The following is a 217,837-nucleotide window of genomic DNA, read 5'->3' as shown; positions in this document are numbered from 1 at the left end:
GGACCTTCGCACGCCATGGCGTGCGAAGGTCCAGCCCCGGAACCCGCGGTTACCTGGCCAGGGCGAAGCGCAGGGTGCGCACTTCGAAAGCGCCCAGCTTCAGCGGCACAGCACCATCGGAAAGCTCGATGGCCTGCCCCGCCAGCTCATCTTCCAGCAGGCTCGCGGTGGCTGCAGACAAGGCCTGCGCGTTGACCAACAGGCTGCCGCTGGCACGGCGCCCCAGGGATTCATAGACCCGCACCACCAAATCGCCGGAGTGGTCCGCAGCCAGCTTCACGCTGGAAATCACCAGGCCTTCACCGGTGACCGATACCAGCGGGTCCACGCCGTGGGCGCCATGGACGACTCGCTCTGCGCTGTTGAGCAAGGCACCGGCTTCTGTTGCCATGGCCACGTCCGCGCCGATGACCAAACCGTAGCGGTGGGCCTGCAGGCCTTGGTCGGTTTCAGGATCCGGGAAGCGCGGGGCTCGCAGCAATGACAGGCGCATGGTTGTCGTGACGGCCGCGTCCTTGGCATCGCGGGTGACATCGAATCCGTAGATGGAATCATTGACCAGTGCCGCGCCGAAGCCGGGTTCCTCGGCCAGCACGAAGCGGTGCATGGAAGTTTCGAACTTCGCCGCTTCCCAGCTGGTATTCACGTGGGTAACGCGCTTGTGGTAGCCGAATTGGGTTTCGGCAATTGCATGCTCGGCACGGATATCCAGCGGGAAGGCGACCTTGAGGAATTTCTCTGCCTCATGCCAATCGGTACTCTGCGAGATCTGCACGGTCCGCGAGCCTGGCGCCAGCGACAGTTCCTGGACCAGCGTGGATTTGGAGAAGCTGCGGGCAATCGTGATGACCTGGCTGCCGTCCTCGCGCGAAGACAGCTCCAGGCTATCGAGCTCGCGCAGATCGGTGACCTGGTTGCGGTAGTACTTGTCCACGTCCCAGGCGTCCCACATGTTCGGGAAGTCCTGGTGCAATTGCAGCAGGTTCGCTTCCTGGCCCTCGGCGATAGTTTCACGGCCGGTAGCCAGATCCACCGCGGAGGCAATCAGGCCCTGGGCATTGACCGCCACCCGGATGACCGAGTTATCCAGGATGTAGCCGCCATCGGCTGCGGTTGCCCTGACCGCGGAAACAGGAACGGCTTCCACTTCCTTGGCCTGGCCGAAGGCCAGGTTATTGCGCGTGAACGCCGCACCGTTGAATGCAATAGGGGTGGAGCCCTCGCCAGCCAGCTGCTGCTGGGCGGCGCGGATCAGCGCTTCGGCCTGCTCGATGACCTGGGCGTAGCGTGCCACCACTTCGCGGTGCACCCAGGCGATGGAGGTGCCGGGCAGGATGTCATGGAACTGGTGGAGCAGCACGGTTTCCCACAGTTCGTCGAGCTGCTCGTACGGGTATTCGGCCCCGGTGCGGATGGCTGCGGTAGCCGCCCACAGTTCGGCCTCGACCAGCAGCTGCTCGGTGCGGCGGTTGCCCGACTTGGTCTGGTGCTGGCTGGTCAGCGTGGCGCGGTGCAGCTCCAGGTAGAGCTCTCCCACCCATACCGGCGGGTTGGGCAGCTCGGCCTTGGCCCGGTCGAAGAAGTCGTTCGGGTGTTCCCACCGGACTTTCGCACTGCCTTCCAGGTTGGCCAGGCGCTTGGCTTTGCCGGTCATTTCCCGGGTGGTGCCGCCGCCGCCATCGCCCCAGCCGACCGGTGCGATGGAGTTGTTGGCAAGCCGGGCTTCGCGGAACTGGCGCGAGGCCTTGGCGACTTCCTCCCCGGAGAGCTGCGAGTTGTAGGTGTCCATCGACGGGAAGTGGCTGAATACGCGCGAGCCGTCGATGCCTTCCCAATCGAAGGTGTGGTGCGGGAATTTGTTCTGCTGGTTCCAGGAGATCTTCTGGGTGAAGAACCATTCGAAGCCGGCCCGGCGCATCAGCTGGGGCAGGGCAGGGGAGTATCCGAAGGAATCGGGCAGCCATACGCCCTTTGAAGCGATGCCGAATTCGTCGCGGAAGAACTTCTGGCCGTAGAGGAACTGGCGGACCAGCGATTCACCCGAGGGCATCACGGTATCGGACTCGACCCACATGCCGCCCAGCGGCAGGAAGCGCCCGTCGGCAATGGCCTTCTTCACCCGATCCCAGACCTCGGGGCGATGGGTCTTGAGCCACTTGTACTGCTGGGCGCTGGACATGCCGTAGAGGAATTCTTCCTCGTCGCCCAGCAGCTCCACCATCGAGGAGCAGGTGCGGGAGACCTTGCGGATGGTTTCGCGCAGCGGCCACAGCCAGGCCGAGTCGATATGCGAGTGGCCGATCGCGGAAATCTGGTGCGCGCTGTGCTCGGCTGGGGCGGCCAGGATCGCTGCCAGCTCGTTGCGGGCGGCCTGCGCGGTCTCGGTAATCCGCTGCAGGTCGAGCACGTCCAACGCGTTGTCCATGGCCTGCAGGATCTGCATCTTGCGCGGGCCGGCCGGCAGCTGCTCTTGCAGATCCAGCAGCACTTCCAGATCCAGCGACAACTCGTGTACTACGGATTCAAAGACCGCCAGGTCCATGCGGCGGGTGGTGTACAGCCGGCGCGAAGACGAGGTAAGGATATCGCCCTGCTCGGTGGGGAGGAACGGGTGGTAGTCCAGCAGCACCGGGTTGGATGCCGCTTCCAGGTACAAGTCGATGACCTCATCGCCTTCGGCCTGACCGGCAATGGGCACCCACTGGTTGCGCGGGTTGATCGCCTTGATGGTGATGCCGTCCGGCCGGTAAACCAGGCCCTCGCACTGGAAGCCGGTCATGTTGACGTCAAATCCCAGATCAATCACGGCTTCCACCCGGCGTCCGGCCCAATGCGCCGGAACCTGGCCCTGCAAATGGAACCATGTGGTGCCCCAGGCCGCGCCCCACGGGGTACCAACCTCTGTGGGCTGGTAGTCCAGTGCAAGACCCTGCGCAGGAGCTATCGGCTCTCCTGGCAATTCGTGCCAGGAGAGGGTCAATGGCATGGTTTCCGAATATATCGCTGGAAGGATACGTTCGGTCAGAACGCGGCGGACGCGTCCGGTGGTCAGGGAAATGTCGTCGTGCATGAGGGCCTTCCGTTTGTGCGCTCAGCGGAAAATGAGCTCCCCTGCCAGACTACCGAAAAAATAGATGCTGAGTTGGTGCAACTCGCGATCCCCGGTGGAGCGGGGTACTCAGGGGATGCCGTCCTCGCCACCCGTCACGTCCTCGGTGAGAACATCGCGAACGAAGTCGCCACCGAGCGGTTCTGGATTCCACCGTTCCAAAGCCCACGTTCCGCCGATGCCCAATTCCAGCAAGGAGCCACCGGTATTCTCGATATGCAGCTCTGCGGCATCGGCAGGCGCCATCTTCGTAGCCCATGCGCTGAAGACGCGAATGGCGGCACCATGGCTGAATACCGCGACCATGCCGGAGTAGTCCTGTGCCCGGGCGATGGTTTCCAGGGCCTTGGAATATCTTTCAATGAAGTCGTAGCCGTTCGGCCCGCCGGGCATCTTCTGCTCCCAGTCGCCATGCATCCACGAATGCAGGCACATGCCGTAGGCATAGCGTGAGGCCTCGTCGGCCTGCATCTCCAAGGTGCCTGCTGAAATCTCCTCGAGGCCGTCAATGACCTGCAGCTTCTGTCCGGTGGATTCGCTCAATGGCTGGGCCGTCAGCTGCGTGCGGTTCAGCGTCGAGGCATAGATGGACTGCAGCTGCCCGCCACTGAATGCCTGCGGCAGGGCACGAGCCTGGCGATGCCCCAGCGGAGTGAGGCTGGCACCCGGGTAAGCGGTATCAAGCTGCCCGGCAACATTCGATGGGGTTTGTCCGTGCCTGATGAGCTGAAAACGCATATCCGAGGATTCCTTGGCCTTGAGGTTCTAGATCCTAGGGATAGCACGGTTTCTGGAAATGCGGAATGGCTGGGCGCGAGCGCGGGGAGCAAACTTTTCGTTCTGGAAAGTTGATTTCCGCTTCGTCAGAGCACTGCCTGTCCGCTATCGTGAAATCGTCAGGTGGCAAGTCGTGCGCCAGAATTTCCTTCAGATCGGATTCCACTCATGCGTTCAGATGCTCTTCGGCGACGTGAGAACATCCTTCGAGCAGCTCGTGAATTATTTGCAGAACACGGCGCCCAGATTGCGATGGAAACTATTGCAGAGGCCAGCGGAGTGGGCATCGGCACACTGTATCGAAACTTTGCTGACCGGAATGCGCTGGTTGAAGAAGTCACCCTCGGCACGCTTGGGGATATCCGAATCGCTTCCCAATCAGCGGTTCAGCGGCTTGAAGACGGTGACACGGACGCTTGGGAAGTTCTGCTTGGCACGCTGGTCCAGCAGAATCTCGGGGCACTGAGCGAAGCGCTCGGGCTGCAACTGCCACGGAAGATCAGCCCCGGCATTCTGGAGGTCCAGGCAGAGGCCGGCCAGTCCCTGAACTCCGCCTTGGGCTTGGCCAAGAACGCGAATTTGGTCCGCAAAGACGTAACGGAGATAGAACTGATTGCCACCATCGGGGCCATGACCCGTCCACTGCCGCGGGCCTTCAGCAAGAGCCAGCCTGGTTTGGAGGACCGCATCGTGCAGATCATGCGCGATGGCTTGCGCCCGCAAACTACGCAGGACTAGCAAATGCCAGCACCAGAAGGTGCTGGCATTCGCCGCTGGCCGATGATCCTTAATCCAAACTCATGCCGCGGGTTTCTGGAGCGAATCGCGCCATGAAGACGACGGCTACCAGCACCAGCGCAGTCGCGCCGGCAAAGAGCCAGCCCAGCCCGACCACTGGCCACAGCGCCGCGAAGAGCAGGGGACCGAAGCCGGCGGCAAAGCGGGACATGGTCGAGGCCCAGCCGAAACCGCTGGCGCGCAATTCGGTGGGGTACAGCTCGGAAACATAGGCATACAGCACCGGAATAGCGACCTGGACCACCACGCCGAAGACCAGCACCCAGGCAATCGCGGTCGCTGGGATATGCAGGTTCTGGGCTACGATCACAAGCACGATGCCTGAGATTGGCGCGGAGATCGCCAACAGCCATTTACGGCCAACCCGCTCCACCAGCAATGCTGCCAGAACAACGCCCACCAGCCCCATCAGGGCCATCACCGCGGTAGCGAAGAACGACGCTGACTGGGCCATTCCGGCCTCGGTCAGAATCGATGGCAACCAGGTCAATGCCAGGTAGTAGACCAGCAAAATGGTCATGAACAGCAGCCAGCTGGTGGCGGTGATCTTCCAGGAGTACCGCCACAGCGAGGCGACCTGCTCCCACCAGCGCGGAGCCTTTTCCAATTCCACAGGTGCAATTACGTACTCGCGCTCAGTGGCCCCGGTGCGTTCCACGAGCTGGTCGATGACCGCACGGGCCTCGGCGTCGCGGCCCTTGGCTGCCAAGAACAATGGGGATTCGGGCATGGAGCGCCGTACCAGGTACACCATGAACGCGGGCAGGATCATGACTGCCAGGATCAACCGCCAATTATCGGCGGTGGCCATCACCCACCCCGAAACGAAGAAGGACAGTGCCGCGCCCACCGGCCACCAGCCATCCATGGCGGTGAGCACGCGTCCGCGCAGCTTGGCAGGGGTGAACTCGCCGACGAGCGCATAGTCCACCGGGATGCAGCCTCCCAGGCCGACGCCGGCCAGGAAGCGGAAGGCGACGAAGAAGCCGAAATTCGGAGACAGCGCGCCGAGGATGGTGAATAGCGAGAACATCAGAAGCGTCAGGCTGAAGGCGTTCTTGCGTCCATAGCGGTCGGCGATCCCGCCCCAGAGGAAGGCGCCCAGGGCCATGCCCACCAGATTGGAAGTGCCCAGCAAGGCCGCGGTGGGACGGTCAAGCCCCCACTCTTCGGCGACCAATGGAATCAACGCGCCGTTGAGGGTCACGTCCCAGGCATCGAACATGAATCCGAGTCCGCCGATAATGAAAATGGTGCCCTGCACCTTCCATTTGAATGGCAGCTCTTGCACGATCGATGTGCCAGAAGGCAGGGGTGCGGAAGACACAGTGGTGCACCTTTCGGTGTGCGAGCAGAAATGGTTTGTACCGCGTGAAGCATAGCCGAAAACCAGGTTCCAGGTGTAGCTCTCTACGCTTCTTCTCCCGCCGCGTCAAGGCCTGTTGTCTGCGCCGGCAAGGGGGTAATCTCTGGACATGGGAGTAGATTGGACCGCTCTCGAAGAGGCTATACGGGTGACTGCCCTTCGACACGCAGCGGAAGTGATAGCTGGACACCCCGACCAGGACTTCTATGCCATTGCCTTGCATGGAGTCAGCACCGAGGAAAGCGAAAGCATCGCCATGCCGTTGCTGGCCTTGAACTCGGTGCAGGCCCTGGAACGAGATCGCCTCACGGAGTCTCGCGAGCAATTGGTGGAACGCGGTGAAGACGCCGATGAGCCTGCCGATTACGAGGACCGTCCCGATGCCGAAGGCGATGGAAGCCTTGAACCTGAAACCGTCACATTGGAAGACGATTCGCTGCTGATCACTGATTCCGATGATGAAGACGAAGACCAGCCGGATGACGAGGATTCCGACGGGGAAGATCTCGACGACGTCTTGGCCTCCTTGGAAGCGGATCTGGAAGATAGCGACGAGGAGAGCTTCTACTCGGATAAGTGGGAACCCAGCGATTGGCACTGGTCATCCATTGATTTATGCGAAGATCCCGCGGCCACGCTATGGTCCGAGGCGATGACCGGACTGGCAGCGCGTGATGGCTGGGAACCTACTATTAAGCGCTACTATCACACGCTGGTTGCGGTAGCCCGGTCGTTGCGCGAAGAGTTGGGCGAACGGACCAAGGCAGATCTCGTGGCCTATGTCGCAGATGAAGAACATGCAGAAAAACTTCTGCAGCTTTGCCTGACTGACAAGCAGCTTTCTTCATATTTCCCGCACCTTTCCTCATTGCCGGAAGGGGCTTGACACGAACTGAAATTCCGGTGCCTTCCTTGGTTAGAATGAAGGCGGTGGCCTCTGCGCTGCCCGCCCCATTCATTCTCACCGCCGGGAGAAAAATTTCGTGAGTAAGACCGTGCTGGACAAAGTCGCTATCCGTCGCGCACTGATTTCCGTCTATGACAAGACCGGCTTGGAGGAGCTGGCCGCTGGATTGCACGCCGCAGGCGTGCAGCTGGTATCCACCGGCTCCACGGCCAAGAAGATCGCTGCCGCTGGAATTCCCGTGACCGAGGTCGAGCAGGTGACCGGTTCCCCTGAAATGCTCGATGGCCGCGTCAAGACCCTGCACCCGCGCATCCACGGCGGCATCCTTGCGGACCGCCGCGTCACCGAGCACATGGACACCCTCTCCTCGATGGATATCGAGCAGATCGACCTGGTGGTGGTGAACCTGTACCCCTTCGTGCAGACCGTCGCCTCGGGTGCCTCGCAGGATGAAGTTGTCGAGCAGATCGACATCGGGGGCCCAGCCATGGTCCGCTCGGCAGCGAAGAACCACGCCGCCGTTTCCATCGTGGTTGATCCAGTTTTCTACCCGCAGGTCATCTCCGCGGCAGCCGAGGGCGGCTTCGATCTGAAGACCCGCCAGCGCCTGGCCGCCAAGGCCTACGCTCACACCGCAGCCTACGACACCGCGGTAGCCTCGTGGACCGCAAGCCAGTTCCTGGATGAGGACGGCGACGGCGTCATCGACTGGCCAGCCTACGCAGGCGTGGCCCTGCAGCGAGCCGATGTGCTGCGCTACGGCGAAAACCCGCACCAGCAGGCAGCGCTCTACGTTGACGAAGCCGCTCCAGCCGGCATCGCCCAGGCTGATCAGCTGCACGGCAAGCCAATGAGCTACAACAACTACGTGGATGCAGATGCTGCACTGCGTGCCGCATACGACTTCGAGAAGCCGGCTGTGGCTGTGGTCAAGCACGCCAACCCTTGCGGTGTGGCCGTCGCTTCGGATGACGCGGCAGATCCGATCGCCGACGCACACCGCAAGGCGCACGCTACCGACCCGGTGTCCGCATTCGGCGGAGTCATCGCCGCCAACCGCACGGTCACCAAGGAAATGGCAGAAACCGTCAAGGGCATCTTCACCGAGGTAGTTATTGCCCCGGACTTCGAGGCCGAAGCGGTGCAGATCCTCTCGGCCAAGAAGAACATCCGCCTGCTGGCCCTGCCAGAAGGCTACGGCCGGAACAAGAACGAGTTCCGCCAGGTAAGCGGTGGCATGCTGGTCCAGGCCGGCGACAAGATCGACGCCGAGGGCGACAATCCGGGGAACTGGACCCTTGCTGCCGGTGAAGCAGCTGACGCTGCTACCTTGGCAGATCTGGAATTCGCTTGGAGCGCCGTGCGCGCTGCCAAGTCCAACGCGATTCTGCTGGCTAAGAATGGTGCAGCAACGGGCATCGGCATGGGCCAGGTCAACCGCATCGACTCCTGCAAGCTGGCCGTGGAACGTGCCAACACCCTGGGCGTGAAGGTCGAGTCCGGTGCGGATGCAGCCGGTGGCGCTGAGAACGCTGACGCGGCTGCTTCGGAACAGCGTGCCGTTGGCTCCGTGGCCGCTTCGGATGCTTTCTTCCCCTTCGCCGACGGCCTGCAGATCCTGATCGATGCCGGCGTGAAGGCTGTCGTGCAGCCGGGCGGCTCGGTACGCGATGAGGAAGTCATCGCGGCAGCGAACGAAGCAGGCATCACGATGTACTTCACCGGTGCACGCCACTTCTTCCACTAGGATTCCCTAGTACCCCAAACGGCCACGGCAGCCGCGGAAAACCGCATCTGCCGTGGCCGTTTGCTTGTCCAAAAGTTTCCTCGCCTAGCGCTCTGATTCGCGCCAATACGCGTGGCGCCAGCGGAGGACCGTTTAGTGACTAATGCATAGTTCACCTAGAATTATTAGTTATGGATACTGAAGAATCGCGTCCAGAGAATCAAAAAGGTGAAACTAAAGCGTCCCAAAATGGGCAATCTAGTCAACCGCAGAGCTCCAGAAGGAGAATCGAAAGGGTCAAGAACGCCCTACGCACTGCAAGCCAAGAAACGACCTTTGGCATTCACCCCGGATTGATTCCGGGAATTAGCGTGGAAGAGACTGGGGCTAATTTCCCGACACGGCGCGGAGTGTTCGTTACCGCATTGCTAGTTTCGGCCGGGGTGCTCATTTGGGCCATCTTTGCCCCGAGTAATCTGAACCTTGTCGGCACCACAATGCAAAGCTGGGTAGTTACCAATTTTGGCTGGCTGTTCAACCTCACGGTTCTCGTGATCGTCGTGTTCATGTTGGTTGTTGGCTATGGGCCAACAGGCAAAATCCGACTTGGCTCCGATGACAGCACTCCGGAATTTTCGACGCTCTCGTGGATCTCCATGCTTTTTGCCGCAGGCTTGGGCATCGGGCTGGTGTTTTATGGGCCCCTCGAACCGCTAAGCCATTTCTTGGCTCCGCCACCGTCCACCACCGCGGAAGCTGAAACCGTTGATGCGGTACTGCCTGCCTTGACTGACTCGTTCTTGCACCAAGCAAGTTTCGCGTGGTGCATCTACGCTCTCGTTGGCGGTGCCCTGGCGTATGCCTCCTATCGCCGTGGCCGGCTTCCATTGATCTCGTCGCTTTTTGAACCGGTATTCCCCAACGGCAATCATCGGGTGTTAGGCAAGATCATTGATGTCTTTGCTGTATTGGTGACCCTCTTTGGCACAGCGACTTCATTGGGTATTGGCGCTCTGCAGATCCGAACTGGAACGAACATTATTACCGGGCTTGAGCTGGGCAATGGTTACGTTGTGGTCGTGATCAGCGTTTTGACTGTGGTGTTCACGATTTCTGCCGTTGCTGGCATCAAGAAGGGTATTCGGCTACTTTCGAATACCAACATGATTCTCGTTGTAGGCATGGCCTTGTTCGTTGTGGTGGTTGGACCAACTGTCTTTATCTTGGACCTGATCCCGAGTTCACTGATAGCTTTCGTCGGTAACTTGCCAGAAATGCTGTCCTTGGCGGCTAGCCAAGGAGAAGTCCAGAAGCAGTATCTGACCTCTTATACGACTCTGTACTGGGCTTGGTGGATCTCATGGTCGCCATTCGTCGGCATGTTCATTGCCAAGATTTCCAAGGGCCGTACGCTGCGCGAATTTGTCACGGTTGTCGTCTTTGCTCCGGCACTCATTTCGATCATCTGGTTCGTGGTCTTCGGCGGTACCGCGATCTGGATGCGTATGAACGATCTGGGCATGGAGGTGAAAGGCGCCGGTGAAAATGTCATGTTCGACCTGTTAGCGAATTTGCCTTTCAGTCCCGTGCTGTGGATTGTGTGCCTCCTCGCGATCCTGGTCTTCTTCGTTACGGCAGCTGATTCGGCTGCCAATGTCATGGGGTCGATGTCTCAATCTGGTCGCCCGGTACCGTCTAAGCCGGTGACCATTGTATGGGCCATGGCACTTGGCCTGATCGCCATGTTCTTGCTGTTGGCCGGCGGACGCGATGCCTTGTCGGGACTTCAGTCCATCATGGTTACCTGCGCTTTGCCGTTCACAATCGTCTTGATCGGCGTCATGATTTCCTGGGCCATCGACCTGCGCAATGACCCTACGATGATTCGTCACCGTTATGCCGTTGAGGCGATTCGTGGTGGCGTTCGAAGGGGCATCGATGAGCATGGTGACGATTTTGTCTTCGGCGTTGCTGCAGTGCCGGAGGAGGAAGGCGCTGGCGCGAACTTCGAAAGCGATGATCCTGCATTGACTGAGTGGTATACAGATACCGGCGTGCTGGACATTGTTGAGGCTAAAGAGGAACTTTCCACTGAAAACGAACCTGATCGGGGCGTTGGCGATACGCGAGCCGAACCTGAACCGGCAAAATAATCAGAAACCGGAAATCCTGCGATTTGAGTAGGTTTCATCTAGTCAAGGCCGAGCTCTGAGATCCCTGTAGAGGTGAGCTCGGCCCTGCGCTATCCAATGCCGAGAAATTGTTCAACAACATCTTGCCAAGGTTGTTCAACAACCTGTAAAGTCTTGTCCATCACATTGACCTTGTGACGGTTGTCACCACTATCGCATTGGAACGTCATCATGGCACTTCCTGAGTCAACATCCCAAAGCAGCAAGGCGCGGCGCACGGCGCTCCTAGGCGCCATGTTCCTGATGGCCACCAGCGCCATCGGACCGGGCTTCATTACCCAGACCACAGAGTTCACGGTCCAAATTGGCGCGGCCTTCGCCTTCGCCATTGTCGTCTCCATCCTTGTGGACATCGCGGTCCAGCTGAATGTCTGGCGCGTGATCGGGGTGTCCGGAATGCGTGCCCAGGAACTGGGCAACAAAGTCGTCCCTGGCATCGGCTGGCTACTGGCTGGGCTGGTATTCATCGGCGGCATGGTCTTCAATATCGGCAATATCGCCGGTACTGGACTGGGCCTGAACGCCATGCTGGGAGTTGACGCCAAAATTGGCGGGGCCATCTCAGCGGCCATCGCCATCCTGGTCTTCCTGTCGAAGAAAGCCGGCATGGCATTGGACCGCATTGTGGTGATGCTGGGAGCCGTCATGATCCTGCTGATGCTGTACGTGGCAATCGTCGCCGCCCCTCCAGTGGGCGATGCGATCCGCAACGTGGTGCTCCCCGAGAAGATCGATTTCCTGATCATCACTACCCTGATCGGTGGCACCGTTGGCGGATACATCACCTACGCAGGTGCCCACCGCATGATCGATTCGGGCACATCGGGCGTGGAGCATGTCAAGTCGATCTCCAACATCTCGACCCTGGCAATTATCGTCACCGGTGTCATGCGCGTGCTGCTCTTCCTGGCGATCCTCGGTGTCGTGGCTGGAGGCGTAGCGTTGACCAGCGACAACAAGGCTGCTGAAGCCTTCGGCCACGCCGCTGGCCCCATCGGCATCCGCGCCTTCGGCGTCATCCTCTGGGCTGCCGCGCTGACCAGTGTGATCGGTGCCGCCTACACTTCGGTTTCCTTCATCACCAAGCGCACCACCCCGGAACGCACCCGAAACCTGATCACCGTGGCTTTCATCGTGGTCTGCGGCATCATCTACTTGTTGCTCGGCAAGGCGCCGGCAACCCTGCTGATCTTCGCCGGAGCCTTCAACGGACTGATCCTTCCCGTGGGCTTCGCGGTACTGCTCTGGGTCGCATGGCGCCGCCGCGACCTGATGAACGGCTACAACTATCCCAAGGCCCTGCTGGTTATCGGTGCCTTGACCTGGCTGCTCAGCGTCTACCTCGGCTGGAACTCGATTTCGGGTCTGGCAGCCCTCTGGAACGGCTAGGAGAAAGACAATAATGAAGGACTTATCGAGCCTCGGGCAGACCGAACGTGCGGCCATGGCCCCGAGCGAGGCCCGCGAGCTGTTCCGTGCCGGACAGGTGCTCCCGACCGCGGGAATCAGTGCCGGATACGCGCAGGCAAACCTGATTATCGTTCCCCAGGAGCTGGCCTTCGATGTGCTGCTCTTTGCCCAGCGCAACCCCAAGTCCTGCCCGATCCTCGGTGTCCTGGAAGCCGGGCAGACCAGCAACGAGTTGCTGGAAGGCGGAGATATCCGCACTGACGTGCCGAAGTACATGGTTTACGAAAACGGGGTCAAGGTGGCTGAACCCACCGACCTGTCAGAGTACTGGCGTGATGATCTGGTGACCTTCATTGTCGGCTGCTCGTTCACCTTCGAGAGCGCACTGATGGAAAGCGGCATTTCCATCGCGCATATCGACCAGGGCGTGAACGTGCCAATGTACAAGACCAATATCCGCTCGCAGTCGGCCGGAGCGATGTCAGGTCCGATGGTGGTCTCCATGCGCCCGATTCCCGCCTCGCATGTGGCCGACGCGGTGCGGATTACTTCCCGCTATCCGGCCGTTCACGGGGCGCCGGTGCATATCGGGAACCCGGAAGAGCTGGGCATCAAGGATTTGGGCGCACCGGACTTCGGCGATGCAGTGCAGATCCCGGAAGGGATGATTCCGGTGTTCTGGGCCTGCGGCGTCACTCCGCAGGCGGCAGTGATGGAGTCCCGCCCGGCCTTGGCCATCGGCCACGCACCGGGGCACATGCTCATTACGGATATCAGGGATTCCCAATACCAGGTTCCCTAGCCCATAGACCGAACGAGGCGGCCTCACCCCAAGGGGGCCGCCAAGTTCCCGCCAGGGCCTTTGGCCCTGGATCGAACGCGGTGGCCTTCCCCCAAGAGGCCGCCGCGTTCCCATGTCTAAAGGCTTTGCCGCTGAACCCAGGCCTGGACTTCGGCAAGCAGTACCTGCTTGGATTCTTCATCCAGGAATGCGGATTCAAAGGAATTCCTTGCCAGCGTAGCCAGCTGCCCGGTGCTGAAGTTGAAGCTTGCCATGAGCGAGGCAAAATTGGCATCCATGTATCCGCCGAAGTAGGCAGGATCATCGGAATGCACCGAAACCTTCAAGCCCTTTTCGAGCATCTGCGGCAATGGATGATCGGCCATGGTGTCCACCGCACGCAAATGGATGTTTGATAGCGGGCAGACAGTCAAAGGCATCTGCTCGTCGACCAAGCGCTGAACCAGCGTCGGATCGTCCAGGCAACGGATGCCGTGGTCCACGCGCTCAACCTCCAACAAGTCCAGCGCTTGCCAAATGTAGTCAGCAGGGCCTTCCTCGCCCGCATGGGCAACGACGTGCAGGCCGTGGGCGCGGGCATAGGCAAAGACTTCCTGGAACAGCTCGGGAGGGAAACCCACCTCCGAGGAATCCAGGCCGATGCCATCGATATCGTGCTTCTCGGCGACCAGCACCTTCATCAAGTCCATAGCTTCTTCCGCTGGGGCATGGCGCCAGAAGCACGCGATGAGCTTGTGGGAGATCCCCCAGCGTTCTGCGCCCTCGTCCAGGCCGGAACGGATGCCGGCGATGACCTCGCCCAGGCCCAGTCCGCGCTGGATGTGAGCTTGTGGATCGAAGAACAATTCCACATGGCGCACGCCGGAGTCGTGGGCGCGCTGCAGGTAGGCCACCGTGATTTCGTGGAAGTCTTCAGCAGTGCGCAGGACCGCCATATTCGCATAGAACAGGTCGAGGAAGGACTGGAGATTGCTGAACTGGTACTTGGCACGCAGCTGGTCAACGGTGGCATAGGGCAGCTCAACACCGTTTTTTGCCGCCAGCGCCATGATCATTTCTGGCTCCAGCGTTCCCTCAAGGTGGATGTGCAATTCGGCTACAGGCAATTTCACGGGTGGTGCGACCTTCCAAGCAGGGGACGAGGGCCTAGGCCGTGATGAAACGGCGGTGGCGCGCAATGGTTTCGTTAAACCATACGTTGGCTATCTATGTGCTTGCTTGGCTTGTCCGTGCGTCGAGGAAACCCGCAGGGAGCTGGGTTTGAGGCTGCCAGCATCGGCAGGCAGGCAGGCGGCAATTGCATCAAGGATCCGGAAAAACCGGTGATCGCAGTGGAAATTCCGCGGGGCAAACCCGGATTTGGCCTCTGGTGCATCCTTGGAAAACAAGGGTGCGCAACCCGATGAGGCATGCGCTGGAGGCTGGCATTTGCCGCAAAGCAGTGAGGAATGCACGGCGCGGATGAGATGGAAATCGCAAGCGGAATGGGCCAAGGCCCTGCTCCATGCCTACTCCGGGCGTTGGGCGATGTGGCTGAGCAACTCAGCTTCAGCGGTGTCGAGATAGCCGCGCAGGGTCTGGGCGGCTTCCAAGCGCTTTCCGGCGCGGAGCATGGCCAGCAGATTCGCATTGCGCTCTACATAGTGCGAATGGAAATCCGGGGCGTCGCTCATGGCGTGGAAGACCAGGCGCATGCGGGCCAGCACGCGGCTCATCAGCTCCTGGAGCAGTTCGCTATCGGAGGAGGCGACCAGCTGCTTGTGGAAGGCCTGATTGGCATTGGCCATCCGCGGCACGTCGCCGGCAGCCAGACCTGTGCGAGCCTCCTCGATGATCTTGCCCAACCGGTCCAGGTCGATGTCTTGGCCCCACGCCAGGCATGCCGGCTCGACGGTACGGCGCACCGCATAGATTTCCCGCACATCATCAGCATCCGGAGAAGCCACGAAAACACCCCGGTTGGGGATCCGGGTGATGATCAGCTCGCTATTGAGCAAGGTGAAGCTCTCGCGCAAGGTATTGCGCGAGAGCCCCAATGATTCAGCCAGGGTCTGCTCGGAAAGCTTGTCACCGGGCAATAGCTCGCCTTCGGCAATGCGGCGGCGCAGCTCATTGGCAGCCCAGAGCCCGCTGTGCGCGTGTGGGGCCTTGGCTGGATGCGAGGTGCTGCTGGTGGCTTTCATGCTTCCAATTTATCCCAACTGGCCTGCGGGTACGGACTTCATGGCCTGGACGCTAGCCGATGGTGCCCAAGGTGTCGCCGCGGCGTACGGCTGACCCTGCGCTCAAGTCCGCTGCGCGGAAGATGCCATCACGGTGCGCGGTGATGGTGGATTCCATCTTCATCGCCTCGACGATGGCAATGCTCTGCCCTTCGGCGACTGTACTGCCATCTTCCGCGGCGAAGCGGACGAGGTTCCCGTCCATGGTGCTGCGTACCGCGGCGGCATCGACCTGGCCGGCAGCATCATCCTGGGTGGCGGCGGCGGTGCCGGCTCCGGGGGTATTGCGCAACGCGTTGGTCAGTGCAGCGGGAAGACCCAGCTGGACGGCCTTGCCATCGAGCTCTATGGTGATGGTTTCACGGCTGGTATCGCGCTGGTCCAGATCCATCTCGTCGCTGGCCTCCACCTCGTTGAGGAACTCGTCCTCGATCCATGTGGTGTAGACGCCCAGGGATTCGCCGTTGAACGCTTCGTGCTCGATGACGGCGCGGTGGAATGGCAGGACCGTAGGTACACCGGCAATGCTGATTTCTTCCAGCGCCAGGCGGGCACGGCGCAACGCCTGGTTCCGGTCGGCACCGCGCACAATCAGCTTGGCGATCATCGAGTCGTAGAACGGCGGAATGACCGAGCCGCTGCGGACCCCTGAGTCCACGCGCACGCCGGCGCCGGTTGGCGCTTCGAACCGCTCCACGGTGCCGGGCGCAGGCAGGAAGCCGCGAGCCGGGTCCTCGGCATTGATGCGGAATTCGATGGCATGGCCGGTGGGCTGCGGGTCCTCGGCAATGGACAACGGCAGGCCATCGGCAATGCGGAACTGCTCGGCCACCAGATCAACGCCGGAAGTCTCCTCGGTGATCGGGTGCTCCACCTGCAAACGGGTGTTGACCTCCAAGAAGGAGATCAGACCGTCCTGGGCCACCAGGTATTCCACGGTGCCGGCCCCGACATATCCGGCTTCCTTGCAGATCGCCTTCGCGGACTGATGGATCCGGGTCCGCTGCTCATCGGTCAAGAACGGGGCAGGCGCCTCTTCCACCAGCTTCTGGTGGCGGCGCTGCAAGGAGCAGTCGCGGGTGCCGACGACCACCACATTGCCGTGGGTATCGGCCAGCACCTGGGCCTCGACGTGGCGCGGCTTGGCCAGGAAACGTTCCACGAAGCATTCGCCACGGCCAAAGGCCACGGTGGCTTCGCGGGTGGCGGACTCGAAAGCATCGGAGATCTCATCGAGCGAGTAGGCGATCTTGATGCCGCGGCCACCGCCGCCGAAGGCCGCCTTGATGGCGACCGGCACGCCGTACTCTTCAGCGAAGGCCCGCACCTCGCCGGCGTCCGCTGCCGGGCCGTCGGTGCCCGGGGCCAGCGGCGCACCTGCGCGCACCGCGATCTGCCGGGCCGTGACCTTGTTGCCCAGTGCTTCGATGGCCGCGGGGGGCGGGCCAATCCAGCTCATGCCGGCTTCGATGACGGCGGCGGCGAAGTTCGCGTTCTCCGAGAGGAAACCGTAGCCGGGGTGCACCGCATCGGCGCCGCAGCGCTTGGCAATCTCGATGATCTTCTCGATATCCAGGTAGGTGTCCGCGCCGGTGGAACCATGCAGCGGGTACGCTTCATCTGCGCGGCGCACGTGCAGGGCGTCGGCATCCGGGTCCGAGTAGATGGCTACCGACGAAATGTTTGCGTCGGTGGCCGCCCGGGCAATGCGGACCGCGATTTCGCCTCGGTTGGCGATGAGAACTTTTTTCATGGCAATTCCTTAGGCGTCAGATGCCGCGTGGCCGGCAGCGGGATGGAGTTCGAATCGAATTCTGCTTCCGGGCGGAAGCTGCGCGGCTGCGCTGAGGTCTTCGGCAATGACGGTGGCGATCACCGGATAGCCGCCGGTGACCGGATGATCTGCGAGGAACAGCACCGGCAGGCCGGAGGGCGGCACCTGCAAGGATCCGCGGGCTACGCCTTCACTGGCCAGTTCCCCGGAGCGGACGCGCTGCAGCGGTTGCGCGCCGGTGCCCAGGCGTACACCCACGCGGTTGGATTCGCTGGTGACATCCCAAATCTGGGCGGCCAGCTGGTCCAGGCCCGCCTGGCCAAACCAATCGGCACGCGGACCGGGCATGGCGCGCAGCGTGTACACGCCGTTATCGTCTGGGACCGGCAGGGTGCTCGGTTCGCTGTTGCCAACGATGTGGCCCAGATGCGGGCGGTTCACCGGCAGCATGCCTCCGGCTTGCAGAGGCTGGGGACCGACTCCGGAGAGGGTGTCGGTGGACAGCGAGCCGAGGACCGGTTCCTGCTCGATGGTGCCGCGCACCGCAAGGTAGCTGCGCAGTCCGCGGCCGGCGGGTTCAACCTCCAGGCGCTCGCCGTGCAGCAGCGCGAACGGTGCATTGGCCGCGGCCTGGCGCGGGGTGCGGACCTGGTCGTCTTCGGCCGGGGTGATCCAGAGTTCTGCTTCGGCGCCGGTAAGCGCCAGCACCTGGTCTTGCTCGGCCTCAACGGTGATGCGGCTGCCGAGGTTCTCGATCACGGCCTGGCCTGGTTGGTTGCCCACCAGGCGGTTGGCCTGGTGGAAGGCGGCCGGGTCTGCGGCTCCTGCGACGCCAACTCCGAGGTTGCCATAGCCGATGCGTCCGGCATCCTGGAGCAGGGATTGCAGGCCGGCGTCGATGATTTTCAGGCCACCGGCAAGTGCCTGCCCTGATGCTTCGTCTTGTGCGGCGGGTGCCTGGCTCACCGATATTTTCCGGGTGGCCCGGACGAACTGCACGGTATCCTGCGGCCGGATCAATGCAGGATTTTCGCGCTGCAAATCCCACATTTGCAGATCGGTATGTCCAATCAGCTGCCAGCCTCCGGGGGATTGGCGCGGATAGACGGCCGAGTACTCACCGGCGAGCGCCACCGCTCCGGCGGGCACCTTGGTGCGCGGGGAGTCTCTGCGCGGGACATTCAAGTCCTGGCTTTCGCCGAGCAGATAGGCGAAGCCGGGAGCGAATCCGCCAAATACTGCACGCCACCTCTGGCTGGTGTGCGCATTGATCACAGCTTCGGTGCTCAGCCCGGTCAGCCCGGCCACGGCGGCGAGGTCTTCGCCATCGTAATTCACTGGTATTTCAACCAGCTTGCCCGCAGCGTGGAGTGCAGAGGCTACTTCAAGTTCTGGCAGTGCTGCCATGGCCCGTTCGGCGCTCTGCGCGGAATCGAATTTCAGCAGTACCGTTTGCGCGGCGGCCAAGAGGTCGCGCTGTCCGGACAGGGGAGAGGTTTCCAAGGCGGCGTTGAGCGCCAAGACAGCATCGAGCGAGTCCAGGTCGATGAGCAGATCATGGGAACCTGCCCGGTGAATGGCGCGGATGCTCACGCGAAGCTCCGGATCTGCACGCCGGCATGTTCCAGTCCTGCGCGCACGGCGCTGGCCATGGCCACTGCACCGGCAGTATCGCCGTGCAGGCAGATGCTCTCGGCTTCCATCTTGATGGTGCTGCCGTCCACGGCAACAATGGTGCCTTCGGTGGCCAGGCGGACCATGTTCTCGGTGACCTGCGCGGGGTCGTGCAATACGGCGTTGGATTCGCGGCGGGAGACCAGGGTGCCCTCGGGGGTGTAGTTGCGGTCGGCGAAGGCTTCTGCGACGCCGCGCAGGCCAGCGGCTTCGGCCTTTTGCAGGGCGACAGAACCTGGCAGCAGCAGGACCGGCAGGTCGGTGCCGAAGGCCTTGATGGCATCGATGACGGCCTGGGCATGCACCTGGTGGTGCACGATGGTGTTGTACAGGGCGCCGTGCGGCTTGACGTACTTGATTTCGCTGCCTGCGGCGCGTGCCAGGGCTTGCAGGGCTCCAAGCTGGTAGAGGACGTCATCGGCCAATTCGGTGGCCGAGCAGTCCAGAAAGCGGCGGCCGAAACCGGCCAGGTCGCGGTAGCCCACATGGGCTCCGATGGTGACGTTGGCGCTGACCGCATCGCGGCAGGTCTGGGCGATGGTGCTGGGGTCTCCAGCGTGGAACCCGCAAGCTACATTGGCCGAAGACACGGAGGTGAAGATGGCGGCGTCGTCGCCCATCGTCCAGTTGCCGAACGACTCGCCTACGTCTGAATTCAGGTCTATGTATGGCATTGTGATCCCCGTCTCGTGAATACCTCTTGGTAAAAGAATGCCCCACTTTCGGTAATTGTTCAACAATCTTGGCAGGGTTTTTGAGCATCGCTTCCCGGAATTCCGCTGGAGCGGTGCCCCCATCTGTCATCTGATCAGGCGTTTTGCACGTGGAATAGCAAAGCCCGAGGCCAGGAATCCTTGCGGAATCCTGGCCTCGGGCAGGTCTTGTGACTGGAGGTGCGGCTACTGGCCTTCTTCGCCGTCGGAATCTTCATGCCCGAACGGAATGGGCGCGTTCTGTGCCTCATCCGGATCAGGGACAGTAGTGTTCTCGCCCTCTGGGTCCGGAGTCTGAGCTGGACCTGTGGTTTCGTCGTGGTTTTCGGTTCCCATGGTTATTTCCCTTCATCCGTGCCTTGCTTGATTGCCAGCTAGCGGGTGCTGGTTCACATAGCCTAGCCGTGAATCGTGGTGAAATGCGGTGCGATCAGGGAATTACCATGTTCGCCCGCCGTGGAATCCTGGCACGCTGGCGGTACCCGCGGCCTTGCCTGGCCGCTAGGACAGCCCGATGGCGTTGCCGTGCTCGTCGACATCCATGCGCATGGCAGCTGGCACCCTCGGAAGGCCCGGCATCGTGGTGAGCGCCCCGGTGATGGCCACGATGAATCCGGCACCGGTCTTGGGGATCAGCTCGCGGACCTGCACGGTGAATCCGCGGGCGGCGCCTAGCAGCTGCGGGTCATCGGAGAAGGAGTACTGGGTTTTGGCGATGCAGACCGGCAGGTGCGACCAGCCATTGTCGTGGATCTGCTGGAGCATCCTCCGGGCCTTGGGGGAGTACTCGACGCCTTCGCCGCCGTAGACGCCGCGCACCAGGGTCAGGATCTTGTCTTCGACCGGCTGCTGCAGCTCGTACAGCGGGGCAAAATTGCCCGGTTCCCCGATGATCCGCAGCACCATGGCGGCCAGCTCGCCTGCTCCGGAGCCGCCCTGGCCCCAGACATCGGCGATGGCGCAGGCAATGCCCTGCTGTTTTGCCCAGCCGGTGACCGCTTCCAGCTCGGCATCGGTATCCGTGGTGAAGCGGTTGATGGCGATCACTGGCTGGATGCCGAACTTCGAGACGATCGAGGCGTGGCGTTCCAGGTTCGGCAGCCCGGCCCGCACGGCCTCGACGTTTTCTTCCCCCAGCTCCTCCTTGGGCACCGAACCATGCATCTTCAGTGCGCGGACGGTGGCGACAATGACCACCGTGTCCGGCGGGCACCCGGCGTAGCGGGCCTTGATGTCCATGAATTTCTCGGCGCCCAGATCGGTGCCGAAGCCGGCTTCGGTCACCACCACTTCGGCCAGTGCGCGGGCGGTGTTGGTGGCGATGGCCGAGTTGCAGCCGTGGGCGATGTTGGCAAAGGGCCCGCCGTGGATGAGCGCGGGAGTGCCCCCGATGCTCTGCACCAGGTTGGGCTTGATGGCTTCCTTGAGCAGCAGCGCCATCGCACCCGCCGCGCCCAGGTCATCGGCGGTGACCGGGGCCTTGGCGTAGGTGTTTCCGACGGTGATCCTGCCCAATCGGGCGCGCAGGTCCGCCAGCCCGGTGGCCAGGCAGAAAACAGCCATGACCTCGGAGGCGGCGGTGATTTCGAAGCCAGTTTCGCGCGGCACCCCGTTGGCGGTACCGCCCAGGCCGATCACCACGTGGCGCAATGCGCGGTCGTTCATGTCCAGCACCCGCTTGAAGGTGATGGATCGCGGGTCGATGCCCAGCTCGTTGCCCTGCTGCAGGTGGTTGTCGAGCATGGCCATGAGAAGGTTGTTCGCACTGGTGATGGCGTGGAAATCCCCGGTGAAATGCAGATTGATCTCGTCCATGGGCAGCACCTGGGATTGGCCTCCGCCCGTGGCTCCGCCCTTCATCCCGAAGCTCGGGCCGACCGAGGGCTCGCGCAGCGCGATGATGGTCTTGGTCCCGGTGGCAGCCAGCGCGTCGCCCAGGCCCACCACCATGGTGGATTTGCCTTCCCCTGCCGGCGTCGGGGACATGCCGCTGACCAGGACGACTTTTCCGGGCCGGCTTCCGTTGGCCGGCAGCAGGGCAGGATCAATTTTGGCCTTGTACTTGCCGTAGGGCTCCAGCGCGTCCTGCGGGATTCCGGCCGCCTCGGCAATCCGGGAGATTGGTCTGAGCACTGCCCGCGAGGCAATGGCCAGATCGCTCATATCGGTTTCCGGCAATGCTGCCATGTTGTGTCCCCTGTCTGGCTGCCCGGTGACCCGGGGGTGAGGAAGACCAAGGCTTCTGGTTTTCCCTGATTGGCCTTCAAGCTATCACCTTGCAGGCAAGGCGAGAAGGCCGTGATGGGCAGAACGTGGGTCGGTTCTCGGCACGGTCCGAGGACCGGACAAGGGGTAGCGGCACCCTAAAGCCAACTTCTCAAGAATTTAGTTGTGCCCAAGCCGCGGTCGTTGCTTGAGGACCAGTTTCTGCTCACCGCAGAGCTGATGCTCCCACTGCAGGATTTCTGTGGCATGGCCTCAACTGGTTTCCTCAATCTCGAAAATAGACACAGCGAGCTCAACATTCCCCGTCCCTTCCAATGCTTCGGGTAACTCTGCCGGAGTTAGCGTTCTCGTGATGAACATTTCCAGTGAATTCGTATTGCAAGACCCCGACTGAACGCCTGATTTCAGAGGTTTGGAATCTGCACGGAAGTCAACGCGCCATCGAGCGTCTTGTTCAGCGGAAGAACGGCACATGTAGGAAACGAGTAGGGACTTCTTGTTCGCACCAGGTATCTTCGGAACGCTCAACTCACTATCTGGCTCAATCAATCCTTCAGTGACAAAAACCAGGTTGGAATCGGATGATTCTTCGTGGCGTTGCTTGGTCAGTTCGGTGAGCTGAGCAGGATCAAAGGATTCATAGACCGATTTAAGCTCCTGGACATCGGCTGACTCTTCGGGGCTCTCCTGAATTGTCGTTGTTGCCGAACTGTTAGCTGATGGCTCAACTGGAGCTTCTGTGCAAGCAGTAAATAATAATGGCGAGACAAGCGCTAAGGCGGCTATTCCTATTGTGGTGCGGGTGATTAGCGGATTATTTGATCCCATTACTCGTCTCAAACTCAGATTTATATACACCTCGCATAGGAGTACACGGGGGAGAAGTGCTATGCCTGAGAGTTTATCTGCACCTCATGATCTCTGGGAATCAATGAAAATTTACTTAGTTATTGGGATAAAAGAGTTGGAAAACGACCAATGACCTGCCGCTGCTCGCCAATAAACAGTGCGAAATCGGGCGGTGTCCGTGGCAGTATTCACTCAGGTGTGCGAAGGATGTGGCCGTCAAATGTCGGAAGCAGAATATGACGTAGGTGGTAACTGGTTCCCTGTTCCGGCGCCCAGTAGAAGCGCCTAGGCAACTCCGTGCTTCCCAACGTGAATCGCGAACCCGGCGGTTTCGTGGCCAGCCTCGCGTTGGGGGAACTTATGAGATCGCCGTAGCCATGCAACTGCCCAGAACCCAACGGACAAGGAAGCGGCCGACAGCCCGGGGTGCCTCCAAGGACAAATGAAGCCCGAGCGGAGGAATTCCACCAGGAATTCCTCCGCTCGGGCTAAACCCTATATTTATCTGGGACGCCTGCCGCTTTCCCGGAGGTCAGCGTCTGGGCATCCAGGCCTTGAGAGCCAGCAACGCCGAAGTGGCGCCTCAGTGATTCGCGTGCGACTTCTCGCCCTTGATCATGAATGCGAAGACGATGCCGATCGTGGCCAGCACGGCGCCGACGATGAACGAGATGTGCGCGCCAGAGAACAAGGCCTCGGCCAGCTCGGACCCGGCGTCCAGCTGGACCTTTGACAGCAGCGACATCACGGTCACGAAGACCGTGGTGCCGATGGCGCCGCCCAGCTGCTGCGCGGTATTGAAGATTGCCGAACCGTGGCCGAACAGGCGCGGATCCACCGAAGCCATCGCGGAGGACATCAAGCCGGTCATCAGCAGGGCCAGTCCGATGGAGAAGACGATGTGGCAGAGCATGAACATCCACAATTCGGTCTGCGCGGTGACAGTGGTGTACATCCACTGCCCGGCGGCCAGGAGCACGGCGCCGGGGATCAGGACCGGGCGCGGACCGCGCTTGTCGTAGATCCGCCCGAAAATCGGCGAGGCGATGGCCTGTGCCAGTCCGCCGGGAAGCAGCATGATGCCGATCTGCAGCGAGTCGACGCCCTGCCCGGATTCCAGCAGGATCGGCACAATCATCAGCGAACCGAGCAGGGTGCCGAAGGCAATCATGATCATCGCGATCGCGAAGCTGAAGCTGCGCGAGGCAAACGGGGTCAGGTTCAGCAGTTCGCGGCCGCTGGCGGCCAGCTTGACCTGGCGAATGATGAACAGTGCCAGGGCCACCAAGCCGATGGCGAAGCTGGCGATCATCATCGTGGCGTTATCCGCGGCATGCTCGATGCTGGAAATGCCATACACCAGGAACCCGAAGGCCAAGGCGGATAGCAGGACCGAAGCGGAATCCACCTTGATCTTTCGTGCACTGGAAGGGATCTTGAAGAAGATGGCGCCCAGTACCAGGACCGCCACGGCGATCGGCAGCATCAGGATGAAGATGTAGTGCCAGCCCAAGGCGTGCACGATAGCCCCCGAAGCGGTAGGCCCGATAGCCGGGCCGACGCCGATGACGATCGAGTTCAGGCCCATGATGGTGCCGCGCTGGTGGACGGGCACAAGCGTCAAGGTGGTGGTCATCAGCAAGGGCAGGACGATGGCCGTGCCAACGGCCTGGATAACGCGTGCCAGCAGCAAGAAGCCGAAGCTCGGCGCCAGCACCGCGATGACGGTGCCGAGGATGAAGCTGATGACGGCGAAGAAGAACAGCGACCGGTGCGCGAAGCGCTGCAGCAGGAAGCCGGTGGTGGGGATGACGACCGACAGGGTCAGCAGGAATCCGGTGGTGAGCCACTGGCCGGTGGACGCCGAAATGCCCATGTCCTGCATGATGCCGGGCAGCGCTACCGTGAGCACGGTCTCGTTCAGGATCATCATGAAAGCGGCCAGGGCCAGCGAGGCGATGATGCCTGTCAGGGTTTTGGTGGAGAGTTGCCCGGCGGGCGCCGCGCTTGGCTTGGCGCTGGTTCTAGGGGGATTTGTAGTCACGAAGTCTTCTTCCTGTGGAGTGTCAACCGCTAAATACTGTCACACTCTGCCACTTTTTCGTAAGCGAATCTGTCAGACTGTGACAGGAAACAAATTTGGTGGACGAGGCCTGCGCAGTACAGGCAGTCCGGAGCATCGGAGAGCGCCATGGGGATTCGCGAGGAACGCAAAGAGGCAACGATCCAGTCCATCCGGGCGGCAACCTTGGACCTGGTGGAACAGCAGGGCCTGGAATCGGTGACCGTGGGGCAGATCGCTGCCCGGGCCGGCATTTCCGAGCGGACCTTCTTCCGCTACTGCGAATCCAGGGAAGCGGCCATGGTGCCGGCGCAGCATGAATTGATCCAGGCCGTGACCGAATGCCCCATCGCTGACGGATCCACGAGCGCGCAGATTTTCCGGTTGCTGGCCAACGAATGCCGCCGAATCCTTGTTGCCGAGATCCGCGGCAACGAATACCGGCGCATTTCCCGGTTGATTGCCACGGAGCCGAAGCTGCTATTGGCCATCACTCGGCAAGATCAAGCCTTCTGCGCTGCCACCTCGCAGGAGCTGCGCCGCCGCGGGCTGGTGCCGGCCATGCCCGCCTTGATGATTGGCGAAGCCTTGGCCGCCCTCTGGCGCGTGGCCTGGCAGAGCTTCGGCCAGGCGGAACGCGCCGGGGAGCCTGCAGATCCAGTTGAGCTCTTCGATGAGGCCATGGCGAATCTCGAAGCGCTGGCCGGCGGAAGAGCCGAATAGCGAATAACTCTGTTGAGTTATCGCTGATTAACTTAAATGTGACGAACTGCTTGCAGGCTGTCCAGCCCGGCATTTCGGTGAATAAACGGCGTTGCCGCGCGTATTTCCCGCTGCCGCAAAGTGTGGTGCAGAGCAAAATCAGGTAGATTTGGAACGTTGAGTTCAGGGCGGTAACACCGCTTCCGCACGACGTTCAGGGAGACGCCACACCTATGGCAAAGATTATTTACACCCACACCGACGAAGCGCCTATGCTGGCGACCCACTCGTTCCTGCCAATCGTGGAGGCCTTCGCCTCGACCGCCGGTGTGGAACTTGAGACCCGCGACATCTCGCTGGCTGGTCGCATCATCGCTACCTTCCCGGATTATGTCACCGAAGAGCAGCGCATCGGTGATGCTCTGGCAGAACTTGGCGATCTGGCCAAGACCCCGGATGCAAACATCATCAAGCTGCCGAACATCTCGGCTTCGATCCCGCAGCTGAAGGCTGCCGTCGCCGAGCTGCAGGCTGCCGGCTACGCACTGCCTGACTACCCGGATAACCCGACCTCGGATGAAGAGACCGATGTCCGCGCGCGCTACGACAAGATCAAGGGTTCGGCTGTGAACCCGGTCCTGCGCGAGGGCAACTCGGACCGCCGTGCACCACTGAGCGTGAAGAACTACGCTCGCAAGTACCCGCACTCCATGGGCGAGTGGGCCGCTGATTCGAAGACCAACGTGGCCACCATGGGCGTTGACGACTTCGCGGCCAACGAGAAGTCCGTAGTCATCGACGCGGACAAGAAGATCTCGATCCGCTTCGTCGGCGAAGACGGCGAAGTCAAGGTCCTGAAGAAGCCTTTCGACGTGCTGGCCGGCGAAGTCATCGACGGCACCGTCATGCACGCCGCGGCCTTGTCCGAGTTCCTGAAGAGCTCCGTGGCCCGCGCCAAGGAAGAGGGCGTGCTGTTCTCGGCTCACCTGAAGGCCACCATGATGAAGGTCTCCGACCCGATCATCTTCGGCCACGTAGTGAAGGCCTACTTCTCCGAGCTGTTCGAAACCTACGGCGACGAGCTGGCAGCAGCCGGCCTGAACCCGAACAACGGCCTGGCAGCCATCCTCGGCGGCCTGGACGAACTGTCCGACGAGGTGCGCGCCGGCGTCGAGAAGCTGATCGCCAAGGGCCTGGAAGAGGGCCCGGCAGTTGCCATGGTCGATTCCGACAAGGGCATCACCAACCTGCACGTTCCATCGGACGTGATTGTCGACGCTTCGATGCCTGCCATGATCCGCCTGGGTGGCAAGATGTGGGATGCCAAGGGCAACACCGCAGACACCCTGGCTGTGCTGCCGGATTCCTCCTACGCAGGCATCTACCAGGTCGCCATCGACGACTGCCGTGCCAACGGCGCGTTCGACCCGACCACCATGGGCACCGTGCCGAACGTCGGCCTGATGGCGCAGAAGGCCGAGGAATACGGCTCGCACGACAAGACCTTCGAAATCGCTGGCAACGGCCACGTGCAGATCGTGGACGAGAACGATGCAGTGCTCATCGAGCACCAGGTCTTCGCTGGCGACATCTGGCGCGCCTGCCAGACCAAGGATGTAGCCATCCGCGACTGGGTGAAGCTGGCAGTGAACCGCGCCCGCGCCTCCCAGACCCCGGCTGTCTTCTGGCTCGATGAGAACCGCGCCCATGACGCAGTGCTGATCGCCAAGGTCAACGAGTACCTCAAGGAGCACGACACCGAGGGCCTGACCATCGAGATCCTCTCCCCGGTCGAGGCGACCCAGTACTCGATCGACCGCATCCGCAAGGGCGAGGACACCATCTCGGTGACCGGCAACGTGCTGCGCGACTACCTGACCGACCTGTTCCCGATCCTGGAACTGGGCACTTCGGCCAAGATGCTCTCGATCGTTCCGCTGCTGGCTGGCGGCGGCCTGTTCGAGACCGGTGCCGGCGGCTCGGCTCCGAAGCACGTGCAGCAGCTGGTGAACGAGAACCACCTGCGCTGGGATTCGCTGGGCGAGTTCATGGCACTGGGTGCTTCCTTCGAGCACCTGGCAGTGACCACCGGCAACGCCCGCGCCCAGGTGCTGGCCGATACCCTCGACGCTGCAACTGGCACTTTCCTGCTGGAAGACAAGTCGCCTAAGCGCAAGGTGGGTGAGCTGGATAACCGCGGCAGCCACTTCTACCTGGCCAAGTTCTGGGCTGAAGAGCTGTCCAAGCAGGACAAGGACGCAGAACTGGCCGAGGCCTTCTCCGCAGTTGCCAAGGCACTGGGCGAGAATGAAGAAGCCATCGTTGCCGAGCTGGCCGAGGTGCAGGGCAAGGCTGTCGAGCTGGGTGGCTACTACCGCCCAGACGAAGCCAAGACCGCAGCGGCCATGCGCCCAAGCGCAACCCTGAACAAGGCTCTTGAACTGCTGACCAAGTAGTCCCTGCAGCCAATCAGCTGGCCCCAATCCTCGTTGAGGATTGGGGTCAGCTGCTTTAACGCGCGATGAAGCTATGGATGCCGAACATCGGGATTGACTGCATGTGGAGATGCCCCGGGTCGTCAGTTCCTCGTTGGTTGTTCCACTAGCGCGGCAGCAACTGGACAATCATTTTCCGGGTTTCTTGCGATTTTCGCCGTTGATTCCTGAATTCCCTGGCGCTGACAGTGGACAGGTTAATTCCGTTATCAGGAAATTGCCCGGGCCAATAAGGTCGGTGAGTGATTGCATGAATTCTGGCGGCAGGCCAGTATCCATAGGGCAAGTCGGAGTCAATGCGAGCTGGTTACCAAACGGCAAGTAGCAGTCGCTGGTACGGCAGTCAAGAATTCTAATGTAAATCGTTCATTGCATCCGTGTAAAAAGTTTCTAATATTCTCTAAATTTGCTCTTGTCAGAACTATGTTGAATTAGTGTTATACGTGTCGGAACGAGTCACTCGTACCAACACGAAACATAGATAAGACGAAAATGAATGAGGTAATTTGATGTTGAGCGAACTTCTTGCAGCCTTGGTAGAACTTATCCGCAGCCTGGGTCTCTAAGCTTCAGACCTCGGTCATTGAATCGATGCCATTGATCGCCGCTCGTGAAAATGAGTGGCGATCAATGAATTTAACACGGCAGATAAAATGCCCTGCTTGAACGGATATGCAGGATCGCGAGTTCGACTTGCGGGGCGTATTCCTCAATGAATCCTTTTGGTAAAAGAATCCATTATTCAACCCGTTTCGTGCCGCGCGACTACCTGGCCGAGCTATTCCCGATGGTGGAACTGGCCATCTCGGCCAAACTCCTGTCGATCGATCTGCTGCTGGCTCGCGTCGGCCTGTTCGAGACCGGCGCTGGCGGCTCCGCTCCGAACCACGTGCGGCACCTGGTATCCGAAAACCACCTGCGCTGGGATTCGCTGGGCGAGAACTAGCAGGCCATGGTGGCCGAAGCCTGGGGCCAGGCCGTGGACATCACCGGCTGCTACCGTCCGGAGGAGGCTAAGTTTCGGCCGTGATGCGCCCGGACCGCCACGCTGAACAAGGCTCTGGAACTGCTGGTCAAGTATCCTCCTGAGTTGAACAGGCAGGCGCCGCCCGAGAGGGAGGAGCCTGCCTTTTTAACGTTCAGCGGGCGTTTCCGCCAGCGGTGCTGGGAAGGTCGCAACGACCCCAGGTTCGGCGCGTTCTGCGGCCCGGTCCAGCAACGCGGCCACGATCTTCCGGTCGCGTCCCAGATCGCGCTCGATCTTGCCTCTCTTGTTCTCGAAATCCCGGTAGTCGATAACCAGCAGCGTCAGCCCGTGCTGCGGAATCCGCGCCGCCTTGCGGGCATCGTAGAGTTTGCGCTGCGGTCCGCGCAGCATGCCGGTGGAGGTCACCTTGTTGTCGAAGAACGGGACGGCTTCCGAATGCTGCCGCTCGTGGTACTCCACCACCAGGCCCAGATCTTCGAAATAGCCATCAACCGGCAACGCCTTGCGTTTGCCGTTCTTCAGAGACGGGTCGCCGCGCAGCCAGTCGAAGGTCTGCTGGCCGGTGCACTGCAGGCCCAGCATGTCGGAGCACAGTTCCAGCACATAGTGCTCATCGCGCTGTCCAGGCATGGCCGGCACCGGGGATACTGCGGGTTCCGGACGATAGGTCGGCGGTGCCGGGAAGCGGCGGCGGCTGCCCCACCCCAGTTCCCATCCCTCGGAATCATCAAAGTAGTCCGCATACGCCACCGGCAACTCGTCGAGCCGGGTGACCTGCGAGAGCAGCTGAGCGTACCAGCGCACGTAGTCCAAGTTTCCGGTCTCGCCCGGGCTGCTGCGCTGCAATGAGGGCATGGCCTCAAGGATTGCTTCGGCGACGCTGACGCGGCTGACATCCTCGGGCATCTGCACTTCGTTGTTGAAGACATTGGTCCCCGCGGTGCTGTAGACGCAGGATTCCTCAGAATTGAACGGGTCGCCGAATTCGTCCTCGGGGTTCCATTCGGTGACGTTGTGGATGACTATCCGCCACGCGGTGCCCGAGGCATTGATGCCGGGCAAGATCCGCAGTCCGAGGTAGCCCAGCCGGTGAAGCAGGCCGACGGCTTCCATGATTCTGAGGGGAAGTTGCGAGTCCACTTTGCTCCTTGCCGTGGGGTGATGTTGTTACCCCGATCATGCCATGGCGCACCGACAATTCGACCTGGCGATCGGGCAGGCGCGAGACCGAGCTCGCCCAGGTGCCCCCACCAGAACATTCGGGCCAGGGGCTAAATCGTAGGTGCCAGTCGATAGGATCGCCTGACATCAACAAAACAGGCAGGAGGAATCTCAATGCTGGTGCCAGTTCCACGTCCGCAGATGCCCATTGCGCATGAACCGGATGGCGTGCGGAGATTGGCCGGTGCACAGCGGCAGCCGCAGCCTTCGCGGCTGATCGCCGTTCTCGAACGTTCAGCGTTCATTCGCGATGCCCACGGAAAGAAGCAGCAGTACGTTCCATTTGCGGAGCGGATTGTCGAAGAAAAGCACCTCGCCCAGCGAAGCACGCACGGTCTCCACTTCGATTTTGCACTGACCTTGTGCGATTTCGTGAACCGTCCATTGCTGACTCTCACGGGTACTGCTGTCAACGGGGAATTGGACCAGGCCATCCTGCAGGCTATCGCGGAGTTCTCCGGTACCTGCAAAATCTCGCAGCCGTCATCGATCGACCTGTTGGTCCCGGACTATGACGACCTCGGAATGGCAGAATTATCGATGAATCCCGTTTTCTGCCTCAATCCGTCGTGGCAATTCGGGCCGGATCTGGGCGTTGCCAACGAGGCCAATAGCCAGGCGCTGGCCCCGCTGGTACAGGACTACACGGCGAACCTTCCAGTCATTGCCTATACAGACGGTTCGGTGCCGCGGAACAGGAAGTTCCGCAGCGCTGGAGCGATGGTGACCTCGCAAGGCCATTGGGCCTGCGCGATTTCGCCGAAGCACTACGTCCAGGACACCTTGCTGGCAGAAACCACAGGCGCCCTGCTGGCGCTGACCCACGCGCCGCTCGATTCGGACCTGACCATTTTCAGCGACAGCCGTGCCCTGGTGAAAGCGGTCAATGATCTTGTGCAAGAACGGCAGCGCACTGTGAAGGTGCATCATGAGCTGCGCGAGAGTCTTGAACTTCGGACCGGGCGCACCCGAGCCCGCTGGGTTCGAGGGCACGATGGAAATCGGCACAACGAAGCGGCCAACCGGATGGCCATCCTGATGTCGCGGCATTTCAGCGCCCGGATCAATCCGCAACTGACACAGTCAATGATGACGAAGATCGTGCTCGAGGAGCTGTCACAGCAGGCTCTCGCGGCATGAAACATGCCGCGACTTGCGGCCGGGCACACGAGCAGGCGGGCTACCCCGCAGGCTCGGTGCAGCACCCGGCCGCTAGAGCCCGCGGCCGGCTTCCCAGAGATTGTCCGAGGTGCCGGTTAGCAGCGAATTCAACGAGACGGCTTGGGCATCGGTGAAGGAAGCAATGTAATCGACGATGGCCCGGGCCTGGCCCAGCCGTTGGATCTCTTGCGGGCCGGACTGCGAGAACAGCTCTGGGGTGCTCTCGCGCAGTTGGCGGTATTCCTCGGTGGTAGCTTCCACCGAGTCCAGCAACCGTCGCGGTGCACGCCCTGCATCCTCCGGATCATTGAGCCAGGTGTTGAAGCCTTCTGCCAGGGAACGGATAATTCGCGTTTGCCCACGCTGGTATACAGCCAGGTCTGAGCGGTCCAAGACGAAGCGGGCATGGACGAACTTGAGTACTACGACGTCATGCCATGCTTCATCGCTCAAGCGGATATGGCCGCTGCGCACATTAGGCGTGCGTTCAACGGTGATCGATTCCTGCAACCGGTCAATCCATCGCCGAGTGAAGGCGGTAACCGCACGGTCCGCCTGCAAGCCGCCGTCGTAGGGAACTGCGAGCAAGCCATCGACGAGGTCATGGCCAACCCGTTGCACCGAGGCGCGGAATGCGTCTGGATTGGCAATCCAGGGATCCTTCGCCAGGACATGGCGCCACGTAATTTCCAGCGCGTGGCCCGGCTGCCGCTGGTCCAGCTCTGGAGCCTTCAGGGCTTGGAAGCGCACGGACTGATCCAGCCACGCTCGCAGTTCAGCGGAGACGCTGGTGTATTGCAAAATGCCAGCTCGATAGAAATCATCAAGGTCATGAACCGCGTAGGCGATATCGTCGGCGATATCCATAACCGAGCTTTCCAGCGTCTGCTGGTATTTTCCGATACCCGGGAAGACCGACAGGACGTCGTCCATTTCCTCGGCCTCGATATCGTAGGCCGAATACTTCATGGCGCCAGCAGCCGGATTCGCGCCGACGCCGCGGGGGAGCAGCTCCGGGGCGACCGGGGCCTGGCTGCGCCATTCATTGCGCGTCCAGGGATATTTGAGCACAGCCGCGCGAACCGCGCGGGTCAGGTTCATGCCGCGCGGTGTGGCATCGCAGCTATCGAGGGCGGTGAGGATCCGGAAGGTCTGTGCATTGCCTTCGAATCCATCGGGAAGCCCCAAGGTATCGCGGGCGACCCGGTCGAGTTCCTGCTCGCCCAGATGCCCGAAGGGCGGGTGGCCCAGATCGTGGGCGGCTGCCGCTGCTTGGACAACTACCGGGTCGCACCCTCCTAAGTCGGAGATAAGTCGCCTAGTAGGTTCGTCACGTCTCCGGAGGCCGATGGCGATGGAACGGGCCACCGCCGAAACCTTCAGCGAATGGGTCAACCGGTTGTGGACCAAGGTGCCTGAACCCGCCTGGGGAATCACCTGCGTCACCGAGGACAGCCGGGAGAAGTACGGGGAGAAGCGGATGCGCTCAATGTCTACGCGGAACTCATCTTCACCGGTGCGATTCCGTTCGGCGATCGCGCGGTCGCGGCCGCCGGTCTGATGTGTCTGTGCTCTAGTTTCCATCGTATGAACTAGCCTAGGCGATCGAGCAAGAGAAGCCACGCGAATTGGTGCAACTTCGTTTCGGGGCGACGAACGTCCAGTGCCGTGGCAGTTGCGCATGCATGCGCAACTGCCCAACGGTACGGGAACCCTCTTCTCAGTCGCCTAGTTGGTGAAGTGCTCGTGAACGCCGACAGCAACCACCAGATCTTGCCAGGACATCCCAGTGCCCTTGAAGATGCTAGGCCGGTCAGGTCATCGACCACGAAGCTACCGGATCCAACCTGCACACCTTGATCACTGATTCCGGGAGGGTCTCGGCGCGACACGTTGTTTTGGCAACGGGGGCCTCCAGCTGTGAAACCGGCAAGGCCTTGGGAGTCAGTGTGCCAGTTGAGCCTGGATACGGCTGGTCGGTGACGCTGGAAGATCAGGACCGCTTGGTTAGCCGTGCCTTGATGGGGATGCAAGATCATGTGGTCATCAGTCCAATGCCTGGACGTGTGCGAATTACGGGCGGAATGCGTTTTGGCGGCATGAGCAATGCAGTGCCAGCTGATTCGGATATTTCAGCCCTGCGCCAGGGCGCGGAAGCATTGCTGCCAGAGCTTAGGCAGCTGCCGGAACTAAGCCGTTGGCAAGGGGCCCGGCCGATGACTGCAAGCGGCGTGCCGATCATTGGGCAACGAAAATACGAGAACCTGACAGTAGCCGCGGGGCATGGACCCCTCGGCGTTACCCTGGCTCCGGTTACCGTCGACAAGGTTCATGAAATTGTCGAGCATTCCTTGGCGGCAAGCAGGGCCTAGCCAAGGTTGCGGCGAACAATGTTGTGCGGTGCCGAACCGGTGGATAGCAGCTGAACTTGCTGCGTCGCCAAATCCGACACCAACCGCATGAATTCTGAGGTATCACCAGCCATATGCGGCGTAATGATGCAGTTCGGCGCGGTCCACAACGGATGGCCCGTGTGCAACGGCTCGGGATCGGTCACATCCAAAGCCGCGCGCAGGCGCCCCGAGCGCAGCTCGTCGAGCAGATCTGCGGTGTTCACAATAGGGCCGCGGCCGACATTCACCAGCAGTGCGCCGTCGCGCATGCGCTGGAGGAATCCTGCATCTATAAGGCCTTGGGTCCGGGGTGTATGCGGCAGAGTGCAGATGACGACATCTGCATCAGGCAGGAGCTCAGCTGCATCGCGCAGGGCGACGACATTGGTGCCATCATCCAGGATTCGCGGGGAACTGGCGACTCCGGTGATTCTGGCTGGTTTGAAGGCTTTGAGCCGTTCAATAGTGGCCGTGCCCACGCCGCCCACTCCGAGCACCACGACATTGGAGCCGAAAAGCGAGGACGTCCACAAGCGAGGCCACTCCTGTTCTTTCTGCGAGGCCATGGCCGCAGGGAGCTCGCGCAATGCGGCCAGTACCAGGGCGAGGCAGTGCTCAGCGGTGGAGTCTTCCACCGCGCCGCGGGAATTCGACAAGACTGCTTCGCCGGGGAGATGCTCCAGCACCCACTCGTAGCCGAGGGATAGCAGATGCACGTGCTTCAGCCCCCGGATTCTGCTGACTCGCGAGCGATGCGCAGGATCCAGCGGCCGCTCGGTAACGAGCACATCAGCTGCTGGAGGCTCGCCATCATTGATATTCCACAAGACGGTTTCAACCCCGGGAATCTGCATGCTGTCGACCAAGCTTTGCCACGGAACTAATACACGCAAGCCATGAATCCAATCGTGAGATGAGATATTGCCGGGGTTGTCCGGGCATTGAATTCCACGGTACCAAGGCACCGCGGAAATGATCAGTTCTCGGAACCGTTTTCCCCAGAGTTAAGCCCTGCGTCTAAACTGGGGATATGACTCAGAGCGTGAAGAAAACCCGACAGGCCGGACTGGGAATGACTACAGGAGCAATGTTCATTGCCTGGACCTTGGGACTTGTCGGAGTGGTCATGCTGATTCTTGGAGGGGCCACTGCAGCCGCGCTAGTCATTCTTGCGGCAGCGATTCTGCAAGCAGGCGCCATGATCGCCGAAGCGATTTACCGCTCCAGAAGCTAGCGCTCAGCAGCAGCATCCGTGTAGTGCTGTACCGGACCAAGGATCAGCCTTCTGAACCCTGCTCAAGTTCTGCAACGAATCGAGCCAAGCGGGCAGTCCTCGTTTTCTCCGTTCGGGCAATCATCAGCTGATGCAGGATGTGATAGCGCGGTTGGGATTTCAAGGCCGCAAAGTTCTTGGCCGCCACGGTCGAACGATCCAGCGCTTCTTGCAAATCCGGAGGAACTTGGGCGGTGGCCTGGCCTTGGTAAGCACGCTCCCACCGTCCATCTTCCTTGGCCTTCTGGATTTCCGCGAAGCCCCGTGGCCGCATGCGTCCTTGATCAATCAATTCCTGGGCGATTTCAGTGTTCTTCTGGGACCAGACAGAGTTCTTCCGGCGGGGAGTGTAGCGCTGGAGGAAGGTCGTCTCATCGCGTTTGCGGCGGATGGCATCGATCCATCCGCTGCAAAGCGCCTCAGGCAATGCTTGTGCGACAGTGAGCGAGGTTGGGGAAGTCGTTCCCTTCTTTGCCACTACCAGCCAAACGCCATCGCTGGTTTCTTCGTGTTCGTCGAGCCAAGCGCGCCATGCGGCAACATCAGGAAGAATCAAAGCATCTTGTGGATCCATGGAACCTATCCTGCACCTCGTTGCCCATAGTTGCTAGAGCCTCGACTCACCGTCGGGATGATGCCCGCGATTGCTTACCCGATGGACGCCGGGCCGTGGCTGGAGACCGTGGAGCAACTTCCTGCTCCGGTACATCAGAAATCGACACGCCACGGATCATGGCGAAGAGCGCGGCCAGCCTTCGGAGGGCCGAAGCGATGAGGGCTCGATGGCGGCATTTTCCCTGCACCAGTTTGTGCCCCCAGTCCTGGTCATCCCCAAGCTCAGCGTCAATGCCGGCAGGCTACGTGGAGCTGGCCACCCCATGGCTGTGCGCCAGCGCGACAGCTTGGGCGCGGGAGCTGACGCCCATCTTCTTGAAGAGATTGCGCACGTGGAATTTCACCGTGTTCTCGCTGATCCCCAGCACCTGCGAAATAGCCCGGTTGCGCTGCCCCGCTGCCAGGAGCTGCAGGACCTCGAATTCCCGGCCACCCAGGCTCCATTCGGCGATTTCCGCGACGGCCGACGGCGGGGCATCCAGCGGTAGCCGCACCGCTACCTCCGTGCCCCATCCGCCCATGACCTCGATCTCGATCAGCCCGTTCAGCGCCTCCACGCGCCGCACGAGGCGGTCCAAGGCCGCCGCCGAGGGATCGATGCCGCCCCGTGCATCGTCGCGGACATTGATCAGCAAATTCTCGCCGTCGCAGTTCCACTGCACCCGGATCCGCTGGATGTCTTCCTGCTCCATCATTGCCAGGGCCAGGCCGCGCACGATGGCCCGGGCGGCATGGGCCACCTCGCCGGGCAGCGCCCTGCCGTTCTTGGGAGGCTCGACGAATTGCAGGTCCACGCCACTCAAAGTGGTCAAGGGGCGCAGGTCATCGCGCAAGCGGGTGAAAGCCGAAGCAACCGGTTCCTCCACGATGCTATTGGTGCGGTCATCCACGGTCTTGAGGCCGACCAGGGTCTTGGCCGCAAGGTCGATGGCGGCAACGCGCGCGGCCGCATCGTCCAATTGCGCCGAACGCAAGGTCGCCAGCAGGATATCGAGGCTCGCCGCATACTGTTCTACCAGCTCGCCGGTGACCCGGACACGCTCTGCCGAGACCGCGCGCGATTCCCGCAGATAGGACGGAGGAGCGTCGGCCACCTTCTCGCGGATCCGGTTGGCGGCCAGATTCCACAGGTATCCGATCATCCCGGGCTGTCCACCGGCGGGGCGGGGCTCGATGAGCACCAGCAGCGCATTGCTGGGCGGGTAGCGCAGGGCAAGGATCTCCCGCGGAGCACCGCCGATCTGGGCACGCTCGCTCCAGCGGTTCTCACCGGGATGGGAACCGCGGATCCGATCCAGTTCCGCAATGCCCACCAGATCCGTGATGCGCTGGTCGCCGGCAAGCTTCCTGGGCCTATCGGTGCACTCCTCGGTGAAAATGGCCAGGGCCGCGCAACGGATTTCCGGAGCCAGGGCATCACGCAGGCGAACGGCGATCTGCGGCAGCGCAGCCGTGGCCAGCAGCGCGATCGATTCGAGCACCCCTGGTGCCGGTGCGGCAGCTTGCAGGCCAGGGACGAAGGAGGAGTCCAGAATGCTCATGCAGGCGAGTGTATCGCAGCTCGGGGGAGCAGCCACTATCCGAAAGGATAGGTTCAACTGCCTGTAAATGGCGTAGCGGCCACCCCTTTCTGGCCGGAGGATTAACTCATGCCCATCAAAGCCGATCCGGTCCGCCGGGAGGCGCTGTCGAAAGGAATGGCGTGAATACCATGGCCGAACCCCTCACCGAAGCGATATCCCAGCAGGACGTGCTGGACACCATGGACCTGGTCCACTCGGAGATCGGGGCAACTGTGCGGGGCGTGAAGCCGCGGCAGGTCATCGAGCTCGCAGCGCAGCTGCGCGCGGCACCGAGGGTGTTCGTGGCCGGCGCCGGACGCAGCGGGCTGGCCTTGCGCATGGCGGCGATGCGCCTGATGCATCTGGGCCTGGCCGTGCACGTTGCCGGGGATGCCACCACGCCGGCCATCGCCGACGGGGACCTGCTGCTCGTGGCCTCCGGATCCGGAACCACCGCGGGTGTGGTCCAGAGTGTCCGCACCGCCCAACGGGCCGCCGCCCGGATCGCGGCCATCACCACCGATCCATCCAGCCCCATCGGATCGGCCGCCCACGTTCTTGTAGAAGTCCCGGCCGCCGGGAAAACGGACCACGGATCGTCCATTACCCGCCAATACTCCGGCAGCCTGTTCGAGCAGTCGCTGTTCCTGATCACCGAAATCGTGTTCCACACGCTCTGGAGCGCGGATGATGCCACCGCGCAGCAGCTGTGGCAGCGCCACGCGAATCTGGAGTAGACCGGCGCTTTTGGCGCCAGTACCAACCCACCACCAATAACCCCTGAAAGGGAACATCATGAAAATCCAAGTTGCCATCGATCTGCTCAGCACTGCCGAAGCGCTGGAGCTGGCTGGAAAAGTCGCCCCGTATGTCGACATCATCGAGCTGGGCACCCCGCTGATCAAGGCCGAAGGGCTGTCGGTGATCACCGCCATCAAGCAGGCCCACCCGGACAAGACCGTCTTCGCGGATATGAAGACCATGGACGCCGGGGAACTGGAAGCGGATATCGCCTTCGCCGCTGGCGCGGATCTGGTCTCAATCCTCGGGGCCGCCGACAACTCCACGATTGCCGGCGCGGTCAAGGCCGCCACCGAGCGCGGCAAGGGCATCGTCGTGGATCTGATCGGCATCGCGGACAAGCCAGCCCGGGCCCGGGAGGTTGCTGCGCTGGGTGTCCAATTCGTCGAATTCCATGCGGGCCTGGACGAGCAGGCGCAGCCAGGCTACGACCTGGATGTGCTGCTGAGCGCTGGCACGGCATCCCAGGTGCCGTTCTCGGTGGCTGGCGGCGTCAGCATCAGCACGATCGCCAACGTCCAGAAGTCCGGCGCGCAGGTCGCCGTGGCCGGCGGTGCCATCTACTCCGCCGCCGACCCGGCGCAGGCAGCCAAGGAACTGCAGGCCGCACTGGTCTAGACGTAGTTCCCCGTGGGGTTGTGAATACGATCTGACGGAGTAAGACCACCGATCCTAGTGCGGGGTCGACGATGCTCATGGTGGTGAGGCCAGGCGCTGCAGACTGCGGCCCTGGCTTCATCGCTGCCATGGATGACTTCGATTATCGGGTGGCTTAAGTTGAGCTTCTTTTGTCCTTAGCGGACTTTAGCGATGGCCCGGTCTGTTGCGTGTCTGCGTGCCATTGTTTCTGTGATTCCTCCTGTGTCCATTGTCGAACTCGAATACTCACAAAGTCACTGGAAAACTTTTTAGGGACCCAACTACGATTACAGGGGGCCAGTTTCGGGTCGAAGACGCGTTCGTAGGGGACATAGAAGCTGTCCACGTCTACGTGCGCGATGTATTCGCCTCGCTGCGGACGCGCGGGGCCTATGCTGGTAAACGTTGTCATCACTTCCGTTGAAGTTCATCCAAATCCGATCTCAGCGTTGACCATTCAAAAGTGTATTAAATATAAAAACCAAAATTTTCAAGTAATGAGCTATTTTGGACATAATTATAGAATATTTGTTCCATAAAGCAGTTCGCTGCACGTTACCCATTCGACGACTACCACGAGCTGGATGGAGATGCTGCTGGGAGAGCCCCTCGCAAGAGCTCACTGATTCTGTACTTCATGGCCTATCATGACCATTCTGTTGCTCCGAAGGTGGAACCCAGAACAGGCGTGACTTGTCTCTGAAGCCCATGCATGGCTGACATGTAAGTAGCATCGATCTATGCTCACTATTCGTCAGTCACTTCCGTCAGATACACCCGGACTCATCAAGCTACGAACCACGTGGGTAGAAGAGCAAACGAATGAACCGCTGGAGGAGCCGAACTTCGAACTTGACTACCGCAACTGGGAAGAAAACAATCCCCGCACAATGTTCATCGCGAAACTTGACGGCATCATCGTTGGGATGTTGAATTTGATGGTACTCGAACGGATGCCGCAACCAGGCAAGAAAACAACGTGCTGGATTTATCCCGGTAACGCGTTCATTGTGGCTCAACACCGAAATATGGGCGTGGGAAGTCGTCTCATGGATGCGGCGACCCAATTCTCACAGGACATTCATGCAGTACGTATCCTGCTGTCGTCGACAGATGAGTCCCATGCTTTCTATGCCAGACACGGATTTGTGTCTGCGGATGAATTGCTCGTGAAGAGATTTTAGGGAGCTCGGCCTGAAGCATCGTTCAGAGAGAATCGGGTGCATTCATGCTAGGAGACTCAAACTTTTCACACGCGTATATAGTTCCTGCCTTGAATTACAGGCGTGGCACTTTCGGCACCCATTCGTTATCCGAGGCCTGTTCTGCTAGGGAGGGTTCTCGGTTCGATGAAGAGTGCCAGCTTTCTGCTGCGCGAACCCAGGATCCTGGAAAAACGGCTGGATCTTGCAGTACGTGGTCAGAGACCCGCGCATCCGTAAACGATGCGACATCATCTATTTCGACGAGGCAATCTGGCCCCAACGCAGCCAAAGCGTCCAGCAGAGTTTCGTTGTACCCGCGAAGTAAACGATTGGTGATTGCGCCTGCTACACTCCAATGGTGAGGCGCTGATGAGGACATTTTCAGGAGTTGTTTGTCCGTCAAAGGCTCCAGCGGATCGCACCCATCGTGGTCAGCCGTAAAATGCGAAACGACCAGTGCCAGCCGATCCGTGTGACGGGCTGCAACGCCCAGAACAACATCTCCGAGTCGTCGTGGGATAGGTGTTGCCCCAAGCCGGCTTGTCGACATGGCCAATGAATTAAACTCGTCATCCGCTGCTGAGTCTAGGACCGTCGCAACATTGGCGAGGTGTTCCAACACAATGTCTTCATTCGCTGTTGCGAGGAGAGCAAAAGACCAAGTTCTCCTCGAAAGAGAATCCTTGTACTCGTCGAAGGCGTTCTGCCACCAATCCGAATCTTGTCCCTTGCGGAGATTCATGACAAGAGTGCCGTAGTCTGTGGCGGGGCCGAACGGCTTTCCATCTTTATCCATCGATCCCTCAGGCCTCGTATTCTGAGTTGCGGCCCCGATAATGGCAATGTCAGCCGCCAACCAACATGGACCGTGCAGCCGCGCCAGTTCTCGAGCTGTGTTCTGCCAGGGTTCCGTTGTGCCTTTTTGGCCCATGGCTTGTGATTTCGCTGCCTGCTGGAGACGCTTGTATCTTCCGTCTTCCTGTATGAGTGCCTTGAATGCTGCTGACCGTGAGAGGCGTTCCGGTTGTTCAGTCCAGTAGTGGCCTGAAGAAACGGCTGACCCCTCACGACCGGCTTCAGCCAAACGTATAAACCAGAATGGCCGAATACCCCGGAGTAGATTGCCCGCAAGACAAGAGCTCGCTGTATCCACTTCGGAGCACCAGCCATCGAGGACGGCCTGGAGGAGCCGGGCACCTTGAGTAGTTGCTCTGGCCGGCGATACACCGGCGTACAAGGCCGAGCGGCATGACTCAGCATCTGTGAGCCGCAGTCTTTCCGTGTCAGGATGGACAAGTTTTGGCACTCCAAACTTGCCACCAAGGGACAGCCATGCAGATTCGGATGGAGTACCCAGAGCGGCCAGTGCTCTTGGTTTCCACCACTCAGAAAAGTCTTTGGGGATTATCAAGCGGTGCTGACGCAACATGGCGACTCGGACCATCGACATATCATCTTCAGGTGCTTGGGCAATGGCCTCCAATAGCGCTCGCGCTAAATCTTCGCCTCCCGAAACCGCGCCCAGTCGCGGAAAGTTGCTCGTGCCGCTCACATGTGGCGTGGTTGCCAATCTAACTGTGAGATCGTCCGCCAGCAGTCTCGCTACGTCTCGCTGAACAACTGCTTTATTTGCGAAGATCCCATCGCTAAGTATGGTCCATACAGCTACCCGTTCTTGCAATGGATGGATCTTGTCGGCCAGCGCCTCGTCTAGTCCGTATCTGAGGCTTGCAAGTTCGTTTGGGTTGGCAAATCCCGCATAGAATCTAGATGTATTTAGCCAGTAGTTTCGCTTAACGAGTTGCCTCAGAATATCTGACTTCGACAGCGGATCACGACGGTCCTGCCCGGCCCACTCTGCAAGGAATTTTGCCGCAAAGTACTCGCGGACAGGTTGCACTGCAAACTCGAATGTTCCCTCGGATTTGCTAGTGAGCGCCCAAAAACGATCCGTTACGGCTTGAAAGAGCTCTGCAGCCCGGTCAACTGGCCCATCAGTGCGACGGAAGTAAAGATAGAGCGTGTCCTGAATGGCTTGAAGCGTCATTCGGTCTGCCCCGCGTTCGCTCTCCACTCCAGACTGCATATGCCAGCCCAGGAACGACGTTACTTCAATGACGTGTGGAACGTGATCTCGGTGAATTTGTTGTTTATTCACCTCTCTGTCCATGAACGTATCCATGTAGTCCGTGTAGAGAGGTGTTCTGCTGATGGGCACAGCGTCACCTTTTTTACTGATCAGGAAAAGCAAGATGGTTAGTTGCATTGGGTTGTCAGCCAGCTTAGCGACATGGTCGTAAGTTGTCCTCTCCTCGAAAGTGCGCCGCAATTTTCTTCGGGCCATCCCACGGATGCCGTTTAGTTCGGCCCATCGCGATACGAATTCGCGCTGCAGTTTAGTGTCCAGCGGGCGCAGTTCAAGGGTTTGAAAAACATCCATATTTGGCTCAGGAAGGCTCGATGCGTTGGGTCGAGCCGTTACCAATATTTGGAATCGCCGTTTGGCTTCCGACTGAACCATTCTTAAGGAGAATCTATTGATTTCGTCTACGACAATTTTGCGGAGCTGTAGATCTGCGACTTCGTCCAACCCATCGAGTACCAGCAAGCTCGGATATCTGTCCAAAAGGCTCTGCAGTTGTTCCACTGTTACTTCTCGTCCGCCACTGTGGAATGCGCACAAAGACACGAGGAACAGTTCAATTGAACGCTGGTCCTTGCGTCGGGTACGGGGTTTTTGGTTGGATTCCTCATCGCCAAACGGATCCCGACCCGAAAGCCATAGTGCATAGTCACTGAGATCTACTCTTAAGGGGAGCTTGGGTTCCTTCGCTGACGGCAATTCAGTGGCTGTTTTTGTCAGCCCAGGTGCAATTGACGCTCGATGGATCTGACAGAGGTACTGGCTTAGCGTTGACTTCCCCTGCCCCGGAACGCCAAGTAGATAAGTCAACGGGAAAATTGAGTTTAGCAAGTAGCCAACGGCACCCGTGTCATCACTAATGCTCTCATGGTCAGTGTAAAAGCGCTCCTTTGACGACCCTGGTTGCTGGATTCGTTGCACTTTGACGTCTATGAAGAGATCCGAGATGTCGATCCTATCCATGTCAAGTTGAGAAAATTTAATCTTGGAGTCATCTCCCCACTGGGAAGCCATAACCTTAAGGACAGTCTCACGCATCTCATGAGCGGCCCCTTCCTCGTTGGCACCGTAAATGAGATAACGAATCGCTTCGGATCCTGCGAGCATCTCCTGGTAAGCCCACTTGATCGAGTCGGGGGCTGCGTCGACTTCGGCGTCAATATCGGCCTGCCACCAGCATTCAACTGGTATGCCAACTTGTTGGCTGAATTCGTCGAGGAAGGTCTGCAGTTTCTGCATACTTCCCGTGTTTGTGGCCGTGGTAGTTCCGGCGACAGAAGTCATCAAAATATAGCGCGAGATCTTTTTCTCACGTACGAGATTTTCAATCTTCGACTGCTCTCCTTTGATGGTGGCCGTCAGCCATGTGTGAGGGTTCTGTTGTAGTTTGCTCGACCACTTGACTTGATAAATGATGCTGCCATTGGAGATCGCATCAATACCTCCGTCCGCCATCCCAACAGGGAAGCATTGAACGGGGTCGAATTTCAGCCGGAGTAAGGCGCTGCAAAGCTGCTGGAAGGCTCCTTCACTAAGCCGCGAGTACAAGTACTTAAACGAGTTTCCTGGCTGCTCCGAGGCGAACTGAGATGCCCGACTACGTTCAGGTTGGGGCCGCTGTCGTGAACTCCGGTTGGACCGCCGCGGACCTTGAGGTTTCGGTGCTGTTGCGAATGGATTTGATCCTGGTCGTGGTTGGGGGCGATTTCCTGAGTCCATAGTGACTATCGTAGCTGTTCAGGATGGGCAATCTTAGCTATGTATCGGCTTATAGGACGGGCACTAAATTATCTCACTCACTCCTGATTTGGCGGTCATATCCACGTGATCAGACTCGTCGTGAAATCAGTAGACTCTACCCAAATTAGATCCCGAGAAACATCAGGCTTCTTGGGTGGTTGCTCGAATGCGCTGGATGAGTTTTTCATGTGCACTGTGGACCTTTGAAGGCCAAGTATCCTGATATCCGTCATCTTTAGAAAATCCGGTTTGTAGCGTCCGTGAAGAGACCGATAAATCGGCCGTCCGCAGGGCCGGTTAGTGGGATTCTCGGCTTTCAGCACCATCCTGGCGGGTCCGGCGGAAAGTCTTTTCATATTCATTTCCTCGTCGATCACAGCGATCACCACATGCCCATCCCTTGGTTGCACCGACCGGTTGAGGATCAGCTCATCCCTGTCGCTGATCCCGCACTTTGCATCGACTCGCTGGAGATCTTCACTAAAGAGGCGGACACCTGGTCACGGATCAGCATCTCAGACTGATCAATCTCCGTGTCACTGTAGTTGTGGGCAGATCAGGGGTTGCAGGCCGGGACCCGACCCAATACCATCGCCATCACGCGCTGTGGTGGTGACGTCAGCGTGCACGTTTGCGTTTGATTAACTTTCACGTCAATACCTAATCTTAGAAATTATGTTCTAAGACTTGAGTGCGGGATTGACGTCCAACCAATATCATTTAGAGTCTTTTAGAACTAGGTATTTAAAACTATGAAAGTCAGGATGTAAGTTTGAATATTCCCAAGAAATACCCTAGCTGGAATGATGTGGTTCATGCTGTGCGACGCTACAGGCCCTCTGATTTTTTGCCTGCACTAGCGTTAGCCGCATATTCGCTACAGGGTAAACCTTTCTCATCGATGCGGAAATACTACAATCAGTGGGCCATTGCTGCCTTAGCTAGAGAATCGATACTTTACGGAACAGAAGATAGAGATAGGGAGGTCACCGTACAAGCGATAAACCGGACACTTTTCACTTTCGATCAGGCTGACTTTTCTCAAGGAATCAAGGGTAAACCGTTGTATCTCGCCATGGGATCGTTCCTGTACGAACAATATAAATTTCAATTGTCCTCGGAACATGAAATCGCTCGCACTTATTTGTTATTTTGTGATCCAGAATTGCAAGTTGATCGTTCAAAGGCTCCTGACCGCGATTGGTCCCAAGTGTTTGACATGCCCTTGGAGGAGCGGCTTGAATCCATACGCCTAATCGAGGCTGCAACTTTCCTACATCATGGGATTATTCCAATCGTAGAGTTGGAGGCCCTCGGGCGGCAGCCAGAGGCTGATCAAAATGTTGTGAAGAATATGATGCGGACTGTCGAAGATTTGACCGCTACCATCCAGGAGGCACGTGATAGTGCCAAAAACGTTCCGCTAGTCCCGGATTATCTGAAACGCTTCTCGTTCAATCCCCTCGAACGTTTCCCAATTATTAACATAGGCAAAAGTTCTCTACTTGTGCCACAACCTTTCTATCTTCTGCGAACTCTTAGTGTCGGCAACTTGTTCTATCGAGGATGTGAAGTATTTGGGAGTGCGTTCCCTTCTGAGTTGGGATATAGAGTCGAAGCTTATGTGGGTATGCAGCTCGGATATGCCGAATTCGACCATGTATTGCCTGAGATCGATTATGGAACGACGTCTCCGAAACTCTCAGTTGATTGGTTTGCTATGGCTGGCGATACCGTATTGCTGATTGAATGCAAGAGCGCCAAGTTATCCCAGCATGTTCTCTCAGGTGAACCTAGCAAGACCGAAGACCTACTAAAGAGGAGCGTCGGTAAAGCTCGAGAACAGATCAAAAACACCAGCGAGTTAATAAATGGTGGCCATGAGAAATTTAATAAGATTCCTTCCAACATGAATCAGATCGGGCTCATTGTTACCGCAGAACCGATCTATTGCGCAAATGATAGTAATTTCCATGAAGGCCTTACGAACCCAAACATCCCTTGCCTCTCGATTAGCCTGGATGATCTTGAGAGTTTAGCTGCTTTGGGCGCAGGACGAATGGTTGAAGTTTTGTCTGCTGTACTGGACGGGCCAAATAGAGAAACGTGGAATGTGAGAGACACGATTCGTCAGCATTTTTCAAAAGAAGAATCTTTGCCGAAGAACTTATTGGATGATGCATACAAGCGGTTCCAAGCAGCCCGGGGGCAAAAACTTATAAATTCATAACAACTGATGGGAATGTTGTGTGAAGTATGGTTGGTGAGAATTCGATCTCTTGCTCAATGCTTCGTCAAGCACGAGTTCAGCGTCCGCAACCGATAGGCTTCGAATAGCGGTCTGACCCCAGTAGGTTAATCTGCGCAAGCAGTGGATACGAAACGTCGCGCTGCGACCGAGGAGAAAGCATGGATTTTCGCGCGAAGGAGCTCATCGACGACAAAGAGGTCTCGGGGTTGGACGAGGACCGGCTTAGTCACGATGGAGTTGCAATACAACTTGCCGAACTCGTTTGTTCGGTGCCTACCCCCTCGAACATCGCACTTTACGGGCCTTGGGGCTCCGGGAAGAGTGGTATTGGCAACTTACTGGCAACAAAGCTCAAAACGAAAAGCGGAGTGAAATTTGCAAGGTTTGATGCCTTCAAATACGCGGAGAATCCGCTCCGCCGCAATTTCGTATCCGTTGTCGCTACTTCACTCGGTGTGAGGGACTCCCGTTTCCACGATGATCTGTATCGAGGTCGCACCACCACAGATTTCGCGGTACCGACGCGAAAGCTCTTTTCGCTCCTTTGGATATTCACGCTCGTTGTCTTCGTAGCCGTTTTGGTTTCATCGGGCTCTATTTGGCTCGTCGCTGCTTTACAGGGGAAGGACGTTTTCGCCGAGCTGATTCGGATCGGCACGGCCACGCTTCCTGCATCACTCGTTCCGGCTTCCTTGCTCACTGCGGTGATTGCTCTCGTTGGCAAGACCTTTACGTCAGAGAAAAGAGTAGAGCGAGCTGAGAGCGATGAAGAGTTTGAGTCTCTCCTCACTGATCTAGTTGAGGAGTCTGGTGCAAATCGAGTAGTGATCTTTGTAGACGAGCTTGACCGGTGCTCATCTGACGAAGTCGTGGAAACTCTCAACGCGGTCCGAACGTTCCTCGGCGTAGACCGATGTGTTTTCGTGGTGGCCGCAGACCAGCAAGTACTTGAACGCGCGCTGACTGATACTTTATCTCAGCCGACTCTCATAGATACGTTGAATCCTTATTACAGCGCCGGGAGTGCGTACCTTGACAAAGTATTTCAGTATCAGATGTCTGTCCCACCACTGATGCCTCAAAGCATTATTAGCTTTGTTGTGGAGTTGATTGAAGGTCGTCCAGGTGTCTGGCAGCACATAGACGTGCCTGTCGTTGTTTCAATCCTGATTCCGTCCCACGTTCGCAGTCCGCGACGGGTCAAAAATTTGCTAAACGCGTTCGTGCTCAGCTACCGATTGGCTCAAAGCAGGGTGGAAAGTAAGCAACTCGATCTCGACGTTCTAGCTTCTATCGACGAGTTGGCTCGGATTGTCTGTCTGCGTATCGAGTTCCCATTGTTCGCACGAGATCTGATCATTGATTCTGAGCTTTCCGAGTATGTGAGAGATCTCTCGGAACCGAACGCGGTTGTTGACTCCGTCTGGGAGAAATATCCCTATGTCGACGATGCCACACGTCGCGTGGCAGAGGAATACGCAAGGGGCGTCAGACCCGTGGAAAGACTCTTGGCCCCCGAAGAAGAAGTGACAACCACCGAGGAAATCCATTCCCCGCAAGGCCAACAGCTCATTGACTACCTTCGCCGTACGCGCAGTGTTAAGGGACCAACCAAATCGCTCATCCACTTGCAGAACACAGGCAGCCTCTATGGTCTTCCTGCCTCAGTCGCTGAGCAACTCGAACGGGACGCGCAGAATGCATCCTTTGGCGCAGTGATCAAGACATTTGACGAACTTGACACGGATGCGCGAGCCGCAGCCATTCAGCTCCTCATCCAACAGGGGAGAGTCGCGGTCGGGCTGGAAGCTCCCAACATCGCATCTGCAATCCTTGCGGTGGTCGCGAAAGAACCGGCTGCAACGCGACCCTTCGCGAACGAGATCGCCTTGGTTGTCTCGACGGCTATTGGTGAAGACTCAGACTCACTCTCTGATGCTACAGCTGCTGGGGCGTGGGAGATTGCGATCATGGGAAGTCGTCCCGAAGCAGACAAACTTGGTCAGATGGTACTTGAAAGCGACCTAGCAACGACTGATGACGATCTTCTTCGACATATTCTGCACAACGGGAGGAAGGCAGTTTCACTGTCAAGAACGAAAATTTCCGAGCTGATAGTCCATCTGTTTATGGCTGAAAGTCCTGAGGATGCGGCCGAAGCTCTCCTAGCCGTTGACGAGGCGCATCGTTTTGCCGTTTTAAAAGCAAGTGAGGATTCCTTCACGAAGCAACTTGTGGATGCCATTTCAGACTTCGTGATGGCCGAGGAAGCCCGCAAAGAATCGGAGAAGACGGCCAGAGCATCTGACGAGGAAGATCTGACGGAACATGTTCTCAACCCCGATGATGTACTCGCGGCGTTAGGTCACCTGCTTGGGTCTTTCGACGCCGAAGACCCTAGCGCGTCCGTTGTCTTGCGTATACTTCTCAAAATTGGGAAGCTGGAATCGCGTGATATTGTCCAAAAATACATCGGTGACGTCACGATTCGAGACGGTGAGATCGCAGCCCTAGTACTTGAACAGGCAGTACATCGGCGTACCGAACTCTGGTCAGTGTGGTTGAAATCTTGGCCTGCACAGACATTTGCGTCAGACACGCGGTGCGCTGGAGCAATCGTTGAGCTGGTAAGGGTCATGTGGCATCGTGCCACTATTAACTCGAAGGATTTGAACGAGGAAGAGATCCTTTCGTCTGCCGTTTCCGTTGCGAGTCTGCTTGACCACTGTAGCGAGTCTGCCAGAGCAAGCGCTACAGAGATCGTCAGTTTCGATACGATACCCACAAACGACGGCGAAGTTGCTACTCATCTCCATAGAGTCGCCGTGGCAGAATTTCTTGCTCGCACCGGCGTCATCAGTCGCGAAGACCTTGCAGAGAAACGGGCTGACGTGGTCATCCTGTCGCTAGATGATAAGAGTGAAGAGGAAGAAACGGAGTCCGTCTTGGCTGAATGGGTACTTTCCGAAGTTGCATACTTGCTTGAAGAGGAAGATACGCCTTTACCTAGTATGTCTATTTCTCGCCTTGTCACAGCTGGATCTAGTGCCACCTGGCTGAGTGTTCCCGATGAAGTTAGGCTACGTGTCAGACTTCTCGAACAGTCCGAGTTTGACATTTCGAATGTTCTGCGGGTTAGCGCTGCAGATGTTCGCTCTAGCCAGGAGGAATTGTCCGAGGCGGCGTTCGCTGACTTGATACAACGATGGCTTAGAAGTACCGAGGAGTCTGTCAGTGAAGTGCTCCCTGTTCTCATGGGCGTCATCGAGAAGGCGCCAAAGCCATTGCTGTCTGCGGTTTCTTACTGGCGCGCCAGACAAACAACTGCTAATCAGTACACCTTGCTGGAGTCGTTCATTTCAAAAGAAAATGAACCTGTCCCATCAACACCGGTGCTGCAGGCCGTCGGTCTAAATGATCTCGATGAAGCGAGCGTGGCATCGCTCATCGTCGACCGTTACCTACGTTGCACTACTAATGAGAATCGAAAGTCAGCTCTAAAACTCGCCGAACTTGCGCACTTTTCCGTTCACGCCGCACGCAGGAGAGTCATCCTCGAAATTATCATACCGATGCTGAGCTTGAATTCCTCTGCCGCTGAGATCGCTCTGTTCTATGCACTGAGACTGGCGAAGCCATTTCCGTCTGGTTCGAAGAACCTGTTGGGTGATGCGATGGTTGCCGCTGGATCAAATTTCCCTGCAGTTTCGGAAAAGGCGTATGCTGCGTTGCACACGCTCGGATTCTCTATTAGACGTAAAGGGCTTTTCCGCCGGGGTAGCGAGATTAGCGCGTCAGAGTGATGCTGGGCAGGAGCGGAACACCTCCATGAAATCTTCCGCGGGCAACGAAGGTGTCGCCGATTCTGTCACTTCAGACGCGGGCACCAACGAGCTCCTCGCGCAGGATGCCAGCCCCTGTGCTGAGCGCACTGAGCTTGGCCAGGGCCACATCGCGTCGGAACGGGGCCATGCCGCAGTTGGTGCTGGCAATCAGCTTGTCGGCATCGACAAATTCGAGTGTGTTGCGCAGAGTCTGCGCCACTTCCTCGGGAGTCTCCACAGCGTCATTGGCCACGTCGATAGCTCCGAGCATCACTCGTTTGCCGCGCACCAATTCGACGACCTCAAGCGGGACATTCGAGTGGTGGGACTCCAGCGATACGGTGTCGATGGAGGAAGCCTGCAAGAGCGGGAAAGACTTCTCGTAGTGGCGCCACTGTGCACCGAGAGTGGCTTTCCAGTCATTGTTCGCCTTGATGCCGTAGCCAAAGCAGATGTGGACTACGGTCTCGGCTTTGAGCCCCTGACAGGCGCGCTCCAGTGCGGCAATGCCCCAGTCGGCTACCTCGTCGAAGAAGACGTTGAAGGCAGGCTCGTCGAACTGGATGACATCCACCCCGGCGGCCTCAAGCTCGCGGGCTTCCTGATTCAGAATGGTCGCGAATTCCCAGGCCAGCTTCTCGCGGCTGCGGTAGTGCGCATCGTACAAGGTGTCGACCATGGTCATGGGGCCAGGAAGGGTCCACTTGATCTGGCGGTCGGTCAGCGTGCGCAGGAACTTTGCGTCCTGAACGAATACCGGCTTTTCGCGCTCTACGGCACCGACGACGGTGGGAACATTGGCGTCGTAGCGGTTGCGGATGCGCACGGTCTCGCGCTTCTCGAAGTCGACACCGCTCAGGTGCTCGATGAAGGTGGTGACGAAGTGCTGGCGGGACTGCTCGCCATCGGAAATGATGTTGATGCCGCGCTGGGCCTGCTCGAGGACCGCTGCGCGCATGGCGTCCTGCTGGCCTTCGCGCAATTGCGCGCCCTCAAGCTTCCAAGGGGACCAAAGTTTTTCAGGCTCGGCGAGCCATGACGGCTTGGGCAGGCTGCCGACAATTGACGTGGGGATAAGCGTTGAGGTCATGGGGTGTCTTTCGGATTCTTAGGCGACGGGAGCGGGGTAGGAGGCGGCCCATTGATCGAGCAGTTCGCGATTTGGGGCGATGAAGTGTTCCTCAGTGAACTTGCCCTGGATCTTGCCTAATTGGGTGCGTTCTTCGCGGTCATAGAAGACGCGGGTGGGGGAGAAGTCCTCGGCACCCAAGCTCGGGTGATATACGGAAGGAGCAGCCGAATTGGCGTTATAGATCTCCGGACGATAAATCTTCTGGAAGGTCTCCATGGTGCTGATCAGGCTGATCAGCTGCAGATTGGTGTAGTCGTTGAGCAGGTCACCGCGGAAGTAGAACGCCAGCGGTGCCACGGCACCTGGTGGCATGAAGTAGCGGACGCTCAAGCCCATTTTCCCGAAGTACGCATCGGTCAATGAATTTTCGTCCTGCTGGTATTCCAAACCGAGCACTGGATGGCTGTTGCCGGTGCGGAAATAGGTCTTGGAAGTCGAGACGCTGATGCAGATCACCGGCAGCTGGGCAAAACGTTCACGGTATGCCTGCGAGTTCAGGAAGTGCTGGAAAAGTTGCCCGTGGAGATCGCCAAAATTTTCTGGAAGCGCCGGAGCACCGCTGTCATTACACGAAGCCGGAAGCACCACACTGAAGTCGTAATCGCGGACATAAGAAGAAAAATTATTGCCGACTATTCCCTGGGTACGAGTGCCTAGGAGTTTATCCACGATCGTGGTTTCAAGGACTTCTAAAAGGGGAAATTTCTGGTCGATATTATCGGCAGTGAAATGCACGTTGGCAGAAATTATTTCCAATTCCAGCGCATAGCGGTCCCCTTGGGGATTGTCCCAGTGAGCCAAGGAATTGAAGCGGCGGTTGATCATTGTTAGAGCATTGTTCAGGTTCTCTGCGCGGCGTTCTCCACGTGCCAAATTGGCGAAGTTCGTGGTGGTGCGCGAATTTGCTGAGGGGGTGTAATTCTCGTCGAATTTAGTGGTGCTAATGCTGAAGGTCAACGCGTCTGCCATGATGGCCAATCTGTTTCTTTGGGGGCCGTGGTGGGCCGAGGGGAAGTCGATGCGTCAATCATGCAGGGTGATTCTTGATATCGGGTAACTCGATATAACTATGGATTCATATAGACTCTAGCTATGGTTCAGGGAACAAATGGCTTGACGCTGCAGCAACTTCGCTATTTCGTGGCGGTCGCCTCCGAAGGGTCGATCTCGGCCGCCGCCGACCTCATTTACGTCGCACAGCCCAGCATGTCCTCAGCGATGAAGGAGCTTGAATCACGGGTAGGGCGCACCTTGCTGATGCGCTCGGCCAGGGGAGTGACGCTCACCGCCGAAGGTGCTGAATTCCTCGGCTACGCCCGGCAGGTGCTAGAGCAGGTGGAGCTTCTTGAGCATCGGTACCTCGGCCGCCCCTCGGCCCGGCGGCTGCTGGGCGTCTCCACCCAGCACTACTCATTTTCGGTGGATGCCTTCGTGCGGATGGTGCAGGCCAGCGGGGCCGAGGAGTACCAGTTTTCGCTGCGCGAGACCCGCACCGAACAGATCATCGAGGACGTGCGCACGCTGCGCAGCGACATCGGGATCCTGTACCGCAACGACTTCAACCGGAAGGTCATCGACAAGCTGCTGCGCGAATCCCGTCTGGTCTTCCACCCGCTGTTCCTGGCTGATCCGCATATCTTCATCTCGCGCAGCAACCCGCTGGCCACTCGTGAACAGGTCACGCTCGAAGACCTCGAAGACCTGCCCCGGCTGACCTTCGACCAGGGCGCGAATAATTCCTTCTACTTCGCCGAGGAGGTGCTCTCCACGCGCTCCAGCCAACGCGAAATCCAGGTCTCGGACCGCGCCACCATCTTCAACCTCATGATTGGCTTGGGCGGGTACACGATCTCCACCGGCATCATCAGCGACGAGCTGGATCCCTCCATCGTCGCCATCCCGCTGGCCATCGAGGAGCGCATCGAAATCGGCTGGATCGACCACGCCGCCATCCCGCTCACCGACCAGGCCCAGCGCTACCTGCAAGAAGTGCGCACCGTGGTCGCCAGCTTCGGGGTAGAAGTGCTCGGCTGAGCCGCCAGCAGCGTAACCCCCGGTCATGGAGCACCGGCACATCGTCACAAACTTCCAGCAAAACCTCTACATCACACCGATTCCGCTCAAAAGCTCGCTTCACAAAAGAGTTCAGGCCCCCTCGTCATCATGACAAGGCGACGACATATGAAGCGTGGCGGCCTTGTATGAAGCAGGGTGCCGGATACCGCTTGCACCGTTTGCGGCGGATAGCCAACCATGGAAGAACAACCCATCAAGAGCGGCTGAGAGATCTGGCTCGGAGACGCCGCAGCAACCATCGGGAAACCGAAAGGTGCTACCGCCAGGAACGATGGAGCAGTTCCGAACGCGTTTTCGCGTACTGTGCTTCGTGCCGCCGCACGATGCCAATCGGTGCACTCCCTCGCAGAGAATCGAGGAGGAGCCATGAGCCAGGAAACCGACGCGGTGCACGCAGGGTACCGCCCGAGCGGAGACTTCCGCCCGATGCTGCCGCCGCTGCACAATTCCGCAGCGTACCAATTCCAATCGCATGCCGAAGCGGTCGAGAAGTTCGCGCTGCGCCAGGCCGGCTTCACCTACTCGCGCACCGGCAACCCCACCGTCTCGATTCTCGAACAGCGCGTGGCCGCCCTGGAAGGCGGGGCCCACGCGGTGGCCACCGCCACCGGGCAGGCCGCCGTGGCCCTGTCCCTGCTGGCCCTGACCCAGGGACCCAAGCACATCGTGGCCTCCTCCTCGCTCTACGGCGGCACCGTGGACCTGTTCACCGACACCTTCGCGGACTTCGGCATCCGCATCAGCTTTGTCGACCAGGCCGATCCGGCCGCCTGGGCTTCGGCCATCGAGGAGGACACCCGGGCGTTCTTCCTGGAGTCCGTCTCCAACCCGCTGTGCACCGTGGCCGACCTGCCCGCCATTGCGGCCGTTGCCCACGAGCACAACATCCCGGTGGTGGTGGACAACACCCTGGCCACGCCGCTGAATATTCGGCCACTGGAAATCGGTGCGGACATCGTGGTGCACTCGGCCACCAAGGGCTTGGCCGGACACGGCTCGGTGCTCGGCGGGGTAGTGGTGGACTCGGGGAAGTTCGATTTCTCCGACACCGGGCGCTGGCCGCAGATCGCCGCACCGCGGGTGCGGCTGAACAACACCTCGCTGCTTGAGCGCCACGGATCGGCCGCCTACGCGATGCTGGTGCGCTCCAAGTTCCTGCATGACTTGGGCCCGACCCTCGCCCCGGCCAGCGCCCAGGGCATCCTGGCCGGCATCGAGACCCTGCCGGTGCGCGCCGCCCACGTGCAGCGCAGCGTCACCACGCTGATCGGCACTCTGGCTTCCCACCCGGGCATCGTGGCCATCCACCACCCGTCGCTGCCCGGCCACCCCAGCTACGAGCTGGCCCGGGCGCTGGCGCCGAAGGGCACCGGCTGCGTGCTGGCCATCGAGCTGGCCCACCCATCCCTGGTTTCCCCGGTGATCGACGGGCTCAAGCTGATTTCCCTGGCCGCGAATGTGGGGGACACCCGCACCATGGTCTCCCACCCGGCGACCATGACGCACTGCCGGCTCTCCGCACAACAGCTGGCCGACGCCGGCCTGAACACCTCCACCCTGCGCCTGTCGGTCGGGCTGGAAGACCCCGCCGACCTGCTCGCAGATATCACCAAATCGCTGGATCTCGCGCTGGCCCAGTCTGCTCCCAAGGAAAAGGAAGTGAGCGTCGCATGAGCGGCTTCAACACCCTGGCCGTGCACGCCGGCCAGCACAAGGATCCGCACACTGGTGCGGTGATCCCGCCGATCTACCAGACCAGCACCTTCATCCAGGACGGCATCAACGTGCTGCGCGCCGGACACGAGTACTCGCGCGGCTCCAACCCGACCCGCAACGGGTTCGAATCCCAGCTCACCGCGCTGGAAGGCGGCGCCGCCGGCTTCTCCTTCGCTTCGGGCATCGCCGCCGAAGACGCACTGCTGCGCGCAGTGCTGGAACCGGGCGACCACATCATCCTGGGCGCCGACGGCTACGGCGGCACCAACCGGCTGATCTCCAAGCTGCACAGCAAATGGGGGATCACCTCTTCGGCGGTGGACATCACCAGCCTGGATTCGGTGCGTGCCGCGGTGCGCCCGAACACCGCGCTGCTCTGGGTGGAGACCCCGTCCAACCCGCTGCTGGGCATCGCCGACCTGGCCGGCTGGGCGGATATCGCCCGCGAACACGGCGCCCTGCTGGTGGTGGATAACACCTTCGCCACCCCGTACCTGCAGCGGCCGCTGGATTTCGGCGCCCACGCGGTGGTCCATTCCACCACCAAGTACATCGGCGGGCACTCCGATGTGCTCGGCGGGGCTGTCATCGTGGCCGATCACCTGCACCGCGGGCAGAGCCTGTCCGAGGCCGTGGGCTACCAGCAGTTTGCCGGAGGAGCGGTCTCCGGTCCGCAGGATTCCTACCTGGCCGCCCGCGGGCTGAAGACCCTGGGCCTGCGCATGGAACGCCACGGGGCTACCGCCAGCACCCTGGCCCGCTGGCTCGATGACCAGCCCGAGGTCACTCGCGTCTACTACCCGGGGCTGGAACGCCATCCGGGCCATGAGCTGGCCAAGTCCCGGTCTGCGGCCGGCCGCGGCTTTGGCGGGATCCTCTCCTTGCAGCTCTCCGATGAAGCCGCCGCCCGCGCCTTCGCCCAATCCATGGAGTACTTCCAGCTCTCGGTGTCCCTGGGCGGGGTGGAATCCCTGGTCTGCTATCCGCGCGAAATGACCCATGCTTCGCTGATCGGCACTCCGCTGGAAATCCCGGCCAACCTGGTCCGCCTCTCGGTGGGCATCGAGGAAGCCGACGACCTGATTGCTGATCTGGAACGCGGCCTGGCCGCGGCCCGGGCGACCCAGCCGGTACACAAGCCCGCCGTCGTGCGCGAGAAGGCCCTAGAAAACGCCTGATCGCATCGAACCGCGATTATCGGGCGGCGTGCCCCTACCCTGAAGAATAGTAGTTGGGGAAGGGTGGAATCATGATCGGAATTCTCAATCGGCTCATCGAGCAAATCGAGGCTCAGCTACGCGCCGAGATCAACCTCGCTGACCTGCTGCGCACCGAAGGCAGCACCGAATACCATGCGCGGCGGATGTTCTCCTCGCTGTCCGGCATGCCGGTCTCCGAGTACATCCGCCGGCGCCGCATGACCCAGGCCGCCGCGGATCTGCTTGCCGGTCAGGACCTGCTGAGCATCGCGATCCGTTACGGCTATGGTTCGGCCGAAGCATTCGGCCGGGCCTTCCGAGCGGTGCATGGCGCGTCCGTGGCCGATGTCCGCGAGAATGGTGGCCCCCTTCGAAGCCAACCAATCATCAGGTTCAGCCTGACCGTCGAAGGGAATCGTCCCATGGATGCACGAATAGTTGATCGAGAAGAATTCCAGCTCATTGGATACGCCACGCAGGTACCGCTGATTCACAACGGTGCCAACCCGCACATCCAGGCCCACATCGCCTCCATCCCGATAGCCGAGCACGCTCGGCTCAAGGAGCTGTCTTCCGCGCAACCTGCCGGTTTGCTGCAGGTCAGCGACCAGGTAGACCCCGATTACCGCGAAGGCAGCGAGCTGACCTACCTGCACGGTGTCGCCGTACCCGGTGGCATCCAGGTGCCCAAGGACCTGGACATGATCCAGGTTCCTGCTGGCCAGTGGGCGGTCTTCAGCGTTTCGGGCCCCTACCCGTCGGCGTTGCAGGACCTCTACGCCGCCACCGCTACCGCGTGGTTCCCGTCCAATCCGTGGCGTTTGCGCGTGGGGCCGTCCATTGTCGCCGTGCTCGATCGGGCCCCGGACTTCAGCACCGCGACCTGCGAGCTCTGGCTGCCGGTTGAAGCCGGCAACTAGACTTGTCCACAGCCCGTACACGCATGCCCTGCAGATCCATTTCTGCGGGGCATGGTGTACCCATGAGCAGAGAAATCGCGCAAGCGCTGAAGGACCTGGCCGACGCCAACGCGTTGGCCGCTTCAGCGACCCATGTCCTGGCCCAAGGCGGCCTCACCGCCGGCCAGGCCGCTTATTTTTCGATGCTCGCTGAAGACACGTCCCAATCGCTCGCCCGGACCCAGGTCCACGCGGCAGCTGCCCTGCGGCGTACCGGCGCCCACAAGCTCGACCAGGAATCCTTCCAGGCCATCTCCGATCTCGGGGCCCACCCCACCGTCGAGCAAATCGAAGCCGCCGAAGGACGTACCACGACAGCGCGTACGCATTTCAAGGATGCCAAAGGACTGATGACCGGCTGGCTGGATATCCCGCGCAGCACCGCCACCGCCCGCCTGGTGCAGGCCGACTGCCTGCTTGGCGGCACGGACGAGGCAGGACAACCGACTGATCCGTGGCTGCCGGAGCTTGCTACGCAGTTCGACGACCCGAGCATTGATCCGCGGCTGGTGGCCTCGGCGGCAATGAAGCTGCATTCGCTCCGCAAGGATCTGGGCGAAGGCAAAGCCGCAGAGGCGAAGAAGCAGCAGCTCCAGGCAGAATCCGCAGTCTTCCTGCGTTCAGAGCCCAAGTCAGCGCGCAAGCACATCAACGACATGGTCTCGCAGATCAAAGCGGGCCAGCGCCCGCTCAAGGCTCTGCTCGACGGAATCGGGATCTTCAAGCGCGGTATGCGCAAAGGGCTGGTTGAATACATCATTCGTGTTCTCCCATCGCATGCCGCATACATCGAGGCCTACTTCGCCAATCTGGATAATCCGTCCACCGTTGCCGGCAACCGCGAGGGCTTGAAAGACGTTGATGCCCAGTTTACCGGTGAGGAAACCAGCGGCTGGGACGATGAAGAAAGCAAACCCGACTGGGCAAAAGACGGACCGGGTGGCGACGCTACGGAGGACATTGGAGATCTCGACTCGGAAGACGAGAATCTCCACTGCGGAAATGATGAGCTTCAGCCAGAAGCTGCTTCCGCCGAAGCGAAGCCGGCCAACGCTGAATGGGAAGACCCGAAACCCGAGCGAAGACGACTCGTTGGTTTCATGGCCTTGCTGATGAGTGAACGGAAACCCAGCGGAGGCCCGCCGGAACAGCAATCAGGACTTGCCAGCGCGCAGGTGAGCGTCATCTTGGATTGGGATAAATTGCAGCAGCGAACCGAGGATTTCGCTGTGACCTCCTCGGGGATTCTGCTATCCCCGGGAGAAACCAGGACCGCACTGTGCAATGCCGGGATTCTCCCGGTGGTGCTGAACGGCAAGAGCCTGCCCTTGGATCTCGGACGAACGCAGCGGCTATTCACCAAGGCCCAAGTCCGAGCCCTGCGGGCAGCCTATCGAGGCTGTTCCTATCCCGGGTGCAGCATGCCTGCGCAGCGGTGCGAGGCGGATCATCTGGATCCGTGGGAGAAGGGCGGGCGCACTGATATCAAGTCTGCGGTGTTGAATTGCTTGATTCACCATACGGCCAGGCATTGCGGGTTGTTCCAGGCGGTGAAGATCCCTGGGAGCCGGCCGATGGTGCTGTTGCCGCCGGAGTTGGATCCGGAGCAGAATTTGCGGATCAACACCTATTTCATGACTCCGGCCGAAGGGTTGGAGGCCGAAGCATTGGCGGAGGAGACCACGGTGAAGTGGCGTGCTGGGTTGCTGGACGTCGAAATCGCCGAGCCATGAGCAGCACGCACAATGCTTAAAGCGAAAGGTCCTGGAAGCAGTGCGCTTCCAGAACCTCGCAAACTCTAGGCGTTGGCTTCCAGATGCTTGGCTGCCAGCACGAGATAGTGATCAGCGTTGGTCTTCAACCCGGCGACTTCTTCATCGCTCAGTTCGCGGCGGACCTTGGCCGGAACACCCGCAACCAGGGAACGCGGCGGAACCTGCGTGCCTTCCAGCACCAATGCACCTGCAGCAACCAGCGACTGCTCGCCAATCACCGCGCCATTCATGATGGTCGCGCTCATGCCCACAAGGCAGCCGTCACCTACGGTGGCGCCGTGCACCACAGCCGAGTGGCCCACCGAGATGCCCGCCCCCATGGTGCAAGGAAAACCTTCATCGGCGTGAAGCACGACGTTGTCCTGCAAGTTGGTGCCTTCACCCACACGAATCGGCGCCGAATCGCCGCGCACGGAAACCCCGTAGAAGGCGCTGGAGCGATCCGCGAGAGCGACATCCCCGCTCAACACTGCGGTGGGTGCGACAAAAACGTTCTCGCCGACCTGTGGGGTCGACCCGTCAATAGTAATCATGTGGCTCATGCCACCCACTCTAATTGTCGTGGGGGCACGGTGCGAGTTACGAGAAGACGATGGTGCGCTGGCCGTCGAGCATCACGCGATGCTCGGCGTGCCACTGCACGGCGCGGGTCAGCGTCCGTCCCTCCACGCTGCGGCCCAGCTCAACGAGCTGCTCGGCAGTGCGGGTGTGCGAGACGTGGGTGACTTCCTGGTCGATGATCGGACCTTCATCGAGGTCCGCGGTGACGTAGTGCGCGGTGGCACCGATCAGCTTCACGCCGCGGGCGTAGGCCTGGTGGTACGGCTTGGCACCCTTGAAGGAAGGCAGGAAGGAGTGGTGGATGTTGATGACCCGGCCTTCCATGCGTTCGCAGAGCGAATCCGAAAGGATCTGCATGTAGCGGGCAAGCACCACCAGTTCGATGCCGTAGTCCTCGGCGAGCTTGAGCAGCTCAGCCTCGGCCTGGGACTTGTTCTCCTTGGTCACCGGCAGGTGCACGAAATCGACCCCGTAGAAATCGGCCATCGGCTTCAGATCCAGGTGGTTGGAAACGATCACCGGTACGTCGATGGCCAGGGTGCCGGCACGCTGGGCGAACAACAGGTCATTGAGCGCATGCCCGGCCTTGGAGCACATGATCATGGTGCGGGTGCGCTTGGCGCCATCGTCCACACGGAGGGACATGTGGAAATCGTCGCGGATGGGCGCGAGCCCCGCGCGGATCTGCTCCAAGGACTGCTCGGTGGCTACCTCGATGCGCATGAAGAAGGTGCCGGTTTCAGGCGAGAGGAACTGCTGGGACTCGGTGATATTGCAACCGGCACCCAGCAGACCTCCGGAAATGGCATGGACGATGCCGGGACGGTCGATGCAAGATAGGGTGACGATGAAATTGTTCATGCATTGAGATTAACCGGCTGGCGCGCTGCATGCACATTCGTCTCGGTGGAGTTACACAGATAGGCGTCGAAGCTACTGGATCATCAGCAGGTTTCCGCACTCAGCCGAGGTGCTTTATGCGTCTTCAAAAAACACCGTGCGAACTGATGATCAATACCTGGCCGCGCTATGACATGATGTCTATAAATTTGGCATTTTCACGCTTGGGGAAACACATGAGGCTGCTGCATCGTTTTACTTCGGTTATAGGCGCCACCGCCTTGGTATTCGCCGGGCTCGTGCCCCCAGCCCACGGTGCTATCAGCCCTGCAGACTGCTTCGAGTACATGGATGAGACCGCTAGTGTCGTCGTGGGTTTGTCCTGCAAGAACGTGGCATCGTTGCAGGAACTGCCGATGACGCGCGATATCCAGTGGATCGGCGTCGACACCCAGAAGGAGCAGGCGCTCGGTGGGCTGGAAGTCTTGGCCGCCAACCCCCAGTTGCAATCGGTGCGGATCAATAAGGCTCCACAGGAAATCATCGCGGAACTAGCCAAGCTGCCAGTGCTGGAGTCACTGTCATTGACATTCCCCAAGGGGCAGCAGGTGCAGCTGGCTGGGCTGGGACAGTTGTCTGACCTGAAGGAACTTGAAGTGCTCGCCACGAGTTCGACGGATTATCGCTGGGCCAAGGATCTGTCTGATCTCGAAGTACTGGATCTGGCCAGCTACACCAAGCCGCTCATCGAACTGAAGATCGGTGCCAGCACGGAAATTGAACCGGTGATCACGGTGGATGGCAGTGTGCTCAAGCCGTGGGAATACACCCGCGAACGAATCCTGGGCCAGATCAGCCCCACCGGATTCACCGCGAACAAAGCTGGATTCGCGGGTGTGGCGGCTGAACTCACCGACTTCGAGGCGGTGATCCCGGGACAGGAGAATCTGAAGTCTGTCAGCTACGCAGCCAGCTGGCACATTGGCGTGCGCGATACTGCCCAGCTCGGCCGAATTTCACTGAACAGGAACCCGTCGCTGGCGGGCCATGACGCGGCGGTCGTGGGAGATGCCCTGCTGGCACCGACAACCAATTACCCATACACGGCCCTGCAGTGGACCCGCAACGGGGCACCGATTCCCGGTGCCGTGGGAGAGAGCTACCAGCTGGTGCGCGAAGACTCCAAGAAAGTCATCGCGCTGAACTACGAGACGAAAGCAGTTCGTCAAAACGGCGAAGTATGGGTCCCCTCGGCGCAGGGGACGATGAAGTACGGAGCGCCGATTGCCGCGACAGTCGCCTCGATCGCCAAGCCGACGATCAGCGGCAGCAAGATCGTGGGACAGAAGCTCACCGCTTCCCTCGACGCCGCATACTTCCCGGAGTTCACACGCCATTATCAGTGGCTAGTCGACGGTTTCGAGATTCCGCGGGCTACCGCGAAAACCTATACCCCACCTCAGTCCTATGCCAACCGCAAGATCGCCGTGCGGGCAACTCTGCACGCGGCGGACGGAGAATCGGTATGGCTGCCGGCCAGCTCGGCAGTCAAGGTCGTCAAGGGTACGATCACGGTTGCCAAGCCAAAGGTCTCTGGAACCTCAAAAGTCGGTTCCAAACTCACCGCCAAGGCCGCCACACCGGCTCCCTCCGCCCAGTCCACTAAGTACCAGTGGCTGCGCAGCGGCCAGAAGATCAAAGGTGCCACGGCAAAGACCTACGCGCTCAAACCCGCAGATCTGAACCAACGGATCTCAGTCTCGGTGACCTATGCCAAGGCCAACTACACTACCAAGACCGTGACCAGCACTGCGACCGGGAAGATCGCAGCCGCCAAGCTCAAGGTCCTGAAGAAGCCGGTGATCACCGGCAAGAAATCCACCGGCAAGACCTTGAAAGCCACGGCAGGCAGCTACAACACTAAAAACGTGAAGATCTCCTACCAATGGACGCGCTCCGGAAAGATCATCCCCAAGGCCACCAAGCCGAATTACAAGGTCGTCAAAGCCGATGCCCGGAAGACCTTGGGCGTGTGGGTGACGGCCTCGAAACCCGGCTACACCACCGTGCTAACCAAGGTGAGCAAGAAGTAACTGGGCACGCTATACCGCAACCGCGGACAGGAACTTGCTGGCTGCCAGCGCCGCCTTCCTCCCTGCCCGGGTAGCGCCCAAAGTCGAGGCCGACGCGCCATAGCCGACGAAGAACAGCCCCGGCACCGCCACGGCAGCCACCCCGTCCTCCATCAGGATGCCGCCTTGAGCCGTGTGCAGTTTCAGATCGCGCAAATGCCGGTGGGCATGCCGGAAGCCGGTCGCCCACAGGATCGCATCGATCTTTTCGCGTGACCCGTCGGAGAAGACGACGGCGTCGGATTCCAGCCGGTCGATCTTCCCCCGCGAAACCAGCGCCCCGGAGGCGATCCCGGCACGCATCTTCTCGGTGAGCAGCAACCCGGTGGTGCCCACCACCGACTTCGGCGGCAGCCCTGCACTGGTGCGCTCGTTGACCTGGCGCTCCACTTCCTGGCCCCATTCGGCACCGGTAGGAACGTCGCGCCAGTCCGGTGCGCTGCGCGTGGACCACAGGGTATCCACGCCGGCAGCGCGCAACTGCACGATGAACTGGGTGGCACTGGCGCCGGCCCCGACCACCAAAACGCGCTGCCCGGCGAATTGCTGCGGGGAGACGAAGCCATTTGTGTGCACCTGCGGACCGTCGAAGTGCCCGGGGTAGACCGGCCAGAACGGATTGCTCCAGGTCCCGGTGGCGTTGATGATGGTGCGCGCCCGGTAATCCGCATCGGCGTGCACCACGAAGTTTTCTCCGTCGTTTTCGACCGAGGTCACCGGTGCGCCGTGGCATACCGGCAACGCGAAGCGCTGTTCGTATTCCGCATAGTATTCGGACACCACTTGCGAGGCCGGCCGGGTGGAATCCTGCACCTCGAGCGGGAAATCGGGCAAGGGGTGGATATGATGCGCGTCGCCCAGCGTGAGGGTATCCCAGCGGTGCTGCCAGGCCCCGCCGGGTGCAGGGTTTGCGTCGAGCACCAGGAAGTCGATGCCGCGCTTGGCCAGATGGTAGGCGGCGGCAAGCCCGGCTTGCCCTGCGCCGATCACGATTGTCGAGTACACGCTTAAGGTAACCCTGCGCACTTCAAAGTCATTCCCGAAGCCATTTTCGCTACACTGGAACGCGTGACTGGCGTTAGGTGGGTAACCACCAGGGAGCTAATCGTGCGAGCCGCGCGCCTGGGTTTGCACACCACCCGCCTTGGGAACAGGGCACCTACGGAAGGAACAGCGTGAGCGCACGCATTCTCGACGGCAAGGCCACCGCGGCCGCCATCAAGCAGGAACTGGCCGAACGCGTTGCCAAGCTCAAGGCTGCCGGGCACACCACCGGACTGGGCACCATCCTGGTCGGCAACGACCCGGGCTCGGCCTGGTATGTCGGTGGCAAGCACAAGGACTGCGCCGAAGTGGGCATCGAATCGATCCGTGTGGACCTGCCCGAGGGAACCACCCAGGACGAGCTGCTGGCCAAGGTGCACGAGCTGAACGAGAACCCGGACTGCACCGGCTACATCGTGCAGCTGCCGCTGCCCAAGCACATCGATACGGACGTGATCCTCGAAGCTATGGATCCGGCCAAGGATGCCGACGGCCTGCACCCGATGAACCTGGGCCGCCTGGTCGCCAACGTCAACCGCCCGATGGCCTCCCCGCTGCCATGCACCCCGCTGGGCTGCGTGGAACTGCTGGCCCGCCACGATATCGACCTGAACGGCAAGCACGTGCTGGTCCTGGGCCGCGGCGTGACCATCGGCCGCCCGGTCGGCCTGCTGCTGACCCGCCGCGACGTGAACGCGACCGTGACCCTGGCCCACACCGGCACCACCAATCTTCCAGAGCTGCTGGCCCAGGCCGATGTCGTCATCGCCGCTGCCGGCGTGCCGCACATCATCAAGGCCGACGCCATCAAGGAAGGCGCGATCGTGCTGGACGTGGGCGTTTCCCGCGTGGATGGCAAGGTCACCGGCGACGTTGATCCGGCTGCTGCCGAGGTCGCGTCGTGGATCTCGCCGAACCCGGGCGGCGTGGGTCCGATGACCCGCGCGATGCTGCTGAACAACGTGGTCGAGGCCGCAGAGCGCAACGCCGCCAACTAGACGCGAATGAACTCAAACACCAACGGCCTGCCATGATGGCAGGCCGTTGGTCTTTTACGTCCAGCAGCGGTATTTACTAGGAGACGTAATTCCTCTGGACGCAAATTGGTTTTAAGGCCGTTCCGAAAGCATTTAGATTTGCGTTTCCCTGATTAATGTTAGTGGTTCATCAGATTTAATAGGTGACGTCCTTTTCTGTAAGTGTGTCGTTGGCTTTTCGTTTGGCTAATAAACGAATGATGGTTGGGTATCGTAATATCGGTCTCATGACTCAAATTGGCGAGGTGCCCACACCTTTGGCTCAGTGGAATATTCCAGTGTTTACGGGTGGTTTCTGCAGCGTGCAGGTGAGTGCGGGAGAGGTGTTGACGATCCTAGGGGCGAATGGCTCGGGTAAATCTGCTCTGGCTTCGTGGATGCCGAGAAATTCGCAGGCAACGGCTATCCGGAGAGTGTTAGCGCAACGAAAACTGTGGTTTACTCAGTCGGGACCTTCCATTACTCCGGCAGACCGAAAACGCGATTTGCCCAAATCACGCATTGGGATCAGGAATTTAGTTCGCGCTATCTTGATCACAGTGATTCACAGCGCTCGGGGATTGCCTTGTTCGATATGCTAGCCAAGATCAACCAGGAGAACAGGGCACGCGTAGATCTGTATGAGGCGGGGTCGAGCACTGAAGATGTTACCCGGAGGATGGGTCCACGTGTTCTCGACACGTTCAATACAGTGCTTCAAACTTCGGGCCTGGAAATTGAAATAGGCGTGGATTCTACAGAGAATTTTTTTGCGAAGCATCTCAATTCTGACGTGACATATCCGATTCATTTGATGTCCGATGGTGAGAAGAGCGCGCTATTGCTCGCCGCTGAAATTATTACTGCCCCGTCCGGGGTGACGTTTATTATCGATGAGCCGGAGAGACATCTGCATCGAGCAATTTCCGATGAACTCATAAAAACCATTATTGCTACACGTAATGATTGTGCTTTTGTCGTGTTGACCCATGACCTGGACCTCGCCGCGAGCCTTTCTGAACAAAGAGGGAAAGTGCTAACCGTGTTTGGTGTGCGGTGGGAAGGCGAACAAGCCATGCAGTGGGATCTGCATGAGATTGCACAGGACGACTCCTTGCCTGAAATCGCCCGACAGGCCATTCTTGGTGGGCGGAAGGAGATTCTCTTCATTGAAGGAGAAACGACGAGCCATGATCTGAGCCTTTACAAGGTGCTCTTCCCAGATTGGCTACTGGTGCCTAGCGGAGGATGCGATACGCTCATCCGGTCAGTGTCTGGCCTGCGGAATAGTGCGAGTTTCCATTGGGTCAGAGCACGCGGTTTGGTTGATGGGGACTGGCGATCTGAGCAGGAAATTGAATCCTTATTTAGTCTTGGTATTCATGTTCTGCCGGTGAGCGAAATTGAGAACCTCTACTACACTTCGGAAGTGCTGCAGGCAGTAGCAGAGCAACAAGCTTCGACGTTTGGCTACGATCCTCAGGTCAAAGTTGAGGAGGCCAAGAGCGCGGCCATGAAGGCGCTAGGAAAGGACGGGACGTTAGAAAGACTGACCGGACAGCTTTCGAAATCTGTGGTCGCGAGGAAACTAGTCGAGTACATGCCAGATGTGGTTGATGAGAACGCAATCGAGATCAACTTTGACTCGCCATTTCCACAAATTCTCAGGCAGATGAAGGATCATGTTACTGCTTGTGCGTATGACGAGCTGATCAAAGCGCTCCCGATTCGTAACACCAGCATGAGAATTGAGATTGCTAGGCACCTCGGTTTTCAGAGTATCCAGGACTATGAAACTGCGGCCCTTCATCGCATCCGCAATTCTCCGCCGTTGCAAATCGATTTGCACACCCCCATCGAGAAGCAATGAGGTCGAGAGCCCACTGGATAAACCTTACAGAGAAATCCAGCGAGGTCCGGTCCTAAGGAAATCTTGGTGCGGTGCGGTGGGATGAGAACCCGATTACCCGATTGTGGTGTCCATTAAAGCCGCAGAGCGCAACGCCGCGAAGTAGACGCGAAAAACCGGCAGTCCGCCAATGGTGGGCTGCCGGTTTTTTGATCCCTGCAGATCCTACAGCGCGTCCTGGGGCACGGGCTGCCCCGCGGTCCGCTTGTCGAAGACCAGCGCGCCGACTTCCTGCTCGGCCTGGTTGCCGATACCCAAGTCGATGCCGCTGCGATCACGCACCATGCTGACCGCCGCCAGCGATATTGCGGTAAGCGCGAACAGGTACCAGCCGACCGCCGTGGTCCCGCCGGTGGCCTGCACCAGCGCGGTGGCGATCATCGGGGCGAACGCCCCGCCCAGGATCGCGCCGAAAGCGTAGGAAATGGAAACCCCGGAGAAGCGCACCGAGGCGGGGAACAGCTCGGAGTACAACGCGGCCTGCGGACCGTAGGAGAAGCCCAGACCGATGGCGAACAACGCGAACGCCACGTAGAGCAGCGGCAGGCTAGCGGCGTTGACCAGCCAGAATAGCGGGAAGATGCACAGCAGCTGGCTGATGAAGCCGATCTGGTAGGTGCGCTTGCGCCCGATCCTGTCGGCCACGACCCCGGAGAGCAGGGTGAAGGCGAACCACATGACTGCACCGAAGGAGACGGCCAGCAGCACCTGCGTGCGGGTGAAGCCCACAGGCCCCTCAGGGTCCGTCATATAGGCCTGCAGGAATCCGCCGGTGGTCATGTAGCCGGCGGCATTGTTGCCAGCGAAAATCAGCGCGGCAACCAGCACCAGCAGCCAGTGCTTCTTGAACAGCACCACGATCGGAACGCGGGTCTGTGCCTTCTTCTGCGCGATCTCCTTGAAGACCGGGGACTCGTCCACCGAGCGGCGGATGAAGTAGCCCACCACGATCAGCACGAAGCTGAGCAGGAACGGCACGCGCCAACCCCAGGCCATGAACTGCTCGCCGGGGGAGATCACGCCGGTCATCAGCGCCATCATTCCCGAGGCCAGCAGCATGCCCAGCGGCACGCCGAGCTGCGGGTAGGCGCCGGCCCGGGCGCGACGGTCCATCGGGGCGTGCTCAACGGCCATCAGCACCGCGCCGCCCCATTCGCCACCGGCGGAGATGCCCTGGATGATGCGCAAGAGCAGCAGCAGGATCGGGGCCAGCACGCCCGCGGTCTCATAGGTGGGCAGCACGCCGATCAGCGTGGTGGAGGCGCCCATGAGGGCCAGGGTGAGCACCAGCATGGCGCGCCGGCCGATTTTGTCCCCGTAGTGCCCGGCTAAGAACGCGCCCAGCGGGCGGAAGAGGAAGGAAATGCCGACGCTGGCGAAGGAGAGCAGCAGGCCGATCTGCGCGCCGGCTGGTTCGAAGAACAGGTGGGCGAAGATCAGCCCCGCTGCGGTGGCGTAGATGAAGAAGTCGTACCACTCGATGGTGGTGCCGATGACGGTGGCGAAGGCGACGCGCCGCTGGCTGGTGCCGGGGTGCCGCTGGGTGGGTGTGCTCATGAGCTGACCTCATTGGGATAGTAGTGGGGGTGCTAGGCCGCGACCGGTGCGGCGTTGGCCAGGTCCTTCAGGGATGCTCCAGCGAGCATCGCTTCGGTGATGCGCTCGCCGCGGGCCAGCAGCTTGCGTGCGGCAGCGTGGTCGGCGGGACGGTTAATGGATTCCACCGCGACCAATTGCCCGTCGCGCAGCCGTGCGATGGAGAATTTTTCGCTGCCCGGGTCGCCCAGCAGCACGCTGCTGTCGGTGGGCTCGGCCAGCCCGGCGATTTGCAGCCGGTGGCGGCCCTGGATGCTCCAGAACCAGGCAATCTCCGAGTACGCCGTGGGCTCGCCGCACAGGGTGCGGGCCAGGCGGCGCGCCTGGTCCGCGGCGTTCTGCACCGACTCCAACCGCACCCGCGTGCCGTCGCGCCCGACATTGGCGCAGTCGCCCACCGCGTAGACGCGCTCATCGCTGGTGCGCAGCGCGGCATCCACCAGGATGCCGTTCTCGCACTCCAATCCCGATGCTTCGGCCAACTCAATGTTGGGGAGCACGCCGATGCCGTAGACCACCAGATCCGCCCGGCAGCTTTCCCCGGCGGAGGATTGCACTAGCAAATCCTCCTGCACGTCAATGGACTGCACGCCTTCGCCCAGGCGCAGCTCGATGCCGTCGCCGCGATGGGCCTGGGTGAACCAGTTGGAGAGCTGGGCGGAAACCGAACGGTTCAGCACCCGGGGAGCGGAGTGCAGCACCGTGACATCGATCCCGCGGGCCCGGGCCGAGGCCGCGAACTCCAGACCGATGAAGCCGGCACCGGCCACGACGACCCGCTGGGCGCCGTCCAGCTGCCGGCGCAGGATTTCCGCGTCCTGCAGCGTGCGCAGCCCGATGACCCGCGGGTCCTCGGCGCCGGGGCAGGACAGCACCCGGTTGCGTGCGCCGGTGGCGAAGACCAGCCGGTCATAGCCGCGTTGCTGCCCGTCGGACAGGGTCACGGTGCGTGCGGCGCGGTCAACGGCGGTGGCGCGCGCACCGGTCAGCAGTTCGATGCGCTGCTGGGCGTAGAAGTCCTCCGAGCGCAGCGGCAGCACCTCGGGTTCCTGGGCGGAAGCCACGAAGTCCTTGGACAGCGGAGGGCGCTGGTAGGGCTGTTGCGCGCCCTGGTCGACCAAGGTGATGGCGCCGGCATGGCCGTGCTCGCGCAGCGTTTCGGCCAGCTGCACGCCGGCGTGGCCGGCGCCGATGATCAGGATGCTTTCGTTCATTTCAGACCTGTTCGGAGGGTACGGCCACGCGGATGGACTGCAATGCGCCGCCCAGGGAAACCTGGCAGCCCAGCCGGCTGTTCGCGGTGCGCTCTGCGGTGGTGCAGTCGAGCATTTCGTCTTCGTCTTCCGAGAGTTCTGGAAGACCAGCTGCATCCTCGGGGTTAACGTAGACGTGGCAGGTGGCGCACATGGCCTGGCCGCCGCATTCGCCGACGATCCCGGCGATGCCGTTGGTGACAGCAGCGCGCATGATGTTGCCGCCTTCGGCGACCTCGACGTCGGTCGCGGTGCCGTTTGGCTGTTCAAAGGTGATGGTAGGCATGGAAGGCTCCTTGTATTAGGCGTCCCAGAGGACGCGCATTTTGGTCATGCCGCGGAAGACCCAGCCGGCATCGATGCTGGCGGTGGCCGGATCCAACCGCAGATTGGGCAGCTTCTCGAAGACCGCCGGCAGGGCGACCTGGGCCACCTGGGCCCGGGCGATCCAGGTGCCGGCGCAGAAGTGCACACCGCCGCCGAAGGCCAGGTGCGGCTTCTTCTCGCGGAAGATGTTGAACGTTTCGGGATCCTCGAAGACCAACGGGTCGCGGTTGGCCGCGCCTAGCACCACTCCGAGGCGCGCACCGGCTGGCAGGCTGATGCCTTCGAGCACCAGCTCCTGGGTGGTTTCACGCGGGTACATGCCGATCGGGGCGACCCAGCGCACCGATTCCTCGAAGGCCTTGGGGAGCAAAGCCGGGTCCTGGCGTACCGCCTGCAATTGCTCGGGGTTCTCCAGCAGCGCCCAAACGGTGGTGGCCAGCACGTCGCGCGGCTCGTTCAGCCCGCCGCCGATGGTCATCTTCAGGTTGGCACGGATGGCTTCCAGCGGGATCGGCATGGTGGCCAGGTTGGAGAGCAGCGAGTGGTCCGGGTTCTTCGCCAGATAGGGGAGCATCTCGTCGATGGCCGCGTCGACCTCTGCCGAGGAAGCCTCTGCCTTGGCCCAGACCTCTGGGTCATCGGCGTAGTTGCCGGTGCCGTCGATCATGGTCTGGCTCCAGCGCTGCATGTCCTGCTGGGTGGCATTGTGGAAGCCGCAGATCAGCCGCAGGTTCTCCGCGGTGTACGGTGCGGCGTAGTCCCAGACGAAGTCCGAACCCGGCCCCTTGGCGAGCAGCTGGCCCAGGTACTTCTCGTTGTTCTGCGCGAAGATCCCGTTCCAGTGCTTCTTGATGGTGCCCGGGCGCAGGGTCGCTCCGTAGGAGTCGCGGTCCACCTGGTGCTCCGGGTTGTCCTTGCGCAGCATCGAGTGGCCCATGGACCGCTTCATCAGCGAGTTGCGCTCGTTGGCGGAGAAGCGGGCTTCGTCCTGCTCGATCTCGTGGCAGGCGGCGTAGGAGGTCACCATGTAGCGGTTCACCGCCGGGACCCAGTGCAGCGGGGCCTCGGCGCGCAGGCGCTGGTAGATCGGGAACGGATCGCGGTACAGGTCCTCGATTTTTACCCAATCGGCGACCGGGGCCTCGCGGACTGCGGATTCGGTGCTGGCGTGCGGCACTGGTGCGGTGCCGGGGGTGGCCTGGGCGCCGGTGAACGGGCAGGTCGCTGGGGCGGTGCTCATGCTGTCTCCTTAGTGGTTCCTTGTTCAATCACTAGTGTGAGGCAGGCCATAACCACGGGTAAAATGGTTATATTCGAGGAATATCCACTGAATAAGCGAGGAATAGTGCCGAAATTTACGCTGCGTCAGCTCGAATGCCTGGCCGTCGTAGGGCAGCTGGGCTCCATCACCGCCGCCGCGCAGTCACTGAATTTGTCAGCCTCCGCGGTGACCGGCGGGCTCAACGAGCTTGAACGCGTGCTGAACACGCAGCTGACCATCCGGCGCAAGGCCCATGGCGTGAGCCTGACCCCGGCCGGGCGCTACGTGCTGGACGAGGCACAGGGAATCCTGCAGGCCTCCAGGGACCTGGAGCAAATGGCCAGCGGTGCCGGGGAAGTGCTGGCCGGAAAGGTTCGGGTGGGCTGCTACTCGTCGCTGGCGCCCACGGTGCTTCCGGAGCTGCTCGCCGAATACGGGCAGCGCTACGCGCAGGTGGAAGTCGATTTCTTCGCCGGCACGCAGCAGGAGATCTTCCAGATGCTGGCCGCCGGGACGCTGGATCTGGCCTTCGTCTACGACTTCGGCCTGCCCGAAGGCATCGAGCGCACCCAACTGTTCCGCACCGAACCCTATGTGCTGCTGCCCGCGGGGCATCCGCTGGCCGAAGAGCCGAAGGTGCCGCTGGTGCGGCTGGCCAGCGAGCCGATGATCCTGCTGGATGTCCCGCCGAGCCGCGAGCACACGCAGAACCTGTTCGAATCCGCCGGGGTCGAACCGTGGATCCGCTACCGCACCGCCGACTTCGAGGTGACCCGTTCCATGGTGGCCCGCGGGCTCGGCTACGCGGTGCTGGTCCAGCGCCCGGCGGTGGATGTTTCCTACGAGGGTCTGGACCTGGTGGTGCGCCCTATCCACCCGGTGGCCCGAACGGTGCGCGTCGCACTGGCCCGCCCCCGCGCCGTCGCCCCGTCCAAGGCGGCCACCGCCATGCATGACCTGGCACTAGAACTGCATTCGACGAACCCCGCTCACTGACCGGGCTACTGTCTGGCGGAGCAGGCACCCGCATCCGCGGGCCAAGGCCGCAAGGCCAACGCCCGGAGTATCCTCGGTGCCGCTGGTGGGCTTGGGGCGCAGCCGCTGGGAGGACTGCATTAAGACAGCGGCCGAACGCCAACGCCACGAGCGCGTCGAGGAGGGGAACGGCTGGTGCTTGCCCGCGGCATTCATGGGCACGGCCCGGGCTGGTAGCCCCGACCTTCTGGATCCTGACTGATCGGTGCAATCATCTTCGCAGCCCGCCGACGGCATGTGGCCCGCGCTGCGGCCGGCGCCGAATCGGTGCGGCGCGAACGCAATGCCCGCGGCGAGATCGAATAGACCGAGTTCCGCAAACGACTGGATGTGCTGCGCACCAAGCTGAAATAGAAAAGCCCGATGGCCCGTTCGGAAACGGGCCATCGGGCTTATGCTTGCAGCGCCTAGGCGTCCTGGGTAGCCTTCACGGCTTCAGCGCGGCGCTTGTCGAAGACCAGCGCGCCCACTTCCTGCTCCGCCTGGTTGCGGAAGGACAGGTCGATTCCGGCCCGGTCGCGGATCAGCGAGACCGCGGTGAACGAGATCGCAACGACGATCAGCAGGTAGATGGCCACCGCGGTGGTGCCGCCGGTCGCCTGCACCAGCGCCTGGGCGATGGTCGGAGCGAACGCGCCGCCGACGATCGCGCCGATCGCGTAGGAGATCGATACGCCGGAGAAGCGTACCGACGCCGGGAACAGCTCCGAGTACAGTGCCGCCTGCGGGCCGTAGGTCAGCCCCAATCCGATGGAGAACAGGCCGAAGGCCAGGTAGAGCAGGCCCAGTGAGCCGGAGTTGACCAGTGCGAAGACCGGGAAGAGCGAAGCTGCCAGAATAATGAAGCCGATCTGGTAGGTGCGCTTGCGCCCGATCTTGTCGGCCAGCAGGCCAGCAACCAGGGTCATGACCAGCCATACGGCGGCGCCGAAGGCCACGGCGACCAGCACGTCGGTGCGCTCCAGCCCGACCGGGCCATCAGGGTTGGTGGTGTAGGCCTGGAAGAAGCCGCCGGTGGTCATGTAGCCTGCGGCGTTGTTGCCGGCGAAGACCAGCGCGGCAATGAGCACCAGTGGCCAGTGCTTCTTGAACAGCACCAGGATCGGCACAGCGGTCTGCGCCTTGTTCTCGCTGATTTCCTCGAAGACCGGCGACTCGTCCACCGAGCGGCGCACGAAGTAGCCGACGGCGATCAGGATAATCGACACCAGGAACGGAACGCGCCAGCCCCATTCGAGGAACGCATCGCCGGGGGAGATCACCCCGGTCATCAGCGCCATGGTGCCCGAGGCCAGCAGCATGCCCAGCGGCACGCCCACCTGCGGGTAGGAGCCTGCGCGGCCGCGGTGGCCGTCGGAGGCGTGCTCGACGGCCATCAGCACTGCGCCGCCCCATTCGCCGCCAGCGGAGATGCCCTGCAGGATGCGCAGCAGCAGCAGCATGATCGGCGCCCAGATGCCTGCGGTCTCGTAGGTCGGCAGCACGCCGATCAGCGTGGTGGCTGCACCCATCAGCGCCAGGGTCAGGACCAGCATCGCACGGCGGCCGATCTTGTCGCCGAAGTGCCCGGCCAGGAATGCGCCCAGCGGGCGGAAGAGGAAGGACAGGCCGACCGAGGCGAAGGAGATCAGCAGCGCGATCTCCTGGCCTGCTGGTTCGAAGAACAGCTGGCTGAAGACCAGGCCCGCTGCGGTGGCGTAGATGAAGAAGTCGTACCACTCCACGGTGGTTCCGATGACCGTCGCGAAAGCTACGCGGCGCTGGTTGGCCTTGGCGGCATTGGGTTGTGTCATAGTGCTTCCCTTGCGAGTGGTACAGAGGCGTCGATCACTGGCACCTGAGTTTTGGGTCACTCCAGTGTGGCACCAAGCACAAGTAAGGTAAACTTCAAATATCTGCAAAACTTCTGAAGGTTGGCTTATGTATTCGATGCGCCATCTGGAAATCATGGCTGAACTTCCCGCACACAGCACGCTCGGTTCGGCGGCCAGTGAATTGAGAATCTCGGAATCGGCCTTGTCGCAGGCCATTACTGCCATCGAGAAGCATGCCGGGGAGACCTTGTGCCTGCGCCGCAAGGCCCACGGGATCCGGCTCACCGCGTCCGGGCAGCACTTCGCCGCCATGGCCCGGAAGATCCTTTCCGATGTCGGCGAATTGCGTGCAACATTCCCGCAAACCGAAGGAGCGCTGCGCGGACCGGTGCGCTTCGGCTGCTTCGCTTCGCTCTCTCCGCACCTGATTCCGGCCACGCTGGAAGGGTTCGACCACCCCGAGGTGCAGCTCGATGTGCGCGTGGGCACCCACGAGGACTTGCTGCCGGCCCTGCGCGAGGGCGAGATCGACGTCGCTTTCGTCTATGACCTGCAGCTGCCCGCGGACATGGACAAGCAGCGGATCTACCAGACCGAGATGCAGGTCGTGCTGCATCCCGAGCACCGGCTGGCCAACCTCGCCCGGCCGCTGGAATTGGCCGACCTGGTCGACGAATCGCTGATCATCTACGAGTCCGACCCGAGCACCGAGCACCAGCAGCAGCTCTTCGCCTCCCAGGGCCTGCAGCCCAGGATCGCCGCCTCGGTCCCGCAGATGATCCTGGTCTCCGCGATGGTGGGCCGCGGCCTGGGCTACGGGCTGCTCATGCGCCGCCCGAACAATGCCGAGGTCTCCATCGAGGGCCGCCCGCTGGCCTTCCGCGAGCTCAAGGCTCCCAACTACCCGAACGCGGTCGTGGCGATCACGCCCAAGGGAGTCCAGATCCCGGCCCGCGTCCAGGCGCTGATCGACCACTGCACCTGCGCAATGGCTGAGTCCTGGTAGACGCGCACCCCCGGGGCGCGCATAATGGCCACATGATTGGCACGTGGCAGGCCATGGTCATCGACTGCGAGGACCCCGATGCACTGGCCGGATTCTATGAACAGCTCCTCGGGATGGTGCGCATCGACAACGAGCCCGACTGGGTTTCCATTGGCGATGCGCCGGACCATCCTGCGCTCGCCTTCCAGACGGTCAGCCCGTATGTGGCCCCGCAGTGGCCCGGGCATGTGCACCCGCAGCAGGCGCATATCGACGTGAAAGTCGCCGACCTGGACCTGGCCGAAGAGCAGGTGCTGCACCTCGGTGCCCGCTCGACCGGCGAAGGGTCCAAGACCTTCAGGGTCTATCTTGACCCGCAGGACCACCCGTTCTGCCTGGTGAGCTGGTAGCCGCGTAGGCGATCTTCGCGGCCTGGAGCCGGGTCGATACCCCGAGCTTGGCCAGCACCTGGGAGACATGCGTCTTCACGGTGCTCTGCCCGATGCCCAGCCGCTGCGCCAATTGCGGGTTGCTCAGCCCGTCGGCCAACCCGTCGAGCACCTCGCGTTCCCTGCCGGTCAAGCCATCGGGCAGCTTCACGGTGCCGGGCTCCGGCGCCAGCGCCCGGGCCAGGATCCGCGAGGTCACCTGCGGATCCAGCACCGATTCGCCGCGGGCCGCGGCCCGCACGCCCATGATGATCGCCTGCGGTTCGGCGCTCTTGAGCAGGAACCCGTGCGCCCCGGCCTGCAGCGCGCCAAAAAGGTACTGGTCGTCGTCGAAGGTCGTGAGCACCACGACGCGGCAGCTGCCATGCAGCGCCTTGGTGGCCTCGATGCCATCGAGCACCGGCATGCGCAGGTCCATCAGGATGACGTCGGGGGACAGGGCGCGGGCCATGGAAATGGCCGATCGCCCGTCGGCCGCTTCGCCCACGACTTCCAGGTCTTCCGCGGCCTGCAGCACCAGCCGGATCCCCATGCGCACGGTCGCATGGTCATCGACGATCAGGACTTTCACGGCTTCTCCATTGCTTCAATTGGTCCGGGGAATTCGACGCGCACCTCGAAATCCGGGCCGGTGCGTACTCCGAACCGCCCATCGAGCGCGGCGACGCGGGTGCGGATATTCTCCAGCCCGGTGCCCGCACCCGGGGCGCGGCTGGCGTCGGGCCGCAGGCCATTGCTCGCCGTGATCGCCAGGCCCCTGTCCTGGATCACGCTCAGTTCCAGGGTAGTGCCCGGCGCATGCTTGGCGTGGTTGACCAGCAGCTCGCAGACCGTGCGGTGCGCGGCGGTATGCACCGCAGGGCTGAAGCGCTGCGGATGCGCGACCCGGTACTCCCAGCGCACCGGGCTGCCGAATCCGGCCACCAGCTCCGGCAGATCCTCGATCCGCGCCTGCAGCGCAGGGCCCCCGGCATGCAGCATCCGCACCATCGCGGCCATGTCTTCCAAGCCGGACACCGACTCATCGCGGATGCTCTGCAACGGAGCCCGCACCTCCGGGGGTGCGGCCGGAAGCAGGGCGCCGGAGAGCAGGGCGATTGACGAGAACCTGGCCGAGAGCACGTCATGCATCTCGCGGGCCAGCGCAGTGCGCTCTTGGACGCGGGAGAAGTCGTGCTCGGCGACCAGCTGGTCCTCGCGGGCATCGGCCGCCGACTGCACAGCCTCTGCCCGCTGGGCTTCTGCCCGGGCCAGCTCCTTGGCGGTGCGCACATTCTCCGCCCAGAGCATCGGGGTGAAGAGGATGAAGCCGGCCATGAGCAAGGCCAGCACCACCTCCTGCGGATTCCCGGTGACCAGCCAGGCGGCGATGGCCAGCGAGATGGCGGCCAGGCACAGCAGCGCCAGCGCCACCGTCCGCGTGCGCACCGACCCGAGCAGGAACAACCCGAAGACGCATTCGAAGACCAGGAAGTACCCGCCCAGGCTTCCCACGGCCAGCAAGCCGGCGCCGGCGAACAGCATGGCCAGGGAGCTGGCTACGAGAAAACGGCGACGGACCAGCACGGCGGCCAAGCCGATGAGCAGCAGGACGATCCACTCGTACCCGCGGATCGCGAACCATGGGGGATTGGCCAGTCCCGAAAGATGCAAGATGGCGGTGAGCACCAGATAGGTGCCGACGACCTCGGGTTCCTTGTCGCCGCTGCCCATCCGCCGAATGAAGTCCATGCTTCCAGCATCCCCGAACTGGCTGCCCGCCGGTATCCCCCTTAAGGAGGAGAAGGCGCAGCCCACTGGCCGATACCGCGATCCGGCAGGCCGCGGAACAGTGGAACCCATGGACATCATGACAAGCAATCCCGAACTATCCCTGATCATCCTGGCGCTGATCGATTCGACCAGCATCGGCACCCTGGTCATTCCGCTGTGGCTGCTGCTGCGGGGACGCCGCGAGGCCATCGCCAAGGTCCTGGCCTACCTGCTGGTAATCGCCGGCTTCTACTGGGTTATCGGAGTGCTGCTGCGCAGCGGACTGCTGCTCATCGACCCGGCCATCTTCGAGCACCGGTTCTTCCGGCTGGCGGCAATGGCCGCCGGGGCGCTGATGATCATCTGGGCGCTCACCTACCGCACCGATGCGCAGAAGGAAGCCAGCGCACGAAAAGCCAGCGCACGGAAAGCCCTCGCGCATGGCGGCGCGGCACCGGCAGCGCCGGAACCAGCGGACCCCGCCGGCCAGGTGCCGCTGCGCCTGCGCAGCCGCTTGGGCACTGCGCTGGATACCCGCACCGGGTTGATTGCCCTGGCCCTGTTCGCCGGGCTGCTGGAACTTCCCACGATGCTTCCCTACCTCGCAGCCGTTGGCGTCATGCAGGGCGCTGGCTGGGGCACCGGCCTGCAACTGCTCGCGCTGGTCGGCTACTGCCTGGTGATGATCGTCCCGGCATTGGTGCTGGTTGGCGCGCTGGCGCTCGCCGGGCCGCGCATCGAGGCCTGGCTGCAGAAAATGGGGGCCAAGGCCTCGGCCTACGCCCAGGAAACCCTTGGCTGGGTGGTGGGCATCGGCGGATACCTGCTGATTCGCGCGAGCCTTTCCGGGCAGGACCTGCACAGCCTGTTCGGCTAGCCACGCTGTGGGCGAAAGGGCGCGGTTCCAATTGGCTTGAAGCGGGGTAATGATGCGAGAATTGACGGCATGGAACCTCTAGGCAGCAGCGCGAAGCAGGGCAAGAAAGTCACCCTGAACGCATCAACTTTGGCAATGTCCGTCATGGTCATCGTCCTTCTGGTGGCAGTGGTATTCGCTGCCAACTCCAACCAGATCGTCGGCTGGTTTGTAGTCGTCATCTCCGCCGGTTGGCTGCTGCTGGCCGCATTCATGATGTTCGGCCTCAAGCGGGGCGCCGAGAAGATCAACAACTCGCTGCGCGAAGCCACCGCGGCGGCCACCCCGCGCGCCCAGCCCGGCACCGTGGTAGTTGACGAAGCCACCAGCCAGCGCGACATGAAGCTGGATCACTCGTTCAAGATCGTCCAGGTCCAGGCACGCGTGATCGCCGAACAGCGCCAGAACCGGGGCGAGGATCACGAGGGCATGATCGACCGGGCGCTGGAGACGATCCAGATGACCGCGACGAATGCGCGGGACATGATCAAGCCGGCCAAGCCGATGGATGGCGAAATCATCGACTAATTGTCCAGGGCAACGCGCAAGCGTTGCCCTTTTTCGTTGCCCGCGTTCCGGCGCAGGCCAGATCAGCGCGTAATCGATCGCATAATTTTGTAAGCTGGAATAGTGATACCTACCAGTGTGGAAATTCTCAACAAGGACGCCGGCGCGCTGCGCGTCGCGTCGGTCAACGTCAACGGCATTCGCGCGGCCTACAAGCGCAATATGGCGGACTGGATCGCCGCCCGCGACGTGGACATCCTGTGCCTGCAGGAAGTACGCGCACCGGACAAGATCCTGCGCGACCTGATTGGCGAGGGTTGGCATATCCTGCATGCCGAGGCCAAGGACAAGGGCCGCGCAGGCGTTGCCGTCCTCTCGCGCACCGAGCCGGTAGCCGTGCGCGAGCACATCGGCGAGGACTACTTCGCAGAATCCGGCCGCTGGGTCGAGGCGGACTTCGATATCAACGGCGAGAGCTTCACCGTCGTCTCGGCCTACGTCCACTCCGGCGAGCTGGGCACCCAGAAGCAGGAGGACAAGTACCGTTTCCTGCAGCGCATGAACGTGCGCCTGGTGGAATTGAAGAACGAGAAGGACCACGTCCTGGTGGTAGGCGATTTGAACGTCGTGCACACCGAAAAGGACATCAAGAACTGGAAGCCGAACCACAACAAGCGCGCCGGCGTGATGGACGAGGAGATCGCCTACTTCGACGGGTTCTTTGGTGAGATCGGCTACAAGGATGTGGCGCGCGAGCTGGCCGGCGACGTGCAGGGACCGTACACCTGGTGGTCCTTCCGCGGACAGGCCTTCGACAACGACGCCGGTTGGCGCATCGACTACCACATGGCCACTCCGGCGCTAGCCGCTAAGGCCATCAAGTCCTGCGTAGACCGTGCCTCGGCCTACGATTTGCGCTTCTCCGACCATGCACCGCTGGTCGTCGACTACCAGTTCTAAGGAAAACCATGGAAACTTCCCGTCCCCGCGTCCTGTCCGGAATGCAGCCATCGGGCGATTCGCTGCACCTGGGCAACTACCTGGGCGCGCTGGTCAACTGGGTCAAGACCCAGGATGACCACGACGCATTCTTCTTCATCCCGGATATGCACGCGATCACCGTCTCGCAGGATCCGGCGGAGCTGCGCGCGCGTACCCGCAAGACCGCTGCGCAGTTCATCGCCGGCGGCATCGACCTGGACAAGTCCACCTTGTTCGTCCAGTCGCAGGTCCCCGAGCATGCGCAGCTGGCCTGGGTGCTGAACTGCATCACCGGTTTCGGCGAAGCCAGCCGCATGACCCAGTTCAAGGACAAGTCCTCCAAGGGCGGCGCGGATGCCGCCAGCGTCGGGCTGTTCACCTACCCGGTCCTGATGGCCGCGGATATCCTGCTCTACCAGCCCGAAGGGGTCCCGGTGGGCGATGACCAGCGCCAGCATGTGGAGCTGGCCCGCGATCTGGCCAAGCGCTTCAACCACCGTTTCGGGCAGACCTTCACCGTGCCAGAGGCGTTCATCCCCAAGGAGGGCGCACGCATCTACGACCTGCAGAACCCGACCTCGAAGATGTCCAAGTCCGCCGAATCCCCTGCTGGCCTGATCAACGTCCTGGATGAGCCGAAGCTGATCGCCAAGCGCATCAAATCCGCGGTGACCGATGCCGGGTCCGTCGTGGCCTACGACAAGGCCGAGAAGCCGGGCGTTTCGAACCTGCTCGATATCCTGGCTGCCGTGACCGGCAAGAATGTGCCAGAACTGGTCAACGAGTTCGAAGGCAAGATGTACGGGCACCTGAAGGTGGCTGTGGCAGAAGCCGTGGTGGAGCAGCTGGCTCCCATCCGCACCCGTACCCTGGAGCTGCTCGATGATCCGGCGGAGCTGGATCGCCTGCTGCTTGCCGGTGCGGCCAAGGCGCGCGTCGTCGCGTCGAAGACCGTTGCCGATGTCTACCAGAAGGTCGGCTTCCTGCCGCCACTGGGAATCTAAGAACCAATGGTTTTCGAGTACACCCTGGGCGTGGTGATCCCGGTGCCGCAGCCGCACCGGGAGACTCTGCGCGCGTGGCGCCAGGAATACGGGGGAGAGGCCACCGCGCCGATTGCCCCGCATATCACCTTGGTGTCCGGGTCGTACCTGAATTCCTGGGAGAAAGCGGCTGCCCAGGTGCGCCGGGTAGCAGCCACGGCGGAGCCCTTCACCATCCATCTGGGTCCGGCCCGGACCTTCCGGCCGGCCAGCGAAGTAGTCTTCCTGCCGCTGGAAACCGGCGCGGACGAATGCTGGAAGCTGCACCGCGCGCTGCTGGGCGACGCGCTGAGGCACGAATCGGCTTTTGCCTACCATCCGCACCTGACCATCGCGCAGAATGTTCCGGCGGCGCAATTGGATGCGGCCCAGTCCGCACTGGATGCTACGCACCTGTCTTTCGCCGTGGATCATATCCATTTGTTCGATACCCGTAGCGGGGACTGGAGCTTCAGCGAACAAATCGCTCTCGGAGCATAGAAAAGACGCCAACCACATGGTTGGCGTCTTTTTCTTGGCCTGGCTCTTATGCCTGGGCAGAACCGGCTTTTGAATTGACCTGGTTCATCGCATGAGCACGCAGTTGATCGTATTCGTCGGCGTTGATGGTTCCAGCGTCGAACAGCGCCTTGGCCTTGGCGATTTCATCGCTTGGGCTTGCCTGTGACACGGTGCGGATGTAGTCCTCCACGGCGTTAGCGTTTCCTACGGCAGCCTTGTAGCTGCGTTCGGACATGCCCTTGCCACGAGCGATAAGGTACACCAGTGAGGTAATAAACGGTACGAACAGCAAGAACACGAGCCACAGCGCCTTCCACCAACCGTTGAGTTCACGGTCACGGAACAGGTCGGTGATGATCGAGAATAGCGCGATCAAATATGCGATGAAAACGAAGCAGGAAACAATCACCCAGATGATGTTCCATAGCGAATTCCAGAATTCCATAATTACGTCCTTTAGCTGCTAGAAGCTGAACCAGCCGAATTGTTTGGATTCAAACTTTCGGCAAAACTTTATCTACCTAAATCATTGGCTGGTTCAGTGCCTTTGAGCAACACAACAACGGTATTCTGCGACGAATTCACCAATAGTTGATGAGGGGAATCGAGGATTCTACGCTTTGGATTTTCCGGCGTCTCTGGCCGCGAGGCGTTTCTTCAAGAAGATCAGTGGCAACAACCAGCCACCCAAGGTTGTCGCGGCCCAGACGACCAACGATGCCAGAACCCAGGTACTGAATCCGTTGATGCTCAATCCGTTGGAGAACGAAGCTGCGACGATGAGAGCTACCAAGGTTGAGATCAGCCCGAAACCACCAATCGCGGCCGGAGCATAGCGGTTGGTCAAGCGGAAAATAAACGGGCTGAGGATCGACTGGGCGACCGCAAAGACCACTACAGCTACGATGAATCCACTTGTTGCTAGGTGGAAATCATCTAGCAGCCACGCACCAGCGAGCAACCCGAGGGCCGCGGTGCCTAAATAGATTGCTGCACGGATAAGAAAGATGATCATGATATCTCCTGGGTTCGTGGACCAGAAAGTCCATCAAGGCTGTCGAACTCCTACTGCGCAAAGCCTATGTCGACTGCCATTTCTGCGCGAACTTAATACTCGTTGAGAGGGCCTCTCCGACGCGATCGGTTGCGACGAAAACGTGTTCCGGTCCAATGGAACTGATAGCCCTAGTGGCCAGAAGCTGTTCGTTGGCCCTGTGGCTGATCCCGGCCAGTATCAGGATGCCGCCGGCTGCCGATAACTCCTGGGCGTAGCTTTCCAACGCACGGATGAAGGTGCTGCCCAGGTCTTCCTTGCCCCGTAGCCGGATGATCACCGCGGTGCGCTCACAACGTTGGGGTATTCGGGGAAGCTGGTTCTGGAACATTGGCGCGGCAGCAAAGAACAGGCTGCCATAGGGAACCAAGATGACAAGGTCGTTGGGGGCAAGCTGCGCAGGAGGGCGTTCCTCATCCGGCAGCGAGGAACCGTCCTTGAAGACCCATCGCTTGATGACGATCCGGTTCGATTGCCGAACAGTATGCAGAATAATTGCCAGCCCCACACCGGTGAGCACCGAATACTGGAGCGGGATGACCAGGGTCAGGACGAAAGTGACGGCAATGACCACAGATTGGATCGCGCCAGTACGCCACACCATGAGCATGTCGTGGATCTTCAGCGTTCTGAATCCTACGAGGATCAGCAGACCGGCCAATGCCGGCATGGCTACCAATCCAATGAGGCCTGCAAGCGTCAGGATTGTGGTGGCGATGACCGCCGCGGCTACGAGGTTGGCTAGCGCGGACTTGGCTCCCGCAGCACGAACCAAGGACGTCGCCGACATCGAGCCGCCCACCGGCATCCCCTGGAAGAAGCTCGCAGCGAGGTTTGCGGCTCCCTGTCCGCGGAAGTCTGCCGATGCATCGGGATAGCGGCCGTTGGGGTTGACGATGCTGCCACTGATGCCAGCGCCCTGGACAAGGCCGACAAGGGCCAAGGACAGTGCCGGCAGGATCAGGGTTGGGACGAGCGATAGATCCGGCAGATGGGGAGCTGGGAGAGAATTGGGCACACTTGCCACAGCGCTGAGCTGCAGGGTCGGCGCAGTAAACGGGAGCCATGACAGCAGTGCCGCTAGCGCCGAGCCTCCGATAATTGCGATTACCATGGACAACGCGCCTAGCGATGTCCGTTCAAAAACCAGCACCAGCAGAATTGTGGCTGTACCAATCAGGCATGCAGACCAATTGAAACTTCCAAGATGCAGGACAGTATCGAGCGCCCTGCTTAGTCGATTTTCTCCCTGGCTTTCGTAACCGGTGAAGTTATCGAGTTGGCCCAGCACGATGTTCAGGGCTACCGCATTGATAAAACCGATGAGTACCGCCGTTGGGATGAATCTAACCATCGACCCCAATTTCGCTAGCCCGAGCCCGAGCATCACCAGCCCGGTGAGCAGTGCCAAGGTAGCCAGGACAGTCGCTGAATTTTCTGGATTATGCGCCTCTGGTACATCGGAAACAACAACAGCCATGGCTCCGGTGACCTGAACGGACATGAAGACCGAACCTGTGGCGAGAGCTCCGCCGGCGGTGCCCAAAAGGTACCCGTACAGCCCGTGTACTGGATTCACACCGGCTAGCAAACCGGCCGCTAAACCGTCGGGGACGCTGTGGACCCCCAGAACCAGCCCGGCTTTGAGATCGTGTTTGACGGTCGAACGATTGCCAAAGCGCTTGAGGTACTTAGACAGGTGTTCACGGTTTATCAATGATTCGGCTTTCATATCAGTAGTTCAAATGCATTGCGGTACTGGCCGAAGGCGGTCATCGCGAGGAAAACGGTGCCGAGGGTACCGTTATGGACCACGATCCACTCTTTGAGCTTGAGTAGTTTCGGTCCAGCTTCTTGTGGATCTTTCAGGTACCAGACCAGCGGCAGAGCCATGGGAAGGATGCAGAAGAAAAGAAAAAGCTGCAATACAACGATCGACGGACCCGAGGAGATATGAGCCAGTTCGATCTCTAATCCGGCCGCGACTGCACAGGAGAGATTGATCGGGTTGAAAAGAAAAATCCCAGTGCCTAACCGTAGAGAACGCGCCGGTCTGAAACGATTCATATGCTCATACCACTTGGGTAATTGTGGCAACGAGTCGAGTACGTCTTGAGGAGTTGTTGCAGCGAACATATGCGCGATTTTTCGCGGGGACCGGTTATAGGTATACCAAGCGCCCGCAAACATGATGCTGCCCAGGCATAAACGGGTGATTCCAACCCAGAGCCAGGAGTGGGCTTGGGTATCGGGAGCAAGATAATTGAAGATTAGGTAAGACAGCGCAGCGACGGTGGCTACCGCTAGACTCCAGCCCAGAAGGTACATGGAACCATTGGCGCGAGGTCGACGAGAATCCAGAACGGCGAGCAATGCCAAAATGGCCAGGGGGCTGGCTATCAGTCCGAACAGGATCGGGAGCAAATCCCAAATGAGCTTAAACATCGCCTAGTTCCTGCGTGAGATCTGGTACAAGTTGAATAAGGCCACGCCGGGAAAGCCTCGTGAATTGCATGTCGCTCGCACTCCTCGCATATCAGCGCCGGCCCGGAGGACAGTTCACGCTAGGGCCACTGATTCTATAATCCGCGATATTGCAGGTTCGGCAGAAGCATCCTAGGGGCAAATCATCAACAGTTGGTGATTACCGTGGTGCTTGGGACGACGATGATTGAACCATGCTTGAGAAAAGTGACCTCAGCCTGTTCAACTACGGAAAAAGAATGCCGTTTCCTGCCACCGCGTATCAGGCACCAACCTGGGTGCAGGTGCCCGCCGGAAAATTTGTCATGGGGTCCTACGATTTTTATGCTGAGGAAGCACCTGCGCATGAGAAACATGTTGAGTCTTTCCAACTGACCCGTGATCCAGTAACTAACGCCCAATTTGCGCAATTTGTTCAGGAAACTGGGTATACGACTGTTGCTGAGCGCCGCCTGAATTCCTCTCAGTTTTCAGACTTGGATTTCTCGCAACGCCGACCAGGAGCATTGGTGTTCGCCATGACTGCAGGACCCGTTGACTTGCGCGACCGATCCGCGTGGTGGAAATGGACCACCGGCGCTCAATGGAGGCATCCATTAGGGGAAGCGAGTGATTTGAGGGGCAAGGAGACCCACCCGGTCGTCCAAATTGCTTACGAAGATGCGCTAGCCTATGCCCAATGGATTGGTGGGAGACTCCCTACCGAGACGGAGTTCGAATACGCCTCTGGCGGCGGAGCTACGCCGAGCCCCTATGCCTGGGGTGAAGAGCAGAAAGTTGATGGCCGGGCAATGGCCAACACCTGGCAGGGGCGTTTTCCCTACCTCAATGAAGGATGCGAGGGGTGGGTAGGGACATCCCCAGTCGGGACTTTCCCGACTAACTCGTTTGGGCTGAACGATTTGATCGGCAACGTGTGGGAGTGGACCAGCGACGAATTCACGCAGTCTCATTACACCGAAAATGAAGCATTCCGGGCCGTGGAAAAGCAGCATATAGAAAGCGGGTATTTAATGAATAATGCTTCAACTATTGTGAGAAAAGTCCTAAAAGGTGGTTCCCATCTTTGTTCCCCTGAATATAGTCTCCGCTACCGGCCAGCAGCAAGGTCTCCGCAGGATGAAGATACCGCAACATCCCATATTGGTTTTCGCTGCGCGCGCTAGTGGATATCGTCGAACTGAACTTTTAACTATTGTTAAATAATTGAGATATTACGTGGAGTATCTCAAGGTTCCGGATAATATCCTTATATGGAGAAATCCCCGTCCCTTGAATGGGTTACACCGCCTTGGTTTTTGGTAACGCCTCCGAAACCGGCCGCACTCATCGTGGCGAGGCCACGAGTGCATGACTTGTTGCAGACCTCGACAGGGCAGGTGGCCCTGACTTTGATGGGTGCTCCATCTGGCTTTGGAAAAACAAGCGTGCTATCAACGTGGATTTCTTCTCGTCATGTCCCGGTAGCGTGGCTCAGTCTGACCTGGAATTCAGGTATTGATAAACGCCGCCTCCTAGGGGGAATCCTTGGGGCTATACAAGGAATCAAGAACCAGCTCAGTGAGGGCGACGGAAAACTGATCTCCCAGCTTTCCCCGGGATCGTTGAACACAGACCAATTTCTGCAGCAACTGTGCCATGTTGGTTCCAATCTTTCTGCACCAATCGTCATTGTTATAGACGATGCCCAATTGGCCGATGCACAAGATCTTCACCGAGTGGCTGTTACCTTATCGATGTATTCGGAGTACAAACTACGACTAGTTCTTTCCGGAACCGACAACTTTTCCGCAAGCTTTGCTGATGAACTTCGCGATGGAAACGCCGTGCTCATTGCTGCAGAAGATTTGGCATTTACCGAACAAGAAATCGGTGAGCAGTACGAGCTAGGCAGCGATGCCGCAGCCTCGGTATTTACGAAGACTGCCGGATGGCCCATCGCTGTTCATCTATCTAGCCTCACCGCAACGAAATCGGTGATCCAGCTGGAAGCAGGAATGGAACATCCGAAGTTTGAGACGTCGCAGGAAGAGCTCTTGCAGTATGTGCAAAAAGCAGTACTGCGACAACTTCCCGAACGGCTACGCGAATTCGTCCTTGCTGCAACAGCCTGTGTTCGGCTCAACGCGAGCCTCGCCCGGCAACTCAGTGGTTTTTCCGAAGCCGCGGACTTGCTCGATGAATGCGTTGAACGCGGATTGTTTCTTGAACGATATCTCGGACCGGACTCCGAGACAGTATTCCGCTGGTATCGGCCAGTCGCGCAACTGTGCCAGATGTTGCTTCACCGTACGGATCCCGAGCAATCGGCAAAAACTCATAGAACAGCCGCCGAAGCCTTGCTCCACAAGCATCCGCTGGAGGCAGTCGACCATGCGCTACGCGCGAAAGACACAGCTTTAGCGACGGAGATCATTCGGAAGAGCTTCATCCGAATTCTGTGCGAATCGGGTGCCCCGCTACTGAACTCGATGTGCCTGCGACTCGCTCAATTATCACCGCCATCTGCAGATTTGTTGATGATCCGCGCTAGCGCATTGGACGTCGTGGGTGATCTCAGCGGGGCCACGATGCTGGAAGAAGCTGCCAGAAATAGTCAAAGACCAGCTCCAGATGACACGACCCAGCAAGTAGTTATCGCTTATTGCCAGTTGTTCCTTTCGCGCACCGCTGAGGAGCTGGTGGCTGCAGTCGATCGGGCCCGCGAGTTCTTGCCAAAGTTTAACGCCGCACCTGAGGCCAGGGCCTATCAGATATTTTGCCTGGGCTGGAGCGAGCTACGTCTGCGCCGCGATACTGTCGATGCCGTCCGCCTGCTGCGCTGCGCCCTGGATGACGCTCAAAGCCTGGAACTTCCTGCCTTGAAACGACTCAGCCATTCCAATCTCAAGTTTGCGCTGGCCTTCGGCGGAGACTTTGTCGCTGCACGCAAGCTCTGCGAAAATGCGAACACTGGAGAAAACCAAGGGGCAGAGAATTCCTTGGATGCAGGTTGGAAATTTTATGACGGCGGCATCGGGACCTTCACCTTGGCGTACCTCGATTTCTGGCAGGGACGGCAGATGGAGTGCGCTGAGCATCTGGCCGAGCTGTTCAAGATCGGTGGGCACAGCACGTCCTATTTCGCGCTGGGCTGCGTCTACCACGCCATGCTGGCTGCACTGAAAGGGGATCCTTCGGGGATTCAGCAGGCATCTGACATGCTTGAACTGGTCAGCGATGTTGAACAGCATGGCGTGCCTTGGGGCATGTTCAAGACTTTTGGCCGAGCAACGTTGAAGTTTGCTTCAGGCAATGCCGACGAAGCGCTAGCCCTGCTCGAACCACTCCGAGAAGTTGAGAGCATCCCGGTAATCCGCGTGTGGTCAGCCGAGATGTTCCGGCAGGCTGGAAAACTCGACGAGGCGCTTTTCTGGCTATCACGCTTGATGCCCAAGGAAACCGCATCATATATTGCGGCTCAAGCATTGGTAACTTCCGCTGCAGTCGCCCACGAGCGCGGAGACAAATCAGCTGCGCATGAGCAGCTGGAACGTGCCTTGAACATTGCGGCCCCAGAGGGAATAGCCCTTCCCTTCACCCCCAATGACGACACCTTGCGCATCCTGCTGACCGAACATGCTGCATGGGGGACTAAACATGAACACATCCTTGCCCCACGCATCGGGCAACAAGTTGGACTCTCACGCACCGAAATGATCAGCGCACAGCTTTCATCTCGCGAGAGGGAAGTCTTCGGCTATCTATGCACCACCATGACAGCCGAAGAAATCGCTACAACGCTGTTCGTCTCGGTAAACACGGTCCGAACACACCAACGGTCGATCTACCGCAAGCTCGGGGTCAACAGCAGACGAGACGCCATCAAACTCACGGTGTAGCGAACTGATTCAGGCCAAGGGAACCTTGACGTCGCCCCCGCCTTCCTCGGTAATCCGATCACGCATCTGGTTAATTGCCGGTTCGGCGATGAAGGCGCCGGCGAAGAGCCCTTGGCCTTGCGCAAAATTCTTCGCTTGTTCCAGCAACGGCGTCGGAATAAATCCGAAGACCTCACCGATTTCTTTCAGATCGCGTGGGGAGTTGACGCGCATCAGACCGAGGTTGTCACACTGCGAGAGCACGTTGGGATGAATCTTGGTCGGGCGCTGCGTCGAGAGGAATAGCCACAGACCGAATTTACGACCTTCTGCTGCGATCTGAATCAGCTGCTCGGTCAGTGCTTTCTCGACCGGGCTAAGAGGGTTGGGAGAGCAAAGATTGTGGGCTTCATCGATGACAATCAAGATAGGTTTACGCTCGTGACGCCTAGCCCAGAGGTCCTCTAGCGTCGCCAATGCAGCGACCTTTGGTTCTTCAGGGTGCTCGAAGCCGCCTAAATCCATAACCGTGACTCGTGGACGGGCCCGCACGATATCCGTGACAGAGGTAGCGCCACGCGACCAGAGATCCCACTCCAGCACCTGAAGGTTTTCAATCCTGTTAGCTAACCGGAGTTCTCCGGAGCCGCCCGAATCGCGCAGTGCGGCGATGAACTTGGCATCGTCCCAACTTTCCACATTTCCGTCCAGGTGGAGCAACACGTTGAATTCTTCTGCATCCAATACCGGATCAAGCCGGAGTACTGCTGCCTTGGAGGCTGCCGAAAGGTCCGTAAAGCGGGCGTAGAGCTTATCTGGATTCTGGCTGCCGCTGTGGAGAACATGCAACGAGGCGTCCTCGATGCCTTGTGCTTCTTCCTTCGTGGCTTCAGGGCGCAGATTGCCCAACTTGGTGAAGTCTGCATTGGGATCCATGATCAAAAGGGGCAGTTTGGTTTGCAAGATGAGCTGCTCTAGAACCACGCCCAGGGCATATGTTTTCCCGGAACCGCTTTGACCGCACCAGAAAGTATGCCGGTTGAACTTGGCTGCGTTGAGTTCAACATATTCGGCGGGATTGCCCACCTTTGCTCCGATTCGCAATGATTGCACGATATCTGTCTCCTATGGATTTACGATCACGGACCAGTAACCGGCCCATTTCTTTTTCCGAGAATCTCATGTTGCAACGCTGTTGTCCGGCGCCTGAAGAGAAAACTGTGCGAATGGGCCCATAAATCACCAACATTTGATGATGTGCCCGTGCACGCCTCGCCATAGATTGAAATCGTAAGATCTCTGTCTCAGAAAGGCGTCTTCGGTGCAACAGCAAATGGTGGATCTCTCGAATTTCATTCGAGCTGAATCCGACACAATGTTTTCGAATATCAATGCACAAGCAGGGGCAACGGGTGTCTGGAATCACGGCTTCACCCCGACTCCGGTAGAAAACCAGCCAATCATTCGGATGAACCGCGACACCTTGTACAGCGCGGCCATCGTTGATATTTCACAGGGTGCCACCTTGAGCATTCCTGAAGTCGGAAACCGCTATGTCTCGGTCATGGTCGTGAACCAGGACCACTTCATCAACCGCATCTTCCACAGTGCCGGAAACCATGATCTGAGCATGGAGGAGTTCGAGACTGAATTCGTGATGATTGCGGCGCGAATCCTGGTGGACTCGGAGAACCCCGACGACATTAGCGTGGTCAATGATCTGCAACGTCAGCTGGCAATCACTTCGGTGTCCCAGCGCGAGTTCGTTGCTCCGCCGTACGATGTCGAATCGCTGAAGAGCACCCGTAATTCGCTCCTGGAACGCGGGCGTGAACTCAGCGGCCTGGAACGCTGCTTTGGCAGCCGTACCGAAGTGGACCCGGAGCGTCATCTCATCGGTACCGCCCTGGGCTGGGGCGGCCTCCCGGAAAAAGAAGCAACCTACATCAATGTGGACCCGGGGTTGCCGGACACGCACTTCGAACTGACCGTCAAAGACGTTCCGGTCGATGGATTCTGGTCGATCTCCCTGTACAACGCAGAAGGGTTTTTCGAACCTAACACCAGCGGTTCCTACTCGGTCAATTCAGTCACCGGTGAACGAAACTCCGATGGCAGCTTCACCGTGAACTTTGGCGGAAGCACCGAATTGGTGAACCAGCTTCCGATCAAGCCAGGGTGGAACTACCTGATCCGTCTCTATCTTCCGCGCACCGAAGTTCTCGATGGCAGCTGGACCTTCCCGAAAATCTCGAACTAGTAGCGACATCTCAAACAAGGAAAAGAAATGAAAAAGTACCTCAAGCCTTCACTTGCAGCGGCCTTCGCCGCTTCGCTGGCAGTTTCCATGACCGCGTGCAGCTCCACCCCGGCCGGGAACGAAGCCGATGCCTGCGGCGCCTATACGGGCTTCGTCGAGGCTGTGGCTGGCGCTGATGCCACCATCGACGGCTCGTCGAGCGTCGGCGAGATCCGTGAAGCCCGTGAGAAGATCGCGACCGCTTATGACGAGCTGGACGGCAAGCTGGGCGAGGTTTCGGCCGACCGCAAGCAAGCCCTGGCTGACTCGTGGAAGGATCTGAGCAAGGCCATCGAGGACGTGAACGAGGACCAGGATCTTCCCGAAGCCAAGGCATCGATCACCGAGCAGATCGACGCAGTGAAGGCTGCGCACGCGAGCGCCAACACAGACCTGAACTGCTAGGTCTCAACATGTTGGAGCTACTGGGTGAGGTACTGCCCTACGCAGTAACCATCGCGATCAGCCCAGTGCCGATCATTGCGGTGATCTTGATGCTCATGTCCCCGCGGCCGCACGGACTGGGACTCGGGTTCCTTTCCGGCTGGGTTGTGGGAATCCTCGTCGTGACGGGCGTATTCAGCGTTCTGGCCGGGATATTGCCTGATCCGCAGGATTCGGCGGAACCTAAGCCGGCGGTGGTCATTGCACAGCTGGTCCTGGGCGTGCTGTTGCTTCTGCTGGCAGTAAAGCAGTGGCGTGGGCGACCCAGGGCCGGGGACCAGCCTGAACTGCCCAAGTGGATGAAGAGCATCAATTCCATGAAGCCAGGGGCAGGTTTGGGTTTGGGCGTCCTGCTTGCTGCGCTGAATCCGAAGAACCTTCTGGTGGCTGCAGCGGCTGGTTTGGCCATGGGGCAACAGGGCGCAAGCGGGGGTACGATGGTGCTCGCCTTGATCGTCTTCACGCTGATCTCTGCGCTGACGGTGCTCTTGCCGGTGTCCCTGTTCTTGCTGGCGCCGGCCAAGGCGACCGAAATCCTGGATCGCATCCGCGAATGGCTGACCTTGCACAATGCCGCCATCATGGTGGTGCTGTTCGCCGTGCTCGGTGGGCAGCTGCTGGGAAAGGGACTCGCGGGTCTCTAGAGCGAACTCGCCTTAGCAACAGGGGCAGGAGCGGTTCCTGGTTCGGGCGCATCGTGCTTTGACGATGCACGGTGCGCCCGATAGCGGGGGTGCCTCTGGGCAATCGTGAGAACGCTCCGCGCCAACTAGCGCTTTATGAGCTCTGGCAATGCGGGAAAGCAAAAGGGCCCGAACCGTTGAACGGTTCGGGCCCTCAGCGCGTCCTTAGACGGTGCGCGCCAGAATTGCCTGCTTGACCTCGGCGATAGCCTTGGTCACCTGGATGCCGCGTGGGCATGCTTCGGTGCAGTTGAAGGTGGTGCGGCAGCGCCACACGCCTTCCTTGTCGTTCAGGATCTCCAGGCGCATGTCGCCTGCATCATCGCGCGAGTCGAAGATGAAGCGGTGGGCGTTGACGATCGCGGCCGGGCCGAAGTACTGGCCATCGGTCCAGAACACCGGGCAGGAGCTGGTGCAAGCAGCACACAGGATGCACTTGGTGGTGTCGTCGAAGATCTCGCGATCCTCGGCGGACTGGTAGCGTTCCTTGGTTGGCTCGTGGCCCTTGGAGATCAGGAATGGCATGATCTCGCGGTAGGACTGGAAGAACGGTTCCATGTCGACGATGAGGTCCTTTTCAAGGGGCAGGCCCTTGATGGCTTCAACGGTGATCGGCTTGGAGGTGTCCAGGTCCTTGAGCAGGGTCTTGCAGGCCAGGCGGTTGCGGCCGTTGATGCGCATGGCATCGGAACCGCACACGCCGTGGGCGCAGGAGCGGCGGAACGACAGCGAGCCGTCCTGCTCCCACTTGACCTTGTGCAGGGCGTCCAGCACGCGGTCGGTGCCGTACATGGTCAGCTTGAAATCTTCCCAGTATGCGTCCGCAGTAGCCTCTGGCAGGTAGCGGCGAACGCGCAGGGTGATGTCGAAGCTCGGGATCTCTCCGCCGCCGCCAACGCCTGGCTTCAGGTCGATCTTTGACGGTGGTTCTGGCAGTTCGGTGCTCATTAGTACTTACGCTCCATTGGCTGGTAACGGGTAAAGACCACTGGCTTGGTCTCCATGCGGATGCCCTTGATGTCCTCGGTGACGGCTTCTGCGTCACGGTAGGACATCGAGTGCTTCATGAAGTTCTCATCGTCGCGGTCTGGGAAGTCCTCGCGGTAGTGGCCGCCGCGGGATTCCTTGCGGTGCAATGCAGCAACGGTGATGACCTCGGCCAAGTCGAGCAGGAAGCCCAGCTCGATGGCTTCGAGCAGATCCAGGTTGAAGCGCTTGCCCTTGTCCTGGATGCTGATGTTCTTGTAGCGCAGGCGCAGATCCTCGATCACGTCGCGCGCTTCCTTCAGCGAACGCTCGTCGCGGAATACCTGGACGTTGGCGTCCATGGTCTCCTGCAGGATCGAGCGCAGGTCCGAGACGCGCTCGGTGCCGTTGCCGGTCAGTACGCCGTCGATCTGCGCGGTGACGAATGCTTCCGGGTTCTCCGGCAGCTCGACGAAGTCGGCGGTCTTGGAGTACTCGGCAGCGGCAACGCCGGCGCGCTTGCCGAACACGTTGATGTCCAGCAGCGAGTTGGTGCCCAGGCGGTTCGAGCCGTGGACCGATACGCAAGCAACCTCGCCGGCAGCGAACAGGCCAGGAATGACGGTGTCATTGTCCTGCAGCACTTCGGTGTTGATGTTGGTTGGAACGCCGCCCATTGCGTAGTGCGCAGTGGGGTAGACAGGCACCGGATCGGTGAATGGCTCGACACCCAGGTAGGTGCGGGCGAACTCGGTGATGTCCGGCAGCTTGGATTCGATGTGCTCTGGTTCCAAGTGGGTCAGATCCAGCAGCACGTAGTCCTTGTTCGGGCCGCAACCGCGGCCTTCGCGGACTTCGTTGGCCATCGCGCGGGCCACGATGTCACGTGGTGCGAGGTCCTTGATGGTCGGCGCATAGCGTTCCATGAAGCGCTCGCCATCCGAGTTGCGCAGGATCGCGCCTTCGCCACGTGCACCCTCGGTGAGCAGGATGCCCAGTCCGGCAAGGCCCGTTGGGTGGAACTGGAAGAACTCCATGTCCTCCAGCGGCAGGCCCGAGCGGAAGGCGATGCCCATGCCGTCACCGGTCAGGGTGTGCGCGTTGGAAGTGGTCTTGAAGACCTTGCCGGCGCCGCCCGAAGCGAAGATGACCGACTTGGCCTGGAAGACGTGCAGTTCGCCGGTAGCCAGGTCGTAGGAGACGACGCCGGCAACGCGCTTCTGCTTGTAGGCGGTGCCGTCCTCGCGGTAGGCATCCTCTTCGACCATCAGCAGGTCGAGCACGTAGTACTCGTTGTAGAACTCGACGTTGTGCTTGACGCAGTTTTGGTACAGGGTCTGCAGGATCATGTGGCCCGTGCGGTCAGCTGCGTAGCATGCGCGTCGCACGGCGGCTTTGCCGTGGTCGCGGGTGTGGCCGCCGAAGCGGCGCTGGTCGATCTTGCCCTCTGGGGTTCGGTTGAATGGGAGGCCCATCTTCTCCAGGTCCAGCACGGCGTCGATGGCTTCCTTGGCCATGACCTCGGCTGCGTCCTGGTCAACCAGGTAGTCGCCACCCTTGATGGTGTCGAACGTGTGCCACTCCCAGTTGTCTTCCTCGACGTTGGCAAGTGCTGCGCACATGCCGCCCTGGGCCGCACCGGTGTGCGAACGGGTTGGGTAAAGCTTGGTTAGCACTGCGGTGCGTGCGCGCTGACCGGATTCGATCGCTGCACGCATGCCTGCACCACCGGCACCGACGATAACAACGTCGTACTTATGTACCTGCATTCTTGATGCTCTCTTTTCTAAAAATCTGTGTGGCTATTGGCTGGAACTAGGGGAGTTCCAATTAGCACTGCGGCAGCTGGCTGCCGGCTACGCATGGATCGAAGGTGAAGATCACCAGGGAACCAAGCACGATGATGAAGATCGTGGCGACGTACAGGATGCCCTTGAGCCATGCACGGGTAGCGTGCTTCTCTGCGTAGTCGTTGATGATGGTGCGCACGCCGTTGGTGCCGTGCAGCATGGCCAGCCACAGCATGGCCAGATCCCAGAACTGCCACAGCGGCGAGGCCCACTTGCCGGCCACGAAGCCGAAGCTGATGCCGGAGATGCCTTCGCCGACCATCAGGTTGGAGATCAGGTGTCCGAAGATCAGGACGATCAGCACGACGCCGGAGAGGCGCATGAACAGCCATGCCAGCATTTCGAAGCTTCCGCGGGACTTTGGTCCGCGCTTGTACTTTGGATCAATGCGCTGGCTGCGAGGAGCAGGAATAGAAACGCTCATGGCTTAGTGGCTCCCAAATGCGATCGACAGGTGACGGATGGCGAAGCCCGCAAAGACGATGACCCAGAGGATCAATACGCCCCAGAGCAACTGGCGCTGGTACTTGGTACCCTGCTTCCAGAAGTCGACCAGGATCAAGCGCAGACCGTTGAATGCGTGGAAGAGGATTGCTGCAACCAGACCGGTTTCACCAAGTGCCATCCACGGGGTCTGGTAGGTGCTAATGATTGCGTCGTAGGCGCCGGCATCGACACGGACCATGGCCGTATCGAGCACGTGCACCAGCAGATAAAGAAAAATAACGACACCGGTGACTCGGTGTCCCACCCAGGACCACATGCCTTCATGGCCGCGGTATAGGGTGCCTGACGAAGTCTTCGACACTGAACTAAACCTCCAAGGCTCGCAACGGCGCATGTGTATATTGCACACAATGAGATTTGACGCACTTGTGCGAGCGTTCCTTGTGCGAGTCTAAACCACTTGGCTAGCTCCAATCTATTTCGTGTCTCGTTCCTGTGAGCATGTTCACCGAAAAGGGCTAATTATGCGCTAAAAGGCCGAAATCCCGCCCGTAATACCTCATGCGATGTTTTCGTATTTAAACTGTTGCACAGGTTTCAATGGACCGGATTATCCACCGAATGAATTAGTCTGGAAGGCGTGAATGCAGACCTATTAGCCCGATTCCACGGCGTGATCCCCGCCGGCGGCGTCGGCACCCGATTGTGGCCCCTCTCCAGGGCTTCCGCTCCGAAGTTTTTGCACGATCTGACCGGATCCGGATCCACGCTGATCCGGGCCACCTATGACCGCCTGGTCCCGCTGGCCGGCGAACGGATCATGGTGGTCACCGGTCGTGCGCACCGCGGAGCCGTAGTGTCCCAGTTGCCCGAGCTGTGCGACGAGGACCTGGTGCTCGAGCCGGAGCCGCGCGACTCGGCCGCCGCCATCGGCCTGGCCGCCGCGATCCTGTACCGCCGCGACCCGAGCATCATCATGGGCTCCTTCGCCGCGGACCAGGTCATCGAGCCGGTTGAGGTTTTCCAGGCCGCGCTGAGCGAAGCGATCCACACCGCTGCGACCGGCAAGATCGTGACCATCGGCATCCACCCGACGCACCCTTCCACCGGTTTCGGCTACATCCAGACCGGCGAACCGCTCCAGGTCCCCAATGCGCCGTCGGCGCGCGGCGTGGTGCAGTTCGTGGAGAAGCCCGATGAGGACACCGCCCGCAAGTACCTGGCCTCGGGCGGGTTCCTGTGGAATGCCGGCATGTTCGTCGCGCCGGTGAGCCTGATGCTCAAGCACCTGGAAGCCAACGAGCCGGCGCTGTACGCCGGCCTGATGAAGATCGCCGATGCCTGGGAAACCGATCAGCGCGAAACCGTGATGCGCGAAGTCTGGGCCGATCTGCCGAAGATCGCCATTGACTATGCGGTGGCCGAGCCGGCCGCCGCGGCCGGGGACGTCGCGGTGATCCCGGGCGTTTTCAACTGGGACGACGTGGGCGACTTCGCCGCGATCGGCCGCTTGAACAAGGCCAGTGCCGAGGAGGGCATCATCAACCTGGGCGGCGAGTCGGTGCGCGTGTATGCCGACAGCGCTACCGGCGTGGTCTATTCGGACCGCCCGCGCGTGGTGGCCTTGGTCGGGATCGAGGATGTGGTCGTGGTGGATACCGCCGACGCGTTGCTGGTGACCACCAAGGAGCATGCGCAGAAGGTCAAGCAGACCGTGGAGGCCTTGAAGGCCGACGGCGCTACCGAGGTGCTCTAGCACAGCAGGATTGCGAACGGGGCGAGCTGGCCGGCAACGGGCCGGCGCGCCCCGTTTCCCTTGCCTGATGTTGCGCAATGCGCCCGAACATTACGGAAAACTGTCATTTTCTGCACCGTGCCGAGTATCTTCAAAAGGTGTCCACCGTGAATGAAAATGGCAATCCGGCTTCCGTCAGCGACTTCACCGAGCCGCTGATCGACCAGCTGATCGGCTTCCGCAGGGAACTGCATCGCAACCCGGAGCTGTCCTTTGCTGAGCACCAAACCACCGAGCGGATTCTCGAAACCCTGCGCGCTGCCGGGCTGGCCCCGCAGAAAATGGCCGACACCGGCGCCTTCGTGGACATTGGCGAAGGGCCCATCCGCATCGCCTTCCGTGCCGACATCGACGCGCTGCCGGTGGTGGAGGAAACCAACCTGGACTTCGCCTCGATGACCCAGGGCGTGGCGCACGCCTGCGGCCACGACATCCACACCACCGTGATGATAGGCGTGGCCCTGGCCCTGGGCAGGATCCATGCTGCCGGCAAGCTCGATGGCTGCGTGCGGGTGATCTTCCAGCCCGCCGAGGAGAAGCTTCCCGGCGGGGCGCTGTCGGTGATCGAGCAGGGCTTGCTCGATGGCGTGCCGCGGGTGCTCGCGCTGCATTGCGACCCGCGGATCGACGCCGGGCATATCGGCACCCGCATCGGAGCGATCACCTCGGCCAGCGACACCATCCGCATCGAGGTCAACGGCCGGGGCGGGCACACCTCGCGTCCGCACCTGACCGAAGACATCGTTTTCGCGATGAGCCAGATCGCCACCCAGGTCCCGGCCGTGCTCGGACGCAAGGTCGATGTGCGCTCGGCGGTCTCGGTGGTCTGGGGCCAGATCCATGCCGGCAGCGTGCCGAACGCGATACCCGCCACCGGATACCTGGCCGGCACCATGCGCTGCCTGGACGGCGATGTCTGGTACGAGGCCGGTGAGCTGCTGGACCAGGCCGTGCGCCAGATCGCCGCTCCCTACGGAGTGGAGATCAAGCTGCAGCACACCCGGGGAGTGCCACCGGTGGTCAACGCTCCGGCGGAGACCGCATTGATCGAGGACGCCGCGCGCCGCGAGTTCGGAGCCGAGGCCATCGAGCTGACTCCGCAGTCCATGGGCGGGGAGGACTTCGCGTGGATGACGCAGAAGGTTTCCGGTGCGATGCTGCGGCTGGGAACCCGCACCCCGGGCGGCAAAACCTATGACCTGCACCGCGGGGACTATATCCCCGACGAATCGTGCATTGGCGTGGGGGTTCGCATCATGGCGGCCGCCGCCATGCAGGCCGTGCGCGAGGCAAACGCCAAATAGGGCGTTGGCCACATCAAACCCGAAAGTTTTTAACATTTCTCTGACGCTTTAACAATTCGGTCAGTGACTTGGGCATTGGCGTTAAGCGCTTGCCGTTTTGCGGCCCGTAAGTTATCTGTTTGTAATCTTTATCGTCTTTACCTGTGACATATCTCCGATAGGCTATGGAAACGATGGGAATGCTATGACTTTTGGTGTGCTCGAGTAAGGCCTAGGCAATGGAGCCTTGCACGAGGGTCAGGTGTCTTGCCTCCCGCATTATCTCGCAAGATTCTTTGGAGGAACAGATGCGCTTCGTATCGCGCAAGACCGGTATGGCTGCAGCCATGCTCGGCATCTCGGCATTAGCTTTGAGCGCCTGCGGCGCTGCACCGGAAGAGACCAGCTCGGCTGGCCAGTTCCCGGACTACGTCGGCTGCATTGTGTCCGACTCCGGTGGATTCGACGACCAGTCCTTCAACGAATCTTCCTTCCGCGGCTTGAAGAACGCCGAGAAGGACCTGGGCATCCAGACCAAGGATGCCGAATCCAAGTCGAACGCCGACTTCGCGACCAACCTCAACGGCATGGTCAACGCAGGCTGCGACCTGACCGTCACCATCGGCTTCCTGCTGGGCGACGCAACCGCTGAGGCTGCCGCGGCCAACCCGGACAAGAACTTCGCCATCGTCGACTTCCAGTACGAGAAGCCGATCGAAAACGTCAAGCCGATCATCTACGACACGGCCCAGGCTGCCTACCTGGCAGGCTACGCAGCAGCTGCCGCATCGAAGACCGGCACCGTTGCCACCTTCGGCGGCATCAAGATCCCTACCGTCACCATCTTCATGGACGGCTTCGCTGACGGCGTGGCCAAGTTCAACGAAGACAAGGGCAAGGACGTCAAGCTGCTGGGCTGGGACAAGAAGAAGCAGGACGGCACCTTCTCCGGAGACTTCGAGAAGCAGGATAAGGGCAAGCAGATCACCAAGAACTTCATCGCTTCCGGCGCTGACGTTGTCATGCCTGTCGCCGGCCCAGTGGGCAAGGGCGCTGGCGCTGCAGTGGTCGAGGCCAACGACGGCGGCAAGGAAGCCAAGCTCGTGTGGGTCGACTCCGACGGCTTCCTGACCGCTCCCGACTACAAGGACGTCATGCTGACCTCGGTCGTGAAGACCATGGACACCGCAGTCGAAGATGTCATCCGCACCGATGCCGAGGGCAAGTTCGACTCGACCCCGTACGTGGGCACCTTGGAGAACGAGGGCGTTGCACTGGCACCGTTCCACAACTTCGATGAGGAAATCGGCGAAGACACCAAGAAGGAGATCGATGCCCTGAAGCAGCAGATCATCTCCGGTGAGCTGGAGATCGAATCGGCCTCCAGCCCCAAGTAGGTCTAGGCAAACCAGCCATGGAGCGCGTCACCGCTCGCCGCAATACAGCGGTGGGCAGGTGACGCGCTTTATGCCTGCCTAAGGGCCAAAACAACCTGCAAGCAAGAACCTCGCCAAACGAACAATGAAGATGGTGGAATCGTGAAACTCGAACTACGAGGAATCTCGAAAGCCTTCGGTTCTTTCTACGCCAACAAAGATATCGACCTGACGGTCGATGACGCCCAGATTCACTGTCTGCTCGGCGAAAACGGTGCTGGAAAGTCCACGCTTATGAACGTGCTCTACGGGCTGTACCAGCCGACCGAGGGCCAAATTTTGCTGGACGGGAAGCCCGTCGAGTTCTCCGGACCGGGCGACGCCATGGCCTCGGGCATCGGCATGGTGCACCAGCACTTCATGCTGGTCCCGGTCTTCACCGTGGCAGAGAATATTGCCCTCGGCGCAGAAACCACCAAGGCTGGCGGCGTGCTTGACCTGCAGGTCACCCGCAAGAAGATCCGCGAGATCTCCGACCGCTACGGCTTCGACGTGGACCCGGACGCGGTCGTCGAAGACCTGCCCGTTGGCGTGCAGCAGCGTGTCGAGATCATCAAGGCCCTGGTGCGCGAGGCCAAGATCCTGATCCTCGATGAGCCGACCGCGGTGCTGACCCCGCAGGAAACCGACGAGCTGCTGGACATCATGCGCCAGCTCAAGGCCAACGGCACCTCCATCGTCTTCATCTCGCACAAGCTGCGCGAAGTGCGCGCCGTCTCCGATGTGATCACCGTGATCCGCCGCGGCCAGGTCATCGATTCGGTCTCCCCGGAATCCTCCACCACGGAGCTGGCCAACCTCATGGTCGGCCGCGCCGTGGAGCTGAACCTGAACAAGGCCGCAGCCACTCCCGGGCAGGCGGTATTGCAGGTCAGGGACCTGACGGTTGTCGACCCGGCGGGCACCACCACGCTGGACTCGGTCACCTTGGATATCCATGCAGGCGAGATCCTGGCGATCGCCGGCGTGCAGGGCAACGGCCAGACCGAACTGACCGAAGCGATCCTGGGCACCCAGCCGGTGACGGGCGGCTCGGTCAAGCTCGCCGGCCAGGAGCTGGTTGGCAAGTCGGTCAAGCAGATCCTGCGCTCGGGCCTCGGCTTCGTTCCCGAAGACCGTTCGGTGCACGGCCTGGTCACCCAGTTCTCCATCGAGGAGAACCTGGTGCTGGACCTCTACGACCGCCCGCCCTTCGGCAAGGGCATCTCGATGAACCTGGAGGCGATCAAGAAGAACGCCGCGCAGCAGATCCAGGGCTTCGACGTGCGTACCGACAACCCGCTGAACCCTGCCTCCAGCCTCTCGGGCGGCAACCAGCAGAAGGTCGTGATGGCCCGCGAGCTGAGCCGCGATTTGAAGCTGTTCATCGCTTCGCAGCCGACCCGCGGCGTGGATGTGGGCTCCATCGAGTTCCTGCACCGCCGCATCGTGGCCGAGCGCGACAAGGGCACCCCGGTGATGATCGTTTCCACCGAGCTGGACGAGGTCATGGAATTGGCCGACCGCATCGCCGTGCTCTACAAGGGCAGGATCAACGGCATCGTGCCGGGCGACACCTCCCGCGAGGTGCTGGGCCTGATGATGGCCGGCGTTTCGCAGGAAGAAGCCCTGGCCCAGGCCGAATTCGCGAAGGCGGAGAACGAGCCGGTTGAAGCCCAGCCAGCTAGCGAGCATGACAACCAGGAAGGAGAAGCGCAGTGAGCGAGAAAGCACCTGTGGTTCCCGGCTCCGGCAAGCCGGGCAATGACCTCTTGCGCCAAATCACCCAGGGACCAGGCCTGGTCTCGGTCCTCGGCGTCATCGTCGCACTGGTCATTGGCGGCCTGCTGATTGCGGTCACCGATGAGAAGGTGGGCGAAACGGCCGGCTACCTCTTCGCCCAGCCTTCGGCCTTCTTCGGCGAATTCTGGCGTGCGGCCACCGAAAGCTATGTGGCGCTGTTCAACGGCTCGATCTACAACTCCTCGCAGGGGTTCAAGCCGTTCCTGGAGACCCTGACCGTCTCCACCCCGCTGATCTGCGCCGGCTTGGGCGTGGCCGTGGCATTCCGCGCCGGCCTGTTCAACATCGGTGCCCAGGGCCAGATCATCATCGGCTCGGTGCTGGCCGCCTACATCGGCTTCGCCTGGCACCTGCCCATCGGCCTGCACCTGCTGCTGGTGATCGTCTTCGGCCTGCTCGGCGGCGCGATCTGGGGCGGCCTGGTCGGCCTGCTCAAGGCCAAGACCGGCGCCCACGAAGTGATCCTCACGATCATGTTCAACTACGTGGCCGTGTACCTGATCGACTTCCTGATGAACACCCAAGGGTTCCGCCGTCCCGGCGAGACCAACCCGATCTCGCCGATCCTGGACAGCTCGGCCATCTTCCCGGCGATCCCCGGATCGCGTTTGCACCTGGGCTTCGTGATGGCGGTGCTGCTGGTGCTGGCCGTGTCCTGGATGTTCAAGCGCTCCACCGTGGGCTTCGAATTCCGCGCCGTGGGCCACAACCCGGAGGCCGCGCAGACCGCCGGCATCAACGTGGCCCGCACCACCATCATCGCGATGGCGCTGGCTGGCGCGTTGGCCGGTGCCGCAGGCGTGGCACAGGTGGCAGGCACCGAAAAGGTGCTCACCGGCGGCATCGCCGGCTCGCTGGGCTTCGACGCGATCACCGTGGCGTTGCTGGGCCGCTCCACCCCGTGGGGCACCTTCTTCGCCGGCCTGCTCTTCGGAGCGTTCCAGGCCGGTGCGGTGAACATGCAGATCACCACCGGCACCCCGATCGACATCGTTTCGGTGGTGCAGTCGCTGATCGTGCTGTTCATTGCCGCCCCGCCGCTGGTCAAGGCCATCTTCGGCATGAACCGCAAGAAGAAGCGCAGCTCCAAGCTCGAACCTACTAAGGCAGGTGCCAAGTGACCTCTTCCACCTTGCAGCCGGCAATCAACGTCCTGCCGAGCAAGAAGACCCCGATCATCCTCTCGGTGATCGCAGTGATCGTCTTCTTCAGCTTCGGCCTGCTGGGCAACGACCAAGCCGCCCACTTCACGCTGAACAGCGCCGGCGACGCCTTCGAGCTGCCCGAACTGGTCTTCCCGGGCCGCATCACCAACATCGTGTTCGGCGTGCTGCTGCTGGCCATTGCCGCCTACGCGTGGATGCAGCGCAAGCAGGGCAGGATCCTGGCCACCTGGATGGTCGCCATCGCGGCGGTCCTGTTCGTGCTGGGCTTCCTGATCTGGGTGGTTTCCGGCGCCAACATCAACAGCATTTCGCTGGCCAGCCTGCTGGCCGGTGGCGTGGTGCTGGCCGTGCCGCTGGTCTTCGGTTCGCTCTCGGGCGTGCTGTGCGAGCGTGCCGGCGTGGTCAACATCGCCATCGAGGGCCAGCTGCTGGGCGGTGCTTTCACCGCGGCACTGGTCGCCTCGCTGACCCAGAGCGCCTTCGCGGGCCTGGTCGCCGCCGGCCTGGCCGGGGCCATGGTCTCGCTGGTCCTGGCGGTCTTCTCCATCAAGTACGTGGTCAACCAGATCATCGTCGGCGTGGTCCTGAACGTGCTGGTTTCGGGCATCACCGGCTTCCTGTTCACCACCGTGATGCAGGAGGACCCGGAGCGCTTCAACTCGCCCGCGCACCTGCCGGTCGTTGAAATCCCGCTGCTCTCCTCGATCCCGGTCATCGGCCCGATCTTGTTCAAGCAGTCGGTAATCGGCTACCTGATGTACCTGGCCGTCTTCCTGGTCTGGTTCGGCCTGTTCAAGACCAAGTGGGGCCTGCGCGTGCGTGCCGTGGGCGAGCATCCGAAGGCAGCCGATACCCTGGGCATCAAGGTCAACGCGATCCGCTTCTGGAATGTCACCCTCGGCGGCATCGTGGCCGGCATCGGCGGTTCCTTCTTCACCCTGGTGGCCATCGACTCCTTCACCAAGGAAATCTCCGGCGGCCGCGGCTTCATCGCGCTGGCCGCAGTCATCTTCGGCCGGTGGAACCCGATCGGCGCCTTCCTGGCCGCCCTGCTCTTCGGCTTCGCCGATAACCTGCAGGTGATCCTGACGATCATCGGCACCCCGGTACCAAGCCAGTTCATGGCCATGATGCCTTACCTGGTGACCATCTTCGCGGTGGCCGGATTGGTGGGGCGTTCGCGCGGACCGGCAGCTGCGGGCGAACCCTACGTGAAGGAATAGCGATTTCCCATGAATAGCAACAACGCGCCGTGGCCGCAGCTCGAAGCTGCGGCTGCGGCCGCGCTGTCCCAGGCCTACGCGCCCTACTCCGAGTTCCGGGTGGGTGCCGCGGCACTGACCAGCGACGGCCGCCTGATTTCCGGGTGCAACATCGAGAACGCCGCCTACGGGGTCACCCTGTGCGCTGAATGCGCCATGGTGGGCCAGCTCTTCGCCACCGGCGGGGGCACCATGGAATACTTCCTGTGCTTCGGCCAGCTGCGCGAGGGCGAGCTCGAACTGATTACCCCGTGCGGCCGGTGCCGCCAGCTGCTTTTCGAGCACCGCGGGGCGCAGCTGCTGATCAAGACAGCCCGCGGCATCGTGGGAATCGACGACCTCCTGCCTGACGCGTTCGGGCCGCAGAATCTCAACTTCTAGCGCCGGAGCACACCGGCCAACAGCAGAATGGAAGGTGCCTGATATGGCTACCGAGCAATTCAGTGCCGTCGAAGTCATCCGCGCCAAGCGCGATGGCGGCGAACTGAGCGACGAGATGATCGACTGGACCATCGACGCCTACACCCGCGGGGCCATCGCCGAAGAGCAGATGTCCGCGCTGAATATGGCCATCTACTTCCAGGGCATGAACCGCAACGAGATCTCGCGCTGGACTACCGCGATGATCAACTCCGGGGAACGCATGGACTTCTCTGCCCTCACCGACCCGTCGGGCAAGAAGCTGGCCACCACCGACAAGCACTCCACCGGCGGCGTGGGGGACAAGATCACCTTGCCGCTGGCTCCGCTGGTCGCCAGCTTCGGCGTGGCTGTCCCGCAGCTCTCGGGCCGCGGGCTGGGCCACACCGGCGGCACCTTGGACAAGCTCGAAGCCATTCCCGGCTGGAAGGCGGACCTGTCCAACGAGGCGCTGTTCTCCCAGCTGTCCAACGTCGGCGCGGTCATCTGCGCCGCCGGCACCGGACTGGCTCCGGCGGACAAGAAGCTCTACGCCCTGCGCGATGTCACCGCCACGGTGGAAGCCATCCCGCTGATCGCGTCCTCGATCATGAGCAAGAAGATCGCCGAAGGCACCGGAACCCTGGTGCTGGATGTGAAGGTCGGCTCCGGCGCGTTCATGAAGGACGAGGCCATGGCCCGCGAACTGGCCGAGACGATGGTGAATCTGGGCACCGATGCGTCGGTGAACACCGTGGCGCTGCTGACCAACATGGAAACCCCGCTGGGCCTGACCGCCGGCAACGCCATCGAGGTCGAGGAATCCGTTGAGGTCCTGGCCGGCGGCGGACCAGAGGACGTCGTGGAGCTGACCGTGGCCCTGGCCACCGAGATGCTTGCCGGGGCAGGGATCAAGGATGTGGATGTCGCCGGTGCGCTGAAGAACGGCAAGGCCATGGACATCTGGCGCAAGATGATCGCGGCCCAGGGCGGCGACCCGGATGCCAAGCTGCCGGTAGCCAAGGAATCGCACACCGTGGTGGCGCCCGCCGAGGGCGTGCTGATCAAGCTCGACGCCATGGACATCGGCCTGGCCGCCTGGACCCTGGGCGCAGGGCGTGCCCGCAAGGAAGACAGCGTCCAGGCTGGTGCCGGCGTGCGCATGCACGTGAAGCCAGGTGCCTTGGTTCGCCGTGGCGAGCCGATTGCCACCTTGCTGACCGACACCCCGGCCAAGATGGAGCGTGCCATCGAGCTGGTCCAGCGCGCCATCATGATCGGTTCGGCCGATGACCGTCCGGACACCCGCCTGATCCTGGACCGCATCGCTGCCAAGTAGCCGAATCCGGATTGGCGCTCAAGGAGCCGGGAAACACGTTGCCGTGTTTCCCGGCTCTTTTGCTTGCCTGCGACCGATCTGCTGGGAATCGGCGCCCCGCCCCAGAAAGATCGGGAGCCTGCTCGCCCTGCGCGTGTTCTTCCCCGGCCTCGCTGCCTGCAGCAGCTGGGCTTTTCTTTCCGGAGGGCCGTGCAGGTCTGTTCGTCTTCGAAGTCGCGGTAGCTATTACCTGGAATCCTTGTGGTTCCCAGGCCAGCTGCCGCAGTGGAAGTTCCCAGAAAGTTCCCGGGAACAATAACGGCGTAGTCAAACGTTAGTCAGTTAACTCCTACCTGGGTAGCAGATGGGAATTGTCCACAACGCAACGTAAGCAGGATGCGCGCAGGTGAGTTCTCGAGCGAAAATGGAGAGACATTCAGCGCATGGAGCGCCTTGGGAAAGTAGATGTAGGCACGCATGGAATTAGTCAATGAGGCAATCACGCAGGCCGCCAGCGCATGGTGGATCCTGCCGTTATTGTTTCTGTTCTGCATGATCGATGCGATTTTCCCCCTCGTCCCGAGTGAATCATTTTTGGTTTCGCTGGCCGCGGTCGGCGTCCACACCGGTGTTCCCAACCTTGTCCTGATCGGCTTGCTCGGTGCCGGCGGCGCCTTGCTCGGCGACCAGATCACGTACGCCATCGGACGCAAGATCGGATCCAGGGGATTCAAATGGATGCGCGGGCAACGCGCGCAGCGGGTGCTGAACTATGCCGAGAAGAAACTTGAAACCTCGGGCGCTCTGCTGATTTTCACGGCCCGATACATCCCGATTGGCCGAGTGGCCGTGAACCTGACCGCGGGCGCCACCGGATTCAGCCACAAGCGCTTCACCCTCTTCGACACCATCGGCGTACTGACCTGGGCTGCCTACTCCGTCAGCATCGGTGCGCTGGCCGGCAACTGGATGCACGACAACAAGCTGCTGGGCATTGCAGTTTCCATTGTCATCGCCGTAGTGCTCGGACTCGTCATCGACCGGATCGTCAGCTGGGTGCTGGATCGCCTGCATCGGCGCGCGGCGAAGCGCGAAGGGCACCCGGTGCAACCAGCCAGGCAGACCGTCCCGCCAACCCCTGACGAGGGTTAACCTCCCGTATTGATCAGGGTCACATAGTGGCTCGCAGATCTTTACCCGTTGGAGCTGTCAGTTCCGCGAAAATGCGACTAGGCTCAGTGGTGTGACTGAAGAAATGATTCATACTGACTACGATCCCGAATTCGATTTCCGGGATCTGCCTAAAGTTTCGCTCCATGACCACCTCGACGGTGGTTTGCGCCCTCAGACGATCATCGAGCTGGCCGCCGAGATTGGACACGAGCTGCCAGAGACCGAAGCAGAAGCTTTGGGCGAATGGTTCCGTGAATCAGCCGACTCCGGCTCGCTGCCACGCTACCTGGAAACCTTCGAGCACACCGTCGCGGTCATGCAGACCCGAGATGCGCTGATCCGCGTAGCTCGCGAATTCGTAGAGGACCTCGCTGAAGACGGTGTCATCTACGGCGAAGTCCGCTATGCACCAGAGCAGCACCGCCGCGAAGGCCTGAGCCTGGACGATGTCGTCGACGCCATCCAGGAAGGCCTGGACCAGGCCTGCGAGCAGCTCAACGCCGAGGGCCACCCGATGCAGATCGGCCAGATCGTTACCGCCATGCGCCACAGCGACCAAGGTGTGGAAATCGCCAAGCTGGCCCTGCGCCACCGTGGTCGTGGCGTCGTCGGTTTCGACATTGCCGGTGCTGAAGATGGCTTCCCGCCCTCAGCGATGAAGGAAGCTTTCGACCTGCTGGCCGAGAACCTCTTCCCAACCACCGTGCACGCTGGCGAAGCGGCCGGCCTGGACTCCATCAAGGAAGCCATCCTGATCGGCCGCGCCCAGCGCCTGGGCCACGGAGTCCGCGTAGCCGAGGACATCGAGATCGAGTTCGGCGCTATCGACGAGAACGGCGAAGAACTCAGCGACGATACCGGCCTGGTATCGCTGGGCCCGGTAGCGAACTGGGTCCGCGAACGCGGCATCCCGCTGGAAGTCTGCCCGTCCTCGAACCTGCAGACCGGTGCTACCTCCAAATTCGGCGAAGGCATCGGGAACCACCCGATCGACCTGCTGGTCCAGACCGGTTTCAATGTCACCATCTCGCCGGATAACCGCCTGATGTCCGGCACCACCTTGTCCGATGAGTTCGAATTGCTGGTAGAAGCCTTCGACTACGACTTGGAAGATCTGCTGGATCTGACGCTGAACGCCGCCGAAGCTGCTTTCGTCCCGCTGGAAATGCGCGAGCTGCTCGTTGAGTACATCAACGACTACTACGACAACCTGCTGGATGACGAGGACTACGACGAAGACGAATACGAAAACGTCGCCGACTAGTTCCAGGACCCAGCCGCCAGGCAACCACCGAAGCCGCTCCTTGCCCAAGCAAGGGGCGGCTTCGCTGGTTCCAAGGGCAGGTGGTTCCTAGAACGGGTACTGCTTCTTGGTGGACTGCACGCCGACCCAGTGATCGGTGGTGAATTCCTCGATAGCCCACTCGCCGTTGAAACGGCCCAGACCCGAATTCTTCTCGCCGCCGAACATCACATGCGGTTCATCATTGACGGTGATGTCATTGACGTGAGTCATTCCGGCCTTGATGCCGCGGGCAAAGGCGACGCCCTTCTCCAGGTTCTGCGTGAAAACGGCCGAGGACAAGCCGAATTCGGTGTCGTTGGCCAGTTCCAGCGCATGCTCTTCGGACTCGGCCTTGGCGATGCCCACGACCGGGCCGAAGATCTCCTCGCGGAACAGTTCCATGCCGCTGGTGACATCTGCGAAGACGTGGGGAGAGACCACACGGCCTGTGATCGAACCTGCCAGGACTTCGCGGGCGCCCTGGCCACGCGCGGTCTTGATCTTGCCGCTCACCGACTCCAACTGGGCATCATTGATGATCGGTCCTACGAGGTTGGCTGGATCGGCGGCATCGCCATAGCCGAGCTTGCCGACCTGCTCGATGAACTTCTCGATGAAGGCCTCGTAGACCGGGGCCTGGACGATGATGCGGTTGATGGCCATGCAGATCTGCCCCTGGTGCAAGAACTTGCCCAGGGTCGCGGCCTTGGCTGCTTCGTCAAGATCAGCGTCTTCGAGCACGACGAATGGCGCGTTGCCGCCAAGCTCCAGCGCCACGCGTTTCATGTGCTCGCCGCTGACCGCGATTTTCCCGACGTTCTTGCCCACCGGAGTCGAACCGGTGAACGAAACCAGCGACGGGGTCCTATGCGCCACGAAGTAGTCGCCGATTTCGGAACCGGAACCAACCACTGCGTTCAGCACGCCATCTGGCAGGCCTGCCTCGGCGAAAGCCTTGGCCAGGACCAGGGCTCCCACCAGCGGGGTGTCCGAGGCGGGTTTGAGCACCACCGCGTTGCCCAGGGCCAGGGCGGGCGCTACGGACCGGGCCGACAGCAGCAGCGGGAAGTTCCACGGGCTGATGACGCCCACCACGCCGACCGGTTCGCGGTAGACCCGGTTCTCCTTGCCCTCGGCATTGGAGGGCAGGATCTTGCCATGCACGCGGGTGGGGAAGGTGGCTGCTTCGCGGATGGCAGCGATGGTGCCGCCCAGTTCGATGTTCGCCTTCAACTGCGTGGAACCGGACTCGGCGGTCAACAGCGCCAGGATGCCCGCGAAGTTCGACTGCAGGTAGTCGGCGGCCTGGTTCAAGACCTTCGAGCGCTTGCCGGGGGAGAGCGCCGCCCAGCCTGGCTGCGCAGCGGCGGCAGCGCCATAGGCGTCGTCGACGTCTTGGGTCGAGGCCTGGCGGATCTCGGCCAGGAGCGAGTCATCGAAAGGGTTGGCAGTGCGCAGGATGCGCTCGGAGCGCCCCTCAACCCACTGGCCGCCGATGAAGAGTTTGGCTGGAAGCTGATCCAGGAATTCCAGCTGGGCGGTGTCTTGGACGGTCATTGGCAATCCTTCGCGTCGTCGGGATGAACTACGGCCATGCTAGCCCGAATGGGCAGCAATGGGCAGCTCCTTGGCCGCAGGCTGAAAGCCCGCTTCGATAGCATGTTCCTATGCCGGAGAACAGAACGCAGCTAGACCAGCTCAACGCCACCGTACGGACCCTTCGCAGCAGATGCGCCTGGACTGGCGCGCTGACTCACGAGTCGCTGCGCACCTACCTCATTGAGGAAAGCTATGAAGTGCTGGACGCCATCGCTGAACGGAACCCGGATCTGTTGAAGGAGGAGCTGGGGGACTTGTACTTCCAGATCCTGCTGCATTCGCTGATCGCCGAGGAGCAAGACCATTTCGGCCTGGACGATGTCGCCGAAACGCTGAATGCGAAGCTATTGCGCCGCAACCGGCATATTTTCGACGAGCAGGGCCAGGTCCGCCAGGACGTCATCACGGATATGGACGAGATTATCCGCGTGTGGGATGCGGCGAAGCAGGCCGAACGCGCCGGCCAGCCGAAGAAGCGGAAGAACGCCGGACTGCCCGCTGGGCTGCCGTCCCTGGCGCTCGCGCAGAAATTGCTTGATCGCCATGCCAGAGCAGGATCGGCACAGCCCGCGGCAGAGCTAGTCACCGAGCAGGTTCGTGAGCGGATCATCGACGAGTTCTCCCTGGCCAAGGAATTAATGGCCCTGTCAGCGAGGGCCGAGGAGCTGGGCCTGGATGCCGAATCGGTGCTGCGCGCGGCCCTGGGCCAGCAATACGGCGCGGAAACTGGCGCAACAACATCGCCCAAATCACCTTCGAAGCGCTAGGCTAGAGACAGGCAATGGCGCCGACGGTCTTATCAGCGACCGCTGGTTGACCTGCCCCAAGACCACCCCTTTTCTACAAGGAGTCCATACTCATGGCATTGATTGACGCCATTCACGCGCGCGAAATCCTTGATTCCCGCGGCAATCCGACCGTCGAGGTCGAGGTCCTGCTATCCGACGGCTCGCATGGCCGTGCTGCTGTTCCTTCCGGTGCATCCACCGGCGCTTTCGAAGCAGCTGAGCGTCGCGACGGCGACAAAGACCGGTACCTCGGCAAGGGCGTACTGGGTGCTGTAGAGTCCGTCATCGACGAAATCGCCGACGAGCTGGAGGGCCTTGACGCCACCGACCAGCGCGCCATCGATGCCACCATGATTGAACTGGACGGCACTGCCAACAAGTCCAAGCTGGGTGCAAACGCCATCCTCGGCGTCTCCCTGGCAGTGGCCAACGCCGCTGCAGTGAGCGCCAACCTGCCACTGTTCAAGTACCTGGGCGGCCCTAACGCGCACGTACTGCCAGTGCCACTGATGAACATCCTCAACGGCGGCTCCCACGCCGACTCCGACGTGGACATCCAGGAATTCATGATCGCCCCGCTCGGCGCGCCGACCTTCTCCGAGGGCCTGCGATGGGGCGTCGAGGTCTACCACAACCTCAAGTCCGTGCTGAAGGAGAAGAACCTCTCCACCGGCCTGGGCGACGAGGGCGGCTTCGCTCCGAACCTGCCAAGCAACCGCGCGGCTCTGGAACTGATCACCGAAGCGATCAAGCGTGCTGGCTACACCCCGGGCGAAGACATCGCCCTGGCACTGGATGTCGCTTCCTCCGAGTTCTACGAGAACGGCGCTTACCAGTTCGAGGGCAAGGCGCTCTCTGCCCAGGAAATGAGCGACTACTACGCTGGCCTGGTTGCCGACTTCCCATTGGTTTCGATCGAGGATCCACTGGATGAAGACGACTGGGATGGCTGGAAGACCCTGACCGACGCCATTGGCGATAAGGTGCAGCTGGTAGGCGACGACCTGTTCGTCACCAACCCGCAGCGCCTGGCCGACGGCATCGCCAAGGGCACCGCCAACTCGCTGCTGGTGAAGGTCAACCAGATCGGCACCCTGACCGAAACCATCGATGCAGTGACCATGGCGCAGCGTGCCGGGTACACCACCATCACCTCGCACCGTTCGGGTGAAACCGAAGATGTCACCATCGCTGACATCTGCGTGGCAACCAACGCCGGGCAGATCAAGACCGGTGCACCAGCTCGCTCCGAGCGCGTAGCCAAGTACAACCAGCTGCTGCGCATCGAAGAAGACCTGGGCGCCTCGGCGGTCTACGCTGGCCGTAGCGCGTTCCCGCGTTTCAACAGCTAATTTTCAGTAATAGCGAATAAGCTCGTCGGTAGTGGATACCGGCGGGCTTTTCGTTATTTAATGGAATTATCTTGCCAAGTCCACGGCAACACCGCACGAAAAGCACCACGGGAATTGGGGGAGTATGGCTCAGCGACCACCGCGAATGCCTCGCCGTAATACTCCGGATCCGGCCGAAGAAGCCGTAATAACCCCGGTTGACCAGACGAAACATGACGGCGCAGGTTCCGAAGCTGAACCGCCTACCGACGCTCTGCGCATCGTCAGGCCACAAGCGCAGGCCAGGCAAACTCCTGCAACACCGCGCCCACCGAAGGCCGCTCCCGCGGCGCAGAAGCCCAGAAGTGTTGCCGCGAAGCCGAAATCGACGGCACGCCCAGCGTCAGATGCGTCACGTGAGCCGAAAAAATTTGCAGGAAATTACGCGCCGAAGCCGAAGGTGCCGCTGCGCGAACGTGCCAAGGAAAAGCAGAACGAACGCCGACGCGATGACCGGGTGAAGTTCTCTGCTGCCGTACGCCGCAAGCCGGGGCAGAAGCCGTCTGGACAGAACCACGTCCCCGAGGGCGAACCCGTTGCGGCGCACCGGTTTTCCGGCCGTATCGCCGCCTTGATCGTGGTCCTGGCCTTCTTCGCAGTGATGCTCGTGCCCACGGTGAATTTCTACCGCACGCAGATGGCGGAACTGAACGAGCTGAATGCCTCGATCGAAGCGCTGGAGACGCAGCGCGATGACCTCAAGGCAGAGATCGCGCGCTGGGATGACCCGCTGTACATCAAGCAGCAAGCACGCGAGCGGATAAACTTGGTAATGCCCGGTGAAAAGCTCTACATGGTGGTGGGCGAACGCCCTAAGGATGAAGAGACGCCCGCCGAAGGCAACGGAAGCACCTTCGAGGTGCGCCAGGAACTTCCATGGGTTGATGCTCTGCTCGACTCCGTTCGACGTTCTGCCACTGACTAACCACTTTAAACACGAAGAGACTTATAACCGTGACTGAACAGCCAATCCGCGAAGCCCTTGACGCCGCCGGACGAGTACCCAGCGAAGCTGACCTCGACACCCTGTCCCGCCAGCTGAACCGCCCGGTGCGCGATGTGGTGGAGATCGGTGCGCGCTGCGTTTGCGGAAACCCTCTGGTAGCCACCACGGCACCGCGCCTTTCCTCGGGTATTCCCTTCCCCACCACCTACTACCTGGCGCACCCGGTGATCACTGCGGCAGTGTCGCGGTTGGAAGCTGCCGGGTTGATGAACGAGATGAATGACCGCCTGGGCGAGGACGCGCAGCTGGCGCAGGCTTATGTAGCTGCCCACGAGTCGTACCTGGCCAACCGCGATGCGATTGGCCAGCGCTCGGGGACCGGGGCCGTTCCGGAAATCGCTGGGGTCTCCGCTGGCGGCATGCCGACCCGCGTCAAGTGCTTGCACGTGCTGGTAGGGCACTCGCTGGCTGCCGGCGAGGGCGTGAACCCGCTGGGTGATGAAGCGTTGGCTGGCATCGCCCAGTGGTGGACCAAGGACAAGTGCTACTGCGTGGGAGCTTGGGATACCGAATCCGAGGCGCCAAGCCGTGACCGCTCGCGCCACGTGAAGACCCAGGAACAGCAGGACCCAGCGGCCAAGCGCGCAGAACGCGCCCGGAAGCGTGCCGTGCGTGAATCCGCACAGGGCGCTGACCAGGATGATGCCTAATGCGCGTGGCCGGTATTGACTGCGGAACCAACTCCATCCGTCTGCTGATCGCGGACATCGGTGCCGATGGCCAGCTGGTCGACGTGCTGCGCACCATGCGCATCGTGCGCTTGGGCCAGGGCGTTGACGCTACCGGCGCTTTCGCCCCCGAAGCCTTGGAGCGCACCTTTGAAGCTGCTCGCGAGTACAAGAAGCTGTGCGATGAGTATCGGGTGGAAGCCATCCGTTTCGCAGCGACCTCGGCGGCCCGCGATGCATCGAATCGCGAGGTCTTCACCGAGCGGATCACCAAGATCCTGGGCGTCGCCCCGGAAGTGATCAGCGGTGAAGAAGAAGCCTCCCTGTCCTTTGCCGGTGCGGCTTCGGTCCGGGACGGGCAAAGCGGCAAGAGCCTGGTGATCGACCTCGGTGGTGGATCCACTGAGTTCGTTCTCGGTGATGCCACCGGCCCATTGGCTGCCAAGAGCCTGGACATGGGTTGTGTGCGCGTTACCGAACGGTTCCACCAAGCAGGATTGCGCTCGGACCAGGCCTTGGAATTCATGGACAGCACCTTGGAATCCCTGGCCGGATCGGTTGACGTTGCGCAGGTCGACGCGGTGATCATGGTTGCTGGCACTTTCACGACGCTCACCGCCCAGGCCCTGGGATTGAAGCAGTACGAGTCGGAAAAGATCCATGGGGCGCAGCTGAGCTTCGCCCAGATGCGCCAAGCCACCGCCAGCATGCTTTCCTACAGCCGGGAAGAGCGCGCGGCACTGGGCTTCATGCATCCGGGACGAGTTGATGTGATCCAAGCTGGCGCAGCCATTGTGCAACGCATCCTTCATTACCTTGAAAAGGCCAGCGGGAACCGCGAAATGGTTCTGATTGCTTCCGAACACGATATTCTCGACGGAATCGCGGCTTCAGCTGCCGCCGCCTGAACCTGTCACCCAGTCACCGACCCAAGGAGATGTCTTGAGCTCAGCTTTGCGTGCCAGGAAAAGAATGGGCTTCCTCAAGCTCGGCTCTCTGCTTGTCGCAGCGCTGTTGGCCCTCACCCTGCTCAGCGTGGGCGCACCTGCCCGCGCCGACAACATGCGTGAGTCCGAATACTGGCTCAAGTCATTGGGCGTGGCCGAAGCGCACAAGACGACAAAGGGCGAAGGCGTCAAAGTCGCGATCATCGACACCGGCATTGATACCGGGCATCCAGACCTGAAGGGTGCAGTGGTTGGCGGTGCCGATATGTCCGGCTCAGGCGGCGACAAGGGCAACAAGCCCATAGGCGTCATGAGCGAGCACGGCACCTTGGTGGCTACTTTGCTTGGCGGGCGCGGCAACAATAAGGGCGAAATCAAGCGGGTTAAATCCGAGAACGAGCGCTTGAAGGCCGCGTGGGAAAAGGCCAAGAAGTCCGCCGAAGACGAAGACGAGGACATTCCCCAGGAACCTGAGTACGAAAAGGTGCCAAAGCTCAAGAGCGGCAAGGACGGCGTGCTCGGCGTCGCTCCGGCAGCCGACCTGCTGTCCGTGTCGCTGTGGATGGGCGAAGGAAACCCGGCCAAGATTCCAGTGGAAACCCAGATCCCCCGTGCCGTGAAATGGGCCGTGGATTCCGGGGCCAAGGTCATCAACATGTCTCTCGGTTCAACCAGTCCGGCATGGCCGGAAAGCTGGGATGACGCCTTCAAGTACGCAGAAGACCATGACGTGGTTATTGTTGCCGCTGCAGGCAACCGTTCGGGCGGCATGAGCCAGGTGGGCGCCCCGGCTACCATTCCGGGAGTGCTGACCGTGGCCGGCGTTGATGCCAGCGGCAAGGCTTCGCAGGATTCCTCGACCGAAGGCATTTCCATCGGCGTTGCAGCCCCTGCCGAGCAGTTGGTCGGCGGCTTGCCAGATGACGGCTACGCGCGCTGGTCCGGTACCTCCGGGGCGGCTCCATTGGTGGCGGGCGTGGCCGCATTGATTCGTTCGGAATACCCGAACATGAAAGCTCCGGAAGTCATCAACCGCATCCTGAAGACCGCCAAGGACACCGGCGCAGCCGGCGTGGACAACCTCTACGGCTACGGAATCATCGATGCGCAGGCGGCAGTGACGGCGAGCGTCCCCTCGGTATCCGAGAACCCGCTGGGCACGATCAGCGAGTGGATTCGCGTGCACCGCCGCGACACCCAGAAGACTGCTGATACCCCAGCTCCGGGCGTCTCGATGGAGAAATCGGACCTCAAGCAGGTCGCGGCGCCCGATCCGGTTCTTCCCGATGACTCGGCACCGGCGCTTCAGCCGTTGCTGATCGTCGGCGGGGGAGTGCTCCTGCTGCTGGTGATCATTGCAGGCATCGCCCAGACCCTGGTGCGTCGTCGACGCGAGAAGGCTGCGGCGCGGCTTGGCTCGGCTTCCTTGAGTTCATTGAAAGTCCCGGATCAAGCCGGCGGCCGGGATCTGTTTGACGAGATTCCCGAAGAAGAGAAGTAAATAGCGGACAAAGCGGGGTGGAAACTGAAGATCCGCCCCGCTTTTTTGCGCCTTCCGATGCTTAATTCGACAGCTTGGTGCGAACCTCGGCAGCCGGAAACCCCCATGCCTGGCGACGACGTGACACACCGAACGGAAATAGTTAGTGAATGTTTTCACTAACTCGAAAAATCCGCGTAGAATCAACAGTATGTCGATCATCGAAACCTCCCAGAAGCGTCCGCGCATTCTTATCGTCGGCGGTGGCTACGTAGGCCTGTACGTCGCGATGAAGTTGCAGAAGAAGGTCAAGGCACACGGCGGCATCGTCACCGTTGTCGACCCGAACCCGTACATGACTTACCAGCCATTCCTGCCAGAAGTTGCCGGTGGCCAGATTGAACCACGCCACGTTGTGGTCTCGCACCGTCAGCACCTGAAGCACTCCGAGCTGGTCAACGGCCGCGTGCTGAGCATCGACCATGCCAACAAGAAGGCTGTCATTGCTCCGGTCAACGGCGAGCAGTTCGAGCTGGAATACACCGATGTCGTGATGTCCGCTGGTGCGGTCACCCGTACCTTCCCCATCGCTGGCCTGGCTGAAACCGGCATTGGCCTGAAGACCATCGAAGAGGCCGTCGCCCTGCGCAACAAGGTTGCCGAGCGCATCGAGTCCGCTTCGAACATGACTGATCCAGTTGCACGCAAGCGCGCCCTGACCTTCGTGGTCGTCGGCGGCGGCTTCGCCGGCATCGAGACCATCGCCGAGCTGGAAGACATGGCCCGCCACTTGATCGGTCTCAACGACCGCATCGATGCGAAGGAAGCACGCTTCGTCCTGATCGAGGCCATGGGCCGCATCATGCCAGAAGTCACCGCCGAGCAGGCGGAGTGGGTTGTCGATCACCTGCGTAGCCGTGGCATCGAGGTCTTGCTGAACACTTCGCTGAACAATGCCGAAGAAGGCAACCTGGAACTGATCAACATGGCCGACAAGTCCCCAGCGGGCGAGTTCGGTTCCGACACCTTGATCTGGACTGCTGGCGTTATGGCCAACCCGATGGTTCGCTCCACCGATTTCCCAATCGAACAGCGCGGCCGCATCGAGACCCGCACGGACCTTCGAATCAAGGATGCCAACGGCGAACCTCTGGAAGGCGCCTGGGCAGCCGGCGACATCTCGGCAGTCAAGGACGTCACCGGCGGCCTGCCAGACGGCACCTGCGTTCCCAACGCACAGCACGCAGTGCGCCAGGCCAAGTTGTTGGCCAAGAACCTGTACGCTGCGCGCTACGGTGTTGGCACCATCAAGGAATACAAGCACTCCAACCTGGGTGCAGTTGCCGGCTTCGGCCGCAACAAGGGCGTTGCCAAGGTTGTTGGCATCAAGCTCAAGGGCTGGCCAGCATGGATGGCACACCGCGGCTACCACGGCATGGCCATGCCGACCTTCGAGCGCAAGTTCCGCGTCGTTGGCGACTGGCTGGTTGCGCTGTTCTTCAAGCGCGATGCCCTGCAGCTGAACAACCTCGAAGCACCACGCACTGCTTTCGAAGAGTCGGCCAAGCCGAAGAAGTAGGCTTGAGCCGTAGTTGATCGACGATGATGCGAGGGGCCAAGCAATTGGCCCCTCGCGTACGTCAGCAAAGAAGGATTTTCTATTTGCTTTGCCGATCACGTAAAATTTGAGAGTCTTGCCCCTATGGTGGAATTGGCATACACGGCTGACTTAAAATCAGCTGCCGAAAGGCTTGTGGGTTCGAGTCCCACTGGGGGTACAGAATAAGGCCGTTGCTGTTCCGGATTTTCCGGTCAGCAGCGGTCTTTTCTTTTGCCTCAAGTGGGAGCGCATCCATCGTTCAACCTCAGGCATCGTGCATTCCACCAAATTCGCCTGCCAAGGCAACCTTGATGGTAGAACTTTCAAGAATATCGCTGAGAGAGTAGTTTTTCTTCGGAAAATGCCCTATATCATCCTTCCGACTGAGTGATTTCACAGCAATGCTCAATAGGATTAAGCAAAAGATCTTCAGCTAGCCACGTGCCGGCGCAATCGCAATCTATGGGGGAATGACATTGGGCAATCCAATTTTTGGTTCCAGCAGCCGCTCTGATGCTTGGGGAACCAAGCCTGGAAGTGCTGTTGGATTCCGTGACACCGCAAATATGAGCGCAGACCAGCTGCAGCAGATGTACCAGCAGCCTGCTGCAACCAGCGCCGACACCGGCCGCATGACCATCGGAACCACGATCAACAAGACCGTGCTCTGCTTGGCCTTGGTTGTTGTTGGCGCCGCGATTGGCTGGGGCATGCCGGCCCTCATGTTGCCAGGTGCCTTGGTTGGCTTTGTCCTCGGTCTGGTTAACGCTTTCAAGAAGCGCCCATCGCCTGTGCTCATCCTGCTGTATGCCGCGGCCCAGGGCCTGTTCCTTGGTGGTCTCTCCGGCTTCCTTGAAAGCCGGCAAGGTATGGAGGGAATCGCTATCCAGGCTGTGCTGGCTACCCTGTGTGTTGCCGGCGTAACCCTGGCGCTGTACCGCTCGGGCAAGTACCGCATGACTCCCAAGCTGAACAAGATGTTCATGATCGGCATGGTCGGCCTGATCGTCTTCTCGCTGCTCAACATGGTTCTGATGCTCACCGGCGTCATCGATGGCATGTTTGGCATGCGCCACGGCGTCCTCGGCCTGGTTATCGGTGTAGTTGCCGTATTGCTGGCAACCTACGCACTGGTTGCCGACTTCACCATGATCGAGGAACTGTCCAACCAGGGCGCTCCAGCCATCATGGCATGGCGCGGTGCCTTCGGCCTGACCATGACCCTGATCTGGCTGTACACCGAGATCCTGCGTATTCTCGCGATCCTGCGTGGCGACGACTAGCCGCTGCAGCATAGTCTGCAAGGACCAGTGCCCATTTCGGGCACTGGTCCTTTTGCGTTAGTCACCTGTTCAAATATGAATTTTTATGATCGGCCGCAACCGCCTATGGCATGGAAAATGACAGCTTATTGGGCAGTCATGCGGAACTTTGGTTAGATTCTCCTGTAGCAATTCAGTTACTCAACTCACAACAAGTTTGGCAGGAAGAACGCAATGAGAGTCGATCAAACATCAGGAAAGCCGCCGGGCTTGGTGAAATCCCTGGGCAACTTGGATGCCCTGGCCCTAGGGTTCGGTGCCATGATCGGCTTCGGCTGGGTAGTGCTCACCGGTGGGTGGCTGGATAACGCGGGCACCATGGGGGCGGTCCTGGCCATGCTCGTTGGCGGTGGCATCATGGCCGTCGTTGGCCTGACCTATGCCGAACTGACCGCGGCCATGCCAAAAGCCGGTGGCGAGCACAACTTCATCCTGCGCGCCTTGGGAGCCCGGCCTTCGTTTATTGGATCCTGGGCAATTACCGGCGGCTATGTGACTATCGTGGCTTTCGAAGCGGTCGCTTTGCCGCGGACCGTGGAATACATCTTCCCGGGCATGAGCCAGATTCCCCTGTGGACTGTTGCCGGTTTTGAAGTAAACCTGACCTGGGCGTTGGTAGGCGTGCTTTCAGCGGTGGTGATCACCTGGATCAACATCCGCGGCGTGAAGCAAGCTGGCGTATTGCAGACGTTCGTGGTGCTCTTCCTGATGGTTATCGGCGTCTTGATGATCGTGGGAGCCTTTGCCGGCGGCGAAGCCAAGAACATGGAACCGTTCTTCACCCCAGGAACCAGCGGCTTCTTCGCCGTGCTGGTGGCGGTGCCATTCCTGTTCATCGGTTTCGACGTGATTCCGCAGTCCGCGGAAGAAGTGAATATTCCGGCCAAGCAAATTGGCAAGCTCGTAGTCGTCTCCGTAGTCTTGGCCACCATTTGGTACGTCATGGTTGTCCTGACCACATCGTCGGCCATGCCTGCATCGCAACTAGCTGGAGCTGACATTGCAACGGCGGATGCCTTCGGGGCCATGTTCGGTTCGGAGCTGATGGCCAAGGTGCTGATTGCTGGTGGCATCGCCGGCATTTTGACCTCATGGAACTCTCTATTGCTGGGAGCTTCGCGATTGGTCTACTCGCTGGCTCGAAGCGGCATGCTTCCTTCCTGGTTTGGCACATTGCATCCCAAATACCGGACTCCAGCCAACGCCCTGGTCTTCATCGGCGGAATCTCCATGCTGGCCCCATTCTTCGGAGCTGAAATGCTGGGATGGCTTGTGGATTCGGGGGCGCCAAGCATCATCGTGGCCTACTTCCTGGTCTCGGTCACCTTCCTCGTGCTGCGCAAGCGCGAACCCATGATGGATCGGCCGCTGCGCGTTGGCGGCAACGGAATTGCTGGAACTGTCATCGGCTGGACTTCAGTCCTTCTCACCGCCGCGCTCTTCAGCCTCTACATGCCTGGCATGCCGGCATCTCTGAGCTGGGAACCGTGGGCCATCTTCGCCATTTGGTGGGCATTGGGCGCAATTTTCTTCTTCAAGGTACCCGCAGGCATCAAGCCTGGTGAAGACGCTGAGGAGAGGGTCCTTGAAGCGGTCATGCGCCGCCGGAGATAGCACGCGCGAAGCGCCTGATGAGCCGTGGCTATCAAGTTGGCATGAGCAATAAGAGGCAGCCTGTGCAATCTGGTTACCCGCGGCACGGGCAAATAAACATATTGAATTAGATTTCTAGGACCAGTGCCCATATCGGGCACTGGTCCTAGGTTTTTGTCACAATTGAGACATGGATCAAGAAGCTGTCTGGCAAACACGATAGCGTTGTTCCATGAAGAGCAGCCGGTTGGAACGTCTACGACGTTTTCGTGTTTCACTTCCGAGCCAGCCGGCGGAAACTCCCGCCACGCCAAGGCCAGATTTGACGGATTTCAAAAGTGCCGAGGACATGCCGTATGCCATGCGCATGGCAGCGGCGTGGGCTTGGCGTTTCCTGATCATCATCGCAGCCGTGGGCGTGCTGGTGTGGGCGCTGTCAAAAGTCTCCTTGCTGGTCATCCCGGTTTTCATCGCAGCGCTGCTGGCAGGGTTGCTCTCACCGGTTGTGAATACGATGAACTCCAAGCTTGCGGTACCTCGCGGGTTGGCCGTCGGCATTACTCTCATCGGCTTCCTCGCACTGGTCACCGCAGGACTATCGATTGCAGGGCAAAAGCTTTCGGCCGGATTTACCGCCCTGTGGACCCAAGCGCTTTCGGGCATCGAGCAGGTCCAGAACTGGCTGTTCAATGGCCCGCTCAAGCTGACCAACGACGACCTGCAGAAGGTGCTGGACGATACCCTCGTCCAGCTTCGCGGCAATGCCACCAACATCCTGAGTGAAGCAATCAGCTGGACCTCCGCGATCGGGCAGATCCTGACAGGCACATTGCTGGCCGTCTTCGCCTTGATTTTCCTGCTGCTTGACGGGCGCAAGATCGGTTTGTTCCTGGTGAACCTCTTGCCGCGCCGCGCCCGCCCGGCGATGGACGGAGCCTTGACCCGGGGCTGGGCCTCGCTGGTCACCTATGTGCGAGTCCAGATGATCGTTGCGCTGATCGACGCCATCGGCATCGGATTCGGTGCATTCTTCCTGGGCGTACCACTCGCCATGCCATTGGGCGTCCTGGTCTTCATCGGCTCCTTCATCCCGATCGTCGGTGCACTGTTTACCGGTGCCCTGGCAGTTTTGCTCGCGTTGGTAGCCAATGGCTGGGTCAACGCACTGATCATGCTGGCCGTAGTGCTGCTGGTCCAGCAGGCGGAGTCCAACATCCTGCAGCCACTGATTATGGGCAAGGCAGTGAGCCTGCATCCGCTGGCAGTGGTCCTGTCAGTAGCCGGCGGCACCATGCTTGCAGGCATTCCGGGCGCGCTATTCGCCGTTCCACTGCTGGCAGTGGTCAACGCGGTCGTGAAATACCTGTCGGGCCGAACCTGGGAAACCGACCAATTCGTGATTGAGCACTACGGAAGCCAAGTCGTGGCGCAGAGCCCCAAGGCGAGCGACCCGGCGAAGGCCGACCCGCCGGCTGCAGCTGCAGGCCCTGCCGCCGCACCAACAGCTTCGCCGGAAACCCGGCACCCTGAGTCCACAGCAGATGAGGAATAATCCATGAGCACCGAACCTACTTTGCCGGTTACGCTGGCTGATATCGAAGCCGCAGCTGAAGTACTCAAACCGGTTATTGCCCGCACCCCGGTGGAGCATTCCCGTGTTTTGTCCCAGCATGTTGGCGCCGAAGTTTTCCTCAAATGCGAGAATATGCAGCGCGCCGGATCCTTCAAGGTCCGCGGTGCCTATGTACGCATGTCCAAGCTCAGCGACGACGAGAAGGCCCGAGGCGTGGTCGCCGCGTCGGCAGGCAACCACGCGCAGGGCGTGGCCCAGGCCGCCAGCCACCTCGGAATCAAGGCGCGCATCTACATGCCACGGGGCGTCGCCTTGCCCAAGCTGACCGCGACGCGTGATCATGGTGCAGAAGTCGTGCTTTTTGGCGACACCGTGGATGAAGCGCTGGCCGAGGCGCAGCGTTTTGCCGACGAATCCGGGGCAGTCTTCGTGCATCCTTTCGACCACCCGGACATCATTGCCGGCCAAGGCACCATCGGCCTGGAACTGCTCGAACAGCTTCCTGAGGTCGACACCGTGCTGATGGGTGTCGGCGGCGGTGGACTGCTGGCCGGCGTCGCCATCGCGCTCAAGGCCAAGGCCCACGAACTGGGCCGCGAGATCAAGGTGGTGGGTGTCCAGGCGGAGAACGCCGCGGCCTACCCGCCATCCCTGGCCGCTGACGCGTTGGTCCCGCTGGATAACGTGCACACCATTGCCGACGGCATCGCGGTAGGCAAGCCAGGGCAGCTGCCTTTCGCGATCATCAAGGAATTGGTTGATGACGTGGTGACGGTATCGGAAGATACGCTCGCACGAGCTCTGGTGGTGCTCCTGGAGCGCAACAAGCTCGTGGTGGAACCAGCCGGTGCGGTGGGCGTCGCGGCACTGCTGGAGAACAAGCTGGAAGCGCACGGGATCAATCCGGCAACCACCGCGGTAATCCTTTCTGGCGGCAACATCGATCCGCTGCTGATGCTCAAGGTGATCCAGCGTGGCCTGTCAGCGGCCGGCCGCTTCTTGACCATACGCATGATGCTTCCAGACCGCCCCGGCTCGCTCGCGCAGATCTCCAACATCATTGCCGAATCGGATGCGAATGTCACCCGTCTGGACCATACCCGTATCGGTGGTTCGCTGTCCATGGGCGATGTCGCGATCACCATCGACCTGGAAACCAAGGGCCATGAGCATTCCAAGACGGTGCTCAATAACCTGCGCGCCGAAGGCTTCGACCCGCAGATCACCAATACTGCCGGCGGTTCAGTCGCCTAGCGCATAAGCAGCAAAGTCCGAAGGCCGCCAACCCAGATGGGTTGGCGGCCTTCGGACTTTGCATTGCAGCCTAGTTGCTAGGACTGGTAAGGCTTTGCAGAGATGATCTCAACCTTGATGTCGCGGCCGTTAGGAGCCAAGTACGACAGCTTGTCGCCGACCTTTGCGCCGTGCACGGCAACGCCAATAGGGGACTGCTCGGAGTAGACCTCGAGGTCGGTGTCGCCGGCAACTTCGCGGGAGCCGAACAGGAAAGTGGTCTCATCGCCAGCGATATTGGCGACAACCAGCATGCCTGGCTCAACAACACCGTCATCGGCAGGAGCATCGCCTACATCGGCGCGGCGCAGCAGATCCTTCAGGTAGAGGATGCGCGCTTCGGCCTTGCCCTGCTCTTCACGGGCGGCGTGGTAACCGCCGTTCTCCTTCAGGTCACCTTCCGAACGTGCCTGCTCGATACGGGCAACGATCTCGGCACGTCCCGGGCCTGAGAGGAAAGTCAGTTCGTCCTGGAGCCGATCGTAGGCTTCCTGAGTCAGCCAAACGACAGGTTCGTTGCTGTTGGTGCTCACGTTGTACTTCCTTTGGTCAGTTAGGACTTCGCTTGGCCTTGGGACCGATAAGTGGTCCTAAAGCCGAAAGCCACCGAAACGGTGGCGTCGACGAAGTCGGATTCGGTACGGATCTGAGGGCTCGCACGTTATGGGCGATGCAAGCAAAGACCCCGCCAGGCTCATGTCCTAGTACTTAGCTAGAACCATGCGCCGATGCGGGGCGAAACGTATCTTTTCAACGATAGTAGTCGCCAAAACGATTTAAGCCCAATAGATTCAGCTATTAGGGGATGAAGAAGCTGAAATATTAACCCTTGTATTCCTGCGGAACCTCGTAGCAGGACTCGACGCCAGCGGTGGTCGCCAGGTTGTCGGTGTGCAGGTCAATCTCCAGGCGCTGGGTGATGTGCCCGGTAGCTTCTCCAGGATCAAGCAAAATGGAGTCGTATCCGACGATGGCCTTGGATTCGTTCATCGCACGAATATCGCACTGCACCCGGTGCTTGGTGTTGTATTCGACTGCGACAATGGCCTTGGCCTTGGTTGCGGAAATGACCTCGAACTCGATGTCCTGCGCGCTGATGGCGCTGTAGTTGTTGAAGCCGACATAGGCGGCCCCCGCAACTCCGACGGAGAGCGCGGCAGCAATTAGCCAGTTACGCGTTTTCCTGGGAAGACTGCGTTTCTTGGGGTTGTTGTAGCGAGCCGTTAAGCTTGGATCAGACATTATTTGCCTTGCACCACTCTCTTGCCTGGCGGCATTTGAACTGGGAATGCCGTACGTTGGTTCCTTACTCAAGTTTACCGTCTTTCAGCATGGGGGAATAACCGGTGGTCGGCTGTGAGTTGTTATGGATGACGGACAGATTCGAAGCTTCGGGCCGTCCAAAAACGTGGCATAAGGAAAGAAGATAAGTGGAGATTCACGACGTGAAGAAAATTGCTCCTTCGCAGGGTCTGCGGCTCATGGCTATTCACGCGCACCCGGACGACGAATCTTCAAAGGGTGCTGCCACGATGGCTGCCTATGTTGATGCTGGTGCCGAAGTGATGGTCGTTTCCTGCACCGGCGGTGAGCGCGGGGATATTCTCAACGCCGCCGCTGGCGAACTCGCCCATGCGCACCGCGACCTCGCGGGCGTCCGGCGCACCGAGATGGCCGAGGCCGCTGCAGTGCTGGGCGTCAAGCACCGCTGGCTGGGCTATGTCGACTCCGGCTTGCCGGAAGGGGATCCGCTGCCGGAGCTGCCCTTTGGCGCCTTCGCCTTGCAGCCAGTTGAAATTGCTGCTGCCGGCATCATCAAGCTGATCCGTGAATTCCGTCCCCACGTCATCACGACCTATGACGAAAATGGCGGCTACCCCCACCCGGACCACATCCACTGCCATAAGGTTTCAACCTTTGCCTTTGAGCACGCGGCTAATCCGCAGATGTACCCGGAACTGGGTGCGCCGTGGTCGGTGAGCAAGTTGTACTACGACCGTGCTTTCGCACCGGATCGTTTCCGCACCTTGCACTACGCGATGCTGGAAGCAGGTTACGAATCCCCTTACACCGAGCGCGTTGCGCTGTGGGAAGCGGACGAGGAAAACCAGATGTTCAAGTGGGTTTCCCCACACACCACGACAACCCAGATCAACTGCGCAGATTTCTTCTCGCAGCGCGATCAGGCGTTGCTGGCCCACAGAACCCAGATCGATCCGGAAGGTTTCTTCTTCGCCGTGCCGGAACACGTCTACGCGGAGCACTGGCCGTGGGAGGACTACACGCTGATTTCCTCCAAGGTAGCTACCGAGTTGCCCGAGACCGACCTGTTTGCCGGACTAAGATAGTACTAAGCGCTTTCCAGTACTAGAAAAGAGTTGTCTTTACATCGTGAATACGATCTTCGAATCCCTGGCTCTGACTTCCTCGACCCTCGGTGTCGGTACGGAGACCAGCAGCGAATACGGTCCAGGATTCCTTGGATTCATTTTCACCGCAGCCTTGGTGGTTGCCGTGATCTTCCTGATTCGCGACATGGTCCGTCGAGTGCGCCGCGTGCGCTACACCTCGGAAGCCGAGGCAAAGCAGCAGGAAATGGTGGCCAAGGGGGAAGAACGCAAGCTTCAGGAATCCGAAGAGCCGCACGACCCGAAGACCGACGAACAGCAGTAGGCGCTTTGTGAGCTGCGCGATAGCATGATTGCGTGGCTCAACGACTCGCTGGCTCATCCAGCCAATACCTCAGACAGCATTCGCACCAACTTGTCGACTGGTTCCCCTATGGGGACGAAGCCTTCGAACAGGCCCGGTTGCGCGACGTACCGGTCATGCTTTCCATCGGCTACGCCGCCTGCCATTGGTGCCACGTGATGAGCCACGAGTCTTTCGACGATCCTGAAATCGCGGCGCTGCTGAACGAAAACTTCGTAGCCATCAAAGTGGACCGCGAAGAGCATCCGCTCGTGGACGACACCTACATGCTGGCTACCCAGGCGCTCACCGGTGCCGGTGGTTGGCCGATGACGATTTTCGCCCTTCCTGACGGGCGTACCGTGCATGCCGGCACGTACTATCCGAAGGCGCCCCGTGGCAAGACCCCGAGCTTCCGCCAGGTGCTCAACGCCGTCCACGAGGCCTGGGAAACCAAGCGCGCTTCGCTGGAAGAGCAGGCCCAGATGCTCGCCGCGCATTTGGCAGAACTCGGAAGCCGCCAGAGCTCGCTGTTGTCGCTGCAGTCGCAGCAACCAGCAGAGCAGGCCTTCGGCGCAGCACTTGATCGATGGGTTGCCGCCACCAAACCAGAAGGCGGCTTCACCCCGGCACCTAAATTCCCGCCGACCTGGGCTCTGAAGACCCTGTGGCGTGCAGTGGTCACCTCCCCTGACCGCGCCGCCGAGGCCTTCGCCGCAGCGGCCACCCATCTCGAAGCGATGTTCCTTGGCGGCCTGCAGGATCATGTTGATGGCGGTTTCGCCCGTTACTGTGTTGATGAGAACTGGTCGGTCCCGCACTTCGAAAAGATGCTCTACGACAATGCCGGCCTGCTTTCACTGGCGGCTCGCACCAGCGTCCTGGCAGCGGAATTCGCCCGCAAATCCGAAGGGGAGATGGCCCAGCGCGCGCAGAATCTCGCCGGGCTCGCCCAGCGCAGCGCCCAAGGCATTATCGACTTCCTCAACGAGGAATTGCTCACCGCATCTTCGGCCGCTCCAGCTTTCGCGGCTTCCCTGGATGCCGATTCATCGCGTGGTGGCCACCAGATCGAGGGCGCGTACTACACCTTCAGCCGCGAGGAAATCGCGCTGGTCTCCGACCCCTTGATTCAGCGGCTGCCCAAGGGGCTGTTGCGTTTCGCGCCGGTGGCCGAGGACCCGCAGAACTTCTGCTTCTCGCTGTTGAGGGTTCCTGAAACGAACGAAATCGGTGTTCTCCATGAACTGCGGGATGCAATGCGCACGCTGCGCCGCTCGCGAATTATGCCTGTTCGCGATGAGAAGGTGATCGCCGGTTGGAACGGGCTGGCCATCGAAGCCTTGTCTGAAGCCGCGCTGCTCCTGGACCAGCCAGAAGCCTTGGCGCTCGCCGAGAAGGCAGCAACCTCGGTGTGGACGATGCAGTGGGATGAAAATGCCGGACGGCTGGCCCGCGTGAGCTTCGCCAATCGTGCTGAGCACGGCAATGAAGGCACCTTGCAGGACTATGCCGCCCTGGCCCTGGGATTCTTGGCGTTGGGCCAGGCCACCGGGCACAAGCAGTGGGCCGAGCGTGCCAGCGATTTGCTGGGACGCGCTGCCGACTTCGTAGACCCGGAAACCGGTGTGCCGCGTGACGCGGTCCAAGCCGATGCGCGCATCGCAGCCCAGCGCAGCAACATTGCTGCCGTCACGGTGCTTGATGATGCGATGCCGGCCTCGGGTGCGCTCTACGCCAAGGCGCTGGCGATGCATGCCCTGCAATCCATGGCGGCGGGAGGCTACACCGAAGCAGATGCGGCGGACTTGGAAAGCGCCCGCGTACTTTCTGCCCACGCCCTGGCGTTGGCCAGCGACGCGCCAACACAGGTAGCGACCGCCTTGGAAGTGCAGTGCGTAGTTTCCAGCCCGGTCCAGTATCTTGCGCTGTCGCAGTGGGATTCGGCAGAAGCCAAGCGCGTGCGTTCGGTGGCGTTGAGCCTCGGGTTGAATGTGCGCCACGATCCGTCGCTACCTGGTGCGGCCCAGACCGTCCAGATCCAGCCTTGCCGCGAAGAGCTTTGCCAGATGCCTGTAGCCGGGATGGACGGATTGTTCTCGTTGTTCGCTTCCGGAAAGGGTGCCTGAGCCCGGCAGAATGTGTCCATCGTGGACGCGGTGAAGCGGGCAGATACCCATGCTGGGCGATAAATAGCGGTAGATTTAGAACCTAGAGTTTTTGGAATCTATCGAAAGGCAGGGACAAGGTGCAGCTTCCGAACCTTGCGTACCGTTACTACGAACGGCGCTTGGCGAAGTCCCTCCCTGCCGACAAGCTTCCGCACCATATTGGCGTGATGGTCGATGGCAACCGCCGGTGGGCCAAGCTGGCCGGCACCCCGACCATGGCAGGCCACCAGGCCGGTGCGGACAAGATCCTGGAGTTCCTCGATTGGTGCGAGGACCTGAACATCCAGATGGTTACCTTGTACATGCTCTCCACCGACAACCTCAATCGAGAAGCCAGCGAGTTGCGCGACCTCTTGGAAGTCATCGGCACGACCCTGGACCGTCTGGGAAAGACCAACCGGGTCAAGGTCCAGCAGGTGGGAGCCAAGGACCTGCTGCCTGAAGACCTGGCGCAGAAGCTTGCCGCGCTGGAAACCGTTACCGCCAACCGCACCGGCGTTCATGTGAATGTGGCCATCGGCTACGGTGGACGCCGTGAAATTCTTGATGCTTTCAAGTCGCTGCTTTGCAAGGCCGCCGAGGATGGACGCACGGTCGAGGAACTTGCCGCCGGACTGTCCACTGAAGACATCGAATCGGCACTGTACACCAAGGGCCAGCCAGACCCGGATTTGGTGATCCGCACCAGCGGGGAACAGCGTCTCTCCGGCTTCTTGACCTGGCAAAGCGCGTACTCGGAGTTCTACTTCTGCGAGGCATTGTGGCCGGATTTCCGCCGCGTCGATTTCCTGCGTGCGTTGCGCGACTTCGCTGATCGCCAGCGCCGCTTCGGCACCTGAGCCCCGAATCGTGCACCCGGCTCAGCTGTTCAGCTAATCGTTACCTGAACGTAGTCCCCAGGTAGCGCTTCAAGGTCTATGGTGATCATAAGGCCGGGGCAACAAGACCCAGCTGATCGAAGGGTTCCTCACTAGATGACCAAATGCAGCGCCAGCCGGAGCAATGGCCGGAATCGCCTTGGACATCCGGTGTCGGGATTCCCCACTTACGCGTGGGGAGAGTCCCCACGCCGGATTCGAGAATGGGTGCGCTGCCATGACACGAACAGCCGAACAGGGTGTACGAACCTACGTCATTGATACTTCGGTTTTGCTTTCTGACCCGAAAGCCATGTTCCACTTCGATGAGCACCATGTCGTGATCCCGCTGACTGTCGTCACCGAGCTGGAACATAAGCGCAAGGATCCTGATCTGGGCTTCTTTGCACGCCATGCCTTGCGTGTGCTTGATGAGCTGATTGCCAGCCATGGGGGATTAGCCCAAGCGGTGCCCGTGTCCAAAACTGGTGGAACGCTGCGCATTGAACTGAATAACATCGCCCCTGAGGTCCTGCCGGTGGGCATGCGCTCGGGCGATAACGATTCACGCATCCTGGCTGTCGCCAAGCACCTGCTGGATGCTGGCCTCGACGTTGCGCTGGTTACCAAGGACCTGCCGATGCGCATCAAGGCCTCTGCCATGGGCATCCATGCCGAGGTGTACCGCAATGAGCTGATCGCCTCGACGGGGTGGACCGGCATACAGCAGCTGGAACTGGGCGAAGAGACCATGGCCAAGCTCTACGAACATGAACAGCTTCTGAACCACCCTGCGGTCGCCGATGAACCGATCAACACCGGGTTCGTCATCACATCCCCGCGCGGAAGCGCCCTGGGCCGCAAGGTTGATGCGAACACCTTGAAGCTGGTGCGCGGCGACCAGCAGGCCTTCGGATTGCATGGACGCAGTGCAGAGCAGCGCATCGCCTTGGACTTGCTGATGGATCCATCCGTGGGCATCGTCTCCCTGGGCGGCAACGCCGGAACCGGTAAATCGGCGTTGGCCCTGTGCGCCGGAATGGAAGCAGTGCTTGAACGCAGGGAACACCGCAAGATCACCGTGTTCCGTCCGCTCTATGCCGTTGGCGGCCAGGAACTAGGCTACCTGCCGGGCTCCGAGGGCGAAAAGATGGGACCTTGGGCCCAAGCGGTCTTCGATACCCTCGGCTCGATCGTGTCGAAGAATGCCATTGATGAAGTGGTCGAACGCGGGATGCTTGAAGTCCTGCCGCTGACCCACATCCGCGGGCGTTCGCTGCATGATTCCTTCGTCATCGTTGATGAAGCCCAGTCGCTGGAACGCAATGTTCTGCTCACGGTGCTATCGCGCATCGGACAGAATTCCAAGGTGGTGCTCACCCACGACGTGGCACAGCGCGATAACTTGCATGTAGGCCGCTACGACGGTGTCGCAGCGGTCGTGGAACAGCTCAAGGGACATGCCCTCTTCGGACATGTGACCCTGACCCGTTCCGAGCGCTCTGCTATCGCCGCGCTAGTCACCAACCTGCTTGATTCGCCCACCTTGTCCTAGGATTGGCGCTCGCTGCGCAGCTCCCACGGAATCGGCGCCCGCACGTCGGTAAGCGTGGGAGCTGGGGCGGTGAACAAGGAATCGATGTAGTACTCGTTCTGGGCCAGGACCTGAAGCGACAGCTCCGGGGCCGCAGGCATCCCGGCCTGGGCGGAGAGCACCCGGCGACTCAGGCAGACGCCTGTTGCCAGATCCAGTACCACGAGGGTTCGTGTCCCGGCGGGAACGAGAGGGCAGCTGGCCAGCACGGGCTGGTAGTTGTGTCCCGCAGTGAGAACGGCTGCTAAAGCAGGCCGGTTGCCATGGGTGATTTCTGCGAGCTCGTGAATGTAGGTGGGGTGGTCGAAAGCGAGATCATGGGCGGCAGGCTCGGTGCCGGCAAGTTCCACCGGGTCGAGCATTGGTTCCCAATGCTCCAGGGGCAGCAACCCATTGAAGCCGGAAATTTGTGGACGGCGCAAGATCAGGTGGTCTGAGGTATAAACCGGGGAGGTCAGCGAGGCCGGCAGCTTCCATGAGGAATTGGTGGCCGCGACGTAGCCTCGGCTCCGGTCCGCGGTGAACTTCTCCTTTTGGTACACCAGTTGCCCCTCGGCCGAGCGCACGGCTATGGCTTCTCGCTGGCGGAGGATGGCGGTCAGCTGGCCTTCCAGGCCTTCATCCGGTTGGGCGTAATGCTCCGGGACCTGGACCTGGAACTGCAAGGAGGTGCTCAGCCATGGGGCGGACCGGGCCAAGGCACGGAAACGACGACGGGCCGCCGACTCAGGGGCGGAGTGCCCGGGGAAAAGAACTGGAACTGCTGGAACGTCCATACTCCAATTGTAGAAGCGGCTGAATTATTCACAAGAGGAAGACCCCTCTGCCGAAGATCCAATGAGGTGCCTATGCTCTATGCATGTCAGAAATTTGGAACGTGGCACAGGAAAGCCCGACCACCGCAGCGCTGGTTCTCCTCCAGCTAGCCTGCTTTCTTGGTTTCGGGTTCCTCCTGTCCAAGGAAGACATGGCGACGCATCGTTTGCCCAACCGGCTGCTGGCTTACTGGTTGGCGGCCAGCATTGTGGTGATCGCGCTGCTGGGGATCTTCCGTTCTGATGGGCATGGGCTGCTGATGAGCCTTTTGGGGTTGCTGCTGCTTGGCGGAGGCTATCTGCTCCTCGCGCTGATTTCCGCTGGGGCAATGGGCATGGGCGATGTGAAGCTGGCCGGCGTGCTGGGCATGAATCTCGGATACTATTCCTTGCCCAGTTTGTTCTTCGCGACCTTGCTTGCCTTCCTGCTGGCCACCGGCTGGGTTATCGGGGGCGTGGCCGTGCGGAAATTGACGCTTAAATCAGCGGTCCCTTTCGGCCCCTTCATGCTCATTGGGTCTTTAGCAGTGCTGCTTATGGCACGATGAAATCATGGCAACTCCAGAATTCGTAACCCATCTTCGAGAACGCATCGGTCATGAACTGCTATGGCTCTCCGGGGTGAAAATCGTTGTCCTCCACGACAGCCGGGTGCTGTTGGTGCGACGTGCCGACAATGGCAAATGGACCCTGCCGGCAGGAATTATTGATCCAGGCGAAGAGCCTTCGCATACAGCGCACCGCGAAGTGCTGGAAGAAACCGGCGTCGAATGCGAAATCACGGACCTGTTGGGGGTCGGGGTGACAGCTCCCACGGTGTATCCCAATGGCGATCACGCGCAGTACCTGGATGTAGTTTTCAAGGCTCGGCACCTTTCCGGCGCGGCGAAGGTCAACGATGACGAGAATTTGGAAGTGGGGTACTTCGAACTGGCTGACCGGCCAGAACTCCCGCCGCTGCACGAACGGGCGCTGCAATGGGCACTGGACCCTCGGCCCGGTGGCTATTTCGCCAGTTGACGCTTTCTGCCTTCAACTCCGCTGTGGCATGCGTGAATGCCGCCGGCATGAGCTTAGACTTGCTCCATGACCGGGATTGGACTGATTGAACCTTCTGCCGCACTGCATGCTTCCTTCATGCGGAGCACAACCGAATGGGCGGGGGCGGAGCAGGACGGGGCCTCAGTCTTCTACGCTGCCAAATACGGTTGGGATCTGCGCAACGCAGAAGACTTCGCGCAGTGGGTCCAGCTGCTCAAGGATCTGGAAAAGCCGCACTTCACGCCACCGGAAGGCTTCGTTGCGCAAAGCACCCTGTGGCTAGCGCACGACGAGGAGTACTTGGGCGCGGTCAGCTTGCGTCATGAGCTGGGCAATGATTTCCTTCGCGAAGTCGGCGGGCACATCGGCTACGGCATACGCCCGAGCGCCCGTGGCAATCGCCTGGCCAGAACCGCGCTCGCCGGATCCCTGGAACAAGCCCGCAGCCTTGGCCTGCCGCGGGTCCTGCTTACCTGCAACGACTCCAATACTGCTTCGGCGCGAACCATCGAAGCTTGCGGCGGAGTCCTCGAACGCGTCACTCCGGTTGCCGAAATCGGGCCCCGCTTCGGCTCCACCGAGGACCTGCGACGCTATTGGATTGAACTGAGCTAGTTCGCTGGAAGCACCTCGCGGAAAACGCGCAACGTATTTCCGCCCATGATGGCCGCGATTTCCGTATCCGAATAGCCGCGATTCATCAGTTCCTGGGTGATGACAGCAATCTGGCTGGCATCCCATGCGACGGTAGTTGCTCCGTCGAAGTCGCTGCCCAAACCGACGTGTTCGATTCCTGCGACCTTGATGACATGCTCCATCGCGTCCACCACCGAATCCACATCCAGGGTGCAGACCGCAGCGTCCCAGTAGCCAATTCCGATAACTCCGCCGGTCCCGGCTATGGCCTGGATCTGATCGTCAGTGAGGTTCCGGTTCACATCGCAGGTGGCTTGGACGCCGCCGTGGCTGAATACCACGGGTTCAGTAGCCAGGGAGAGGACTTCATTGAAAGCCGCGTCGCTGGAATGCGCCAGGTCGACGATGACCCCCAGCTCTTCCATGCGCTTGAGTGCAGCACGGCCAAGGTCGGTGAGCCCTGATTTCTCGACCCCGTGTTTGGAGCCGGCCACCGAGTTGTCGAAGAAGTGCGTGAACCCGGCCATGCGCATGCCATCGTTGAACAGGACATCAACGTTCCTGACGTCGCCCTCAAGATTATGCAGGCCCTCGACCGAGAAGAGGCCCCCGGTGACCTGCTGGCCGCTCTTGCGGTCCTTGAACAGCTGGTCGAGCTCGGCGGTGGTGGTGATGGCGCGCAGGGTGCCTTGCGAGTCGGCGGCGTCGTCGCGCAGCTTCTTGGCCTGGTAGCGCGAACGCTCCAGGAGCGAGAACCAGGTCCGAGGCGGTTGCAGCTGGACAAAGCCCAGCAGCGTGATGTTATCCGATTCGGCGCTGTTGGAATCGTAATTCTGGCCGACCGGCGACTTGGAAACCGAGGAGAAGACCTGCAGGGCGACATTGCCCTCTTCCATGCGCGGCAGGTCGACATGGCCGCGGTCCGAGCGCTTGAGCAGCGAGCGGTCCCACATCAAGGTGTCGGCATGCATGTCGGCAATCTGCAAGCGCGAATGCAGTTCGGCGGCGTCGTCGCTGACCGCTGGCAGACCCGTGGCCTCGATCTTATTGCGGGTGTTTTCCACGATGCCGGGAGCAAAAGCGAAGAATGCGGCCAAGAGGACTACCAGCGTGCCGGAAATCCAGAGGCCAAGACGTTTAAAAGAGCGAGATGTGGTGCGGGTCATAAGTGGAGGCTAGCAGATGTTACCGGTAAGTAGGAGTCTGTTTTTCCGGGTTAAAGTACGCTACCGCGACCCGATGCCGAGCATCGAACCGCGGTAGCAGCAGGGGTGGAGCGCCAGGGAATTAGTGCTTGCCCACCATGGTGGAAACATCCAGAAGCTGATCGAGCTGTTCCTCGGTGACTTCACCGCGTTCAACGAAGCCCAAAGCGATGGTTGCTTCGCGTACGGTCAGCCCCTCGGCGACAGCTTTCTTGGCGATCTTGGCTGCGTTTTCATAGCCGATCAGCTTATTCAGCGGGGTGACAATCGATGGGGAAGCCTCGGCCAGGAAGCGCGCGCGTTCCACATTGGCCTTGATGCCGTCGATCATCTTTTCGGCCATCACCGTTGAGGTGCTGGACAGCAGGCGAATGGATTCGAGCAGGTTGGAGGCCATGACCGGGATGCCCACGTTCAGCTCGAAGGCGCCGTTGGTTCCGGCCCAAGCGATGGCGGTGTCGTTGCCGATGACCTGGGCTGCTACCTGGATGGTTGCCTCCGAAATGACCGGGTTGACCTTGCCGGGCATGATGGAGGATCCTGGCTGCAGATCAGGGATCGCAATTTCTCCCAAGCCGGTGTTGGGGCCGGAGCCCATCCACCGCAGGTCATTGGCGATCTTGATCAGCGAGATAGCGATGGTGCGCAAAGCTGCGGAGGCCTCGACCAGTCCGTCGCGGTTGGCCTGTGCTTCGAAATGGTTGCGCGCCTCGGTGATGGGCAGGCCGGTGTCTTCGCGCAGGAACTCGATGACCTGCTGCGGGAAGCCGTCCGGGGTGTTGATGCCGGTGCCTACCGCGGTGCCGCCCAGGGGAACTTCGGCAACGCGTGGCAGCGCCGCTTCGATGCGTTCAATGCCGTAGCGTACCTGTGCCGCGTAGCCGCCAAATTCCTGGCCAAGGGTGACCGGGGTGGCATCCATCAGGTGGGTGCGGCCGGATTTGACCACATCCTTGAACTCGGCGGACTTCGCCTCCAACGAGGAAGCCAAGGTTCCGAGGGCCGGGACCAGGTCATTGAGCAGAGCTGAGGTGGCGGCAACATGCACGGACGTCGGGAAGACGTCGTTGGAAGATTGCGAGGCGTTCACGTGGTCGTTGGGGTGGACCTCGGTGCCGCTGTCCCGAGCCTTCAAGGCACGGGTGGCCAATTCGGCGAGAACTTCGTTGGTGTTCATATTCGAGCTGGTTCCGGAACCGGTCTGGAATACGTCGATGGGGAAGTGCTCGTCGTATCGCCCGGTAGCGACCTGATCGGCTGCGGCCACAATGGCCTCAGCGCGTTCTTCATCGAGAACGCCGAGCGCCAGGTTGGCTCGTGCGGCGGCCTTCTTGACCTGGGCCAGGGCCTTGATATGCGAGGATTCCAAGGTCTTGCCCGAGATCGGGAAATTATCGACGGCACGCTGGGTTTGCGCGCGGTACAGGGCCTGAGCCGGAACTCGGACTTCGCCCATGGTGTCATGTTCGATACGGAAATCGTCACTGTTAGTCATGAGCCCAGAGTACGCCCGAACCGTCATCGAATGACAGGTCTCTGACGTAAACATCACAACCAACAGTGACGCTTCACCGATTTGGGAATAAAAGCCGTTTTACAAGGCTTTTCCTGAAGCTTGGAGCTTCTAGTCGAGGCCCAGGCTGGAGACCAGCTGGGCACGGCCATCGTGCAGGTGGTAGGCAACGCCGGCGACTGCGGTGCGGCCCTCTTCGATGGCCAGCGCGATGATGCTGGACAGGTCGACGAGGCGGTCGGTGGTCTGCTTGACGTGCTCGACAACGGTGCCGTTCACGTCGGTGATGCCCTTGCGTTCGGCGGCATGGACTGAAGGGGTGATGTGCTCGACCAGGTCGCGAACGAAGCCCTTGGGCATGTTGCCAGTTTCCTTGGCCTGGATGGCGCTGGTAATCGCACCGCAGGAGTTATGCCCGAGGATGACGATCAACGGCACGTTCAGGGCGTCAACGGCGAATTCCAATGAACCGAGGCTTGCCGGATCCAGGACGTGGCCTGCGGTACGCACCACGAACATGTCGCCCAAACCCACATCGAAAATGATCTCTGCCGCAAGGCGGGAATCAGAGCAGCCGAAGATGACAGCGAAAGGTTCCTGGCCGGAGATCAACTTCTGCCGTCGAGCACTGTCCTGGTTGGGGTGCTGGGTATCTTCGTTGACGAAACGGAAATTGCCGGCGCTGAGCTTTTCCCAAGCCTCTTTAGGCGTCAGGGTCGGTTGTGTTGATTCAGAGAGCATGACTCAGATTCTACGGGATGCTGTTCGAATATCGAATATATGACTGGCTTTTCCCGCGAACGTGACTTAATCCAGCTCGCTAGCGACCTGTTCGGCAACACTGTTCAGCTGTTCGGCTGAGGTATCACTGGAAAGTACGACGGTGGAGTCCTTGAACTCGGAGATCAGGTACGTGCTCTGGTCCTTGGTGCGCACTTCCCACTGCGCTCCGCCGATGGTGCGAGTTTCGGTTGGCGTCGCCGCATCGGTGATCAGGGCAATCCATGTCGGGTTGGCTTCAGCAGCCTGGCGAACCCATACGAAGTTCTTGTCTTCGAAGACGAGGCCGCATTCCCAATAGGGGACACCCTGTGCAGTGTTAGCCTGCCAGCGAGCGAAGTTCGCGTATTCCTTGTCGCCCAGTTCCGGGGCGAAGATCTCAAAGCCAGAAATCTGTTCCGTCTGCTCCGCGGTGGCCTGCAGGTTGACGTCGCTTTCAAACGCGTCGTCCTTGGGCGGCGGGTTGAGCATGAGCACCGGAATGAGTATGGCAACCGTGAAGCCGATGGACAGCACCATGCCCTTGAAGGTCTGGTTCGCGCGCTTGGCCTGCTTCTCGGTGAGCTGCGGCTTGTACGGCAGATCCTCGAAGGTGGCATTCGGATCGTCGAGGCTTCGAGGGGACGCAGCAGGCGTCTCGGTACCGTTGGCCGTGTTGCCGGTAGCCGGGATGCTGTTCTCGGTGTTCTTCTCAGGTTGCACGCCTTCCATTCTCCCCGAAGATTCTGTGGAATTCGAACCAGAGTGCCCAAACGCACGTCGAACTATGAGCAGGCACTCCCGACACGAACTGTAAAGCGAAAACTCTAGAGGATAGAATGTCCTTGTTTGCATAGGCGCAATGACTACGACTCAGTGATGGGATCTTTCGTGACCGAAAAGAACAATTATGCCCACCTTTCTCCGCGACTGTCGGTTTCCGACGCGGAGCCGGACCGCAACCTAGCACTGGAGCTGGTGCGTGCAACCGAAGCGGCAGCCATCGCTTCCTCGCCGTGGGTCGGATTCGGTGACAAGAATGCCGCAGACGGTGCCGCAGTCGACGCCATGCGCGGCTTGCTGTCCACCGTGAACTTCAACGGCGTTGTCGTGATTGGCGAAGGTGAAAAAGACGAAGCTCCAATGCTGTTCAACGGAGAACAGGTTGGCAGCGGCACCGGCGCCGAATGCGACGTCGCAGTCGACCCGATTGACGGAACCCGTCTGACCGCGCTGGGCCTGAACAACGCCCTGTCCGTGTTGGCCGTAGCCGACCGCGGTTCGATGTTCGACCCCTCCGCCGTGTTCTACATGGAGAAGCTGGTCACCGGACCAGAGGCAGCCGAGCTCGTTGACCTCCGCCTGCCAGTGAAGCAGAACCTGCACCTGATCGCCAAGGCCAAGGGCAAGAAGGTCAGCCAGGTGACTGTGACCATCCTGGACCGCCCACGCCACGCTGGCCTGATCGAGGAGATCCGCGCGGCTGGTGCCCGCACCAAGCTGATCATGGACGGTGACGTTGCTGGCGCCATCGCCGCAACCCGCGAAGGCACCGGCGTTGACGCGCTGATGGGTGTCGGCGGCACCCCTGAAGGGATCGTGACCGCCTGCGCTATCAAGGCGCTGGGCGGCGTGATCCAGGGCCGCCTGTGGCCAACTGATGACGACGAGAAGCAGAAGGCCATCGATGCCGGCCACGAATTGGGCCGCGTGCTGACCACGAACGACTTGGTGACCTCGGATAACTGCTACTTCGCAGCGACCGGCATCACCGATGGCGATCTGCTGCGCGGTGTCCGCTACAAGGACAACCGCATCCACACGCAGTCGATCGTCATGCGTGCCAAGTCCGGCACCATCCGCTTCGTCGAGGGTGAGCACCACCAGGATAAGTGGGAAGCCTACACCCGCTAATCCGCATCTGATTGCAAAACTGCGAGCCATGGACTTGATTCAAGTCCATGGCTCGCAGTTTTGCGTTTGGCCCCTATAGTGCCACGAAGGGCCCCAAGGCAGTGCAGCTAGTCGATCTGGGCGCTGGCTGCGAAGAGCTCGCCCGGAACGGTGCCCTGCAAAATGGCGGTGGCTGGCAATTCGGCCGCGGTGAGGAACAACGACTGCCCGCGGCTGATGCTGCGTTCGCCTTCACGCGTGGCTACCAGGAACTCACCGGCGGTGCACAGCAGCACAGCGGCACCGTGCAGCTGCAGATCAGCGGCAAGGCCCGGCTCTATGGGATCGAGTACCTGCAGCTGGAACTCTTCGAAGTCGGGCTTGTACAAGCGGTCGTGGGTATCAAGGGCCACCGGCTCCAGGATCGGGGCAGGGGAGGGGGCGGCAATGGTGACGTCCAGCAGTTCGGGAACATCGATATGCTTGCTGGTCAGGCCTCCACGCAGCACATTATCCGAATTGGCCATGACCTCGATTCCCAAACCGCGCAGGTAGGCGTGGACGTTGCCGGCACCCAGGCTGATGGCCTGGCCAGGCTCCAGGAAGATCAAATTCAGCAGCAGGGCGACCAAGACCCCCGGATCGCCAGGATAGATCTTGTTGATCGAGGCTAGCTCGGCGAAATGGGCGTTGCCGTGCAATTCGGGGCTGCCGGCCACTGCTTCGCTGATCTGCGCTACCAGCTGGGAAATTTCGTCCCCCGCGGTCAGCACATGCTTGAAAGTCCGGGCCAGCGGATCGGTGCCCTGCAGCAGGTCGAGCAGCTGGCCTATGGGTGCATGCGCCGAGTCCGGCAGGTGCGCGGCCAGGATCTGCAGGTCTTCAACAATCTGCGCTGGTTGGCGGAAGCCCGATAGCGCCACGAAGTCGGTCAGGGCAAAGAGCATCTCCGGCTTGTGGTTGTCATCGCGGTAGTTGCGGTCAGCAGCATCCAACGGCTTGCCGTCCGCGTTTTCCTGGGCGAAACGCTCTTGCGCCTGCTTCAGCGTGGGGTGCGTCTGGATCGACAGCGGCTGGGTCGCCGAGAGCACCTTGAACAAGTAGGGCAGACGTCCGTAGCGCTGGGCGACTGCTGAACCTAGTATGTGCTCTGGATCCTGGGCGATGAAATCATTGAGCGCTGTCCCGCTTTCGGAGATCCGGCTCGGGCACCCGGGATGGGCACCGAGCCACATCTCGGCCTGCGGGGTGGTTTCCGCGGGCAGATCGAGCAGATCGGAAATCTGCGAAGCAGATCCCCAGTGGTAGTCCCTAATCGCGTTTTTCAACTCGAACACGTCTTTTGACCATAGCCTTTCAGGAGCGGTAGTTGGGTCGCATGGCGGTCGGGGGGTCTTAACCGTTTACGGAACCGAGCATTCGTCGTTATTGGCCGCGATCTCTGAAATCAACGTGCGGTAGCCGGCCATTTCCAATTGCACCAAGTACTCTTCGGTGATCGGGCTGCCATCTGGCTGGGTGAATTCCGGGCTGTCCTCTTTCGACAGCTTCGGAGCATTGTTCACGTCAGTGGTTTCCGGCGCTTCTTCGGAAGCCTGGGTTGTTTCTTCCGGAGCAGAGGACTTGGAGGTGTCCTCGCTCTTTTCAGGATTGTCCTTCTTCTTTTCCTTCTTCTTCTCCGGTTCGTTCTGCTTTGCGATCAACGTCTGGATACGCTCTTGCAGCTTGCCGAAGTCGGGGTAGGTGGAGAAGCTGCGTTCGAAGTCCGGCGCACCGAGGGTCAAGCGGGCCATCGGCTCCTTGGAGACCTTCTCGGCCAGGGATACGAAGGAACCGAGCTGACCTGCTGGAATGTCGGTTTCAACGAGCTCTTCACCGGCGGACATGATCGAAGTGAAATTGCTCAGGATCGTTTGCGGCGTGAACTGCTTGATGATTCCCTGCTGCAAGCACTGCTGGCGCTTGATGCGGTGGTAGTCATCGGTGAAGTCGCGTGAGCGAGCAAACCACAATGCCTGCTTGCCGGTGAATTCGTGGGTGCCCGGTGCGAACCAGTGCGTGCGCACGGTGCTGTTTTCGTGGTATTTCCCGTTGTAGGGAACCCATCCGCCGGAGTCGATGGTGACCCCGCCCAATGCGTCGACAAACTGCTCGAACCCGGCCATGTTGATCATGACGTAGCCCTGGACAGGGAGCCCCGTGGTGCCTTCCAGCGCGTCCATGGCAGCTTGCGCGCCGACGTTCTTCACGGACTCGGGGAAAGCATCGGCGTGCTCGGTTTCGGCATTGCGGTAGATGGCGTTGAAGATGCATTCGTCGCCGCAGTTATAGCCTTCGGGCCAGATCTTCTCCATGGGAGAGCCCGGGGCAAAGCGCGCGCTCTGGAAGTTGCGTGGCACCGAGATCAGCAGGCTCTTGCCGGTTTTGGCATCAACAGAAAGCAGAGCCGCAACGTCGGTGCGGACGCCTTCGCGGTTGGCACCGGAGTCGGCACCGAACACTGCGATGTTGTAGCGCCCGTCGACTGGCTCGAAGGCGGGTCCTTCATCGAATACGGCCACAATGGTTTCGCGTCCGGTATTCAACAGCGAGGCGCCGTAGATGAAGACACCGCTGGTGGCCACCACGGCTGCCAGGGTGAAGATGGTAACGATGGCACGCATGCCAGGGGCCAGCAGCTTGGGCCGGATAATCACCAAGGTGTTGGTGAACATGATCAGCCAGCCCAGGGCCAGCGTGCCGAGCACGATGATCAAGAACAGCTGGAAGTTCGGGTGGGCAACCCAGCCGAGAATGATCGAGCGATCAATGAAGTACAGGGCAACCAGCGCAAGAATGGCCAGCCAGCAGGCCATGGTGATGGACACTGCGATCCGTCCAAGCTTGCGATTTCCCGCGACCAGCTGAGCGCCGCCGGGGAAGAAAATGGTCAGCAGGACCAGGATCAGAGCCCGCTTGCTGCGCTGCGGAGAGCTGATGGTCTCCGGCTGGCGCAACGGACTTGGTGCGCGGTGACTGGCAGAACCCATGTACTTTTGGACTTTCCCTAGGAAGCGAAATTCTCGTTGGCAACTTCAGCGCGCAAAGCCGAACCCTTGGCATGGGCTTGCTCGCGCAGTGAATCTGCAAACTGAAGCAACTTTACCTGTAACGATTCGGCTAGCTCATCGGTTCCCGCTGCGAGCATGCGCACAGCCAGCAGGCCGGCATTGCGTGCTCCGCCAATGGAAACAGTTGCTACGGGGACTCCTGCAGGCATCTGGACGATGGAGAGCAGGGAGTCCATTCCATCTAGTTTAGCCAGTGGAACTGGAACTCCGATCACCGGCAGCGGTGTAACAGCTGCAAGCATGCCCGGAAGATGCGCTGCACCGCCTGCGCCGGCGATGATTGCGCGCAGTCCGCGTTCGTGGGCTTTCTTGCCGTAATCGATCATTTCTTCTGGCATGCGGTGCGCCGAAACGACGTCCGCTTCAAAAGGGATTCCGAATTCGGCCAGTGCCTGTGCGGCCAGGCGCATGACCGGCCAATCGGAATCAGAACCCATTACGAGGCCGACCAGTGGTGCTTCAGACATGAGATATTTCCTTGCGGTGTTCTAGTAAGAGCCGCTGCCCGGTACGCGGCAGCGGCTCTTGATCAAAATAAAGTCTAGACGGCGGCTTCGATGCCGTCACGGATGAGCGCGGCAACCTTATTGGCCTGCGAACGAAGTTCATCTACGCTTTGCCCGGCGTTAGCCACAACGTTGACGTGGCCGATCTTGCGGCCCGGGCGCACGGACTTGCCGTAGGCATGGACTTTGACTTCTGGCGCTGCGGCCAAGGCGGCTTGGAAAGCCGAGTAGAGGTCCTGGTTGGCGCCGCCGAGGTAGTTCTTCATCACAGTCACGCCCAGCTCGCGGGTTTCGCCCAGCGGCAGATCCAGAACCGCACGCAGGTGCTGCTCGAATTGGCTGGTGACCGAACCGTTCATGGTCCAGTGGCCGGTGTTGTGCGGGCGCATGGCCAATTCGTTGATGACGAAACCGGCTCCTGAACCCGGGGTTTCAAAGAGCTCTGCGGCCATGACTCCGGTGACGCCGAATTCTTCGGCGATGCGCAAAGCCGCATCGGCTGCGGTGGCCGCGGTGGCTTCGTCAATATCCTGGGCAGGCGCGATCACTTCATCGCAGACACCATCAACCTGGATGGTGTGGACCACGGGCCAAGCCTTGGCCTCGCCTGAAGGGGTGCGGGCTACCAACGCGGAAAGTTCGCGGGAGAACTCGACCTTGTCCTCGGCCAGCAGCGGGCCATGGGCGAACCAGTCGGCGGAATCCCTGGCGTCTTGGGCATTGTCCAGCATCCGCACGCCCTTGCCGTCGTAGCCGCCGCGCGGGGTCTTGAGCACAATGGGCCAGCCGGTCTGCTCACCGAAAGCGATCAGGGCATCGACATCGTCAACCTTGGCCCACGCAGGGTTCGGAAGTCCGAGGCGTTCGATGGCCTCGCGCATGACCAGCTTGTCCTGGGCATGGATCAGCGCAGCTGGACGGGGCTGGATGTTGACGCCCTCATTGATCAGGGTGGTCAAGAATTCGTTGGGCACGTGCTCGTGGTCGAAGGTGACAACGTCCTTGCCCTTGGCGAATTCTCGCAGGGTTTCGAGGTCCTTGTAGTCGCCTACAGGAGCGTCGGGAACGCTTCGCGCAGCCGAAACATCAGGACCTTCGGCAAGAACATGCAGTTCGAAACCTAGGTTCAGGGCCTCGGGGGCCATCATTCGGGCTAGCTGCCCGCCACCAATCACACCAATTTTTGGAAAGCTCACGATTACAAGGGTATCGAAAGCGACGTTGAGAATCGCATGCGCGTTGTCTGATTACTCTCACAATTCGGTCAATTTCCAGAAAGTGCCGATAAAATAGCAAGATCGCGCGCTTCTCGTAGTGCTTAGCGCGCCTTGTTACTGCTAGCCAGACGGGAACAATATTCCCTGGAGGACAATTGCTCGAGCGCATCAAACTCAAAATAGCCGGACTCATCTCGTTGCTGTGGCGCGAGGTGGCGAAGTTCGGCGTCGTCGGTGGCGTTGCGTTCATCATCGACTCGGGGATCTACGTCTGGCTCCTGCACGGTTCCATGAGCGATTCCCAGGTTAAAGCGAAAATCATTGCTGGCGTCGTCGCGACGATGTTCTCTTGGGTGGCCAACCGCTACTGGACCTTCCGCCACCGCCGCCAGGCCAATGTGGTGCGCGAGCTCGTGATGTTCATCATCATGAATGCCATCGGATTGGGCATTGCCGCGGCCTGCGTATGGGTCACCAAATACTGGCTGGGCTTGACCGATCCGACCTCGGTGTTCATTGCCGGTTCGGTAGTCGGCTTGGTGCTAGGCACCATCTTCCGATTCTTCGCCTACCGTTTCTGGGTCTTCGGCAGCGCAATGGATGCGGAGGAAGAATTCGCCCACGACCACGAAGTTCTGGGCAATCACAAGGCCGATACCGGCGCTGACGCAGCGCACTCCGCTGGCCAGGCCGATACCGGCACGGTACCGACGGTGGCTCGCTAATCCGCTGGTTGGTAGTCGAAGTTGATGCGTTCGCCGTCGCGCAGGCGCTGGGTCACTTCCATCCCGTCTTCTACTAGCACAATTCCATCACCCGCTGCCCACTGGCCAATGGCGAAGGGCAGCAAGGAGAGCACGGGTTGCTGAGCACGCACTAGAATTGTTCCTTGCGCCTTAGCTTCGGTATCGAATAACGCAGCAAGGCTGACCGGGGCGTCACCATTGGTTGCGATGGCTGAGGCATCACCAGTTACTGGCGAGGGATAGAACTGATCCCCGTAGGTACGCACGGAGGCATTGAAGTCTTCTGCGACAGGGCCGAGATCCGAGCCGAAGGACAGCGCGAGAGCTGCCGGGTTCACGGCAAGGATTTCAGAGCTGCTGGGGATGCGCTCATCATCCGGTTGGGCTGTCACCCACACCGATGCCTGCTGTGCATCATCATGCCCAGCATCGACCAGCGTGGCGCCATGGTGCAGCGCGGCCAGGGCCACGACCAGGGACTTCCAATGCGCCGGCAAATCGAGCACCACGATCGAGTCTTCATCGAGGTCGAAAACCTCGCCCAAGAGATTGGCGCTTTTCGCGACCCAATTGTCAAATACCCGTCCGGACAGCTCGATGCGTTCCCCGCTGACGGAGTACCAGGTGAGCCATGGGGAGGCTGAACTGCGTCGCGGCGCGAGGAGATTCTCGACAAATGTTCGTGATTGTAGGCTATTGCTCATTGGATGTCCTTAAATTTAATTACTGAGAATTCACCGAGAATTCAGCCAAGACGGGACTCGCCCACCTCATGTGCGTCTTTTGACGGCGTGTTGTGCCGGGAGTTTCCTGAGAACTCTTCTTAGAATGACCTCCCCGCTTGACTCTAGCGGAGTTACACGGCTGTAATTAGATGGTGAGTCCGGGCAGGTTCATCACTTTTCGCTAGTTCGATGGAATAAATGCTGCCGGATGGATCGGGAGCAATGACGGCCCGATCTCCTCAAACCAATCGAAAGGTCAACATCACCATGGCGAATCTGGAGCAGGGGTACTCCGAATTTTCGACCTCGGCTGTTGCGTCGGCTCAATACGGGCTGGAGGACGCACCATCCGACTGGTTTGTCGATCCTCAAGCCGGTGAGTCCGCACGGGTTGCAGTTGCAGCCGATCTGGAGACCGCGGCCGACAGCTTCCTGAAAGAGCACGACACGTTATCCGACACCGAAGAAATCTCCTCGGTTGGCTCGTGGGCTCCTGAGCTCGACGAGGATGACGAAGTGCGCGAAACCATCAAGGCAGTTTGGCTTGGTGTTGGCGGCGAAGTTGACGAGGGCGAGCTGGGCTGGCAGGCCCGTGCTCTGTGCGCACAGACTGACCCTGAAGCGTTCTTCCCTGAAAAGGGCGGATCGACTCGCGACGCGAAACGTGTCTGCGGCGCATGTGTTGTCCGTTCGGAATGTCTAGAATATGCCTTGAGCAATGACGAGCGCTTCGGAATCTGGGGAGGGCTCTCAGAGCGCGAACGTCGCCGTCTACGGAAACGAGCAATCTAATTCGTCCGCCAATTCACGTCACCGCCATCGTTGCTTCGCACGATGGCGCTGACTTTTTACCACGCACTTTGGCCGCACTGCGAAACCAGTCCCGGCCTATCGAACGCTTCGTCGGAGTTGACGCTTCGTCCTCTGACGCATCGCTAGAGGTCCTGCGGGCGAACCTGCCTTCCAACTCCGCCTTGCTGGTGGCCGATGAAGGATCCCTGGGGCTGTCGCTGGAAGTAGCGGTTTCGCAACTTCCCGAAGCGCGTTCGGACCGTGATGAATGGCTATGGATTATCCATGATGACTCCATGCCTGCTCCCGACGCGCTGGAACAGCTGACGCGGACCGTTGAGGCCTCCGAATCGGTATCCATTGCCGGTTGCAAGCTGCTGGACATCGATAACCCGCGCCACCTGGTCGAGGTGGGGCTGAGCGTGGACCGCAAGGCCCAGCGCCTGACCATGATCGATATCGACGAAGTCGACCAGGGCCAGTACGACGGACGAAGCGATTACTTTGCCGTGTCCTCGGCCGGCATGTTTATCCGGCGCGAGGTCTTTGAGCAGCTGGGCGGATTCGACCCGGCAATTCCGGGCCGTGGCGACGACGTGGACCTCTGCTGGCGCAACCGCCTAGCCGGCCACCGCGTGGTCGTGGTGCCAAGTGCCAAGATGTACCACCAGGTCGAGGTCGTCGACTCGCTGGCAGGCCCACGCGAAGCCAAGCGCTCGGAAGTCTTCCAGCGCTTGAAGTTCGCTTCGCCTTTGGAACTGCCGTTCTTGTGGATTGGATTGCTGCTCGGCGGCATCGGCCACTTCCTCGTAGCATTGCTGGCCAAGGACCCGGGGCATGGCTTCAGCCACCTGGCTTCGGTCCTGCGCGGACTGTTCTCCCCGGGCAAGCTGGCCGCTTCGCGTCGCAACGTCGCCCAGATCCGCGAAATTCCACGCCGCCAGGTCCGCAAGCTGATGGTCTCCGGCGCACAGGTGCGCGAATACCGCCGCAATGTGAATACCGGGCGTGCCGATGGCGAGGTCTACGGGGATGGCAGTGGTGCCGACGCGATGGTTGAACCTAGCGGTGACAACTTCTCCGACTTCGTGCGAATCGCCCGTCCGCCGCGCACCACCGCGGTACTCTCGCTGATTCTGGCGCTCTTGCTCTCCGGGGCCGCTTCGCTGGTTGCTTGGCGCAGCCTGCTTGGATCCACTGCTTTGTCCGGCGGCGCGCTGCGCCCGCTGTCCAACAGCAACCAGGAAATCGGCGCCAACGCCCTATCGTGGTGGCAGAACATCACCACCGGATTGAGCGCTCCGCCGGATAACTCCGATGTGCTGTTCTGGCTTTTCTCGCTGGTGACTTTCAACCATGCCAACGAAGCTTCGATCTATCTCTTCTTCGCCGCGATGCCGTTGGCCGCCCTGACCGCGTGGTGGGGCATTGGCGCGGTGAGCCGTTCGCGTGCTGTCCGGTTCTTCGCCGCATTGATCTGGGCCCTATTGCCTTCATTGGTCTCTTCGCTGGCCTCGGGACGAGTCGGCTCGGTTTTGATCCATATCTTGCTGCCGCTGTTCTTCCTGGCAATTATCCGTGCCATGAATGCCCATGTGGCCATCGAAGGCGCGAAGCCCAAGAACCCGAAGCAGCAATCCGTGTCCGCATGGACCGCTTCGGCTAGTGCGGCTTTGCTGCTCTGGGTGATTTCCGCGGGCTCCGTTTCATTCTTCCTGACCGCCAGCATCCTGATTTACGTTTTGGCCATCTTCTCGGTGCGCCGCGCACGCAGCCTGTGGTGGATCCCGCTGCCTGCAATCGTGTGGAATCTTCCGCTGCTGTTTGCCGGCCTGGGCGATCTGCGGCTGCTGTTCACCGAGCCCGGTGCGGCGCGCGCGTTCTCGCCAGCTGCCCCATGGCAGATGCTGCTGGGCTTCCCGGAATCCTTCAACGCCAACGCCTCGCTGGTGGGTTGGGACTTCCTGCCCGCCGGTCCGTGGGCCTTGGTCGCCGCACTGCTGGTCGGTGCTCCAATCATCTTGCTGGCTGTTTTCGGGACCTTGAGTTCTTCGCTCAGCCACAGTTCCAGCATGCGCCGGAACTCCCGCCGCCTGCTGTGGGGCGCAGTCCTGTCGCTGGCAGCGGGATGGGCCGTCGGTTTTGTCCCGTTCACCTTGGACTCGCACACCGCGGTGAGCGCCTACACCGGTCCGTTCGTCTCCTTTGCCATGTTTGCATTGCTTGCAGCTGCCGCCAACGCGCTAGCTGCCCTGCGCCATGAAGATCAGCCGCGCTCGATGCGGATGCAGGGTTCTCGTCCGGCGATGAGCCTGATGGCCGCATTCAGCGTGCTCGCGGTTCTCGCTTCCGGCGCCGTGCTGCTTGGTGCCCAGCTGAATCCGGCCGCGGAGTCCGAAACGCTGACGTCCCTGAATTCGGCTCAGCAGGTCCACAGCTCCCAGCCTCGCACCCTGCCTGCCACGGCAGCCGATGCGGGCCGCTCCGAATTCCAGAAGCGCACCTTGGTGCTCAGCCCGCGTTCCTCCGGTGAAATCGACAGCCAGTTGGTTTCGGGCTCCGGTGAAACCCTGGACAGCATCAGCCGCTACTCGCAGGTCAAGCAGCTGGCCGGACCGCTGCTGGAACCTGAACGCAATGAAGCTTCTGCCACCGCGCAGGTTCAGAGCAAAGCCGTAGCGATGCTGCTCTCCGAGTCTGCATTGGATTCGCGCGAATCGTTGCGCGACTTGGGCGTGGGCTTTGTCGTGCTCAACGAGACTGGTGAATCTGTCCCAGCGACCGTGCGCATCCTGGATGCGGCAACTGGGCTGGCATCGGTCGGCCAGACCGACAGCGGCTGGTTGTGGCGAGTGGATTATGAAGCCGATGAAGAGAATCAGGGCGCTGGATTTGCCCGCGTTGTCGCTGAAAACGGTGACGTGAGCGTATTGCCGACCCAGCGTGGCAAGATCGCCAATCTGGAAATTCCGGCTTCTGATGCCAAGCGGACCCTGGTCCTTGCAACCGCGTCGGATCCGAAGCTGCGGGCCAGCGTTGATGGCGAATCCTTGCGTTCGGTGTCCTATCCCGAGGATTCGGAAACTCGATGGGCCCAGGCTTACGAGCTTCCTGCCGAGGGCGGCAAGCTGACGTTGTCGCACAAGGACTCCACGGCCATACCGGTTCTGGTGCTCAGCGCGATAGTTCTGCTGATTACCGTCCTCCTGGCCATTCCAGTGCCAAGCTCGCGGCGATTCGCCAACTACCGCAACAACGAATACCGCTTCCGTGAACCACGCGGCGAAAATGAAGAACTCGCCGACGGCTCGGCCGTTTTGGCGGCCGCCGAAGTCCAGAGCCCGGCTACCGGCACCATGCCACTGAGCCGCCGCGAGGCACGCGAACGCGCCAGCGAGATGCGTGAGAACTTGACCCCGAAGCTCAGCGACCGGATTTCGGACGCCGATGCCGAGCAGGAGAAGAAGTAGTGAGCGACGAGAAGAACGTGAACTCAGCGGATTCTGCTGACAAGCCAGCTGAACAGACCCCGGCCCCGAAACCGGCCTCCGCGCAACCAGAAGCCAAGGACACCACCCCAGTGTCGGCGACGCTATCGCGTGCTGAGACAAAGGCTGCCAAGGCCCGGGCCAAGGTCGATGCCAAATTGGACAAGGCCCGCGCCAAGGAAGCCCAAGCCCGGTCCAAGGCCGAAGCGAAGAACGCCGAGAAAGCGGCGAAGGCTGAAGCCAAGGCCGCTCAGCGGGAAGAACCTAAAGCAAAGCCACAGCCCGAGGCGAAGTCAGGGAACAAGGATGCCACGGCAGCCGTGCCCACCGCGCAGGCTGCCCAGGCGAAGGCTCAAGGCGAATCGGCGGAACAGAAGCCGGCTCCCAAGCCGGACTCCGTTCAAGCAGGATCGGTGCAGCCCGAGGCTGCGCACGCCAAACTGCCTGCAGCTGATGCAGGCGCCGCGGGCACCCCTGATGCAGCTGCGCAGCCGGAACACGCCCAGGACGCCGAGCCTGCCAAGGACGCCGGCCCAGCCGCGGCTGGAAGCAAGACGGGACCTGTTGCCGCCCAGGACGCTGGACCGAAGAAGCCTGCAGCCCAGGACCCGGTAGTTGTTCCCGAACCAGTCAAGCCGCCAGCTGCAGAAGAGGCTGGGTCTTCCAAGAAGCAGAACGATGCCGGGGACTCCGCGGAGCAGCAAGGCGCAGCTGCGCAAGTTGCCGGCGTGGCAGCCACTGGTGCCGCAGCTGGCGCTGGTTCCACCGGGGCTGAGAAGAACCAGCCGGCCGGCCCGGAGCCTGGAGAAGAAGCCGCGAAGGCATCAGAACCGGAAGATCCGAAGGCTGCCAAGCGCCGCCATCGGCTGGAGAAGGTTCGCGCGCGGAACGCCGCGAAGGAAGAACTTGCCGCTGCCAGTGCGCTGGCTGCGCCTGCAGCCAGGCCGCAGGCGGAATCGGTGGACGGCAACGTATCGAAGCGTCGCCAGAAGCTGGACAAGGCCCGCGCCGCGGCCTCCAAGGATGCGGCTGCCGCGCCGACGCGCAAGAAGACCGGCGCGGTTCTGCTCAGCCTGGTAGCCGTTGCGGCTGCCGGCGCTGCAGTGGGTGCCGGATCAATTTTTGCCCCGGCACCGGCCGAGAAGTCGTTGCCAGCTGCCGTGACGAACCTGCCCGCAGGTGACTCCAGCAGCGTTTGCTCGGCAACCCCGCAGCTGCTCAAGGGCGTGGAAGGCACCGATGCGCAGTTCGCCCCAGGTGCCAAGGACATTTCCAGCAACCTGCGCAGCATTGCCGTTTCGGATCTGGCCAAGCGCATTCCGGGCTCCTCCTTCACCAAGCTCGATGGCAGCGGCGCGCATGAGCTGACTGGACGCATCGCTGAGGATGAAGCTGCCGAGGCCCGTGGCGCTGATGATGAGGGCCTGACCGGCCGCGCCAGCAAGATTTCAACTGCCAACGATATCGATGACGCCCAGGTCTACACCTTGCAGCCGCTGGGCGAACTCGCTTCGAAGGGCAGCGCCGTGCGCAGCTACCAAGCCAAGGATGGCGACCTGGCAGGGCTTGCTGCCGCAACGTGCCAGGCCCCGGCGTCCAACTGGCGATTCACCGGCCTGCAGACAAGTACCGGATCCACCAGCGTGATGCATTTGGCCAACCCAACGCACACCACCGCCCAGGTATCTCTGCGGCTTCGCGGTCCAGACGGCTTGATCGACACCTCGACGCTGCAGAACATTGTCCTGGCAGCGGGGGAGAGCCGGGCCATCGTGCTCGGCGGCTTCGCGCAGAACCTGAATTCTGTTTCGGCTGAAATCACCAGCGTCGGCGGAAAAATCACTGCATCGGTCCAGCAGGCCGCTCTGCGCGGTTTGACCCCGTCGGGTGTTGAACTGGTCAGCGCCAACGCGACAGCTTCCAACAATCAGGTGATTCCGGGAGTATGGATCGAGAGCAAGGAGAATATTTCCAAGCTCAGCAAGGACAACAAGTCCTTGGTTCCACAGCTGCACGTTGCGGCAACCGGTTCCTCGGGCGCTGGATTCAAGGTGAAGGTCCTGGGCGAAGACGGCGAAGTCGCCGCCAGCTTCGACGATAACCTCGCCGTCGACTCCGACGCGACGAAGATTGTGGATCTGACCCAGCTGGCTGGTGGCTATTACACGGTAGTTGTCGAGTCCGATGCTCCGGTCACCGCAGCGGTGAAGATGGTTCGCGGTGCGGACCCGAAGGATTCCTCGGACACTGCCTGGGCGGTGAGCTCCAACGCGCTAGCCGGTACGCAGGCCATGCCGCTGTCGGCTAATGGCACTGGGAAATTCGCCATCGCCGCCGTAGCTGCAGACTCAGCGGTGGAAGCCGTGGTGGTCAATAAGGACGGCAAGCTGGAGGAACCGAAGAAACTCCAGATCAAGGCCGGGCAGAATATCGTCTTCGATCCGAAATCTGTCTCCGAAGACGCCCAAGCAGTCATCTTCTCGACGGATGCCAACGCTTACCTGGCCCAGCTGGTGCTCGGTTCCGAACGGTCCATCGCTTGGGCTGCCATGCCACAGGCGAATGCCGGGCGCGACGGCATTGTGGTGAACATCGGCGGCTAGGAATCCGCTATTAAGGAACTGGATAATTGAAGACCCCTTTCGCATGGCTGGCTGAGCGAATCACGCTGGAACGTCGTTCGCTCAAGGCAGCTTCGCTATCGGCAATGATCGCAGCGATTCTGATTATTGTCGGCGGCGGTGTCGTTCGAGTCACCGGGTCAGGACTAGGCTGCCCCGACTGGCCAACCTGCACCGGCGGTTCCATCGCGCCAACCGCTGAGATGGGGATTCACGCGACCATCGAGTTCGTCAATCGGCTGCTCACCTTTGTCCTGTGCGCAGCGGTTGGTTGGGTCATCATTGCCGCCCGCCTGCAACGCGACCCAGTTCCGGGCATCACCCGCTGGGCGTGGTTCCAGTTCTGGCTTGTTGTGCTCAATGCGGTCATTGGCGGGATCACCGTCTGGGTGAAACTGAACCCCTACGTAGTTGCCGCCCATTTCCTGGCCGCGACCTTGCTGCTCACTGCCGCTGCGGCCACCTGGGACAAGGTGCAGAATCTGGGAAACGCCGGATCAAAAGCCAGTGCGGATTCGCTGAAGTCGCTGGGAACCTGGTTAGTTGTTCTCAGCGCCCTGCTCGTCATCATTGGCACCGGGGTGACCGGCTCAGGTCCGCATGCCGGAGACTCGGCCGAGGTCCCGCGGATGGGCTTCGACTGGCTGCAGATCACTCTCGTGCATGCCGCAGCAGCCGTGGGCGCACTGGTTGTTGCTTTGGTGATGTGGCGTCAAGCAAGAAAAGAACAAGTACCGGACGTGGCGCACAAAGCCAAGCTCTACCTCTGGGTATTGGCCGGACAGGGGCTGCTCGGAGCGATCCAGGCCATGACCAGCCTGCCAGAGCTGCTTGTGGTCGCCCACCTGGTTGGTGCTGCGCTGGTATGGATCGGTGCCGTGCGCGTTGGCCTGGCCTCCCATGCGCCGGGACGTGAAAGCCGGATCCAGGCCAGCTAGGGAAGATGGCCCTAGTAGTCCGGATCCTCAGGGAAATACGCGGGGTCCACTTCCGAGATGGGTTTCATCCAAAGCTGCGCGACCTCGTGCACCACGCACTGATGGACCAGATCCAAGAGTTCGCCGGTGTTTTCCGCAATCTGCTCAATGGGCAAGCGATAAATGATGATGCGCGCTGGGCGGCTAGCCGAAGCTGGCTTTGATGATGCAAGCGGCACCCGCTCGCCCAGTGCAGCAGCCTGTTCCAGCAGCTTGTCACTGGGCACCGGATCAATCAGGAAATCGATCTTTTCAATTTCTCCGGGCCAGCGTTCCGAGAGCCTTTGCGCACTGGCCATCACGGCATCATCAAATCGTTCCGGCCGTGAACGGTAAGCAGGAAGATGCATGGGCATCAGCGGGCCACGCCGCCCGCGTCCGTGGCGGTGGCGACGGGAACCGCTTGGCGGATCAGGCAACTTGGAGTTCATTAACTCAGCCTAGCGCTTGCGACACTGTGCCGGTGCCCATCAGCCCGCAAATGGGCGAAGATCCCAAGGATGTGCTGACCAGCCGAGTAGAATGGCAAACGTGGAAGGTCTTCGTCTTTGTTCTCGCCCAGCCTGCCGTGAAACGGCCCGCGCTACTCTTACCTACGTATACGCAGATTCAACTGCTGTTCTTGGGCCTTTGGCGACGTACCCGGAACCGCACTGCTACGACCTGTGCGCCCGCCATGCGAACCGTCTGACAGTTCCCAGCGGGTGGAGCCTGATCCGCGGAGCCATCCCGGATGTGCTTGAACCAGAAGATGAGCTGAACGCGTTGGTGAATGCCGTCCGCGATCGCGAACCAAAGGTTCGCGAACCTCGCCACGCATCGGATTCGCCCATTGATTCGGTCCGTCCCCGCGATATCCGTGCACAGCGCTTTGACACTCGCGTCCGCTTGGCTGTGCTCCCAGCTGGCGACGAAGAAGCCTAGACCTTCTTCTCGAAGAATTCTTGAACCTGCATCGGCACTTTGGCGGCATCTGCAGCGCCTCTTTGTGTCCTAGCTGAAATCCAATTGTGGTGTGGTAATCCGTCAGATGACTCGCCTCGCTGGATATGCTAAAGGCGCGTGGGCCGTACTCGGCCCGTAAAGCAACCCCAAAACAGCACACCATCGCGCGAATTGCAGGAGGACTCCTCATGGCTGAGGCGGCGAAAAACCCCACTGGAGGGCAAGGAACTACGGGCCAGCCGGCACCGGCTGCCACTGGCAACATGCCAAGCCCACAGACCAGCCTGAGCCAAAAAGCTGAAGAGCTTACTGCGCGCCTGGAAAAGCACAAGAACCAGGCCCAGGCAAACGCCGCTGCCCAAAAGGAAGACGCCCGCAAAGAGGCCATCCGCCGCGCGATGTCCGGCAAAACCGACGCCGAGACCAAGAACCCAACTGCAGCTCCTGCAGCCAAGGCGCAGCCTGCCCCCGTGAAGCCAGCGGCAGACAAGCCTGCCGCGACCCCTGAGGCCAAGCCTGCTGCGGCCAAAGCCCCGGCAACCAAGCAGCCGGTCAAGCCAGCGCCCGTCAAGCCCGCGGCGTCCAAGCAGGCAGCCGCCAAGCCAGTTGCGGCCAAACCTGCGGCCGCGAAGCCTGCCGCCAAGGCGCCCGCTGCGAAGCCGGCCGCCAAGGCCCCCGCTGCGAAGCCGGCCGCTAAAGAGCCAGTAGAAGATGTCATTCGCGCCATCAAGCTGCCGCACGAAATCGAAGCTGAGAAGCAGGTGCAAAGCGAAGCCGTAGCCGGTGCCGGGAAGTCCGCTGAGCCGCAAGCCAGCGAGAAGGCAACCACCGCGCAAAGCGTGCCACCGGTGTCTGCTGCTCCGAAGACCGGATCCCTGCCAACAACTAAGGCTGCCGTTGCCCAAGCACGCAACCGCGTCTTTGGCAGCTACGCGCCAGAACCGGAACCTTCCGAAGCGGCCGTGAAGCGCCGGGTTGCGCGCGAACGGGCACTGAACTCGAAGCCGGCCCTGGGCCGTACTGCCCAGGTGATCGTGGCTCTGGTCTTCCCGCTGTTGACCTTGATCGCTGCCATCCGTTTGGTCGCCACGCCGGCTTTCCTGGCCCTGGCTTACGGCCGCCCTGGATTCCCGAGCGATTCCTTTGGTTTCACCGATCCTGAACGCCTGACCTACGGCAGCTACGGTGTGGATTACCTGAACAACTTTGCCGGCCCCGAATACTTGGCCGGCCTGAAGCTTTCCACCGGTTCAAGCATGTTCACCGAAGGGGAAGTCCAGCACATGGTGGACGTGAAGAACCTCATCGGGTTCGCCTATATCCTCGGAGCTGTTCTAGCGGTCATCTTGATCATCGGTGTTTGGTACCTCGCCAAGCGCTATGCAGGCGGCGTACGGCGTGCATTGTTCTCGGGAGCGATCTTGGCCTTGGCGGGCATTGCTGCGCTTGCCGTCTCCGCGATTGTGGGATGGGACAATTTCTTCACCCAATTCCATGCCCTCTTCTTCTCCGAGGGCACCTGGACCTTCAACGTCAGCGATACGCTGATCCGCCTGTACCCAGAGCAGTACTGGCTCGATAGTGCCATTGGCATCGCCGTGCTGGTGCTGGCCACGATCGTCGCTGTATTGATCAGTTGCTGGCCAACAGGCCGCCGCCGTGAGGCGGCCCGGCTGCGCCAGGAGGCCCGTGCGTTCGGCATTGGCAACTAGCTGGCACAAGGCTTAAAGCACTGGGGGAGCAGTTCATGGTGAACTGCTCCCCATTGCTTTACCCAGTGGGAATTACTGGCGGTAGAGGGCTTCCACGCGGCCTTCGAATTCTTCGAGAACGCTCTGGCGCTTGAGTTTCAACGAGTTGGTCAGGTGCCCGGAAGCTTCGGTGAATTCCTCTTCCAGGACCACGAACTTGCGAATGGACTCAGCCTTGGAAACGGTCAAGTTAGCGGTATCCACGTAGCTCTGGACCTCGGCGATCACTGCTGGGTTGATCGCCGCCTCAGCCAGGGTCATTGCTCCAAGCCCCTTGGCCTTGGCCCACAGCACCAGTTCTTCGGGATCCAGGGTCATCATGGCCGTAATGAATGGGCGCTGTTCGCCAGCCAGTACGCACTGGGAGACGATGCGTCCGGCCCGGACCATCTCTTCCAACGGGCCAGGGGAGACGTTCTTGCCGCCGGCGGTGACGATCAGTTCCTTCTTGCGGCCAGTGACCTGTAGGAATCCTCCATCATCCAGGACACCGGTGTCACCAGTCTTGAAATAGCCGTCTTCATCGAAGACTTCAGCCGTGGCGGCAGGATTGTTGTGATAGCTCGCAAAAACCCCAATGCCCTTGACCAGGATTTCACCGTCATCAGCGATCCTGATGGAGGTGCCGGGAAGCGGACGACCCACGGTGCCCACGCGGATTCGTGATGCTTGATTCACGGTGGCTGGGGCGGTGGTTTCGGTCAGGCCGTAGCCTTCGAGCAGTTCAATGCCAGCGCCGCGGAAGAAATGAGCCAAGTCCGGGTTCAACGCACTGGCTCCGGAAATCGCGTAACCGCAGTGGCCGCCAAAAACGGCCTGCAACTTCGGGTAGAGGACCTTGCTGAACAAGGCATGGCGGGCACGCAGGCCCAAGGGCATGCGAGTCTTGAGGCCACGCGCACGCGCGTCACGGATCTTGGAAACCTCGATGGCTGCCTGTTCTGCCTTGAGGAACAGCTCGGCCTTGCCACCACGTTCGGCCGTGGCCAAAGCGGTGGTGCGAATTTTCTCGAAGACTCGCGGCACGGCCAGCAGGAAGCCGGGCTTGACCGCGGACATGTCCTCGACAAGATTAGCCATGGAACTGGAATGCGCAATCACCGATCCGCCGTGGATGCAGGTCTGCTGGACGGCACGAGCCAATACGTGGGCCAGCGGCAGGAACATCAGCGTTCGGCGCTCTTCACCGAGCACTTCGAGCATATGGCCGGCCAGATTATGCGCCACCATGGCAAAGTTCGAGTGGGTCATGTTGCAGCCCTTGGGACGCCCGGTGGTACCCGAGGTGTAGACCATCGTGGCCACGTCCTGGAGGGTCATGGAAGCACGGCGGGATTCGACCAGCTGCTCATCGACTTGGTTGGCAGGAACCATCAGCTGATGCAGGCCAGCGGAGGGAATAAGCGTCTTGTCCGCCGTGTCGGAGCCTTCAAAGATGTGGGTGCGTACCGGTTCGCCCAGCTGAGCCGCCGCCTGGCGGACGTTGGCGCGCAGCTCGTGGTTTTCGGCGAAAACCACGCGCGCACCGGAGTCGCGCAGGATCCATTCGATCTGGAAGGCGCTGGAGGTTTCGTAGATGGGGACCGTCACGCCTCCGGCGAACCACACCGCTTCCTCTGCCAAAGCCCATTCATAGCGGGTACGGGAAATAATGGCGACCTTGTCACCGGGCTGCAGCCCATCATTGATCAGCGCCATTGCCAGGCGCTTGACATCAATGAGGAAATCACCGGCACTGAGATCATGCCAGGTGCCGTCGCGCTGCACGCTGAACAGTGGCCGTTGCGCCCCACGTGCTACGCGATCAAGGAGTAGGTTCGTCGTGTTTACTTCTGGTGCTAGATCAGTGAGTAGCTCGACGGTTACTTCTTGCATTGAAGAATTGTCCTTTGGGATTCGATGGTCGTCTTAGTGGCCTATTTCATGGAAACAGGTGGCCAAGCCACGGGCAGCCTAGCCCCAGCTGGGGAGCCACACGTGCAAGCGCCAGTAGTCATCCGCGATCATTTCCCCACTCCAGATAGGCCAGAAAAAGGCCGACGTGACTAGGAATAACGCCATGAATATGGTGAGTACGATGATGCGTGATCGGTGCGCGGCACTGGAATTAGGGTCGCGTGGAATGAACCTGCCAATCATATACGTCAACGCGAGTACCATGAACGGAACCAGTGGCAGGGTGTAGAAGAAGAACATCGTGCGCTCTGGGTACATCAGCCACGGCAGGAACCCGGCCGCCACCGATGAGAGGATCGCTCCGGCCCGCCAATCCCGGGCGCCAATCCACCACAGAATCAGCAAGAACATGCTGATGGTGCAGGCCCACCACATCAACGGGTTAGGCAGGTCGGTAATGACCTCGGTGCAACGCTCCAGCCCGCAGCCGTTGGCTCCCTTGTCGTAGCCTTCGAAGTAGAACAGCACTGGACGTCCGGCGAAGGGCCACGTCCACGGCGAGGATTGCCAGCCATGCTCGGAGTCGAGCCCGGTATGGAATTCGTAGCCAGCCTGGTGATAGTGCCACAAGGAACGCAACGGCGAGGGCAGCCAGCTAATGCCTTCGCCGGGATTCTCCTCGGCCCAATGGCGGTATCGGCCGCCCTGGGTGATCAGCCATCCGGTCCACGTGGATAAATAGGTCAGCAGCACCAGCGGCAGCATGGTGAAGAAGGAATAGATTCCGTCGCGGATGAATGCCGCCGACTGCCACTTGTGAACTCCTGCGGTGCGCCGCGCACCAAAGTCCCAAAGCACCGCCATGAGGCAGAATACAGCTACGAAGGACAGCGCCGACCATTTAATGCCAACTGCGCCACCGAGCATGATCGCTGCGATCAGCCGCCATGGGCGCCACCAGAGCATGGGGCCATGAACGAGCAGGAAGTCATCTGGCCGGTTCCCCTCGGGCACTGAAAGCTTCCGGGCAAGCACGGTTCTGCCATGTATCCGGTCTTTGAGCAGGGCATAAAATGCGGCAAGCACAAAGAACATCAAGAAGATGTCCAGCAACGCGGTGCGCGACATGACTATGGAATGGCCGTCGATGGCCATAAGCAAACCGGCGATGCCGGCAAGGACGTGGGAACCGAAGAGCAAGCGGGCGCACAGGGTGACTAGCAGGACCGAGAGGGTGCCGACCAACGCTGTGGAAAAACGCCAGCCGAAGCCATTGAAATCACCGAAGAGGAGCATGCCCACGCCGATCATCCACTTGCCCAGCGGCGGATGGACGACAAAGGAAGATTCAGCTTCCAGCTGCGGGTCGCCCGCGATGAACTTCCCATCGCTGTCGTCAGCCCATTCGCGCTCGTATCCGCTTTGCAGCATCGCGAAAGCGTCCTTGACGTAATAGGTTTCATCAAAGATCAGCAGGTGCGGGTGCGCCAGATTGACGAAGCGCAAAAGGCCGGCAATGAGTGTCACGACCAGCGGAATGATCCACATCAGCGGGCCGCTGGGAGCCACCACAGGCAGGAGCCGCTGTTTCAGGCTCTCGAAAGTGAAGGCCTGTCGCGCCGAGCGTACGTGGCCGGAGTCCGGAGTGTCTAAAACCGAGGTGCCCATCACCAATTCATGCTACCGGTGGAAAGTCCAGAAAGTGGGCTTTTCCTGCGTCGCGTAGGCTTAAGAATGTGCAGAACTCAGATAATGAGGGCGTAATCGTCCTGGGAGCCACCCCGATTGGCAATTTGTCCGACGCCTCCCCGCGTCTGCGGGAGATTATGGCCAGTGCCGATATCATCGCCGCGGAGGACACCAGAAACTTCCACCACCTGGCCCATGCCCTGGGCATTAAAATCACTGCGAGGGTGATGAGCCTGCATGAGCACAACGAGGCTCACAAGCTCTCCGAGGTGATTGACCTGGCCGCCGAGGGCGCGACTGTGCTGGTGGTTTCCGATGCAGGAATGCCAGCGGTATCGGACCCCGGCTACCCATTGGTGGCCGCTGCCTTGAGTGCAGGCATCCGTGTCACCGCGGTACCGGGCCCTTCTGCGGTGCTCACCGCGCTGGCCCTGTCCGGATTGCCAACTGGCCGTTTCACCTTTGAAGGCTTCCTGCCGCGCAAGGCGGGGGAACGCCGCAAGCGCCTGGATTCCGTGCTCGCCGAAGATCGCACCATGGTGTTCTTCGAGGCCCCTCACCGGCTGAGCGACTTCCTGGATGCCGCTATCGAAGCATTTGGCCAAGACCGCCAGGCCGCCGTAGCCCGCGAGCTGACCAAGAAGTTTGAAGAGGTCCGTCGAGATTCACTGGCAAATCTGCGCGCATGGGCAGAAGATGGCGTACGCGGAGAAATTGTTGTGGTGGTCCACGGAGCCCCGGAAGCCGAGGCCGCATCCATCGAGGATTTGCTTCCCAAGGTTGCAGCCCTCGTGGAGGAAGGCATGCGCATGAAGCAGGCCGTGGCCGAAGTGGCCGAAAAATTCGGCGTGAAGAAACGCGAGCTTTATGAAGCTGTTCTGGCAGCACGTCACGAAGCGGGAAAATAGCCGAAGTCGCATAGGCTAAATGCACAATGAATGCTCGCGTTTATCGTGCAGACGGCAATTTACAGCCACCACCTGCCAGGAATAGCGTAGACATCAAAGACGATTAGTTTTCATTATTTTCTATCAGGAGATGCTCGTATGTCGATTACTGCCCAGCGCGAAGCGGAACTGCTTGCCAAGGTGCCAACCGGCCTATTGATTAATGGCGAATGGAGGGATGCCTCCGACGGTGGCACCTTCGACGTGCTCGACCCGGCTACCGGCGAGAAGCTGCTGACACTGGCCAGTGCTACGAGCGAAGACGCGATGGCTGCACTGGATGCAGCTGACGCAGTCCAGGCTGAATGGGCACTGACCGCACCACGCGAACGCGCGGAGATCCTGCGCCGTGCTTTCGACCTTGTCACCGAGCGCAAGGATGACTTTGCGCTGCTGATGAGCCTGGAAATGGGCAAACCACTGGCTGAGGCCTATGGCGAAGTAACCTATGGCGCCGAATTCCTGCGCTGGTTCTCCGAGGAAGCCGTACGCCACTACGGCCGCTACCTCACCACCCCCGAGGGCAAGAACAAGGTCCTGGTCCAGCACAAGCCGGTTGGCCCATGCCTGCTGATCACCCCGTGGAACTTCCCGCTGGCCATGGCTACCCGCAAGGTCGGCCCGGCAGTAGCGGCAGGCTGCACCATGGTGCTCAAGCCAGCCAAGCTGACCCCGCTGACTTCCCAGCTTTTCGCAGCCACGATGATGGAAGCAGGCCTTCCAACTGGCGTGCTGAACGTGGTCTCCGGCGCTTCGGCCTCGAAGATCTCCGGCCCGCTGATGCAAGATGACCGTCTGCGCAAGGTTTCCTTCACCGGCTCGACCCCGGTGGGCAAGCAGCTGATGAAGGACGCCGCAGACAAGGTCCTGCGCACCTCGATGGAGTTGGGTGGCAACGCACCATTCATCGTCTTCGAAGATGCCGATCTGGATGCCGCTGTCGAGGGCGCCATGGCAGCCAAGATGCGCAACATGGGCGAAGCCTGCACCGCTGCTAACCGTTTCCTGGTCCATGAGGACGTTGCCGAGGAATTCACCGCCAAGTTCGCTGCAGCGATGAAGGCCCTGAAGCCAGGGCGCGGCACCGAAGCCGACACCACGGTAGGCCCGCTGGTCGAGGAAAAGGCCCGCGACGAAGTCCACTCGCTGGTTGAAGCCGCCGTCGCCGCCGGCGCGACTGCCATCACCGGCGGTGCGCCAGTTGACGGCCCGGGCTACTTCTACCAGCCAACCGTGCTGGCCAATGTCGCCAACGACGCCAAGATCCTGAGCCAGGAAATCTTCGGCCCAGTGGCACCAGTGACCACCTTCAAGGATGAGGCCCAGGCTATCAAGCTGGCCAACTCCACCGAATACGGTTTGGCTTCCTACATCTACTCGCAGGACTTCAACCGCATGTTCCGTGTTTCGGAGCAGATCGAATTCGGCCTGGTTGGATTCAACGCTGGCGTGATCTCCAACGCCGCGGCACCATTCGGTGGCGTGAAGCAGTCGGGCCTGGGCCGCGAAGGCGGCGCCGAAGGCCTGGAGGAATACACCACCGTGCAGTACATCGGCATTGCCGATCCCTACGCAGCCAAGAAGTAGTTTCTCCAGCTCGCGCCAAGGCCCGACCGGATTCTTCCGGTCGGGCCTTGGCCGGTTAAACCGATGGCTACCTGTCGATTCGCGTGGATTCTTCCGAGCGCGAATGACGCGGGTGCACCGAAGCAGGGAACAAGAATGCCCTGATTCGTTGGATAAAGGACAGCTCGCCGCGCAAATTGCCCTGGATCGCGTGCAAGGCGTCAAGCAGCGGAGCGGCATCATCAGCGCTGGGATGCCTGTTGGCGTAGAAGCTCTCTTGGATGACAGTTTTCAGGGACTGCAAATCCTTGGCGACTTGAGGATGGTCTTCGCCCAGCCGGGTAGTGTAGTCACCGGCCGACTCGTGGCGGCCGGCCGGTTCCCGGTAATCGGCCCCAATAGCCTGCAGCTCGGCCAGCAGAGCTGGAGCGGCATCAGCGCCGCCACGGCGCACGCGTCCTAGCCGCTCCTCACGCAGGCGATGGCGCCGCCATGGGGCAACACCCAGTGCGAGGAAGGCCAGCAACAGGACCGCTGGCAACAGCCACACTGCCTTTGCGCCCTGCGTCCCAGAATCTGCGGACGGTGCCGGCGCAGAAGGCGCGGCGCTGGCCGGTAGGCTCGGGTTGCCGCGCTCGGTGGGCACTTGGGGTGCAGTGCTTTCTTGCGGGTTCGACGTAGGAGTTGGTTCCGGCGCGTAACTTGGCGAGTAGCCCCGACCCGGGGTGGGCTCAAACGGAATCCAACCCAGCCCGTTCAAATACAATTCTGGCCACGCGTGGGACTGTTTCCCGCTGACGGTATATCCGGTGAGCTCGGTACCTTCTTCCAGGCGCCGTTCCAGCATGCTCTGGGCGGTGTCCCCGGTGATTTCGAGTGTGTCTCCGCTGGCTTCACCGGGTGCATACCCCACGGCAATGCGCGAAGGGATTCCGGCTTCACGAGCCAGCAGGGCCATCGCCGAGGCGAAGTGCACGCAATACCCCTGGCGCCGGGCCAGGAATGCTTCAACAACTCGACGATTGGCCCCGTCGTAGCCTTCGCGCAGCGGGGTGCGTTCGGAGTACACGAAATTCCCGGAACGGAAGAAATGCTGCAAAGCCACGGCGGTATCAATGTCGTTGGCAGGCTTCCCCTTCTTGCCGAAAACCTCATCGAGGGTTTGCTGCAGCAACGGTTCCAATCCGTTGTCAGGATCCTGCGGAAGACGCAGGTATTCCTCGGGCAGCTGGTCGCTGGCGTCGACTCCCATGTGCCCGACGTTGCGGACCATTTGCGTGCTGATGGCCAAATCCGCGTAGGCCACTGAAATGTCGTTGGTCGATGCCATGGCGTCGCCAGTGAGCCTAGCCACCGAGGTCTCGTAGGTCCAGTTCCAATCCCCGACGATGCCCTGCACGAAATAGGATTGGTTGGGCAAAGGGAGGACCGGACTGCTGATGCCATCAGGCCAAGTCATTCGCAAGACTTCGTCGGTGCTGTTGAACGTGCTGAAATTCGTTGACACCGCGGAGGTGCCATCAAGCGTGTGCTGCATGGAGCTTTCGCTTGGTTCCCAGCGGTCTGCGGACAGATCCTTGATCACCTGAGTGCGCAGGTAAGGCGCTTCTTCAGCAGTTGTGTAGTAGTCCAGGATGGGAACACCGCTGTTCGAGCGGAGGTCTCTTCCGAGGTTGATCAGCGGATCGACATTGCTGGCCAGCAGATCACCCGAAGGGCGTTGCCCTTCGGAGAACATGCCGCTGCGGAAACCAGGCATCCAGATGCTGGCCGCCAAGAGGGCACCGACACAGGCCATCACGCTGACACCCAGAATTCCCAGCGTCCTGGGCGCGGGAAGCATCACTTGGGAATGCTTGGAAGATGCAGGGGCAAAGAGATACGGAATCAGCGCAATATAGCCGAGCACTGCCGACAACAGCAGCGCGAGATAGCCAATTCCGGCGCCTTCCTGCTTGAACAGCGACGCGATGATCGGCGCCAGGGACAAGGGAATGATGATCAGCATGGCCATGCGCCGCGAGCTGGCCAGCAATTCCACGATCAGGCTGATTGCCAAAGTGAAGCACAATACGCTGAAAGCCACAGAGCGGGAATTGGCTACCGGCGGCACCTGGGTAGCTAGCTGGATTCCCGCTTCACCAAGCACATTCCACACCCATTGGGCGAGAGGCAAACCGTAGATGTTGCTTTCCCGGGCATCGCTGAGCGCAATGGATGCCACGGCGACGATTGCAGCAGCAGGAACAGCGCTCCAGCGCAAGCGGCGGACTGCGCGCAGCAGACCGGCGCACAGGTGCACGGCGAAGACCGGGAGGACCAAGGCCGGGAACCAGCTGGAGCCTTCAATGACCCCGGACAGCGAGGCGGCACCCGCTAATACAGCGACGGCAAGGCAGCAGGCAGCAGCAACCCGCACGAGCAGAAGCCGCATCGCGGGAGCCGAGCCAACGCTCGGTGCCGGATTTTCAGGAGTCGGGGCAAGAGTGCTTGCCCCAGCACGGCCAGCGCTCATCATCCCCACATCTCGTCTATCGCCATATCGCCGGGAAGAATATGCACTTTCCAGCTGGTGCGAGCCAATTCAAGTTGTATCTGCCCATAGCGTTCAGGGTGGCTGACCAGCAGGAAAACCTCGACATTGCGCACGATGCGCGAGAGCGTAGCCAGCCAAGCTGCCTGCGGCGCAGTGAGCTCTCCGAGGATCATGATGACCGGTTCTTCGCGGAACACCAAGAGCTCCTTGCGCAGGGTATTGCCCAGAATCTCGGAACCGTTGGCTTCAACTGTTCCGTTGGCCAAGGCCAGGTCCGAAGTCGCGGCATGGAAGTCTTCAAAGCTGTTCAGCGCGCCGAGCTCGGAGACGCTTTGCGGGTCCCGTTGCGCCAACGAGGCCCCGGTGAGGTCCCGGAAGGCGAGCTGGTAGCCGCTAGTGGCATATCTCAGGCCGATGCTGCTGGCCAACGACAACGCATTTTCAAAGCGGCGGCTGCTGGTGAGTGCTTCGGCGTGAGCCTGCGGCAACGAGATCCTCAGATCCGATCCGCTGTGATTCCAATGCTCGAAGGAAGTGTCCAGGACCAGGAGCGCTTGCGCGGTTGCCACGTGGTTTTCCTGGCGGACCATGAGCTTTCCGTGCCGGGCGCTGGCTTTCCAGTGCACCTGGCGGACGGAGTCGCCTTGCTGGTAGTCGCGCGTCGCGACATCGTAGTAGTCGGTGGTGGTGCTCCTGGAGAATTTCGCATCGCCAGTGAGCGTTCGTTCGCCGAGCGGGGCGAAACGATCCAACCGGTGCAATTGGGAACGCACGGGAATCTGCAGGCTCGCTCCGGTGCGCACCATTCCCTGTATCAGCCCCAGAGGGTCCACGACTATTTGCTGGGCTGGTCCCACAAGGTGGATCCCGCGTGTGCGGAACACCAATTCGTATTCGATTGAACCCGGGGCCTGGAATCGTGGGCCGGGCCCGAAATCCTCCGGCAATTGTTCCTGGATGATGGAACGCTCAGCACACGACAAGCGGAACTTGCTGACCTCGCCAACGCTGGGAACCGCAGAGAGCAGCTCCCGGTGGATAATCGTGCGTCCGCGCAGGCGCAAGGCCAAACCCCAGTTCGCCAATGCCAACGCCACCAGGGCCAGGCCCAAAGCCATCATTTCGTGCCGGCCCAGGAGATATGCCACGAATACCAGCAGGCCGCCAGCTCCGGCAGTGCACCAGCCGCGCACGGTGAACAGGTCAAGGTGCCAACGCCGCAGGGCTGTCGCCGAATTTTCGGTGCGCGTCCAGGACAGGGCATCGCGCGAATCGTAGCGGGGAATCTTCTCCATGGCTGCCCGTTAGCTCACGGGGGTGCTGGCAACAAGCTCTTGGATCACGGCGCTGGCATCCAAGCCGTCCGCAACCGCTCGCCGGGTCAGGATCAACCGGTGGTTCAGCACCATCTGGGCCACGCTGCGAACGTCTTCTGGCAAGACGTGGTCGCGTCCATGAATCGCGGCATGGGCTTTGGCCGCGCGAACCCACTGAATCAGTGCGCGAGGCGAGGCCCCCAGCGCCACCTGCGGGTGCTCGCGTGTGGCTCGGCCCAGATCCACTACGTAGGCGCCTAGCCGTTCGGTGACCGTCACCGCTTTAACCTGCTCAATCATGTATCCCAGATCAGCCAGCTGCACCACGGCTTGCAGTGCCTCCAATGGGTCGTACTGGTGCCGGCCGGTGAGCATGGTGATTTCGGCATCGCGTTGTGGGTAACCCAGCGAAAGCCGTGCCATGAATCGGTCACGCTGCGCCTCGGGCAGGGCGAATGTGCCCTCGGATTCCACCGGGTTCTGCGTGGCCACAACCATGAAAGGCTGCTCCAGCCGATGGGTGATCGAATCGACGGTGACTTGCTTTTCTTCCATGCATTCCAGCAATGCCGACTGGGTCTTGGCATTCGCGCGATTGATTTCATCGGCGATGACGATATTGGCGAAGACCGGTCCGGGGTGGAAAGTGAATTCGTGAGTCTGCGGGGAGTAAACCGAGACACCGGTGACGTCACTGGGCAAAAGGTCCGGGGTGAACTGGATGCGGTGCACCGAACCATTGACGCTGCGCGCCAATGACTTGGCCAGCATGGTTTTACCGACCCCGGGAACGTCTTCCACCAGCAGGTGGCCCTGTGCCAGCAGGACCGTCAATGCGCTAGTCACCGCCTCCGGCTTGCCGGTGATGACGCTCTGGACAGCATCGAAAATGCGCTGGCAATTGGACTGGAATGCCGAATCTAGCGACGGCACTGTTCGGTTTGCACTCATGCGCGGTTCCTCCTGAAGAACGAATCGTTGGCAAGATCAATCGCCGCAGCATTCATTCAATTGGGTCTTGCATCACATCATATGGGGATCTTTTGTCCAGCAACAGAGCCTAACTACCGGGAGCTGAGCACCTGATTGTCGTTGCTACCCCTAGTGGTGCCACAATTAACCACAGATTCGATCCCAGTATTCACGCGCAAAGGATAACCGTGTCCAAGAAGAAGCACACTGATCCCACCCTGGTTCCCGAGGCATACCGCCCGACGGAGCAAGCCGCTGCAGCAGAGCAGGGGGAGCGGTCGCGTGCTTCGGGCAATGGAAAAGGCGGAAGCCAGCGCAATTTGCAGTACCCGGAAGCGCCAGAAGCGCTTCCAGTGCCAGTGGTCGATAACCATACGCATCTGGATTTCCTTGACGGAACTGTGAAGGTCACGGCTGCCGATGCCCTGGCGGCGGCAGCGGCTGTTGGCGTGAAAGGGCTGATCCAGGTCGGCTGCGACGTGGAGTCATCGGAATACGCGGTCCAGGTAGCTAACGAGTACTCGAATATACTGGCCGCGGTAGCCATTCACCCCAACGATGCCGCGCGTCTGGCTGAACGCGGGGAGCTGGAGGGAGCGATCGCGCGGATCGAAGAACTTGCCGCGGATCCGCGGGTGCGTGCAATTGGCGAAACCGGGTTGGACTACTTCCGCACCGGTGAAGACGGACGGGGTGCCCAGGAGCATTCCTTCCGGGAGCATCTGCGCATTGCGGTGGAGCAGGGCAAGGCCCTGCAGATCCATGACCGGGATGCCCATGAGGACGTGGTTCGCGTGCTCAAGGACGCGCCATTGCCGGGGAAGGTGGTCTTCCACTGCTTCTCGGGGGACGCGGCATTAGCCCGGATCTGCAACGACAACGGCTGGTACATGTCCTTCTCCGGAACTGTGACATTCAAGAATTCGCATGATCTTCGCGAGGCCTTGGCGCTGGCGGATCCAGAACTGCTTCTGGTGGAAACCGACGCACCGTTCTTGACGCCGCACCCCTTCCGGGGCCGCCCGAACGCCAGCTACATGATTCCGTACACGACTAGGTTCTTGGCGGAAACCAAGGGGATCGATCTGGCCGAATTCTGCACCCGGATCGATGCGAATACGCGAGAAGTGTACGGAGAATTCTAGACCCGGAGGTTGTGTGTCTCGTTACAGGACACTTGCCACAAATATAACAATTCGGTTACGGTGGATGAGATGTCCGGTACCGCCCCCGCCTATTTTCGGCACGGTGTGTTCAGGACAGCCTGATCCTCACGCCTTGCTGCAAGTGGAAACACGGCGCAACTTTGACCGAAGGACAGGCAGCGAACACTGCCGGGCCCAACCGAAGATCCTGACAGGATTTCCGCAGTTGGGTCTACAAACGATGGGGATCTCATTACCGTGACTCACTTGCTCAAGAAGACCTGGGTGAAATACCTGGCTCAGGCGCTCGCCGTAGCCGTGGTTATTGCCGGTGCTGTTTTCTATATTTCTGGCCAGAAATCGGTCGTCATGTCGGTTGACGGCCAGCGCCAGGAAATCACCACCCGTGCTGCCACCGTTGGCGCACTGCTGGAACAGCAGGACGTTGCCTTGGCTGAGCGCGACGAGATCTCCGCAGCACTGGATTCCGAGCTTGCCGACCAGCAGCTTGTTGATATCAAGCGCAACAAGTCGATCGAAGTAACTGTCGATGGCACCGAGCGCGTTGTGCACACTACCGGCATGACCGTCGCCGACGTGGTCGAACAGCTCGACCTGGACAAGGGTTCCGAGGTTTCCCTCGATGAGGACATGCAGCTTGCAGCCTTGAGCGATGAATTGGAAGTCATCACGCCCAAGGAAATGACCCTGGTCGTCAAGGACAAGAAGAAGAAAATCGCTACGACTGCTTTGACCGTCAAGCAATTGCTTGCCGACGAGAAGATCAAGGTCGACGGCAACGACGAAGTCAACGTCAAGATCAAGGACGAAACCGACAAGGACGTCAAGGACAGCGTCAAGCTGGCCGCGGGCATCACTGTCGAGGTGATCGACGTAACGGTCAAGACCTGGGACGAAACGCGCGACATCGACTTCGAGACCAAGAAGGTCAAGGACAGCTCGCTGGATAAGGGCGACACCGAGGTCAAGACCGAAGGCAAGAAGGGCGAGCGTGAGCTGACCCTGCGCCAGGAAACCCGCAACGGCAAGAAGGGCGAGGAAGAAGTCCTCAAGTCCAAGGTCACCAAGAAGCCGGTTGCCGAGGAAATCCGTGTCGGCACCAAGGAAGAGAAGAAGGAAACTTCAACTTCCAAGAACACTCCAACCCCGAGCAGCATCTCCTCGACCTGGGCTGCACTGGCCAAGTGCGAATCCGGCGGCAACTGGTCGATCAACACCGGCAACGGCTACTACGGCGGACTGCAGTTCTCGGCATCGTCGTGGCGCAATGTGGGTGGCACCCGGTACGCACCGCTGCCGCACCAGGCAACTCCGCAGGAGCAGATCGCTGCAGCTGAAGTGCTGCGTCGATCAGGCGGCTGGGGCCACTGGCCATCGTGCTCGTCCAAGCTGGGCCTGCGCTAAAAGCAAAAGCCGAATAACAACGCGACGCGTCCACCATCACGGTGGATGCGTCGCGTTGTTATGTTTGGATCAATCTAGCTGAACTAGAATTGGATTTGTGATGTCTAAGGAATCTTTGCCGCTGCTTGGGGCCACCGAAATCCGTCGTCTGGCCGAAGAGCTGGGAATCCGCCCTACCAAGACGCTGGGGCAGAACTTTGTGATCGATGGGAACACCATCCGCCGCATTGTCGCCGCCGCCAAAGTCGACCCATCCGAAACAGTGCTGGAAGTAGGCCCGGGCCTAGGTTCCCTGACCCTGGGCATCATGGATGCCGCCGCCAAAGTCGTGGCCGTGGAGATCGATCCACCCCTGGCAAAGCGGCTGCCGCAGACCATGGCCGAGTTCCGCCCTGGCCGGGAAGACGATCTGACCGTAATCCTTTCCGACGCCATGAAGGTCACCGAACTTCCCGGCGAGCCAACCTCGCTGGTCGCCAATCTTCCCTATAACGTTGCCGTCCCGGTAGTGCTGCACCTGCTGGAGCACTTCCCGTCCATCCGCAATGGCTTGGTCATGGTGCAGGATGAAGTTGCCGACCGGATGGCCGCGACCCCGGGCAATAAGATCTATGGCGTCCCATCGGTGAAGGGCGCCTGGTACGGAACCATGCGCAAGGCTGGCGTGATCGGCATGAACGTCTTCTGGCCAGCTCCGAAGATCCACTCCGGCCTGGTGGGGTTCACCCGCGACAAGGACCGCAGCGAAGCCCCGGATCGCAAGGAAGTCTTCGCCATCATCGATGCAGCCTTCGCCCAGCGCCGCAAGACGCTGCGTGCTGCCCTCTCCGGCTGGGCAGGCTCCGGTGCTCGTGCCGAACAGATCCTGGTAGCAGCGGGCATTGATCCGAAGGAACGCGGCGAGAAGCTGGATATTGACCAGTACATCGACATTGCCCGTGCCGCACAGGATTTTCCCGCTGAAGCTCCAGCTAGCGAGGCATAAGCATGTCTAAGCAGCGTGTCATCGCGACCGCACCGGGCAAAATCAACTGCTACTTCAAGGTCGGTCCTCCTCGCGAAGACGGATACCATGAAGTGGCGAGCCTCTACGTCGCGGTCTCCCTGGCCGAGCAGATTGAAGCGACGCTGCGCACCGACGGGGAATTGCAGCTGAGCCTGGAACCGAATTCCCCTGTGGTCTCCGAACCGGAAAGCTTTCCGCTGGGCGCAGGCAATCTGGTGCACCAGGCAGCCCAGCTGCTTCGAGAGCACACAGGCTGCAGCCTCGGAGCGAATCTGCACATCACCAAGCGCGTCCCGATCGCCGGCGGAATGGGTGGAGGCTCTGCAGACGCGGCGGCCACCCTGGTAGCCTGCAACGAATTGTGGGGAACCGGGCTGGACCGGGAAGAACTCGGCCGCTTGGGCGCACGCCTCGGTGCTGACGTGCCTTTCGCCTTGATGGGCGGGGCCGCCATCGGCCTGGGCATCGGCGACAAGCTTGCCCCGTTGCTGACTCGTGCCAAGACCCATTGGGTGCTGATCCCGGCCAGCTTTGGCCTATCGACCCCGCGAGTCTATGGCATGCTCGATCGCTTGCGTTCCGGCACGGAGATCGAAGTCCCGCAGGAAATCGATCCAGCGGTCATCGAAGCGCTGATGGCTTCGGACGCGCCAGCCTTGGCCCAGGTACTGGCCAATGACCTGACCCAGGCTTCCTTGGCCCTTGCCCCGGAACTAGGCACCATGCGCGATATGGCAGAAGGCGCCGGTGCCCTGCGAGCCATGGTTTCCGGTTCGGGGCCGACCTTGGCTCTGCTGGTCGAAGATGCCGAGCATGCTGAAGAGGTCATGGCCCAGTTGGGCGATGAGGTGGGCGTCGCTACCATCCCGGTGACCGCTCCAGCGCCCGGAGCGCACATCACCGTTTCCGAATAACTTTTCCGGAAGTCCCTGTCTGGCCTTGAGCCGGGCAGGGATTTCCTGCATCATTTTCCGCCACCCCTCTTGTTGCGCCATGGGCCCGGCCCTAGGCTGAGTCCCAAAGCAATTATTGAGAGCAATTCATTTTGAATCTGGGGCGGAAAACATCATGCTCAATGGACACGTCTCGCACTGGTGGGAAGACATCGGCCTGCCAGAGCCACGCCAGCAATTACGCGGTCAGGGCACCGCAGATGTCGCCATCATCGGTGCCGGGTTCACCGGACTGTGGACCGCCTATTACCTGGCCAAGGCCAACCCGGATCTTCGCATCACGATCCTCGAAGCCCGGCACGTGGGCTACGGCGCATCGGGGCGCAATGGGGGATGGCTGACCAACACCATCACCGCTGGCCGCGAACGCTACCTGAAATCCCATGGCAGGCAAGCAGTCAATGACTTCCAGCTGGCCATGAACCGGACCGTCGCCGAGGTCATCGAGGTGTGCGCTGCCGAGGGGATCGATGCAGATATCCTGCAGGGCGGCGAACTCGAAGTTGCCTACACCCCTGCCCAGGAAAAGCGCTTGCGCGCCGATGCCATGGCCGACGCGCAATGGGAACACACGCACACCGAACTGCTTGAAGCCGAGGCAGCGCAAGGCAAGGTCAACGTCGCCAATGCCCGGGCCGGGCTGTGGCATCCGCACGCGGCCAGAATCCATCCTGCAAAATTGGTACGAGGACTCGCCGAAGCCGTGGAGCGGCTCGGCGTACGGATCTATGAAAACACCCGCGCCACCACACTGCGCGCACGCCGCATCGAATTCGACGGTGGGTCATTGGACGCCGAGTACATCATCCGTGCCACCGAAGGGTTTACTGCCGGGCTAGCAGGACACAAGCGCTTGTGGCTCCCGATGAATTCGTCCTTGATTGCCACCGAACCGCTAGCTCCATCCATCTGGGACGAACTGGCATGGAACAACGGCGAGGTGCTGGGGGACTACGCCCACGTCTACATGTATGCCCAGCGCACCGCGGATAACCGCATTGCCATTGGAGGCCGGGGAGTGCCGTATAAATATGGTTCGCGCACGGATGCCGATGGCCAGACGCCGCAAAGCACCGTGGAGGGACTGCAGGAAATCCTGCACCGCATGTTCCCGCAGACTCGGAATTCGAGAATCGATCATGCCTGGTCCGGGGTACTGGGCGTGCCGCGGGACTGGGCCGCTACCGTCGGGCTGGACCCGGCGGCCGGACTGGGCTGGGCCGGCGGCTATGTCGGCACCGGGGTCGGCGCAGCGAACCTGGCCGGACGAACCTTGCGCGACTTGATCCTCGGGGAAAGCACTGAATTGGCCAATCTGCCGTGGGTCAATCACCAGGTGCGCAAATGGGAGCCGGAACCACTGCGCTGGCTGGCAACCAAGGGGCTCTATGCAGCCTATGGTGCCGCAGATCGAAGCGAACTGAAGGGGCGGGGGAGCTCCTCGCCGCTGGCCGTGCTGGCCGATAGAATCACCGGAAAGCCTTGAGCGCTGGCACACTGGGGAATAGGCTGTGGCCATGGGACTTGATAAACGTGGAATCTATGTGTGCGCATTCGCACTTGTGCTCATTATTTCTGGCGTCTTTATGATCACGCTGATGCAGGCCGGAATTCTTGGCTGGGCACTGCAAGCGGCCGGAATCTTCGTCATGGCCATCTCGGTGGGTGCTGCGCGTACGCCCAGGGCCCGTGCCTGAGGTGCGCGAGGAGCCCATGAGCGCCTGCAGCTTGTCGGCACGCGGCCAGAACTACCTCCTGCGCGAAGCACGGGCTACGGATCTTGAACAGATCATTGCCTTGATGGCAGATGATGAGATCCGTCGTGCAGAGCATGCGGACGCTGGGGACGCCGGGGAACAGTATCTGGAGGCTTTCAACGAGATTCACGCAGACCCAGCGCATACGCTGATCGTGGTGGAGGGCAATGACGGAGCCATTGCCGGCACGATGCAGCTGACCATGTTGCCGGGTCTTGCGCGCAGGGGAGCGAAGCGGATGCAGATCGAGGCAGTGCGCGTGGCCAGCGCATTGCGCGGCGGTGGCCTGGGAACGGAAATGATCCGCTGGGCCATTTCCGAAGCCGAAAGCAAGAGAATTCCGCTGGTCCAGCTGACAAGCGACGCGCAACGCCAGGACGCGCACCGCTTTTACGAGGGGCTAGGATTTACCGCGTCGCATGTGGGCTTCAAAATGCACCTGGCTATAAGCCCTTGATCTTGTAGATTCGTTGCAATCCGGAGGTCGTCTGGCCCCATTCGCTCTTCGCGGCCCGCTGCTGGTGGGCCTCGAAAGCGGCACTGTCTTCGAATTCCTCGTGCACCAGCCAGACCCAGGGATCGCCGGTTTGCGTGACAGAGAAAGAAATGCAGCCGTCTTCCGCCTTGGTGAGGCGTATATGATCCGGCAGCAATTTCTCCACCAATTCAGCCTCAGCCGCGTCCGCGCACAGCAACCGGCCCTCCATGATCACAATTCCCATGTTCGCCAGTCTGCCACGATCTTGAGTGGATTGGGGAAAAATCACAGTAAAGGAGATGGCCCGGAAACCAGTATTTCCGGGAATTCTTTTTGGCCGACTTACGCAGGTGTGATTGTTAGCTTCGTTTGACGGTTAAGTCGTAACTTCGATTGGCGGCTTTCCAGCAACGAGGCGGATATGAACCACTAAAGTTCACCTCCTGGCGGATTGGCTGCGGCATAGCTTACGACGGCTTGAGCTGCGGCCTGGACGGCTGCTCGTGTTTGCCGTTGAGACACCAGCCACATCGCAATCTCGAGCGGGAGGCCAAGTATTGGCCGCCAACGCCAACCAGGCAACTGGCGTTGGGCTGTCATCTGGCTGACCAGCGCCACATCGGCATCTGCAACCTCCGCACTTGTCCTGGCGTGTTCAACGAACTGCGCAAACTGCCACTTTGGCTGCACGCCCGCCTCCAAGGCACTGCCGAGAATCCCCTCCTGTTGCGGCGTCGGCACCTGATCCCGCGAGTGGATAAGCACACGAACGCCGTCCAAGGAGGGCACAGTCAGCTCGGCCTCATGCATGAGCGCCGAACCAGGTCGTATGGCCAGGCCAAAGGCTTCCTGGCGTAGCTTCCACGAGGCGTATTCGTCAGGGGGTTGCTGATGGAGCATCGCCAAGTTTTGCCTGCCCTCACGAAGCATGCGTAATTGAACGGAGCTGTTGGCTTCGATCAAGGTCGGAGTGCAGGCTGGCGCAAGGGACGCACCGCCGAAGACGCAGCACGCCTGGTCGGGTGGAGCCGTGCCACGTTCTACCGTCATCTCGGTGATCCAGGGATAAACACGGGCACAGAGTAACTTTTCAATTCACAAATGCATGCAAGTATTCACATCGACCGAAATTCCAAGTCAGCAAGGTCTCGCAACGGGCTTGTACGCACGACTAGATGTTGCTACTTGAAGCCCATGGTTGCGAGACTTTCGAAGCGTTGAATTTTCAGTGCTTTTGATGCGGGAGCGGTGTTCGAAGAGACGTCTTGCAACCTATTGGTTACAAGACATGTCGCCGAATGTATTTACCTTGTTTGTCTTCTTATTTAGGTAGCCCCCGGGTCTATGAAAAAGCAACCGTTGCATCGAGGGGTTCACTTAGAATCAGCCCATTGCATTCGACGATCGAGTGGCCGATGCAGTCGTCAGCAGTAAGGCGCTTTTAGAGGTGCCGGAAATTAAGAAACCCGCCGGATGCCGGCGAACAGCCTTTGTACGCGTACTTGGCCACGAGGGATTTATTAAATAACTGAGTCAGCAATAACTGTGTCAGCGGAAATGATCGACCTAGCACTCGTGAGTTAGAGATTTAGCGCTCATGGGTTAGAAAGGGTGAATTTTGGGGTGAATTTAACCCGTGAGCCGACGAAAGGTTATTTTCAGTTGGACACTCTTGAAGTACTTGCAGTTCTGTGAAGATGGTAGATAATTCATGAGCTCCAAATTGGGAAGAATCGCATCACTTCTGACGCGTGATTATTTCACCTTCCCTTCGTGCTCCAGTGTCACGAAAAGTGAAATCCTCTGGCGCGAATGACTTCAATTGCTACTCACCGAGAGAGCTGTTCTAAATATAGCCATGTCAAAATCATTTTCCAATGCCAAATTTAGTAAGGTATGAAAATTTTCAAATCGAAACGCGTACTTGGCTCAGCATGAATGTACCTGAGAGAGAATAGCGATCTTCGATCATAAAATCCGTGGTTGCGAGCTTCTGGAAATCTAGCTCGTATGCATAACGCGCAAATTCGCATAGTAATCCTTCCCTGACCTCAGCTATTTCCAACCTGATAGTCCCATTTATCACCTTGCTAGACTCGCGATGTCCACAGTGGGGGAAGTCTGCGTTTAGGGAACCAGACGGGTGTTTACCACCCTGCTAAACAACGGTAATTGGGAATATGAAAATGCGAATAGAGCACGAATCTGGCGTATCAAAACGCTGGAAATCTATGCTTGCCTCGTTCCTTGCGATAACCGTCGGAATTGGAATGGCAGGTGTAGCGCCAGCAGTGGCCGCTCCTTCCTCCGATTCGTCTGTAGCAGATACAGCTGTCGCAAGCGCCGACTCGCAAGAAGGCGGACCGGAAGGTCAAGAAGCAAGTGATTCAAGAGCGGACAAAGAGTCCACAGCAGTCAATAATATTCAGGGCACAATAGCACCGCAAGTTGGTACTCGTGCCGCCGCCGGTGCTGGCATGTTCTTGGAAAAGAATCTGACCAGTAAAGAAGTGATTCGTCCGGGCGATTTCGTCAACTACGAGATCAAGCTGGGCTGCTCCTCAAACACTGAACCGTGTAGCGATGCGTTTCTGATTGATGCCCTTCCTGAACCATTGGTGCTGGAAAGCATTAATTACAACGGGTTCGCGAAGGATATTACCGAAGAACCCTCGGAAGATGGCACTTCGGTAAAGCTGACTTTCAATGAAACCTCTGAGGACCGCCCCGGGAAAATCGGTATCAACGATGGCACCGACTACACGATAACCATCGTGGCAAAGTTCCCCGATAACGCGGACCCAAAATTCAACGGCCAGCAGCTGATTAACGAAGCAGAACTCACTTCTGACCTTGGATCCATCAAGGACCCAGCCGAAGCTGTTGTTCCGAACATTGATCTGGCTCCCAACGCCGAAATTACTAAGCAGTGGTCCGAAGATGTGCTGGAGCAAGGATCTGATAAGAACATCAGCGCGACGCTCGGAGGAATCAAGAACACCTCAAAGGTGGGCGCAACTTCGCTGATCATCGAGGAGCCATCAGGCAATTCCGCTCCATTCGCTTCAGTTGAATTCACCGGATTCGGTGACATTGTCTACCCCGAGGGTGCCGATGAACTCGTCGTTTCCTACTTCGTGGGTGACGCGCCAGAACCTCAGGTTCTAGAAACCGCCAACCCTAACGCACCGCCTGTATTCCCGGAGAGCTTTGATCTAAAAACCATTACCGGGTTTAAATTCGTCTTCACCTCAACGAAATCAACCGACACCGAAGGCGGAATCATCGCCAACGGTACAACTGGATCGATTCCACTGAACACCGTCCTACGCGATGGTGCCGAAGCCGCTGTGGTCGCGAATGAAACCAGCATCATCGCCGTACTCCCTAACGGCGAACAGAATGACCCTTTCACTGCTGAAGATAGCTTCGTGATTGAGTCGGCAAACTACACGGTAGATGCCACGAAGTCCTTCTCCCCGGAGTTGGTCGTTGCTGGTGATGCCGCAGAAATTGGTGAAGGGCGCAATGCTTCTACGGTGAAGCTTGGACTGACCAACACCTCAAATCGAAATCTCACTAATCTAACTTTGAAGGAACCCGCAACGGGTACTTCACCGTTCGGCGAAGGTATTGATTTCGACCAGTTCAACGGCGGCACCTGGCCAGCCGGAGCCACCGCGGGTGTGCTGACGGTTGACGGCATAGAATACCTACTTGAGAACAATGACGGAAAGATCTCCTTGCCTGACAATCTTCCTGCGGGTAGTGACGTCAAGGGCTTTGAAATCTCCTTCGACGGCACTTTCGCCCCTGGATCTGGATACGAGTTCGAATTCGGTGTTCTGGCAACCGCAGTTTCTCCCGACGGCTACAAGAACGTTGTTCTGGGCCAGGGCACTCCCTCTGGAAACCAAGATGTCGTCGAAGACGAAGCCGATGCGACCTTGCTGGTCCAGGAGCCAAAATTCGCGTTGATCGGTGGCAAGGGATTTACCCCTCACCGCATCGAAGGTATACCGGGCGACAAGACTACCGTTTGGCTAAACACCAAGGTTGATCTGAACAACACCAACATGGACGTCCGCGAGATCGTGCAGACCGACGACTTCTCATCAATGGTCCCCGCACTCAAGGCCAACAGCATCTCGGTGCCGGCTACCCAGGGGGCCACTAAGGTCGTTGTAAAATATAAGGATGCCAGCGGTGATTGGCATGACTTGGTCATCTCCGAAGACGGCAAGGCAATCGAAAACACCATCTTGCCCGAAGGTGCTACCGGAGTTCAGATTACCTACACTCGCGATTCAGGCTCGTTCCCGCACGACAAGGATGTGCAGGCATTAGTCAACTTCGAGGTCATTACGGAGCTATCCGATGAGTTGAAGACCGACAACGTCTTGGGTGTCAACAACGGTGACGATACCGAAGGGTCAGTCTGGGTCGACAAGAAGATTCAGCTGCAAAGTTCGAAGTCTTGGGACCCGAGCGTCATCGTTCAGAAACCTGTTTCCGAGGCGCCGACGAACAAGAACCCAACGAGCGCCTTGAGCCTATGGGCGAAGAACACTTCAACCTATGGTGTCGACAAGCTGTCGATCGTTGATTCGAAAGACGGCGAGGTTAATCCTTTTGACTACGTTGACATTACAGGTATCAGTGTGCGACTGTCTGACGAAGCACTCCAGGATCTAGCCCACCTGACTTTGAAGACCGCTGCTGGGGACCTGAACTTCACCGGTGCGGACGCTCTGACCCCAACGCTTTCGGACGGACGCAGCTGGGAAGAAGTCACAGCATTTGAATTCAGCCTCGCGAAGGACGGCGAAAAGCTGGTTCCACGCGACGCCGAGTTCTGGGTCTCTGTTGGCACCAAGCTGCGCGATGACCTTCGTGGCTCGGATCCGGCACAACCCATCGACGCAGCATTGGCCGAGCTTGACCGTATTGACGGCAAGCGCGGCTACGTTCTGCCTAACACGGCTGTAGCGACCGTTCAGCGCGGTGACGAATCGGCTGTCAAAGAACCACAGGCACCGCTGGAGATCATCACCGAAAACTCGGTGGATCTCAATGCAACTTTGACCAAGACGTTCAACCCCGAAGGCCCGATCGACTTCTTTACCAGCAACGGTAACCCCGCACCGGTAAACGTCACCTTGAACGTTAATAGCGGAACCCACAAGGCCGACTATGTTCAGATTGTGGATCAGGATCCAACATTCTGGAACACCTTCGACTTCGCCGGGTGGGATCCTGTCCCAAACAGCCGTGTCTACGATGTCACCATCGAGTACTTCACCGGTGCGGAGTATGTGTCGAAGGATGGAACGCTGGTCGCTGAAGGCGGCGACTGGACTACTACTGCGCCTGCTAATGATCAGGTTCAAGGCGTTCGAGTCACTGCTGAAGGTCGGAACTTTGAAGAACTTGTCAGCAATGACACGACCATCAAGTTCAATGTTCTGCCGCGGTACACCCTGCGCAGTGGTGAACTGATTGCACTCGAAGACGGTCAGAGTAATCCTGGCGAAACCCAGGCACTGGCAACCGAGAACACTGCTTCGGCAGAGGTCTCCCGTCTGGGCAAGGATCGTGACACCGACGACGCAACCGACGATCTGGTATTCAACCCGGGAAAGACCCATTCCGAGGTTTCTAAGACTTCGGATGCTCGCAACGGTCAGATCGCGCCGGGCCGTGAGTTGAACTACACGTTCACGGCCACCAACAACGGTACCGACGCGATCTTGAATCCTGTCATTACCGATATATTGCCAAGCGATGCTCAGGGTCCGAAGCTGATTCTTGATCCTGAATGGCAGTCGCTGACTACGTATTCTTTTGACAAGAAGTTCAACCAAGCGCCGGAAGGCAGCGCGGTTGATACCTCGAAGGTTGTTGCGGTTGAAGAAGGCAACTCTCTGAAGTTCAGCTTCCCCGAGGGAACCAAACTGTACCCGGGCGAATCGATCACCGTGAAGCTCCCAACCACGGTGCGTGGAGGGCTGAACGCGAAAGAAAAACTGGAGAACAAGGTCACCTTCAGCGGTGACAACTCCGAAGAGAGCAGCGATGACAATCTCGTTTCGATCATCGAAGGCCAAGCCTACTCATCACGTAAGCTCGTTCGCGAGGTTCTGACAGGTGGACAGACCGAGAAGACCGGCGTGTACAACGTCAACTCTAAGGTTGAAAACGCTGACACCTGCTACGAATTTGAAGGCGGATTCTATCGTTACCCATGCATCGTGGAGACCAAACCGGGCGGTATTGCCGAGTGGAACCTCAGCGTCACCAACACCGGTAACGTCAACGCGCAGCACATGGAAATTCTGGATATCTTCCCCTACATCGGTGACACCGGTGTAACGGGTTCCCAAGCCAGCACCCCGCGTGGTTCCCAGTGGATTCCAACCCTCTTGGACATCAAGCTGCCAGAAGTGCCTGCAGGAACCGACATGGTGCTCTCTTACCTGACCGGCGACCCTGCGCTGTGCAAGCCAACCGGCGCAAATATGCAGGATCCATGGGCTGGTTGCGACGGAAACTGGACCACCGAGCGTCCCGCTAATCCGAAGGAAATCAAGGGCATCAAACTTGTCCTGGATTCGTCCGAAGGGTTTGCGCCAGGCGAGAGAGTATCGCTGACCTTCACCACCGTTTCGGAAACTGAAATGCCCGAGGGCGCTTCGGACTTCGCGCCGGCGTGGAACTCCTTTGGTTACGCAGCCCAGGCTCAGGTAAATGGCCAAACCGATTACCGCAGCCAGGAGCCAATCAAGACTGGTATCACCTTCAAGCCTGAGGAGAAGGAGAAGGTCTCGGTCGGTGACTACGTCTGGATCGATGAAAATCGTGATGGTCTGCAGGATGAGGATGAGAAGGGCATCAAGGATGTCGTTCTGACCCTCGCCGGGCCGGATGGCAAGGAAGTTACCGATGTCTTCGGTAACCCAGTGCTGCCGACCATGACCGATGAGAACGGCCTTTACATCTTCGAGAACCTACCAGTCCTCGAAGACGGACAGTCCTACAAGGTGAGCATCGATCGCGAAGCGTCGAAGGAACCGTTGGCTCCTTACATTCCGACCATCGAGACAGATGATAGCCGTGAGAATGACTCCTCGACGTGGGAAGCAACCTCTACCGGTCTGACCGAAGACGGCCAGCATGATCCAACTTTGGACTTCGGATTTGTTACCCCGAAGGTCTCCGTTGGCGACTATGTCTGGATCGATGAAAACCGTGACGGAATCCAGGATGAAGATGAGAAGGGCATCAAGGATGTCGTTCTGAAACTCGCTGGACCTGACGGTGAACCAGTAGTTGATATCAACGGCAACCCCGTTGAAGCAACTATCACCGATGAGAATGGATTCTATGAATTCAAGGACCTGCCGGTACTCGAAGATGGACAGTCCTACAAGGTGACTATCGATCGGGAAGCTTCTAAGGAACCGTTGGCTCCTTACATTCCGACCATCGAGACTGACGACAGTCGTGAGAATGATTCGTCGACATGGGAAGCCATTTCACAGGGGCTGACTGAAGACGGGCAGCACGATCCAACCTTGGACTTCGGATTTGTTACCCCGAAGGTTTCCGTTGGTGACTATGTCTGGATCGATGAAAACCGTGACGGAATCCAGGATGAAGATGAGAAGGGCATCAAGGATGTCGTTCTGACCATCACCGGGCCGGATGGCAAGCCAGTAGTGGATGTCAACGGGAAGCCTGTTGGGCCAACCACCACCGACGAAAACGGCTACTACGTCTTTGACAACCTGCCGGTTCTCGAAGATGGACAGTCCTACACGGTGAGCATCGATCGTGAAGCGTCGAAGGAACCTTTGGCTCCTTACATTCCGACCATCGAGACTGACGACAGTCGTGAGAATGATTCGTCGACTTGGGAAGCCATTTCGGAGGGTTTGACTGAAAATGACGATCATGATCCAACGTTGGACTTCGGTTTCGTCACGATTCCGAAGGTTTCCGTTGGTGACTATGTCTGGATCGATGAAAACCGTGACGGAATCCAAGATGAGGATGAGAAGGGCATCAAGGATGTCGTTCTGAAGCTTGTTGGACCAGATGGTGAGCCAGTAGTGGATGTCAACGGTAACCCTGTTGAACCGACTACTACCGATGAGAATGGTTTCTACGAGTTCAAGGATCTTCCTGTACTTGAAGAGGGGCAGTCCTACAAGGTGATCATTGATCAGGACGCGTCGAAGGAACCATTGGCTCCTTACGTGCCAACCAAGGAAAACGGCGCCGATCGAGATAAAGATTCCTCGACTTGGGAAGCTGAGTCGGGTGACCTGACTGAAGACGGTCAGCGTGATCCAACCCTGGACTTCGGGTTCATTGCTCCGAAGGTCTCCGTTGGTGACTACGTCTGGGTCGATGAAAACCGTGACGGAATCCAAGATGAGGATGAGAAGGGCATCAAGGATGTCGTTCTGAAGCTTGTTGGACCAGATGGTGAGCCAGTAGTGGATGTCAACGGTAACCCTGTTGAACCGACCACTACCGATGAGAATGGTTTCTACGAGTTCAAGGATCTTCCTGTACTCGAAGAGGGGCAGTCCTACACGGTGAGCATTGATCGAGAAGCGTCTAAGGAACCGTTGGCTCCTTACGTGCCAACGATTGAGACCGATGGTAGCCGTGAGAATGATTCGTCGACTTGGGAAGCCATTTCGGAGGGTTTGACTGAAGATGGCGAGCATGATCCAACGTTGGACTTCGGTTTTGTTATTGCTCCAGAGGAACCACGGGTCTCCGTTGGTGACTACGTTTGGGTTGATGAGAACAACGACGGACTACAGGATGAGGATGAAAAGGGCATCAAGGATGTTGTTCTGACTCTTGTTGGTCCAGATGGCAAACCTGTAGTGGATGTCAACGGTAATCCTGTTGAACCGACTACTACCGATGAGAACGGTTTCTACGAGTTCAAGGACCTTCCTGTACTCGAAGAAGGTAAGTCCTACACGGTGAGCATCGACCGAGAAGCATCTAAGGAAGCTTTGGCTCCTTATGTGCCAACTGTTGAGACGGAAGATAGCCGTGAGAATGATTCATCGACTTGGGAAGCCAAGTCGGAGGGTCTGACCGAAGATGGTCAGCACGATCCAACCTTGGACTTCGGTTTTGTACTGAAGCCTGAGCCGGTCAAGACTTATGCCGTGGGCGACTATGTCTGGGTTGATAAGAACAATGATGGGTTGCAAGGCGATTCTGAAGTTCTTGATGGCGTCAAGGTAATTCTGCTTGACGGTAACGGTGAGGAAGTTTCCTCGACGACTACCGATAAGAATGGCCGCTATATCTTTGATGAGCTGCTGGCCGGCGATTACCAGGTCAAGTTCGAGCTGACTGCCGAGCAGGCTGAGAAGTATGAATTTACTTCGCAGGATGCTGGGGAAGATGATGCGAATGACTCGGATGCTGATCCGAAGTCTGGCCTGACTATCAAGTTCACCTTGGATGACGAGAATTCTTCGTTGACCAAGGATTACGCCGATCAGGAGTTCAAGGCTACTGAGGGTATCGACCCAACGTGGGATGCCGGTGTGGTTCTGAAACCAGAACCAGAGCCGACTGAACCAACTGTTGAGCCGACGGAACCGACGGAACCTACGACTCCGACGGAACCTACCGTGGAGCCGACGGAACCTACGACTCCGACGGAACCTACCGTGGAGCCGACGGAACCTACGACTCCGACGGAACCTACCGTGGAGCCGACGGAACCTACGACTCCGACGGAACCTACGACTCCGACGGAACCTACGGTGGAGCCGACGGAACCTACGACTCCGACGGAACCGACGGAACCTACGACTCCGACGGAACCGACGGAACCTACGACTCCGACGGAACCGACGGAACCTACGACTCCGACGGAACCGACGGAACCTACGACTCCGACGGAACCGACGGAACCTACGACTCCGACGGAACCTATCGTGGAGCCGACTGAGCCGACTGAGCCGACTGAGGAACCTTCGGTTTCCTTGGGCGATTATGTATGGGTCGATAAGAACCGCGACGGAATTCAGGATAGGGACGAAGACCCAATTGAGGGTGTCGTGCTGAAACTGATCGGCCCGGACGGCAAGGAAGTTGTTGATGTCAACGGGAACCCAGTCGGTCCGGTAACCACTGACGAGAATGGCTACTACAACTTCAAGGATCTTCCGGTCTTGAAGGATGGAGAGTCTTACACGGTGGTCATTGATCGGGAGGAATCCGCTGATGCTTTGGATGGCTACCTGCCAACCAAGGAAAATGGTACCGACCGGGATAAGGACTCTTCGACTTGGGAAGCTAAGTCTGAAGGTCTGACCGAAGATGGGGATCACGACGGGACTCTCGACTTCGGCTTCTATCTAGACGAAGATCCTGAACCGACTCCGACGGATCCAACTGAGCCGAGCCCGACGGATCCAACTGAGCCGAGCCCGACGGATCCAACTGAGCCGAGCCCGACGGATCCAACCGAGGAACCTGCAGAAGATTCAACCGAGTCGCCAGAGAAGAGCAAGGATCCTTCACAGGATCCAACCTCTGCTGAGAAGTCTGATCAGCCTTCAGGCTCGGACTCTGTGGATGGTTCCGAGGAACCGCAGCAGACGCAGAAGCCAAAAGACGATGGACTGGCTAGCACCGGTTTCACTGCCTTGTGGCTACTGGCGCTTGGTTTGGTCTTGACGGCGGCTGGTTTAGTTTTGGCTCGACGCACTCGCGGACGTCACAGCTAGTCAGCTCTTGAAGTAATACAAAAAGCAATGCCCGGATTTCCCATTTAGGAGATCCGGGCATTGCCCTATTCCTAGCAATATTTCTCGACCGTGTGAGCTAAAGTCCGGCGGTGCCCCTGTGTCAAAAAACTACCCGGAACTCCTTCCGAAAGATCCCAAGTCAAAAGATATAATTTGGGCATGGACCCCCAAACGCAGTCAAGGCCTCCCGCTGAAGAACTTGTTGCCGAGATTTTATGGGACCGGATAGCCCCAAGCCTCGATCCGGAGATACGCTTGTTGTTGATCTATGCGCCGCAAGAATCGAATCGGCACCGGGTGGCTCTACGATGGCTCGATGGCCAAGGCGAGCTGATCAACGTGGGTATTCCGCCCGAGGAGATCTTCGATAAAATTGCCGAACAGCAGATGCGTGCACCCAACACACGCATAGCGGTCATTCTTCCTGCTGATTTTCCCGCCGCCAAGATGCTGCGCCATTTCAATGCTCACGTTGTTGATTTCAAGGATCTTTTCTTAACCGCTTCAGATATATCCACGTTGACCGGAGAAGATTTCCCTGATGCAGAAAGATTATGGCAACTGACCGGTGGTTGGCCTGGTTGTGTGCGTAGTCTCTTGGCGGATTCCTCTAATCAAAATGCTGCAGTCAATGCGCTGCGTCGTGCAGCCTTGCCATGGATTGATGCTCTTGATCCTGAAGGCATATTGAGGGAGTGCGCGTTCCTTCCTGAACTTACTGAAGATCTCATGGTAGCTTTCTATGGCGATCGTTATCCAAACCCTCCAAGTATCTCGGCCCTTAGCCGCGCGGCCATGGCACAACGCTCCCTGTCCGGGGACTGGGCTATGCCCCAATTGCTTCGGCAGGTGATTATTGACGACTTGGAGTGGCGGGAGCCCCAGCGTGCACAGTGGCTCCACGAGCACGCCATCGAATCCATGCATGCGGCTGGAAGAACCGGCGAGGCCGTACGTTCAGCACTAGGCAGACATTCGTGGCGGGCTCTTTCCACCGTCCTCGTCGATGGGTGGGTGGACCTTTTTACCACTGAGCCACGTCTCCTATTCGAGGCAGGCACCCGGTTGCCTCGATGGGCTACTCGACGATCGCAAATCTATGGTCCTGCGATGAAGATCGCTGCCGCGGCCGTTAAAGACCGGATGGTTATTCCTTTTCCGACAACGGAGCCTGACTATTTGACGGATCAGACTGCCCAATTGCTACGCGAGCACACCATCGAGCTCTATAGGCAACCGAAATCTGAGGCTGTCTTCGCGGGCTTGGTTGAGTTGGGAATACTGAGGTTCCACGGCCACTACGGTTCCGAAGGGGCAGATGCCGCACGCCGTCTACGTCGTGCGGTCCGGCAGGCAACAGCTGCTGGCAATGTCAGACCATCGTTGGCAGCCATGGCTGAATTACATGCCGGAATGTCGATGGATATCGCCAACGAACGCCCTGCGGCGGCAGCCGCTTACGAATCTGCGTGGTCCTTGGCCGAGGTTACGGAAAACCATTTTATTGCCGCGGATGCAGCATCCAAATTGTCGCTGGTTCATGCTCAGGAAGGCAACACCCGTGCTGCTCGTCGCTGGCTCGTAAGCTTCCGCCATCATCATTCCAAGGTTCGTTGGGGTTCGGCAATGGTCGGTCGAGCTGCAGAACTTGCCGAAGCATTCGTGGCTTTCGCCGAGTTGGATATCGGAAAATTGGGTTCAGTACTTGGTCAACTGCCAGATGAGCCTGATAACGATGAGTTTTGGGCGGTGCACGCGCTGCTACTTGCCATCCATGCGGCATCGACTGATCGAGCAGAGGCAGCGCACCGGATTCTGGGGGCACTTGTGCTCTCCCGCCCCTATGCAGCCAATTCACCCATGGCCGGTAGAGCCTTGCATCATGCCGCAGCATTTCTGGGTGTTGAGGGTGGTTTCAATGCGTTGAACCATCAAGGCGCGTCCACAATACCCGCTTCTTCACCTGAACTCATTGCAACCCGTGCGCTGTATCGACTGTATCGGGGGGACCGCAACGGGGCTCTTGCTGTTCTGGCGGCAACGCCGAGCTTAGTGACTGGAGCCCGGCACGATAATCTGATCCGAAATACGCGGCTAGCAGCACGTTACATTGGGGTGCTGCCGGAAGGCGTCCTGGAGGACATTGCAAAACGACATGCATTGGATGGTGAGCTGATTGATTTGGCCCCGTTTTGGATGAGCGGGAGCATGTTGGAATTGGAAGAGTTGCTGCAACTTACTTCCGATCAGCTGGGCAGATTGAAGATTTTTATGCCACCCACCAGTGTCGAAGTCAGGCCTGTTTTGACTGATCGTGAACTCAGTGTGCTCGCAGGCCTGCGTGCGGACCGTTCACGCGGTCAGATCGCAGATGAGCTTTTTGTCTCGCCTAATACTGTTAAATCCCAGATTAGTTCTCTATACCGCAAGTTGGATGTGAATTCAAAAGCAGAAGCACTAAAAATTGCCACACGTTGGGGGTACTAATCAGCGCCTGGTAAGCCCCAAGAGATATCCAATGAGCCTAGATGTATCAATACTCATGGGAAGAGTGCTTTACGGATAGGCGGTTTATGGAACTGGGTTTAACTACGAAATGACTTGGAAAATCTGTTGATTTTTCAACTGTCGAAAATATCGTCAAGGGAAGTTGATTGATGTGTCGTAAACGACGATTTTGACACGCACCGCCGATGCTTTAGTTTTCAATTGAAACTGTCCATTATGTATATTGTGTACACAAATGATATCGTAGAAGAATGAACTCCATCACCTCCTCTGTCACGATTCGCGCACTTCGCGATGGTCTTGCTGATGCTGTTAGCCGTGCTAGCTATGGGCATGAGCGTGTGCAGATTACGAAGAATGGAAAGCCTGCTGCGGTCCTCATTGGACCTGAAGATTTTGAGCTTTTGGAGCAACTGGAGATGTTCCGGGATGTCGCCGATTATCGAGCCGCCAAGCTGGTCGATGATGGCGAGCGCATTAGCCTCAGCGAACTGCGCGCTGAGCTCGACGCGTGACCTCTTGCCGCGTCGAATTTACCACTTCGGCTGCTAAAGAACTGAAGAAGCTAGACCCTGGTATACGGCGTCGCGTTTTGTTAGGTATTGCTCATCTGGAGAGGGATCCTCGTCCTAGCGGGTGTAAGAAACTAGTAGGTGAAACTAACGCGTGGCGGATTCGTATTGGTGACTACCGGGTACTTTATGAAGCGATGGACGAGGTTCTTGTCGTCACGGTCGCCCGAGTGGCGCATCGTCGCTAGGTTTATAGGTAGTCGTCGCCTGAATTGTCAGCTAGCCGCGTCTGGGGCTCCGTTATCAATGATTTCTAGTCGTTGAGCGATTCATTCGCTTTGGCCTTATTTAGGCGGATCGCGCATGGTTCATGCAGGCATTGCGAGATATCAATGCCGTTGCTCGACCTTCGCCCGCTGCGGGGTGAATGATCCTGAGACTTTCAGCTGTGTGTAATCACTCCACATAACCGGCGTACGAACACAATTCCCCGTGGCGCGCTCAGCGCCACGGGGCAGTTGCCAGTATTCAGCTCAGGTCGTCGCGTGCCCTGAAACCGACATCAGCGCCCGTGCCGTCAAGCCCATGGTCAGGCGCCACTTGAGGGAACCAGGCCAAGGGTTCTTGATCCATTCCCCCTGTGCTTCGACTGGAACGATGGGCAGATTCACCTTGGAACCGGTTACGCCGGACAAGATGTCGTTGTGCGAGACGACCATGTCATCTTCGGTGCACGTATTCAGGTCGATGAAGCTGCCTGGGTTGCGTTCGTAGGTGGGGAACTTGCCGCCCGAGATGGCAATTTCAATCCTTTCTCCGGGTTGGACTTGGACCGAGGTCGGGCGCATCTCGATGGTGTAGGTGACTTCTTCGCCTGGCACCACGGCCTCGGGCTTGTCCCGGCCATTCCGGTACCGTGCGCGGGTGATGCCTTCGCTGTAAAGCCGCGAGGTTCCATATGCTGAAACGACATTCAGCTCAACCAGCCAGTCGACGTCTGTGGAGGAGGTTCGAGCTTTGAGCTCGACGCTTGGCCATCCGGTAATCTCGACCGGGACAGTAAGCACGTCCGATTGGTAGACCAGGACCCCAGGGTGGTCGTGATGTGCTCCGACATCGGGCAGGCCACCAACGACGGACTTGGCATCGTATGGGTTGCGCGGATCGTAGTCGAATGAGCGTTCACCTTCTGGGCCTGGATCTACGCTGAGCCTGTTGTCGGCGCGAAGGTAGTGGGAGGTGACCTTGGTTCCAGCGATGGGCCACTGTTGCTCAGCGCGCCACTTGTTGGCACCCAAAACGTAGATGTACGCCGATGGGCTCGACTCATCTCGCTTGCTGTCTCGATTGCGCGATGCGATCCAATCGAACACGATCTGGTTGGTATCCACCGTGCTGCCAGGAAGTTTGACGCCAGACAATTTTTCGCTGACGAAGTTTCCGTGCTGCCACGGGCCGACGACCAGGAGCTGATCGGTCGATGCCATCTCGCTGGCCAGCTCGAACTGCCGCACCGTATTGCGGGTAAAGAGGTCGAACCAACCGCCAATGTGGGCGATTGGAACTTCGATGCGTGCCGCTTCCTCGCGCTCGACGCAGCTCTCGGAAAAGAACTGCGGATCATCTCGGTGGTTCAGGCGGTCTTCCAGCAACGTCGGGAAATGACGGAAGAATGGGAAATCGGACATTGGAAGCCTACGGTATTTTGCCGCTGGATTTGCATTCAAGGCGTCGAGTTCGTCCTTGATCGCAGCACGCTCCGGCTCGGGCTTGGTCGCGATCATGGCTGGCCCGACGATTGGGTTGGTGGCCCATCCCAAGACGTCCTTGATCGACATCACTCCATTTTGGAAAGTGCGGGTGGTGTATTCATTGTTTGCAGTATATTTTTTCCAGTCGAAACGTCAGCGCACGATCTTTGGCCCGACGTCTTCGTCTCTATTTCGTCGGTGGTAGCTTCTCTTGCTCGGCCACTGGCCGTCATTTTTCTACTCATGAAGTTCCGCACTGGATTAGAAAGTCTCTTGGAAGCGATAAAAGACCGTTTGCCCAGCATGGAAAGCCTGAAAAGTCCTTGGCTTGAGGCTTCGTGGAGCACCGCTGCAGTCAAAGTCCTGTCCGAAGGAATCAAGAGTTTAGGTCAAGAGCAGACTGTTGGCTCTGAGCCATCGGACGAGCTCTCATCGCAACTCGCGAAGGTGAAACCATCGGCCGGGGTTATTGACGCATTTCTCGAGGTTGAGCGGCAAGTCGGAAAGTATCTTAAGGCTGTTGGTTCCTAGCCCTCACGTGCTGGATCGTCCATCACCGCCTTTCGACGAGATTCCTCCGCCCCCAGTAATCTGAAAAAATGCTGTGACCGAACTAGCTTCGCTTCGAAATGCCGCCGCTCATGAGGTGGGAGATATAAGCCTTGAATCAGCTCTGGAATACATCCGTGTGGCGTCGCAAGTAGCTGGAGAGCTGGATTCCCTCACCAATGAATCGTCGACGGGACTGTCGCAGGGACCCTTCTAAAGGCGCACGGCAGTGATATTTTAGGAACCGTACACAGCCAGTAACGTGGCAAGCCAGTACCAAATAAACTAACAGTAGCGTCGCCTTAACTCGTCTGCGTGTGTCTCAACAACGACCGTTTCCGGACCCTCCAGCTCAGTCACAGTACGCAGACGCTATCCGAGCAGCTCGGACAGTTCCAGCCACCGTTCTTCCAATTCGTCGATCTGCGCTTGATACTCGTTGATCTCAGCGGTGAACTTGCCCAGCCCTTCATAGTCGCTCTGGTCATGATCGGCCATCTTGGCGTGGACCTTGGCGATCTTTTCCTCTAGCTGGCCGACCTTGCGTTCATTGGCATTCAGTTCCTTCTGCGCGGCACGCAGCTCTGCGCCCGAAGGGCCAGCAGGCTTGGCGGCAGTTTCGGAAGAAGCCTGCGAAGGATTGGACCCGCCAGTGGAACCTTCGGCAGCTCGCAGCAACAGGTACTCGTCCACGCCGCCGGGCACGTGGCGGAAGTTGCCGTTCAGGATCGCGTACTGCTGGTCGGTGACGCGTTCGAGCAGGTAGCGGTCGTGGGAAACCACGATCAGTGTGCCGGGCCAGGAATCCAGCAGGTCTTCCAGGGCCGCCAGCATGTCGGTATCGACATCATTGGTCGGCTCATCGAGGATCATCACGTTGGGCTCATCCATCAGGATCATCAGCAGCTGCAAGCGGCGGCGCTGGCCGCCGGAGAGTTCGGCAACCTTGGTCGACAGGTGTGCCGAGGAGAAGCCCAAGCGCTCCAGCAGCTGGGCCGGGGTCAGGTCCTTGCCATCCACGTTGAACGTGGTGCGGTAGCGGGCGAGGATTTCGCGGACCTTGTCCTGGCCGATCTGCTCCAGTTCGCGGAACTGCTGGTCCAGCACGGCCAGCTTCACGGTCTGGCCGCGCTTGATCTTGCCGCCAGTTGGCTCCACGGTCCCGGCGATCAGGCCCAGCAAGGTGGATTTGCCGGCGCCGTTGGCACCGAGCAGGCCGGTGCGTTCGCCCGGGCCGATGCGCCAGGTGAAGGGCTTGAGTACTTGCTTGGCGCCGAAGGAGACCTCGGTGTCCAGCAGGTCGATGACGTCCTTGCCCAGCCGGCTGGTGGCCATCTTCTGCAACTCCAGCGGGTTGCGTGCCGGCGGGACATCGGCGATCAGCTGGTTGGCTGCCTCAATGCGGAACTTCGGCTTGGAGGTACGGGCCGGAGCGCCGCGGCGCAGCCAGGCCAGTTCCTTCTTCATCATGTTCTGGCGCTTGTTTTCGGTGACCGCGGCGATGCGGTCGCGTTCCACGCGCTGCAGCACGTAGGCGGCGTAGCCGCCCTCGAAGGGCTCGACCAGGCGGTCGTGCACTTCCCAGGTGGTGGTGCAGACCGCGTCGAGGAACCAGCGGTCGTGGGTGACGACCATCAGGCCGCCAGCGTTCTTGGACCAGCGGTTATTGATGTGCTCGGCGAGCCAGGAGATGCCTTCGACATCCAGATGGTTGGTCGGTTCGTCAAGGATGACGACGTCCCAGTCCTGCACCAGCAGCGCGGCCAGAGCCACGCGGCGGCGCTGGCCGCCGGAGAGGGTGCTGACCTTCGCTTCCCAGTCCAGGTCTGCAACCAGCCCGGAGATGATGTCGCGAATGCGCGCTTCGCCGGCCCACTCGTGGTCGTCCATCTCGCCCACCACGCAGAAGTGCACGGTCGCTTCGGGATCCAGGGTGTCCGACTGGTCCAGCACGCCCACGCGCAGGCCGTTGCGCTTGGTAACACGCCCGGAGTTGGGCTCGATCCTGTCGGAGAGCATGCCGAGCAGCGAGGACTTTCCTTCGCCGTTGCGACCCACCAGGCCGATGCGGTCGCCATCGGAAATGCCGATGGTTACCGAGTCGAAAACGACATGGGTGGGATATTCCAGATGTAGGGCTTCGCCCCCGAGTAAATGAGCCACAATTTCCATTTTACGTTCCGGGAGCAAATCGAGGCCCTGGCAGGACCATCTGAGCGTGTGCCGTGCCAGGGGACTTGGGCAGTTTAAAGCAGAGAATAAAAGTGAGTTTAGCTACGGTGTTTTGCGATTTCGCACATTGGGCTGATCATGGCAGAATAATTAGCGTGCTTGTCGGGCATGACCTGCGCAAGCCATTTTCCGCCCTGGTGTAATGGCAACACGCCAGCCTTTGGAGCTGTGCATTCTAGGTTCGAATCCTAGGGGCGGAACCAATGATGAAGCGTCACGCAAGTGGCGCTTTTATTTTTTAACCAGTTTCAGCGCACCCCGGAGCTCGCGATAGACTTGCTTTGAGGTTTTACTTCTCTGCCCAAAACCTTGAATCCAATTTGCAGGAGAATGCACTTGAGTGATCAGGTCAACGCACCAGTAGCTGTCATCGTCCTAGCCGCCGGCGCTGGCACTCGCATGAAATCGGCGAAGCCGAAGATCATGCATGAAATCGCAGGTCGGTCGATGATTGGCCACGCACTCTACGCGGCTTCCGCGTTGGAGCCGCAGAACCTGGTAGCGGTGGTCCGCCACCAGCGCGATCTGGTCGCAGAGCACATTCTGGGACAGTTCCCTTCCATCACCATTGCCGACCAGGATGAAATCCCGGGTACCGGCCGTGCCGTGCAGTTGGGCTTGGAAGCCGTGGACCCATCGCTTGAAGGCACCGTTGTGGTGACCTATGGCGATGTGCCGTTGCTCACCAGCGAGGTGCTCCAGGAACTGGTTGCTACGCACGAGTCGAACCGCAACTCCGTGACCGTGCTGACCACCGAATTGGATGACCCTAACGGCTACGGCCGCATCCTGCGCGATGAACAGGGCGAGGTGGCAGGAATCCGCGAGCAGAAGGACGCTTCGGCAGAAGAACTGCTGATCAAGGAAATCAACTCCGGCATCTACGCTTTCGATGCCCAGATCCTGCGTTCGGCGCTGACCGAAGTCACCACCGAAAATGCGCAGGGCGAAATGTACCTGACCGATGTGCTCGCCATCGCCCGCGCACGCGGTGGCCGCGTCGCCTCCTCGCAGATCGCTGACCGCTGGCAGATCGAGGGCGCCAACGACCGCGTCCAGGTTTCCAATCTGGCCCGCATCTACAACGAGCGCAAGACCGAATTCTGGATGCGCCAGGGCGTGACCATCGTTGATCCGGCGACCACGTGGATCGACGCTGACGTCATGATCGGCCAGGACGCCACCCTCAAGCCAGGCACCCAGCTGCACGGCGAGACCATCATCGGCGCCAATGCCACTGTTGGCCCGGACAGCACCCTGACCAACGTGGTTGTTGGCCAGCGCGCTACCGTGAAGCGCACCGACGCCACCGACTCGCGCATCGCTGATGGCGCCTCGGTTGGCCCGTTCGCCTACCTGCGTCCCGGCACCGACCTCGGTGCGGATGGCAAGATCGGCGCCTTCTACGAAACCAAGAACGTCACGATTGGCCGTGGCTCCAAGCTCTCGCACCTCGGCTACGCCGGAGATGCTGAAATCGGTGAATTCACCAATATCGGCTGCGGCAACATCACCGCAAACTACGATGGCGAAAAGAAGCACCGCACCAAGATCGGTTCGCATGTGCGCACCAGCTCCAACACCGTATTCGTAGCCCCGGTTGAAATCGGGGACGGCGCCTACACCGGAGCCGGAGCCATCGTCCGCAAGAACGTCCCGGCCGGTGCCTTGGCACTGTCTGTGGCACCGCAGCGCAACTCCGAGGGGTGGACGCTGGAAAAGCGCCCAGGCACCTCCTCGGCTGACGCAGCGTTCAAGTCCTCGCTGAACTCTTCGGCTTCCGAGTAATTCAGCTACAGACTTCATTTCCTCGACAACAACCTCATACGTGATAGCGAAGCGAGCGAGAAAGCAAACCCCATGAGTGAAATCAGCCATAACGTCGACAAGAAGCTGGTGCTGGCCACCGGTCGTGCGCACCCTGAGCTGGCTGCAGAAGTAGCCAAGGAACTCGACACCGAACTGCTGCCTTTGAACGCCTACGACTTCGCCAACGGCGAGATCTACGTGCGTTCGGATGAATCGGTTCGCGGCAAGGACGTTTTCCTGCTGCAGTCCTACCCAGCACCAACGAACAACTGGCTGATGGAACAGCTGATCATGATTGACTCGATGAAGCGTGCTTCGGCCCGCCGCATCACTGTCGTGGCACCGTTCTACCCTTACGCACGCCAGGACAAGAAGGGCCGCGGCCGCGAGCCGATCTCGGCCCGCCTGGTTGCCGACCTGTTCAAGACCGCCGGTGCTGACCGCGTGATTTCCTGCGATCTGCACACCGCGCAGATCCAGGGCTTCTTCGACGGTCCGGTGGACCACCTGTTCGGCTTCCCGCTGCTGGCTGACTACATCAAGTCCAAGGTCGATGTAAATGAAGTCACCGTGGTTTCCCCTGACACCGGCCGCGTGCGCGTTGCCGAGCAGTGGGCAGATCGATTGGGTGGCACCCCGCTGGCCTTCGTCCACAAGTCCCGCGATCTGACCGTGCCTAACCAGGCCGAGTCCAAGACCGTGGTTGGCCAGGTGGAGGGCCGCATCGCGGTCCTGATCGACGACATGATCGACACCGGCGGAACCATCGCAGGCGCTGTGCGCGTGCTGAAGGAAGCCGGCGCCAAGGACGTCATCATCGCGGCTACCCACGCGGTCTTCTCGGATCCGGCTGCCCAGCGTTTGGCTGATTGCGGTGCCCGCGAGGTTGTTGTCACCAACACCCTGCCAATCCCTGAAGAGAAGCGTTTCGAGAACCTCACCGTGCTCTCGATCGCCCCGACGATCGCCCGCGCGATCTCGGAAGTATTCCACGACGGTTCGGTCACGAACCTGTTTGACGGCCGCGCCTAGCAGCCCTCGTTTCGCAAAGCCTCTGGCCGGCACCTTAGGGTGCCGGCCAGAGGCGGTTAAGCGATCATTGACAGTGCCCGTAAGAGGAACCTTTAGCGGGATACCCGCTACTTGTCTGTAGTTCCTCTGTCTCGGGTAGCGCGCTTCTAGCCAAATCGACAGATTCTCACGCTGGAGATAAATTGCTTACTCACCCTGATTCGTAGGCGCAATCTCACCACCTCCCAACACCTCGACACCATCAATGATCATTGGATCAGATGGTGTGGTCCGAGCATTCTCTTCAATCATCCCCTCGGGAACAATAATCTGAGTAACCTCGTGATTCGAGATTGCTGAAAACCCAGCAATTCCTCCGAGTGTCAGCACAGCAGCAATAAGGGCAGTGGGTAACAGAATTTTCATAGCTTTATCCTCTTTGAATAGGGTCGGGTTGGACAATGAAGCAAGCCCATGGGCAATCCGCAAACGTGCGCCAGCAATAAGGGCACCGGCAACGACATCAGTTGACGGAATTTCCAACTCACTGCAATCCCGAAGATCCGCCCTCCATTGCTCTGAGCGCACCTGCCGCAGATGTGCCGGGGTTACGAAAAGCGATAGTCGCAACAGTGCACGTACCAGCAACGTCTGACTCATGCGAGTCTCCTGGATTGAGAGGCAGCACCCATGGATGCTTTCGGCCTCTGGGTGGAAATGTACTCCTGGGCATGCGGAACAGCCTCCGCTTCCAACTTAAAGTACCGCCGGCGGGGACCCTTGCGAGTCAGATCTGTATCCCACTCGCTAGTAATCCAGCCAGCATCCTCCAAACGCTCCAGAATCGGGTAAACCGTTCCCGTCTTCAACCCGGTCATCTTCACGATCTGGAGACCCCAGATCGACTCGGATGATTCCATGAGCGCACTAACGACAGCAGCTGTAGCAGGGGTATGTCTCGTCAAGCGTTCCATACCCTAATGCTACCTATGTAGATTTAGGCGGTCAAGCAACGGCAGCCAGTCATTCCCAACTTTGGTGGCTCACCACATTTCAGGGAAACTTGTCCAAAAGCGGATCCTTCTATGAACCATTGTCAGAATTTCCAAAGGATTCCTTACCGCAGGTTTCTTCTGTGATCTTCTCACTGACGGGCCGGAAAGGTGCCCGGAAGTTCCTCCGCATACTCTTTCAGGGCTCTCTTGTAGCCGTCGAGCGTAGGTATGAGAGCGAGCAGCGCGGTACGCAGTGCATCTCCGTAACGACCTTCGTCATATAGTGCTAGGGCGAGAAAGGCTTGGCGCGCGTCATCGTCGTTCCCTAATGAAGGCGCGGATTCGAGTATTGATACTGCCTCTGCCGACGCGCCAACGTTGCGCAGGGTGCTTGCCAATTGGATAAACACGCGTGTTGCACGTTCCCCTTCAAGTCCCGCTTCGATTGCAGCCCTATAGTACGGAATTGCGTCAGTTTCCAATCCTAAAGAGTCATGGACCCCGCCCAATTCAAAGAGAGCCGACGCATCGCCTGGCGGCCGTTCCGAAGCGAGGGACCGCATCGCTGCGATGGTGGCGGTAGGGTTCGACTCGTCAAACGCAAGCTCGTAAAAGTCATCGATCTTCTGATCCCAGGGAGAGTTAGTCATGGCCATAGTCTGACAGGTGACAAAACAAACGACAATGAAGTGGCTCGTGATCACGTTGCCCCGTAAGCCGGTCGTCATACGGGATATACGTGTTCTTGACTCGGCTAATTTTTGAAACACCGAGTTTTCAAACACTTCGGATTCCCATATACCCCGCCCGAGAAAATGCCCGGTGAAGGTGCCTTATACGGACACGGAAAACTATTATTTATGGTGGATCATGGACCAAGAGGGGCAGTATGGAACTTGGCATACGCCAGGTCGCTGTGGGAGGGCTGGAACGCGCTGAGCTACTGCAACGCATGGTCCAAACAGAGGTTCAGCTTAACGACTACGCCAAAATGCTGTTAGCCCACCGGATTTTCGATGAGGTTGTGTCGGCCCCAAAAGGTGACCGTGGTAAGTCGTAATCTGCGACAGCTTGGTTTGGAGGTCGGAGCAACGTTGACTCAGGTCCTTGAACGCGCAGTCAGCGTCGGATTGAAGTTGTGCCCCGCCATGACCGGCCCGTATCTGCGACTGGATTTTCTGGACCAAGCGTCTTCCAGCAAATCAGTGCTCAGTGATGGGAAGAAGCCAGCTGATTCGTTGACCGTCGCTTCCGCGGCACCCGGCGATCAGGAATTCCCGCGCGGATTCTATCTGCGGATGGTGGATGGAGTGCCGCGGCTGCGCGGTTATCGCTGCGATGACGCCCACGGCTTTACGCTGGACGATACTTTTTGTTTTCCAAAGCCGTTGAGCGGAATCCAGGAATAGTGGCGTTCGCTACAGGTTTTCCCGTTGGCGATGGCAGCTGGTAGAATTGTTGACTGTGCCCAGGCGAGGGAAACACCAGCAATGGTGGGACCGTTATCGACAAGGCCGGAAAAGCTCTTTCATCTCCTAGATGTTGGATGCTTCCCGAGTCCACGCAAGGGCCTTAACGAAGCATTCATTTCCTAAGGAGAATTATCATGGCATCTGTCAACCTTGACGCCGTTGTACGTAGCGATTTCGGCAAGGGCGCTGCCCGCCAGGCTCGCCGCGATGGCCAGATCCCAGCAGTTGTCTACGGTGCAGGCTCCGAGCCACAGCACGTACTGCTTCCAGGCCGCGAAACCACCCTGGCCGTTCGCGACCGCGGTGTTGAGCTGGTTCTGAACATCGAAGGCAAGACCGTGAAGACCACCATCAAGGACATCCAGATCCACGCGCTGAACCGCACCGTTGATCACATGGACCTGATCATCGCTGCCTAATTACAGCGAACTAGATTTTAGCTGAGCATCATGAGTGATGGAACTTGGCTCGTAGCCGGACTCGGGAACCCCGGGTCCGGCTACGCTGGCAATAGACACAATATCGGGCAGATGGTGCTCGATGAACTGGCTCATCGAGTCGGCTCGAAATTCAAGACCCACTCCTCGCGTTCCCAGGTTGTCGAAGGACGCATGGGGGTTGGCGGTCCACGCATCGTGCTGGCCAAGCCCATGGTTTTCATGAATCTTTCGGGCGGGCCGGTAGCTAACGCGGCGAAGTTCTTCGGCATCGATGCCGCCCGGCTGATTGTCGTGCACGACGAGATTGACATTCCCTTCGATACCATCAAGCTCAAGCGCGGTGGCGGTGAAGGCGGGCATAACGGCCTGCGGGATATCTCAAAGGCCATGGGCTCCAAGGACTACCTGCGCGTGCGCGCAGGCGTTGGGCGCCCTCCGGGCCGCATGGATACTGCCAAATGGGTTTTGCAGGACTTCTCCAAGACCGAAAAGGCCGATCTTCCGTTTCTGATCGACAATTGCGCTGACGCAGTGGAATTGCTGATGAACTCGGGATTGGAAGCTGCCCAGGCAAAATTCCATATCAGCTGACCGCTGATCCCTATGGGGCGCGGTGAAGCCAAGCGGGGACCGCTGGGGACTTGAACGGTCCGCAGCGGTCCTCGACTTCATTAAATTAGGAAAGCTATGGACCGAGGCGTTCCTTACTAAGGCCTAACTTAGATGTGCTTCGAGGCCCGGAGTGGAATAATTACCCAATGTACCCCTTGCCTAATAGGCCTGTGACGATTCTTTGCCACGGCCTGTCCGGCATCCATGACAATTATTCGGAGGACCACGTGCACACGATGACCGGTCAGCCAGAAGCCCTTGAGGCGTTGACAGCTGCAGAAGTTGAGCGCATCAAGGCCGACTTTGAAATTCTGGAGCACCAAGTCAACGGCGTTGACGTTGTGTACCTGGACTCCGGCGCCACCAGCCAGAAGCCGCGTTGCGTCTATGAAGCCGAGCAGCACTACTACGAGAACGCCAACGCAGCAGTACACCGCGGTGCGCATTCCTTGGCAGTTGAAGCTACCGAGATCTATGAGGAAGCACGCGAGAAGGTCGCCAAGTTCATCGGTGCACGCACCAACGAACTGGTGTGGACTGCCAATGCCACCGAAGCGCTGAACCTGATCAGCTACTCGATGTCCAATGCCTCCTTGGGGCGCGGGGGAGAGGCCGCGGCCCGATTCCGCTTGGGCCCGGGCGATGAAATCCTCACCACCGAACTTGAACACCACGCGAACCTGATCCCGTGGCAGGAACTGGCTTTCCGCACCGGTGCTACGCTGCGCTATGTGCCCGTCACCGAAGACGGTGCACTGCGCTACGAATTGCTTGATGAGCTGGTTACCGAGAAAACCAAGCTCGTTGCCTTCACCCACGTTTCGAATGTGCTGGGCACCATCACCGATACCCAGAAGTTCGTTGACGCTGCCCGCAAGGTCGGCGCCCTGACCGTGCTGGACGGATGCCAGTCCGTGCCTCACCTGCCGGTCGACGTGAAAGCCCTGGACGTTGACTTCATGGCTTTCTCCGGCCACAAGATGCTCGGCCCAACCGGAATCGGCGCACTCTACGGGCGTGAAGAACTGCTCAACGCAATGCCACCGTTCCTCACGGGTGGATCGATGATCACCGTGGTGGACATGGAGCACGCAGAGTACATGCCATCGCCGCAGCGTTTCGAAGCCGGTACCCAGCGCATCGCCCAGACCCACGGCTTGGCTACCGCAGTCAGCTACCTGGATGAAATCGGCATGGGCCGTATCGCGGCCTGGGAAGATCACCTCGGAGCGATGCTCTATGAAGGCATCTCGAAAATCGAAGGCGTGCGCGTTTTCGGTCCGGCCGACGCGCAGCGTATCGGTACTGTCCCGTTTGAAGTGATCGGGGTGCACCCGCATGATGTCGGCCAGTACCTTGACTCGCGCGGCATTGCGGTGCGCGTGGGCCACCACTGTGCGCAGCCGCTGCACCGCGCCCTGGGCGTGAATTCCACGACCCGCGCCAGCACCTATCTGTACAACACGGAAGAAGACATCAAGGCCCTGCTTGAGGCCTTGAGCTCCGTGCGCGAATACTTTGGAGTTTAAATGAACGAATTGGATCAGCTATACCAACAGGTCATCTTGGACCACTCGAAGCGTCGCATCGGTTCGCCGTTGGTTGAGACCACCGAAGGATTGCTGCACGGCGAGTCCCACCAGCACAACCCGATCTGCGGCGACCAGATCCGTGTCCGCGTAGAGCTTGATGACCAGGAGCATTTCACCTCGATGAGCTGGGAAGGCGATGGCTGCTCCATCTCCATGGCCTCTGCCTCGGTGCTGGCCGAGATGTTGCCAGAGCTGACCAAGGAAGAATTTCTTGGGAAGAGGGACTATTTCCGCGAGATGATGCGCTCCAAGGGAAACTTCCAGCCGGATGAAGAGGTGCTGGAAGACGCCGCTGCCTTCGTCGGCGTCTCGAAGTTCCCCGCACGCGTCAAGTGCGCAATGCTCGCTTGGGTAGCCGCTGAGGTCGCCATGCACGAGGCCCGCAAATAGTAGCAAAACCAAATAGCTCGGGCGCCGGCTTCCACATGTGGAAGCCGGCGCCCGAGCTATTTCTTCAGGATTCCAGAAGGCTACTTTCCTTCGTCGTCCTGCTGGTACACATCAGGGATGCCATCCTTATCGGCATCGCGGGTCTCTCGCTCGTGCAGGACCTTGTATCGGCGGTTACGGGGAATCAGCCACAGGGCACCGAGGATCGCTGCAATGAATGAACCAGCCAGGATTGCTACCTTGGCATGCTCATAGTGCGCCGACTCCAAGCCGAAGGACAGTTCGGAAACCAGCAGGGATACGGTGAAACCGATACCTGCCAGCAACGTGACGCCCAGGATGTCGCCCCAGCGGGCGTCCTTGTCCAGCGAGGCCTTGGTGAACCGGGTCAGCAGCCAGGTCGAGCCCATGATGCCGATCGGCTTGCCGAGCACCAGACCCAGAACGATGCCCCAGAACACTGGATCGGTGAGCAGGCCGCCGCTGCCTTTTTCAGGGGAAAACACGGTCACGCCGGCGGCGAAGAAGGCGAAAATCGGAATGCAGAAGCCGGAGGACAGCGGGCGGAAACGGTGCTCGAATCGTTCAGCCAGGCCGATGCCTTCACGGCCATCGGTGCGCTTGACCGGGACACAGAAGCCCAAGACCACACCGGCGATAGTGGCGTGGATGCCGGAGCCGAAGACGAAGATCCAGGTAATGACACCCAGCGGCAGCAGGATTGCCCACGCGGCCCACGCACGCTTGGCGAAGAACTTGCCAAGGAAACGGGCAAGGACCGTGAAGAGGATGATAGGGATCAGCGACAGGCCCAGGTAGGACAGCTTCAGGTCATCGGTGAACACGACGGCGATAATGACAATAGCAATCAGGTCATCAACGACGGCCAACGTCAGCAGGAAGATGCGCAGCGCTGCGGGAAGCGCCGAACCAATCACCGCGAGCACAGCCACGGCGAACGCGATATCGGTTGCTGTCGGAATGGCCCAGCCACGCAACAGCTCGCCGCCACCGGACATGGAAGCGATAGCGACAAAGATCAATGCCGGCACCAGCACGCCGCCAAAGGCGGCCGCGACCGGTACGGCTGCCGTTTTCGCATTGCGCAGGTCGCCAATGACGAATTCTTTTTTCAGCTCCAAGCCGGTCAAGAAGAAGAACACCGCCAGCAGTGCATCGGCAGCCCAGTGGCCGATGGACAGGTTCAGATCCACACCGAAAAGGGTCGGTCCGAAGTGGAAATCACGCAGAGCGAAGTAGGACTCGCGCAACGGGGTGTTAGCCCAAACCAACGCCAGCAAAGCGCCGGCGATGAGAACCATGCCACCGACGGTCTCCTTGCGCAGGATATCGCCGATACGGACCGATTCTTTATAGCTGGGGCGCGAAAACAGGTTCTTGCTGGAACCCGAAGACGGAGTTTGGGTCATACGTGTAACTCGCTTACTTCGTTAAATGGATATTTCTCGCCGACCAGACTTCCCGGCACACCTGTCTTTAACCCTAGCGCCAACAGTGCTTCAGAGCACAAATCCCCGGACGCTTTGCGAGAAATCGCACGTCCGGGGATTGAATGTGAAAGGAAACTATTTGGAGTGGCTTATTTCGAAAGCCAGGCATTGACCTGAGCGGCCTGCAAATTCAGTGCCTTGCCCAGGTATGGCTCCGCAGCCGAAGCCAATTTGCCGCCGATGAATGGAATTGACGAAGAAACCTTGGCGTCAATGGAGAACTCGGAAGTTTCGCCCTGGGCCTTGAGCTGTTCGGTGCCGCTGACGGTCACCGGAACACCAGCAACGGAGATCTTTACCGTAGCCGAGCGGTTGCCGGCAGCATCTGGGGCCGTCCACTGGTCTACCTGGGTGATCTCGATGGTCGCGCCAACGAATTTGCGGGCGATATCCGGAACGCGATCGGTGGGGACCGAACGAACGGTGGTCACGGTGAAGGCGCCTGCGGTATCGCCGTTCACGGAGAAATCGGTCAAGGAACCGTTGGCGACCTTGGTCAGGTGCTCGGCAAAGCCACGATCGCTAAGCGTAGCGATGACCTGGTCTGCAGGGTGGGCGATCTGAGTGCTTGCGTTCAATGCCATGAAAGCTAATCCCAATCTGGAAATCTAAGTGGCCGGGCAACGAAATCGCAGGCCCGGCAACGGACAGTATTAACACTATCTGCAAAGCCGCATTGGGTAGGCTAGGACTGCACCCAAAACAGCATATTGACGTTTCCGGCCGTGGAAAAACATTTACGGTCGGCGTTCGTGGTGTCGTTTCGACGTAATACAGTATGAATGCACCCGGCCAAGCGTCTGCATGAGAGGACCCGAACCCCCATGAGCCTAAGCGGACTTCATGATTTCCTGCGCGAGGAACCTTCCTTCAGGCGTATTGGGCAAAGCGCAGCTCATGACTACCCGACGCGCAGCGAAGAGCTGGAAATCGCGGCCCCGCAGGGCATGCGACCGATCCTCTCGGCGCATATCAGCCAGGCGCTGCGTGAAAGCAAGCATTCGGGGGTGACGCTCATCGTCACCGCGACCGGCCGTGAAGCCGAAGAAGTCTCCAGCTCACTGGGTGCCTACCTCCCGGCAGGCCAGATCGCCGAGTTCCCTTCTTGGGAAACCTTGCCCCATGAGCGCTTGTCGCCGCGAAGCGATACCGTGGGACGCCGCCTGGAAGTGCTGCGCCGCCTGCACGACCGGGATGAGAGCCTGAACATCATCATTGCTCCAATTCGTGCCGTGCTGCAGCCGTTGGTCGCCGGCCTTGGCGAATTGCGCCCGGTCATCCTGGAACTGGATGCCGAGCCGGGCTTCGATAAAGTCATCAAGGACTTGGCTGCTGCGGCTTATGCCCGAGTGGACATGGTGACGCACCGCGGCGAGTTTGCGGTGCGTGGTGGCATCATCGATGTTTTCCCGCCGACATTGGACCATCCGGTCCGCATTGATTTCTTCGGGGACCAGATCGACTCGATGCGATTCTTCGCCATCGCAGATCAGCGGTCCACTGATGATCCCGGTCCCACCCGGATCATTGCCACGCCCTGCCGTGAAATGCTCATCACCCCGCAGGTGATGAGCCGGGCAGCGAATCTGAAGAACCATTTCCCGGCGGCTCAGGAAATGCTCACCAAGATTGCCGGCGGCATCGCTGTTGAAGGCATGGAATCCTTGGCTCCGCTGCTGGTGGACAAGATGGTTCCGCTGTTGTCCTTGTTGCCGGAATCGTCCATTGCGCTGGTGATGGAGCCAGAGCGCGTGCGCGCCCGCGCGCATGACCTGAACGCCACCAATGCCGAATTCCTGGCTGCCGCGTGGGCTTCGGCTTCGGATGGAGCCAGCGCTCCGTTGGATCTGACCACCGCGGATTCCGAGCGAAAGCTGGCTACCGGTGATTTTGCCTCGCTGGCAGAAACCGTAGAACACGCACAAGCCGCCAAGGTCTCCTGGTGGGCTATTACCTCCCTGGGTGCCGATGACGAGCTGGATTTGGGCGCGGCCACCATCCGTGTCCCGGCCCGTGAACCGCACGGCTACCAGGGCGACATCGAGGCGATGATGGAATTCATCGCCGGACGCGTCAAGGACCAATGGCGTTTCGTCGTGGCTACCGAGGGTCCCGGCCCGGCAGCCCGCCTCTCGGAGCTTTTCGCCGAGTTCAAGATCCCGGCACACAGGGTGGATGACCTGTCCGCGGAACCCACCGCTGGACTGATCGAGATCACCCAGGCCACCGCCGGCCGCGGGTTTGTCTTCGAGGAACTGAAGCTGGGACTGCTCACCGAAGCAGACTTGCTGGGCCGCTCCAGCGCGTACCCGAACCGCAAGGGCCGCAAGCTGACGGTCAAGCGCAAGCGCAATGCCGTTGATCCGCTGAGCCTGCAGGCCGGGGACTACATCGTCCACGAACAGCACGGCATCGGCAAGTTCGTCGAGCTGGTGGCCCGCAAGGTCAATGGCTCGGGCAAGGATGCCAAGCGCGAGTACCTGGTGGCGGAGTACGCCTCTTCCAAGCGCGGAGCCCCGGGGGACCGTCTGTTCGTCCCGATGGACCAGCTGCATATGGTCACCCGGTATGTCGGCGGCGAAGCGCCGACCTTGTCCAAAATGGGCGGTTCGGACTGGGCCAGCACCAAGTCCAAGGCGCGCAAGGCCGTCAAGGAAATTGCTGGCGACCTGATTAAGCTCTACTCGGCACGCATGGCCAGCCGTGGCCACGCCTTCGCATCAGACACCCCGTGGCAGAACGAGCTGGAGGAAGCCTTCGCGTTCATCGAGACTCCGGATCAGCTCACCGCCATCAACGAGGTGAAATCCGATATGGAGAAGGAAATCCCGATGGACCGGTTGATTTCCGGTGACGTGGGCTTTGGCAAAACCGAAATCGCGGTTCGCGCCGCCTTCAAGGCCGTCCAGGACTCCAAGCAGGTTGCCGTGCTGGTTCCTACCACCCTGCTGGCTTCCCAGCACCACCAGACCTTCACCGAACGCTATTCGGGCTTCCCAGTCCGCGTGAAGACCCTCTCGCGTTTCCAGAGCGCCAAGGAATCGAAGGAAATCCTGGCCGGCCTCAAGGACGGCAGCGTGGACATTGTCATCGGCACCCACCGCCTGCTCTCCAAGAACGTGGAGTTCAAGAACCTGGGCCTGGTCATCATTGACGAGGAACAGCGCTTCGGAGTGGAGCACAAGGAAGAGCTCAAGAAGATGCGCACCAACGTGGATGTGCTGGCGATGAGCGCCACCCCGATCCCGCGTACCTTGGAGATGTCGCTGAACGGCATCCGCGAAACCTCCACCTTGGCGACCCCGCCCGAAGAACGCCATCCGGTGCTGACCTACGTGGGTCCACGCAGCGACAAGCAGATTTCCGCGGCCATCAAGCGTGAGCTGATGCGCGATGGCCAGGTGTTCTTCGTGCACAACCGGGTCAGCTCCATTGAGCGGGTAGCTGCCGAATTGCGCGAGCTGGCCCCCGAAGCGCGCGTGGAGGTAGCGCACGGCAAGATGAGCGAATCCCGGCTGGAGCGGATCATCCAGGACTTCTGGGAGAAGAAATTCGACGTGCTGGTCTCCACCACCATCATCGAAACCGGCCTGGATATTTCCAATGCGAACACGCTGATTGTGGACCGCGCGAACAACTACGGCCTGTCCCAGCTGCACCAGCTGCGCGGGCGCGTTGGGCGCGGCCGTGAGCGTGCCTACGCCTACTTCCTGTGGGATGTAGAGAAACCGCTGGGGGAGGTCGCCCTGGAGCGCCTGAAAGCCGTTGCCGCGCACAACGAGCTTGGCTCCGGCTACCAGCTGGCCATGAAGGACCTGGAACTGCGTGGAGCCGGTAATCTGCTGGGTGGCGAGCAGTCCGGGCATATCGCCGGTGTGGGCTTCGACTTGTACCTGCGCCTGGTAGGCGAGGCCGTGGCCGATTACAAGGGCGAAGGCGAGGAAGAAGCCGCCGAGATGAAGATTGACCTGCCGGTCAATGCCCACCTGCCACACGACTATGTACCTGGTGAACGACTGCGTTTGGAAGCCTATCGCAACATTGCCCAGGCTGAGACCGACGAGGCGCTGGGTGAAGTCCGCGATGAGCTGGTGGATCGCTATGGCAAGCTTCCAACTCCGGTGGAGAACCTCATGCGCGTGGCGGCCCTGCGTATTCGCGCGCGTGCTGCGGGGCTGCATGATATCCAGCAGGTCGGCAACCACATCAAGCTGGCTCCGGCCAGAATTGAAGACCTGCCAGCTTCGCGCCAGGTGCGCTTGGAACGCCTGTACCCGGGGGCTGCGAACAAGCCGGCGCTGAATTCGATCTTCATCCCGAAGCCCAAGACCTCGCCCATTGGCGGACGGGACTTGGCCGACGGGGAGATCCTGGAGTGGGCGGAGAAGCTGCTCTACGCTATTTTCGAGCCAACACCCGCACCGGCAGCAAAGGACTGATTCGGTTGAACTCGCGGGCCAGTAGGATGCCTTTTCCGGCAGGCTGCTGGCCGGCGTTTGCTACCGCTGGCCCGAGGCAGCAGGCGAGGCCGGTTCTCCGGCGTAGCCCTTGATCGCCCGGGCGTAGAGCGAGGCATGGCGCGCTAATGCGCTGACCGCCAGCTGGACCGCTTCGGTGGATTGCCCGGCATCGTGCAGGGCCAGAACCAGGAAGGCCTGGGCGTCGGTAAAGATCGGTGAATCGGCAGTGATCTGCTGCAACAGTTCGATGGACTGGGTGTACTGCCCGAGATTGCGCAGCGTGCTGGCTAGCTGGAGCAGCGCTTCATCGTGCCTTGGCGCTTCCAGCCCAGCTTCCAGTGCCGCCCGGTAGGGGCCGACCGCTTGTTCTTCTTCCCCTAGGTAGTCGTGCAGGGACGCGACCTCGAAGAGCACCCGCGGATCCTGCTGATCCTTGCCCTGCACCAGGAGTGCCAGTTCGGTGCGCAACTGTTCAGGGCGTTTGCCATTGGCTGAGTTCCAGAACTCTTCGATGCGCTGATCCCATGATTCCATGGGGCCAGTCTAAGCGAGGCAAGGCAGCTTAAACGCAAGAGAGGGAAACCCGGACACGGGTTTCCCTCTCTTGAAAAGTTCTAATTAATTCTGGTGGGCGTTAGCTGCCGCAACCAGATCCTCAGCCTTTTCCGCGCGACCCATCAGGTGCATCGGGATAGCGAAAGCCAGGAACATCAGAGCGAAGCTGACCAGGGTCGGCCACCAAGCAACCTCAAGGGTCCAGTAGCCCAAGGTGTAGACGCCAGCCGAGAACATCACGAAGAAGATCACGAGGTTGACGATATTGCCGACAAGGCGGCCTTCACCGGAATGGGCAGTGTTCTTGCCGTTCGAGTACACTTTTTCTCCTTGGGAAAACGGATTGGTGCGATTTCCTAGTAGCTGGAACCGCTTTGCTCTCCCTCTAGGATAGCAACTCCTGAGCTAGAACCTAGCCGGGTCGCACCGGCCGCAATCATGGCCCGCGCGGTTTCAACACTGCGAACGCCGCCCGAGGCCTTGACACCCATTTCCGGGCCGACGGTCTTGCGCATCAGCTCGACGTCTTCGACGGTCGCGCCGCCGGTGGAGAAGCCGGTGGAAGTCTTGACGAAATCAGCGCCAGCGGCCTTTGCGGCCTCGCAGGCCAGGACCTTGGCTTCCTCGGTGAGCAAGCAGGTTTCGATGATGACCTTCAAGATGGCTCCACCTTCATGCGCGGCCTGCGCAATGGCGAAGATCTCGTTGACCAAGGCATCCCGATCGCCACGCAGGGCGGCGGCAACGTCGATCACCATGTCGATTTCGTTGGCACCGTCTGCAACTGCGTGCTTGGTTTCGAATACCTTGGTATCGGTGGCCGAGGCACCCAGCGGGAAACCGATGACCGAACAGGTCAGTACGTCCGAGCCTTCCAGCTCGCGCGAAACGGTGGAAACCCACAACGGGTTGACGCAGACCGACTTGAAGCCGTACTTCTTGGCCTCGTCGCAGATCTGCACAACTTGTTCGCGGGAAGCATTCTGAGCCAACAGGGTGTGATCGATGTAGCTTGCGATCTCGCGGGCGCTTAGTTCAGTCATCATTTCCTCTAACAATAAAGATTTCAATCATTTCAAATGAAGGTCTCGAAGGGGTAAGCCTAGTTGGCATTCAGGTAAGCTGCCAATTCATCCTTGATTGCCAAGACCTGCGCGGTAGCGCGTTTGCGGGCTTCAGGGACCTCGGCCAGATCATCGACCGGCTCAATAGTTTCCAAGTAGCACTTGAGTTTCGGTTCCGTTCCCGAGGGCCGAACGATCACGCGGGCACCGGAAAATGTATGCAAGACCATGGCGTTGGTCGCAGGGAGCTTCTCGGTGCCCTTCGACAGGTCGGTCACCTCGGAAACCTCGGAGCCGCCCAGCGAGGCCGGAGCGTTCTTGCGGATCTTTTCCATGAGCACCGGGATCTGCGCCAAGTCGGTGAAGCGCAGGGACAGCTGGTCGGTGACGTGCACGCCATGCTTGGCGGCCAGTTCATCCAGGCGGTCCGGGATAGAGCTGCCCGAGGCCTTCAACTGCGCAGCCAGATCGGCCAGGACGATCCCGGCAGAAATCCCGTCTTTGTCGCGCACCAGTTCCGGGGCTACGCAATAGCCCAGGGCTTCTTCGTAGCCGTAGCCCAGGTCCTCAACGCGTGAGATCCACTTGAATCCGGTCAAGGTTTCTTCGTGCTCGCGTCCGGCGTCCTTGGCGATGGCTGCCAGCATGCGCGAAGACACGATGGAATTGGCCAATTTCTTGCCCTCTGGCAAGGTCTTGGAGACCTGGTCCCCGAGCAGCCAACCTACCTCATCGCCGCGCAGCATCCGCCAGCTGCCGCCGTCGAGGATGGCTGCCGCGCAACGGTCGGCATCGGGGTCATTGGCAATGACCAGATCAGCACCGACCGTGCGGGCCAGTTCCAGCGACAGGTCGATGGCCCCTGGCTCCTCGGGGTTAGGGAACTTCACGGTAGGGAAGAGCGGATCGGGGTGTTCCTGCTCAACGACCATGTGCACGTCGTCGAATCCAGCGTTCAGCAGGGCTTGGCGCATGGTGTGGCCACCCACGCCGTGCATTGCCGAAACCACAATTCGCAGATTCTTGCGCACCAGGCCCTGCGGCTGGTTAGCTTCGATGATCGGGTGGATGGAAGCGAGATAGGCTGCCTCGATATCGCCTTCTTCGCCTGGGGCCGGGAGCACTTCCCAACCGGACTGTGCCAGCGGGATCTGCGCCACTGGCTGGTCATGGTCAATCAAGGAAGCGATCTGCGCATCGATGGGGGAGACGATCTGAGCCCCGCGGCCCGGCGCATCGGTGATCCTGCCGCCCACGTATACCTTGTAGCCGTTGTCCCGCGGAGGGTTGTGGCTGGCCGTGACCATGACGCCGGCTTCCGCGCTGAATTCACGAACGGCCCAAGCCAGCACCGGGGTCGGCAAGGCCGAGGGCATCAGCAGCACCTCAAAACCGGCAGCGGCGAAGACGGCGGCTGAATCCTTGGCGAAGGCATCCGAGTTGAAACGGGCATCGAATCCGATGACGACCTTCGGGACATATCCGCCGTTGGCCTTTTCGCCCAGGAAACGGGCGATGCCCGCAGCGGTGCGCATGACCACCACACGGTTCATGCGCATCGGGCCGGCGCCCAATTCGGCACGCAGGCCTGCGGTGCCGAATTCCAGGACGCCGCTGAAGCGGTCGGCGATGTCCTCGAAGGCCAGCGCGTCGCCGTCGGTGACGCGCTGGATCAGTAATTGAAGTTCTTCCTGCGTTTGCGGATCGGGATCCTGGGCTGCCCATTGGCCCGCCGCATCAAGCAACTGGATTTTCTGCGTGTGATTCACTGATTTCCCTTCAAAGGACACTGACTGCTTCTTTGCGCCGATAATGCGAGGCTTAGAGCTTCGCGATGATCTGTGCCAGCAACTTGGAGATGCGCGGACCGGCGGCCTGGCCGGCCTCGATGACTTCCTCGTGGCTCAGCGGCACCGGGCTGATCCCGGCGGCCAGGTTGGTCACCAGGGAAATACCGAAGATCTCCATGCCTGCATGGCGGGCGGCTATTGCTTCCAGTGCGGTGGACATGCCGACCAAATCAGCACCGATCACCTTGGCGTACTGGACTTCGGCCGGGGTTTCGTAGTGCGGTCCGGTGAACTGCGCGTACACGCCCTGATCCAGGGTCGGGTCAACTGCGAGGGCAATTTCGCGCAGGCGCGAGGAGTACAGGTCGGTCAAGTCAACGAAGGTCGCGCCCTCCAAAGGGGAGGCGGCAGTCAAGTTGATGTGGTCCGAGATCATTACCGGGGTGCCTGGGGTCCAGTCCGGATTCAGGCCTCCGCAACCGTTGGTGAGCACCAGCTGCTCGCAGCCGGCAGCTGCCGCGGTGCGGATGGGGTGGACTACCGCGCGCACGCCGCGCCCCTCGTAGTAATGGGTGCGGGCACCCAGAACCAGGACCCGCTTTCCAGTGGACGTCAGGATCGAGGAGATGCTGCCCTTGTGCCCGGGTACGGCCGGGGCATGGAAGCCTGGAATGGAGGCGGCATCCAGGGTGTGGGTGGTTTCGCCGATGAGTTCGGCGGCCTGGCCCCAACCGGAGCCCAGGACCACCGCGATGTCGTGTTTTTCGACGCCGGTCTGTTCGGCGATTGCCTGGGCAGCTTGTGCCGCCAGGATCTGTGGGTCATTTTGCATATCAGTCACGGGAAATACGCTACCGGTAGCGGGGCGCTTTGTCAGGTGAAACTAGGGCTTCAGATTCAAAATCACGTTCCGGGATCGTGCTTCGATGTGCGCAATCACCGTGCATGGTGAACAATAGTGAATGTGAGCGCAGATCGTAGGAATGAAGCAACCCGTTTAGTTATTCTCGGCGGAGGACCTGGCGGCTACGAAGCTGCCATGGGTGCGGCCCAGCTGGGCGCCAATGTCACCGTCGTGGAGCGTGCAGGCATGGGCGGTTCAGCGGTGCTGACCGACGTCGTGCCCTCCAAGACCCTGATCGCTACGGCAGACGCAGTGCGACGGGTGAAGCACGCAGAGACCTTTGGAGTCCACGTTGACGGCCTCGACTCGGCCGTCACCGACTTCTCGGTGGTGAACCACCGACTGTTGGACCTTGCCAAGGAGCAGTCCTCGGATATCCGCACCACCCTCGAACGCGCTGGCGTGCGCATCGTGATCGGCGAGGGCCGCTTGCTGGACGACCACACGGTTGCCGTATCGCACCCGGATGGTTCCGAGCAGGAAATCGAAGCGGACGCCATGCTGATTGCCGTGGGAGCCCACCCGCGCGAACTGCCTACCGCCAGGCCTGATGGCGAGCGAATCTTCAACTGGACCCAGATCTACAACATGAACGAGGTGCCTGAGCACCTGATCGTTGTAGGCTCCGGCGTTACCGGTGCAGAGTTCGCTTCGGCGTACAACTTGCTCGGTGCCAAGGTCACGCTGGTTTCCTCGCGCGACCGCGTGCTGCCCGGCGAGGATGCAGACGCAGCTGGCGTACTGGAAGATGCTTTCAAGGACAACGGCGTCAACGTTGTTTCCCAGGCTCGCGCCGAGGGCGTGGAGCGCCAGGGCGACAGGGTGCTGGTCACCTTGGCGGACGGTCGCGTGCTCGAAGGCAGCCACTGCCTGGTTGCAGTGGGCGGCATCCCCAATACCGCCAACATGGGTCTGGAAGAAGCCGGTGTGCAGCTGACCGACTCGGGCCACATCAAGGTCGATGGCGTTTCGCGCACTACCGCAACCAACATCTACGCTACCGGCGACTGCACGGGCGTCTTCGCCCTGGCTTCGGTAGCAGCCATGCAGGGCCGCATCGCCGTGGCCCACCTGCTCGGCGACTCGGTAAAGCCATTGAACCTGGATCTAGTGGCATCCAACGTCTTCACCTCCCCGGAAATCGCTACCGTGGGTGTGACCCAGCGTGCGGTTGCCGAAGGCAAGTACCAGGCCAATATCATCAAGGTTGACCTGAACACCAACGCTCGCGCCAAGATGATGAACGTGGACCAGGGCTTCGTGAAGATCGTTTCCCGCAAGGGCTCGGGCACCGTTATCGGCGGTGTTGTGGTTGCTCCGCGTGCCAGTGAATTGATCTTCTCGCTGGCACTGGCGGTCCAGAACAGCCTTCATGTTGATGACGTGGCTGAAACCTTCACCGTTTACCCGTCGTTGTCCGGTTCGCTGGCTGAAGCGGCACGTCGCCTGCACCGTCATCGGTAGGTTCTGAAGAACTTTTCCAGGGCGGCATTTCCCTTGCATTCAGGGAGGTGCCGTCCTTTTGCCATTAATGCCGTAATACAAGCTCTTGTGACGCCATTCACTTTGGCGACCGACTCTGATATAAGTGTAAAAACTGTTTTCTCAGGTCACGTCTCAATATATGGAAGCGCATATTCCTGCTAGTAGGCCCGTGAATTACTGTTTGCAGTTCAGTTTCATTTCATCTGTTGTCCAAATGCTGGACATCAATATCCGAATACTGGTCATCGAGGTTTACGATTATGGCAACGTAAATGAACATCTGACTCGTACTTTCACTCTAAGGAGCAGCCTCCATGTCGCAGGCTAACCAAGCAGTGGCGCCGAAGGAAAACACCCGCGGTCGCGTGCTGTTTGCCAGCATGATTGGCACCACTGTCGAATTCTTCGACTTCTACGCCTACGCCACCGCGTCGGTTCTCGTTTTCCCGGCTTTGTTCTTCCCTAACGCCTCCACCATCAACGCGATCCTTTCATCGTTCGCGATCTTCGGCGTGGCTTTCGTGGCTCGTCCACTGGGTTCGATCATTTTCGGCCACTACGGCGACAAGCTCGGCCGCAAAGGCACCCTGGTGGCGTCACTGCTGCTGATGGGCATTGCCACCTTCCTGATCGGCTTCCTGCCGCCGGCCGCGGGCAACTGGACCGTTTTGGCTCCGACCGCACTGGTGCTGCTGCGCTTCGCGCAGGGCCTGGCGCTGGGCGGCGAATGGTCCGGCGCTGCGCTGCTGGCCACCGAGAATGCGCCGAAGAACAAGCGCGCCATATACGGCACTTTCCCCCAGCTGGGCGCACCCATCGGCTTCATCATCGCGAACCTGATGTTCGTGGCCCTGCAGACCTTCTGCACTGCAGAGCAGTTCATGGCATGGGGCTGGCGCGTTCCGTTCTACTTCTCGGCAGTCATGGTGATCATCGGCCTGTGGGTACGCCTGAAGCTGGTTGAATCCGCGTCCTTCAAGAAGGTCCTGGACCAGAAGAAGGTAGTGAAGTCGCCGTTCGCGGTGACCATGAAGAAGCACTGGCGCCCAACCCTGGCCGGTACCTTCATCATGCTGGCAACCTATGTGCTGTTCTACCTGATGACCTCCTTCACCCTGACCTACGGCACCCAGCCAGCTACCATCGAGCAGGCGACTGCTGCAGCTGAAGCCAAGGGCAAGACCTTTGACGCCGCAGGCTTCGTTCCGGGCTTGGGCATTGAACGCCCGACCTTCTTGACCATGCTGATCATCGGTGTCGTCTTCTTCGGCATCTTCACCGTGGTTTCGGGCCCGTTGGCTGAGAAGTTCGGCCGCCGCAAGTTCCTGATCTGGGTTACCGCGGGCATCTTCGTCTTCGGACTGTCGTGGACCCTGTTCTTCGGTCCAGGCCAGGGCGCTGCCATGGCCGGGCTGATCATCGGGTTCACCCTGATGGGTCTGACTTTCGGTCCAATGGCTGCGTATCTGCCTGAACTGTTCCCGTCCAATGTCCGCTACACCGGCTCGGCTGTTGCCTACAACATGTCCTCGGTGATCGGTGCGGCTCCTGCGTCCTTCGTGGCTGTAGCCCTGTGGAAGGCCGGTGCGGGCAACACCACCGGCGTTGGCCTGTACTTGGCACTTGGCGCGGTACTGACCTTGGTCGCGCTGTTCATGACGCGCGATACCTCTGACATGGACATGGAAGAGTGGGTCGAGTAGTTCGACAGTCTTGCTGAGGGAGCGGCTCGGCGAATCATCAAGCCATGATGATTCGCCGGGCCGTTTCCCGTTTCCGTGCAGCCTGGATGAATACGAGCTGAAAAGGGCCATCAACCCCTGACAACTTGATGCGCGGCATGGAAGCATGGGACGCGGAATATCCAATACCGAAGAGGAATGCTCATGCGTATTGCAGTTGCCGGAGGCACCGGCGCTATCGGCACGCTGGTGGTCGAAAAACTCAAGAGTGCTGGCCACGAACCAGTGGTCCTCGCACGGTCCATGGGATGCGACCTGGCGAACCGCAACGCGGTAAAGCAGTGGCTGGTTGACTGCCAATCGGTCATCGATGTTTCCGGAGTTTCCACCACCAGCTCTGCTGCATCCATGCGGTATTTCACCCAATCGACGGCAAACCTCGTCAGCGTGGGGCGCGAGTCCGGGGTGCAGAACCACGTGGCGCTCTCGATCATCGGAGCGGCCGAAGTGGATTCCAGCTATTACGCGGGCAAAGCCGTGCAAGAGCGGATGCTGCACATGCTTCCCGGTGGCTATACCCTGCTGCGCACGACACAATTCCACGAATTCATTGGCCAGAATATCAAGCGTCTGGGCGCGGGTCCGGTGCAGATGGCGCCGAAAATGCGGATGCAGCCCATCGCGGGCATCGAAGTGGCCGCGGCACTAGTGGATCTTGCTGAGGCGCCGGCGCAGGGCGTGGTGCAAGACCTTGCGGGGCCGCAAGAAGAATACGCTCCCGACCTGTTTGCCAAGTACCTGCAGGCCCAAGGCAGGTCTCCAAAGATGGTTGAAGTGCCTGTTCCTGGCCCCATGGGCAAGGCCATGCGTGATGGGGGACTGCTGGCAGGCGGTTCCGCCCGGCTGGGCCACGAAACCTTCGACGCCTGGCTAGCGCGGCAGTAGCCCGAACCAGCCTCCTTATTCAGTATCCACTGGCTGGCGAGCTGGAACTTCTAGCATCCGAATAGCAGTGACAAAACAAGTGGATTCTGGAAGCATCACGTCATGGACGAAAAAGAACCGCATGTTCCCTACAATCCCACGCCTCGGGACTTTCCCGGCTTTGCGATGCCAGCTTCAGTGCCGCAAGGCATGCGTCTGGAGCTGAGCCGTTCAAGGATCAAGGATGGGCAGGATGAGAACTTTGGCGCCTGGATGGACATGCTCAATGCGCGCTACGAGGAATGCGAAGCATCCTTATCGGCACAACGGGCAGCGCTGGAAGCAACATTCAGGCATGTGGAAGCCGATGGTTCAACATGGATCTACCACCTGAGCCTGGTAGGCGAGAACGGCGGCGGGCTCGATACGCAGCAGGATATCGATGCGGCGCACGAAGCAGCTAGCCGCCAGGCGAAAATGCCTGGCTGGGAAGAGCTTGAACCGAAGTTCCTGCTCATGCCCGATCACCTGAAGGCATCCATGGCGCACTGGGCAGAACATGGACAGGTGCCAGAGTAGAAGATTCCAGTTGCAGAACGACGCAGGGCCTGGACATATCTGTCCAGGCCCTGCGTCGTTGCAAACGAGTGCTACTTGGCTTCTTCGATCGAAGCGATGACGGCGCCCGATGACAGGGTCTCGCCCGGGGCAACTTCCAAGCCGCTGACCACGCCATCACGGTGCGCAGTAATCGGCTGCTCCATCTTCATCGCTTCCAGCACGACAATCAGATCGCCCTGGGCCACGGCCTCGCCATTCTCAACGGCAACCTTCACGATGGTGCCCTGCATCGGCGAACGCAGTTCTGCGCTGTTCGCGCCAGCGGAGCTGGCTGCCTTGCGGCCCGGCTTGCGCTTCTTCTTGCCTGCGGCCTTCTCGGCACCGTTGGAGGATACCGATCCCAGCGACGAAGGAAGGGTGACTTCCAGGCGCTTGCCGCCAACTTCAACGGTCACGCTGGTGCGCTCGTCTTCGGCTGCGTCCTCGCCGCCCATTGGCATTGGGTGGGGCTCGATGGCGGTATCGAATTCGGTTTCGATCCAGCGGGTGTGGACCTTGAATGGCCCCTGGGCCGGAACGAACGAAGGGTCGCTCATCACTGCGCGGTGGAATGGCAGTACGGTAGCCATGCCCTCGATCTGGAATTCTTCCAGCGCACGGCGGGCACGAGCCGCAGCCACTTCACGGGTGCTGCCGGTGACGATCAGTTTGGAGATCATCGAGTCGAAGTTCCCCGAAACGCTTTCGCCCTGCTCGATGCCCGAGTCAACGCGAACGCCGGGCCCCGATGGCAGGTTCATCTTGGAGATGGTGCCCGGGGTCGGCATGAAGTTGCGGCCGGCATCTTCGCCGTTGATGCGGAACTCGAAGGAGTGGCCGCGGATCTCCGGGTCGGTGTAGCCCAGTTCTTCGCCGCGGGCGATGCGGAACTGCTCGCGAACCAAGTCCAGGCCGGTGACTTCCTCGGAGACCGGGTGCTCAACCTGCAGGCGGGTATTGACCTCGAGGAAGGAAATGACGCCATCCTGGCCTACCAGGAATTCGCAGGTGCCTGCGCCGTTGTACTTCGCTTCGCGCAAGATGGCCTTGGATGCTTCGTACAGCCGGGTGGTCTGCTCTTCGCTCAAGAACGGGGCCGGCGCTTCTTCAACCAGCTTCTGGTTGCGGCGCTGCAGCGAGCAGTCGCGGGTGGAGACGACAACCACGTTGCCGTGGATATCGGCCAAGCACTGGGTCTCCACGTGGCGCGGTGCATCCAGGAAGCGTTCGATGAAGCATTCGCCGCGGCCGAAAGCCGCGACAGCTTCACGCACTGCCGAGTCGTACATCTCGCCGATTTCTTCGCGGTTGCGGACCACCTTGATGCCGCGTCCGCCGCCACCGTAGGCAGCCTTGATGGCCAGTGGAAGTCCGTGCTCGTCGGCGAAGGCGTATACCTCGTCGGCCGAGGCCACCGGATCCTTGGTGCCGGGAACCAGCGGAGCGCCCACCTTTTCAGCAATGTGGCGGGCCTTGACCTTGTCGCCGAGCTGGTCGATGGACTCTGGCGATGGGCCAATCCAGGTCAAGCCCGCGTCAATAACAGCCTGGGCGAACTCGGCGTTCTCCGAGAGGAAGCCGTAGCCCGGGTGGATCGCGTCGGCGCCGGAGCGTTCAGCTGCGTCCAGGATCTTCTCAATGCGAAGGTACGATTCAGCGGCGGTGGTCCCGCCCAGCGCGTAGGCTTCATCAGCCAGACGCACATGCAGGGCATCGCGATCCGAGTCGGCATAGACCGCAACGGACTCGATTCCTTCATCGCGTGCGGCACGGATAATACGCACTGCAATCTCGCCGCGGTTGGCGATAAGCACCTTCGTCAATGGATTCATCATGAACCTTGTCTTTTAAAAATAGGGTTTCTCAGCTATGAGCCTATCGTTTTTGTGGGAACTATATGTAGTTATCGCCTAGAACGAGGGTGTTAGGGTGAATTTTTTGGAGGAATCCTACAAAGGACCTTGGCGCTGGCTCAACGTGGAACCTGCCCCGCGAGGCCTGCGGACCCTGTCGCCGGCGAGGCCTGAAAGGGGCGCTGCTCTCAGCTGGTGCGCTGGCAGCGCTGGCCTCTGCCCTAGTCTTCGCGCACCCGGCGAACTAGGCTATCGACAAGATGGAAAACAAGGAGGCTGCCGTGGGAAATCGAGGCAAAGCGCTCTGTGCGCTGCTGGCTGCTGGAATGCTCGCCTTGGCCGGTTGTTCCAGCGCAACCGGCATCCCGGCGCTTGACCGCGAACCGGCTGGAACCGACCAGTGGCCGGGGGATAGGAGCCAGTTGGAGAACCTTGGCATGCAATCCGTGCGTTTTCTGGTCATGCACGGCAACGCCGACTACTACGCCGCCGCATCGGCAGATGAGCAAAGGGCTTGCCTGTTCAAATTCGCCCAGGGAGAGGTCTCCGCAGCTGGCGGATGCGGCGGGGCAGGGGACGCGGACGCCATCGTCGAGGTGAGGGCGCCTGGAACGAGGATGATGCTGGTCCGGGCCGGAAGCGACTTCTCGGACTTGGAAGAGGTGGGCTGGACCAGGATCCACGAGAACATTCTGGTGTTCTAGCTGGCCGGGAGCCAAGGGATTCCTGAAGGGCCGCTTGACGCCTGCAGGATTGGGTTATCCAAGGTTGGCGCCCATGGTGTACACCACAGGTCCCTCTGCTATCGCGGTGCGATGCAATACCTCGAAACCGTGCCGCTCGTATAGGCGGACGTTTCTCTCGTTGGATGTTTCCAGCGACACCTCGGGATAGTCCGACGCGGCAATATGGTTCAGGCACCGGCTGATGAGTGCCGAACCAAGACCCCGTCCAACGCTGGATCCAGCAACCCCAAGCGTGGCAAAGTCCCACGCGTTCTCAGGCCGCTGTGGCAGGTCGGCTCCGTAGGCGATCTCCAAGCGATCGCCCATCAGCTGCGAAATCTCTTCCTGCATGCCCAAGCCAGGCTCTGGACAACTTGGTGGCAGGAGCGCAGCGACACCGTCGAGGTCCTCGCTGACCAGGACGACTCCATGCTCCAGAGCGTGGGAAAGGTAGACGGCTTGAAGGCGTTCCAAACGCTCCAGGTAGCGATCGGCTGGAATGCTCCACCGTGTCCAGGGGTAGAACGCAAACGCCTCGGCCAAAGTAGAGGACGCACTGGGAATATCCGCGCGGCGCGCGGAACGGATAGCTGAAGTCATATCCATATCCTAGCCAAGCCAGCCCGGCCTCCCGCCGTGCGCCGCCACGCCATGGTTCCGGCCTGGCATGAATCAGCCCCGGCAGCTACGCCTGCCGTTCGCGGTGCCGCCTGACGGCCGCGCGATTGGCGCAACGCACCGAGCAGAAACGCTGGCGCCCGTTGCGTGTCACGTCCACAACCACGTGGCCGCACGGTGCGGCCTCGCAGCGCCGCAGCCGGTGCATGCCCCTGGTGGTCAGGTGCAATGCCGTGCCCACGCAGAAGACCGAGCGCAGCACCTGGGGCATGCTCTGGCCGTCATCGCGATAGTGCAGGTGCCAACCCTCCCCATCGTGGTCCACCAGGCGTGGATAGGCCGAAGCGCGAGCCGCCTGCAAATTCAGCAGCAGCGCCCGCTCGGGATCGGACGGCGCATCAACGATGTCCAGCCAGTCATCCACTACCGCGCGCGTTTGGGCATAGTCCGAGGCGAACCGCGGAAAAGGCATGGTCATGCCGCTCTGCCGGGTGCGTTGTTCGATGCCGTCGCGGTCCGATGGCCAGTCATTGGCCAGAGATGCAGCGAGGAGCACCGCATATTCTCCGTAAGGGTTGAGTTGCATAAGAACATTACATCATGCTGGAGCCAT

At 60.1% G+C, this 217,837-nt stretch carries 176 protein-coding genes, 2 tRNA genes, 6 pseudogenes and 1 riboswitch (1 of these 185 running past the window's edge); of the genes and pseudogenes, 106 read left to right on the top strand and 78 right to left on the bottom strand.

Going from position 1 to position 217,837, the window contains the following annotated elements:
• Positions 1-49: 49 nt before the first annotated feature.
• Entirely contained in the window at positions 50-3,070 is a 3,021-nt protein-coding gene (locus tag AAZQ98_RS10875; RefSeq protein ID WP_434692126.1) for an alpha-mannosidase, read from the bottom strand.
• A gap of 108 nt (positions 3,071-3,178) precedes the next feature.
• Positions 3,179-3,847, bottom strand: a complete 669-nt coding sequence (locus tag AAZQ98_RS10870; RefSeq protein WP_434692125.1) for a histidine phosphatase family protein — start codon at positions 3,845-3,847, stop codon at positions 3,179-3,181.
• Between the two features lie 207 nt (positions 3,848-4,054).
• Between AAZQ98_RS10870 and AAZQ98_RS10865 the strand changes: the two genes are divergently transcribed.
• Entirely contained in the window at positions 4,055-4,624 is a 570-nt protein-coding gene (locus AAZQ98_RS10865; RefSeq protein ID WP_434692122.1) for a TetR/AcrR family transcriptional regulator, read from the top strand.
• A gap of 49 nt (positions 4,625-4,673) precedes the next feature.
• On the opposite strand, the gene AAZQ98_RS10860 is transcribed toward AAZQ98_RS10865, so the two are convergent.
• Positions 4,674-6,011, bottom strand: a complete 1,338-nt coding sequence (locus tag AAZQ98_RS10860; RefSeq protein WP_133833190.1) for an MFS transporter — start codon at positions 6,009-6,011, stop codon at positions 4,674-4,676.
• Between the two features lie 187 nt (positions 6,012-6,198).
• Here AAZQ98_RS10860 and AAZQ98_RS10855 point away from each other — a divergent pair, with 187 nt between their 5' ends.
• From AAZQ98_RS10855 to AAZQ98_RS10845, 3 genes are all read left to right on the top strand, one after another.
• A complete protein-coding gene (locus AAZQ98_RS10855; RefSeq protein WP_146112913.1) occupies positions 6,199-6,936 on the top strand; it encodes a hypothetical protein in 738 nt (245 codons plus the stop codon).
• A gap of 97 nt (positions 6,937-7,033) precedes the next feature.
• Positions 7,034-8,704, top strand: a complete 1,671-nt coding sequence (gene purH, locus AAZQ98_RS10850) for a bifunctional phosphoribosylaminoimidazolecarboxamide formyltransferase/IMP cyclohydrolase (RefSeq protein ID WP_332595201.1) — start codon at positions 7,034-7,036, stop codon at positions 8,702-8,704.
• A gap of 170 nt (positions 8,705-8,874) precedes the next feature.
• Positions 8,875-10,836: a BCCT family transporter gene (locus tag AAZQ98_RS10845; RefSeq protein ID WP_434692119.1), complete on the top strand. Its 1,962-nt coding sequence runs from the start codon at positions 8,875-8,877 to the stop codon at positions 10,834-10,836.
• A gap of 89 nt (positions 10,837-10,925) precedes the next feature.
• Here the strand turns inward: AAZQ98_RS10845 and AAZQ98_RS10840 are convergent, their stop codons facing one another.
• On the bottom strand, positions 10,926-11,048 hold the full coding sequence (locus AAZQ98_RS10840; protein WP_434692117.1) for a hypothetical protein: 123 nt from the start codon (positions 11,046-11,048) through the stop codon (positions 10,926-10,928).
• On the opposite strand from AAZQ98_RS10840, the gene AAZQ98_RS10835 reads away from it, so the two are divergent.
• The gene (locus AAZQ98_RS10835; RefSeq protein WP_434692114.1) at positions 11,047-12,264 is read left to right on the top strand and encodes an NRAMP family divalent metal transporter; all 1,218 of its coding nucleotides are present in this window, start codon (positions 11,047-11,049) and stop codon (positions 12,262-12,264) included. The genes AAZQ98_RS10840 and AAZQ98_RS10835 overlap by 2 nt on opposite strands.
• Positions 12,265-12,277: 13 nt before the next feature.
• On the top strand, positions 12,278-13,087 hold the full coding sequence (locus tag AAZQ98_RS10830; RefSeq protein WP_434692111.1) for a putative hydro-lyase: 810 nt from the start codon (positions 12,278-12,280) through the stop codon (positions 13,085-13,087).
• Between the two features lie 116 nt (positions 13,088-13,203).
• Here the strand turns inward: AAZQ98_RS10830 and AAZQ98_RS10825 are convergent, their stop codons facing one another.
• The 9 genes from AAZQ98_RS10825 to AAZQ98_RS10785 all read right to left on the bottom strand — a co-directional run bounded on the left by AAZQ98_RS10825 (position 13,204) and on the right by AAZQ98_RS10785 (position 24,589).
• A complete protein-coding gene (locus tag AAZQ98_RS10825; protein ID WP_434692109.1) occupies positions 13,204-14,199 on the bottom strand; it encodes an adenosine deaminase in 996 nt (331 codons plus the stop codon).
• A gap of 396 nt (positions 14,200-14,595) precedes the next feature.
• Entirely contained in the window at positions 14,596-15,270 is a 675-nt protein-coding gene (locus AAZQ98_RS10820) for a GntR family transcriptional regulator (protein ID WP_105661647.1), read from the bottom strand.
• A gap of 52 nt (positions 15,271-15,322) precedes the next feature.
• Positions 15,323-17,062, bottom strand: a complete 1,740-nt coding sequence (locus tag AAZQ98_RS10815; protein WP_434692106.1) for an acetyl/propionyl/methylcrotonyl-CoA carboxylase subunit alpha — start codon at positions 17,060-17,062, stop codon at positions 15,323-15,325.
• A 9-nt stretch (positions 17,063-17,071) separates the two neighbouring features.
• Positions 17,072-18,676 (bottom strand): carboxyltransferase domain-containing protein, encoded by a 1,605-nt coding sequence (locus AAZQ98_RS10810; protein WP_434692104.1) that lies wholly within the window; start codon positions 18,674-18,676, stop codon positions 17,072-17,074.
• Positions 18,673-19,431, bottom strand: coding sequence for a LamB/YcsF family protein (locus AAZQ98_RS10805; RefSeq protein ID WP_365945768.1), 759 nt, complete (start codon positions 19,429-19,431; stop codon positions 18,673-18,675). The genes AAZQ98_RS10810 and AAZQ98_RS10805 overlap by 4 nt, the downstream gene beginning before the upstream one ends.
• Positions 19,432-19,656: 225 nt before the next feature.
• Positions 19,657-19,806 (bottom strand): hypothetical protein, encoded by a 150-nt coding sequence (locus AAZQ98_RS10800; protein ID WP_365945769.1) that lies wholly within the window; start codon positions 19,804-19,806, stop codon positions 19,657-19,659.
• Positions 19,807-19,971: 165 nt separating this feature from the next.
• Positions 19,972-21,657, bottom strand: a complete 1,686-nt coding sequence (locus AAZQ98_RS10795; protein WP_434692101.1) for a formate--tetrahydrofolate ligase — start codon at positions 21,655-21,657, stop codon at positions 19,972-19,974.
• 291 nt (positions 21,658-21,948) lie between these two features.
• On the bottom strand, positions 21,949-22,524 hold the full coding sequence (locus AAZQ98_RS10790; RefSeq protein ID WP_434692099.1) for a hypothetical protein: 576 nt from the start codon (positions 22,522-22,524) through the stop codon (positions 21,949-21,951).
• Positions 22,525-23,128: 604 nt separating this feature from the next.
• Positions 23,129-24,589, bottom strand: coding sequence for an MDR family MFS transporter (locus AAZQ98_RS10785; protein WP_434692097.1), 1,461 nt, complete (start codon positions 24,587-24,589; stop codon positions 23,129-23,131).
• Between the two features lie 147 nt (positions 24,590-24,736).
• On the opposite strand from AAZQ98_RS10785, the gene AAZQ98_RS10780 reads away from it, so the two are divergent.
• From AAZQ98_RS10780 to AAZQ98_RS10770, 3 genes and pseudogenes are all read left to right on the top strand, one after another.
• Positions 24,737-25,330, top strand: coding sequence for a TetR/AcrR family transcriptional regulator (locus AAZQ98_RS10780; protein WP_434692095.1), 594 nt, complete (start codon positions 24,737-24,739; stop codon positions 25,328-25,330).
• Between the two features lie 212 nt (positions 25,331-25,542).
• Positions 25,543-27,765 carry an NADP-dependent isocitrate dehydrogenase gene (locus AAZQ98_RS10775; protein WP_434692092.1) on the top strand — a complete coding sequence of 741 codons (2,223 nt, stop codon included), beginning with the start codon at positions 25,543-25,545 and terminating at the stop codon, positions 27,763-27,765.
• Between the two features lie 793 nt (positions 27,766-28,558).
• A pseudogene (locus AAZQ98_RS10770) lies at positions 28,559-28,744 on the top strand (NADP-dependent isocitrate dehydrogenase); the annotation flags it as partial.
• 192 nt (positions 28,745-28,936) lie between these two features.
• Here AAZQ98_RS10770 and AAZQ98_RS10765 read toward each other — a convergent pair.
• Positions 28,937-29,932, bottom strand: coding sequence for a hypothetical protein (locus AAZQ98_RS10765; RefSeq protein ID WP_434692089.1), 996 nt, complete (start codon positions 29,930-29,932; stop codon positions 28,937-28,939).
• 201 nt (positions 29,933-30,133) lie between these two features.
• Here AAZQ98_RS10765 and AAZQ98_RS10760 point away from each other — a divergent pair, with 201 nt between their 5' ends.
• The gene (locus tag AAZQ98_RS10760; RefSeq protein WP_434692087.1) at positions 30,134-31,153 is read left to right on the top strand and encodes an RNase H family protein; all 1,020 of its coding nucleotides are present in this window, start codon (positions 30,134-30,136) and stop codon (positions 31,151-31,153) included.
• A gap of 72 nt (positions 31,154-31,225) precedes the next feature.
• Here AAZQ98_RS10760 and AAZQ98_RS10755 read toward each other — a convergent pair whose 3' ends face one another.
• Positions 31,226-32,758, bottom strand: a complete 1,533-nt coding sequence (locus AAZQ98_RS10755) for a deoxyguanosinetriphosphate triphosphohydrolase family protein (protein ID WP_365945776.1) — start codon at positions 32,756-32,758, stop codon at positions 31,226-31,228.
• Between the two features lie 236 nt (positions 32,759-32,994).
• On the opposite strand from AAZQ98_RS10755, the gene AAZQ98_RS10750 reads away from it, so the two are divergent.
• Positions 32,995-33,546 carry an NAD(P)/FAD-dependent oxidoreductase gene (locus AAZQ98_RS10750; protein ID WP_434692166.1) on the top strand — a complete coding sequence of 184 codons (552 nt, stop codon included), beginning with the start codon at positions 32,995-32,997 and terminating at the stop codon, positions 33,544-33,546.
• On the opposite strand, the gene AAZQ98_RS10745 is transcribed toward AAZQ98_RS10750, so the two are convergent.
• On the bottom strand, positions 33,543-34,421 hold the full coding sequence (locus AAZQ98_RS10745) for an NAD(P)-dependent oxidoreductase (protein WP_434692083.1): 879 nt from the start codon (positions 34,419-34,421) through the stop codon (positions 33,543-33,545). The genes AAZQ98_RS10750 and AAZQ98_RS10745 overlap by 4 nt on opposite strands.
• 176 nt (positions 34,422-34,597) lie before the next feature.
• On the opposite strand from AAZQ98_RS10745, the gene AAZQ98_RS10740 reads away from it, so the two are divergent.
• On the top strand, positions 34,598-34,801 hold the full coding sequence (locus AAZQ98_RS10740; RefSeq protein ID WP_332489410.1) for a hypothetical protein: 204 nt from the start codon (positions 34,598-34,600) through the stop codon (positions 34,799-34,801).
• Positions 34,802-34,844: 43 nt separating this feature from the next.
• Here AAZQ98_RS10740 and AAZQ98_RS10735 read toward each other — a convergent pair whose 3' ends face one another.
• Together AAZQ98_RS10735 and AAZQ98_RS10730 are read right to left on the bottom strand one after the other, a co-directional pair.
• The gene (locus AAZQ98_RS10735; protein ID WP_434692080.1) at positions 34,845-35,414 is read right to left on the bottom strand and encodes a YdeI/OmpD-associated family protein; all 570 of its coding nucleotides are present in this window, start codon (positions 35,412-35,414) and stop codon (positions 34,845-34,847) included.
• Between the two features lie 283 nt (positions 35,415-35,697).
• Complete coding sequence (locus AAZQ98_RS10730) at positions 35,698-36,996, bottom strand: LuxR C-terminal-related transcriptional regulator (RefSeq protein WP_434692077.1); 1,299 nt, start codon at positions 36,994-36,996, stop codon at positions 35,698-35,700.
• Between the two features lie 161 nt (positions 36,997-37,157).
• On the opposite strand from AAZQ98_RS10730, the gene hxlB reads away from it, so the two are divergent.
• Both hxlB and hxlA read left to right on the top strand, forming a co-directional pair.
• A complete protein-coding gene (gene hxlB, locus AAZQ98_RS10725; protein ID WP_434692074.1) occupies positions 37,158-37,754 on the top strand; it encodes a 6-phospho-3-hexuloisomerase in 597 nt (198 codons plus the stop codon).
• Positions 37,755-37,812: 58 nt separating this feature from the next.
• A complete protein-coding gene (gene hxlA / locus AAZQ98_RS10720) occupies positions 37,813-38,436 on the top strand; it encodes a 3-hexulose-6-phosphate synthase (RefSeq protein WP_133833168.1) in 624 nt (207 codons plus the stop codon).
• Here the strand turns inward: hxlA and AAZQ98_RS10715 are convergent.
• Positions 38,433-38,561 (bottom strand): annotated as a pseudogene (locus tag AAZQ98_RS10715) (IS481 family transposase); the annotation flags it as partial. The gene hxlA and the pseudogene AAZQ98_RS10715 sit on opposite strands and share 4 nt — an antisense overlap.
• Before the next feature lie 636 nt (positions 38,562-39,197).
• On the opposite strand from AAZQ98_RS10715, the gene AAZQ98_RS10710 reads away from it, so the two are divergent.
• Positions 39,198-39,641, top strand: a complete 444-nt coding sequence (locus tag AAZQ98_RS10710) for a GNAT family N-acetyltransferase (protein WP_434692069.1) — start codon at positions 39,198-39,200, stop codon at positions 39,639-39,641.
• 94 nt (positions 39,642-39,735) lie between these two features.
• Here AAZQ98_RS10710 and AAZQ98_RS10705 read toward each other — a convergent pair whose 3' ends face one another.
• Together AAZQ98_RS10705 and AAZQ98_RS10700 are read right to left on the bottom strand one after the other, a co-directional pair.
• A complete protein-coding gene (locus tag AAZQ98_RS10705) occupies positions 39,736-43,260 on the bottom strand; it encodes an NACHT domain-containing protein (RefSeq protein WP_434692066.1) in 3,525 nt (1,174 codons plus the stop codon).
• A gap of 359 nt (positions 43,261-43,619) precedes the next feature.
• On the bottom strand, positions 43,620-43,955 hold the full coding sequence (locus AAZQ98_RS10700) for a hypothetical protein (RefSeq protein ID WP_434692063.1): 336 nt from the start codon (positions 43,953-43,955) through the stop codon (positions 43,620-43,622).
• A 362-nt stretch (positions 43,956-44,317) separates the two neighbouring features.
• On the opposite strand from AAZQ98_RS10700, the gene AAZQ98_RS10695 reads away from it, so the two are divergent.
• Together AAZQ98_RS10695 and AAZQ98_RS10690 are read left to right on the top strand one after the other, a co-directional pair.
• The gene (locus AAZQ98_RS10695; RefSeq protein ID WP_434692061.1) at positions 44,318-45,775 is read left to right on the top strand and encodes a hypothetical protein; all 1,458 of its coding nucleotides are present in this window, start codon (positions 44,318-44,320) and stop codon (positions 45,773-45,775) included.
• A gap of 179 nt (positions 45,776-45,954) precedes the next feature.
• Positions 45,955-49,599, top strand: a complete 3,645-nt coding sequence (locus AAZQ98_RS10690; RefSeq protein ID WP_434692058.1) for a KAP family P-loop NTPase fold protein — start codon at positions 45,955-45,957, stop codon at positions 49,597-49,599.
• Between the two features lie 70 nt (positions 49,600-49,669).
• Here AAZQ98_RS10690 and AAZQ98_RS10685 read toward each other — a convergent pair whose 3' ends face one another.
• On the bottom strand, positions 49,670-50,710 hold the full coding sequence (locus AAZQ98_RS10685; RefSeq protein ID WP_434692054.1) for a methionine synthase: 1,041 nt from the start codon (positions 50,708-50,710) through the stop codon (positions 49,670-49,672).
• Between the two features lie 18 nt (positions 50,711-50,728).
• Entirely contained in the window at positions 50,729-51,721 is a 993-nt protein-coding gene (locus tag AAZQ98_RS10680; RefSeq protein ID WP_434692052.1) for a DUF1852 domain-containing protein, read from the bottom strand.
• 123 nt (positions 51,722-51,844) lie between these two features.
• Between AAZQ98_RS10680 and AAZQ98_RS10675 the strand changes: the two genes are divergently transcribed.
• The 5 genes from AAZQ98_RS10675 to AAZQ98_RS10655 all read left to right on the top strand — a co-directional run bounded on the left by AAZQ98_RS10675 (position 51,845) and on the right by AAZQ98_RS10655 (position 58,435).
• The gene (locus AAZQ98_RS10675) at positions 51,845-52,786 is read left to right on the top strand and encodes a LysR family transcriptional regulator (RefSeq protein ID WP_434692050.1); all 942 of its coding nucleotides are present in this window, start codon (positions 51,845-51,847) and stop codon (positions 52,784-52,786) included.
• 229 nt (positions 52,787-53,015) lie between these two features.
• Positions 53,016-53,106: riboswitch (SAM riboswitch) on the top strand.
• An 88-nt stretch (positions 53,107-53,194) separates the two neighbouring features.
• Positions 53,195-54,502 carry an O-acetylhomoserine aminocarboxypropyltransferase/cysteine synthase family protein gene (locus AAZQ98_RS10670; protein ID WP_434692048.1) on the top strand — a complete coding sequence of 436 codons (1,308 nt, stop codon included), beginning with the start codon at positions 53,195-53,197 and terminating at the stop codon, positions 54,500-54,502.
• Positions 54,499-55,722, top strand: coding sequence for a cystathionine gamma-synthase (locus AAZQ98_RS10665; protein WP_434692047.1), 1,224 nt, complete (start codon positions 54,499-54,501; stop codon positions 55,720-55,722). Before AAZQ98_RS10670 ends, AAZQ98_RS10665 begins: the two co-directional genes overlap by 4 nt.
• 71 nt (positions 55,723-55,793) lie before the next feature.
• Complete coding sequence (locus AAZQ98_RS10660; RefSeq protein ID WP_434692044.1) at positions 55,794-56,663, top strand: AraC family transcriptional regulator; 870 nt, start codon at positions 55,794-55,796, stop codon at positions 56,661-56,663.
• 62 nt (positions 56,664-56,725) lie between these two features.
• Entirely contained in the window at positions 56,726-58,435 is a 1,710-nt protein-coding gene (locus tag AAZQ98_RS10655; protein WP_434692042.1) for a DUF222 domain-containing protein, read from the top strand.
• 65 nt (positions 58,436-58,500) lie between these two features.
• Here AAZQ98_RS10655 and AAZQ98_RS10650 read toward each other — a convergent pair whose 3' ends face one another.
• Together AAZQ98_RS10650 and purU are read right to left on the bottom strand one after the other, a co-directional pair.
• The gene (locus tag AAZQ98_RS10650) at positions 58,501-59,019 is read right to left on the bottom strand and encodes a gamma carbonic anhydrase family protein (protein WP_434692039.1); all 519 of its coding nucleotides are present in this window, start codon (positions 59,017-59,019) and stop codon (positions 58,501-58,503) included.
• A gap of 37 nt (positions 59,020-59,056) precedes the next feature.
• Positions 59,057-59,899, bottom strand: coding sequence for a formyltetrahydrofolate deformylase (gene purU / locus AAZQ98_RS10645; RefSeq protein ID WP_402696522.1), 843 nt, complete (start codon positions 59,897-59,899; stop codon positions 59,057-59,059).
• A 326-nt stretch (positions 59,900-60,225) separates the two neighbouring features.
• Between purU and AAZQ98_RS10640 the strand changes: the two genes are divergently transcribed.
• Complete coding sequence (locus AAZQ98_RS10640) at positions 60,226-61,971, top strand: hypothetical protein (protein ID WP_146112264.1); 1,746 nt, start codon at positions 60,226-60,228, stop codon at positions 61,969-61,971.
• A 9-nt stretch (positions 61,972-61,980) separates the two neighbouring features.
• Here the strand turns inward: AAZQ98_RS10640 and AAZQ98_RS10635 are convergent, their stop codons facing one another.
• Complete coding sequence (locus AAZQ98_RS10635; protein WP_402741949.1) at positions 61,981-63,015, bottom strand: flavin-containing monooxygenase; 1,035 nt, start codon at positions 63,013-63,015, stop codon at positions 61,981-61,983.
• 170 nt (positions 63,016-63,185) lie between these two features.
• Here AAZQ98_RS10635 and AAZQ98_RS10630 point away from each other — a divergent pair, with 170 nt between their 5' ends.
• The 3 genes and pseudogenes from AAZQ98_RS10630 (at position 63,186) to AAZQ98_RS10620 (ending at position 65,940) form a co-directional block, all read left to right on the top strand.
• Positions 63,186-64,052: a bifunctional methylenetetrahydrofolate dehydrogenase/methenyltetrahydrofolate cyclohydrolase gene (locus AAZQ98_RS10630; protein ID WP_434692036.1), complete on the top strand. Its 867-nt coding sequence runs from the start codon at positions 63,186-63,188 to the stop codon at positions 64,050-64,052.
• A gap of 236 nt (positions 64,053-64,288) precedes the next feature.
• Positions 64,289-64,444 (top strand): annotated as a pseudogene (locus AAZQ98_RS10625) (hypothetical protein); the annotation flags it as partial.
• Between the two features lie 20 nt (positions 64,445-64,464).
• The gene (locus tag AAZQ98_RS10620) at positions 64,465-65,940 is read left to right on the top strand and encodes a DUF4435 domain-containing protein (RefSeq protein ID WP_434692033.1); all 1,476 of its coding nucleotides are present in this window, start codon (positions 64,465-64,467) and stop codon (positions 65,938-65,940) included.
• 204 nt (positions 65,941-66,144) lie between these two features.
• Here AAZQ98_RS10620 and AAZQ98_RS10615 read toward each other — a convergent pair whose 3' ends face one another.
• From AAZQ98_RS10615 to AAZQ98_RS10600, 4 genes are read right to left on the bottom strand one after another with little or no spacing between them, the layout of a single operon-like run.
• A complete protein-coding gene (locus AAZQ98_RS10615; protein WP_434692030.1) occupies positions 66,145-67,536 on the bottom strand; it encodes an MFS transporter in 1,392 nt (463 codons plus the stop codon).
• Positions 67,537-67,568: 32 nt separating this feature from the next.
• A complete protein-coding gene (locus AAZQ98_RS10610; protein ID WP_332728564.1) occupies positions 67,569-68,789 on the bottom strand; it encodes an NAD(P)/FAD-dependent oxidoreductase in 1,221 nt (406 codons plus the stop codon).
• Between the two features lies 1 nt (position 68,790).
• The gene (locus AAZQ98_RS10605) at positions 68,791-69,114 is read right to left on the bottom strand and encodes a 2Fe-2S iron-sulfur cluster-binding protein (RefSeq protein WP_105657408.1); all 324 of its coding nucleotides are present in this window, start codon (positions 69,112-69,114) and stop codon (positions 68,791-68,793) included.
• Between the two features lie 15 nt (positions 69,115-69,129).
• Complete coding sequence (locus AAZQ98_RS10600) at positions 69,130-70,395, bottom strand: cytochrome P450 (protein ID WP_105657409.1); 1,266 nt, start codon at positions 70,393-70,395, stop codon at positions 69,130-69,132.
• A 105-nt stretch (positions 70,396-70,500) separates the two neighbouring features.
• Between AAZQ98_RS10600 and AAZQ98_RS10595 the strand changes: the two genes are divergently transcribed.
• Entirely contained in the window at positions 70,501-71,412 is a 912-nt protein-coding gene (locus AAZQ98_RS10595) for a LysR substrate-binding domain-containing protein (RefSeq protein ID WP_434692026.1), read from the top strand.
• A gap of 446 nt (positions 71,413-71,858) precedes the next feature.
• Here AAZQ98_RS10595 and AAZQ98_RS10590 read toward each other — a convergent pair whose 3' ends face one another.
• Complete coding sequence (locus tag AAZQ98_RS10590) at positions 71,859-73,244, bottom strand: MFS transporter (protein ID WP_434692022.1); 1,386 nt, start codon at positions 73,242-73,244, stop codon at positions 71,859-71,861.
• A 127-nt stretch (positions 73,245-73,371) separates the two neighbouring features.
• Here AAZQ98_RS10590 and AAZQ98_RS10585 point away from each other — a divergent pair, with 127 nt between their 5' ends.
• Both AAZQ98_RS10585 and AAZQ98_RS10580 read left to right on the top strand, forming a co-directional pair.
• Positions 73,372-74,271 (top strand): LysR family transcriptional regulator, encoded by a 900-nt coding sequence (locus AAZQ98_RS10585; protein WP_105657412.1) that lies wholly within the window; start codon positions 73,372-73,374, stop codon positions 74,269-74,271.
• A gap of 32 nt (positions 74,272-74,303) precedes the next feature.
• A complete protein-coding gene (locus AAZQ98_RS10580; RefSeq protein ID WP_434692019.1) occupies positions 74,304-74,660 on the top strand; it encodes a VOC family protein in 357 nt (118 codons plus the stop codon).
• On the opposite strand, the gene AAZQ98_RS10575 is transcribed toward AAZQ98_RS10580, so the two are convergent.
• Both AAZQ98_RS10575 and AAZQ98_RS10570 read right to left on the bottom strand, forming a co-directional pair.
• The gene (locus AAZQ98_RS10575) at positions 74,608-75,270 is read right to left on the bottom strand and encodes a response regulator (protein ID WP_434692017.1); all 663 of its coding nucleotides are present in this window, start codon (positions 75,268-75,270) and stop codon (positions 74,608-74,610) included. The two genes, AAZQ98_RS10580 and AAZQ98_RS10575, sit on opposite strands and share 53 nt — an antisense overlap.
• On the bottom strand, positions 75,267-76,430 hold the full coding sequence (locus tag AAZQ98_RS10570) for a sensor histidine kinase (protein WP_434692015.1): 1,164 nt from the start codon (positions 76,428-76,430) through the stop codon (positions 75,267-75,269). The genes AAZQ98_RS10575 and AAZQ98_RS10570 overlap by 4 nt, the downstream gene beginning before the upstream one ends.
• Before the next feature lie 109 nt (positions 76,431-76,539).
• Between AAZQ98_RS10570 and AAZQ98_RS10565 the strand changes: the two genes are divergently transcribed.
• From AAZQ98_RS10565 to AAZQ98_RS10545, 5 genes are all read left to right on the top strand, one after another.
• Positions 76,540-77,328 carry a GAP family protein gene (locus AAZQ98_RS10565; RefSeq protein ID WP_434692014.1) on the top strand — a complete coding sequence of 263 codons (789 nt, stop codon included), beginning with the start codon at positions 76,540-76,542 and terminating at the stop codon, positions 77,326-77,328.
• Positions 77,329-77,397: 69 nt separating this feature from the next.
• On the top strand, positions 77,398-77,895 hold the full coding sequence (locus AAZQ98_RS10560; RefSeq protein ID WP_434692012.1) for a hypothetical protein: 498 nt from the start codon (positions 77,398-77,400) through the stop codon (positions 77,893-77,895).
• Between the two features lie 102 nt (positions 77,896-77,997).
• Positions 77,998-78,834, top strand: coding sequence for an exodeoxyribonuclease III (locus AAZQ98_RS10555; protein ID WP_434692009.1), 837 nt, complete (start codon positions 77,998-78,000; stop codon positions 78,832-78,834).
• A gap of 8 nt (positions 78,835-78,842) precedes the next feature.
• Entirely contained in the window at positions 78,843-79,859 is a 1,017-nt protein-coding gene (gene trpS / locus AAZQ98_RS10550; RefSeq protein ID WP_434692006.1) for a tryptophan--tRNA ligase, read from the top strand.
• A gap of 6 nt (positions 79,860-79,865) precedes the next feature.
• A complete protein-coding gene (locus tag AAZQ98_RS10545) occupies positions 79,866-80,378 on the top strand; it encodes a 2'-5' RNA ligase family protein (RefSeq protein WP_434692003.1) in 513 nt (170 codons plus the stop codon).
• 46 nt (positions 80,379-80,424) lie between these two features.
• On the opposite strand, the gene AAZQ98_RS10540 is transcribed toward AAZQ98_RS10545, so the two are convergent.
• The 4 genes from AAZQ98_RS10540 to AAZQ98_RS10525 form a co-directional block, all read right to left on the bottom strand.
• Complete coding sequence (locus tag AAZQ98_RS10540; RefSeq protein WP_434692000.1) at positions 80,425-80,844, bottom strand: SHOCT domain-containing protein; 420 nt, start codon at positions 80,842-80,844, stop codon at positions 80,425-80,427.
• 168 nt (positions 80,845-81,012) lie between these two features.
• On the bottom strand, positions 81,013-81,414 hold the full coding sequence (locus AAZQ98_RS10535) for a phage holin family protein (RefSeq protein ID WP_434691998.1): 402 nt from the start codon (positions 81,412-81,414) through the stop codon (positions 81,013-81,015).
• 64 nt (positions 81,415-81,478) lie between these two features.
• The gene (locus AAZQ98_RS10530) at positions 81,479-83,185 is read right to left on the bottom strand and encodes a SulP family inorganic anion transporter (protein WP_434691995.1); all 1,707 of its coding nucleotides are present in this window, start codon (positions 83,183-83,185) and stop codon (positions 81,479-81,481) included.
• Positions 83,182-83,898, bottom strand: coding sequence for a GAP family protein (locus tag AAZQ98_RS10525; protein ID WP_434691993.1), 717 nt, complete (start codon positions 83,896-83,898; stop codon positions 83,182-83,184). The genes AAZQ98_RS10530 and AAZQ98_RS10525 overlap by 4 nt, the downstream gene beginning before the upstream one ends.
• 233 nt (positions 83,899-84,131) lie before the next feature.
• On the opposite strand from AAZQ98_RS10525, the gene AAZQ98_RS10520 reads away from it, so the two are divergent.
• Together AAZQ98_RS10520 and AAZQ98_RS10515 are read left to right on the top strand one after the other, a co-directional pair.
• Positions 84,132-85,103, top strand: coding sequence for a formylglycine-generating enzyme family protein (locus AAZQ98_RS10520; RefSeq protein ID WP_434691990.1), 972 nt, complete (start codon positions 84,132-84,134; stop codon positions 85,101-85,103).
• 87 nt (positions 85,104-85,190) lie between these two features.
• A complete protein-coding gene (locus AAZQ98_RS10515) occupies positions 85,191-87,818 on the top strand; it encodes a LuxR C-terminal-related transcriptional regulator (protein ID WP_434691987.1) in 2,628 nt (875 codons plus the stop codon).
• 9 nt (positions 87,819-87,827) lie between these two features.
• On the opposite strand, the gene AAZQ98_RS10510 is transcribed toward AAZQ98_RS10515, so the two are convergent.
• On the bottom strand, positions 87,828-88,910 hold the full coding sequence (locus AAZQ98_RS10510; RefSeq protein WP_434691984.1) for an ATP-binding protein: 1,083 nt from the start codon (positions 88,908-88,910) through the stop codon (positions 87,828-87,830).
• 262 nt (positions 88,911-89,172) lie between these two features.
• On the opposite strand from AAZQ98_RS10510, the gene AAZQ98_RS10505 reads away from it, so the two are divergent.
• From AAZQ98_RS10505 to AAZQ98_RS10495, 3 genes are read left to right on the top strand one after another with little or no spacing between them, the layout of a single operon-like run.
• Positions 89,173-90,057 carry a DUF1214 domain-containing protein gene (locus tag AAZQ98_RS10505; RefSeq protein WP_434691981.1) on the top strand — a complete coding sequence of 295 codons (885 nt, stop codon included), beginning with the start codon at positions 89,173-89,175 and terminating at the stop codon, positions 90,055-90,057.
• A 27-nt stretch (positions 90,058-90,084) separates the two neighbouring features.
• Positions 90,085-90,501, top strand: a complete 417-nt coding sequence (locus AAZQ98_RS10500) for a hypothetical protein (RefSeq protein WP_434691979.1) — start codon at positions 90,085-90,087, stop codon at positions 90,499-90,501.
• Positions 90,502-90,509: 8 nt separating this feature from the next.
• Positions 90,510-91,184, top strand: coding sequence for a GAP family protein (locus AAZQ98_RS10495; RefSeq protein ID WP_434691976.1), 675 nt, complete (start codon positions 90,510-90,512; stop codon positions 91,182-91,184).
• Between the two features lie 204 nt (positions 91,185-91,388).
• On the opposite strand, the gene AAZQ98_RS10490 is transcribed toward AAZQ98_RS10495, so the two are convergent.
• The 4 genes from AAZQ98_RS10490 to sdhC all read right to left on the bottom strand — a co-directional run bounded on the left by AAZQ98_RS10490 (position 91,389) and on the right by sdhC (position 94,880).
• Positions 91,389-92,171, bottom strand: coding sequence for a succinate dehydrogenase iron-sulfur subunit (locus AAZQ98_RS10490; protein ID WP_105661693.1), 783 nt, complete (start codon positions 92,169-92,171; stop codon positions 91,389-91,391).
• Complete coding sequence (gene sdhA, locus AAZQ98_RS10485) at positions 92,171-93,958, bottom strand: succinate dehydrogenase flavoprotein subunit (protein WP_105661694.1); 1,788 nt, start codon at positions 93,956-93,958, stop codon at positions 92,171-92,173. The genes AAZQ98_RS10490 and sdhA overlap by 1 nt, the downstream gene beginning before the upstream one ends.
• 61 nt (positions 93,959-94,019) lie before the next feature.
• Positions 94,020-94,463 (bottom strand): succinate dehydrogenase hydrophobic membrane anchor subunit, encoded by a 444-nt coding sequence (locus tag AAZQ98_RS10480; protein ID WP_105661695.1) that lies wholly within the window; start codon positions 94,461-94,463, stop codon positions 94,020-94,022.
• 3 nt (positions 94,464-94,466) lie between these two features.
• Complete coding sequence (gene sdhC, locus AAZQ98_RS10475) at positions 94,467-94,880, bottom strand: succinate dehydrogenase, cytochrome b556 subunit (RefSeq protein ID WP_388025151.1); 414 nt, start codon at positions 94,878-94,880, stop codon at positions 94,467-94,469.
• A gap of 246 nt (positions 94,881-95,126) precedes the next feature.
• Between sdhC and AAZQ98_RS10470 the strand changes: the two genes are divergently transcribed.
• The 10 genes from AAZQ98_RS10470 (at position 95,127) to AAZQ98_RS10425 (ending at position 107,364) form a co-directional block, all read left to right on the top strand.
• Positions 95,127-96,242 (top strand): mannose-1-phosphate guanylyltransferase, encoded by a 1,116-nt coding sequence (locus AAZQ98_RS10470; protein WP_105661696.1) that lies wholly within the window; start codon positions 95,127-95,129, stop codon positions 96,240-96,242.
• Between the two features lie 146 nt (positions 96,243-96,388).
• Positions 96,389-97,585 carry an amidohydrolase gene (locus tag AAZQ98_RS10465; protein WP_105657427.1) on the top strand — a complete coding sequence of 399 codons (1,197 nt, stop codon included), beginning with the start codon at positions 96,389-96,391 and terminating at the stop codon, positions 97,583-97,585.
• Positions 97,586-97,872: 287 nt separating this feature from the next.
• A complete protein-coding gene (locus tag AAZQ98_RS10460) occupies positions 97,873-98,961 on the top strand; it encodes a BMP family lipoprotein (RefSeq protein WP_105657428.1) in 1,089 nt (362 codons plus the stop codon).
• Positions 98,962-99,102: 141 nt separating this feature from the next.
• On the top strand, positions 99,103-100,701 hold the full coding sequence (locus AAZQ98_RS10455; protein WP_434691970.1) for an ABC transporter ATP-binding protein: 1,599 nt from the start codon (positions 99,103-99,105) through the stop codon (positions 100,699-100,701).
• A complete protein-coding gene (locus tag AAZQ98_RS10450; protein WP_105661697.1) occupies positions 100,698-101,903 on the top strand; it encodes an ABC transporter permease in 1,206 nt (401 codons plus the stop codon). Before AAZQ98_RS10455 ends, AAZQ98_RS10450 begins: the two co-directional genes overlap by 4 nt.
• Positions 101,900-103,171, top strand: a complete 1,272-nt coding sequence (locus tag AAZQ98_RS10445) for an ABC transporter permease (RefSeq protein ID WP_434691967.1) — start codon at positions 101,900-101,902, stop codon at positions 103,169-103,171. Before AAZQ98_RS10450 ends, AAZQ98_RS10445 begins: the two co-directional genes overlap by 4 nt.
• Positions 103,172-103,180: 9 nt before the next feature.
• The gene (locus AAZQ98_RS10440) at positions 103,181-103,591 is read left to right on the top strand and encodes a cytidine deaminase (RefSeq protein WP_105657432.1); all 411 of its coding nucleotides are present in this window, start codon (positions 103,181-103,183) and stop codon (positions 103,589-103,591) included.
• A gap of 43 nt (positions 103,592-103,634) precedes the next feature.
• Positions 103,635-104,948, top strand: a complete 1,314-nt coding sequence (locus AAZQ98_RS10435) for a thymidine phosphorylase (RefSeq protein WP_434691965.1) — start codon at positions 103,635-103,637, stop codon at positions 104,946-104,948.
• Between the two features lie 456 nt (positions 104,949-105,404).
• Positions 105,405-106,079, top strand: coding sequence for a DedA family protein (locus tag AAZQ98_RS10430; protein WP_332489198.1), 675 nt, complete (start codon positions 105,405-105,407; stop codon positions 106,077-106,079).
• A gap of 103 nt (positions 106,080-106,182) precedes the next feature.
• Positions 106,183-107,364 (top strand): adenosine deaminase, encoded by a 1,182-nt coding sequence (locus tag AAZQ98_RS10425; protein ID WP_434692162.1) that lies wholly within the window; start codon positions 106,183-106,185, stop codon positions 107,362-107,364.
• A gap of 87 nt (positions 107,365-107,451) precedes the next feature.
• On the opposite strand, the gene AAZQ98_RS10420 is transcribed toward AAZQ98_RS10425, so the two are convergent.
• Entirely contained in the window at positions 107,452-108,942 is a 1,491-nt protein-coding gene (locus AAZQ98_RS10420) for an aldehyde dehydrogenase family protein (protein ID WP_434691962.1), read from the bottom strand.
• Between the two features lie 110 nt (positions 108,943-109,052).
• On the opposite strand from AAZQ98_RS10420, the gene AAZQ98_RS10415 reads away from it, so the two are divergent.
• The 12 genes from AAZQ98_RS10415 (at position 109,053) to ilvA (ending at position 122,606) form a co-directional block, all read left to right on the top strand.
• Positions 109,053-109,751: a MazG nucleotide pyrophosphohydrolase domain-containing protein gene (locus tag AAZQ98_RS10415; RefSeq protein ID WP_434691959.1), complete on the top strand. Its 699-nt coding sequence runs from the start codon at positions 109,053-109,055 to the stop codon at positions 109,749-109,751.
• A gap of 92 nt (positions 109,752-109,843) precedes the next feature.
• On the top strand, positions 109,844-111,124 hold the full coding sequence (eno, locus tag AAZQ98_RS10410; RefSeq protein ID WP_105661703.1) for a phosphopyruvate hydratase: 1,281 nt from the start codon (positions 109,844-109,846) through the stop codon (positions 111,122-111,124).
• A 124-nt stretch (positions 111,125-111,248) separates the two neighbouring features.
• On the top strand, positions 111,249-112,088 hold the full coding sequence (locus tag AAZQ98_RS10405; protein WP_434691957.1) for a septum formation initiator family protein: 840 nt from the start codon (positions 111,249-111,251) through the stop codon (positions 112,086-112,088).
• 29 nt (positions 112,089-112,117) lie between these two features.
• Positions 112,118-112,819: a DUF501 domain-containing protein gene (locus AAZQ98_RS10400; RefSeq protein ID WP_105657439.1), complete on the top strand. Its 702-nt coding sequence runs from the start codon at positions 112,118-112,120 to the stop codon at positions 112,817-112,819.
• On the top strand, positions 112,819-113,745 hold the full coding sequence (locus AAZQ98_RS10395; protein ID WP_434691954.1) for a Ppx/GppA phosphatase family protein: 927 nt from the start codon (positions 112,819-112,821) through the stop codon (positions 113,743-113,745). The genes AAZQ98_RS10400 and AAZQ98_RS10395 overlap by 1 nt, the downstream gene beginning before the upstream one ends.
• Positions 113,746-113,809: 64 nt before the next feature.
• Complete coding sequence (locus AAZQ98_RS10390) at positions 113,810-115,285, top strand: S8 family serine peptidase (protein ID WP_434692160.1); 1,476 nt, start codon at positions 113,810-113,812, stop codon at positions 115,283-115,285.
• A 190-nt stretch (positions 115,286-115,475) separates the two neighbouring features.
• Entirely contained in the window at positions 115,476-116,843 is a 1,368-nt protein-coding gene (locus AAZQ98_RS10385; RefSeq protein WP_434691953.1) for an NAD(P)/FAD-dependent oxidoreductase, read from the top strand.
• A 117-nt stretch (positions 116,844-116,960) separates the two neighbouring features.
• Positions 116,961-117,042, top strand: a tRNA-Leu gene (locus tag AAZQ98_RS10380).
• A gap of 298 nt (positions 117,043-117,340) precedes the next feature.
• Complete coding sequence (locus tag AAZQ98_RS10375) at positions 117,341-118,147, top strand: Bax inhibitor-1/YccA family protein (RefSeq protein ID WP_434691952.1); 807 nt, start codon at positions 117,341-117,343, stop codon at positions 118,145-118,147.
• Between the two features lie 213 nt (positions 118,148-118,360).
• Complete coding sequence (locus tag AAZQ98_RS10370; RefSeq protein WP_434691951.1) at positions 118,361-119,800, top strand: APC family permease; 1,440 nt, start codon at positions 118,361-118,363, stop codon at positions 119,798-119,800.
• A 301-nt stretch (positions 119,801-120,101) separates the two neighbouring features.
• Complete coding sequence (locus AAZQ98_RS10365) at positions 120,102-121,331, top strand: AI-2E family transporter (RefSeq protein ID WP_434691949.1); 1,230 nt, start codon at positions 120,102-120,104, stop codon at positions 121,329-121,331.
• A gap of 3 nt (positions 121,332-121,334) precedes the next feature.
• Positions 121,335-122,606 (top strand): threonine ammonia-lyase, encoded by a 1,272-nt coding sequence (gene ilvA, locus AAZQ98_RS10360; RefSeq protein WP_434691947.1) that lies wholly within the window; start codon positions 121,335-121,337, stop codon positions 122,604-122,606.
• 77 nt (positions 122,607-122,683) lie between these two features.
• On the opposite strand, the gene greA is transcribed toward ilvA, so the two are convergent.
• Together greA and AAZQ98_RS10350 are read right to left on the bottom strand one after the other, a co-directional pair.
• Complete coding sequence (gene greA, locus AAZQ98_RS10355; RefSeq protein WP_105657447.1) at positions 122,684-123,178, bottom strand: transcription elongation factor GreA; 495 nt, start codon at positions 123,176-123,178, stop codon at positions 122,684-122,686.
• Between the two features lie 289 nt (positions 123,179-123,467).
• Entirely contained in the window at positions 123,468-123,887 is a 420-nt protein-coding gene (locus AAZQ98_RS10350) for a DUF4307 domain-containing protein (RefSeq protein ID WP_133833085.1), read from the bottom strand.
• Between the two features lie 239 nt (positions 123,888-124,126).
• On the opposite strand from AAZQ98_RS10350, the gene mca reads away from it, so the two are divergent.
• From mca to AAZQ98_RS10325, 5 genes are all read left to right on the top strand, one after another.
• Positions 124,127-124,993, top strand: a complete 867-nt coding sequence (gene mca, locus AAZQ98_RS10345) for a mycothiol conjugate amidase Mca (RefSeq protein ID WP_105657493.1) — start codon at positions 124,127-124,129, stop codon at positions 124,991-124,993.
• Positions 124,994-125,036: 43 nt separating this feature from the next.
• Positions 125,037-125,318 (top strand): hypothetical protein, encoded by a 282-nt coding sequence (locus tag AAZQ98_RS10340; RefSeq protein ID WP_105657449.1) that lies wholly within the window; start codon positions 125,037-125,039, stop codon positions 125,316-125,318.
• Between the two features lie 32 nt (positions 125,319-125,350).
• Complete coding sequence (locus tag AAZQ98_RS10335; RefSeq protein ID WP_434691944.1) at positions 125,351-127,465, top strand: thioredoxin domain-containing protein; 2,115 nt, start codon at positions 125,351-125,353, stop codon at positions 127,463-127,465.
• 119 nt (positions 127,466-127,584) lie between these two features.
• Entirely contained in the window at positions 127,585-128,346 is a 762-nt protein-coding gene (locus tag AAZQ98_RS10330; protein ID WP_434691942.1) for an isoprenyl transferase, read from the top strand.
• Between the two features lie 256 nt (positions 128,347-128,602).
• Positions 128,603-129,919, top strand: coding sequence for a PhoH family protein (locus AAZQ98_RS10325; protein WP_105657452.1), 1,317 nt, complete (start codon positions 128,603-128,605; stop codon positions 129,917-129,919).
• Here the strand turns inward: AAZQ98_RS10325 and AAZQ98_RS10320 are convergent.
• Positions 129,916-130,734 (bottom strand): hypothetical protein, encoded by an 819-nt coding sequence (locus AAZQ98_RS10320; RefSeq protein ID WP_434691940.1) that lies wholly within the window; start codon positions 130,732-130,734, stop codon positions 129,916-129,918. The two genes, AAZQ98_RS10325 and AAZQ98_RS10320, sit on opposite strands and share 4 nt — an antisense overlap.
• An 83-nt stretch (positions 130,735-130,817) precedes the next feature.
• On the opposite strand from AAZQ98_RS10320, the gene AAZQ98_RS10315 reads away from it, so the two are divergent.
• The 3 genes from AAZQ98_RS10315 to AAZQ98_RS10305 all read left to right on the top strand — a co-directional run bounded on the left by AAZQ98_RS10315 (position 130,818) and on the right by AAZQ98_RS10305 (position 132,429).
• Positions 130,818-131,321: a prepilin peptidase gene (locus AAZQ98_RS10315; protein WP_434691938.1), complete on the top strand. Its 504-nt coding sequence runs from the start codon at positions 130,818-130,820 to the stop codon at positions 131,319-131,321.
• A 4-nt stretch (positions 131,322-131,325) separates the two neighbouring features.
• Positions 131,326-131,793 carry an NUDIX hydrolase gene (locus AAZQ98_RS10310; RefSeq protein ID WP_434691936.1) on the top strand — a complete coding sequence of 156 codons (468 nt, stop codon included), beginning with the start codon at positions 131,326-131,328 and terminating at the stop codon, positions 131,791-131,793.
• Between the two features lie 117 nt (positions 131,794-131,910).
• Positions 131,911-132,429: a GNAT family N-acetyltransferase gene (locus tag AAZQ98_RS10305; protein WP_434691934.1), complete on the top strand. Its 519-nt coding sequence runs from the start codon at positions 131,911-131,913 to the stop codon at positions 132,427-132,429.
• On the opposite strand, the gene AAZQ98_RS10300 is transcribed toward AAZQ98_RS10305, so the two are convergent.
• The 4 genes from AAZQ98_RS10300 to AAZQ98_RS10285 all read right to left on the bottom strand — a co-directional run bounded on the left by AAZQ98_RS10300 (position 132,426) and on the right by AAZQ98_RS10285 (position 136,650).
• Positions 132,426-133,616: a dipeptidase gene (locus AAZQ98_RS10300; RefSeq protein WP_434691933.1), complete on the bottom strand. Its 1,191-nt coding sequence runs from the start codon at positions 133,614-133,616 to the stop codon at positions 132,426-132,428. The two genes, AAZQ98_RS10305 and AAZQ98_RS10300, sit on opposite strands and share 4 nt — an antisense overlap.
• A 121-nt stretch (positions 133,617-133,737) precedes the next feature.
• The gene (locus AAZQ98_RS10295; protein WP_434691931.1) at positions 133,738-135,150 is read right to left on the bottom strand and encodes a class II fumarate hydratase; all 1,413 of its coding nucleotides are present in this window, start codon (positions 135,148-135,150) and stop codon (positions 133,738-133,740) included.
• A 129-nt stretch (positions 135,151-135,279) separates the two neighbouring features.
• Entirely contained in the window at positions 135,280-135,909 is a 630-nt protein-coding gene (locus tag AAZQ98_RS10290; RefSeq protein WP_105657459.1) for a carbonic anhydrase, read from the bottom strand.
• A 66-nt stretch (positions 135,910-135,975) separates the two neighbouring features.
• A complete protein-coding gene (locus tag AAZQ98_RS10285; RefSeq protein WP_434691929.1) occupies positions 135,976-136,650 on the bottom strand; it encodes a DUF4245 domain-containing protein in 675 nt (224 codons plus the stop codon).
• Between the two features lie 156 nt (positions 136,651-136,806).
• On the opposite strand from AAZQ98_RS10285, the gene glpX reads away from it, so the two are divergent.
• Positions 136,807-137,841: a class II fructose-bisphosphatase gene (gene glpX, locus AAZQ98_RS10280; RefSeq protein ID WP_105657461.1), complete on the top strand. Its 1,035-nt coding sequence runs from the start codon at positions 136,807-136,809 to the stop codon at positions 137,839-137,841.
• 107 nt (positions 137,842-137,948) lie between these two features.
• Here the strand turns inward: glpX and manA are convergent, their stop codons facing one another.
• The 4 genes from manA to AAZQ98_RS10260 form a co-directional block, all read right to left on the bottom strand.
• Complete coding sequence (gene manA / locus AAZQ98_RS10275; RefSeq protein WP_434691927.1) at positions 137,949-139,157, bottom strand: mannose-6-phosphate isomerase, class I; 1,209 nt, start codon at positions 139,155-139,157, stop codon at positions 137,949-137,951.
• Between the two features lie 66 nt (positions 139,158-139,223).
• On the bottom strand, positions 139,224-140,849 hold the full coding sequence (locus tag AAZQ98_RS10270; RefSeq protein WP_434691925.1) for an LCP family protein: 1,626 nt from the start codon (positions 140,847-140,849) through the stop codon (positions 139,224-139,226).
• 17 nt (positions 140,850-140,866) lie between these two features.
• The gene (gene purE, locus AAZQ98_RS10265) at positions 140,867-141,397 is read right to left on the bottom strand and encodes a 5-(carboxyamino)imidazole ribonucleotide mutase (RefSeq protein ID WP_105657464.1); all 531 of its coding nucleotides are present in this window, start codon (positions 141,395-141,397) and stop codon (positions 140,867-140,869) included.
• A 74-nt stretch (positions 141,398-141,471) separates the two neighbouring features.
• Entirely contained in the window at positions 141,472-142,632 is a 1,161-nt protein-coding gene (locus tag AAZQ98_RS10260) for a 5-(carboxyamino)imidazole ribonucleotide synthase (protein WP_402735629.1), read from the bottom strand.
• A gap of 176 nt (positions 142,633-142,808) precedes the next feature.
• Between AAZQ98_RS10260 and AAZQ98_RS10255 the strand changes: the two genes are divergently transcribed.
• A complete protein-coding gene (locus AAZQ98_RS10255) occupies positions 142,809-143,378 on the top strand; it encodes a GtrA family protein (RefSeq protein WP_105657466.1) in 570 nt (189 codons plus the stop codon).
• Here AAZQ98_RS10255 and AAZQ98_RS10250 read toward each other — a convergent pair.
• Positions 143,375-144,103: a TIGR03089 family protein gene (locus AAZQ98_RS10250; RefSeq protein ID WP_332498482.1), complete on the bottom strand. Its 729-nt coding sequence runs from the start codon at positions 144,101-144,103 to the stop codon at positions 143,375-143,377. The genes AAZQ98_RS10255 and AAZQ98_RS10250 overlap by 4 nt on opposite strands.
• Before the next feature lie 288 nt (positions 144,104-144,391).
• Here AAZQ98_RS10250 and AAZQ98_RS10245 point away from each other — a divergent pair, with 288 nt between their 5' ends.
• Genes AAZQ98_RS10245 through AAZQ98_RS10230 form a run of 4 tightly spaced genes read left to right on the top strand, consistent with a single transcriptional unit; the run spans position 144,392 to position 151,963 of the window.
• Positions 144,392-144,916, top strand: coding sequence for a WhiB family transcriptional regulator (locus tag AAZQ98_RS10245; RefSeq protein WP_105657494.1), 525 nt, complete (start codon positions 144,392-144,394; stop codon positions 144,914-144,916).
• Positions 144,862-148,386, top strand: coding sequence for a glycosyltransferase family 2 protein (locus AAZQ98_RS10240; protein ID WP_434692157.1), 3,525 nt, complete (start codon positions 144,862-144,864; stop codon positions 148,384-148,386). The genes AAZQ98_RS10245 and AAZQ98_RS10240 overlap by 55 nt, the downstream gene beginning before the upstream one ends.
• Complete coding sequence (locus tag AAZQ98_RS10235) at positions 148,386-151,007, top strand: DUF5719 family protein (RefSeq protein ID WP_434691921.1); 2,622 nt, start codon at positions 148,386-148,388, stop codon at positions 151,005-151,007. Before AAZQ98_RS10240 ends, AAZQ98_RS10235 begins: the two co-directional genes overlap by 1 nt.
• Before the next feature lie 26 nt (positions 151,008-151,033).
• On the top strand, positions 151,034-151,963 hold the full coding sequence (locus tag AAZQ98_RS10230; RefSeq protein ID WP_434691918.1) for a COX15/CtaA family protein: 930 nt from the start codon (positions 151,034-151,036) through the stop codon (positions 151,961-151,963).
• Positions 151,964-151,974: 11 nt separating this feature from the next.
• Here AAZQ98_RS10230 and AAZQ98_RS10225 read toward each other — a convergent pair whose 3' ends face one another.
• On the bottom strand, positions 151,975-152,433 hold the full coding sequence (locus tag AAZQ98_RS10225) for a metallopeptidase family protein (RefSeq protein ID WP_434691916.1): 459 nt from the start codon (positions 152,431-152,433) through the stop codon (positions 151,975-151,977).
• Positions 152,434-152,524: 91 nt separating this feature from the next.
• On the opposite strand from AAZQ98_RS10225, the gene AAZQ98_RS10220 reads away from it, so the two are divergent.
• On the top strand, positions 152,525-152,926 hold the full coding sequence (locus tag AAZQ98_RS10220; RefSeq protein WP_208294212.1) for a DUF3499 domain-containing protein: 402 nt from the start codon (positions 152,525-152,527) through the stop codon (positions 152,924-152,926).
• A gap of 284 nt (positions 152,927-153,210) precedes the next feature.
• Positions 153,211-154,659 carry a TIGR01906 family membrane protein gene (locus AAZQ98_RS10215; protein ID WP_434691914.1) on the top strand — a complete coding sequence of 483 codons (1,449 nt, stop codon included), beginning with the start codon at positions 153,211-153,213 and terminating at the stop codon, positions 154,657-154,659.
• A gap of 72 nt (positions 154,660-154,731) precedes the next feature.
• On the opposite strand, the gene AAZQ98_RS10210 is transcribed toward AAZQ98_RS10215, so the two are convergent.
• Both AAZQ98_RS10210 and AAZQ98_RS10205 read right to left on the bottom strand, forming a co-directional pair.
• On the bottom strand, positions 154,732-156,573 hold the full coding sequence (locus AAZQ98_RS10210; protein ID WP_434691912.1) for an AMP-dependent synthetase/ligase: 1,842 nt from the start codon (positions 156,571-156,573) through the stop codon (positions 154,732-154,734).
• Positions 156,574-156,651: 78 nt separating this feature from the next.
• The gene (locus AAZQ98_RS10205) at positions 156,652-158,262 is read right to left on the bottom strand and encodes a dolichyl-phosphate-mannose--protein mannosyltransferase (RefSeq protein WP_332594734.1); all 1,611 of its coding nucleotides are present in this window, start codon (positions 158,260-158,262) and stop codon (positions 156,652-156,654) included.
• A 68-nt stretch (positions 158,263-158,330) separates the two neighbouring features.
• Here AAZQ98_RS10205 and rsmI point away from each other — a divergent pair, with 68 nt between their 5' ends.
• Positions 158,331-159,191 (top strand): 16S rRNA (cytidine(1402)-2'-O)-methyltransferase, encoded by an 861-nt coding sequence (gene rsmI, locus AAZQ98_RS10200; protein WP_434691909.1) that lies wholly within the window; start codon positions 158,331-158,333, stop codon positions 159,189-159,191.
• Between the two features lie 138 nt (positions 159,192-159,329).
• Positions 159,330-160,817 carry an NAD-dependent succinate-semialdehyde dehydrogenase gene (locus AAZQ98_RS10195; RefSeq protein WP_434691907.1) on the top strand — a complete coding sequence of 496 codons (1,488 nt, stop codon included), beginning with the start codon at positions 159,330-159,332 and terminating at the stop codon, positions 160,815-160,817.
• A 67-nt stretch (positions 160,818-160,884) separates the two neighbouring features.
• Here AAZQ98_RS10195 and AAZQ98_RS10190 read toward each other — a convergent pair whose 3' ends face one another.
• The 3 genes from AAZQ98_RS10190 to AAZQ98_RS10180 all read right to left on the bottom strand — a co-directional run bounded on the left by AAZQ98_RS10190 (position 160,885) and on the right by AAZQ98_RS10180 (position 165,599).
• The gene (locus AAZQ98_RS10190) at positions 160,885-163,230 is read right to left on the bottom strand and encodes a transglutaminaseTgpA domain-containing protein (RefSeq protein WP_434691906.1); all 2,346 of its coding nucleotides are present in this window, start codon (positions 163,228-163,230) and stop codon (positions 160,885-160,887) included.
• 80 nt (positions 163,231-163,310) lie between these two features.
• Positions 163,311-164,627, bottom strand: coding sequence for a DUF58 domain-containing protein (locus AAZQ98_RS10185; RefSeq protein ID WP_434691903.1), 1,317 nt, complete (start codon positions 164,625-164,627; stop codon positions 163,311-163,313).
• A gap of 9 nt (positions 164,628-164,636) precedes the next feature.
• Positions 164,637-165,599 (bottom strand): AAA family ATPase, encoded by a 963-nt coding sequence (locus AAZQ98_RS10180; protein ID WP_133833064.1) that lies wholly within the window; start codon positions 165,597-165,599, stop codon positions 164,637-164,639.
• Positions 165,600-165,808: 209 nt separating this feature from the next.
• On the opposite strand from AAZQ98_RS10180, the gene AAZQ98_RS10175 reads away from it, so the two are divergent.
• The 7 genes from AAZQ98_RS10175 (at position 165,809) to AAZQ98_RS10145 (ending at position 172,363) form a co-directional block, all read left to right on the top strand.
• On the top strand, positions 165,809-166,765 hold the full coding sequence (locus tag AAZQ98_RS10175) for a TatD family hydrolase (protein WP_434691899.1): 957 nt from the start codon (positions 165,809-165,811) through the stop codon (positions 166,763-166,765).
• 258 nt (positions 166,766-167,023) lie between these two features.
• On the top strand, positions 167,024-168,190 hold the full coding sequence (locus AAZQ98_RS10170) for a transglycosylase family protein (protein WP_434691897.1): 1,167 nt from the start codon (positions 167,024-167,026) through the stop codon (positions 168,188-168,190).
• A 100-nt stretch (positions 168,191-168,290) separates the two neighbouring features.
• Entirely contained in the window at positions 168,291-169,175 is an 885-nt protein-coding gene (rsmA, locus tag AAZQ98_RS10165) for a 16S rRNA (adenine(1518)-N(6)/adenine(1519)-N(6))-dimethyltransferase RsmA (protein ID WP_434691895.1), read from the top strand.
• A 2-nt stretch (positions 169,176-169,177) separates the two neighbouring features.
• Positions 169,178-170,110 (top strand): 4-(cytidine 5'-diphospho)-2-C-methyl-D-erythritol kinase, encoded by a 933-nt coding sequence (locus AAZQ98_RS10160; RefSeq protein ID WP_105657483.1) that lies wholly within the window; start codon positions 169,178-169,180, stop codon positions 170,108-170,110.
• Between the two features lie 154 nt (positions 170,111-170,264).
• A complete protein-coding gene (locus tag AAZQ98_RS10155; protein WP_434691892.1) occupies positions 170,265-171,635 on the top strand; it encodes an NAD(P)/FAD-dependent oxidoreductase in 1,371 nt (456 codons plus the stop codon).
• Positions 171,636-171,666: 31 nt separating this feature from the next.
• The gene (locus tag AAZQ98_RS10150) at positions 171,667-171,846 is read left to right on the top strand and encodes a hypothetical protein (protein ID WP_434691891.1); all 180 of its coding nucleotides are present in this window, start codon (positions 171,667-171,669) and stop codon (positions 171,844-171,846) included.
• Between the two features lie 16 nt (positions 171,847-171,862).
• Complete coding sequence (locus AAZQ98_RS10145; RefSeq protein WP_105657485.1) at positions 171,863-172,363, top strand: GNAT family N-acetyltransferase; 501 nt, start codon at positions 171,863-171,865, stop codon at positions 172,361-172,363.
• Here AAZQ98_RS10145 and AAZQ98_RS10140 read toward each other — a convergent pair.
• Both AAZQ98_RS10140 and AAZQ98_RS10135 read right to left on the bottom strand, forming a co-directional pair.
• A complete protein-coding gene (locus tag AAZQ98_RS10140; protein ID WP_434691888.1) occupies positions 172,350-172,628 on the bottom strand; it encodes a putative quinol monooxygenase in 279 nt (92 codons plus the stop codon). The two genes, AAZQ98_RS10145 and AAZQ98_RS10140, sit on opposite strands and share 14 nt — an antisense overlap.
• A 185-nt stretch (positions 172,629-172,813) precedes the next feature.
• A pseudogene (locus AAZQ98_RS10135) lies at positions 172,814-173,356 on the bottom strand (hypothetical protein); the annotation flags it as partial.
• Positions 173,357-174,861: 1,505 nt separating this feature from the next.
• On the opposite strand from AAZQ98_RS10135, the gene AAZQ98_RS10130 reads away from it, so the two are divergent.
• The 4 genes from AAZQ98_RS10130 to AAZQ98_RS10115 all read left to right on the top strand — a co-directional run bounded on the left by AAZQ98_RS10130 (position 174,862) and on the right by AAZQ98_RS10115 (position 186,448).
• Positions 174,862-183,159, top strand: a complete 8,298-nt coding sequence (locus AAZQ98_RS10130; RefSeq protein ID WP_434691885.1) for an SdrD B-like domain-containing protein — start codon at positions 174,862-174,864, stop codon at positions 183,157-183,159.
• A gap of 180 nt (positions 183,160-183,339) precedes the next feature.
• Positions 183,340-185,667 (top strand): helix-turn-helix transcriptional regulator, encoded by a 2,328-nt coding sequence (locus AAZQ98_RS10125; protein WP_105657092.1) that lies wholly within the window; start codon positions 183,340-183,342, stop codon positions 185,665-185,667.
• A 272-nt stretch (positions 185,668-185,939) separates the two neighbouring features.
• Positions 185,940-186,203: a type II toxin-antitoxin system Phd/YefM family antitoxin gene (locus tag AAZQ98_RS10120; RefSeq protein ID WP_105657093.1), complete on the top strand. Its 264-nt coding sequence runs from the start codon at positions 185,940-185,942 to the stop codon at positions 186,201-186,203.
• The gene (locus AAZQ98_RS10115; RefSeq protein ID WP_105657094.1) at positions 186,200-186,448 is read left to right on the top strand and encodes a type II toxin-antitoxin system RelE family toxin; all 249 of its coding nucleotides are present in this window, start codon (positions 186,200-186,202) and stop codon (positions 186,446-186,448) included. Before AAZQ98_RS10120 ends, AAZQ98_RS10115 begins: the two co-directional genes overlap by 4 nt.
• Positions 186,449-186,733: 285 nt before the next feature.
• Here the strand turns inward: AAZQ98_RS10115 and AAZQ98_RS10110 are convergent.
• Positions 186,734-188,059: pseudogene (locus AAZQ98_RS10110) on the bottom strand (CocE/NonD family hydrolase); the annotation flags it as partial.
• Positions 188,060-188,194: 135 nt separating this feature from the next.
• On the opposite strand from AAZQ98_RS10110, the gene AAZQ98_RS10105 reads away from it, so the two are divergent.
• Complete coding sequence (locus tag AAZQ98_RS10105) at positions 188,195-188,482, top strand: hypothetical protein (RefSeq protein WP_434691880.1); 288 nt, start codon at positions 188,195-188,197, stop codon at positions 188,480-188,482.
• Positions 188,483-188,872: 390 nt separating this feature from the next.
• On the opposite strand, the gene AAZQ98_RS10100 is transcribed toward AAZQ98_RS10105, so the two are convergent.
• Positions 188,873-190,663 carry an ABC-F family ATP-binding cassette domain-containing protein gene (locus tag AAZQ98_RS10100; RefSeq protein WP_105657291.1) on the bottom strand — a complete coding sequence of 597 codons (1,791 nt, stop codon included), beginning with the start codon at positions 190,661-190,663 and terminating at the stop codon, positions 188,873-188,875.
• A gap of 197 nt (positions 190,664-190,860) precedes the next feature.
• Between AAZQ98_RS10100 and AAZQ98_RS10095 the strand changes: the two genes are divergently transcribed.
• From AAZQ98_RS10095 to AAZQ98_RS10085, 3 genes are all read left to right on the top strand, one after another.
• Positions 190,861-190,935 (top strand) — tRNA-Gln (locus AAZQ98_RS10095).
• A gap of 133 nt (positions 190,936-191,068) precedes the next feature.
• A complete protein-coding gene (glmU, locus tag AAZQ98_RS10090) occupies positions 191,069-192,520 on the top strand; it encodes a bifunctional UDP-N-acetylglucosamine diphosphorylase/glucosamine-1-phosphate N-acetyltransferase GlmU (protein WP_388024133.1) in 1,452 nt (483 codons plus the stop codon).
• Positions 192,521-192,592: 72 nt separating this feature from the next.
• Positions 192,593-193,573 carry a ribose-phosphate diphosphokinase gene (locus tag AAZQ98_RS10085; RefSeq protein ID WP_332499429.1) on the top strand — a complete coding sequence of 327 codons (981 nt, stop codon included), beginning with the start codon at positions 192,593-192,595 and terminating at the stop codon, positions 193,571-193,573.
• A gap of 186 nt (positions 193,574-193,759) precedes the next feature.
• Here AAZQ98_RS10085 and AAZQ98_RS10080 read toward each other — a convergent pair whose 3' ends face one another.
• From AAZQ98_RS10080 to AAZQ98_RS10070, 3 genes are all read right to left on the bottom strand, one after another.
• Positions 193,760-194,212, bottom strand: a complete 453-nt coding sequence (locus tag AAZQ98_RS10080) for a hypothetical protein (RefSeq protein ID WP_434691878.1) — start codon at positions 194,210-194,212, stop codon at positions 193,760-193,762.
• Complete coding sequence (locus tag AAZQ98_RS10075; RefSeq protein WP_434692154.1) at positions 194,209-194,430, bottom strand: PadR family transcriptional regulator; 222 nt, start codon at positions 194,428-194,430, stop codon at positions 194,209-194,211. The genes AAZQ98_RS10080 and AAZQ98_RS10075 overlap by 4 nt, the downstream gene beginning before the upstream one ends.
• 266 nt (positions 194,431-194,696) lie before the next feature.
• Entirely contained in the window at positions 194,697-195,197 is a 501-nt protein-coding gene (locus AAZQ98_RS10070; RefSeq protein WP_434691875.1) for a tetratricopeptide repeat protein, read from the bottom strand.
• Between the two features lie 498 nt (positions 195,198-195,695).
• Between AAZQ98_RS10070 and AAZQ98_RS10065 the strand changes: the two genes are divergently transcribed.
• The 5 genes and pseudogenes from AAZQ98_RS10065 (at position 195,696) to sufU (ending at position 199,053) form a co-directional block, all read left to right on the top strand.
• Positions 195,696-195,956 (top strand): hypothetical protein, encoded by a 261-nt coding sequence (locus AAZQ98_RS10065; RefSeq protein ID WP_434691873.1) that lies wholly within the window; start codon positions 195,696-195,698, stop codon positions 195,954-195,956.
• Between the two features lie 197 nt (positions 195,957-196,153).
• Positions 196,154-196,426: pseudogene (locus AAZQ98_RS10060) on the top strand (50S ribosomal protein L25); the annotation flags it as partial.
• Between the two features lie 42 nt (positions 196,427-196,468).
• The gene (gene pth, locus AAZQ98_RS10055; RefSeq protein ID WP_105657104.1) at positions 196,469-197,050 is read left to right on the top strand and encodes an aminoacyl-tRNA hydrolase; all 582 of its coding nucleotides are present in this window, start codon (positions 196,469-196,471) and stop codon (positions 197,048-197,050) included.
• A gap of 257 nt (positions 197,051-197,307) precedes the next feature.
• Positions 197,308-198,600, top strand: a complete 1,293-nt coding sequence (locus tag AAZQ98_RS10050) for a SufS family cysteine desulfurase (protein WP_434692152.1) — start codon at positions 197,308-197,310, stop codon at positions 198,598-198,600.
• The gene (gene sufU / locus AAZQ98_RS10045) at positions 198,601-199,053 is read left to right on the top strand and encodes a Fe-S cluster assembly sulfur transfer protein SufU (RefSeq protein WP_105657105.1); all 453 of its coding nucleotides are present in this window, start codon (positions 198,601-198,603) and stop codon (positions 199,051-199,053) included. It abuts the gene before it with no gap.
• Between the two features lie 80 nt (positions 199,054-199,133).
• Here sufU and nhaA read toward each other — a convergent pair whose 3' ends face one another.
• Both nhaA and AAZQ98_RS10035 read right to left on the bottom strand, forming a co-directional pair.
• Positions 199,134-200,483, bottom strand: coding sequence for a Na+/H+ antiporter NhaA (nhaA, locus tag AAZQ98_RS10040; protein WP_434691869.1), 1,350 nt, complete (start codon positions 200,481-200,483; stop codon positions 199,134-199,136).
• Between the two features lie 170 nt (positions 200,484-200,653).
• Entirely contained in the window at positions 200,654-201,148 is a 495-nt protein-coding gene (locus AAZQ98_RS10035; RefSeq protein WP_105657107.1) for a DUF2505 domain-containing protein, read from the bottom strand.
• A gap of 240 nt (positions 201,149-201,388) precedes the next feature.
• Between AAZQ98_RS10035 and mfd the strand changes: the two genes are divergently transcribed.
• The gene (mfd, locus tag AAZQ98_RS10030; RefSeq protein ID WP_434691866.1) at positions 201,389-205,003 is read left to right on the top strand and encodes a transcription-repair coupling factor; all 3,615 of its coding nucleotides are present in this window, start codon (positions 201,389-201,391) and stop codon (positions 205,001-205,003) included.
• A gap of 60 nt (positions 205,004-205,063) precedes the next feature.
• Here the strand turns inward: mfd and AAZQ98_RS10025 are convergent, their stop codons facing one another.
• The 5 genes from AAZQ98_RS10025 to AAZQ98_RS10005 form a co-directional block, all read right to left on the bottom strand.
• The gene (locus AAZQ98_RS10025; RefSeq protein ID WP_434691863.1) at positions 205,064-205,558 is read right to left on the bottom strand and encodes a tetratricopeptide repeat protein; all 495 of its coding nucleotides are present in this window, start codon (positions 205,556-205,558) and stop codon (positions 205,064-205,066) included.
• A gap of 84 nt (positions 205,559-205,642) precedes the next feature.
• Complete coding sequence (locus tag AAZQ98_RS10020; protein WP_105657110.1) at positions 205,643-205,900, bottom strand: hypothetical protein; 258 nt, start codon at positions 205,898-205,900, stop codon at positions 205,643-205,645.
• 35 nt (positions 205,901-205,935) lie between these two features.
• Positions 205,936-206,622, bottom strand: a complete 687-nt coding sequence (deoC, locus tag AAZQ98_RS10015) for a deoxyribose-phosphate aldolase (protein WP_400290567.1) — start codon at positions 206,620-206,622, stop codon at positions 205,936-205,938.
• A gap of 59 nt (positions 206,623-206,681) precedes the next feature.
• The gene (locus AAZQ98_RS10010; protein ID WP_434691860.1) at positions 206,682-208,412 is read right to left on the bottom strand and encodes a phospho-sugar mutase; all 1,731 of its coding nucleotides are present in this window, start codon (positions 208,410-208,412) and stop codon (positions 206,682-206,684) included.
• Between the two features lie 52 nt (positions 208,413-208,464).
• Complete coding sequence (locus AAZQ98_RS10005; RefSeq protein WP_434692149.1) at positions 208,465-209,265, bottom strand: purine-nucleoside phosphorylase; 801 nt, start codon at positions 209,263-209,265, stop codon at positions 208,465-208,467.
• Between the two features lie 126 nt (positions 209,266-209,391).
• Between AAZQ98_RS10005 and AAZQ98_RS10000 the strand changes: the two genes are divergently transcribed.
• The 4 genes from AAZQ98_RS10000 (at position 209,392) to AAZQ98_RS09985 (ending at position 214,007) form a co-directional block, all read left to right on the top strand.
• Positions 209,392-210,801, top strand: a complete 1,410-nt coding sequence (locus AAZQ98_RS10000; protein ID WP_332487844.1) for an NAD(P)H-quinone dehydrogenase — start codon at positions 209,392-209,394, stop codon at positions 210,799-210,801.
• A gap of 335 nt (positions 210,802-211,136) precedes the next feature.
• Complete coding sequence (locus AAZQ98_RS09995; protein WP_102598219.1) at positions 211,137-212,525, top strand: MFS transporter; 1,389 nt, start codon at positions 211,137-211,139, stop codon at positions 212,523-212,525.
• A 183-nt stretch (positions 212,526-212,708) separates the two neighbouring features.
• Positions 212,709-213,449 (top strand): SDR family oxidoreductase, encoded by a 741-nt coding sequence (locus AAZQ98_RS09990; RefSeq protein WP_434691858.1) that lies wholly within the window; start codon positions 212,709-212,711, stop codon positions 213,447-213,449.
• A gap of 102 nt (positions 213,450-213,551) precedes the next feature.
• Positions 213,552-214,007, top strand: coding sequence for a DUF6176 family protein (locus tag AAZQ98_RS09985; protein ID WP_434691855.1), 456 nt, complete (start codon positions 213,552-213,554; stop codon positions 214,005-214,007).
• 71 nt (positions 214,008-214,078) lie between these two features.
• Here the strand turns inward: AAZQ98_RS09985 and AAZQ98_RS09980 are convergent, their stop codons facing one another.
• Entirely contained in the window at positions 214,079-215,860 is a 1,782-nt protein-coding gene (locus tag AAZQ98_RS09980; RefSeq protein WP_332487860.1) for an acetyl/propionyl/methylcrotonyl-CoA carboxylase subunit alpha, read from the bottom strand.
• Between the two features lie 302 nt (positions 215,861-216,162).
• On the opposite strand from AAZQ98_RS09980, the gene AAZQ98_RS09975 reads away from it, so the two are divergent.
• The gene (locus tag AAZQ98_RS09975; protein WP_434691853.1) at positions 216,163-216,585 is read left to right on the top strand and encodes a hypothetical protein; all 423 of its coding nucleotides are present in this window, start codon (positions 216,163-216,165) and stop codon (positions 216,583-216,585) included.
• A gap of 54 nt (positions 216,586-216,639) precedes the next feature.
• On the opposite strand, the gene AAZQ98_RS09970 is transcribed toward AAZQ98_RS09975, so the two are convergent.
• Positions 216,640-217,206: a GNAT family N-acetyltransferase gene (locus AAZQ98_RS09970; protein WP_400290185.1), complete on the bottom strand. Its 567-nt coding sequence runs from the start codon at positions 217,204-217,206 to the stop codon at positions 216,640-216,642.
• A gap of 85 nt (positions 217,207-217,291) precedes the next feature.
• A complete protein-coding gene (locus AAZQ98_RS09965) occupies positions 217,292-217,810 on the bottom strand; it encodes a CGNR zinc finger domain-containing protein (protein WP_105657118.1) in 519 nt (172 codons plus the stop codon).
• Between the two features lie 25 nt (positions 217,811-217,835).
• Here AAZQ98_RS09965 and AAZQ98_RS09960 point away from each other — a divergent pair, with 25 nt between their 5' ends.
• Positions 217,836-217,837 carry a 2-nt sliver of a hypothetical protein gene (locus tag AAZQ98_RS09960; RefSeq protein WP_332594794.1) on the top strand. 202 nt of this gene lie beyond the right edge of the window, so only 2 of the gene's 204 nt are visible here; only part of the start codon is in view: it crosses the right edge, with 2 bases visible at positions 217,836-217,837; its stop codon lies beyond the right edge, outside the window.

This window comes from Glutamicibacter sp. Je.9.36, from assembly GCF_051129975.1.
Classification (GTDB): Bacteria; Actinomycetota; Actinomycetes; order Actinomycetales; family Micrococcaceae; genus Glutamicibacter.
Note: the sequence above shows the minus strand (reverse complement) of the source record. Positions and strands in the feature narration are given on the sequence as shown.

Coding starts and splice junctions, on each gene's coding strand:
- AAZQ98_RS10875 (WP_434692126.1), bottom strand. CDS start 3,070: ATGCACGACGACATTTCCCTGACCACCGGACGCGTCCGCCGCGTTCTG.
- AAZQ98_RS10870 (WP_434692125.1), bottom strand. CDS start 3,847: ATGCGTTTTCAGCTCATCAGGCACGGACAAACCCCATCGAATGTTGCC.
- AAZQ98_RS10865 (WP_434692122.1), top strand. CDS start 4,055: ATGCGTTCAGATGCTCTTCGGCGACGTGAGAACATCCTTCGAGCAGCT.
- AAZQ98_RS10845 (WP_434692119.1), top strand. CDS start 8,875: ATGGATACTGAAGAATCGCGTCCAGAGAATCAAAAAGGTGAAACTAAA.
- AAZQ98_RS10835 (WP_434692114.1), top strand. CDS start 11,047: ATGGCACTTCCTGAGTCAACATCCCAAAGCAGCAAGGCGCGGCGCACG.
- AAZQ98_RS10840 (WP_434692117.1), bottom strand. CDS start 11,048: ATGATGACGTTCCAATGCGATAGTGGTGACAACCGTCACAAGGTCAAT.
- AAZQ98_RS10830 (WP_434692111.1), top strand. CDS start 12,278: ATGAAGGACTTATCGAGCCTCGGGCAGACCGAACGTGCGGCCATGGCC.
- AAZQ98_RS10820 (WP_105661647.1), bottom strand. CDS start 15,270: ATGAAAGCCACCAGCAGCACCTCGCATCCAGCCAAGGCCCCACACGCG.
- AAZQ98_RS10815 (WP_434692106.1), bottom strand. CDS start 17,062: ATGAAAAAAGTTCTCATCGCCAACCGAGGCGAAATCGCGGTCCGCATT.
- AAZQ98_RS10805 (WP_365945768.1), bottom strand. CDS start 19,431: ATGCCATACATAGACCTGAATTCAGACGTAGGCGAGTCGTTCGGCAAC.
- AAZQ98_RS10800 (WP_365945769.1), bottom strand. CDS start 19,806: ATGGGAACCGAAAACCACGACGAAACCACAGGTCCAGCTCAGACTCCG.
- AAZQ98_RS10795 (WP_434692101.1), bottom strand. CDS start 21,657: ATGGCAGCATTGCCGGAAACCGATATGAGCGATCTGGCCATTGCCTCG.
- AAZQ98_RS10790 (WP_434692099.1), bottom strand. CDS start 22,524: ATGGGATCAAATAATCCGCTAATCACCCGCACCACAATAGGAATAGCC.
- AAZQ98_RS10780 (WP_434692095.1), top strand. CDS start 24,737: ATGGGGATTCGCGAGGAACGCAAAGAGGCAACGATCCAGTCCATCCGG.
- AAZQ98_RS10775 (WP_434692092.1), top strand. CDS start 25,543: ATGGCAAAGATTATTTACACCCACACCGACGAAGCGCCTATGCTGGCG.
- AAZQ98_RS10755 (WP_365945776.1), bottom strand. CDS start 32,758: ATGGAAACTAGAGCACAGACACATCAGACCGGCGGCCGCGACCGCGCG.
- AAZQ98_RS10745 (WP_434692083.1), bottom strand. CDS start 34,421: ATGCAGATTCCCGGGGTTGAAACCGTCTTGTGGAATATCAATGATGGC.
- AAZQ98_RS10740 (WP_332489410.1), top strand. CDS start 34,598: ATGACTCAGAGCGTGAAGAAAACCCGACAGGCCGGACTGGGAATGACT.
- AAZQ98_RS10735 (WP_434692080.1), bottom strand. CDS start 35,414: ATGGATCCACAAGATGCTTTGATTCTTCCTGATGTTGCCGCATGGCGC.
- AAZQ98_RS10730 (WP_434692077.1), bottom strand. CDS start 36,996: ATGAGCATTCTGGACTCCTCCTTCGTCCCTGGCCTGCAAGCTGCCGCA.
- hxlA (WP_133833168.1), top strand. CDS start 37,813: ATGAAAATCCAAGTTGCCATCGATCTGCTCAGCACTGCCGAAGCGCTG.
- AAZQ98_RS10710 (WP_434692069.1), top strand. CDS start 39,198: ATGCTCACTATTCGTCAGTCACTTCCGTCAGATACACCCGGACTCATC.
- AAZQ98_RS10705 (WP_434692066.1), bottom strand. CDS start 43,260: ATGGCGGACGGAGGTATTGATGCGATCTCCAATGGCAGCATCATTTAT.
- AAZQ98_RS10690 (WP_434692058.1), top strand. CDS start 45,955: ATGGATTTTCGCGCGAAGGAGCTCATCGACGACAAAGAGGTCTCGGGG.
- AAZQ98_RS10685 (WP_434692054.1), bottom strand. CDS start 50,710: ATGACCTCAACGCTTATCCCCACGTCAATTGTCGGCAGCCTGCCCAAG.
- AAZQ98_RS10680 (WP_434692052.1), bottom strand. CDS start 51,721: ATGGCAGACGCGTTGACCTTCAGCATTAGCACCACTAAATTCGACGAG.
- AAZQ98_RS10675 (WP_434692050.1), top strand. CDS start 51,845: ATGGTTCAGGGAACAAATGGCTTGACGCTGCAGCAACTTCGCTATTTC.
- AAZQ98_RS10670 (WP_434692048.1), top strand. CDS start 53,195: ATGAGCCAGGAAACCGACGCGGTGCACGCAGGGTACCGCCCGAGCGGA.
- AAZQ98_RS10665 (WP_434692047.1), top strand. CDS start 54,499: ATGAGCGGCTTCAACACCCTGGCCGTGCACGCCGGCCAGCACAAGGAT.
- AAZQ98_RS10660 (WP_434692044.1), top strand. CDS start 55,794: ATGATCGGAATTCTCAATCGGCTCATCGAGCAAATCGAGGCTCAGCTA.
- AAZQ98_RS10655 (WP_434692042.1), top strand. CDS start 56,726: ATGAGCAGAGAAATCGCGCAAGCGCTGAAGGACCTGGCCGACGCCAAC.
- AAZQ98_RS10650 (WP_434692039.1), bottom strand. CDS start 59,019: ATGAGCCACATGATTACTATTGACGGGTCGACCCCACAGGTCGGCGAG.
- purU (WP_402696522.1), bottom strand. CDS start 59,899: ATGAACAATTTCATCGTCACCCTATCTTGCATCGACCGTCCCGGCATC.
- AAZQ98_RS10640 (WP_146112264.1), top strand. CDS start 60,226: ATGGATGAGACCGCTAGTGTCGTCGTGGGTTTGTCCTGCAAGAACGTG.
- AAZQ98_RS10615 (WP_434692030.1), bottom strand. CDS start 67,536: ATGAGCACACCCACCCAGCGGCACCCCGGCACCAGCCAGCGGCGCGTC.
- AAZQ98_RS10610 (WP_332728564.1), bottom strand. CDS start 68,789: ATGAACGAAAGCATCCTGATCATCGGCGCCGGCCACGCCGGCGTGCAG.
- AAZQ98_RS10605 (WP_105657408.1), bottom strand. CDS start 69,114: ATGCCTACCATCACCTTTGAACAGCCAAACGGCACCGCGACCGACGTC.
- AAZQ98_RS10600 (WP_105657409.1), bottom strand. CDS start 70,395: ATGAGCACCGCCCCAGCGACCTGCCCGTTCACCGGCGCCCAGGCCACC.
- AAZQ98_RS10590 (WP_434692022.1), bottom strand. CDS start 73,244: ATGACACAACCCAATGCCGCCAAGGCCAACCAGCGCCGCGTAGCTTTC.
- AAZQ98_RS10585 (WP_105657412.1), top strand. CDS start 73,372: ATGTATTCGATGCGCCATCTGGAAATCATGGCTGAACTTCCCGCACAC.
- AAZQ98_RS10580 (WP_434692019.1), top strand. CDS start 74,304: ATGATTGGCACGTGGCAGGCCATGGTCATCGACTGCGAGGACCCCGAT.
- AAZQ98_RS10570 (WP_434692015.1), bottom strand. CDS start 76,430: ATGGACTTCATTCGGCGGATGGGCAGCGGCGACAAGGAACCCGAGGTC.
- AAZQ98_RS10565 (WP_434692014.1), top strand. CDS start 76,540: ATGGACATCATGACAAGCAATCCCGAACTATCCCTGATCATCCTGGCG.
- AAZQ98_RS10560 (WP_434692012.1), top strand. CDS start 77,398: ATGGAACCTCTAGGCAGCAGCGCGAAGCAGGGCAAGAAAGTCACCCTG.
- trpS (WP_434692006.1), top strand. CDS start 78,843: ATGGAAACTTCCCGTCCCCGCGTCCTGTCCGGAATGCAGCCATCGGGC.
- AAZQ98_RS10545 (WP_434692003.1), top strand. CDS start 79,866: ATGGTTTTCGAGTACACCCTGGGCGTGGTGATCCCGGTGCCGCAGCCG.
- AAZQ98_RS10540 (WP_434692000.1), bottom strand. CDS start 80,844: ATGGAATTCTGGAATTCGCTATGGAACATCATCTGGGTGATTGTTTCC.
- AAZQ98_RS10535 (WP_434691998.1), bottom strand. CDS start 81,414: ATGATCATCTTTCTTATCCGTGCAGCAATCTATTTAGGCACCGCGGCC.
- AAZQ98_RS10530 (WP_434691995.1), bottom strand. CDS start 83,185: ATGAAAGCCGAATCATTGATAAACCGTGAACACCTGTCTAAGTACCTC.
- AAZQ98_RS10525 (WP_434691993.1), bottom strand. CDS start 83,898: ATGTTTAAGCTCATTTGGGATTTGCTCCCGATCCTGTTCGGACTGATA.
- AAZQ98_RS10520 (WP_434691990.1), top strand. CDS start 84,132: ATGCTTGAGAAAAGTGACCTCAGCCTGTTCAACTACGGAAAAAGAATG.
- AAZQ98_RS10515 (WP_434691987.1), top strand. CDS start 85,191: ATGGAGAAATCCCCGTCCCTTGAATGGGTTACACCGCCTTGGTTTTTG.
- AAZQ98_RS10505 (WP_434691981.1), top strand. CDS start 89,173: ATGTTTTCGAATATCAATGCACAAGCAGGGGCAACGGGTGTCTGGAAT.
- AAZQ98_RS10500 (WP_434691979.1), top strand. CDS start 90,085: ATGAAAAAGTACCTCAAGCCTTCACTTGCAGCGGCCTTCGCCGCTTCG.
- AAZQ98_RS10495 (WP_434691976.1), top strand. CDS start 90,510: ATGTTGGAGCTACTGGGTGAGGTACTGCCCTACGCAGTAACCATCGCG.
- AAZQ98_RS10490 (WP_105661693.1), bottom strand. CDS start 92,171: ATGAGCACCGAACTGCCAGAACCACCGTCAAAGATCGACCTGAAGCCA.
- sdhA (WP_105661694.1), bottom strand. CDS start 93,958: ATGCAGGTACATAAGTACGACGTTGTTATCGTCGGTGCCGGTGGTGCA.
- AAZQ98_RS10480 (WP_105661695.1), bottom strand. CDS start 94,463: ATGAGCGTTTCTATTCCTGCTCCTCGCAGCCAGCGCATTGATCCAAAG.
- sdhC (WP_388025151.1), bottom strand. CDS start 94,880: ATGCGCCGTTGCGAGCCTTGGAGGTTTAGTTCAGTGTCGAAGACTTCG.
- AAZQ98_RS10460 (WP_105657428.1), top strand. CDS start 97,873: ATGCGCTTCGTATCGCGCAAGACCGGTATGGCTGCAGCCATGCTCGGC.
- AAZQ98_RS10440 (WP_105657432.1), top strand. CDS start 103,181: ATGAATAGCAACAACGCGCCGTGGCCGCAGCTCGAAGCTGCGGCTGCG.
- AAZQ98_RS10435 (WP_434691965.1), top strand. CDS start 103,635: ATGGCTACCGAGCAATTCAGTGCCGTCGAAGTCATCCGCGCCAAGCGC.
- AAZQ98_RS10430 (WP_332489198.1), top strand. CDS start 105,405: ATGGAATTAGTCAATGAGGCAATCACGCAGGCCGCCAGCGCATGGTGG.
- AAZQ98_RS10425 (WP_434692162.1), top strand. CDS start 106,183: ATGATTCATACTGACTACGATCCCGAATTCGATTTCCGGGATCTGCCT.
- AAZQ98_RS10420 (WP_434691962.1), bottom strand. CDS start 108,942: ATGACCGTCCAAGACACCGCCCAGCTGGAATTCCTGGATCAGCTTCCA.
- AAZQ98_RS10415 (WP_434691959.1), top strand. CDS start 109,053: ATGCCGGAGAACAGAACGCAGCTAGACCAGCTCAACGCCACCGTACGG.
- eno (WP_105661703.1), top strand. CDS start 109,844: ATGGCATTGATTGACGCCATTCACGCGCGCGAAATCCTTGATTCCCGC.
- AAZQ98_RS10405 (WP_434691957.1), top strand. CDS start 111,249: ATGGCTCAGCGACCACCGCGAATGCCTCGCCGTAATACTCCGGATCCG.
- AAZQ98_RS10395 (WP_434691954.1), top strand. CDS start 112,819: ATGCGCGTGGCCGGTATTGACTGCGGAACCAACTCCATCCGTCTGCTG.
- AAZQ98_RS10390 (WP_434692160.1), top strand. CDS start 113,810: ATGGGCTTCCTCAAGCTCGGCTCTCTGCTTGTCGCAGCGCTGTTGGCC.
- AAZQ98_RS10385 (WP_434691953.1), top strand. CDS start 115,476: ATGTCGATCATCGAAACCTCCCAGAAGCGTCCGCGCATTCTTATCGTC.
- AAZQ98_RS10370 (WP_434691951.1), top strand. CDS start 118,361: ATGAGAGTCGATCAAACATCAGGAAAGCCGCCGGGCTTGGTGAAATCC.
- ilvA (WP_434691947.1), top strand. CDS start 121,335: ATGAGCACCGAACCTACTTTGCCGGTTACGCTGGCTGATATCGAAGCC.
- AAZQ98_RS10350 (WP_133833085.1), bottom strand. CDS start 123,887: ATGTCTGATCCAAGCTTAACGGCTCGCTACAACAACCCCAAGAAACGC.
- mca (WP_105657493.1), top strand. CDS start 124,127: ATGGCTATTCACGCGCACCCGGACGACGAATCTTCAAAGGGTGCTGCC.
- AAZQ98_RS10325 (WP_105657452.1), top strand. CDS start 128,603: ATGACACGAACAGCCGAACAGGGTGTACGAACCTACGTCATTGATACT.
- AAZQ98_RS10320 (WP_434691940.1), bottom strand. CDS start 130,734: ATGGACGTTCCAGCAGTTCCAGTTCTTTTCCCCGGGCACTCCGCCCCT.
- AAZQ98_RS10315 (WP_434691938.1), top strand. CDS start 130,818: ATGTCAGAAATTTGGAACGTGGCACAGGAAAGCCCGACCACCGCAGCG.
- AAZQ98_RS10310 (WP_434691936.1), top strand. CDS start 131,326: ATGGCAACTCCAGAATTCGTAACCCATCTTCGAGAACGCATCGGTCAT.
- AAZQ98_RS10305 (WP_434691934.1), top strand. CDS start 131,911: ATGCGGAGCACAACCGAATGGGCGGGGGCGGAGCAGGACGGGGCCTCA.
- AAZQ98_RS10300 (WP_434691933.1), bottom strand. CDS start 133,616: ATGACCCGCACCACATCTCGCTCTTTTAAACGTCTTGGCCTCTGGATT.
- AAZQ98_RS10295 (WP_434691931.1), bottom strand. CDS start 135,150: ATGACTAACAGTGACGATTTCCGTATCGAACATGACACCATGGGCGAA.
- AAZQ98_RS10290 (WP_105657459.1), bottom strand. CDS start 135,909: ATGCTCTCTGAATCAACACAACCGACCCTGACGCCTAAAGAGGCTTGG.
- glpX (WP_105657461.1), top strand. CDS start 136,807: ATGGGATCTTTCGTGACCGAAAAGAACAATTATGCCCACCTTTCTCCG.
- AAZQ98_RS10270 (WP_434691925.1), bottom strand. CDS start 140,849: ATGGGTTCTGCCAGTCACCGCGCACCAAGTCCGTTGCGCCAGCCGGAG.
- purE (WP_105657464.1), bottom strand. CDS start 141,397: ATGTCTGAAGCACCACTGGTCGGCCTCGTAATGGGTTCTGATTCCGAT.
- AAZQ98_RS10250 (WP_332498482.1), bottom strand. CDS start 144,103: ATGAGCAATAGCCTACAATCACGAACATTTGTCGAGAATCTCCTCGCG.
- AAZQ98_RS10245 (WP_105657494.1), top strand. CDS start 144,392: ATGGCGAATCTGGAGCAGGGGTACTCCGAATTTTCGACCTCGGCTGTT.
- AAZQ98_RS10225 (WP_434691916.1), bottom strand. CDS start 152,433: ATGAACTCCAAGTTGCCTGATCCGCCAAGCGGTTCCCGTCGCCACCGC.
- AAZQ98_RS10220 (WP_208294212.1), top strand. CDS start 152,525: ATGGCAAACGTGGAAGGTCTTCGTCTTTGTTCTCGCCCAGCCTGCCGT.
- AAZQ98_RS10215 (WP_434691914.1), top strand. CDS start 153,211: ATGCCAAGCCCACAGACCAGCCTGAGCCAAAAAGCTGAAGAGCTTACT.
- AAZQ98_RS10210 (WP_434691912.1), bottom strand. CDS start 156,573: ATGCAAGAAGTAACCGTCGAGCTACTCACTGATCTAGCACCAGAAGTA.
- AAZQ98_RS10205 (WP_332594734.1), bottom strand. CDS start 158,262: ATGGGCACCTCGGTTTTAGACACTCCGGACTCCGGCCACGTACGCTCG.
- AAZQ98_RS10195 (WP_434691907.1), top strand. CDS start 159,330: ATGTCGATTACTGCCCAGCGCGAAGCGGAACTGCTTGCCAAGGTGCCA.
- AAZQ98_RS10190 (WP_434691906.1), bottom strand. CDS start 163,230: ATGCGGCTTCTGCTCGTGCGGGTTGCTGCTGCCTGCTGCCTTGCCGTC.
- AAZQ98_RS10185 (WP_434691903.1), bottom strand. CDS start 164,627: ATGGAGAAGATTCCCCGCTACGATTCGCGCGATGCCCTGTCCTGGACG.
- AAZQ98_RS10180 (WP_133833064.1), bottom strand. CDS start 165,599: ATGAGTGCAAACCGAACAGTGCCGTCGCTAGATTCGGCATTCCAGTCC.
- rsmA (WP_434691895.1), top strand. CDS start 168,291: ATGTCTAAGGAATCTTTGCCGCTGCTTGGGGCCACCGAAATCCGTCGT.
- AAZQ98_RS10160 (WP_105657483.1), top strand. CDS start 169,178: ATGTCTAAGCAGCGTGTCATCGCGACCGCACCGGGCAAAATCAACTGC.
- AAZQ98_RS10155 (WP_434691892.1), top strand. CDS start 170,265: ATGCTCAATGGACACGTCTCGCACTGGTGGGAAGACATCGGCCTGCCA.
- AAZQ98_RS10150 (WP_434691891.1), top strand. CDS start 171,667: ATGGGACTTGATAAACGTGGAATCTATGTGTGCGCATTCGCACTTGTG.
- AAZQ98_RS10145 (WP_105657485.1), top strand. CDS start 171,863: ATGAGCGCCTGCAGCTTGTCGGCACGCGGCCAGAACTACCTCCTGCGC.
- AAZQ98_RS10140 (WP_434691888.1), bottom strand. CDS start 172,628: ATGGGAATTGTGATCATGGAGGGCCGGTTGCTGTGCGCGGACGCGGCT.
- AAZQ98_RS10130 (WP_434691885.1), top strand. CDS start 174,862: ATGTTCTTGGAAAAGAATCTGACCAGTAAAGAAGTGATTCGTCCGGGC.
- AAZQ98_RS10125 (WP_105657092.1), top strand. CDS start 183,340: ATGGACCCCCAAACGCAGTCAAGGCCTCCCGCTGAAGAACTTGTTGCC.
- AAZQ98_RS10120 (WP_105657093.1), top strand. CDS start 185,940: ATGAACTCCATCACCTCCTCTGTCACGATTCGCGCACTTCGCGATGGT.
- AAZQ98_RS10105 (WP_434691880.1), top strand. CDS start 188,195: ATGAAGTTCCGCACTGGATTAGAAAGTCTCTTGGAAGCGATAAAAGAC.
- AAZQ98_RS10085 (WP_332499429.1), top strand. CDS start 192,593: ATGAGTGAAATCAGCCATAACGTCGACAAGAAGCTGGTGCTGGCCACC.
- AAZQ98_RS10080 (WP_434691878.1), bottom strand. CDS start 194,212: ATGAGTCAGACGTTGCTGGTACGTGCACTGTTGCGACTATCGCTTTTC.
- AAZQ98_RS10075 (WP_434692154.1), bottom strand. CDS start 194,430: ATGACCGGGTTGAAGACGGGAACGGTTTACCCGATTCTGGAGCGTTTG.
- AAZQ98_RS10070 (WP_434691875.1), bottom strand. CDS start 195,197: ATGACTAACTCTCCCTGGGATCAGAAGATCGATGACTTTTACGAGCTT.
- AAZQ98_RS10065 (WP_434691873.1), top strand. CDS start 195,696: ATGACCGGCCCGTATCTGCGACTGGATTTTCTGGACCAAGCGTCTTCC.
- pth (WP_105657104.1), top strand. CDS start 196,469: ATGAGTGATGGAACTTGGCTCGTAGCCGGACTCGGGAACCCCGGGTCC.
- AAZQ98_RS10050 (WP_434692152.1), top strand. CDS start 197,308: ATGACCGGTCAGCCAGAAGCCCTTGAGGCGTTGACAGCTGCAGAAGTT.
- sufU (WP_105657105.1), top strand. CDS start 198,601: ATGAACGAATTGGATCAGCTATACCAACAGGTCATCTTGGACCACTCG.
- nhaA (WP_434691869.1), bottom strand. CDS start 200,483: ATGACCCAAACTCCGTCTTCGGGTTCCAGCAAGAACCTGTTTTCGCGC.
- AAZQ98_RS10035 (WP_105657107.1), bottom strand. CDS start 201,148: ATGGCATTGAACGCAAGCACTCAGATCGCCCACCCTGCAGACCAGGTC.
- mfd (WP_434691866.1), top strand. CDS start 201,389: ATGAGCCTAAGCGGACTTCATGATTTCCTGCGCGAGGAACCTTCCTTC.
- AAZQ98_RS10025 (WP_434691863.1), bottom strand. CDS start 205,558: ATGGAATCATGGGATCAGCGCATCGAAGAGTTCTGGAACTCAGCCAAT.
- deoC (WP_400290567.1), bottom strand. CDS start 206,622: ATGACTGAACTAAGCGCCCGCGAGATCGCAAGCTACATCGATCACACC.
- AAZQ98_RS10005 (WP_434692149.1), bottom strand. CDS start 209,265: ATGCAAAATGACCCACAGATCCTGGCGGCACAAGCTGCCCAGGCAATC.
- AAZQ98_RS09995 (WP_102598219.1), top strand. CDS start 211,137: ATGTCGCAGGCTAACCAAGCAGTGGCGCCGAAGGAAAACACCCGCGGT.
- AAZQ98_RS09990 (WP_434691858.1), top strand. CDS start 212,709: ATGCGTATTGCAGTTGCCGGAGGCACCGGCGCTATCGGCACGCTGGTG.
- AAZQ98_RS09985 (WP_434691855.1), top strand. CDS start 213,552: ATGGACGAAAAAGAACCGCATGTTCCCTACAATCCCACGCCTCGGGAC.
- AAZQ98_RS09980 (WP_332487860.1), bottom strand. CDS start 215,860: ATGAATCCATTGACGAAGGTGCTTATCGCCAACCGCGGCGAGATTGCA.
- AAZQ98_RS09970 (WP_400290185.1), bottom strand. CDS start 217,206: ATGACTTCAGCTATCCGTTCCGCGCGCCGCGCGGATATTCCCAGTGCG.
- AAZQ98_RS09965 (WP_105657118.1), bottom strand. CDS start 217,810: ATGCAACTCAACCCTTACGGAGAATATGCGGTGCTCCTCGCTGCATCT.